Origin of the sequence: Caballeronia sp. DA-9, from assembly GCF_051615025.1 — a bacterium.
Classification (GTDB): domain Bacteria; phylum Pseudomonadota; class Gammaproteobacteria; order Burkholderiales; family Burkholderiaceae; genus Caballeronia; species Caballeronia sordidicola.
Genome location: NZ_CP195132.1, coordinates 971065 through 1192271 on the forward strand (window position 1 = coordinate 971065; position 221207 = coordinate 1192271).

General features: G+C 59.6%; 251 protein-coding genes and 1 tRNA gene (2 of these 252 only partly in view). 96 read left to right on the top strand and 156 right to left on the bottom strand.

Annotated features, from left to right (window positions below; translation table 11 throughout):
- The 5 genes from ACRWA7_RS10550 to ACRWA7_RS10570 form a co-directional block, all read right to left on the bottom strand.
- Positions 1-120: the 5' end (the start) of a DUF4148 domain-containing protein gene (locus tag ACRWA7_RS10550; RefSeq protein WP_438392593.1), read on the bottom strand. It extends 207 nt beyond the left edge of the window; the window shows 120 of its 327 coding nt (coding positions 1-120); the start codon lies at positions 118-120; its stop codon lies beyond the left edge, outside the window.
- A 321-nt stretch (positions 121-441) separates the two neighbouring features.
- On the bottom strand, positions 442-1137 hold the full coding sequence (gene hutC, locus ACRWA7_RS10555; RefSeq protein WP_438392594.1) for a histidine utilization repressor: 696 nt from the start codon (positions 1135-1137) through the stop codon (positions 442-444).
- A 131-nt stretch (positions 1138-1268) separates the two neighbouring features.
- The gene (locus ACRWA7_RS10560) at positions 1269-1739 is read right to left on the bottom strand and encodes a GNAT family N-acetyltransferase (protein WP_438392595.1); all 471 of its coding nucleotides are present in this window, start codon (positions 1737-1739) and stop codon (positions 1269-1271) included.
- Positions 1740-1747: 8 nt separating this feature from the next.
- Positions 1748-2125, bottom strand: coding sequence for a fluoride efflux transporter CrcB (gene crcB / locus ACRWA7_RS10565; protein WP_060856717.1), 378 nt, complete (start codon positions 2123-2125; stop codon positions 1748-1750).
- Positions 2126-2137: 12 nt separating this feature from the next.
- Complete coding sequence (locus ACRWA7_RS10570) at positions 2138-2440, bottom strand: hypothetical protein (protein ID WP_438392596.1); 303 nt, start codon at positions 2438-2440, stop codon at positions 2138-2140.
- A gap of 85 nt (positions 2441-2525) precedes the next feature.
- Between ACRWA7_RS10570 and ACRWA7_RS10575 the strand changes: the two genes are divergently transcribed.
- Together ACRWA7_RS10575 and ACRWA7_RS10580 are read left to right on the top strand one after the other, a co-directional pair.
- A complete protein-coding gene (locus ACRWA7_RS10575) occupies positions 2526-3860 on the top strand; it encodes a mechanosensitive ion channel family protein (RefSeq protein ID WP_060856757.1) in 1335 nt (444 codons plus the stop codon).
- A gap of 167 nt (positions 3861-4027) precedes the next feature.
- Positions 4028-5098: a LysR family transcriptional regulator gene (locus ACRWA7_RS10580; protein ID WP_438392597.1), complete on the top strand. Its 1071-nt coding sequence runs from the start codon at positions 4028-4030 to the stop codon at positions 5096-5098.
- Positions 5099-5114: 16 nt separating this feature from the next.
- Here ACRWA7_RS10580 and ACRWA7_RS10585 read toward each other — a convergent pair whose 3' ends face one another.
- Positions 5115-5417, bottom strand: a complete 303-nt coding sequence (locus ACRWA7_RS10585) for a YciI-like protein (RefSeq protein ID WP_438392598.1) — start codon at positions 5415-5417, stop codon at positions 5115-5117.
- Between the two features lie 394 nt (positions 5418-5811).
- Here ACRWA7_RS10585 and ACRWA7_RS10590 point away from each other — a divergent pair, with 394 nt between their 5' ends.
- The gene (locus tag ACRWA7_RS10590) at positions 5812-6687 is read left to right on the top strand and encodes a lipid A biosynthesis lauroyl acyltransferase (RefSeq protein WP_438392599.1); all 876 of its coding nucleotides are present in this window, start codon (positions 5812-5814) and stop codon (positions 6685-6687) included.
- A 34-nt stretch (positions 6688-6721) separates the two neighbouring features.
- Here ACRWA7_RS10590 and ACRWA7_RS10595 read toward each other — a convergent pair whose 3' ends face one another.
- Complete coding sequence (locus ACRWA7_RS10595; protein WP_438392600.1) at positions 6722-7225, bottom strand: hypothetical protein; 504 nt, start codon at positions 7223-7225, stop codon at positions 6722-6724.
- A 227-nt stretch (positions 7226-7452) separates the two neighbouring features.
- Here ACRWA7_RS10595 and ACRWA7_RS10600 point away from each other — a divergent pair, with 227 nt between their 5' ends.
- Positions 7453-7707, top strand: a complete 255-nt coding sequence (locus tag ACRWA7_RS10600) for a GlsB/YeaQ/YmgE family stress response membrane protein (protein WP_060856723.1) — start codon at positions 7453-7455, stop codon at positions 7705-7707.
- A gap of 117 nt (positions 7708-7824) precedes the next feature.
- Here ACRWA7_RS10600 and ACRWA7_RS10605 read toward each other — a convergent pair whose 3' ends face one another.
- From ACRWA7_RS10605 to ACRWA7_RS10620, 4 genes are all read right to left on the bottom strand, one after another.
- On the bottom strand, positions 7825-9051 hold the full coding sequence (locus ACRWA7_RS10605; protein ID WP_438392601.1) for an ROK family transcriptional regulator: 1227 nt from the start codon (positions 9049-9051) through the stop codon (positions 7825-7827).
- Positions 9052-9056: 5 nt separating this feature from the next.
- On the bottom strand, positions 9057-9839 hold the full coding sequence (locus tag ACRWA7_RS10610) for an ATP-binding cassette domain-containing protein (RefSeq protein WP_060856724.1): 783 nt from the start codon (positions 9837-9839) through the stop codon (positions 9057-9059).
- 13 nt (positions 9840-9852) lie between these two features.
- Positions 9853-10839, bottom strand: a complete 987-nt coding sequence (locus tag ACRWA7_RS10615) for an ABC transporter permease (RefSeq protein ID WP_438392602.1) — start codon at positions 10837-10839, stop codon at positions 9853-9855.
- Positions 10840-10927: 88 nt separating this feature from the next.
- On the bottom strand, positions 10928-11923 hold the full coding sequence (locus tag ACRWA7_RS10620; protein WP_438392603.1) for a sugar ABC transporter substrate-binding protein: 996 nt from the start codon (positions 11921-11923) through the stop codon (positions 10928-10930).
- 338 nt (positions 11924-12261) lie between these two features.
- On the opposite strand from ACRWA7_RS10620, the gene ACRWA7_RS10625 reads away from it, so the two are divergent.
- Entirely contained in the window at positions 12262-12471 is a 210-nt protein-coding gene (locus ACRWA7_RS10625) for a hypothetical protein (protein ID WP_060856727.1), read from the top strand.
- Positions 12472-12483: 12 nt separating this feature from the next.
- Here the strand turns inward: ACRWA7_RS10625 and ACRWA7_RS10630 are convergent, their stop codons facing one another.
- The 5 genes from ACRWA7_RS10630 to ACRWA7_RS10650 form a co-directional block, all read right to left on the bottom strand.
- On the bottom strand, positions 12484-14202 hold the full coding sequence (locus ACRWA7_RS10630) for a putative bifunctional diguanylate cyclase/phosphodiesterase (RefSeq protein WP_438392604.1): 1719 nt from the start codon (positions 14200-14202) through the stop codon (positions 12484-12486).
- Between the two features lie 24 nt (positions 14203-14226).
- Entirely contained in the window at positions 14227-15447 is a 1221-nt protein-coding gene (locus tag ACRWA7_RS10635) for a 7TM diverse intracellular signaling domain-containing protein (RefSeq protein ID WP_438392605.1), read from the bottom strand.
- A 140-nt stretch (positions 15448-15587) separates the two neighbouring features.
- The gene (locus ACRWA7_RS10640; RefSeq protein WP_438392606.1) at positions 15588-16379 is read right to left on the bottom strand and encodes a hypothetical protein; all 792 of its coding nucleotides are present in this window, start codon (positions 16377-16379) and stop codon (positions 15588-15590) included.
- A 558-nt stretch (positions 16380-16937) separates the two neighbouring features.
- Positions 16938-17360, bottom strand: a complete 423-nt coding sequence (locus ACRWA7_RS10645) for a hypothetical protein (protein ID WP_060856729.1) — start codon at positions 17358-17360, stop codon at positions 16938-16940.
- Positions 17361-17503: 143 nt separating this feature from the next.
- Entirely contained in the window at positions 17504-18580 is a 1077-nt protein-coding gene (locus ACRWA7_RS10650) for an alpha/beta fold hydrolase (protein WP_438392607.1), read from the bottom strand.
- A 243-nt stretch (positions 18581-18823) separates the two neighbouring features.
- Between ACRWA7_RS10650 and ACRWA7_RS10655 the strand changes: the two genes are divergently transcribed.
- Positions 18824-19537 carry a lysophospholipid acyltransferase family protein gene (locus tag ACRWA7_RS10655; protein WP_060856731.1) on the top strand — a complete coding sequence of 238 codons (714 nt, stop codon included), beginning with the start codon at positions 18824-18826 and terminating at the stop codon, positions 19535-19537.
- 22 nt (positions 19538-19559) lie between these two features.
- Here the strand turns inward: ACRWA7_RS10655 and ACRWA7_RS10660 are convergent, their stop codons facing one another.
- Positions 19560-19928, bottom strand: coding sequence for a response regulator (locus ACRWA7_RS10660; RefSeq protein WP_063493232.1), 369 nt, complete (start codon positions 19926-19928; stop codon positions 19560-19562).
- A gap of 272 nt (positions 19929-20200) precedes the next feature.
- On the bottom strand, positions 20201-21190 hold the full coding sequence (pcaQ, locus tag ACRWA7_RS10665) for a pca operon transcription factor PcaQ (protein ID WP_438392608.1): 990 nt from the start codon (positions 21188-21190) through the stop codon (positions 20201-20203).
- A gap of 245 nt (positions 21191-21435) precedes the next feature.
- Between pcaQ and ACRWA7_RS10670 the strand changes: the two genes are divergently transcribed.
- The gene (locus ACRWA7_RS10670) at positions 21436-21741 is read left to right on the top strand and encodes a DUF2288 domain-containing protein (RefSeq protein ID WP_060856734.1); all 306 of its coding nucleotides are present in this window, start codon (positions 21436-21438) and stop codon (positions 21739-21741) included.
- A 4-nt stretch (positions 21742-21745) separates the two neighbouring features.
- On the opposite strand, the gene prpR is transcribed toward ACRWA7_RS10670, so the two are convergent.
- A complete protein-coding gene (prpR, locus tag ACRWA7_RS10675) occupies positions 21746-23644 on the bottom strand; it encodes a propionate catabolism operon regulatory protein PrpR (protein ID WP_438392609.1) in 1899 nt (632 codons plus the stop codon).
- 167 nt (positions 23645-23811) lie between these two features.
- Between prpR and prpB the strand changes: the two genes are divergently transcribed.
- From prpB to ACRWA7_RS10690, 3 genes are read left to right on the top strand one after another with little or no spacing between them, the layout of a single operon-like run.
- Entirely contained in the window at positions 23812-24705 is an 894-nt protein-coding gene (gene prpB / locus ACRWA7_RS10680) for a methylisocitrate lyase (RefSeq protein ID WP_438392610.1), read from the top strand.
- A gap of 27 nt (positions 24706-24732) precedes the next feature.
- Positions 24733-25905 (top strand): bifunctional 2-methylcitrate synthase/citrate synthase, encoded by a 1173-nt coding sequence (prpC, locus tag ACRWA7_RS10685; RefSeq protein ID WP_438392611.1) that lies wholly within the window; start codon positions 24733-24735, stop codon positions 25903-25905.
- Positions 25906-25925: 20 nt separating this feature from the next.
- Complete coding sequence (locus ACRWA7_RS10690; RefSeq protein ID WP_438392612.1) at positions 25926-27374, top strand: bifunctional 2-methylcitrate dehydratase/aconitate hydratase; 1449 nt, start codon at positions 25926-25928, stop codon at positions 27372-27374.
- A gap of 77 nt (positions 27375-27451) precedes the next feature.
- Here the strand turns inward: ACRWA7_RS10690 and ACRWA7_RS10695 are convergent, their stop codons facing one another.
- Positions 27452-28525 carry an AI-2E family transporter gene (locus ACRWA7_RS10695; protein WP_438392613.1) on the bottom strand — a complete coding sequence of 358 codons (1074 nt, stop codon included), beginning with the start codon at positions 28523-28525 and terminating at the stop codon, positions 27452-27454.
- Between the two features lie 249 nt (positions 28526-28774).
- On the opposite strand from ACRWA7_RS10695, the gene ACRWA7_RS10700 reads away from it, so the two are divergent.
- On the top strand, positions 28775-29290 hold the full coding sequence (locus tag ACRWA7_RS10700) for an OmpA family protein (protein WP_438392614.1): 516 nt from the start codon (positions 28775-28777) through the stop codon (positions 29288-29290).
- A 9-nt stretch (positions 29291-29299) separates the two neighbouring features.
- On the opposite strand, the gene ACRWA7_RS10705 is transcribed toward ACRWA7_RS10700, so the two are convergent.
- The 3 genes from ACRWA7_RS10705 to ACRWA7_RS10715 all read right to left on the bottom strand — a co-directional run bounded on the left by ACRWA7_RS10705 (position 29300) and on the right by ACRWA7_RS10715 (position 34193).
- On the bottom strand, positions 29300-31321 hold the full coding sequence (locus tag ACRWA7_RS10705; RefSeq protein ID WP_438392615.1) for an acetyl/propionyl/methylcrotonyl-CoA carboxylase subunit alpha: 2022 nt from the start codon (positions 31319-31321) through the stop codon (positions 29300-29302).
- Between the two features lie 66 nt (positions 31322-31387).
- A complete protein-coding gene (locus ACRWA7_RS10710; protein ID WP_438392616.1) occupies positions 31388-32995 on the bottom strand; it encodes a carboxyl transferase domain-containing protein in 1608 nt (535 codons plus the stop codon).
- Between the two features lie 16 nt (positions 32996-33011).
- On the bottom strand, positions 33012-34193 hold the full coding sequence (locus ACRWA7_RS10715) for an isovaleryl-CoA dehydrogenase (protein ID WP_438392617.1): 1182 nt from the start codon (positions 34191-34193) through the stop codon (positions 33012-33014).
- Positions 34194-34375: 182 nt separating this feature from the next.
- On the opposite strand from ACRWA7_RS10715, the gene ACRWA7_RS10720 reads away from it, so the two are divergent.
- A complete protein-coding gene (locus ACRWA7_RS10720) occupies positions 34376-35098 on the top strand; it encodes a TetR/AcrR family transcriptional regulator (RefSeq protein ID WP_060818699.1) in 723 nt (240 codons plus the stop codon).
- Between the two features lie 62 nt (positions 35099-35160).
- Here ACRWA7_RS10720 and ACRWA7_RS10725 read toward each other — a convergent pair whose 3' ends face one another.
- Together ACRWA7_RS10725 and ACRWA7_RS10730 are read right to left on the bottom strand one after the other, a co-directional pair.
- A complete protein-coding gene (locus tag ACRWA7_RS10725; protein WP_060818697.1) occupies positions 35161-36054 on the bottom strand; it encodes a ferritin-like domain-containing protein in 894 nt (297 codons plus the stop codon).
- A gap of 130 nt (positions 36055-36184) precedes the next feature.
- Positions 36185-37639, bottom strand: coding sequence for an MFS transporter (locus tag ACRWA7_RS10730; RefSeq protein WP_438392619.1), 1455 nt, complete (start codon positions 37637-37639; stop codon positions 36185-36187).
- Between the two features lie 215 nt (positions 37640-37854).
- On the opposite strand from ACRWA7_RS10730, the gene ACRWA7_RS10735 reads away from it, so the two are divergent.
- The 3 genes from ACRWA7_RS10735 (at position 37855) to ACRWA7_RS10745 (ending at position 40513) form a co-directional block, all read left to right on the top strand.
- Positions 37855-39384 carry a flavin-containing monooxygenase gene (locus tag ACRWA7_RS10735; protein ID WP_438392620.1) on the top strand — a complete coding sequence of 510 codons (1530 nt, stop codon included), beginning with the start codon at positions 37855-37857 and terminating at the stop codon, positions 39382-39384.
- Positions 39385-39533: 149 nt separating this feature from the next.
- Positions 39534-39965 carry a BspC domain-containing protein gene (locus ACRWA7_RS10740; RefSeq protein ID WP_438392621.1) on the top strand — a complete coding sequence of 144 codons (432 nt, stop codon included), beginning with the start codon at positions 39534-39536 and terminating at the stop codon, positions 39963-39965.
- A gap of 311 nt (positions 39966-40276) precedes the next feature.
- On the top strand, positions 40277-40513 hold the full coding sequence (locus ACRWA7_RS10745; protein ID WP_438392622.1) for a hypothetical protein: 237 nt from the start codon (positions 40277-40279) through the stop codon (positions 40511-40513).
- A 73-nt stretch (positions 40514-40586) separates the two neighbouring features.
- Here the strand turns inward: ACRWA7_RS10745 and ACRWA7_RS10750 are convergent, their stop codons facing one another.
- Together ACRWA7_RS10750 and ACRWA7_RS10755 are read right to left on the bottom strand one after the other, a co-directional pair.
- The gene (locus ACRWA7_RS10750; RefSeq protein WP_438392623.1) at positions 40587-41603 is read right to left on the bottom strand and encodes an AraC family transcriptional regulator N-terminal domain-containing protein; all 1017 of its coding nucleotides are present in this window, start codon (positions 41601-41603) and stop codon (positions 40587-40589) included.
- Between the two features lie 154 nt (positions 41604-41757).
- Positions 41758-42003 carry a hypothetical protein gene (locus tag ACRWA7_RS10755; protein WP_157766614.1) on the bottom strand — a complete coding sequence of 82 codons (246 nt, stop codon included), beginning with the start codon at positions 42001-42003 and terminating at the stop codon, positions 41758-41760.
- 23 nt (positions 42004-42026) lie between these two features.
- On the opposite strand from ACRWA7_RS10755, the gene ACRWA7_RS10760 reads away from it, so the two are divergent.
- The gene (locus ACRWA7_RS10760) at positions 42027-43070 is read left to right on the top strand and encodes an aldo/keto reductase (protein ID WP_438392624.1); all 1044 of its coding nucleotides are present in this window, start codon (positions 42027-42029) and stop codon (positions 43068-43070) included.
- Here ACRWA7_RS10760 and ACRWA7_RS10765 read toward each other — a convergent pair.
- From ACRWA7_RS10765 to ACRWA7_RS10775, 3 genes are all read right to left on the bottom strand, one after another.
- Entirely contained in the window at positions 43067-43594 is a 528-nt protein-coding gene (locus ACRWA7_RS10765; protein WP_438392625.1) for a GNAT family N-acetyltransferase, read from the bottom strand. The genes ACRWA7_RS10760 and ACRWA7_RS10765 overlap by 4 nt on opposite strands.
- 92 nt (positions 43595-43686) lie before the next feature.
- Positions 43687-44553: a glucose 1-dehydrogenase gene (locus ACRWA7_RS10770; RefSeq protein WP_060818692.1), complete on the bottom strand. Its 867-nt coding sequence runs from the start codon at positions 44551-44553 to the stop codon at positions 43687-43689.
- A 94-nt stretch (positions 44554-44647) separates the two neighbouring features.
- Positions 44648-46942 (bottom strand): amylo-alpha-1,6-glucosidase, encoded by a 2295-nt coding sequence (locus tag ACRWA7_RS10775; RefSeq protein ID WP_438392754.1) that lies wholly within the window; start codon positions 46940-46942, stop codon positions 44648-44650.
- Positions 46943-47177: 235 nt separating this feature from the next.
- Between ACRWA7_RS10775 and ACRWA7_RS10780 the strand changes: the two genes are divergently transcribed.
- Positions 47178-47996: a sulfite exporter TauE/SafE family protein gene (locus tag ACRWA7_RS10780; protein ID WP_438392626.1), complete on the top strand. Its 819-nt coding sequence runs from the start codon at positions 47178-47180 to the stop codon at positions 47994-47996.
- Between the two features lie 284 nt (positions 47997-48280).
- Here the strand turns inward: ACRWA7_RS10780 and ACRWA7_RS10785 are convergent, their stop codons facing one another.
- From ACRWA7_RS10785 to ACRWA7_RS10795, 3 genes are all read right to left on the bottom strand, one after another.
- Complete coding sequence (locus ACRWA7_RS10785) at positions 48281-49735, bottom strand: HdeD family acid-resistance protein (RefSeq protein ID WP_438392627.1); 1455 nt, start codon at positions 49733-49735, stop codon at positions 48281-48283.
- Between the two features lie 80 nt (positions 49736-49815).
- Positions 49816-50202, bottom strand: a complete 387-nt coding sequence (locus ACRWA7_RS10790) for a RidA family protein (protein ID WP_438392628.1) — start codon at positions 50200-50202, stop codon at positions 49816-49818.
- A 50-nt stretch (positions 50203-50252) separates the two neighbouring features.
- The gene (locus ACRWA7_RS10795) at positions 50253-51152 is read right to left on the bottom strand and encodes a LysR family transcriptional regulator (RefSeq protein ID WP_438392629.1); all 900 of its coding nucleotides are present in this window, start codon (positions 51150-51152) and stop codon (positions 50253-50255) included.
- A 115-nt stretch (positions 51153-51267) separates the two neighbouring features.
- Between ACRWA7_RS10795 and ACRWA7_RS10800 the strand changes: the two genes are divergently transcribed.
- Positions 51268-52164 carry an NAD-dependent epimerase/dehydratase family protein gene (locus ACRWA7_RS10800; protein ID WP_438392630.1) on the top strand — a complete coding sequence of 299 codons (897 nt, stop codon included), beginning with the start codon at positions 51268-51270 and terminating at the stop codon, positions 52162-52164.
- 72 nt (positions 52165-52236) lie between these two features.
- Here ACRWA7_RS10800 and ACRWA7_RS10805 read toward each other — a convergent pair whose 3' ends face one another.
- Positions 52237-53331, bottom strand: a complete 1095-nt coding sequence (locus tag ACRWA7_RS10805; protein ID WP_438392631.1) for a malate/lactate/ureidoglycolate dehydrogenase — start codon at positions 53329-53331, stop codon at positions 52237-52239.
- A 118-nt stretch (positions 53332-53449) separates the two neighbouring features.
- Positions 53450-54913, bottom strand: coding sequence for a M20 family metallopeptidase (locus tag ACRWA7_RS10810; RefSeq protein ID WP_438392632.1), 1464 nt, complete (start codon positions 54911-54913; stop codon positions 53450-53452).
- Positions 54914-55171: 258 nt separating this feature from the next.
- Here ACRWA7_RS10810 and ACRWA7_RS10815 point away from each other — a divergent pair, with 258 nt between their 5' ends.
- Positions 55172-55687, top strand: coding sequence for a DUF1993 domain-containing protein (locus ACRWA7_RS10815; RefSeq protein ID WP_438392633.1), 516 nt, complete (start codon positions 55172-55174; stop codon positions 55685-55687).
- A gap of 7 nt (positions 55688-55694) precedes the next feature.
- Here ACRWA7_RS10815 and ACRWA7_RS10820 read toward each other — a convergent pair whose 3' ends face one another.
- Positions 55695-56948 (bottom strand): virulence factor family protein, encoded by a 1254-nt coding sequence (locus tag ACRWA7_RS10820; RefSeq protein ID WP_438392634.1) that lies wholly within the window; start codon positions 56946-56948, stop codon positions 55695-55697.
- On the bottom strand, positions 56945-59485 hold the full coding sequence (gene mprF, locus ACRWA7_RS10825) for a bifunctional lysylphosphatidylglycerol flippase/synthetase MprF (RefSeq protein WP_438392756.1): 2541 nt from the start codon (positions 59483-59485) through the stop codon (positions 56945-56947). Before mprF ends, ACRWA7_RS10820 begins: the two co-directional genes overlap by 4 nt.
- A gap of 433 nt (positions 59486-59918) precedes the next feature.
- Here mprF and ACRWA7_RS10830 point away from each other — a divergent pair, with 433 nt between their 5' ends.
- Positions 59919-60287 (top strand): hypothetical protein, encoded by a 369-nt coding sequence (locus ACRWA7_RS10830; protein ID WP_060818681.1) that lies wholly within the window; start codon positions 59919-59921, stop codon positions 60285-60287.
- Positions 60288-60299: 12 nt separating this feature from the next.
- Here ACRWA7_RS10830 and ACRWA7_RS10835 read toward each other — a convergent pair whose 3' ends face one another.
- The 7 genes from ACRWA7_RS10835 to ACRWA7_RS10865 form a co-directional block, all read right to left on the bottom strand.
- Positions 60300-60887, bottom strand: a complete 588-nt coding sequence (locus ACRWA7_RS10835; RefSeq protein ID WP_438392635.1) for a hypothetical protein — start codon at positions 60885-60887, stop codon at positions 60300-60302.
- A gap of 193 nt (positions 60888-61080) precedes the next feature.
- Positions 61081-61386 carry a BrnA antitoxin family protein gene (locus ACRWA7_RS10840; protein WP_438392636.1) on the bottom strand — a complete coding sequence of 102 codons (306 nt, stop codon included), beginning with the start codon at positions 61384-61386 and terminating at the stop codon, positions 61081-61083.
- Positions 61373-61630, bottom strand: a complete 258-nt coding sequence (locus ACRWA7_RS10845; RefSeq protein ID WP_438392637.1) for a BrnT family toxin — start codon at positions 61628-61630, stop codon at positions 61373-61375. Before ACRWA7_RS10845 ends, ACRWA7_RS10840 begins: the two co-directional genes overlap by 14 nt.
- Before the next feature lie 153 nt (positions 61631-61783).
- Positions 61784-62851 (bottom strand): ABC transporter ATP-binding protein, encoded by a 1068-nt coding sequence (locus ACRWA7_RS10850; protein ID WP_438392638.1) that lies wholly within the window; start codon positions 62849-62851, stop codon positions 61784-61786.
- A 14-nt stretch (positions 62852-62865) separates the two neighbouring features.
- The gene (locus ACRWA7_RS10855) at positions 62866-63693 is read right to left on the bottom strand and encodes an ABC transporter permease (protein WP_438392639.1); all 828 of its coding nucleotides are present in this window, start codon (positions 63691-63693) and stop codon (positions 62866-62868) included.
- A complete protein-coding gene (locus ACRWA7_RS10860; protein WP_438392758.1) occupies positions 63690-64553 on the bottom strand; it encodes an ABC transporter permease in 864 nt (287 codons plus the stop codon). Before ACRWA7_RS10860 ends, ACRWA7_RS10855 begins: the two co-directional genes overlap by 4 nt.
- 130 nt (positions 64554-64683) lie before the next feature.
- Complete coding sequence (locus ACRWA7_RS10865; RefSeq protein ID WP_438392640.1) at positions 64684-65838, bottom strand: ABC transporter substrate-binding protein; 1155 nt, start codon at positions 65836-65838, stop codon at positions 64684-64686.
- Positions 65839-66319: 481 nt separating this feature from the next.
- On the opposite strand from ACRWA7_RS10865, the gene ACRWA7_RS10870 reads away from it, so the two are divergent.
- The 5 genes from ACRWA7_RS10870 to ACRWA7_RS10890 all read left to right on the top strand — a co-directional run bounded on the left by ACRWA7_RS10870 (position 66320) and on the right by ACRWA7_RS10890 (position 70814).
- Positions 66320-67090, top strand: a complete 771-nt coding sequence (locus tag ACRWA7_RS10870; RefSeq protein ID WP_438392641.1) for a DeoR/GlpR family DNA-binding transcription regulator — start codon at positions 66320-66322, stop codon at positions 67088-67090.
- Between the two features lie 333 nt (positions 67091-67423).
- Positions 67424-68107, top strand: a complete 684-nt coding sequence (locus ACRWA7_RS10875; RefSeq protein ID WP_438392642.1) for an HAD family hydrolase — start codon at positions 67424-67426, stop codon at positions 68105-68107.
- A 68-nt stretch (positions 68108-68175) separates the two neighbouring features.
- A complete protein-coding gene (locus ACRWA7_RS10880) occupies positions 68176-69453 on the top strand; it encodes a NupC/NupG family nucleoside CNT transporter (protein WP_060818674.1) in 1278 nt (425 codons plus the stop codon).
- Between the two features lie 9 nt (positions 69454-69462).
- Complete coding sequence (locus tag ACRWA7_RS10885; protein WP_438392643.1) at positions 69463-69852, top strand: cytidine deaminase; 390 nt, start codon at positions 69463-69465, stop codon at positions 69850-69852.
- Complete coding sequence (locus ACRWA7_RS10890; protein WP_438392644.1) at positions 69849-70814, top strand: nucleoside hydrolase; 966 nt, start codon at positions 69849-69851, stop codon at positions 70812-70814. Before ACRWA7_RS10885 ends, ACRWA7_RS10890 begins: the two co-directional genes overlap by 4 nt.
- On the opposite strand, the gene ACRWA7_RS10895 is transcribed toward ACRWA7_RS10890, so the two are convergent.
- Entirely contained in the window at positions 70811-71485 is a 675-nt protein-coding gene (locus ACRWA7_RS10895) for an alpha/beta hydrolase (RefSeq protein WP_438392645.1), read from the bottom strand. The two genes, ACRWA7_RS10890 and ACRWA7_RS10895, sit on opposite strands and share 4 nt — an antisense overlap.
- A 22-nt stretch (positions 71486-71507) precedes the next feature.
- Positions 71508-71897, bottom strand: a complete 390-nt coding sequence (locus tag ACRWA7_RS10900; RefSeq protein ID WP_438392646.1) for an MAPEG family protein — start codon at positions 71895-71897, stop codon at positions 71508-71510.
- Between the two features lie 82 nt (positions 71898-71979).
- On the opposite strand from ACRWA7_RS10900, the gene ACRWA7_RS10905 reads away from it, so the two are divergent.
- A complete protein-coding gene (locus ACRWA7_RS10905) occupies positions 71980-72378 on the top strand; it encodes a PPC domain-containing DNA-binding protein (protein WP_438392647.1) in 399 nt (132 codons plus the stop codon).
- Here the strand turns inward: ACRWA7_RS10905 and ACRWA7_RS10910 are convergent.
- From ACRWA7_RS10910 to ACRWA7_RS10925, 4 genes are all read right to left on the bottom strand, one after another.
- A complete protein-coding gene (locus ACRWA7_RS10910) occupies positions 72355-73197 on the bottom strand; it encodes a phosphatase PAP2 family protein (protein WP_438392649.1) in 843 nt (280 codons plus the stop codon). The two genes, ACRWA7_RS10905 and ACRWA7_RS10910, sit on opposite strands and share 24 nt — an antisense overlap.
- Positions 73194-74039, bottom strand: coding sequence for a metallophosphoesterase family protein (locus tag ACRWA7_RS10915; protein WP_438392651.1), 846 nt, complete (start codon positions 74037-74039; stop codon positions 73194-73196). The genes ACRWA7_RS10910 and ACRWA7_RS10915 overlap by 4 nt, the downstream gene beginning before the upstream one ends.
- Positions 74036-75046: a diacylglycerol/lipid kinase family protein gene (locus tag ACRWA7_RS10920; RefSeq protein WP_438392653.1), complete on the bottom strand. Its 1011-nt coding sequence runs from the start codon at positions 75044-75046 to the stop codon at positions 74036-74038. Before ACRWA7_RS10920 ends, ACRWA7_RS10915 begins: the two co-directional genes overlap by 4 nt.
- Positions 75047-75231: 185 nt before the next feature.
- On the bottom strand, positions 75232-75672 hold the full coding sequence (locus ACRWA7_RS10925; RefSeq protein WP_060818667.1) for a CBS domain-containing protein: 441 nt from the start codon (positions 75670-75672) through the stop codon (positions 75232-75234).
- A gap of 327 nt (positions 75673-75999) precedes the next feature.
- On the opposite strand from ACRWA7_RS10925, the gene ACRWA7_RS10930 reads away from it, so the two are divergent.
- The gene (locus tag ACRWA7_RS10930) at positions 76000-76959 is read left to right on the top strand and encodes a chemotaxis protein (protein ID WP_438392656.1); all 960 of its coding nucleotides are present in this window, start codon (positions 76000-76002) and stop codon (positions 76957-76959) included.
- Between the two features lie 150 nt (positions 76960-77109).
- On the opposite strand, the gene ACRWA7_RS10935 is transcribed toward ACRWA7_RS10930, so the two are convergent.
- The 3 genes from ACRWA7_RS10935 to ACRWA7_RS10945 form a co-directional block, all read right to left on the bottom strand.
- Positions 77110-77379: a hypothetical protein gene (locus ACRWA7_RS10935; protein WP_060818665.1), complete on the bottom strand. Its 270-nt coding sequence runs from the start codon at positions 77377-77379 to the stop codon at positions 77110-77112.
- A gap of 265 nt (positions 77380-77644) precedes the next feature.
- Entirely contained in the window at positions 77645-78121 is a 477-nt protein-coding gene (locus tag ACRWA7_RS10940; RefSeq protein ID WP_341845209.1) for a response regulator, read from the bottom strand.
- A 142-nt stretch (positions 78122-78263) separates the two neighbouring features.
- Complete coding sequence (locus tag ACRWA7_RS10945; protein WP_438392658.1) at positions 78264-78596, bottom strand: hypothetical protein; 333 nt, start codon at positions 78594-78596, stop codon at positions 78264-78266.
- A gap of 222 nt (positions 78597-78818) precedes the next feature.
- Between ACRWA7_RS10945 and ACRWA7_RS10950 the strand changes: the two genes are divergently transcribed.
- The 3 genes from ACRWA7_RS10950 to ACRWA7_RS10960 all read left to right on the top strand — a co-directional run bounded on the left by ACRWA7_RS10950 (position 78819) and on the right by ACRWA7_RS10960 (position 82613).
- Positions 78819-79838, top strand: coding sequence for a transporter (locus ACRWA7_RS10950; protein WP_075643271.1), 1020 nt, complete (start codon positions 78819-78821; stop codon positions 79836-79838).
- 97 nt (positions 79839-79935) lie between these two features.
- Entirely contained in the window at positions 79936-81147 is a 1212-nt protein-coding gene (locus tag ACRWA7_RS10955; protein WP_438392660.1) for a putative DNA modification/repair radical SAM protein, read from the top strand.
- Positions 81148-81164: 17 nt separating this feature from the next.
- On the top strand, positions 81165-82613 hold the full coding sequence (locus tag ACRWA7_RS10960) for a UdgX family uracil-DNA binding protein (RefSeq protein ID WP_438392760.1): 1449 nt from the start codon (positions 81165-81167) through the stop codon (positions 82611-82613).
- A 23-nt stretch (positions 82614-82636) separates the two neighbouring features.
- Here ACRWA7_RS10960 and ACRWA7_RS10965 read toward each other — a convergent pair whose 3' ends face one another.
- Positions 82637-83104 carry a DUF1348 family protein gene (locus ACRWA7_RS10965; RefSeq protein ID WP_438392662.1) on the bottom strand — a complete coding sequence of 156 codons (468 nt, stop codon included), beginning with the start codon at positions 83102-83104 and terminating at the stop codon, positions 82637-82639.
- A 105-nt stretch (positions 83105-83209) separates the two neighbouring features.
- Here ACRWA7_RS10965 and ACRWA7_RS10970 point away from each other — a divergent pair, with 105 nt between their 5' ends.
- Complete coding sequence (locus ACRWA7_RS10970) at positions 83210-83794, top strand: TetR/AcrR family transcriptional regulator (RefSeq protein WP_438392664.1); 585 nt, start codon at positions 83210-83212, stop codon at positions 83792-83794.
- Positions 83795-83883: 89 nt separating this feature from the next.
- Here ACRWA7_RS10970 and ACRWA7_RS10975 read toward each other — a convergent pair whose 3' ends face one another.
- Positions 83884-84366: an RcnB family protein gene (locus tag ACRWA7_RS10975; protein ID WP_438392666.1), complete on the bottom strand. Its 483-nt coding sequence runs from the start codon at positions 84364-84366 to the stop codon at positions 83884-83886.
- Positions 84367-84712: 346 nt separating this feature from the next.
- On the opposite strand from ACRWA7_RS10975, the gene ACRWA7_RS10980 reads away from it, so the two are divergent.
- The gene (locus ACRWA7_RS10980; RefSeq protein ID WP_060818659.1) at positions 84713-85189 is read left to right on the top strand and encodes a DUF3331 domain-containing protein; all 477 of its coding nucleotides are present in this window, start codon (positions 84713-84715) and stop codon (positions 85187-85189) included.
- A 460-nt stretch (positions 85190-85649) separates the two neighbouring features.
- On the top strand, positions 85650-85853 hold the full coding sequence (locus tag ACRWA7_RS10985) for a hypothetical protein (protein WP_060818658.1): 204 nt from the start codon (positions 85650-85652) through the stop codon (positions 85851-85853).
- An 81-nt stretch (positions 85854-85934) separates the two neighbouring features.
- Here the strand turns inward: ACRWA7_RS10985 and ACRWA7_RS10990 are convergent, their stop codons facing one another.
- The 3 genes from ACRWA7_RS10990 to ACRWA7_RS11000 are packed head-to-tail and all read right to left on the bottom strand — an operon-like array spanning position 85935 to position 88145.
- Entirely contained in the window at positions 85935-86447 is a 513-nt protein-coding gene (locus tag ACRWA7_RS10990; RefSeq protein ID WP_438392667.1) for a cupin domain-containing protein, read from the bottom strand.
- Positions 86448-86460: 13 nt separating this feature from the next.
- Positions 86461-87222 carry an ABC transporter permease gene (locus ACRWA7_RS10995; RefSeq protein ID WP_060818656.1) on the bottom strand — a complete coding sequence of 254 codons (762 nt, stop codon included), beginning with the start codon at positions 87220-87222 and terminating at the stop codon, positions 86461-86463.
- Positions 87219-88145 (bottom strand): ABC transporter ATP-binding protein, encoded by a 927-nt coding sequence (locus tag ACRWA7_RS11000; RefSeq protein ID WP_438392669.1) that lies wholly within the window; start codon positions 88143-88145, stop codon positions 87219-87221. The genes ACRWA7_RS10995 and ACRWA7_RS11000 overlap by 4 nt, the downstream gene beginning before the upstream one ends.
- Positions 88146-88270: 125 nt before the next feature.
- On the opposite strand from ACRWA7_RS11000, the gene ACRWA7_RS11005 reads away from it, so the two are divergent.
- Together ACRWA7_RS11005 and panS are read left to right on the top strand one after the other, a co-directional pair.
- Positions 88271-88693, top strand: a complete 423-nt coding sequence (locus ACRWA7_RS11005) for a DUF1810 domain-containing protein (protein WP_060818655.1) — start codon at positions 88271-88273, stop codon at positions 88691-88693.
- 211 nt (positions 88694-88904) lie between these two features.
- Positions 88905-89867 (top strand): ketopantoate/pantoate/pantothenate transporter PanS, encoded by a 963-nt coding sequence (gene panS, locus ACRWA7_RS11010; protein WP_060818654.1) that lies wholly within the window; start codon positions 88905-88907, stop codon positions 89865-89867.
- A 59-nt stretch (positions 89868-89926) separates the two neighbouring features.
- On the opposite strand, the gene ACRWA7_RS11015 is transcribed toward panS, so the two are convergent.
- A complete protein-coding gene (locus tag ACRWA7_RS11015) occupies positions 89927-90508 on the bottom strand; it encodes an isochorismatase family protein (protein WP_438392671.1) in 582 nt (193 codons plus the stop codon).
- Positions 90509-90657: 149 nt separating this feature from the next.
- On the opposite strand from ACRWA7_RS11015, the gene ACRWA7_RS11020 reads away from it, so the two are divergent.
- On the top strand, positions 90658-90924 hold the full coding sequence (locus ACRWA7_RS11020; RefSeq protein WP_438392673.1) for a cupin domain-containing protein: 267 nt from the start codon (positions 90658-90660) through the stop codon (positions 90922-90924).
- An 88-nt stretch (positions 90925-91012) separates the two neighbouring features.
- Here the strand turns inward: ACRWA7_RS11020 and oxlT are convergent, their stop codons facing one another.
- Positions 91013-92317 (bottom strand): oxalate/formate MFS antiporter, encoded by a 1305-nt coding sequence (gene oxlT / locus ACRWA7_RS11025; RefSeq protein WP_438392674.1) that lies wholly within the window; start codon positions 92315-92317, stop codon positions 91013-91015.
- Positions 92318-92698: 381 nt separating this feature from the next.
- Entirely contained in the window at positions 92699-93592 is an 894-nt protein-coding gene (gene nhaR / locus ACRWA7_RS11030; RefSeq protein ID WP_438392675.1) for a transcriptional activator NhaR, read from the bottom strand.
- A 131-nt stretch (positions 93593-93723) separates the two neighbouring features.
- Between nhaR and ACRWA7_RS11035 the strand changes: the two genes are divergently transcribed.
- From ACRWA7_RS11035 to ACRWA7_RS11045, 3 genes are all read left to right on the top strand, one after another.
- Positions 93724-94047: a zf-TFIIB domain-containing protein gene (locus tag ACRWA7_RS11035; RefSeq protein ID WP_438392676.1), complete on the top strand. Its 324-nt coding sequence runs from the start codon at positions 93724-93726 to the stop codon at positions 94045-94047.
- A gap of 84 nt (positions 94048-94131) precedes the next feature.
- The gene (locus tag ACRWA7_RS11040) at positions 94132-94599 is read left to right on the top strand and encodes a CBS domain-containing protein (RefSeq protein WP_060818648.1); all 468 of its coding nucleotides are present in this window, start codon (positions 94132-94134) and stop codon (positions 94597-94599) included.
- Between the two features lie 41 nt (positions 94600-94640).
- Positions 94641-94919: an XRE family transcriptional regulator gene (locus ACRWA7_RS11045; protein WP_438392677.1), complete on the top strand. Its 279-nt coding sequence runs from the start codon at positions 94641-94643 to the stop codon at positions 94917-94919.
- 65 nt (positions 94920-94984) lie between these two features.
- Here ACRWA7_RS11045 and ACRWA7_RS11050 read toward each other — a convergent pair whose 3' ends face one another.
- From ACRWA7_RS11050 to ACRWA7_RS11095, 10 genes are all read right to left on the bottom strand, one after another.
- Entirely contained in the window at positions 94985-96715 is a 1731-nt protein-coding gene (locus ACRWA7_RS11050) for an ABC transporter substrate-binding protein (RefSeq protein ID WP_438392679.1), read from the bottom strand.
- Positions 96716-96807: 92 nt separating this feature from the next.
- A complete protein-coding gene (locus tag ACRWA7_RS11055) occupies positions 96808-97089 on the bottom strand; it encodes a DUF2160 domain-containing protein (protein WP_438392680.1) in 282 nt (93 codons plus the stop codon).
- On the bottom strand, positions 97089-97901 hold the full coding sequence (locus tag ACRWA7_RS11060; protein WP_438392682.1) for a carbohydrate ABC transporter permease: 813 nt from the start codon (positions 97899-97901) through the stop codon (positions 97089-97091). The genes ACRWA7_RS11055 and ACRWA7_RS11060 overlap by 1 nt, the downstream gene beginning before the upstream one ends.
- On the bottom strand, positions 97891-98787 hold the full coding sequence (locus ACRWA7_RS11065; RefSeq protein ID WP_060818644.1) for a carbohydrate ABC transporter permease: 897 nt from the start codon (positions 98785-98787) through the stop codon (positions 97891-97893). Before ACRWA7_RS11065 ends, ACRWA7_RS11060 begins: the two co-directional genes overlap by 11 nt.
- Positions 98784-99872, bottom strand: coding sequence for an ABC transporter ATP-binding protein (locus ACRWA7_RS11070; protein WP_438392684.1), 1089 nt, complete (start codon positions 99870-99872; stop codon positions 98784-98786). Before ACRWA7_RS11070 ends, ACRWA7_RS11065 begins: the two co-directional genes overlap by 4 nt.
- Positions 99859-100953 (bottom strand): ABC transporter ATP-binding protein, encoded by a 1095-nt coding sequence (locus tag ACRWA7_RS11075; RefSeq protein ID WP_438392685.1) that lies wholly within the window; start codon positions 100951-100953, stop codon positions 99859-99861. Before ACRWA7_RS11075 ends, ACRWA7_RS11070 begins: the two co-directional genes overlap by 14 nt.
- Positions 100954-101340: 387 nt before the next feature.
- Positions 101341-102072: an ABC transporter ATP-binding protein gene (locus tag ACRWA7_RS11080; protein ID WP_060818642.1), complete on the bottom strand. Its 732-nt coding sequence runs from the start codon at positions 102070-102072 to the stop codon at positions 101341-101343.
- 10 nt (positions 102073-102082) lie between these two features.
- On the bottom strand, positions 102083-104029 hold the full coding sequence (locus ACRWA7_RS11085; protein ID WP_438392687.1) for a branched-chain amino acid ABC transporter ATP-binding protein/permease: 1947 nt from the start codon (positions 104027-104029) through the stop codon (positions 102083-102085).
- A gap of 8 nt (positions 104030-104037) precedes the next feature.
- Entirely contained in the window at positions 104038-104913 is an 876-nt protein-coding gene (locus ACRWA7_RS11090; RefSeq protein ID WP_060818640.1) for a branched-chain amino acid ABC transporter permease, read from the bottom strand.
- 124 nt (positions 104914-105037) lie between these two features.
- The gene (locus ACRWA7_RS11095; protein WP_438392690.1) at positions 105038-106252 is read right to left on the bottom strand and encodes an ABC transporter substrate-binding protein; all 1215 of its coding nucleotides are present in this window, start codon (positions 106250-106252) and stop codon (positions 105038-105040) included.
- A 261-nt stretch (positions 106253-106513) separates the two neighbouring features.
- On the opposite strand from ACRWA7_RS11095, the gene ACRWA7_RS11100 reads away from it, so the two are divergent.
- On the top strand, positions 106514-107350 hold the full coding sequence (locus ACRWA7_RS11100; protein ID WP_438392693.1) for an EamA family transporter: 837 nt from the start codon (positions 106514-106516) through the stop codon (positions 107348-107350).
- Between the two features lies 1 nt (position 107351).
- Here the strand turns inward: ACRWA7_RS11100 and ACRWA7_RS11105 are convergent, their stop codons facing one another.
- The 5 genes from ACRWA7_RS11105 to ACRWA7_RS11125 form a co-directional block, all read right to left on the bottom strand.
- The gene (locus ACRWA7_RS11105) at positions 107352-107939 is read right to left on the bottom strand and encodes a hypothetical protein (protein WP_438392695.1); all 588 of its coding nucleotides are present in this window, start codon (positions 107937-107939) and stop codon (positions 107352-107354) included.
- Between the two features lie 272 nt (positions 107940-108211).
- Positions 108212-109378: a metallophosphoesterase gene (locus ACRWA7_RS11110; protein WP_438392696.1), complete on the bottom strand. Its 1167-nt coding sequence runs from the start codon at positions 109376-109378 to the stop codon at positions 108212-108214.
- A gap of 313 nt (positions 109379-109691) precedes the next feature.
- On the bottom strand, positions 109692-110075 hold the full coding sequence (locus ACRWA7_RS11115; RefSeq protein WP_438392698.1) for a DUF4148 domain-containing protein: 384 nt from the start codon (positions 110073-110075) through the stop codon (positions 109692-109694).
- Positions 110076-110639: 564 nt separating this feature from the next.
- Entirely contained in the window at positions 110640-111155 is a 516-nt protein-coding gene (locus ACRWA7_RS11120; protein WP_438392700.1) for a hypothetical protein, read from the bottom strand.
- A gap of 1070 nt (positions 111156-112225) precedes the next feature.
- The gene (locus tag ACRWA7_RS11125; RefSeq protein WP_438392702.1) at positions 112226-112900 is read right to left on the bottom strand and encodes an SOS response-associated peptidase; all 675 of its coding nucleotides are present in this window, start codon (positions 112898-112900) and stop codon (positions 112226-112228) included.
- Between the two features lie 127 nt (positions 112901-113027).
- Between ACRWA7_RS11125 and ACRWA7_RS11130 the strand changes: the two genes are divergently transcribed.
- Positions 113028-113306 (top strand): hypothetical protein, encoded by a 279-nt coding sequence (locus ACRWA7_RS11130; RefSeq protein WP_438392703.1) that lies wholly within the window; start codon positions 113028-113030, stop codon positions 113304-113306.
- A 260-nt stretch (positions 113307-113566) separates the two neighbouring features.
- A complete protein-coding gene (locus ACRWA7_RS11135) occupies positions 113567-113851 on the top strand; it encodes a hypothetical protein (RefSeq protein ID WP_438392704.1) in 285 nt (94 codons plus the stop codon).
- 268 nt (positions 113852-114119) lie between these two features.
- Here ACRWA7_RS11135 and ACRWA7_RS11140 read toward each other — a convergent pair whose 3' ends face one another.
- Positions 114120-114536 (bottom strand): hypothetical protein, encoded by a 417-nt coding sequence (locus ACRWA7_RS11140; protein ID WP_438392706.1) that lies wholly within the window; start codon positions 114534-114536, stop codon positions 114120-114122.
- A gap of 86 nt (positions 114537-114622) precedes the next feature.
- Between ACRWA7_RS11140 and ACRWA7_RS11145 the strand changes: the two genes are divergently transcribed.
- Complete coding sequence (locus ACRWA7_RS11145) at positions 114623-115432, top strand: curculin (mannose-binding) lectin (RefSeq protein ID WP_438392708.1); 810 nt, start codon at positions 114623-114625, stop codon at positions 115430-115432.
- Positions 115433-115644: 212 nt separating this feature from the next.
- Here ACRWA7_RS11145 and ACRWA7_RS11150 read toward each other — a convergent pair whose 3' ends face one another.
- The 5 genes from ACRWA7_RS11150 to ACRWA7_RS11170 all read right to left on the bottom strand — a co-directional run bounded on the left by ACRWA7_RS11150 (position 115645) and on the right by ACRWA7_RS11170 (position 117951).
- A complete protein-coding gene (locus ACRWA7_RS11150; protein ID WP_438392709.1) occupies positions 115645-116052 on the bottom strand; it encodes a hypothetical protein in 408 nt (135 codons plus the stop codon).
- Positions 116049-116648 carry a lysozyme gene (locus ACRWA7_RS11155; RefSeq protein ID WP_438392710.1) on the bottom strand — a complete coding sequence of 200 codons (600 nt, stop codon included), beginning with the start codon at positions 116646-116648 and terminating at the stop codon, positions 116049-116051. The genes ACRWA7_RS11150 and ACRWA7_RS11155 overlap by 4 nt, the downstream gene beginning before the upstream one ends.
- Positions 116645-116929 carry a hypothetical protein gene (locus tag ACRWA7_RS11160; RefSeq protein ID WP_438392712.1) on the bottom strand — a complete coding sequence of 95 codons (285 nt, stop codon included), beginning with the start codon at positions 116927-116929 and terminating at the stop codon, positions 116645-116647. The genes ACRWA7_RS11155 and ACRWA7_RS11160 overlap by 4 nt, the downstream gene beginning before the upstream one ends.
- Positions 116930-116999: 70 nt before the next feature.
- Positions 117000-117572 carry a hypothetical protein gene (locus ACRWA7_RS11165; protein ID WP_438391064.1) on the bottom strand — a complete coding sequence of 191 codons (573 nt, stop codon included), beginning with the start codon at positions 117570-117572 and terminating at the stop codon, positions 117000-117002.
- A complete protein-coding gene (locus tag ACRWA7_RS11170) occupies positions 117556-117951 on the bottom strand; it encodes a hypothetical protein (RefSeq protein ID WP_438391065.1) in 396 nt (131 codons plus the stop codon). Before ACRWA7_RS11170 ends, ACRWA7_RS11165 begins: the two co-directional genes overlap by 17 nt.
- A gap of 79 nt (positions 117952-118030) precedes the next feature.
- Between ACRWA7_RS11170 and ACRWA7_RS11175 the strand changes: the two genes are divergently transcribed.
- Entirely contained in the window at positions 118031-119128 is a 1098-nt protein-coding gene (locus tag ACRWA7_RS11175; RefSeq protein WP_438391066.1) for an acyltransferase family protein, read from the top strand.
- A gap of 329 nt (positions 119129-119457) precedes the next feature.
- On the opposite strand, the gene ACRWA7_RS11180 is transcribed toward ACRWA7_RS11175, so the two are convergent.
- The 28 genes from ACRWA7_RS11180 to ACRWA7_RS11315 form a co-directional block, all read right to left on the bottom strand.
- Positions 119458-119772 (bottom strand): hypothetical protein, encoded by a 315-nt coding sequence (locus tag ACRWA7_RS11180; protein ID WP_438391067.1) that lies wholly within the window; start codon positions 119770-119772, stop codon positions 119458-119460.
- 8 nt (positions 119773-119780) lie between these two features.
- Positions 119781-120539, bottom strand: a complete 759-nt coding sequence (locus tag ACRWA7_RS11185) for a hypothetical protein (protein ID WP_438391068.1) — start codon at positions 120537-120539, stop codon at positions 119781-119783.
- Entirely contained in the window at positions 120539-120844 is a 306-nt protein-coding gene (locus ACRWA7_RS11190) for a hypothetical protein (RefSeq protein WP_438391069.1), read from the bottom strand. The genes ACRWA7_RS11185 and ACRWA7_RS11190 overlap by 1 nt, the downstream gene beginning before the upstream one ends.
- Positions 120844-124377: a host specificity protein J gene (locus ACRWA7_RS11195; RefSeq protein ID WP_438391070.1), complete on the bottom strand. Its 3534-nt coding sequence runs from the start codon at positions 124375-124377 to the stop codon at positions 120844-120846. The genes ACRWA7_RS11190 and ACRWA7_RS11195 overlap by 1 nt, the downstream gene beginning before the upstream one ends.
- Positions 124377-124970, bottom strand: coding sequence for a tail assembly protein (locus ACRWA7_RS11200; protein WP_438391071.1), 594 nt, complete (start codon positions 124968-124970; stop codon positions 124377-124379). Before ACRWA7_RS11200 ends, ACRWA7_RS11195 begins: the two co-directional genes overlap by 1 nt.
- Positions 124967-125719 (bottom strand): C40 family peptidase, encoded by a 753-nt coding sequence (locus ACRWA7_RS11205; RefSeq protein ID WP_438391072.1) that lies wholly within the window; start codon positions 125717-125719, stop codon positions 124967-124969. Before ACRWA7_RS11205 ends, ACRWA7_RS11200 begins: the two co-directional genes overlap by 4 nt.
- Positions 125720-125724: 5 nt before the next feature.
- Positions 125725-126402, bottom strand: a complete 678-nt coding sequence (locus ACRWA7_RS11210) for a phage minor tail protein L (RefSeq protein WP_438391073.1) — start codon at positions 126400-126402, stop codon at positions 125725-125727.
- Entirely contained in the window at positions 126399-127442 is a 1044-nt protein-coding gene (locus ACRWA7_RS11215) for a hypothetical protein (protein WP_438391074.1), read from the bottom strand. The genes ACRWA7_RS11210 and ACRWA7_RS11215 overlap by 4 nt, the downstream gene beginning before the upstream one ends.
- Before the next feature lie 3 nt (positions 127443-127445).
- Positions 127446-127784 (bottom strand): phage tail protein, encoded by a 339-nt coding sequence (locus ACRWA7_RS11220; protein ID WP_438391075.1) that lies wholly within the window; start codon positions 127782-127784, stop codon positions 127446-127448.
- The gene (locus ACRWA7_RS11225; protein ID WP_438391076.1) at positions 127784-130489 is read right to left on the bottom strand and encodes a phage tail tape measure protein; all 2706 of its coding nucleotides are present in this window, start codon (positions 130487-130489) and stop codon (positions 127784-127786) included. The genes ACRWA7_RS11220 and ACRWA7_RS11225 overlap by 1 nt, the downstream gene beginning before the upstream one ends.
- Complete coding sequence (locus tag ACRWA7_RS11230) at positions 130479-130913, bottom strand: HK97-gp10 family putative phage morphogenesis protein (protein ID WP_438391077.1); 435 nt, start codon at positions 130911-130913, stop codon at positions 130479-130481. The genes ACRWA7_RS11225 and ACRWA7_RS11230 overlap by 11 nt, the downstream gene beginning before the upstream one ends.
- A complete protein-coding gene (locus tag ACRWA7_RS11235; protein ID WP_438391078.1) occupies positions 130906-131220 on the bottom strand; it encodes a phage tail assembly protein T in 315 nt (104 codons plus the stop codon). Before ACRWA7_RS11235 ends, ACRWA7_RS11230 begins: the two co-directional genes overlap by 8 nt.
- A gap of 35 nt (positions 131221-131255) precedes the next feature.
- Entirely contained in the window at positions 131256-131627 is a 372-nt protein-coding gene (locus ACRWA7_RS11240) for a hypothetical protein (protein ID WP_438391079.1), read from the bottom strand.
- Positions 131628-131642: 15 nt separating this feature from the next.
- Positions 131643-132071: a phage tail tube protein gene (locus tag ACRWA7_RS11245; protein WP_438391080.1), complete on the bottom strand. Its 429-nt coding sequence runs from the start codon at positions 132069-132071 to the stop codon at positions 131643-131645.
- A 4-nt stretch (positions 132072-132075) separates the two neighbouring features.
- Positions 132076-132429: a DUF3168 domain-containing protein gene (locus tag ACRWA7_RS11250; RefSeq protein ID WP_438391081.1), complete on the bottom strand. Its 354-nt coding sequence runs from the start codon at positions 132427-132429 to the stop codon at positions 132076-132078.
- Entirely contained in the window at positions 132416-132907 is a 492-nt protein-coding gene (locus tag ACRWA7_RS11255; RefSeq protein ID WP_438391082.1) for an HNH endonuclease, read from the bottom strand. The genes ACRWA7_RS11250 and ACRWA7_RS11255 overlap by 14 nt, the downstream gene beginning before the upstream one ends.
- Before the next feature lies 1 nt (position 132908).
- Positions 132909-133262 carry a phage head closure protein gene (locus tag ACRWA7_RS11260; RefSeq protein WP_438391083.1) on the bottom strand — a complete coding sequence of 118 codons (354 nt, stop codon included), beginning with the start codon at positions 133260-133262 and terminating at the stop codon, positions 132909-132911.
- Entirely contained in the window at positions 133262-133624 is a 363-nt protein-coding gene (locus ACRWA7_RS11265) for a head-tail connector protein (protein WP_438391084.1), read from the bottom strand. The genes ACRWA7_RS11260 and ACRWA7_RS11265 overlap by 1 nt, the downstream gene beginning before the upstream one ends.
- Positions 133624-133869, bottom strand: a complete 246-nt coding sequence (locus tag ACRWA7_RS11270) for a hypothetical protein (RefSeq protein ID WP_438391085.1) — start codon at positions 133867-133869, stop codon at positions 133624-133626. The genes ACRWA7_RS11265 and ACRWA7_RS11270 overlap by 1 nt, the downstream gene beginning before the upstream one ends.
- Positions 133870-133932: 63 nt before the next feature.
- Positions 133933-135351 carry a phage major capsid protein gene (locus ACRWA7_RS11275; RefSeq protein WP_438391086.1) on the bottom strand — a complete coding sequence of 473 codons (1419 nt, stop codon included), beginning with the start codon at positions 135349-135351 and terminating at the stop codon, positions 133933-133935.
- 10 nt (positions 135352-135361) lie between these two features.
- On the bottom strand, positions 135362-136045 hold the full coding sequence (locus ACRWA7_RS11280; protein ID WP_438391087.1) for an HK97 family phage prohead protease: 684 nt from the start codon (positions 136043-136045) through the stop codon (positions 135362-135364).
- Positions 136035-137339: a phage portal protein gene (locus ACRWA7_RS11285; protein WP_438391088.1), complete on the bottom strand. Its 1305-nt coding sequence runs from the start codon at positions 137337-137339 to the stop codon at positions 136035-136037. Before ACRWA7_RS11285 ends, ACRWA7_RS11280 begins: the two co-directional genes overlap by 11 nt.
- Positions 137336-139054, bottom strand: a complete 1719-nt coding sequence (locus tag ACRWA7_RS11290) for a terminase large subunit (RefSeq protein ID WP_438391089.1) — start codon at positions 139052-139054, stop codon at positions 137336-137338. The genes ACRWA7_RS11285 and ACRWA7_RS11290 overlap by 4 nt, the downstream gene beginning before the upstream one ends.
- A gap of 3 nt (positions 139055-139057) precedes the next feature.
- A complete protein-coding gene (locus ACRWA7_RS11295; RefSeq protein ID WP_438391090.1) occupies positions 139058-139540 on the bottom strand; it encodes a phage terminase small subunit P27 family in 483 nt (160 codons plus the stop codon).
- Positions 139541-139734: 194 nt separating this feature from the next.
- Positions 139735-140091: an HNH endonuclease gene (locus tag ACRWA7_RS11300; RefSeq protein WP_438391091.1), complete on the bottom strand. Its 357-nt coding sequence runs from the start codon at positions 140089-140091 to the stop codon at positions 139735-139737.
- Between the two features lie 2 nt (positions 140092-140093).
- Positions 140094-140558, bottom strand: a complete 465-nt coding sequence (locus tag ACRWA7_RS11305; protein WP_438391092.1) for a hypothetical protein — start codon at positions 140556-140558, stop codon at positions 140094-140096.
- 53 nt (positions 140559-140611) lie between these two features.
- Positions 140612-140965, bottom strand: a complete 354-nt coding sequence (locus ACRWA7_RS11310; RefSeq protein WP_438391093.1) for a hypothetical protein — start codon at positions 140963-140965, stop codon at positions 140612-140614.
- Between the two features lie 19 nt (positions 140966-140984).
- Positions 140985-141057, bottom strand: a tRNA-Met gene (locus tag ACRWA7_RS11315).
- Between the two features lie 48 nt (positions 141058-141105).
- Between ACRWA7_RS11315 and ACRWA7_RS11320 the strand changes: the two genes are divergently transcribed.
- Complete coding sequence (locus ACRWA7_RS11320; RefSeq protein ID WP_438391094.1) at positions 141106-141345, top strand: hypothetical protein; 240 nt, start codon at positions 141106-141108, stop codon at positions 141343-141345.
- A 384-nt stretch (positions 141346-141729) separates the two neighbouring features.
- Entirely contained in the window at positions 141730-142203 is a 474-nt protein-coding gene (locus ACRWA7_RS11325; RefSeq protein WP_438391095.1) for a hypothetical protein, read from the top strand.
- A 43-nt stretch (positions 142204-142246) separates the two neighbouring features.
- On the opposite strand, the gene ACRWA7_RS11330 is transcribed toward ACRWA7_RS11325, so the two are convergent.
- The 18 genes from ACRWA7_RS11330 to ACRWA7_RS11415 form a co-directional block, all read right to left on the bottom strand.
- Positions 142247-142825, bottom strand: coding sequence for a hypothetical protein (locus tag ACRWA7_RS11330; RefSeq protein WP_438391096.1), 579 nt, complete (start codon positions 142823-142825; stop codon positions 142247-142249).
- A gap of 14 nt (positions 142826-142839) precedes the next feature.
- Positions 142840-143085 carry a hypothetical protein gene (locus ACRWA7_RS11335; RefSeq protein WP_438391097.1) on the bottom strand — a complete coding sequence of 82 codons (246 nt, stop codon included), beginning with the start codon at positions 143083-143085 and terminating at the stop codon, positions 142840-142842.
- Between the two features lie 207 nt (positions 143086-143292).
- Positions 143293-143616, bottom strand: a complete 324-nt coding sequence (locus ACRWA7_RS11340; RefSeq protein ID WP_438391098.1) for a hypothetical protein — start codon at positions 143614-143616, stop codon at positions 143293-143295.
- Positions 143613-143924, bottom strand: a complete 312-nt coding sequence (locus tag ACRWA7_RS11345) for a hypothetical protein (protein WP_438391099.1) — start codon at positions 143922-143924, stop codon at positions 143613-143615. Before ACRWA7_RS11345 ends, ACRWA7_RS11340 begins: the two co-directional genes overlap by 4 nt.
- Complete coding sequence (locus ACRWA7_RS11350; protein ID WP_438391100.1) at positions 143915-144157, bottom strand: hypothetical protein; 243 nt, start codon at positions 144155-144157, stop codon at positions 143915-143917. Before ACRWA7_RS11350 ends, ACRWA7_RS11345 begins: the two co-directional genes overlap by 10 nt.
- Positions 144145-144612 (bottom strand): hypothetical protein, encoded by a 468-nt coding sequence (locus ACRWA7_RS11355; protein ID WP_438391101.1) that lies wholly within the window; start codon positions 144610-144612, stop codon positions 144145-144147. The genes ACRWA7_RS11350 and ACRWA7_RS11355 overlap by 13 nt, the downstream gene beginning before the upstream one ends.
- Positions 144609-144740, bottom strand: coding sequence for a hypothetical protein (locus ACRWA7_RS11360; protein WP_438391102.1), 132 nt, complete (start codon positions 144738-144740; stop codon positions 144609-144611). Before ACRWA7_RS11360 ends, ACRWA7_RS11355 begins: the two co-directional genes overlap by 4 nt.
- On the bottom strand, positions 144737-144955 hold the full coding sequence (locus ACRWA7_RS11365; protein WP_438391103.1) for a DUF3310 domain-containing protein: 219 nt from the start codon (positions 144953-144955) through the stop codon (positions 144737-144739). Before ACRWA7_RS11365 ends, ACRWA7_RS11360 begins: the two co-directional genes overlap by 4 nt.
- 122 nt (positions 144956-145077) lie before the next feature.
- Positions 145078-145593 carry a hypothetical protein gene (locus ACRWA7_RS11370; protein WP_438391104.1) on the bottom strand — a complete coding sequence of 172 codons (516 nt, stop codon included), beginning with the start codon at positions 145591-145593 and terminating at the stop codon, positions 145078-145080.
- 35 nt (positions 145594-145628) lie between these two features.
- A complete protein-coding gene (locus ACRWA7_RS11375) occupies positions 145629-146138 on the bottom strand; it encodes a hypothetical protein (RefSeq protein ID WP_438391105.1) in 510 nt (169 codons plus the stop codon).
- A complete protein-coding gene (locus ACRWA7_RS11380) occupies positions 146138-146695 on the bottom strand; it encodes a DUF1064 domain-containing protein (RefSeq protein WP_438391106.1) in 558 nt (185 codons plus the stop codon). Before ACRWA7_RS11380 ends, ACRWA7_RS11375 begins: the two co-directional genes overlap by 1 nt.
- Positions 146692-147105: a helix-turn-helix domain-containing protein gene (locus ACRWA7_RS11385; RefSeq protein WP_438391107.1), complete on the bottom strand. Its 414-nt coding sequence runs from the start codon at positions 147103-147105 to the stop codon at positions 146692-146694. Before ACRWA7_RS11385 ends, ACRWA7_RS11380 begins: the two co-directional genes overlap by 4 nt.
- A gap of 4 nt (positions 147106-147109) precedes the next feature.
- Positions 147110-148003: a hypothetical protein gene (locus tag ACRWA7_RS11390; protein ID WP_438391108.1), complete on the bottom strand. Its 894-nt coding sequence runs from the start codon at positions 148001-148003 to the stop codon at positions 147110-147112.
- Positions 148000-149178: a replication protein gene (locus tag ACRWA7_RS11395; protein ID WP_438391109.1), complete on the bottom strand. Its 1179-nt coding sequence runs from the start codon at positions 149176-149178 to the stop codon at positions 148000-148002. Before ACRWA7_RS11395 ends, ACRWA7_RS11390 begins: the two co-directional genes overlap by 4 nt.
- A gap of 7 nt (positions 149179-149185) precedes the next feature.
- Positions 149186-149941 carry a phage antirepressor KilAC domain-containing protein gene (locus tag ACRWA7_RS11400; RefSeq protein WP_438391110.1) on the bottom strand — a complete coding sequence of 252 codons (756 nt, stop codon included), beginning with the start codon at positions 149939-149941 and terminating at the stop codon, positions 149186-149188.
- 211 nt (positions 149942-150152) lie between these two features.
- Entirely contained in the window at positions 150153-150632 is a 480-nt protein-coding gene (locus tag ACRWA7_RS11405) for a phage regulatory CII family protein (RefSeq protein ID WP_438391111.1), read from the bottom strand.
- Between the two features lie 358 nt (positions 150633-150990).
- Complete coding sequence (locus ACRWA7_RS11410) at positions 150991-151203, bottom strand: hypothetical protein (protein ID WP_438391112.1); 213 nt, start codon at positions 151201-151203, stop codon at positions 150991-150993.
- The gene (locus ACRWA7_RS11415; protein ID WP_438391113.1) at positions 151203-151445 is read right to left on the bottom strand and encodes a transcriptional regulator; all 243 of its coding nucleotides are present in this window, start codon (positions 151443-151445) and stop codon (positions 151203-151205) included. The genes ACRWA7_RS11410 and ACRWA7_RS11415 overlap by 1 nt, the downstream gene beginning before the upstream one ends.
- Positions 151446-151548: 103 nt before the next feature.
- On the opposite strand from ACRWA7_RS11415, the gene ACRWA7_RS11420 reads away from it, so the two are divergent.
- From ACRWA7_RS11420 to ACRWA7_RS11515, 20 genes are all read left to right on the top strand, one after another.
- Entirely contained in the window at positions 151549-152427 is an 879-nt protein-coding gene (locus tag ACRWA7_RS11420) for an XRE family transcriptional regulator (protein ID WP_167353914.1), read from the top strand.
- Between the two features lie 79 nt (positions 152428-152506).
- A complete protein-coding gene (locus ACRWA7_RS11425; RefSeq protein ID WP_438391114.1) occupies positions 152507-152884 on the top strand; it encodes a DUF6232 family protein in 378 nt (125 codons plus the stop codon).
- Positions 152885-152910: 26 nt separating this feature from the next.
- The gene (locus ACRWA7_RS11430) at positions 152911-153072 is read left to right on the top strand and encodes a hypothetical protein (protein ID WP_438391115.1); all 162 of its coding nucleotides are present in this window, start codon (positions 152911-152913) and stop codon (positions 153070-153072) included.
- Between the two features lie 103 nt (positions 153073-153175).
- Positions 153176-153352, top strand: coding sequence for a hypothetical protein (locus ACRWA7_RS11435; RefSeq protein ID WP_438391116.1), 177 nt, complete (start codon positions 153176-153178; stop codon positions 153350-153352).
- 569 nt (positions 153353-153921) lie between these two features.
- The gene (locus ACRWA7_RS11440; protein WP_438391117.1) at positions 153922-154488 is read left to right on the top strand and encodes a helix-turn-helix domain-containing protein; all 567 of its coding nucleotides are present in this window, start codon (positions 153922-153924) and stop codon (positions 154486-154488) included.
- Entirely contained in the window at positions 154472-154840 is a 369-nt protein-coding gene (locus ACRWA7_RS11445) for a hypothetical protein (protein ID WP_438391118.1), read from the top strand. Before ACRWA7_RS11440 ends, ACRWA7_RS11445 begins: the two co-directional genes overlap by 17 nt.
- 668 nt (positions 154841-155508) lie before the next feature.
- Entirely contained in the window at positions 155509-155751 is a 243-nt protein-coding gene (locus tag ACRWA7_RS11450; protein ID WP_438391119.1) for a hypothetical protein, read from the top strand.
- A 94-nt stretch (positions 155752-155845) separates the two neighbouring features.
- Positions 155846-156130 carry a hypothetical protein gene (locus ACRWA7_RS11455; protein ID WP_438391120.1) on the top strand — a complete coding sequence of 95 codons (285 nt, stop codon included), beginning with the start codon at positions 155846-155848 and terminating at the stop codon, positions 156128-156130.
- Between the two features lie 202 nt (positions 156131-156332).
- Positions 156333-157016 carry a hypothetical protein gene (locus ACRWA7_RS11460; protein ID WP_438391121.1) on the top strand — a complete coding sequence of 228 codons (684 nt, stop codon included), beginning with the start codon at positions 156333-156335 and terminating at the stop codon, positions 157014-157016.
- 205 nt (positions 157017-157221) lie between these two features.
- A complete protein-coding gene (locus ACRWA7_RS11465; protein WP_438391122.1) occupies positions 157222-157392 on the top strand; it encodes a hypothetical protein in 171 nt (56 codons plus the stop codon).
- Between the two features lie 1050 nt (positions 157393-158442).
- Positions 158443-158601, top strand: a complete 159-nt coding sequence (locus ACRWA7_RS11470) for a hypothetical protein (RefSeq protein ID WP_438391123.1) — start codon at positions 158443-158445, stop codon at positions 158599-158601.
- A gap of 237 nt (positions 158602-158838) precedes the next feature.
- Positions 158839-159168, top strand: coding sequence for a hypothetical protein (locus ACRWA7_RS11475; protein WP_438391124.1), 330 nt, complete (start codon positions 158839-158841; stop codon positions 159166-159168).
- 33 nt (positions 159169-159201) lie between these two features.
- Entirely contained in the window at positions 159202-160044 is an 843-nt protein-coding gene (locus tag ACRWA7_RS11480) for a DUF2303 family protein (protein WP_438391125.1), read from the top strand.
- A gap of 57 nt (positions 160045-160101) precedes the next feature.
- A complete protein-coding gene (locus ACRWA7_RS11485; protein ID WP_438391126.1) occupies positions 160102-160482 on the top strand; it encodes a hypothetical protein in 381 nt (126 codons plus the stop codon).
- 14 nt (positions 160483-160496) lie between these two features.
- Positions 160497-160871, top strand: coding sequence for a hypothetical protein (locus ACRWA7_RS11490; RefSeq protein WP_438391127.1), 375 nt, complete (start codon positions 160497-160499; stop codon positions 160869-160871).
- Positions 160872-160885: 14 nt separating this feature from the next.
- The gene (locus ACRWA7_RS11495; RefSeq protein ID WP_438391128.1) at positions 160886-161257 is read left to right on the top strand and encodes a hypothetical protein; all 372 of its coding nucleotides are present in this window, start codon (positions 160886-160888) and stop codon (positions 161255-161257) included.
- A 25-nt stretch (positions 161258-161282) separates the two neighbouring features.
- A complete protein-coding gene (locus ACRWA7_RS11500) occupies positions 161283-162293 on the top strand; it encodes a phage Gp37/Gp68 family protein (protein ID WP_438391129.1) in 1011 nt (336 codons plus the stop codon).
- Between the two features lie 54 nt (positions 162294-162347).
- Entirely contained in the window at positions 162348-162677 is a 330-nt protein-coding gene (locus tag ACRWA7_RS11505) for a hypothetical protein (protein ID WP_438391130.1), read from the top strand.
- An 11-nt stretch (positions 162678-162688) separates the two neighbouring features.
- Positions 162689-163189: a hypothetical protein gene (locus ACRWA7_RS11510; RefSeq protein WP_438391131.1), complete on the top strand. Its 501-nt coding sequence runs from the start codon at positions 162689-162691 to the stop codon at positions 163187-163189.
- Positions 163186-164361: a DNA-methyltransferase gene (locus tag ACRWA7_RS11515; protein ID WP_438391132.1), complete on the top strand. Its 1176-nt coding sequence runs from the start codon at positions 163186-163188 to the stop codon at positions 164359-164361. The genes ACRWA7_RS11510 and ACRWA7_RS11515 overlap by 4 nt, the downstream gene beginning before the upstream one ends.
- A gap of 216 nt (positions 164362-164577) precedes the next feature.
- On the opposite strand, the gene ACRWA7_RS11520 is transcribed toward ACRWA7_RS11515, so the two are convergent.
- From ACRWA7_RS11520 to ACRWA7_RS11530, 3 genes are all read right to left on the bottom strand, one after another.
- Positions 164578-164817, bottom strand: coding sequence for a hypothetical protein (locus ACRWA7_RS11520; protein ID WP_438391133.1), 240 nt, complete (start codon positions 164815-164817; stop codon positions 164578-164580).
- Between the two features lie 28 nt (positions 164818-164845).
- Positions 164846-165088, bottom strand: a complete 243-nt coding sequence (locus tag ACRWA7_RS11525) for a hypothetical protein (protein ID WP_438391134.1) — start codon at positions 165086-165088, stop codon at positions 164846-164848.
- Between the two features lie 264 nt (positions 165089-165352).
- The gene (locus ACRWA7_RS11530; RefSeq protein ID WP_438391135.1) at positions 165353-165622 is read right to left on the bottom strand and encodes a hypothetical protein; all 270 of its coding nucleotides are present in this window, start codon (positions 165620-165622) and stop codon (positions 165353-165355) included.
- Between the two features lie 207 nt (positions 165623-165829).
- Between ACRWA7_RS11530 and ACRWA7_RS11535 the strand changes: the two genes are divergently transcribed.
- The 8 genes from ACRWA7_RS11535 to ACRWA7_RS11570 all read left to right on the top strand — a co-directional run bounded on the left by ACRWA7_RS11535 (position 165830) and on the right by ACRWA7_RS11570 (position 172343).
- Positions 165830-167605 (top strand): DNA cytosine methyltransferase, encoded by a 1776-nt coding sequence (locus ACRWA7_RS11535; RefSeq protein ID WP_438391136.1) that lies wholly within the window; start codon positions 165830-165832, stop codon positions 167603-167605.
- Between the two features lie 8 nt (positions 167606-167613).
- The gene (locus tag ACRWA7_RS11540; protein ID WP_438391137.1) at positions 167614-168648 is read left to right on the top strand and encodes a hypothetical protein; all 1035 of its coding nucleotides are present in this window, start codon (positions 167614-167616) and stop codon (positions 168646-168648) included.
- A gap of 217 nt (positions 168649-168865) precedes the next feature.
- Positions 168866-169375: a DUF1643 domain-containing protein gene (locus ACRWA7_RS11545; protein WP_438391138.1), complete on the top strand. Its 510-nt coding sequence runs from the start codon at positions 168866-168868 to the stop codon at positions 169373-169375.
- 30 nt (positions 169376-169405) lie between these two features.
- A complete protein-coding gene (locus ACRWA7_RS11550; protein ID WP_438391139.1) occupies positions 169406-169993 on the top strand; it encodes a hypothetical protein in 588 nt (195 codons plus the stop codon).
- 195 nt (positions 169994-170188) lie between these two features.
- Positions 170189-170398 (top strand): hypothetical protein, encoded by a 210-nt coding sequence (locus ACRWA7_RS11555; protein ID WP_438391140.1) that lies wholly within the window; start codon positions 170189-170191, stop codon positions 170396-170398.
- A 55-nt stretch (positions 170399-170453) separates the two neighbouring features.
- Entirely contained in the window at positions 170454-170666 is a 213-nt protein-coding gene (locus tag ACRWA7_RS11560; RefSeq protein WP_438391141.1) for an excisionase, read from the top strand.
- 31 nt (positions 170667-170697) lie between these two features.
- Positions 170698-171780 carry a tyrosine-type recombinase/integrase gene (locus tag ACRWA7_RS11565; protein ID WP_438391143.1) on the top strand — a complete coding sequence of 361 codons (1083 nt, stop codon included), beginning with the start codon at positions 170698-170700 and terminating at the stop codon, positions 171778-171780.
- 83 nt (positions 171781-171863) lie between these two features.
- Positions 171864-172343, top strand: coding sequence for a DUF6572 domain-containing protein (locus ACRWA7_RS11570; RefSeq protein WP_438391144.1), 480 nt, complete (start codon positions 171864-171866; stop codon positions 172341-172343).
- Positions 172344-172534: 191 nt separating this feature from the next.
- On the opposite strand, the gene hfq is transcribed toward ACRWA7_RS11570, so the two are convergent.
- Positions 172535-172864 carry an RNA chaperone Hfq gene (gene hfq, locus ACRWA7_RS11575; RefSeq protein WP_438391145.1) on the bottom strand — a complete coding sequence of 110 codons (330 nt, stop codon included), beginning with the start codon at positions 172862-172864 and terminating at the stop codon, positions 172535-172537.
- A gap of 60 nt (positions 172865-172924) precedes the next feature.
- Here hfq and ACRWA7_RS11580 point away from each other — a divergent pair, with 60 nt between their 5' ends.
- A complete protein-coding gene (locus ACRWA7_RS11580) occupies positions 172925-173110 on the top strand; it encodes a hypothetical protein (protein ID WP_438391146.1) in 186 nt (61 codons plus the stop codon).
- A gap of 340 nt (positions 173111-173450) precedes the next feature.
- Here ACRWA7_RS11580 and ACRWA7_RS11585 read toward each other — a convergent pair whose 3' ends face one another.
- The 4 genes from ACRWA7_RS11585 to ACRWA7_RS11600 all read right to left on the bottom strand — a co-directional run bounded on the left by ACRWA7_RS11585 (position 173451) and on the right by ACRWA7_RS11600 (position 177062).
- The gene (locus tag ACRWA7_RS11585; RefSeq protein ID WP_060818603.1) at positions 173451-173690 is read right to left on the bottom strand and encodes a hypothetical protein; all 240 of its coding nucleotides are present in this window, start codon (positions 173688-173690) and stop codon (positions 173451-173453) included.
- Positions 173691-173962: 272 nt separating this feature from the next.
- The gene (locus ACRWA7_RS11590) at positions 173963-175297 is read right to left on the bottom strand and encodes an LLM class flavin-dependent oxidoreductase (RefSeq protein ID WP_438391147.1); all 1335 of its coding nucleotides are present in this window, start codon (positions 175295-175297) and stop codon (positions 173963-173965) included.
- A gap of 186 nt (positions 175298-175483) precedes the next feature.
- Complete coding sequence (locus ACRWA7_RS11595; protein WP_438391149.1) at positions 175484-175861, bottom strand: DUF427 domain-containing protein; 378 nt, start codon at positions 175859-175861, stop codon at positions 175484-175486.
- Positions 175862-175955: 94 nt separating this feature from the next.
- The gene (locus ACRWA7_RS11600) at positions 175956-177062 is read right to left on the bottom strand and encodes an alkene reductase (RefSeq protein ID WP_438391150.1); all 1107 of its coding nucleotides are present in this window, start codon (positions 177060-177062) and stop codon (positions 175956-175958) included.
- A gap of 454 nt (positions 177063-177516) precedes the next feature.
- On the opposite strand from ACRWA7_RS11600, the gene ACRWA7_RS11605 reads away from it, so the two are divergent.
- Positions 177517-178455, top strand: coding sequence for a LysR family transcriptional regulator (locus ACRWA7_RS11605; RefSeq protein ID WP_060818600.1), 939 nt, complete (start codon positions 177517-177519; stop codon positions 178453-178455).
- Between the two features lie 8 nt (positions 178456-178463).
- Here the strand turns inward: ACRWA7_RS11605 and ACRWA7_RS11610 are convergent, their stop codons facing one another.
- Positions 178464-179570 (bottom strand): alkene reductase, encoded by a 1107-nt coding sequence (locus ACRWA7_RS11610; RefSeq protein WP_438391151.1) that lies wholly within the window; start codon positions 179568-179570, stop codon positions 178464-178466.
- 317 nt (positions 179571-179887) lie between these two features.
- On the opposite strand from ACRWA7_RS11610, the gene ACRWA7_RS11615 reads away from it, so the two are divergent.
- A complete protein-coding gene (locus ACRWA7_RS11615) occupies positions 179888-180199 on the top strand; it encodes a DUF4148 domain-containing protein (protein WP_438391152.1) in 312 nt (103 codons plus the stop codon).
- A gap of 216 nt (positions 180200-180415) precedes the next feature.
- On the opposite strand, the gene ACRWA7_RS11620 is transcribed toward ACRWA7_RS11615, so the two are convergent.
- On the bottom strand, positions 180416-181549 hold the full coding sequence (locus ACRWA7_RS11620; RefSeq protein WP_438392762.1) for an acyl-CoA dehydrogenase family protein: 1134 nt from the start codon (positions 181547-181549) through the stop codon (positions 180416-180418).
- Positions 181550-181743: 194 nt separating this feature from the next.
- Here ACRWA7_RS11620 and ACRWA7_RS11625 point away from each other — a divergent pair, with 194 nt between their 5' ends.
- Positions 181744-182802, top strand: a complete 1059-nt coding sequence (locus ACRWA7_RS11625; protein WP_438391153.1) for an AraC family transcriptional regulator — start codon at positions 181744-181746, stop codon at positions 182800-182802.
- A 32-nt stretch (positions 182803-182834) separates the two neighbouring features.
- The gene (locus tag ACRWA7_RS11630) at positions 182835-183005 is read left to right on the top strand and encodes a hypothetical protein (protein WP_438391154.1); all 171 of its coding nucleotides are present in this window, start codon (positions 182835-182837) and stop codon (positions 183003-183005) included.
- A gap of 7 nt (positions 183006-183012) precedes the next feature.
- Here ACRWA7_RS11630 and ACRWA7_RS11635 read toward each other — a convergent pair whose 3' ends face one another.
- Complete coding sequence (locus ACRWA7_RS11635) at positions 183013-183669, bottom strand: hypothetical protein (RefSeq protein ID WP_438391155.1); 657 nt, start codon at positions 183667-183669, stop codon at positions 183013-183015.
- Positions 183670-184095: 426 nt separating this feature from the next.
- Between ACRWA7_RS11635 and ACRWA7_RS11640 the strand changes: the two genes are divergently transcribed.
- Positions 184096-184353: a helix-turn-helix domain-containing protein gene (locus ACRWA7_RS11640; RefSeq protein ID WP_438391156.1), complete on the top strand. Its 258-nt coding sequence runs from the start codon at positions 184096-184098 to the stop codon at positions 184351-184353.
- The gene (locus tag ACRWA7_RS11645; protein WP_438391157.1) at positions 184347-185696 is read left to right on the top strand and encodes a type II toxin-antitoxin system HipA family toxin; all 1350 of its coding nucleotides are present in this window, start codon (positions 184347-184349) and stop codon (positions 185694-185696) included. The genes ACRWA7_RS11640 and ACRWA7_RS11645 overlap by 7 nt, the downstream gene beginning before the upstream one ends.
- 73 nt (positions 185697-185769) lie before the next feature.
- Here ACRWA7_RS11645 and ACRWA7_RS11650 read toward each other — a convergent pair whose 3' ends face one another.
- Positions 185770-187065 (bottom strand): MFS family transporter, encoded by a 1296-nt coding sequence (locus tag ACRWA7_RS11650; protein WP_438391158.1) that lies wholly within the window; start codon positions 187063-187065, stop codon positions 185770-185772.
- A 449-nt stretch (positions 187066-187514) separates the two neighbouring features.
- On the opposite strand from ACRWA7_RS11650, the gene ACRWA7_RS11655 reads away from it, so the two are divergent.
- A complete protein-coding gene (locus ACRWA7_RS11655) occupies positions 187515-188540 on the top strand; it encodes a DUF2891 domain-containing protein (RefSeq protein ID WP_438391159.1) in 1026 nt (341 codons plus the stop codon).
- Positions 188541-188550: 10 nt separating this feature from the next.
- Here ACRWA7_RS11655 and ACRWA7_RS11660 read toward each other — a convergent pair whose 3' ends face one another.
- The 6 genes from ACRWA7_RS11660 to ACRWA7_RS11685 all read right to left on the bottom strand — a co-directional run bounded on the left by ACRWA7_RS11660 (position 188551) and on the right by ACRWA7_RS11685 (position 196412).
- The gene (locus tag ACRWA7_RS11660; protein ID WP_438391160.1) at positions 188551-188871 is read right to left on the bottom strand and encodes a YnfA family protein; all 321 of its coding nucleotides are present in this window, start codon (positions 188869-188871) and stop codon (positions 188551-188553) included.
- Positions 188872-188954: 83 nt separating this feature from the next.
- Positions 188955-190490, bottom strand: coding sequence for an efflux transporter outer membrane subunit (locus ACRWA7_RS11665; protein WP_438391161.1), 1536 nt, complete (start codon positions 190488-190490; stop codon positions 188955-188957).
- 1 nt (position 190491) lies between these two features.
- Positions 190492-192060, bottom strand: a complete 1569-nt coding sequence (locus tag ACRWA7_RS11670) for a DHA2 family efflux MFS transporter permease subunit (RefSeq protein WP_060818590.1) — start codon at positions 192058-192060, stop codon at positions 190492-190494.
- Complete coding sequence (locus ACRWA7_RS11675) at positions 192057-193259, bottom strand: HlyD family secretion protein (RefSeq protein WP_438391162.1); 1203 nt, start codon at positions 193257-193259, stop codon at positions 192057-192059. The genes ACRWA7_RS11670 and ACRWA7_RS11675 overlap by 4 nt, the downstream gene beginning before the upstream one ends.
- Positions 193260-193422: 163 nt before the next feature.
- A complete protein-coding gene (locus ACRWA7_RS11680) occupies positions 193423-194160 on the bottom strand; it encodes an endonuclease/exonuclease/phosphatase family protein (protein WP_438391163.1) in 738 nt (245 codons plus the stop codon).
- On the bottom strand, positions 194157-196412 hold the full coding sequence (locus ACRWA7_RS11685) for a VTT domain-containing protein (RefSeq protein WP_438391164.1): 2256 nt from the start codon (positions 196410-196412) through the stop codon (positions 194157-194159). The genes ACRWA7_RS11680 and ACRWA7_RS11685 overlap by 4 nt, the downstream gene beginning before the upstream one ends.
- Positions 196413-196624: 212 nt before the next feature.
- On the opposite strand from ACRWA7_RS11685, the gene ACRWA7_RS11690 reads away from it, so the two are divergent.
- From ACRWA7_RS11690 to ACRWA7_RS11700, 3 genes are all read left to right on the top strand, one after another.
- Positions 196625-197245, top strand: a complete 621-nt coding sequence (locus ACRWA7_RS11690; RefSeq protein ID WP_438391165.1) for a LysE family translocator — start codon at positions 196625-196627, stop codon at positions 197243-197245.
- A 261-nt stretch (positions 197246-197506) separates the two neighbouring features.
- Complete coding sequence (locus ACRWA7_RS11695; RefSeq protein ID WP_157766605.1) at positions 197507-197671, top strand: hypothetical protein; 165 nt, start codon at positions 197507-197509, stop codon at positions 197669-197671.
- A 247-nt stretch (positions 197672-197918) separates the two neighbouring features.
- A complete protein-coding gene (locus tag ACRWA7_RS11700; protein WP_031363615.1) occupies positions 197919-198080 on the top strand; it encodes a DUF1328 family protein in 162 nt (53 codons plus the stop codon).
- Between the two features lie 129 nt (positions 198081-198209).
- Here ACRWA7_RS11700 and ACRWA7_RS11705 read toward each other — a convergent pair whose 3' ends face one another.
- Together ACRWA7_RS11705 and ACRWA7_RS11710 are read right to left on the bottom strand one after the other, a co-directional pair.
- Positions 198210-199547, bottom strand: a complete 1338-nt coding sequence (locus ACRWA7_RS11705; RefSeq protein WP_438391166.1) for an Ig-like domain-containing protein — start codon at positions 199545-199547, stop codon at positions 198210-198212.
- Positions 199548-199747: 200 nt separating this feature from the next.
- Complete coding sequence (locus ACRWA7_RS11710; RefSeq protein ID WP_438391167.1) at positions 199748-201157, bottom strand: PLP-dependent aminotransferase family protein; 1410 nt, start codon at positions 201155-201157, stop codon at positions 199748-199750.
- 182 nt (positions 201158-201339) lie between these two features.
- Between ACRWA7_RS11710 and ACRWA7_RS11715 the strand changes: the two genes are divergently transcribed.
- Positions 201340-202668 carry an aspartate aminotransferase family protein gene (locus tag ACRWA7_RS11715; RefSeq protein ID WP_438391168.1) on the top strand — a complete coding sequence of 443 codons (1329 nt, stop codon included), beginning with the start codon at positions 201340-201342 and terminating at the stop codon, positions 202666-202668.
- Between the two features lie 82 nt (positions 202669-202750).
- Here ACRWA7_RS11715 and ACRWA7_RS11720 read toward each other — a convergent pair whose 3' ends face one another.
- On the bottom strand, positions 202751-203248 hold the full coding sequence (locus ACRWA7_RS11720) for a DUF6496 domain-containing protein (protein ID WP_438391169.1): 498 nt from the start codon (positions 203246-203248) through the stop codon (positions 202751-202753).
- Positions 203249-203409: 161 nt separating this feature from the next.
- On the opposite strand from ACRWA7_RS11720, the gene ACRWA7_RS11725 reads away from it, so the two are divergent.
- Together ACRWA7_RS11725 and ACRWA7_RS11730 are read left to right on the top strand one after the other, a co-directional pair.
- The gene (locus ACRWA7_RS11725) at positions 203410-203673 is read left to right on the top strand and encodes a PepSY domain-containing protein (protein ID WP_438391170.1); all 264 of its coding nucleotides are present in this window, start codon (positions 203410-203412) and stop codon (positions 203671-203673) included.
- Between the two features lie 141 nt (positions 203674-203814).
- Complete coding sequence (locus ACRWA7_RS11730; protein ID WP_438391172.1) at positions 203815-204423, top strand: DNA-3-methyladenine glycosylase; 609 nt, start codon at positions 203815-203817, stop codon at positions 204421-204423.
- 117 nt (positions 204424-204540) lie between these two features.
- Here the strand turns inward: ACRWA7_RS11730 and flhC are convergent, their stop codons facing one another.
- The 3 genes from flhC to ACRWA7_RS11745 all read right to left on the bottom strand — a co-directional run bounded on the left by flhC (position 204541) and on the right by ACRWA7_RS11745 (position 207286).
- Positions 204541-205200 carry a flagellar transcriptional regulator FlhC gene (gene flhC, locus ACRWA7_RS11735; RefSeq protein ID WP_060818581.1) on the bottom strand — a complete coding sequence of 220 codons (660 nt, stop codon included), beginning with the start codon at positions 205198-205200 and terminating at the stop codon, positions 204541-204543.
- 13 nt (positions 205201-205213) lie between these two features.
- Entirely contained in the window at positions 205214-205531 is a 318-nt protein-coding gene (gene flhD, locus ACRWA7_RS11740) for a flagellar transcriptional regulator FlhD (protein ID WP_060818580.1), read from the bottom strand.
- Between the two features lie 693 nt (positions 205532-206224).
- Positions 206225-207286, bottom strand: a complete 1062-nt coding sequence (locus ACRWA7_RS11745; RefSeq protein WP_438391173.1) for a purine-nucleoside phosphorylase — start codon at positions 207284-207286, stop codon at positions 206225-206227.
- Positions 207287-207577: 291 nt separating this feature from the next.
- On the opposite strand from ACRWA7_RS11745, the gene ACRWA7_RS11750 reads away from it, so the two are divergent.
- Positions 207578-207958 carry a hypothetical protein gene (locus tag ACRWA7_RS11750; RefSeq protein ID WP_438391174.1) on the top strand — a complete coding sequence of 127 codons (381 nt, stop codon included), beginning with the start codon at positions 207578-207580 and terminating at the stop codon, positions 207956-207958.
- On the opposite strand, the gene ACRWA7_RS11755 is transcribed toward ACRWA7_RS11750, so the two are convergent.
- Complete coding sequence (locus tag ACRWA7_RS11755; RefSeq protein WP_438391175.1) at positions 207883-210543, bottom strand: mechanosensitive ion channel domain-containing protein; 2661 nt, start codon at positions 210541-210543, stop codon at positions 207883-207885. The two genes, ACRWA7_RS11750 and ACRWA7_RS11755, sit on opposite strands and share 76 nt — an antisense overlap.
- Positions 210544-210682: 139 nt before the next feature.
- Here ACRWA7_RS11755 and ACRWA7_RS11760 point away from each other — a divergent pair, with 139 nt between their 5' ends.
- Positions 210683-210976, top strand: coding sequence for a hypothetical protein (locus tag ACRWA7_RS11760; protein ID WP_060818576.1), 294 nt, complete (start codon positions 210683-210685; stop codon positions 210974-210976).
- Positions 210977-211018: 42 nt separating this feature from the next.
- Here ACRWA7_RS11760 and ACRWA7_RS11765 read toward each other — a convergent pair whose 3' ends face one another.
- Entirely contained in the window at positions 211019-211963 is a 945-nt protein-coding gene (locus ACRWA7_RS11765; RefSeq protein WP_438391176.1) for a cation diffusion facilitator family transporter, read from the bottom strand.
- 41 nt (positions 211964-212004) lie between these two features.
- Entirely contained in the window at positions 212005-213069 is a 1065-nt protein-coding gene (gene selD, locus ACRWA7_RS11770; protein WP_438391177.1) for a selenide, water dikinase SelD, read from the bottom strand.
- A 198-nt stretch (positions 213070-213267) separates the two neighbouring features.
- Here selD and ACRWA7_RS11775 point away from each other — a divergent pair, with 198 nt between their 5' ends.
- From ACRWA7_RS11775 to ACRWA7_RS11790, 4 genes are all read left to right on the top strand, one after another.
- The gene (locus tag ACRWA7_RS11775) at positions 213268-214038 is read left to right on the top strand and encodes an SDR family oxidoreductase (protein WP_438391178.1); all 771 of its coding nucleotides are present in this window, start codon (positions 213268-213270) and stop codon (positions 214036-214038) included.
- A gap of 67 nt (positions 214039-214105) precedes the next feature.
- Entirely contained in the window at positions 214106-215428 is a 1323-nt protein-coding gene (locus ACRWA7_RS11780) for an MFS transporter (protein WP_438391179.1), read from the top strand.
- Between the two features lie 22 nt (positions 215429-215450).
- On the top strand, positions 215451-216281 hold the full coding sequence (locus ACRWA7_RS11785) for an IclR family transcriptional regulator (RefSeq protein WP_438391180.1): 831 nt from the start codon (positions 215451-215453) through the stop codon (positions 216279-216281).
- Positions 216282-216421: 140 nt separating this feature from the next.
- Positions 216422-217387, top strand: coding sequence for a glycosyltransferase family 2 protein (locus ACRWA7_RS11790; protein WP_438391181.1), 966 nt, complete (start codon positions 216422-216424; stop codon positions 217385-217387).
- 42 nt (positions 217388-217429) lie between these two features.
- On the opposite strand, the gene ACRWA7_RS11795 is transcribed toward ACRWA7_RS11790, so the two are convergent.
- Complete coding sequence (locus ACRWA7_RS11795) at positions 217430-218629, bottom strand: acyl-CoA dehydrogenase family protein (protein WP_438392764.1); 1200 nt, start codon at positions 218627-218629, stop codon at positions 217430-217432.
- Between the two features lie 367 nt (positions 218630-218996).
- On the opposite strand from ACRWA7_RS11795, the gene ACRWA7_RS11800 reads away from it, so the two are divergent.
- Both ACRWA7_RS11800 and ACRWA7_RS11805 read left to right on the top strand, forming a co-directional pair.
- Positions 218997-220259 carry an amidohydrolase family protein gene (locus tag ACRWA7_RS11800; RefSeq protein ID WP_438391182.1) on the top strand — a complete coding sequence of 421 codons (1263 nt, stop codon included), beginning with the start codon at positions 218997-218999 and terminating at the stop codon, positions 220257-220259.
- Positions 220260-220321: 62 nt separating this feature from the next.
- Positions 220322-221207, top strand: partial view of an MFS transporter gene (locus ACRWA7_RS11805; RefSeq protein WP_060818568.1) — the 5' portion only. 494 nt of this gene lie beyond the right edge of the window; the window shows 886 of its 1380 coding nt (coding positions 1-886); the start codon lies at positions 220322-220324; the stop codon falls past the right edge of the window.

A 221207-nucleotide genomic window follows, 5' to 3' on the forward strand; every position in this document is an offset into this window, starting at 1 on the left:
TTGCGCCTTCACTTCAGCGCGCGTGACCGAGCCGTTGTTATCGCTGGTTTGAGCGAATGCGAACGTCGGTGCGGCGAGTGCCGACACGATAACAACTGCGGGAATAAGTGACTTGAACATGGTGAAACCTCCAGTATTTTGTTTGTCGTCTCGGAACGGTTTCAGAACTCAATCAGCAATTTCTGAATTCGTTTCGGATGTATGAAGTCTATGCTTCCTGCACTAGAGGGAAAACCCTTATTTACGCGAAACATCATTGTTCGTTTCGCAATAATGATGAAGAAGTTTCGAATGAAATCAGGAAGATCACTTTAATTCGAGTAATTATTGCCGAAAATAACCGATTTTTCGTTGAGGCTCACATGCGTGAGCATCTGAATATGGCAGTAATGTCATATTCAACAAGAATCCCCGCCCTTCTTGGGCAAACCTCGCCAAAAATCAGAAATGCCCGGTGAACTGATAACGGTCGCCCGGATGCCAGAGATTCGCCACCGACGCCACCGCATCCCGCGACCACGTCCGACGATGCAACATCAGGCACGGCGCGCCGATTTTCATCGATAACACCATACCCGTCGCCTCGTCCGGCAGCGCCGCTTCAATCCGGTATTCGACGCGCTGCAATGGCGCGGCGACCATCAGATACTGGTTCGGGGTAATCAGCGTGAAATCCTGGCGCGCATATTCCGGCGCAAGCGCAGGATTGACCCAGCGCTCTTCCAGCTGAATGGGCAGATCGTTTTCGAAATGCAGCACGCGCGAATGAAATACCGGACTGCCTTCGGTGAGATGCATCTCCAGCGCCAGGCGCTCGTCGAGTATTGATGCGCCGAGATGCATGACTTCCGCCCGGTGCGCATGGCCGCGCCCGATGATTTCGTCGGAAATGCTGCGGATTTCGACAAGCGTGGATGCGTATTTAGGTTGCGCGACAAACGTACCCGCGCCCTGCACGCGCGTGAGGATCTGCTCGGCGGTCAGTTCGCGCAATGCCCGATTGACCGTCATCCGCGCCACTTTGAATTCGCGTGCGAGTTCGTTTTCGGACGGCACCTGATCGCCCTCCTTCCATTCGCCCGCATGAATGCGCGTAAGAATGTGATCCTTGATTTCCTGATACGCGGGCGTACTCATGCTGTAGTTGCAGCGTCCATTTAAGCGATCCTGTCTATACAAGTTTCAACTAAGTCTAAACAAACAAAGGCACTGCAACAAGGCGGGAATCACCTTAATCTTTAAATCCGCTTATTCTTTACGGCACTTGTCTATACCGGATTCAGACGCTTTTGCATCCGGAAATTGGTGAAGCGCGCGCCCCGTACTTCCACGACCTGCGTCCTGACGACTTCAAAACCATTCGCTTCGAAGAACGGGCGCGCTGTAGTGCTGGCGTCGGTAGTGACGAAGGCGAGATGACCCGCCCGCGCTTCACGCTCGACCTGATCGAGCAGCGCGCTCGCCACGCCGGTCCGCTGACAGTCCGGATGGACGAACAGCATGTCTAAATGCCCGCTGCCTTCAAGATCGCTGAATCCCGCAATCCGGCCGTTGACGACCGCAACCCATGTCGGCCGATCCAGACGCCGCCGGGACCACACAGTACGGTCGGCCTGCGCCCACGCATCGACCTGGGCCGCATCGTAATCGCGCGACGCAATCTCGCGGATCGCACGCAGAAACACGTCGATCACCGCGTCGAGGTCAGAGGCTTCGTAGCGGCGGATGGCAATGCCCATGGTGAACTTCAGCGCGCGAGAGACACCGTGGCGATGCCCAAAATGGTCATCACGACCGACGCCGTCACGTGTATCGCGATCTCTCCCGCGGCCCAGCCGTAGCGCCCTTGCTGCAAATGCGCGACGACTTCCGCCGAGAACGTGGAGAAAGTGGAAAGGCCGCCCATCAAACCGGTGATGATGAAAAGCCGCCATTCCAGCGATATGTCGGGGAAACGCGCGAACCACGCCACCGCAACGCCAATCACATATCCGGCTATGACATTCGCCGCGAACGTGCCGAGCGGGAGATTGGGATAGACGGCGTTCAGACGCAGGCCAAGGAACCATCGAAACAGGGAACCGAGCGCGCCGCCAATGCCTACAGCCAGAATCGACAGATACATGAAGGAACCGGTTTAAAGAGGAATGAGCGCCAGCCGCTCGATCAACTGCTTACGGCCCGCTTCCACGATGGTCTCACCCGATGCCGATAACCGCGCGCTCCACATGCCGTCGCGGCGTTGCTCCCAGGTGCCGCATTCGTGGCCGTCGAGCAGCAGCGAGCCACGCGCGACCAGTTGGGAATCCGCGGGATCGAGGACGGTGTCGTCGTTGTGTTCTAGCTTGACGGTTCGCATGAGCTGGCGCGCGTGAGGTGGCACAAGGCAGTAATAATAGATGAAGCCGTTGATGACGCGTGCTTTAACCGTTTCGTGCAAGCGCCGCGCCGCCTTTCATGCACAATACGAGGTCGCCGCCCCCACGGCCCGTGTCCGTTCCATCCTTTCGCTTCCTTGTTTGCGCATGACTCTCGACACCATCCTCGACACATTGCAACAGCACTATCCTACGCATCACTGGGCGCAATTCGCGCTCGGCATGCTGTTGCTCGTGCTGGCTGCGCTGTTTGCGCAGTGGGTGGTCGCGCGGATCGTCCTGTACTTCGCGCATCGGCTGCTGGTGCTGACCGAGCACGACGCATGGGACAAAGCGCTCGCCCGGCATCGCGCCTATCACCAGCTTTGGTACGCGGTGCCATTCGCCGTGGTCGCGATCGGCATTGGCGAGGTGCCTTTCATAGGCCACGTTGCCGACCTGATCGAGCGGCTCGCGCACGCGGGCGCGTGGATCTGCGTGTTCTTCGCCATGGGCGGCGCCCTGAGCGCCTGGCAGGACGTGTATGCGGCGAGCACGCAGGCGCAGACGCGTTCCATCAAGGGCTATATACAGATCGGCAAGCTCGCGCTCGCGCTGATCTGCGGCGTGCTGGTGCTCTCGATCGTGATCGACCGGTCGCCCTTGTGGATGCTCTCCGGCCTCGGCGCGCTTTCCGCTGTCCTGCTGCTCGTCTTCAAGGACACGTTGTTGTCGCTGGTAGCGAGCACGCAGCTCACATCGAATGACATGCTGCGCATTGGCGACTGGATCGAGATGCCGCAATCCAACGCCGATGGCTTCGTGAAGGACATCGCGCTGCATACCGTGAAGGTGCAGAACTGGGACAACACGGTGACGACCGTGCCTACGTACAAGCTCTTTTCGGAGAGCTACCGCAACTATCGGCAAATGTTCGAATCGGGCGGACGGCGCATCAAGCGGACGCTGCGCATCGACGCCACGTGCGTGCGTTTTCTCACCGATACCGAGACCGCGCATCTCAAGCAATTTCGCCTGCTGCACGATTATCTGGAAGAAAAGCAGCTCGAGGTCGACCAGGCCAACAAGAACCTGGGCGAACTCGCGAGCGAACCGGCCAACCGGCGGCGGCTGACGAATATCGGCACGTTTCGCGCGTATGGGCTTGCGTATCTGCAGCGGCATCCGGAGATCCGGCAGGACATGTCGATGATGGTTCGCATGATGGAGCCTCAGTCGGAGGGCATTCCCATCGAGGTGTATTGTTTTACGGCGGTCACCGCATGGACACAGTACGAGCGCATCCAGGGCGACGTGTTCGATCACCTGCTGGCCATCCTTCCGGAAATGGGCTTGCGCCTGTATCAGGCACCTTCGGGCGCGGACATGAGCGGGCTGGTGGGCGCGCGCATCGGCGTGCAAACGAGCAATTCGGCTTCCACTCAAAGCTTGATGGGCAATGCGGACAACGGGCGTCTGCGCGGTGAATTGCCCACGGTGTAAATGAAAAGACGGCTGGAGAAGCAGGCAAGAATCCGCGATTTTTATGTATTCACGCGAACCGTCCTGATCCTTAAAGTGTGAACCTTGCCGGTATTCCTTTTTGATGTTCGAAGTATCGAAGGGATCACGACGGTCAACGCATTCATCGCTTCTACAGGAAAACTCCCGTGACCGATCGCGTTCATGCCATGCGTGTTTTCATACGCGTCGTAGATACCAACAGTTTCTCCCGCGCCGCCGAGTCCCTCGGCATGCCGCGCGCAACTGTTTCCACGACCATTCAACAACTCGAGGCGCTGCTCGGCGTGCAATTGCTCGCACGCACGACTCGGCGCCTCAATCTCACGGCCGAAGGCGCCGCGTGCTATGAGCGCTGCGTGCGCATCGTGGCGGATATCGATGACCTGGAATCGGGCTTTCATGGCCGCGAGGAGCGCTTGCGCGGCCGCTTGCGCATCGAGATGCCCGATACCGTCGCGACCTCGCTGGTCGTGCCCGCGCTGCCGGATTTTCATGCGCGCTACCCGCATATAGAGCTATCGATTGGCGTGAGCAACCGCGCCGTCGATCTGGTCGGTGAAGGTGTCGATTGCAGCATTCAGCTTGGCGAACTGCCGGACTCCGGGCTGATCGCGCGGCGGCTCGGCAGCTTCGAGCACGTGACGTGCGCAACGCCCGCTTACCTGGAAGCGCATGGTACGCCGAAGACACTCGATGACCTCGCGCATCATGTGGCGGTGAACTGCGTCTCGGTGCGTACAGGACGCCCGTGCGATTTCGACTTTGAAGTCGACGGCGAAGCTGTGGCCGTGAAAATGGCCGGGTTCGTGCAAGTCACCGACGAGCACGCGTATCTCGCGTGCGGCCTGCAAGGACTCGGGCTGATCCAGCCGCCGCGCATTGCCGCGCTGCCGTACCTGCGTTCGGGCGAATTGCGCGAAGTGCTGCCGCAGTGGAAGTCGATGCCCATGAATGTATCGGTGGCGTTCGTCAAGACCCGGCAAGCGGCGCCGCGGGTGAGCGCGTTCGTGGACTGGCTCGCGGAACTGTTCGAGCGCACGCAGGAAATGGACGATACGCTCACGCGGCTGTTTCGCACGGCGCGGCGTCCGGTGGCGACGTCGCCCAGGCAGGTTCAGCCGGTGCGCGCGACGACCGACTCACTCGATACCCGCGATGCCCACGATACCCGCGACGAAGACACGCACGAGGACGAGGAAACGGCCAGCGAATCTTGACGGCACGTGCAGGCGCTCATGCTGGCCGTATCGGCTGAGCCGCCTGCTCGCCCACCACCGTGTTCCACTTGCGCACTTCCCAGCGCGTGACCAATCCCTCGGTCACATACGGATCGGCCCGTGCGAATGCTTCAGGCACGGCGGCCGAATCCGCATCGAAGAGCAGCATCGCGCGATCCACGGGCGCCTCCAGCGCGCCACCCAGCAGCAATTCCCCACGCCCGACCGCCGCCCAGGCATACGTCAGATGACGCTCGCGGAACGCCGCCCGCCGCGCCATATAGTCATCGCTCAATTCATAAATCAAAAGCAGATGCATACGCTTGTCTCCGTTTAGAGGCCGACTGTGGGCTGTCTGTGGGCAGCCTGTGGGCCGTTGAAACTCGCAACGGGATCTTCCCGAAGCAACTTTGGAAAATGAAGAAACTGCGTCCGCCACGCCGGGTGTGCGATCATGGCGACGTTTCAGACGCGTCATGTCCGCACGCTCGTGCACATCAAGCTGCGGCGCACGGGCTCGCCATGCCACGAGCGGATGATCCAGTTGCCCCTGCTTGCGCGTTTTAAGCGTTCTTTCCATTTTCCTCGCGGACCCTCGCCGCGCCTGCTTTTGCCATAACTCCTCTTCGGCATCCGGCTACAGGCCGATCGCCGGAGTTCAACCTCACCCGGCGCTCATCACATTGGTTTGCCGCCCGTCTCAAAGGGCCAACTTGAACAATCTCGGTTTTGCGCTCGTCGTAGCGCTGCTGCGCGCACTCGCGCGGCTACCTTATGGCTTGGTCGCGCGCGTGGGCAGCGTACTCGGAGCGCTGCTTTATTACATTCCTAGCCGTCGAAAACATATTGTGCAAGTCAATCTGCAATTGTGTTTTCCAGGCAAGACCGCAGCCGAATACAAACTCCTTGGGCGTTCACATTTTCGTCACGTTGTGCGCAGTTATGTAGAGCGCGGCGTGCAATGGTTCGGAACGGCCAATGCCATCGAAAAGCTGGTCAAACTCGAAAGCCACATCGATCTGGACGACGAAAACGCCCCGCCCACCATTTTCATGGGTTTTCATTTCGTCGCCATTGAAGTGGGCTGCATGCTGTATTCCATGAAACTGCCCATCACCGCGCTCTATACGCCCATGTCCAGCAAGAAGCTGAACACGCTCGCAATCGAACAGCGCGGCCGCTTCGGCGCCGACATGGTGATGCGTGCCGACAGCGCGCGACGCATTCTCAAGCTGCTGCGCGGCGGCGGATCGGTCATGCTGGCAGCGGACATGGACCACGGCATCGAAAACTCGGTGTTCGTGCCGTTTTTCGGCGTGCCGGCGTGCACGCTCACGTCGGTGTCGAGGCTTGCACGGCTTGGCCGCGCGCGCGTGGTGCCGTTCGTCACGGAAGTGCTGCCCGGCTACAAAGGCTACAAGATGACGATCTTCGAGCCGCTCGCCGACTATCCGTCAGATAGCGATGAAATCGACGCACGCCGCATGAACGAGTTCCTTGAATCACAAGTAGAGCGTTTTCCGGAACAGTACTACTGGGTGCATCGGCGATTCAAGCATCGGCCCGAGGGCGCGCCGGCTGTGTACTGAGCGACCCGTACGTCTTGCCGCTTATCACGGGCGCTTATTCCGGCTTTCGGAAATCGTTGTCCACCCACGCCTGAGCGCTCGTCTTGCTGAACTTGAATCCTGCCGGGACGCGCACGTGCGCCAGCATCGTGCCGAACATGTCGAGCGCCTTCAGATCCGCGTAGGGATCGTCCTCGTCAGGGACGATATCCAGCGTCACGGTAACGTCTTCTCCGTTCGCGCGAACCGTCACATCCTTATGAAGCATCGCGTGGCGCTGCTGCTCGTGGCGGCGCAATACTTCGGACGCAGTCTTGATCAGCGTGCGAAATGCGTTCGGGTCAAGCGGCTTGGGGTTCTTCTTGTCGCGGCCCATGGTCCACGGACCTGTGAGCGCAGGTTCAGCTTCGCCATCCTTGATCATCTCGACGGCCCAGCCGTCGTCGTCCTCGTTCTTGATCACGCGGGCCGTCCAGCCGTCGTCGCGCCATAGACGCGCCTCGTGAATCGTATTGTCTTCTTCGGCGTGGAGGTCGTGATCTGAATCGGAAACAGTCATGGAGCAGTGTTCTATTTGAGTGGCCGGTTTAATGGCATTAAGACGGTGCGAGGAGAAACAAGAACGCAAGGCGTCGCCGCGCAGTGTCGAATTGACGAATTTTAACTGCAAGAAGCGGCGGCATCGTCGAAAATGCCTGGACGCTGGCCGATCGGTCTACGCAACGGCATCACGTGCCCAGCGCCCGGACAACCCGGGACACTCGCCAACACTTCGGAGGAATCTCTATGCTTTCACTAATCGGCACCATTATCGTCGGGGGCATCATTGGTTTGATCGCCCGTGCGATCAAACCCGGCGACGACAGCATGGGCTGGATCATGACGATCGTGCTCGGCATTGCCGGCTCGCTGATAGCGGGCTATGCAGGCCGCGCGATGGGCTGGTACCAGGAAGGACAACCGGCTGGCTGGATCGCGTCGGTGATCGGCGCAATCATTCTGCTGGTGATTTGGGGATTGGTGACGAAACGCCGGGCCTGACTGACATTTATACGCACTCGCATGCGGCGGAACCTCGCCTGATGCACTCGGCTGAAAAGGCTGTTCCGGCGAAAGCTGGAACAGCCTTTTTTATGCGCAAAATCAGTAACAAAAGCATTAGACACTCAGTCCCGACTTCAGGAACAGCACATGGCGCGGTGCGAAGTGCGCGTAGAGCGGCAAAATCGCGCCGCCCATGGCCCGCGCATCGGCGCCAATCTCGCCTTCCACCAAACGCGGACGCAGCATGCCTTGCCAGTCGAACGCATCGAGCGCGGCGTTCGTACGGCTCAACACCTCGCGCAACAATGCCCGATCAAGCTCGCCGTCGATCACGATGGCGTCAAGGTCGACCAGCGCCGCCGCCGAAGCAATCGCCGATGCCAGCGCGGGACACGCATCCCGAAGCCACGCATCGCACAGCGGCCACAATTGCGCCGAGAGCGCGCGCTGATCATGCGCGGCCGCAGCGGGAAATCCGGCTTCCGTGAAGCGCTTCTCGAGCACGTAGACAGACGCGACGTTCAGCAACTGCGGCGCGCCTTCGGACCTGAGCGGAAACGATCCGACCGCACCCGCATTGCCCTTTGGCCCGGCATGCAGGCGGCCATCGATCACGAGACCACCGCCAATAAAGGTACCAATAAACACATACAGGAAATCGCGCAATCCGCGTCCTTGTCCCATTAACAGTTCGGCGGCGCATGCAGCGGTCGTGTCCTTCGCGAACTCCACGGGCAACGCCGTGAGCGCCTGGACGCGTGCGCGAATATCGATCTCATTCCACGCGGCGAAGACCTCGGGCGGGGTGTCGAAGAAGGTGCGCCATCCGCCCAGCCACAAGGGCGCCGCCACGCCGATACCGACCACCTTGCCGGCGTTATCGGCGAGCGCGTTTATCATCTGATCGAGTTTGCCGGCAAGCAGCTTGAACACCGTGCGCGGATCGGGATATGCATAACCAGTCGTCTCGCGCGCATGCACCTGACCCGCGAAATCCATGGTCAGCACATCAAGACTGCGCCGCCCCACTTTCACGCCGATGGAAAACGCGCCGTCCGCGCGCAGCGAGATCGGCACGGACGGCTGTCCCATGCGCCCCTGTACGCGCGTTCTTGGTTCGCGCGCGAGCAGGCCGTCATCGATCAGACGATCCACGATCAGCGACGCAGTCTGCGAACTCAGGCGCGTCAGCCTCGCGATATCCGATTTGGGCAGCGGCCCATGTACGCGCACCGCCTGCAGCACGATGCGCTCGTTCATTTGCCGCATGCCGGCCGGTCTGGAGGTCGCGCTGGACGCTGTGGTGGACGTCGCGCCGGACGTGGCCGAGGGCGGGCTCATTGCGCTCAGGCAATCGCCTGGACGTCGGCCTGCTTGGCGCCGGTCATGATCGCCACCGCCTCGGACATATGGATGTCGCGCGTATTGACAAGCGCCGCGCGCCGCCCAAGGCGCTGGATATGGATGCGGTCAGCGATCTCGAACACATGCGGCATGTTGTGGCTGATCAGGATCACCGGCAAGCCGCGATCGCGCACGCGCCGGATCAACTCCAGCACCATGTTGGATTCCTTCACGCCGAGCGCGGCCGTGGGTTCGTCGAGGATAACGACATGCCGTGCGAACGCCGCGCTGCGCGCCACCGCAACGCCCTGGCGCTGACCGCCGGAAAGCGTTTCGACCGCCTGTTTCATGGAGCGGATGCCGATCTGCAAGCCTTCCATATGGGCGATGGCTTCCTGCAGCATGCGTCGCTTGTCGATCATCTTGAATACCGAGCCGAGCACGCCCGGACGCTTGAGCTCGCGCCCGAGAAACAGGTTTTCCGCGATGCTCATGGCCGGCGCGACCGCGAGATCCTGGTACACGGTTTCTATGCCTTGCGCGCGGGCATCGAGCGGACTGCGGAAATGGACGGGCTTGCCATCGAGCAGGATCTCACCTTCGTCCGGCACGAGTGCGCCCGAAAGTGCCTTGATCAGCGACGATTTTCCCGCGCCGTTATCGCCGATGACCGCCATGATCTCGCCGGGCAGCAGTTCGAAATCGACGCCGTCGAGCGCGGTGACGGAGCCGTAGCGCTTGATGACGCCGCGCGCTTCCAGGACAAGCTTGCGTGTGTCGTTCATGGCCGTGACTCCTTTAAGCGCGAGGCCGCGCGAGCTTGTCCGCGGCAACCGCGAGAATCACCAGAATGCCGGTGATCAGGATTTGATAAACCGACGACACGCCGATGAGCGTCAGGCCGTTGCGAAACACGCCGACAATCAGCGCACCCAGCAACGTGCCGACAATCGTGCCGCGCCCGCCGAAGAGGCTCGTGCCGCCGAGCACGACCGCCGTGATGGAATCGAGGTTCTCCGTCTGCCCGGCTTGCGGATCGCCCACGCCCGTTCGCGCCACGGACAGCAACGCCGCAATGCCGTAGAAAAATCCCGCGAGCGTGTACACGGTGATCAGGATCTTCTGCGACGAAAGCCCCATCAGCCGCGCTGCTTCGGCGTTGTTTCCAAGCGCGTAGAGATGGCGCCCAGGCACGGTATCGCGCAGTACGAACCACACGACCAGATACATCAGCAGGGTCAGCACCGTGCCATACGTGACTTCCGCGCCGCCGAGATGAAACGCGGTGCCGAAGAACATCATGGCGTCGGGCAGGTTCGTGACGCTCTCGGCATTCGAATAGACCTGCGTCAATGCGAACGCAATGTTGAGCGTGCCAAGCGTCACGATAAACGCCGGCAACTTGATCTTCGTGATCAAGGAACCGTTCAGTAATCCAAATAATGCGCTTGCACCGACGCCGCACAGGATTGCAAGCACGGGCGGTATGCCGAGCGTCACGGCGAACTTGGTCATGATGATGGAGCCGAACGCCATCACCATGCCGCACGACAGGTCAATACCGCCAGTCAGCACGATCAGCGTCTGGCCAATGGCGATCACGGCCACGACCATGGTTTGCTGAAGGATCAGCGAGAGGTTCTGGATCGACAGGAAGCGGTTGCTTTGCCAGATGAAAAACGCGCAGGCGATCACGAGCGCGGCGAGCGGGCCAATGTCCGTGAGTGACGGCAAGCGGTCGGCGAACGCTGTGCGGCTGGCCGTGGGAGAGGTGGATTGCGTCATGATTCGGGACCTCGACAGCGACAAACAAAAGGCGCCGCATGCTGCGCTCAGGCGTTCAGGCACTCAGCACGGCATGCGGCGTGGCAGCTTACTTGTTGCCCCAGCAGTTATCCAGGCCGAACTTCGTGTCCTTGGCCGTGACGCCGTTGGCGGGTTTATCGGTGATGAGCGTCACGCCCGTGTCGTGATAGCCGGTCGCCTTCTTGCCTGTCTTCGCGTAGTCGATACCCGCCTGCACACCTTGCGCCGCCATCACGAGCGGATATTGCTGCGAGGTCGCGGCGAAGTTGCCCGACTTCACATTGCGCACGCCCTCGCAGCCGCCGTCGATAGACACGATCATCACGCCCTTGTCCTTGCCCGCTGCCTTGAGCGCGCGATAAGCACCTGCCGCAGCCGGCTCGTTGATCGTATAGACGAGGTTGATATCCGGCACTTTCTGCAGGCAGTTTTCCATCGCCGTCTGGCCCTTCGATTGATCGCCACGCGTGTCCTGACTGCAGACAATCGACGGATCGCCTTCCTTTACGCCGAAGCCCTGCAGGAAGCCGTTATGACGCAGCACGCCGACCGACACGCCCGGAGCCAGATCGAGCGTCGCGATCTTCGCGGGCTTGCCGCCGAGCGACGCCTTTGCATACTCGCCAATCAGCACGCCCGCCTTGAAGTTATCGGTGGCGAAAAGCGCGTCGGTGGCGTCCTGCGGTTCGGTCGGGGTGTCGAGGGCAATCACGAGAATGCCTGCCGTCCGCGCTTTCTTGAGCGTCGGGACAATGGCCTTGGTGTCGCTTGGCGTAATCAGGATGGCCTTGACGCCGGCCGTGATCATGTTTTCCACAGCGGTGACCTGGCTGGCATTGTCGCCGTCGAACTTGCCGCTGGCGGTGATCAGTTTCACGCCGCCTTTGGTGGCGGCCTCTTCGGCGCCCTGCTTCATCTTGACGAAGAACGGATTCGTTTCGGTCTTGGTAATCAGCCCGATGGCGATCTGGTCCGCGGCCAAAGCGACGCCTGAACCGAGAATCGATGCAACGGCCAAGCCAAGGAAAGACGCACGGACGGCGGCACGCCGAAGATTTTTCATGTCTCGCTCCACTGTTTTTATGGACCGGCGCTTTCCGGGAGAGAAGCGCTTGAGGTCCGTTTGTCGACTAAATCAATTGACTTTATTTAGTACAGCAGCGGTGGATGGACAAGTCAAGAAAAGCCGCTTGATGACTGAAGTGCGCCGCAACATGAACCACGGAAAATAAATCCAGGTATTCGCACGCGCGTTGTAAAGGCCGATTGTTGCGGCGCGTCTACGGATAAACACCAAGCAGGAGGAAGAAACAGGAAACATGGCAAATTGAATTGTTTTCCGGAATTTTCTCCGGTTATGGTTTACCAGCATTTTTATCAACCATATGGGTGTCACGCATCATGAGCGCACTTGAAGCCCTTCACGCCGTTGTTACGAGCGAAGATTCGCCGCAGATCATTCGCGACCACGTTGTCGACGCGTTGCAATTTGCCTTGCGCAACAAGCCGGGCTTTTTCACGACGAAGGAAGTGCAATGGCTCGCGCAGTGGGATGACACGCGTATCCCGATTGCGGCGACGAAGATATTGAAAGAGATGAAGACGGACTAAGCAAAGTACGCCTTAGTGCAGCCCGGCCTTGTCGACAAGATCAAACGAAAACGCCAGCGCCTTGTCGCCGGCAATCCGGTCGATAAACTCGATCACGTCCGGGTCTTTCACGAAACTGGCGGCGGAAACCGCGCCAAGAATTGCGCCGCTTTCCTGCGGTTTGGCGATCAGGAAACCCTGCACATAATCAACGCCGATGTCCTTTAGCGCGCGCAGCGTATCGATATCCTCGACCCATTCCGCCACGCTGCGCATCCCAAGATTGCGGGCCAGCGCAACAATCGCCTCGACAATGGCGATATCGGCCGGATGCGCGCACATCGTGCGGATAAACTCGCCGTCTATCTTGAGGGCATCGGCGGAAAGATCCTTGAGATACTTGAACGACGTGTATCCCGCCCCGAAGTCGTCGAGCGCGATCTTGCCACCCAGATCATGCACCCGCGCGATAAACCGCTGCGTATTGCCAAGATCGTGCAACGCGACACTCTCGGTAATCTCAAGACACAGGTAAGGCACCACATGCCGGTAACGTGCGAACAGCGCGAAGGCATCGTCCATGAACTGCTCGTCGTTCAGCGACCCGCCACTCAGATTCACGCAGATAAACCGCGTATTCCGAAGCGAAGCCTGATGCTTCTCGATCCATTCGAGCAGCGTGGTGATCACCCATTTGTCGATGGCTGCAATATTCCCCGACTCTTCGGCCGCCACGATCACCTTACCCGCGGGCAGCGTCGCGCCGTCGGGCGCGCGCATGCGCAACAGCACTTCGAAATTCAGCGACTCGGTCGGCGCGGTAAGCGACATGATCGGCTGCATCACGAGGAATAATCCGGGCGGCAGTCGATTGCGTCCCAGCGTTTCCACAAGCTTCAGTTCCTCTGCGCGTTCCTCGAACGCCGCCGCACCTTTGCGATACGTCACCATTCTTACGTTGGAGCTTTTCTTGGCCTCGCGGCAGGCACGATCCGCGTGCGAAAGCGCATCCTGCACGCGCACGCCCGTCGAGCATTCGACCAGTCCAACGGACGCCTTGACCTGGAACGCGCGATTGCCAACCTGATACGGCGTGTCGCTCAACGCGCTCATCAATTGCTGGCAACAGTCGACGGCTTCGTCTATCGACATGCCGCTCATCACGCATACGAATTCGTCGCCGCCGATGCGTCCGAACGGAAAAGCCGTTCCAAACAGCGCACGGGTACGCGCCGCGACCTGCTTGAGGACTTCGTCGCCGGCGCGATGCCCGAAGAGATCGTTCACGAGCTTGAAACGATCGAGATCCACATAAGCAAGCGCCCACGACGACGCCTCTTCGCTTTGCGCTGCAATCGCCTTCTCCACACCACGCCGGTTGAGCGAGCCCGTGAGCGGATCGTGCGCAACCAGAAAGCGCAAGCGCTCGATAGCCTTCGAGCGCTCCGTCACGTCCTGCAGCGAGCCCTCGATCCAGCCGTTCGAGCGCGTGGCCTTCAACAGGAAGCGCCGTTCGCCGTTGCCGCGCGAGTGCGCACCGCCCATTTCAAGTTCGCCCTCGCTGCCCTTCGACGCCAGCGCCTGCAGCGCCCCCCACGCGCCCGATTCGAAGTAATCGTTCCAGTGCCGCACCTTGTACTCGGATTTCTGCAACGCGAGCATGGAACGCAGCGCGGGGTTGGCGCGCACGAAGTGACCGGCGGTATCGAGGGTAAACAAGCCGATGGGCGTCACGTCGTACGTGTTGCGCAATTCCGTCTGCGCTTGCCGGCGACGCTAGCGCTCCGCCCGCATTTGTTCGGCGATGGCGAACGCCGCCATCATGCTCGACGACAACGCCGCCATCACGGTATTCACGCCTCCGACCAGCAGCTTGATGCCGAACGCCGCGCCCATTACTTCGGAGAATGTGGCGAACAGCACGATCGCAAGCGACCCGACATACCACAACACAGTGCGCGAACGCGTAATCCACACCAGCCGCGCAAGCAGGAAAATCAATACGAATACGCCAAAGCCCGTGATTACCCAAAGCGTTGGAATAAATCGCGAATAAGGAAGCGCGATGGCCGCGCCTAACAGCACAAGTCCGACGTACTGGATGATCCTCAGCAGCCATCTATAGCCGATCGCCTTCAGTTCGCGGCGAAACAGCGAGGCGAACAACGCGGCTGTCAGCAGGTAATACGCGGCGAATGTCAGTTGCCGCAGGCTTTGCATGTACTCGGGCGGAATGACGCGCCCGAGCCATTGCATGTCCCATCCCATTGCGTTGGCGCAAAGCCGCAAATTACCGACCAGCCAGACAGCGAAGATCACGTAGGTCCATTCGCGGTTGATCATCGCCGTGACGAAAACAAACACGGCTAGCGTCAGCAAGCCGCCCGCAATCAACCCCGAGCTTTCCTCGAAGTCGAGCGCCGCATTGCGCAACGCCGGACCGTTCCAGGCGAGCGCCGTGATCTGCGCCGGGCCGGAGAACGTGCCACGGCACAGCACGCTCACGGATTGAACCAGGTGGCCGAGATGCAATGAGAATCCGGCCTTGACCGGCGCGAGCTCATTGGTCGTGCTCAGCCGGTTGGCGGTCCCCAGCGATTGCAGGCTCGACGCCACCCAGCACGACAGCGTTTGCGCGTGCCGGGAAGGAAGTTCCGCATAAGTGGACTGTTCCGAACTCATGCTGGGAACGGTGAATTCAAACCAGAAGGGTTCTTCCGACAGTCGGGTATTGAAGCGATTAGTGGTCACGGCGCCAGGCATACGCTGCAACGCCGAAGCCGGATCGAGCGTGCCGCCCGGATCCTTCACCACGTGCAGGGGCAACGTGAGCCCGCCCTTCGAATCGAATTGCTGCGTGCCCCAGATCAGGGTTGCGACGGTGCCGAGAGCGATAAGAGTGGGAACAATATAAACGGCGAACGCGTACAGGAACCGATCGATATTCGACCCGGTAAATCCGGACTTGGCCCGCGAAAATAAGGCACCCAACGCCATACCTGGATTTCCCCCGTAATGCATGACGTGCATGACGCAAGCCGCGAAAGTAGTGGCGAAACAACGTTATTAACTACCCGGTTGAATCGCCACCACCTTCTCCTGTGACCTCGGCAGTCAGGCCGACAAGCTATCTTTTATTACCTGCCAAAGCTAAGTTGCGATGCTTCCGGGCATCGTACCGGTTCCGGACGGAAAGATAAATCCGGCATCTCCAGATTGAGATCCGGATGATCGGTGTGAACCATGAACCTGAATAACGGATGTTTCGCTTCCTGCCAACGGCGGCGCGCCGCCATGACGTCCTTGGCAAGCACCCGGTGCGGTAATCCGCCAACATGCGCCATTGGCAGGAATTCCCTTTCACCGAATACGTCCTCAAACAGCATCGCTTCATATTCACGGTCGAGCGGCGCACGCGCCGTGATAACCATATAATCGACAAGCTGCTGCTCGCAATAAAGCCACAGTGCCTTGCAGAGCATTACTTTAACGACCCGCCCAATACCACCGCCCGCCACACCCAGCCGTGTCGCTTCGGCGAGCCGGCTGGCAGCCAGCCATTCAGGCAGACGCACGGATTGTTCCACAGCCAGGGGCGTATATTCATTCGTTTGAATACGCATTGTGCCAACCGGCGCGCCATCGAGTTTCGACTCCGCGAGAAGCACTGCCACGCCTGCATCGCGATCGCACTCTTCAATGCCAAGCTTGGCGGCGAAGGACGGCAAATGCCGCGCATAGGCAAGGCGCCGGATATCGACGACTTTCTCGAGATCGGCGCTTTCTCGAACTATCCGAATAGTAAATGGCATGGATTCGCGCTTTCTGAGCGTTTCTACCGCACACTCCAGCGTTTCTAACCCGGCGCGTTGGTCCATAAGGCGACCGCATAAAATGCTGCTTTGGTCCGCATGATCGAGCTTTTCCATTTTTGTTACCCCAATTTGTGGCGAGAAGGAGGATGCCGCGATGCGCTTGACTTTATGCAAGCCACATGCACGACGATTTAAGTCTCGCCTAAAGGCAATTGACGGGGTACGGGATGGTTGTTAAAACTTTGAAGAAATCTAAAAAAACGACATTCCTAATGCTTTTCAGGTTTTATCCGTAGTTTTAACTCGATTAATTTCGTATTATGAAAATCTATTCGGAGATACGGCGGAATTCAGGGATTATTGGGAATTCGGGTTAAGTGTTCTTGGCCGGGACATGCACCCGCAACGTGCGTGTTTATATAAAGCAGCTGTGCTTTGTGTTCAGAAAAAGCATATTCGAGTTTTGCAGCGGGCAAATGAAAACAGGAAAAAATGACTGAAATCGGCGGCGACAGTATTTTATTCCAGTCTATTTCGCTACGGCGTGTTATTGCAGGTTAGAGGCATATTGGAAATCGTTTCCAACTCTTGAATAAAGCGCGGGCGCCATTGGGCATTGTGGTCACGTCCAGCGGATGTCCTGACATCCGCTGGCGAAATTCCGGGTGCGCTTCAGTCTTCGTCGTCCAGCCAGGGAATGTCCACGTCGGTGATGAATGCGACCATTGCGAGCGGACGTCCTTCCTGACGGCCGATCTTGCCGTCCGCCCGCTGCCATTCGCAGCGCAGGACGGTTGCTGGCGTGTCGGCCATCAGCGTGACCGTGCGCAACTCGTCAGGGTCCGCGTCTTCCACTGGACCGTCCAGCGACACCAGGAGCTGTTGCGGCCACATGCCATCGACCGGGTCGTAGATCTTGTCGCCGTCGTGGATCACCACAAACGCTTCCACGCCAATCGTTGCCGATGCCTCCACAATCATCTTGCCAAGCGCGCGCAGCACAGCGGTCGCGCGGCCAGAGTTGGCCTGACGGATGGCAAGGTCGCCGCGAGTCAGCGCCTGCTCCAGTTTCGGGTTGGTTTTCTGTTGGGCCATCGGGTTGCCTCCGTAACTTGATTACCGTTCGACGGGTACGGCCCGCCGAGAGTTGCAAGGCCGGATCGTACCATTGCCGTCCCAAATTTACCGCTTGGCGCCCCTCGTGCGGGACTTGTCGAAGCGCCGCAAACTCTTGTCCATCAACCTGCGGCCAGTGCGCGCGCAAGAAATTCGCCGCCTGCCTTGAGGGCGGTCACATTGCCGGGTTCAAAGGTCCAGTGGCCGGCTGCATCGACTATTGAAAGCTGGGCGCGAGGCCAAGCGTCGGCGAGCGCGAGCGCCTGATCCGCGGGACACACCATGTCGAAGCGGCCATGCACGAGCACGCACGGCAGATGCGCGATCCTGCCGATGCGAGGCAACAACGGCTCGGGCGGCAGCTCATGCGCCATGTAGTGATGTTCGAGCAGCGACATGGAGATGGCAGCAGCGTTGGATTCGCGCGTCTCCTCGGGCGATGCCTGGGGCCGGGCCGGCTCAGTGCCGGCGGCTTCGGCAGCGTCGGCTTTCGCTTCGCCGGCTTTGGTCGCCACAGGCTTGTTCACCACCGACAGCGTGGCTTCATATCCGGACCATGCTCGTGCGAGCTTGATGCCGGCTTCGTCGAAACGGGCGAGCGGCGCGCCGGTCAGCGACAGGATTTCAGCCGCGTTGAGCGGGTACTCGCCGCTCGCGGCTTCGATTGCATCGAGAAACTTGCGATGTGCGTCGGGAAACACACGCTGCACGTCCCACAGGAACCAGTCGATATCCTGCCGGCGAGCGAGGAAAATCCCGCGCAGCAAGAAGGCCCGGCAGCGCTCCGGATGCGTCACGCCGTAGCTCAGCGCGAGCGTCGTGCCCCACGAGCCGCCGAACAATGCCCACTTTTCGATGCCGAGCAACACCCGCAGCTTTTCCATGTCGCTGACGAGTTCCTTCGTGCCGTTATGTTCCAGCTTGCCAAAGGGTGTGGACTTTCCGCAACCGCGCTGGTCGAAGAAGACCATCCGCCACTTCGATGCATCCAGCACGTCTCCCCACTTCAGGTTCATGGCGCCACCCGGGCCGCCATGCACGATCAGCATCACGGGCGCGTCCTTCGGGCCTTGCGCGCGCCAATAGATCGAATGTCCATCGCCCACATCGAGCATGCCTTCGTCGAAAGCCGGCGTCTGTGCAGCCGATAAATCTTCCGGAACCGGGGTCTTTACTTCGTTGCCTGCATCGTCCGTCATTGGAACTCCGTTGAAGAGAGATCAAGCGCCTCCCTGTATCTGACTGTGTGTCTGCACGAGTGACCGCGCCGCCCTGCCGGATTTTGGAATCAGGACACGGATCGCCGCACACGCTATCCTTCGGGTTTCGCGCGCCGTGGTTGCTCACGTTTGCCGAACTCAGGCCGCCGGACCCGATGGCGGCCTGTGTCCTCCCGCCTTTCGCGGCGCTTCAGCCAAGTTTTTACCATCGCCTGATACTTAATGCATCGAACCTTCGTCAAGTGGCTATTCGCGACCTACCTGCTTGGCAGCGGCACAGTGTGGTCCATCCTGATTCTGCCTTTGTTTCCATTTGTCGGCCGCAGCGGCCGCTACTGGCTCGCGAAGCAATGGTGCCGCGCAATGGTCAAGATGATGCGCGTGATTACCGGCGTGTCGTGTTCGGTGGAAGGACTCGAAAACCTGCCGGACGAGCCGTTCATCATGCTGTGCCGGCACGAATCGACGTGGGAAACGCTTGCCTTCATGGCGCTGTTTCCACGCCGGATCAGTTTTGTATTCAAAAGCGATCTCAAGCGTATCCCGTTCTTCGGCTGGGTGCTGAAAGGCCTCGACATGGTGAGCCTGGATCGCGGTTCGCCGCGTCAGGCGCATCAGGCCGTCACGCGCGAATGTGCAGGGAAGCTTGCGCTGGGCGACGTCGTGGTGATCTTTCCCGAAGGCACGCGGGTGGCGCATGACGCGCCGTTGAAGCTGGCGTCGGGCGGAGTGCGCCTCGCGTGTTCCACGCAGGTGCCCGCCGTGCCGGTCGTGCACAACGCGGGGAAGTACTGGCCGGCCAAAGGCTGGCCGGATCAGCCCGGCCATATTCGCGTGATCGTGTTGCCGCCGTTGCCCGCTGATTGTGTGGTGCCTCAGGAGTTGAACCGGCTCGCTCAGGAACGCATGGAGAAGGAGATGGCGCGGCTTGCATGAGCAACCGCGCCCGCGCGCCGGCTCAAAAAGGCCGGCGGCGCTTGGCGGCGCACAGCCTGTCCACCGCTGACAACAACGCTTCCACCTCGACGGGCTTTTGCAGATAACCATCGTAATGAACGAAAGCCGGTGGATGCGGATGCCCCGAAATCATCAGGAAGGGAATGTGCGCCATCGCCGAATTGGTCTTCATGGTCTGGCAAAGCAACGCGCCGCCAAGCCCCGGCATCTTCCAGTCGGACACCACAATGTCCACGCTGTTTTCGCCCAGTAACGCGAGCGCGCCGTTGCCGTCGAACGCGGACAACACCCTGCATTCCTGTGACTGCATGCACAGGGTCCACGCTTCGATAGTCTCGGGATCGTCGTCGACGAGCAATACGGTTTTCATCTTGCGGGCGGCTTTGATGGCGTCTTGGTCAATGAGGTCTGGGCAGTGAGACATCACAAAGCGGGAATTGGTTGCACGCAGATATCTTGCCCATGCTTACAGTACGTTTTGCCTGTAGGCGAAATACATCGCTGCTTCACGCAATACGCGCCGCTTGTTTTTGGAGCACTTGCTTCGAGCCACTTATATAGCTTTTATCGCACGTATGCTAATGGGGTTTTGCCGATGCCGCTCGCGCGGTAACAAGTGCCTGCAGCAAGACTTAAGGCCAGCTATTTCATACCGATGCGCACCGTTTCGCGCTCGCGTCCTGCGTCGCGGATTGCATCAATAAGATCCTCAAGTACCGCCCGCCTCGCGCGATCATGACGGAGGATCAGACCGATGGATTCATCTGCGCTGGCGAAAGGCATGGGCAAGCGCGCCAAGAGTTTCAACGCGATGTCATGTTCGACCACGCTCCACGGCACGAACCACACCGCGTCGTTGTGCAATGCAAGAGCGCGCCCGAGCGACACCGACAATGTCTCGATCAGCGAACTCAAGGCCTGCGCCCCAAACGCCGTCAGTACGCTCTCGGCCGACTGGCGGATCAACGTCCCGAATGGCGGCACCACTACTGGAAATCGCGCAAGCAACGCAGCCGTGACACTGTTTTCGTGTACGAGCGGATGATCGTGACGAACCACGACCGTCAGCGGTTCGCGATACAACTGCTCGAAGGTCATCCCGAGCATGCCTTCGGGTTCGGACAGCCGGCCGATGACCAGATCGGCATCGGCGGATTTGAGGCGTTCGAGCAACTGCGAGTTCGACCCCGTCCATACTTTCACCGACACCCCCGGCCACCGCGCTCGAAACGCTGCAAGCGCTGGCGGCAGCAAGACAGACCCGACCGTGGGCAGAACGCCGAGCGAAACCGTGCCGGGATGCTCGATCCCATGCCGGGACAATTCGTCCACGCCTTCGCGCAACGCGCCCACGCACGCGGCGGCATGCGGCGCAAACAGACGTCCTTCGCGCGTGGGCTCGGCGCCGCGCCGGCCGCGTTCGAACAAACGCACGCTCAGGATGGATTCGAGTTCCGCAATCGTCTTCGATACCGCCGGCTGCGTGATCGAAAGACTATCCGCGGCACGCTGCACGCTGCCGAACTGCATCACAGCCAGGAAACATTGCAGATGCCGGAACTTGATCCGCCCGCTGATCAGACTGCCGAGCGGGGAGGCGGACGCAGCGCTAAACGAGGATTCGTTATCCATGACGATAGGTTATGTCTGAATGCACGAAACGACATTTTCCATAACTTCATCGCTTAGATAAAGTCTCGATCAAAATGTGGAGGCGAATGCCCTGCTTTCTTGTTTCCGCTCTTTCATACCCATCTGCAAGACCCGAAGGAAACGATGTTCCTCGACCTTCGAGAAACTACCGCCATGGGGCAAGACCGGGCGTACGGTATTGATGGTTTATGATGTCGAACGCTCGAACCCGCCTGCATTGCGCCATGAAAGACGATCAATCTCCCAGCCCGCTTTACCTCAAGCTCTTCTCGGAAACCGCCCAGATAGAATGGTCCGAACTGCAGCGTTTTTTTGCGCGCGGCGTGCTGCTGAAAGTGGCGCGCGACATTGATCTGGTCAGCGTGGCCGAAGCCGTTGCAAGTGACGATACCCGGCAAGTGACCGAGTGGCTCTCCTCAGGGTTGCTGGAACGCACGACCGCCGAGACCGCCGCCGACCTTGCTGAACGCAACCCGGAATTGTGGGCCGTGGTGGTGTCGCCGTGGGTTTGCGTGCAGGAACGCGGCTGATCTCTTACGCCTGACGCGGCGTCAGTTTGCGCCAGAGCGTGGTCTTGCTGATACCCAGCGCCTTCGCCGTTCTATCACGGTCGCCGCCGAACGAATCCAGCATCGAGCGTATTTCGTCCGCCTCCACCTTTCGGCTGCGCGCCTTGAGCGATTCCACGTTTGAATTCGACGTTGTTTCCTCGAGTTCCGGCGCAATCGATCTCATTAGCCTGGGTGTCAACTTCAACGGCTTCGCAGCCGTGTCTTCCAGTTCGACCGAAATCCGTTCAATCACGTTCTGCAACTCGCGCACGTTTCCGGGCCATGCATAAGCCACGAGCATTGGCATTACCGGTTCGAGCGTCTTGAGCGCGGCATCCGGCGAAGCAAGCCGCCCGGTGCGCCACAACAACTGCGCAGCCAGCGCCGGTATGTCAGCCGACCGCTCGCGCAACGGCGGCAGCGTCAGATTCAAGATATTCAGCCGATAGTAAAGGTCCGCGCGAAACTCGCCCGTCTTAACGCGCTCGCTCAACGCGCGGTGCGTTGCCGCGACGATCCGCACATCGACCTGTAGCGGCTCCGTGGAACCCAGCCGTACAACCTCGCGCTCTTGCAGCACGCGCAGCAAACGGCTTTGCAGCGGTAACGGCATTTCGCCGATTTCATCGAGGAAAAGCGTGCCGCGATGCGCCGATTCAATCAGCCCCGCCTTGCCGCCACGCCGCGCGCCAGTAAATGCGCCCTCTTCGTAACCAAACAATTCGCTTTCCAGAAGCGTCTCCGGAAACGCGCCGCAATTGAACGCGACAAAAGCGAAGTCACGCCGCGCGCTTTCGCTGTGAATACCCTGCGCGACGAGTTCTTTTCCTGTGCCGCTTTCACCGCGAATCAGCACGGTGGCGTCCGAGCGGGCATAACGGCGCGCGCGCTGTCGAATCTGCTCGATTGCGTGGCTGCCGCCGTTCAGGTCGCCGATTTTGTATCGCGTCGTGAGGGCCGGTGCGCGTTGCCGCGTGCGCACCGACCGGTCCATGCGCTGCAACGCCATCGACTCCTGAAACGTGACGATGGAACCCGATGCCGCCGATGCATCCCCCCAGGCGCTTCGATGCACCACATAATTCGTCCCGCGTACCGTTTCCAGCGACTCGCCGGGCTCGCTCGGCACCGCGCTCGCCACCTCGGGCGCCAGGTCACGCAAGCGCTTGCCGACCACTTGCGACGGCGCAAGCTGTAGCATCTCGGCCATCTTGCCGCTCAGCGCTTCTATACGGCCATCGGCGGCAAGCGCAATCACGCCATCGCGCAGATGTTGCAGGACCTGATCCAGCCTGCGGCGGCGCTGCGTCTCGCCAAGCGTTGCACGGGCCACTTCGAGCGCGGTTTCGAACGCGCCCTGAACCGAGGCGCGCGAGTACAGGAACACCGACTTCATGCCGGCCTTTTCAGCGAGTTCCGTGACAAGTCCCGGCCCGACGACCGTCTGCACCCCGCGATCGCGCAAGTCCAGCACGCACGATTCCGCATCCTCCGCAGACACATACGACGCACATTCGATCGCCGCGCCGAACGCCCGGAAAAAGCGCGCCACTTCGGCGGGCGTCTCGCCATGCATCACGAGACCGACTGGATCACCCTCGCGCCGCGCGCGCGCCAGTGCGTGCATGACGTCGAATCCGGTCGGGTTCACCAGCACGACCGGCACGCCAATCCGCACCTTGAGATAAGCCCCGTTCGATCCGGCAGCCACCACCACGTCCGGGCGCGCATCGCCGGCGTTTTCGATCTCATGCACGGCGTCCTCGTACCCGAGCGGCACGATCCTCAGATCGGCAATGCCGTCATATTCGGCCGCCATGTCGCGATACAGATCGCGCAATTTGCTGATACCGACGGCCCAGATGCGTGGAGGAGGATTCATGACAGAACTCGATTGAAGATGACAGAGTTTAATTCAATTTTGCAATACCTCATTGCATTTATGAAATTTTCAGCCGCCGACAAAAAAGGCTAATCTGTTCTCAATCAATGACTTGACGTACTGGCAGACAACTTGCGCTATGAGGCGTGAATCAACGGAGACCTGATATGAGTACAGCTGCAACACTAAGCGCCGGCGCGAAGTTTCGCGCGGCGGTCGCGGCCGAGAAGCCCCTGCAACTCGTCGGCGCTATCAATGCGAATCACGCGCTGCTCGCCCAGCATGCCGGCTTCAAGGCAATTTACCTGTCGGGCGGCGGCGTATCGGCCGGATCGCTGGGGCTGCCCGACCTCGGCATTTCCACGCTCGACGACGTCCTCACCGACGTGCGCCGCATCACCGACGTATGCGACCTGCCGCTGATGGTCGACGTCGATACCGGCTTCGGCCCGAGCGCCTTCAACATTGCGCGCACGGTCAAGTCGCTGATCAAGGCAGGCGCCGGCGCGATGCATATTGAAGACCAGGTGGGCGCGAAACGCTGCGGTCATCGGCCGGGCAAGGCGATCGTCTCGCAGCAGGAAATGGCGGATCGCGTGAGGGCCGCTGTCGACGCCCGCACCGACGCGAACTTCGTCGTCATGGCGCGTACCGACGCCCTCGCGGTGGAAGGCCTGGACGCGGCAATCGATCGCGCGCGCGCCTGCGTAGAGGCCGGCGCGGACATGATCTTCCCGGAAGCGATGACCGATCTCAAGATGTACAAACAATTCGTCGATGCCGTGAAGGTCCCGGTGCTTGCAAACATCACAGAGTTCGGATCGACGCCGCTTTTCACTGTCGAGGAATTGCGCAGCGTGGATGTTTCCATCGTGCTGTATCCGCTCTCCGCTTTCCGCGCAATGAACAAGGCCGCGGAAAACGTGTATCGCGCAATTCGCACCGATGGCACGCAAGCGAATGTGCTCGACGCCATGCAAACGCGCGAGGAACTGTACAAGAGCATTGGCTATCACGACTTCGAGCAGAAGCTCGACGCGCTGTTCAATCAGGCAAAGTAACGGTGTTCATTCAGGAGACTGAAACAAATGAGCGATACCCTGACAAAAGAAGCACCCGCTGCCGGCGGCTTCAAACCGAAAAAATCCGTCGCGCTTTCAGGCGTGACTGCGGGTAACACCGCGCTGTGCACTGTCGGCAAGACGGGCAATGACCTGCATTATCGTGGCTATGACATTCTCGATATCGCCGGCACGTCCGAGTTCGAGGAGATCGCCTATCTGCTCGTGCATGGCAAGTTGCCCAACGCCGCCGAACTCAAGTCGTACAAGACCAAGCTCAAGGCTTTGCGCGGCCTGCCCGCGAACCTGAAAGCAGCGCTCGAATGGATTCCGGCGTCCGCTCACCCCATGGACGTCATGCGCACCGGCGTCTCCGTACTCGGCACCGTGCTGCCCGAAAAAGAGGATCACAACGTCGCGGGCGCGAAGGATATCGCGGACCGGCTGATGGCGTCGCTGGGATCGATCCTGCTCTACTGGTATCACTATTCGCATAACGGCCGGCGCATCGAAACCGAAACGGACGACGATTCCATCGGCGGGCATTTCCTGCATTTGCTGCATGGCGCGCCGCCTTCGAAGTCATGGGTCGACGCCATGCATGCATCGCTGATCCTTTACGCCGAGCACGAATTCAACGCATCCACGTTCACTTGCCGTGTCATTGCCGGCACGGGATCGGACATGTATTCGGCGATCACCGGCGGTATCGGCGCGTTGCGCGGCCCGAAGCATGGCGGCGCGAACGAAGTCGCGTTCGATATCCAGTCCCGCTATCAAACGCCCGACGAAGCGGAAGCCGATATCCGCCGCCGCGTGGACGCGAAGGAAGTCGTGATCGGCTTCGGCCATCCGGTGTACACGATCTCCGATCCGCGCAACAAGGTAATCAAGGACATCGCGAAGAAGCTCTCGAAGGAAGCAGGCGACACGAAAATGTACGACGTGGCCGAGCGTCTCGAAACAACCATGTGGGACGCGAAGAAGATGTTCCCGAACCTGGACTGGTTCAGCGCGGTTTCGTATCACGCGATGGGCGTGCCCACGGCCATGTTCACGCCGCTCTTCGTGATCTCGCGGACCTCGGGCTGGAGCGCGCACATCATCGAACAACGGATCGACAACAAGATCATTCGCCCCAGCGCAAATTACACCGGGCCCGAAAATCTGAAGTTCGAGCCGCTGAGCAAGCGCAAATAATCACGGAGACACTGAAGTCTATGAGCCACATTTCAAACGTCCGGCCCGAGCCGGATCGCGTACTGGTCGACATAGTCGACTACGTTCTCAACTATCCGATCGACAGCACGCTTGCGCTCGATACCGCGCGCAACTGCCTGATCGATACGCTCGGTTGCGGACTCGAAGCCCTTACCTACCCCGCCTGCACCAAGCTGATGGGACCCATCGTGCCCGGCACGATTGTCCCCAACGGCGCCAAGGTGCCGGGCACCTCATTTCAGCTCGACCCGGTTCAGGCCGCCTTCAACATCGGCGCAATGATCCGCTGGCTCGACTTCAACGACACCTGGCTTGCCGCCGAATGGGGCCATCCGTCGGATAATCTCGGCGGCATTCTGGCGACCGCCGACTGGTTGTCGCGCAACGCCGTCGCCACCGGCAAAACGCCGCTGACAATGAAAGACGTCCTGATCGCGATGGTCAAGGCGCACGAAATTCAGGGCTGTATCGCGCTGGAAAACTCGTTCAACAAGGTCGGGCTCGATCACGTCCTGCTGGTCAAGCTCGCATCGACGGCGGTGGTCGGGCACATGCTCGGCCTCACGCGCGACGAACTCATTAACGCGGTGTCGCTGGCTTTTGTCGATGGTCACTCGCTGCGCACCTATCGTCATGCGCCGAATACGGGCTCGCGCAAATCGTGGGCCGCGGGCGATGCGACCTCGCGCGCCGTGCGTCTTGCGTTGATCGCGAAGACCGGCGAGATGGGGTATCCGTCGGTTCTGAGCGCTAAAACGTGGGGCTTTTACGATGTCCTCTTCAAAGGCAACGAGTTCAAGTTCCAGCGTCCATACGGCTCGTACGTGATGGAGAACGTGCTCTTCAAGATCTCGTTCCCGGCTGAATTCCACTCGCAAACGGCGGTGGAAGCGGCGATGACGCTGCATGCGAAACTTGCCGAAACCGGCAAGAAGATCGAAGACATCAGGAAGATCACGATCCGCACGCATGAGGCGGCGATTCGCATCATCGATAAAAAAGGTCCGCTCGATAACCCCGCCGACCGCGATCACTGCATCCAGTACATGGTGGCCGTGCCGCTGATTTATGGCCGACTGACGGCATCGGATTATGAAGACGCGGTGGCGAAAGATCCGCGTATCGATACCTTGCGCGCCAGGATCGAATGCGTGGAAGACCCGCAATTCACGCGCGATTATTTCGATCCCGAGAAGCGTTCGATCGCCAATGCGCTGACGGTCGAATTCAACGATGGCAGCACGTTCGACGAGCTGGTCGTCGAATACCCGATCGGGCACAAGCGCCGCCGCGAAGACGGCATCCCGCTGCTGGTCGAAAAGTTCCGGACCAACCTCGCGCGGCGTTTCCCGGCGAAACAGCAAGAGGCGATCATTGCGGCATCGCTGGATCAGGCAACGCTCGAAGCAATGCCGGTCAATGAATATGTTGATTTGTACGTGATCTGATTCTTGCGTGGCATTAACGGAAACAGCCGTTCTCGCCGTTAGGCAGAACGGCTGTTTTGCTTCTGCAATGAATTGCTTCAATGCACCCAGTCATTCCAGAGCACGACCAGAATCGTCATCAACGACGGACCGATAAACAATCCCACCAGACCAAACGTTTCGGCGCCGCCAAGGATTCCGAATAACACCAGCAAGAACGGCAGTCGCGCGGCGCCGCCGATCAGCACCGGCCGTATTGCATGTTCGGCCACGAACACGACCACGAATCCGAACACCGCAACGCAGATCGCCGCGACCGTCGCACCCTGCGTCAGCAGCCACAATGCCGCGCCCAGGAACACGATTGGCGCGCAGAACGGCAGCATGGCCGCAACAGCGGTCAGCATGCCCAGCAGCGTCGCATGCGGCACACCGGTCACGGCATACGCCACGCCCAGCAACGCCCCTTCGCCAAGCCCCACGACCACCAGCCCCGTCACCGTGCTGCGAACGGAATCCGCCATGCGCCGTGCCAATGATGCGCCCTCCGAACCAAACGCGCGCCTTGATGCCTCCAGCAATTGCTCGCCCAATCGCGACCCTGCCTTGAAGACGAAGAACAGCGTCACCAGCATGAAGCCGAACACGATCAGGCCATGCGCGACACGGCCGCCGAAATGGCGCGTCATCGCGACAACAGTGGCGCTATGAAAGTGCTTGACCGCTGGCGATGACCCCAGCGGTGTCGCGAGATTTTCCTGCCACCACGTGGCGACCTGCTTCGATCCCATCGGCAGATGATTGACGAGATCAGGCATGGCAATGCCGCTTCGCAGCGATTCCTGGAACCACCGGAAAAGGTCGCTGGCTTCCCTGCCCGCCTGCGCCGCGACGAGGATGAACGGCAGGACGAACACCAATGCAATCACCACGGTCATGCCCAGGGCCAGCCACGTGCTTCGGTGCTTGAACAGTGGCCGCTCTTCAAGCCACGTCAGCAAGGGCCACAACGCAATGGCAATAACCGCCGCCCATACCACGGCCGGAATAAAGTCGCGGATCATCCAGATGGCGACGGCCACCAGTACCGCATATAGCAATCCTGCGGCGCTGCGTTGCAGCCGCCGGGTGCGATCCTTGTCGTCGGCAGAGGTCTGATCGCGTGAAATCATGAAACGTCCTTGTAATTGCTCTCTGGGTGAAAGCACAGAAATTGCTGCGCAGACCTGCTTGTAATCTGCGTTGAAGCAGCATGGTACTCACGCATTGTAAATCGAGCGGGATGCGTCCAGAATCAAGAGCCTTTGCGAGAGACCGCGCCCTCCGAAGGCCATCAGATCTTTTGTTCTAATTTCACACTCCCAAATTTCCATTTCCCTATAATCGGTTTCCTTCCCCGGCATCTGTTCAAGAGACTTGCAGTGAAAGCTATTCGAACCATTGTCAACGCATGCGCAACCACGGCACTGCTCGCCGGCTGCGCATCGGGCCTGAACCGGTCGAAGGAACAAGCAATCAACGAAAAGGTCGGCATTGTCGTCCACTCCGCCCACGAGGGCGTAGAGTTGCGCCTTCAGGAATCGGCGCTCTTCGACTTCGACGAAGCGACCATGCGCCCCGAAAGCATCGTCGTGCTCGACCGCGCGGCCGTGCTGCTCAAGCGCAGCACACGGCCAATCATGGTCGAAGGGCATACGGATAATGTCGGGACGCTCGATTACAACCGGACGTTGTCGACGGCACGTGCAAACGCCGTGGCCGACGCACTGGTCGCACGCGGCGTTCCCGCTGCGCGCATCAAGACCCGCGGCATTGCATTTTCCGAGCCGATTGCGTCCAACGCCACGCCCGAAGGGCGTGCGTTGAACCGGCGCGTTGAGATTCTGGTGAAGACGGAGACAGAAGAAACGCTGCTGGGACGCGTCAAGAAGAAATGACGCAGAGCGTTATTTCGCGGCTTGCACTTCCATCATCAGAAGCTGCGCACCGTCGGTAACCTGATCGCCCACGGCGAACAGGATTTCGCCGACCGTACCGCTTGCGGGCGCGACAATCGTGTGCTCCATCTTCATGGCTTCCATCACCAGCAACGGCGCGCCTTTTTCGACCATGGCGCCCGCTTCCACCAGCACGGCAATCACCTTGCCCGGCATGGGCGCGGTCAGGCGGCCTTCGCCATGCTCGGCATCGGCGGCATGGGCAAGCAGATTCCGCCATTCGAATGCCAGCGATACTCCCGCGTAGAACACATGAAACGTGTCGCCGTCCACGAATACGCGTCCCTTGATGCGCGTATTGCCGATCAGCACCACGAACGAATTCGGCTCATCGCCGTGCGACCAGTCGAACGCAAGCGTCTCGCCGCATAGTTCGAGTTGCTTGTTGTCTGCCCGGCCCGATGTGGAATCGCGCGTGAAGACGGCGACGATTTCGTGGTCGGAATCTGCGAGACGCCAGTTCAGCGCCTGCGTATACCCTCCGCTCATGCGCCAGTGGGCGAGCGCATCCCACGGCGACGTGCCATGTGCGTCCCCGCCTTCACGCGTGAGCAACGCGGCGCAAGCGAGCGCAAGTACGTGCGCGTTCGACACCGCCGATGGTGCGAACAAGGTGTCGTGATGACGTTCTATCAGCCCCGTGTCCAGGTCGCCGGAAGCAAACGGCTCGCTGACCACGATCCGATGCAGGAACGCTATATTCGTCGACGGCCCGACGACCTCGCATTGTTTCAACGCGAGCGCCATGCGCAGCAATGCTTCGTCGCGATCGTGGCCGTGCACGATCAGCTTGGCGATCATCGGGTCATAAAACGGGGTGATGGTGTCGCCTTCGCGCACGCCGCTATCGATACGCACGGTGCCGTTCAACTGGAATTCCACAGCTTCGGGCAGCCGCAAATGCTTCAATGTTCCGGTCGATGGCAAGAAACCCCGCGACGGATTCTCGGCATAGATGCGCGCTTCGATCGCGTGCCCGTTCACCTTCGATTGATCCTGCATCAGCGGCAGCGTTTCACCGCTCGCCACGCGCAATTGCCATTCGACAAGATCAAGACCCGTCACCATTTCGGTCACCGGATGTTCGACCTGAAGCCGCGTGTTCATTTCCATGAAGTAGAACTGGCCGTCCCCGGTCATGATGAACTCGACCGTGCCCGCGCCGACATAATTCACCGCGCGCGCCGCCGCGACAGCGGCTTCGCCCATCGCTTTGCGCACTTCGGTTGAAAGGCCCGGAGCAGGCGCTTCTTCCAGCACCTTTTGATGACGGCGCTGCACGGAGCAGTCGCGATCGAAGAGATATACCGCATTGCCGTGCTGATCCGCGAAGACCTGGACTTCCACATGGCGCGGGCGTTGCAGATACTTTTCGATCAACACGCGATCGTTGCCGAAACTGCTCGACGCTTCTCGCTTGCACGACAAAAGCGCCGAAGCAAAATCCGCGCTTTTCGCGACCACGCGCATGCCCTTGCCGCCGCCGCCCGCGCTTGCTTTGAGCAACACCGGATAACCAATTCCATCGGCTTCCTTTTGCAGCAGCGCGGCGTCCTGGTTGTCGCCGTGATAACCGGGCACGAGTGGCACGGCCGCGGACTGCATCAACGCCTTGGCCGCGGCCTTCGATCCCATCGCGGAGATAGCTTCGACCGGCGGCCCGATAAACACGAGGCCGGCCTTCTCACACGCCTTTGCAAACTCTTCGTTCTCCGATAGAAATCCGTAGCCCGGATGCACCGCTTCCGCACCGGTTTTCAGCGCGGCATCGATGATCCTGTCTATGCGCAAATAGCTCTCGGCCGCCGCCGCGCCACCCACATGCACGGCTTCGTCGCAGACTGCGACGTGCTTGGCGTGTGCATCGGCATCCGAATACACGGCCACGCTGCCTATGCCCAGGCGTTTGCAGGTCGCGGCCACGCGGCATGCAATCTCGCCGCGATTCGCAATCAATATTTTGTTGAACATGACGAAGCCTGGAAGGAAGAAGTCAGCTTTGCAAAGGTCCCGGCACTGAGGCGCCAAGTCCCGCGATCACATCCGGAACACGCCGAAACGCGTTTCTTCGACAGGCGCATTAGTCGACGCCGCCAGCCCAAGCCCGAGCACATCGCGGGTCTGCGCGGGATCGATCACACCGTCGTCCCACAGGCGCGCGCTGGCGTAATACGGATGGCCCTGTACCTCGTACTGCTCGCGGATAGGCGACTTGAACGCCTCTTCTTCCTCCTTCGACCACGATCCGCCCTTACCCTCTATTCCATCGCGGCGCACCGTGGCAAGCACCGAGGCGGCTTGCTCGCCGCCCATCACGGAGATACGCGCGTTCGGCCACATCCAGAGAAAACGCGGCGAGTACGCGCGGCCGCACATGCCGTAATTACCCGCGCCAAACGACCCGCCTATGATCACCGTGAATTTCGGCACCTTGGCCGTCGCGACCGCCGTCACCATCTTCGCACCATTGCGCGCGATGCCTTCGTTTTCATACTTGCGCCCGACCATGAAGCCCGTGATGTTCTGAAGGAACACTAACGGAATCTTGCGCTGGCAGCACAGCTCTATGAAATGCGTGCCCTTGACCGCCGACTCCGAAAACAGGATGCCGTTGTTCGCGATGATTCCAACCGGGTGACCCCAAACATGCGCGAATCCGCATACGAGCGTCGTACCATAGCGCGCCTTGAATTCATCGAAGGCGGAGTCGTCGACAATGCGCGCGATCACTTCGCGGATATCGAACGGCTTGCGCGTGTCCGCCGGAATCACGCCATAGATGCTGTGCGGATCATGACGCGGCGGCAATGGTTCTTTCATCGCCAAAGAAGCGGGCTTGACGCGATTCAGATTGCCCACGATGCTTCGCGCGATTCCCAACGCATGCGCATCGTTTTGAGCAAGATGATCGACCACGCCCGAGAGCCGCGTATGCACGTCACCGCCGCCGAGATCTTCGGCGCTGACTTCCTCGCCGGTTGCGGCCTTCACGAGCGGCGGACCGCCCAGAAAAATCGTGCCCTGATTTTTCACGATAATCGATTCATCGCTCATTGCCGGAACATACGCACCGCCTGCCGTGCACGAACCCATCACCACGGCGATCTGCGCAATGCCTTTAGCCGACATGTTCGCCTGGTTGTAGAAGATGCGGCCGAAGTGATCGCGGTCAGGGAAAACATCGTCCTGATTCGGCAGGTTCGCGCCGCCCGAATCGACAAGATAGACGCACGGCAAATGGTTCTCTTCGGCGATCTCCTGCGCACGGAGATGCTTCTTCACCGTCACCGGATAGTACGTGCCGCCCTTCACGGTGGCGTCGTTGCAGACGATCACGCACTCCTGCCCCGCAATCCTGCCAATGCCCGTAATCACGCCCGCGCCGGGTGCGTCGTCGTTATACATGCCATATGCGGCGAGTTGCGAAAGCTCGAGAAACGGCGTGCCCGGATCGAGCAATTGCGCAATCCGGTCGCGTGGCAGAAGCTTGCCGCGTGACAGATGTTTATCGCGCGCGGCCTGCCCTCCGCCCAACGCTATCTTCGCGACCTTCTCTTTCAAGTCGGCCACCAGCACTTCGAGCGCTGCCGCGTTCGCGCGAAACTCGTCGCTGCGCGGATTCAGTTTCGATTCGATAATCGGCATAAGTGTCCGTGCTATCTCAGGCGGTTTCGGCGAACAGTTCGCGCCCGATCAGCATGCGGCGGATTTCGCTTGTCCCCGCGCCGATTTCATAGAGCTTGGCGTCGCGCCATAGACGGCCCACCGGATACTCGTTGATATAACCATTGCCGCCGAGAATCTGGATTGCTTCGCCGGCCATCCACGTGGCTTTTTCGGCGGTATAGAGAATCACGCCCGCGCAATCCTTGCGCACTTGACGGCCATGGCCTGCGCCGAGTGTATCGAGTTGGCGGCCCACTGCGTAGAGATACGCGCGGCACGCCTGAAGCGTTGTATAGAGGTCCGCGACCTTGCCCTGAATCAACTGGAATTCGCCAATCGCCTGGCCAAACTGCTTGCGGTCGTGAATGTACGGCACGACCGCGTCCATGCACGCGACCATGATGCCGGTAGGACCACCCGCCAGCACCGCGCGCTCGTAGTCGAGACCGCTCATCAGCACCTTCACGCCGCCGTTCAGTTGCCCGAGCACGTTTTCCTTCGGCACTTCGACGTTCTCGAACACCAGTTCGCCGGTATGCGAGCCGCGCATTCCCAACTTGTCGAGTTTCTGCGCGACTGAAAACCCTTTCATGCCCTTCTCGACGATAAACGCTGTAATTCCCTTCGCGCCCGCCTCAATATCTGTCTTGGCATACACCACGAGCGTGTCGCAATCGGGACCGTTGGTGATCCACATCTTCGTGCCGTTGAGCACGAAGTGATCGCCTTTTTCGTCGGCGCGAAGCTTCATGCTGACCACGTCAGAACCGGCGTTCGGCTCGCTCATTGCCAACGCGCCGATATGTTCGCCCGATATCAGCCCCGGCAAATACCTGCGCTTCTGCGCTTCCGTGCCATTGCGATGGATCTGGTTCACGCACAAATTGGAATGCGCGCCATACGACAAACCGACCGATGCCGACGCCCGTGAAATTTCTTCCATGGCGACCATATGCGCGGTATAGCCCATGTTCGCGCCGCCGTACTCCTCAGATACCGTCATGCCAAGCACGCCCAGATCGCCGAATTTCTTCCACAGGTCCATGGGGAACTGATCGGTTTTATCGATTTCAGCAGCGCGCGGCGCGATCTCTTTTGCAGCAAAATTGGCGAGCGAGTCGCGCAACATATCGATGTCTTCGCCCAGGGCGAAATTCAGACCGGGTACGTCGTTCATGCGGGTCTCCTCCTTCGGAGTGTATTGGCTTGGGGCGTGCCGGCGTGGGTCAGTGACCTGATTTATGAGTCGAACTCACACGCGCCGATTTCCAATATAAGCCGCAGTTTCACGCTTGATTCCGCTTTCAGTCAATAGGGATTTGAGCTAAGCTCACATTCAATGAACCCGATCTCACCGACATGTCCTCAGCGCCCATAACCGGAAACCGCCGCACTCCTGCAGGCGTCAAGTCGCAGCAGCGCGTGAAGGACATTCTCCAGGCCGGGCGGGATGTCTTCGCGGAAAAAGGCTACGACGCCACCACCAGCGCCGAGATCGCCCAGCGCGCGGGGATTTCGGAAGCCACGGTCTTCAGTTATTTCAGCGGCAAGCGGGAGTTGTGCGCGCGCGTGATTGCGGATTGGTATGACGAGATCATCGACGCGTTCGAATCCGGCCTTCCCCGGGACGGCAGCGTGCGGCAGCAGTTTGCGTTTATCGTGAGGACGCATTTGCGGCTGATGCTGGTGAACGGAACGGGATTGTGCGCGCTGGTCTTATCGGAAGGACGCACGAAGCATCATGACCTGAGCGACACGCTCACCGACCTGCAACGCCGGTACACCGCGCCGCTAATGAACGTGCTGGCGTATGGGCAGAGCGTCGGCCAGGTACGCGCGGACCTGCCGCTGCGATTGATGCGGTCGCTGGTTTTCGGGCCGATGGAGCACGTGCTATGGGACGCAACGCTTGCAAAGCGGCACCTGAGTCAGGCTCAGATCGACACGACGGCGGACGAACTCATCGATGTACTCTGGACCGCGCTGCAGCCTCCCGCTGCAAGCCTGACTGCGCTTGCGCAGTTCAAACAGGACGTGGAGGAAGCCACGCGGCGTTTCGAGGCGGCGCGGGTGGAAAAGTAAGAGGCGCCACGCCGAATTGGCGGACGCGAAAGCGGCAGACCGTTAGTTGCTAATCTGAGTTTTTATTTGATGAACCGCCGGGCGATTCCGGCAAGCCACGGCACGGTCGTTGGCCTGAGAAGACGCGCATCATAGCCGCCCATCCGCCGTTCGTTTTCCGTCAGGCATAGCTCGATCAACGCCTTCGCCGATATCCCGCCGCCCACCGAATCCCCTACGTTGGCCGGAAAATTCATGTCCTGGGCTGCGCCGCTGGTATCGAACCCTCGTGCAAGCGATATCCGGTCGCGTATCAACGAAAACCACACGCTCGCGGTCTTCATGAAAAACCAGGGCCGCTTGTACCACGGCAAACTCCGCCTGTACCACGCGACCCAGTTCGCGAAGAACAGGATATGGCGGGCTTCTTCCTGAATCACCGGCTCGAATGTTTCGACCAGTTCCCCGGGGAAATAGCCGGTTTGTTTCGCAGCTTCGAACAGGCCGAAGGCGAAGAAACTGTCGATACATTCGCTGTAGCCCGTGAGCATCCAGGCGCGCAACGCGTCGTCGGGCGCGGGATAAGGCGGCTCGGGCGCGAGTTCGATGCCGTAGGCCTGCACGAGCTTCGACAACACAATCTTGTGGCGCGCTTCCTCTGCACCGTTCATGGTGATGGCTTCGCGCAGCAACGGGTCGTGGACGCTCGCTGCATAGGTCGATACTCGAATCGAAGCGCGGCCTTCTGTCTGGACCGCGATGTCCCAGATCGGCAGGGACGTGATGCGCCTGAGCGCTGCGGGCGCGAGCGCCGGCCAGTCGATGACCGCCGGCTTATAGGGATTGTGAGTCGTGAGCAGCATTTCGCAGAACATGCGCTTGTGCTGTAAAGAACCAATCTGAATCTTGCCGGTGGACCCATACGACCAATGGCGCATTGCATGGTCGGCTTCGGCAGGCGTGAGCGTGTCGGACATGGAATAACGGAGAATTAATCGCGTTATGCGGATTTTGGCATAACGCGCGTCATCTTGCCGTCACACGAGGCCGCCGATGTCCTTCGCATGCCAACCCGCATGCCAACCATATACCGCCCCATAGCGACAGCTATCGAGAGATCTGTTCCAGCGCGAGATCGCGCGTCTTCGGGCCCATCAATCCGATAGCCAGCATGACCACGACCATAGCCCCGGCGATAAACACGAACACGCCCGTTGTCCCGAAAGCCTTCAGCACGCCCGCGATGAAAAACGACGTGAAGATCGCCGAAAAGCGGCTCCATGAGTAGACGAAGCCGACCGCGCGCACCCGGATGCTGGTCGGAAAAAGCTCGCTTTGATAAGCGTGAAAACTATAGGACATGATGTTGCTGGCAAGCGTGAGACCCACGCCCATGCTGACAAGAAGCGCTGCGCCCGAGACCTGGCTGAACACCAGCCCGCAGACCACGATCATGCCGGCCATCGCCACGATCACGCTCTTGCGCTCGAATTTATCGGCGATAAACAAGCCGATGATCGGCCCGACCGGTGCGGCGATCGCGATGATCGTCGAATACATGAGGCTGGTCGTGATGGTGATGCCCTGACGGATCAGAAGCGTGGGCACCCAGTTGGCGAAACCGTAGAATCCCACGGTCTGGAACACGTTGAAGATGATCATCATGGCCGCGCGCTTGCCGTAGGGCGCCACCCACATATCGCTGAACGCGCCGCGCGTGCTGACGGGTTCGGGCGCGGCGGGCGCCGGCAGCGGGCCGCCATGTTCCCGTTCGACTTTGGCTTCGAGCGCGGTCATGATGGCGTCGGCTTCCGCCAGCCGGCCTTTTTGCGCCAGCCAGCGCGGGCTTTCGGGCAATGCGCGCCGGATAAACCACACGAACAATGCGCCATGCGCGCCTATCAGCACCACCCAGCGCCAGCCATCGAAGCCCAGCGGTTTGTTCGGAACCAGCGCGTAGGAAAGGAACGCGGCCACGGGCACCGCCATGAAACCGATTGCCTGCTCGCAGGCGAAAGCGCGTCCGCGAATGTGCTTGGGCACGAGTTCCGAGATGTACGTGCCGATCGTCACCAGTTCGACACCAATCCCGAGCCCCGCCATGAAGCGCCAGAAGTTGAGACCGCCCGCGGTATCCTGGAACGCCATGATCACGTTCGCGGCCGTGTACCACAGCAGCGAATAGGTGAAGATCGCGCGCCGCCCGAAGCGATCGGCGAGAAAGCCGCATGCAATCGTGCCAATGAAGAGTCCAAGAAACAGCGATGCGATAAAACTCGCCACGCCCGTGAAGCCGAACAGCCCCACGGTCGTCGATGTCAGGATGCCGCTTTTCACCAGCCCCGGCGCGACGTAGCCCGAATACAGCAGGTCGTAGAGTTCGAAGAAGAAGCCGAGGCTCAACAGCACGACGAGCGTCCACATGGACCGTGTGGCAGGCAAGCGATCGAGCCGCGCGGAAATCGTCCCCGCCGATAACGCGCCGTTTTCGGCTGCGATCGTGGCGGTCACCGTGGCCGTGGCTGAGGTCCCGGCGCGTTCCTGTTCGTGGCGAGTGGTCATCGATTCATGTCTCCTGGGCGTGGCCGCTTCGTCCTGGGCGTGGCCGCTTCGTTCTAGCGCCGGCGCGCATTTTACGGTCAATGCGCCTGTTTGTTGCAGATTTTGACAAGAATCGGCACTTTGGCGTCGTGAGCCTTTCGTGCCAGAATTTGAAATAACTTGCCGCCGGCGTGCAAATACGCGCCGGCGAGACCCGTCGACCTTCCGCCGAAACCGTGCCACAAGACCCATCAGAAACCGTCCCCCCGACCTCCGCGAGCGAACCCGAACGTATCGATATAGCGGTCATCGGCTCGGGCTTTGCCGGCATCTGCATGGCGATACAGCTGAAACAGTCGGGCATGAACGATTTTTTCGTGGCCGAGCAGGCGGCGTCGCTCGGCGGCACATGGCGCGACAACGATTACCCCGGCTGCGCCTGCGACGTGCAGGCCCACGTCTATTCGTTTTCGTTCGCGCCTCACCCGGACTGGACGCGGCTTTACGCACCGCAAGCCGAAATCCGCGCGTACCTTGAAGACTGCGCCACGCAATTCGGCCTCCGCGCGCATTTGCGCTTCAACGAAACGCTGCAACGCGCGACCTTCGATGAACCCACGCAACGCTGGCTGCTGCGTTTTTCAACGGGCAGGAAAGTCTCGGCGCGCGTGTTGATTGCGGGAATGGGCGGCTTGTCGCGGGCATCGGTTCCGGCGCTTCCCGGTATCGATACATTCAAGGGCGCGTGTTTTCATTCGCAGCAATGGGATCACGCGTTTGCGCTCGATGGCAAGCGTGTCGCGGTAATAGGCACGGGCGCGAGCGCCATCCAGTTCGTACCTGAAATCGCGGGACGCGTGGCGCATCTCGATGTGTTTCAGCGCACGCCGCCGTGGATCATGCCGAAGAGCGACCGCGCGTCAGGCAGGCTCGAACGGTGGCTGCTCCGGCACGTCCCGCTCGCGCAACGGCTCATGCGGGCGGCGCTTTACTGCATGCTCGAGGCACGGGTATTCGCGTTTGTCGTTCATCCGCCGCTCATGAAAGTCATTCAGAAACTGGCGCTCAGGCATCTGCATGTGCAGGTCGCCGATCCCGAACTCAGACTCGCGCTCACGCCGGATTACACCATTGGGTGCAAGCGCATTCTGATATCGAACGACTATTACCCGGCTGTATCGCGCAGCAATGTGTCGGTGGTGACGCGGCCCATCGTGCGCGTGGAAGCCGACGCCGTCATCACCGCGGACAACGTCCGCCACCCGGCCGACTGCATCATCTTCGGCACGGGCTTCGAGGTCGCCAGGCCATACACGCGCGGCGTGGTGATCGGACGCGGCGGCGTGCGGATCACCGACACCTGGCGCGACGGCGCGCACGCCTATCTCGGCACGACGCTGCCGGGTTATCCGAACTTTTTCATGCTGGCCGGTCCAAACTCCGGGCTCGCGCATAACTCGATGGTCTACATGATCGAATCGCAAGTTGCCTATGTCATTAAAGCGCTGACCTACATGCGCGATCATGACGTAGCGGCCATCGACGTGAAACGCGATGTGGAAGCCACCTACAACGTCCGTATCCAGCTGCGGCTGAGCCGTGCGATCTGGGCGCAGGGCGGCTGCAAAAGCTGGTATATCGATACCGCTTCGGGCAGGAATACCGCATTGTGGCCGGGCTTCAGTTGGCGTTTCCGTCAGGCCTCGAGCGTATTCAGACCGGACGATTACATCATGCAGCCAGCGGTTTCACCTGCGAACGCATAAGCTCGGCGTCTGTAGCGTGCCCGAGCCGAGCGGTATACTTTGGCACCGACTTTTATTGGCCCTTCGCGCTCTCCACGAGCGCGTGGATCGGATCAACACTGCCGCGTTCATCATGAACGCGCGTATAAAAGGTACTGAGAATCGCCAGCATGAGAAAGCTCCATTCGCCTCCCGCCGCTGCCATCGCACTGTTTGTCAGCGTCGCCCTGTTCCCGCTGGCGCACGCGCAGGAAACGCCGGATCCATCGACGGAAAACTACGCCTATCTCACGCGCATGCACGTTCCGGAACCGGTGATTCGCTGCGTCGCCGCCTTCGACAAATGGGTTGCGCTCACGCCGAAATACGACACTTTCATTGTTCCGGACAGGCGTGTGCTGGGCGCGAAGATCGACGACGACACCACCATCTTCAGCGCGGGCAATCCGGTCCCGGTAGATGAAGTAATCGTCATGCGGGCCTTCGCGAAAACCCGCGGCCATTCGCAATGGACCCGCCTGGACAGCCGGTGCGGTGTGAAGGACGGCCGTGTAGTGGGTGTATCGCTGACGCCAAATGTAAAGCCGCAGATCGTTCGGTAACAGCGCGTCCGCGCGCGCCCTTTCACACGCTTTCCTGAATATTTCCGCTCATACGTTTCCTTACAAAGGCACACGGCTTGTCATTTATCTAATTGCTAAATTGATTTCACGGGATTCACTTGGAGAAACCGATGAAACGATTAGCGCTTATTACCGCACTTGCAGTCCTTATCGGCAGTTCCCTGGGCGGCTGCATCGTGGTGCCGGATGGTGGCGGTTATCACCATCACGACTACTACGGCCGCTATTAGAGCCAATATTCACTGCACGAACGGCGTTTGACAACCAACAAAACCGCAGAGGAAACCATCATGCTGAAACTCAAGAAAGCTCTGTTGCTTGCATCGCTTGCGGCCGCTGCCGCGACGACGCTTGGCGTGACAAACGTGGCATCCGCCGACGAACATTTCCGTCCCGGCTACGTCCATGTCGACACCCGCGGCTGGCACGGCGACCGCTACTACGACGGCCACAGGTATTGGGAACGCCGTGAGTGGGAACGCCATCATGCACCGCATCACTACGCGCCGCCGCATCGGTACTACTGATTGAGCAAGTAGCGTTGCAGCAAGCAAAAAAGCCAAGGATGTCCCTGGCTTTTTTGCGTCTTGCGTCCTGCGTTCAGGCGCCCGCCGAATCGCGCCATCTGCGGGTATCGCGTAAAGGCGGTGCCCCGAACAGCCGGCTGTACTCGCGGCTGAATTGCGATGCACTTTCATAGCCCACGCGATGCGCCGCCGTCGCCGCGTCGGTCATGTCGATCAGCATCAGACGACGCGCTTCCTGAAGCCGCAACTGCTTCTGGTACTGCAACGGACTCATGGCCGTCACCGCCTTGAAATGATGATGCAGCGACGACACGCTCATATGCACGTCGCGCGCGATCGATTCCACGCGCAGCGGCTGGTCGAAGTTCTGGCGCAGCATCATGATCGCCTTCGCAATACGCTGCGTCTGGCTGTCCTGCAGCGCGATCTGGCGCAAGCGCGCGCCCGAACCGTTCATCAGCAGCCGGTACAGGATTTCTCGCTTGATCATTGGCGCGAGAATGGGAATGTCCTCGGGCGTGTCCATCAGGCGCAGCAGCCGCAAGACAGCGTCGAGCATGGGCGTGGCGAGCCGGTTCACATAGAGGCCACGCGATGCGTCCGTGTGCGTGGGCGGCGGCAGGTTTTCATCGCGGATCAGCGCGCTGATTTCTTCCACGTCCATGTCGAGCCGCAGTCCGAGATAGGGCTTGTCCTCGGTCGCGCCCGTCACCTGCCCCATCACCGGCAAATCCACCGATGTAACCAGGTAATGCATGGGGTCATAAACGTACAGTTCGTCACCGACCATGATGCGCTTGGATCCTTGCGCAATCAGGCCGAGCGCCGGCGTCTGGATGCCATGGCTCGGACCGCCGCATTGCACGATCCGATGCACGTACAAACCTTTGACAGCGGTCTCGTGAGTGCCTTCGTGGTCTGAGGTGAGCCGCTCGAGCAAGGCGACCAGATCAAGGCGTGCGTGGTCGAGACCGGGATCGAGGGGCGCGGTATCGTGACCGTTGACCGGTTCGAGCAGCGCAGCCGGACTCAGATGGTCGGCATGATGGGTTGGATCGATGGCGGAATCCGCCGTCTCATTCAGGGCCATGATTCGCATTCAGTGAGTTGGCGCGCACCGGAAAAACGGGCAAAAAACGCGCAGGGGATGAGGAAGGATAACCGTCGGCCGAACTTCAATGATGTATCAGCCACGCCTCTTTGCCAGTATGTGAGACGTCGGAAATGCAGACGGCGAATTGCACTTAGCTTACTCGCGCGCGGGCATTTTCGCCCAGCGCCGCGTGCAGCGTTTGCAGAATCGGGCAATGATCCGACAGGATCAGGCTAGCCTTTGATTGCTCGCCGGGCAGATACTGAATGGTCGCGGCCAATTGCAACCGCGCCGGACGGACGTTCGGTGCCGTCGCCGCGAACCGGACCGCGCCGCACACGTGAACGCCGTGACACTCGCGAGATTCACGACGGTGCGCGCCGGCCGCCCGATCCAAGGACGAATTCTAAGGAACCCAGCATGCGCAACAGAAAATTCGGTAATACCGGCTTGTTCGTCTCCGAACTCTGCCTGGGCACGATGACTTTCGGCGAAGGCGGCATCTGGACCAACATTGGCGGCCTTCAGCAGGCGGACGCAGACAAGCTCATTGGCCGGGCGCTCGATGCAGGCATCAACTTCCTCGATACCGCCGATGTCTACGCCGACGGCACCTCCGAAATCATGACCGGCCAGGCGCTGAAAAACCTGAAAGTACCGCGCGAGAACGTCGTGGTCGCGACCAAGATTCATGGCGAGACGGGTACGAAAGGCATCAATTCGCGCGGCGCATCGCGCTTTCATATTATCGATGGGGTGAAGGCGAGCCTGAAGCGCCTGCAACTGGATCACATCGACCTGTACCAGTTGCATGGATTCGACCCCGCCACACCTATTGAAGAAGCACTGCGCGCGCTCGACACGCTCGTTCAGCACGGTCATGTGCGCTACATCGGCGTCTCGAACTGGGCTGCCTGGCAGATCGCCAAGGCGCTGGGCATTTCGGAGCGCCTTGGCCTCGCGCGTTTTGAGTCGCTGCAGGCTTATTACACCATTGCCGGACGCGACCTCGAGCGCGAAATCGTGCCCATGCTGAAGAGCGAAAACGTGGGCCTGATGGTCTGGAGCCCGCTTGCAGGCGGCCTGCTGAGCGGCAAATATAAACGCGATGGCAGTTCCACCGAGCAGGGGCGGCGCACGAATTTCCAGTTCCCGCCCGTGAACATGGACCGCGCGCACGACTGTATCGACGCCATGGCGAAGATGGCCGAAACCAAGGGCGTGACAATCGCGCAGATCGCGCTCGCGTGGCTCTTGCACCAGAAAGTGGTGACAACGGTGATTGTGGGCGCGAAGCGAATCGAGCAACTCGATGACAACATCGCCGCCACGCAAGTCAAGCTGAACGACGACGAACTCGCCGCGCTCGACGAAGTGAGCCAGCTCGCAAGCGAATATCCGGGCTGGATGCTGGCGCGCACGGGCGAATACAGGTTAAACCAGTTGAAGGAATCGAACGGTTAAAGCGTGTGATCGAGGTCGAACGGCAAGGTCATGAGGATTGAATCGTGATACTTGCCGTCGACCTTCAATGCCCGCGGTTCGCGCGCGTATTCCGCAAATCCCGCTTTCCGATAAAGCCGCAGCGCCGCTTCATTATCGGGCGCGACCGTCAACTGAATCTCGTCCACCACGCCGCGCGCATGATCCAGCACGGCCTGCACGACCGCTGCGGCGAGGCCCGTGCCGCGCGCCACAGGGCGGACATACATGCCAAACAGCGCGCCCTTGTGCCTGACCTTCGCGCCCAGCGGCACGACAAGGCCCGCGGTGCCGTCGAGGCTTTCCGCGTTCGCTTCCGTCCTGAACAGAAAGCCGCCGAAAACCGCTGCGCCCGAGAGCCGTTGCTCGAACCACGCGACCGGTTTATCCGCTTCGTCTTCGTACGCCGAACCGAAACCGGCGGGATGCTGCTGAAGGCCTTCCAGTCTCAAGTCGCGATACGCGGACGCATCGGCGGGAGTGAGACGACGGATCGTGAATGACATGGCGCGTTCGACTCAATGACGGTTCAAACGCACAGTGTCGCATGCACGCCGCGCTCGTCTCAAGCCTCAGGCAAGCGCTTCAGGCACGCACTTCAGATAATCGGTTTGCCGCCAGTCACGGCGATTGTCGCGCCGGAGATATAACTCGCTTCATCCGATGCCAGCATCACATACGCCGCCGCTAGCTCGACCGGTTGACCGGGCCGTTTCATGGGCACTTGCGAACCGAAATTCTTGACGCTCTCCGGATCCATTGTCGATGGAATCAGCGGCGTCCAGATCGGCCCCGGCGCAACGCCATTCGCACGAATGCCTTTTTCCGCAAGCAATTGCGCAAGACCGCCGGTGAAGTTCTGGATTGCGCCCTTGGTCGTGGCGTACGCAATCAGGCCGGGATTCGGACTGTCCGCATTCACCGATGTGGTGTTGACTATCGCGCTGCCCGGCTGCATGTGCGGCACGGCAGCCTTGGTGATACGGAACATCGCGCCGATGTTCGTCGAAAACGTCTTGTCCCACTCTTCGTCGCTGATGTCTTCCAGACTGTCGTAGGTCATCTGGTACGCGGCGTTGTTCACCAGCACATCGATGCGTCCGAATGTTTCGACGGTTTTTGCAACGAGCGCGCGGCAATGCGCCGGATCGGTTATATCGCCGGGCAGCAAAAGCGACTTGCGCCCTGCCTGCTCAACCCATTGCGCGGTCTCTTTCGCGTCTTCGTCCTCGTTCAGATAAGCAATCGCGACGTCCGCGCCTTCGCGTGCGTAGGCAATCGCGACTGCCCGGCCAATGCCGCTGTCCGCGCCGGTGATCAACGCGATCTTGCCTGTCAGTTTGCCCGCGCCCTTGTAGCTTTTTTCGCCGTGATCGGGCTGCGGGTCCATCGGACGGGTGTGGCCCGGCTGCTGATTTTGCGGCTGCTCGGGAAACGGAGGTTTCGGATAAGAAATCTGGGCCATGTGCACGGCTCCCTGCTGAGGTTGATGGAAACTCAACCTCAGCAAGCACCGGTCCCACCGTTAAAGCACCGCCTGCAACCGCCAGCAGCGGAAGCTAAAGTATCGCCACCACGCGTATTTCGCCTTCCACCGACGGCACGATCTGCCCGCCCACGCGCCGGAACGTGATCGAGACCGTCTTCTCGCCTACCCGCAATTCGCCGATCTCAAGCCAGTCGATGCCCTCCGGCAGTTGCGGCCGGTCGATGCGCACTTCCTCGCGCTCCGCATCGATCGCAATTCCCAGGCACGCCTCCAGGATCATGAATGGCGACCCGGCCGCCCATGCCTGCGGCAGGCACGCGACCGGATAGCCGATAGGACGCTCTCCGCGCTGCCGGGTGAAGCCGCAGAACAACTCGGGCAGACGCATATCGAAGGTGACAGCGGACTCGAACAACGCCTGCAGCAGGCGAACCGCGCCGCCACGATCGCCGTACCGCGCGAGGCCACGCGCGCACATGGCGGTGTCGTGCGGCCAGACAGAACCGTTGTGATACGACATGGGATTGAAGCGCGGCTGGCCCGCCGCCAATGTCCGCACGCCCCAGCCCGTGTGAAACAAGGTGGACTCGAGCTGACGCGCTACGGCCTCGCCGCGGCTGCGTTCAACAAGATCGAAAGCGAGCAGATGCCCCGCGTTCGACGACAACACCTTGCACAGCTCGCCCTTGCCATCCAGCGCGATCCCGTAGAACTCCGACTCGGGCATCCAGAACATGGTCTCCACGCGCTCGCGGATGTGCTGCGCGCGTTTCTCGAACGACGCTGCATCGTCCTTCATGCCGCGTTGCCGCGCGAAACGCGCCATGGTCGCGAACGCCGTGGATGCATAGCCCTGCACTTCTATCAGCGATATTGGCCCGATGGGGAAGCTGCCGTCTGCGTGAAAAACCGAGTCGTGGCTATCTTTCCACCCTTGGTTCGCGAGCCCATGCTCGGTCGCGCGCTGATAGCTCAGCAAGCCATATTCGTTCTTGTCGCAATGACCCGCGATCCACTTCGCCGCCAACTGCAGCGACGGCCACAATTCGTCGATGAGCGCGGTATCGCCCGTGCGCTCGGCGTAGGCGCCGGCAAGCGCCACAAACAGCGGCGTGCTGTCCACGCCGCCGTAGTACATCGCGAACGGCACTTCGCCGGTCGCGGCCATTTCGCTGTTGCGGGTCTCGTGCATGATCTTGCCGACTTCCGCATCGCGAAATGCCGAATCCTCGCGCGCCTGGTTCGCCGCGAGAAAACGCAGCACGCCACGCGCAAGCGATGGATCGAGCCACAACATTTGCAACGAAGTAATGATTGCATCGCGGCCAAACGCCGTGGAAAACCACGGGATTCCGGCGTAGGGATAAGGTCCCGTTTCAAGGTCGGTGGTGAGCAAACCCAGGTCGGCCAGCGAACGGTCGATCCATTCGCTGAAAAGCGGATTGCTGGAACGCACCCGCGCGACCGAGCGCCGCCTGTCGCGCATGCGCCGATGCGCGTCCACCAACGCCTCGCGAATCGCCGGGCGGCCCGATTCCGGCGCGCATTCCGCACCTTCCTCCGCGATCTTCTTGCTCTCCGCGCTGGCGTCGCTGAGAGCGTGCGTGAGCGCCGTGACCGACAAATATATCGACATCGCGGTTTCCGGCTGGATCCGCAACGCATAGTCGGCACGGCTGACCGAAAGCGAATGCGGCGCGGGCGAAAACTGAATGCGCGCGGTCCGCTCGACTTCATCGAGGCCCGTATAGCGCAGCACAACCTCCCCGTTTTCGATACACGGTTCGCGCATCGCCCCGCGTTTCGATCGCGTGGAACCGCGGACCTCGAACATGTCGTGGAAGTCGGCTGCGAAGTCGATGGACAGCGGCACCGTGGCCGGCTCGGTACCGTAATTGGTCAGCACGATGGCTTCATGGAGCACATGCCGCGACAACACGCGCCGGCGCTCGACGTGAAGCACGCCTTCGGGCGTCGTCGCGCCGCCGATGGGCGGCAGCGGCCGGTTGGTCATATGCGCGGTAAAAACGGCGTTGTCGCTGGAAACGCTGCCTGACAGCAGCGACGGCGCGCGGCCGCCGAACGTCAGGCGAAGTTGCGACAGCACGCGCGTGTCATTGACGAAAAGGCCGTCGTCGTTGCCGCGGATATCGCCGTTTGCATCGTTGACAACGAATGTGTTGCCTGCCTTGAGTACGAACTGACGCTCGTTCGCATAATTCGTGTGTTCGGTTGCAATAAACGCGCCGTCAGTCACTGCGACGGGCGTGGCGGGCGCCACTTCGCGCACGCCGACCGTGCTGCGCACCGGGTCGGGAAGATCGTCATGCGCGGGGCTGCGGGCGGCATCGCTCGCGGCCTCCATGTCCTTTCGATCCTCGAGCGCCTGATTGGCCTGCTGTTGTTCCTTCGTTTCCATTACACCTTCCTGAAAAAGAGTTGCCTGGATACTCGGGCCGTCGGCCAAATCGCCACCGTTGGCGGATTGTACGGCCGGAGCCCGCGAATCAATTTGCCGGATCTGGAGGCAAGCGCACCGTGGACCCGCTATCATCGACCGTTTTTCGACCGACGCTCACCTAACCGGTTCTCCAAGCTGCATGCCTTTCCCACATATCGATCCACTTTATTCGGCCTCGGGCCTGGCCGTCGGCTTTCTGGTCGGACTTACCGGCGTGGGCGGCGGCTCACTGATGACTCCATTGCTCGTGCTGCTGTTCGGCATCCACCCGGCCACCGCGGTCGGCACCGACCTGCTCTACGCGGCGGCAACCAAGGCGGCGGGCACGCTTGTCCACGGACTGAAAGGTTCCGTGGACTGGCGCATCACAGGACGTCTTGCGGCAGGAAGCATTCCCGCCGCCGCGCTCACCCTGTTCCTGCTGCACCGATATGGCCTCAACACGCCTGCGGCCGCTCGCGCGATCCAGCTCGTGCTGGGCTCGGCGCTGCTCGTGACCGCTTTGTCGCTCGTATTCCGGCCCCAGCTTGCAAGGTTCGCCTACAAGGCCGGCATGGCCCGCGAGGCACGTGGCGACGCGGAAGCGGCAAGCCGCGAAACCCGTACGGTGGCCTGGACGGTCCTGACCGGCGCCATCCTTGGCGTGCTGGTATCCATCACCTCAGTGGGCGCGGGCGCGATCGGCGTGACGGTGCTTCTGCTGCTGTATCCGAGGCTCGCAACGGCGCGCATCGTCGGCTCGGACATTGCACACGCCGTGCCGCTCACATTGATTGCCGGGACGGGTCACTGGCTGCTGGGTTCAGTCGACTGGTCCCTCCTGCTGTCGCTGCTGGCCGGGTCGCTCCCGGGCATCGTGCTGGGCAGCCTGTTGTCCGCGAAAGCGCCTGAAGTCCTGCTGCGCAACGTCTTGGCCGCCACGCTCGTGCTGGTCGGATCAAAGCTCGTGTTCAGTTGATCACCGGACAATTCGATCGATAGTAGTCGCCAGACGTGACGCTTTCCAGTCGACCGAATGGCCTATGACGTGTGAACGCCGCCATTATCGGGACCCTGATTCCGTTTCACGTAATGGGCCATTCGGTCAGCTTTCGGAAACCGGTCGAAACGTGCACGATTCGGAGAACAGCAAGGGCCATTGTCCGATTTCGCGGCAACGCCCGGGTCCCGCTGAACCATCCGCTTTGAACAGCGTTGGATGCCCGCCGCGTGCGCCACGAAGCCGTGGCGAACCATGTGTTTCTAGGAAGTGCGAGGGCCATCCATACGTCCCGCCCGGGCGTCGGCGGCATCGGACGCTTCCTGTCTCCATTCGCGCCGCGAACGCAGCATCTTGCGCACCGCGAGGCGCGTCATCTTGAGATAGCTGAACGGGCGGGGATCGGCGAGCATGCTCAGCGCACGTGCGTAATCGAGCGTGAGACCCGGCGTCCATGCCATTGTCGCGGCGCGTTTGCGGACCTGCGCCGCGACCCAGAGTTCGGGCGTCACGAGCAAGCGCAGGAACGCGCGCCAGCCGGTATCGCGCCCATGGAACGTTCCAACGGTGCCTTCGAGCGCGGCTTCGAGCGCATTGGAGACCGTACTGGAACAATTGCGGTAAGTGAGGTTATAGGTCGAGTCCTGCCGGTACTTCGCCCAAAACGCATCGAGCTTCTCCGGGCGATAGTTCCGGATACGCACGCGCGTCGTGGATTCGCACCATGCCTTTGATTCGGTCGGGTAGTCCGGCTGGAACAGCCCCGGCACGTTGTTCTCGCGCGTGGCGCGCAGGATGCGGCCGAACTCGTCGGGCGACCGGTCGATTTCCACGCCCGGATACAGGCTGATGTAGATGCCTTCGGGAGATTCCAGCGCGGCGTGGCCTGTCGAGATGACGCCATTGGCGTCGACAGCCGCAATATAGCGGTCCACGATCAACCGCCGGTTCGCCTGCGTTCGCGCCGAACCAACCGGCGTCCAAACGTGCACGGTGAGCGCTTTTTCATCGGCGGCCGGTGGGCCGTCCCACTCGAACGGCGCATCGGCTTGCGTCGCGCTGGCGCGCGCCGCGGCCTTCGCAGTTGCGGTTTTCTCGGCAATGGCGGGATCGGTGATGACGTCATCCGAAAGCGCCAGCGTCCGTTTGCTTTCGGGCGGCAGGTTCTGCATGCGGCGCACGCGAAACGCGATCAGCAGCATGTTCCAGCCACCGAAGGCCAGTCCCAGCCCGATTGCGTACGGCGCCGTGCCGACGTAATGCGTCGGATAAGGCTGGAAAAAGAAGATCGCGAGCAGTATCTCGATCACGGCCAGCGTCGCGACCACCCGCCACCGGCTGTAACGGACCACGACAGCCGACAGGAGTTGCAGCAGGCCATCGGCGAGAAAAAGCGTGCCGAAGATCATGGACAACACGAAGTTGCCATGATGGTGACCCGCCATGATCAGCAGCGCCGCCAGCGCGAAAGCTGCGCCCTTCACGTACCGCAGCGTGCGCTGGCCACCCACGCCCGTGCCTGCCGCGGCAAGTGTCGCGAGGCCTTCGAGCAGAAGCAGCCACGCAAAAAAGCGTATGGGAAAGTAGAGAACGCCATCGAGGGCATCGATAAAAACGAGCACCCCGATCACGAGCCAGATACTGCCGGCGACTGCCAGCGTGATCCATCGGCGGCGCAAGTAGTCCACACCCAGCAGTAGCAGCACAAGTTGAATCATGAGCTCACCTGTGATGGAAACGATGCCGCCATGATAAAAGCGCTGCTGCCCTACGCCAACTCTGGGACCTCACTGAGCGCCTACTTTTCAACCCAGGCCCGCGCCGCGATCTCGATCAGATAGCCATAATGCAGCGCGCCGACCGGCACCACCGCCCGCGCCGGTTTCCATTCGCCGAAGTGGCGCGCGTAGATTTCGTTGAACGCCTTCCAGTGATCCACGCCGACCAGGTAGACGGTCACTTCGATCACATCCTGCAAGCCCGCCCCGACCGCGGCCAGCACCGCGCTGACGTTCTCGAGCGTCTGCCGGGCCTGTTCCTCGAATGGCAGGTCGCCGGTGGGCGTGCCATCGGGGCGCATTGGCAATTGACCCGAAACACAGATGAGATTGCCAGCGCGTGTGGCATGACTGTAATGACCGGCGGGGACCGGAAGGCCGGGGGCATTGATTCGTTCAATAGGCATGGGAAGACTCAACTATCAAAAAGGTCAGCCGGCAGGATACGTCCGCGCGCTCAAAGCACCAACCTTCCGGCGAGAAAATCGAGAAAAGCTTTGGCGCGTCCGGCCATCGATGCGCTTTGGTAGAACACCGCGCTGATTGGTTGCCTGACGTCGAGCCACGCGCTGTCCATGACAGTTCGAAGACGGCCGCTCGCCACGTCCGCATGCGTCATGTAGGCCGCGAGGCACACAATGCCGCCATCGGCGAGCGCAAGCTGACGCATGGTTTCTCCGCTCGACGCCGCAATGTCCGGGACAATCTTGAAGCGCGCGTTGGCCTGATCGCTCTGGTCGTCGGACAAAGGCCAGTCGTTCAGGCTTTCGGGCGCGGTAAATCCAATCAGCCGATGTGCCCGTAATTCGGCAACCGTTCGCGGCTCGCCATGCTCGGCCAGATAGCCAGGACTGGCCAGAATCCGCAGCCGGCTGCTGCCCAGCGAGCGGGCGTGGAGCGTGGAATCCTGCAACGCGCCGATCCGGATGGCAATATCCACGCGCTGCTCCATCAAGTCGACAAAGCGCTCGTTGCTGCTCAACTCCAGCACGATTTCCGGATACGCCGCCGCGAACGCCTGCACATGCGGAACGATGCAATGAAGCATGAACGGCGACGCCGCGTCCACCCGCAACCTTCCCGCCGGCCGCGCCCGTTGCCGCGCGATGGACTCTTCCGCATCTTCCATGGCGGCGAGGATGGCGCGGGCGCGCACGAGAAACAGTTCGCCTTCGTCGGTCAGTTGCAGCCGGCGCGTGGTGCGGCGAATCAGCGTGGAATCGAGCTTGGTTTCGAGCCGCGTCAACGCGCGGCTGACGCCGGAAACGGTTTGTTGTAAAGCCTCGGCGGCGGCGGTAATCGAACCGCTGTCGATCACGCTCACGAACGCGAGGAGTTCCTCCGTGGTGGTTTTCATCTCAAAGATTATTGATTCAAAGTCAAGATTGATTTGAGACTAACACCATTTTTGCGAAAGTAGAACCGGGCGATACTGCGTGCATCGACTCATCACCAATCAACGGAGAGCGGACATGAAGATATTTGTGACGGGTGCAAGCGGGTTTATCGGCGGTTCGATTGCGGCGCACCTCGCGCGCAACGGCCACCAGGTGCGTGGACTGATCCGACGCGCCGATCAGGCCGCCGAACTGAGGCAACTGGGCGTGGAACCCGTGATCGGGATCCTGGACGACCGCGACCTGCTGATCGCCGAAGCAAAAGCCGCCGATGGCGTGATCAACGCCGCGAACAGCGACCATCGCGGCGCGGTGGAAGCGTTGATCGACGGGCTGGCGGGATCGGACAAGCCGCTGTTGCATACGAGCGGATCGAGCATAGTCGGCGATGCGTCGGGCGGAGAAGGAACGGACGCGATCTATTACGAAGACAAGTTGCCCGAACCGACCGCCGATAAAGCCGCGCGCGTCGCCATCGACAATCTCGTGCTCGACGCGGCCACGCGCGGCGTACGCGCCTCGGTGTTGTGCAACACGCTGATCTACGGCCATGGCGCAATGAAGACAGCGAAAAGCGTGCAGTTGCCGCGGTTACTCTCGCAGGCGCAGAAAAGCGGCGTTGTTCGCCATGTTGGACCTGGACGCAACATCTGGTCGAATGTGCATATAGACGATGTCGCCGACCTTTACGCGCGCGCGCTCGAAAAAAGCCCGGCCGGCACGTTCTATTTTGTCGAAAGCGGTGAAGCGGCGTTCCGCGACATGACGGCGGCGATAGCCAAGGCACTGGGCCTCGGCGAACCGCAGGACTGGCCGCTTGAAGAGGCCAAGAAGGAATGGGGCTACGAGATGGCTTCGTACGGACTCGGATCGAATAGCCGGGTTCGCGGCAAGCACGCGCGTGAATTGCTCGGATGGACGCCGAAGCGCACGTCGGTGACCGACTGGATTCGCGACGAGATGATCAAATAAACGTTTATTGCCCAAGACAAGCGACAAGCGCGGCCGGTTGAAAAACCCGCCGCGCTTTTACGTCTGAAGCGTTTATCGCAGCGCTTTCATATATCCATCGATTTCCGCAGCGGGCATGCCCGCCGTCACGGCGGCGTCGTGAATCTGCTGCCAGGTAGTCGGATCAATGGGAACGCCCTTCACTTCCAGTTCCGCGCGACGCACACGTTCCGGCTCGCCCGGCACCATGATTCGGTCCGTGTTCGCGGCAAGCGGCGAGGCCTTGACCCATTCCACGAACGCGTCCGCTTCGGCTTCGGCGTCGGGTGCATCGAACGCTTTCGGATCGACGATCACCGAGGTCATGCAATTGATGATCGCGTTCGTGGTGTCGAGCGTGCTTTCGTGCGTTGTGTAGCCGCCCGACAGCGCACCGCCGAAAATCTCGCACATCGCGGCAAGGCCGTAGCCTTTATGCGCGCCCATTGCCGTCAACGAACCAAACGGCGCTTCGTGCATGACCTTGGGCTCGACAGTCGGCACGCCCGCGTGATCGATCAGGTATCCAGGTTCGACCTTCACGCCCTTGTTATACGCCACGCGCGTCTTGCCGTAGGCAATGCCGGAGGTCGCGAAATCCAGCACGAGAGGCTCGCGCCCTTCGCGCGGAAACGCGGCGCAAAACGGATTCGTGCCGAAGCGGCGATCGATCCCGCCAAACGGCGCAACCAGCGGATCGCCCGCCACGTTGACGAAGTGGAACGACACAAGGCCCGCGGCCGCGCACTGCTCGGCCCAATGCCCGATCCGCCCGATATGATGCGCATTGCGCAAGCCGACAGCGCACACGCCGAGCTTTTTGGCGCGCTCGATACCGCGCTCCATCGCTTCATAGGCCACGACCTGGCCGAACCCCTTCTTTCCATCGATAGTCAGCACCGCGCCGGCGTCGCGGACAATGCCGGCATGCGTGTTGAGCTTCAGTTCGCCGTCGCCAAGAGAGGCCATATAGCGCGGAATCATGCCAACGCCATGCGAATCGTGGCCGGACATATTCGCCATCACCAGATGGTCGGCAACCAGTTGCGCCTCGCGCGGCGTGCTGCCGGCATGCGTCCAGATCGCGCTGACATAGGCGTGCAATGTATGGCGGGGAATGCGGGCTTCGGACATGTTCTCAGTGTTCATGCGACTGCGTCTCCTGATGTTGAAGTGCGGCACTGCAAATGCTTGTGGCATGGATCGCCGTACCAAATGAAAAGGCGCGCTGGAAGCGGCGCGCCTTTTCATTATCGATGACAGGACTTCAAGGCGTTGCGGCAATCACCTCGGCGACCGTTGCCGTCAGTTTCTTCGCGAACGGCACGTGCAGGAATTCATTCGGCCCATGCGCATTCGACCGCGGCCCCAGCACGCCGCACACCATGAACTGCGAGCGCGGAAAGCCTTCCTGCAAGGTGCTCATCAATGGAATGGTACCGCCTTGTCCGAGGAACGCGACGTCCGCGCCAAAATGCCGGCGCGACGCGTCGTTCAACGCTTCGTCGAGCCAGGGCGCCAGTTCCGGCGCGCTCCAGCCTGTCGCCTCGCCGCGCTCGGGCTTGAACGTGACCTTCGCGTTGTAAGGCGGATCGGCTTCGAGCAGCGACTTGAGTTCGGCGAGCGCCGTGGTCGCTTCGACCAGCGGCGGCAAGCGCAGCGAGAGCTTGAACGCGGTACGCGGGCGCAGCACATTGCCGGCATCGATCAACGAGGGCAAGCCGGATGCGCCGGTCACGGCAAGCGACGGCCGCCACGTGGAATCGATCAGCGCCTGGCGCGGATCGGTCGTGACGGGCAACACCGTGCCGCCATTCTGGCCGCACGTCCAGGGCAGCTTTTTCCAGACATCCTCGCCAAGAATGCGCGCCGTTGCTTCCGCTTCGCTCAGACGCCGCGCGGGAATATCGCAATGAAAACCCTTCGGCAGCAGATTGCCCGTGCTCGAATCCTCGAGCCGTTCCAGCAGGCGGCGCATGATCCGGAAAGTCGATGGCGCAATGCCGCCGTTCGTGCCGGAGTGAATGCCTTCGTCCAGCACTTGCACTTCCAGATCGCCCGCAACGAGACCGCGCAACGACGTGGTAAGCCAGAGCTGATCGTAATTGCCCGCGCCTGAATCAAGGCAGATCACGAGGCTGACTTCGCCCAGGCGGTCCCGCAGCGCATCCACATAAGGCAGCAGATCGTAGCTGCCCGATTCCTCACACGTTTCGATAATGCCAACGCAACGCGGCCGCTCGATGCCCTGCGCGTCGAGCGCGGCGATGGCGCTGATGGAAGAATACGTGGCATAGCCATCGTCCGCGCCGCCACGGCCATACAGCTTGCCGTCTTCGAACTTCGGCGACCACGGACCCAGATCGCGACGCCAGCCGTCGAACTCGGGTTGTTTGTCGAGGTGCCCGTAGAGCACGATGGTGTCGCGGCTGTTGGAACGCGTGGCGGGCGCTTCGAAGAAGATCACGGGCGTGCGTCCTGCCAGCCGGATGATCTCGACCTTCAGGCCACGCACCGGCTGCCGCTCGGCCCATTGCGCCGCATCCGTAATGACGCGCTCGATAAAACCGTTCTTCACCCAGTCGAGATCGAACATCGGGCTCTTTGCAGGCACCGCGATGTAATCGGTGAGCGCGGGGAGGATCTCGTCATCCCACTTCCGGTCGATAAATTCACGCAACGCGTCACGATCAATGCGCTGTGCTTCTTGAGTAAGGTCGTCTGAAATCATGACGGGCGTCCCAGCCGTTTAAAAGTCAATGATAGCCGGGATTGGCGGTGCTTCGGGCGCGGAGTTCTCCCTGCGTAGGAAAAGGGATCGACTGTTGTCAGGCTTGACTGACAACGTGCGCGGCATTTCGCCACCTTGAATTCCGGGTGGGACCGCTTCCAGTAAAACATCGAGTCCGGGCAGCGAAAAAAGCGTCATTTCGCGCGTCCCGGTATGCTGACGATCCGTCCAGTCAGGACTTAGAAAAGGAACTTCCCCATGTCGGTTTCAATGTATCGCGCGAGCATTCCGGTTTTCATTCGCGGCCTCGAGGTGCTCGTTTCCCTGATCGACAAAGCCGAGGCGCACGCGCAAGAAAAAGGCCTCGCCGACACGGACATCACGGCCGCCCGGCTGATCGACGACATGCTGCCGTTCACGGGTCAGATCCAGCGCGCCAGCGACACGTCGAAGCTCTCGGCGGTTCGCCTTTCGGGCGTCGAGGCGCCCAGTTTCGACGATACCGAAACCACCTTCGCGCAATTGCGGGAACGATTGACGAATACGTTGTCGTATCTGAAAAGCATCGATAAATCGACGCTCGAAGGCAGCGAGGCGCGCGAGATAACGCTGAAGCAGCGCGCCGGGGAACTGAAATTCAATGGCAGCGATTATTTGTTTTTGTTCGCGCTGCCAAATTTCTATTTCCACGTTGTTACCGCCTACGACATCCTGCGGCATCTTGGCGTGCAGGTCGGAAAGCTCGATTATCTCGGAGCGTTGAACGCCGCCTGAAGCGGCTTCAGCTTCGCGTGGCGATCTGCTTTTGCCAACTGCTCAGGATGCGTCGCGCGAGCACGCCGTAATCGCCACCGAAATGGTGATCGCCGCTCGTCTTGATCACTTCAATGCCCGTGTTCGTGAGCGCCGGGCACAGCGTATCTTCCTCGGCCGCGCCGTAGATGCACTGCACGATCGCGGGCGGCAGCTTTGCGAGTTCGGGCCGCACCTTGAACGCGTCCTTGCTCGCGGGCATGCCGAGCCATCCGGTCACGCGAATCTGGAAATCGGCGTCGGGCGCGAAGCCCATCAGCGACACCATCGATACCTTCGTGCGCACGGCGTCGGGCAGACGGTTGTAGGCGAACGGCATCACGTCCGCGCCGAACGAATAGCCGATCAGCGCAACGTGCCCGGCATGCCATCGCGCACTGTATGCCTGGATCACACGAGCCAGATCGTGCGCGGTCTGCTCGGGTGTTTTTGCGCTCCAGAAATACCGCAAGCTGTCGATGCCAACCACCGATACCCCGTCTTTCTGCAACGATTCCGCGACCGTTTTATCGAGGTCGCGCCAGCCGCCGTCGCCGGAAATCACGATAGCAAGCAGATTGGTCGGATGCGCGGCGGGCAATTCGACGAGAGGGAGATCGGAGACATCCTCGTCGCGCATCGGCTCGACCTTCAGATGCGGCGCGGCGAGCGCGAGCAGCGCATCGGCCCTGGACGCGGCGGCGGGCTGCGTGGTTTTATCGAAGAAACCGGGCAAGCCTTTCGCGTGCGTGATGGTCGGATCGGGCGGGCACGGGTTGAAACGCGCGTCCAGTTGCGCGTCCGGATTCAATGCCAGCGCGCCCGCGACCGTGTTGTCCGGCGCCTGCGACAGGATCTTCGTAGCGAGCACGCCGCCCTGCCCCGTGCCCATCAGGATCGGCGCGAAATAGCGGTTCGACTGCACCTCGCGTTCGAGTTGATGACTGAGCGCTTCGGCGTCGCCAACGAGGTTGTGACACGTTTCCTTTTCCAGCGGCAGCTTCGCCGCGTAGCGCGCCGTGTCTACGCCTACGACCATCGCGCCGTTCCTGGCGAGTGCATCGGCGGCCTGGGTGTCCGCCGGGGACCAGGTTTTATCGGAGAACAGCACGACGAAACCGCGCATCGGACCGGCCGGTTTGCTGAACTGGACCTCGCCGTAGCGGCCGCCGGAAATCGTGGCGGCATGCACCGCCGACACTGCAAACAATGAAACGAACGCCAACTTGCCGAGAAAATTCATGAACGCCAGCCTCCCGCCAGCAACGAGAGATCTGCGAGCGTGAAAAACACGCCCACCGAGCCGGATGCCGCGAGATAACGCGGTTCCCAGCGCGGCTGGAACTTGCTCTTGAAACCGCGCAAGCCCCGGAAATTGTAGAAGCGGCCGCCGAAGCGCCAGACCAGACCCGCCAGCCGATGCCACGGCGATGCAAGCGGCGTTGGCTGCATGCCCGAAAGCGGCGCGATGCCGAGACTCAACGTCTGGTAGCCAGCCTGCTTCAGATGCAGCGCGAGTTTGGTGAACAGATATTCCATTGCATAAGGCGACGCGTCGGGCACGTGGCGCATCACGCCAACCGTGGCTTCCGTGTTCATGTCCGTGGTCATGAACGTGACAAACGCCACCGGCTTGCCTTGCTGGCGAACCAGCAAAACGGATTGCGCCGCAAGGTATTCGTCGTTGAACGCCGCCACCGAGAAACTTTTCTCGCGCGCCTCGCGGCCGTTCAGCCAGGCATCGGACACTTCGCGCAGCATGGGCATGGCGTAGGGAACCTGCGCGGCATCGATGACTTCCACGTCGAAACCATCACGTTCGCCACGCTTTAACGCATAACGCAAATGCGCGCGATGCGATCCCTTCAGGTCGAAATCTTCCAGCACGACATGCGCTTCTTCGCCGAGTTTCATCAGCGTGAGGCCGGCGTCGAGGTAAAGCGGCAAGGCGTCGGCGCGAACCTGGTAAAACGCCGCGCGGCCGCCGTGCGCGTGCGCCATTTCCACGAATCGGCGGATCAATTCCGCCCATTCGCGGCGCGGCCCGACGGGGTCATGAAGCGCCGCCCATGTACGGCCATGCTTGGCGTACATCAGGAAAGCTTCGCGCGAAGTCGAAAACAGGAAACTCTTGTCGCCCATCATGGCCAGGCCGGCGTCGCTGCGCTCCTGAGCGCGGAAAATCCGGGCGGCATCGAGCAGGTCCTGCGGCGCGGGCTTTTCAAAACGGCCGGCCGCCGGACGCAGCAACTGCCATACAGCGAATAGCGCTGCAAAAAGACCCGCCGCCAGCGTGGCGCGCAACGCGCGGGGCGCGCGTTCATCGAAGGCGAACTGCCACCAGAGATCGCGGCTGTAGTTAATATCGCGGAAGGCGAACAACATGATCCAGACTGCCAGACCGATCACGATACCCACCGATACCAGCCAGCTTGCCGTGAACCGTTCGGCCAAAAGCGACGAACGCCGGTTGAAGCGGTCGCGCGTTGCAAGCAGCAGCACGATCAGCAATGCAAGCACGCCAGCTTCCACGAACGCCAGGCCCTTCGCCAGAGACAACGCCAGGTTGGCCACCGCGAGCGTGACCGCGAGCCACCATGCGGCGTCGAGCCGGCGCAGCAAACCTCGTGCTACGAACAGCAAAACCACGCCCAGCACGCTTCCGAGCAGTTGCGAGCTTTCCAGCACCCACAGCGGCAATACGGACTGCAGGACGGCGATGCGCTTGCCGAATGCGGGCGTCGCGCCCGAAATTACGAGCATGCCGCCGACCACGAAGGTCACCACGCTCAGGAACAAGGGCGCAAGCTGCGACACATTCGATGGATTCAGGAACGTGAACCGTCCCTTGAGCGCGCGGCCTTCGAAACCGGCCAGCACGGCCGTCGCCACAATCAGCGGCAAGCCAAAGTAGATCGCCCGATACGCAAGCAGCGCGGCCAGCATGGCCGGTGTATTGACGCTGCCGCCGAGCGCGAAGACCATCGCCGCCTCGAACACGCCCACGCCGCCAGGCGTGTGGCCGATCATGCCAAGCAGCATCGCGGCCGAAAACACCGTCAGGAATTCGCCGAAACCGACCTGCGCGTGCGGCAGCACGGCCCAGAGCGCGAGCGCGGCGGCGCAGACATCGAGCGCGGCAAGGACGAGTTGCGCGACCAGATCGCGGCGCGACGGCACGGTGAGCGCAAGCCACTTCCAGCGCGATTGCAGCGTCCTGGACGATTTGCCGCACAGCCCGATCATCAATGCAAACGCGGCGAGAATCGCGGCGCCGCCGAACCGGAGCATTTCTGGCGATGCATGCAGCATGGCCGCAAGCGTGTTCGCGGCGCACACCATGCCGACGGCCGTCATCAACGCGAGCGCGAGCGCCAGCGTGACGCTGGTGAACACCGTGAGGCGGCCGACTTGCGCGGGGGTAATGCCCGATGCACCGTACACGCGGCAACGCACGGCGCCGCCGGTCAGCGCGCCGAAACCTGTCGCGTTGCCAAGCGCGGACGCGACCGTCGCACCGACCCACAGCACGGAATGCGGCACCTTGGCGTCGAGGTATCGAAGGCCGACAGCGTCGCGGCCGACCAGCGCCACATAGCTCATCGCGGTGGCGAGAAGCGCACCCGCCCACGCCTCGAACGAAAGCGCGAGCAACTCGTGAACGACGGTTTTGTAGTTGACCGCGTGCGAAAGATGCTGGAAAACCACGAGCAGCAATGCGCACACGACCAACGCAAGGACAGGTGCGGTGAAACGCTGCAAACGCCAGGACCGGGCCATTCGGCCAAGCGATTCCGGCTTGAAGACTGAACGAACGACATTTCTGCGAGACATGCGAATTACCGGACTTGCTTCAACGCTTTCCAGCCTTGCGGCCAAGTGGCGTTGTTATTGGTTCTTGGTTCTGATCGGCTGTGAGCCGGACCGTTGTCGCTCGTACCCCGCGTTCCCAGATTTCATAAACCTGAATAGAACGTTACGGTTAGCAACGCCTGTATATCGGCGACGGTTGACGGGACTTAAGAAAAGTCGGCGATTCTATGCTTTTTATGAGCGCGAGTTCGGGTTATTACGTGGTTGCTCGCGCCTTGGCGTACTTTTCTGGCGGTCTCCGCGTGCTTTCTTTACGCCGGATTGGCCAAGCGGTTAGCATCTTGGCTCCAGTGCACGCCCCGGGCGACGCATCTATCATCGATAAAAAAGGTTCTACCGAATGAAAACGCCACGCCTTGCTGCCGCCCTCGCCCTGATCGCCACCGCCGCTGTGACGGCGCTCGCCTTGGGCGGCTGCGTGACGCAATATGATTCGCTCGTGAAAACCGTGCCCGTGGGTTCGGGAACGTCGCATCTCACCGTGTTGCCGTTCACCGCTTGCGTGAAGGCGAAATGGGCGGCCCGGCCGCTGAAAACCGGCGAATATTCGCCAAACGCCGATGGCGACGTGATCACCGTGCACGGCCCGAGAGGCGAAACCCTGCTGCTGATCGACGCGGAGCCCTCCGCAAACGGCACGGGATATACCATTTACGGGGACATAGTGAGCGCGGCGGTGTATGTCGCAGACGCGCACACTTGCGACTAAGGCGCTGCGTATTCAGCTCGCGCCGCCCTTCATGTCGACCAGAGCCTGGTGCGTGCCTACAATCCGGCCGATCAGATAGCCATCGGACGCGCACGCGTTCACCCGCTGCTCGCCATTCCAGACAATCTTGTATTGCTCGTCCTGCAGGTGGATGCCGGCGGGATCGAACTGGGCTTTGGGCGGCGTGGACGGTTTGCCGGCGTCGCGGATTTGCTCCATGACCAGCCGGTTCCAGGTGTACGCGTAGCCGTACTGGACGCCATCGGCGAACGCGTCGAGGTCGCAAACCTGCTTGGGCGGCGTGATCGAAACCTCCGTTCTATAACCGCTCGGACCACCAATATCGATGCGCTGCACGCCGGGCGGACCGGAAACGCCGGCCGCGATCGCTTCAGCGGAGCGGCTGCGCGCTTGCGGCTTGGGCACGGAAGTAACGACCGGCGCCGAAGCCGCGCTCGGGACTGCGACCGCCGCGTTGTCCGCGGGCGGGACGGGAGCGCAGGCGCTTAAAAGGAGTATCGATGCAGCGAGGATCGCGCCGGAGGCTCGGACGTGGGATGCCGGAAAACCCGAAAACTTGAAATGAGTGTCGAAAATCACGCTTTTGCCGTCCGTCTCAAAATAAACCGAACCCTACCTTAACATTTTGAGACAGCGGGGGAGATTGTGCAGGATTTCGCCGCGCGGGAGTATCGGGCTCCGGCGACGGGCAGCGCAAAATGACAAGGCCGCTCCGGTACGTAACCCGAAACGGCCCTGATGGCTAGACCCGCTTGCTGCAGCGGCGCTCGGATCAAGCCGTCTTCAACGGATGCTCGCTCAAATAAACCCGCAGCGCGTTGTTCATCCGCGTTTGCCAGCCGTCGCCGGTCGCGCGAAACGCAGCAATCACGTCCGCGTCGTAGCGCACGCTCACCTGCTCCTTCGGATGCTCTTTCGGCGGCCGTCCCATACGACGCTCAGCCATGACCCCAGGAAACGGGCGAAGCGCCTTGAATTCCTCCGGCGACAGTTCGGCCGAGTCGGAGTCTGCGGCAATGCCGCGGTTGATCGCCGCTTCTTCTTCCGGCGTATTTCTGATCAGTTTAGCTTTGCTCATATTCGTTGATCTCCCTGTTGTTCGCGCGGCGAAAACTAATGACGCGGATGGCTCCGTCACGGGGTGTAAACACCACACAGTGCAGCCGGCTTTCGAGCGCGCCATACCCCAAAAACCGCTCCTCGCGATAATCCCGCCGAGTATCCGCCTTGATTCGCAGCGTATCCCAGTCAAGCCGTCCGGCGTCGGCCAGCGATACACCATGTTTGCGCCGGTTCGACGCGTCTTTGTCCAGATCGAACATCACGTACTGTTTCATTTATTGTAGATGCAATAAGTCTAGAAGACAAGGTTGTTGCCTTGCGTGCGCCGCGCGATGGCAAAAAAAAACCGTCCCGCGATCTGCGGAACGGTTTCTTCACGTAAGACGATGGTACCCGGACGATGCTTTGGCCCGTCAAGCCCCTTCTTCCAGAACCAGCAGATTCTCATGCGAGAAGCCGAGCGCTACCGGTTGCCCTCGCTCGGGCAGCCGGCGATTCGGGTCGTTGAAGACATCGAGCGAAATCACCGACTGGTCCACTCGCGTCCGGATGCGCACCACCGCGCCGAGAAAATTGACCTCTTCGACGGTTGCCGCAAGCGTGTTGCGCCCATTCGCCGGCGCTTCGAGCACGATTGCCTCCGGACGCACGGCAAGCGTGCGCTGCTTGCCGGTATCGCTTGAATTCAATGCGTGCGAAGTCCGTAGCTCCTGACCGCCCACCACAATGCGGCCGCCCGCCGGATCCACCACCTGTCCCGACATCAGGTTCAGCGTGCCGACAAACGACGCCACGAACCGCGTGCGCGGAAAGTTGTAGATCTCCGACGGCGTTCCGATCTGCTCCACGCGCCCTTCGTTCATGACGACGATCCGGTCGGATATCGACAGCGCCTCTTCCTGATCGTGCGTGACGAATATCGATGTAATGCCGAGTTCGCGCTGCAGGCTGCGGATGTCTTCGCGCAAGGAGACGCGAATCTTGGCGTCGAGGGCGGAAAGCGGCTCATCGAGCAGCAGCACTTGCGGCTTGCTCGCGAGCGCCCGCGCAAGCGCCACGCGCTGCTGCTGGCCGCCCGACAGCTGCCACGGATACCGGTCCGCCAGCTTGGGAAGCTTGATGAGCGCAAGCATCTCCTCCACACGCGCCTTGATCTCGCCTTGCGGCCGGCGCAGCACCTTCAGACCAAAGCCGATGTTGTCCGCGACCGTCATGTTCGGAAACAGCGCGTACGACTGGAACACCATGCCGACCTTGCGCTGGCGCGTACGAACATGAGTCACGTCGCGGCCGCCGAGCTTGATCGTGCCGCGCGTGGGCGTCTCGAAGCCGGCGATCATGCGCAGCACGGTTGTCTTGCCGCAGCCCGAGGGGCCGAGAAACGTGATGAACTCGCCGCGTTCGATCTGCATGTCGAACTGATGCAGGACCGTGTTGGTGCCGAACGTCTTGCTGAGGTTTTCGATCTCGAGAAGCGCCATGACAAGCCAACCTTTTAAGTTTTTTGTCCGGCGATGGACCGCGCCGAGCCGAAGACCTGAATGAGCCCCATCGAGGCCCACGTAATGGCAAACGCAATGATCGCAAGCGCCGACGGTTCATACGCCCGGTTCGCGCCGATCAACTGAAGATAAGGCCCGAACGCCGGGCGGTTGAGCAGGCTCGCGAGCGTGAACTCGCCAATCACCACCGCGAACGTCAGGAACGCGCCCGACAGGATGCCCGAACGCACATTCGGAAAGATGATCTTGAAGAGGATGGTAGGCCACGTCGCGCCCAGGCATTCCGCAGCTTCCGTCAGCGAGCGGACGTCGACGGCGCGCAGGCCTGCATCGACGGACCGGTACATGTAGGGCAAACACAGCGTCACGTAGCCGCAAATCAGCAGGAAGTCCGTCGCGCGCTCGTTGCCGGTCAGCGGCAAAAACGAACTGCTGTTATAGATATGCAGATAACCGAACACGATCACAATAGCTGGGATCACCAGCGGCAATAGCGTGATGAATTCGATCAGCGGGCGCAGTTTCGGCAGGCGAAGCTGAACCCAATACGCAGTAGGAACCACCAGCAGCACGCCGAGCACGATCGCGAACACGCCCATCAGGATGGAATAGCCAAACGACGCCTGGAAATGCGGATCGGCGAGTACGACACGATACGCGTCGAAGCTGTATTCGCTGCGCCGCATCTTCAGGCTGAACTCGATCGTCGCAAGAAGCGGCAGCAGAAAATAAACCGCGCCGACCAGCATCGCGATCCACGCGCCCGCGCGGGTCTGCGTGCGTATCTTGTTCTCAGGTGCAATAGCGGCTGCGGCGCTCATCGACGTCCCCTTTCAGCGCGCGAACGCAGCCAGATGTAACCGCCATTGGACAGACCCGTGACCAGCACCATGCCGAGCGCCAACGCGTAGCCAAGGTTCTCGTTATGCAGAACGTCGCCACGAATCTGCGCGTACAGCACGATCGGCACAATGTTGAGCGAGCTCCCCGTCAGTGCATAAGCCGTCGCAACCGCGCCGAATGCATTGGCGAACAACAGCAGCGTGGCCCCGAGCACGCTTGGCCAAAGCACCGGCAGCGCGACATACATCCAGTAATGGTAAGCACTGCCACCGAGGCAATCGCATGCTTCGCGCCATTCGCGTTTCAATCCGTCGAGTGCGGGCGTGATGATAAGAACCATCAGGGGAATCTGGAAATACAGGTAGGTCAGCGTCAGTCCCGTAAAGCTAAGAATGCTGAAGCCCGTGGAATACAGGTTGATGCCCACGTACTTCTTGAGCAGCACCGTGACCAGCCCGACGCGCCCCAATGTGCAGATGAACGCGAACGCGAGCGGCACGCCCGCGAAGTTCGACGCCACGCCCGAGAACGTCATCAAGGTCGGACGAATCCAGATCGGCAACTTGCCCTGCACGGCGGCCCAAGCAAGCAAGAGCCCGAGCAATCCGCCGCCCAACGCCGACGCCGCGCTGACCTTGAAGCTGATCCAGTAGGCATCGAGTACGCTCGGTTGCAGCAGTTCGCGAAAATTGGCGAGCGTGAAATGGCCCTGTGCGTCCTGGAACGCGCCGACCATCAACCAGGCGGTGGGCAGCAGCAGAAACAATATGGCGAAAGCAAAAAACGGCAGGATGCCAAGGTAATTCCACGCGGGCGACACACGTCTCGCCGCCTTCATGCCAGGACCCAGCGACGGGTCCTCATGCACGGACCGGGGGGCGGCGATCTTCGATGAAGTGCTCATGATGTCGCTCTGGACTGACAAGCCGCGCCGGCGATGCAACCAGCGCGAGCCAAAAGGACGCTCGTTACTTCACGTTGGCGCCGACCACCTGATCCCATTGCTTCGTGATGAGCGCTTTCGAAGCATTCTGCTCGTCGAGCGTCGGGAATACCACGTTCTTGTATGCGGAGGGCGGCGGCAGCTTGGCAAGCAATGCAGCCGGGATCTTCTTGTTCGCTTCCAGATCCTTGAAGCGGATCGGATGACAATATCCCGCGAGCCAGCCAAGCTGGCCTTCGTCGGAGTAGAGGTATTCCATCCACAATTTCGCCGCGTTCGGATGCGGTGCGTAGGCGCTGATGCCCTGCACATACACGCCCGCGACCACGCCTGTCTTCGGCACGACCACGGCGACCTTCGGATTGCCCTTCAAGGTATCGCGATCCGCCAGCGCGTTGTAGTCCCAGCGCACGATAACCGGCGTGGTGCCTTGCGCCAGCGACGCCGCCTTGCCGATCACCGGCACGAAGTTGCCATTCTTGTTCATGCTGCCAAAGTAGCTAAGACCCGCGGGCCCCGCCTTCGATGCATCGCCCTTCGCTTGAGACAGACCGGCTGCATAGACGGCCTGGATAGCCTGGTTCGCCGATCGCGGATCGCCCGCGAGCGCAACAGCATTCTTGTAGTCTGGCTTGAGCAGGTCCGGCCAGTCGGCGGGAACCTTGTCGATCATGTCGGTGTTCACTTCAAACGAGAGCACGCCGTAATAGTCGCCATACCAATAGCCGTCTTTCTCTTTCGCCGAATCAGGAATCGAGCCCCATGTAGACACCTTGTAAGGCTGCAGCAAGCCGGCGGACTGTGCAGTCGGTCCAAACGACAAACCCACGTCGATCACGTCGGGCGCTTGCGGTCCGGTGTTGCCCTTGTTCGCCTTGATGGCCTCGACTTCGTCGCCTGAACCGGCATCCGGATTCAGCTCGTTGACCTGGATGCCGTACTTCGCCTTGAAGCCCGCAATCAGCGCGCCATAACCGCACCAGTCATGCGGCAATGCAATGGTCGTCAACTGCCCTTCCTTCTTCGCCGCCTCGATGAGCGCCGCAGGCGGTGCCGCTATTGCCTGGCCCGCGAGCGCGCTCAACGTGGCGATGGCCGCCGTGATGGATACCTTTGCGGCCGCGCCGCGGCCGGCGTTCCGGTGTAAAGGCGAAGTCACTCGCAACCCGTGTTGAATCATGGTGTTTCCATCCTCTGCCTGACGTGCTTACGTTTTTGGAATGTTGCGTGCAGCGTGCATGCTGCCCGATCCGAAACTTGGTTTTAATGCGCACATATCCGGCGCGCACGCGACTCTGGCGGCCAAATATTTAAGAACTATGACGACGGCCAAAAAGACAGCGATCCAGGACTGATTTCAGGCACCGCAGGCAATCGAATGGAGCGATTGGCGAGTGTGACGGAGAGACTAAGTTCAAATACCCAAATTCGCAAGTATCCAAAAAAATGCAACCTGAAGGGTGCCGGTTCTTGTTAATCTTTGAGCTGCAGCGATCAGGGTGAATCAGATGTGAAACAGGACATGAAGCGCAGATGCAAAGCGGTGAAGCTTCAAAGAACTGCTCCATTAATATTGGCGACACACGAACGACACATAGTGCGCTGTCGCATGGCAGGACCCTGGAAAAATCCGCTGGACATCAAAGCTCAAGGAACGCCGCATGTGGCAGGAAGATCGTCATCAGAGAATTCGGGCGCTGCTTGCGACGCTCGAACGCGTATCGACCGAGCGCATCATGGCCGAGGTCGGCGTGTCGCGTGAGACGGTCCGGCGAGACCTGGTGGATCTGGAGGCGCTCGGCGAGCTAAAGCGCGTGCATGGCGGCGTGACGCGTCCCGTTGACGAGGCGCCCATCGCCGAACGCAGCCACACGCGCGTGAAGTCCAAGAATGCGCTTGCCCGTGCAGCGACAGCGCTGGTCAGCAGCGGCCAGACATTGTTCATAGATGCCGGCACGACCACCTCGATCCTCGCGGAAGAACTTGCAAAACTCGCCAATCTGACGATCATCACGAATTCCATTGACGTCGCGCAGAAGATGCGTTCGACCAGCGAAAAGACCGATACGAGCAATGAAATCATCCTGCTCGGCGGCTCGATCAGCGACCGCGCATTCGCGACCGTGGGCGGCACGACGGTTGCCGAGATCCTTCGATACCGCGCAGATATCGCCCTGCTTTCTCCAGTCGCCATTGATCACCGGCATGGCGCGACCAACTTCGATCACGCCGAAACCGAAGTTGCGCGCGCAATGGTCGCGCACGCCGATCGCGTGGTGATATTGGCCGATTACAGCAAGATCGGGCAGTGCAGCCGGATTGCGTTCTGTCCCATCAACCGGGTGGATACCCTGATCACCAACAAGAAAGGCGCTGAGGGACCGGCGCTGCTTTCGCTACGCAAGAAGTTGCCGCAGGTAATCCTGGCCTAGACGCTGTCGTTGCCATACGTTGCGTCGAGCGCACGGCGGCGCAGCCGCGCCGAGTACCCGCGGAATGCCGGTGCGGACAATATGCATGCCCCACATCAGCAACGCCAGGCCAGACGGAATATTCAAAAGAGTCAACATGGGCCGCTTCCGTTTTTCGTTCCAGCGCTGACGCCGTCAGCGCCATGATGCCATGCGAACGGGTTGTACAATTTTGCTTTATTGTACTTTTGGGTATTCACCGATACGATCGATCCGGCCCGGGTGACCCGCGTGGGCTACTTTTCTATCGCGTTTTCACCTGCAATCTGAAGGACCGTTCGCATGAGCCGAAGCATGAGCCGGACTCTGGCGCTGTTCGATCTGGACCATACGCTGCTGCCGCTGGACAGCGACCAGTCGTGGGCGCGCTTTTACGCTACGCTCGGCTTCGAGGGCACCGCCGATCACGTCCGCGATATCGATGCGTACTATCAGCAGTACGGGGCAGGCACGCTCGACATGGACGAGTATCTGAAACTGACGCTCGCGCCGCTCGCCCGCCATTCGCGCGCGGATCTCGATGCGTGGCATGCCTCGTTCATGAGGACGGTCATTGAACCGGCTATTCGCCCGGAAGCGCTCGCGCTGGTGCGCCGTCACCTGGATGCAGGCGATCTGTGCTGTATCGTGACAGCCACCAACGCCTTCGTCACCGCGCCGATCGCTAAGGCGCTGGGTGTCGAGCATCTGCTCGCCATCGACCTGGATACCGAAGGCGGTGATCCGCTTGGACGCTATACCGGCCGTTCAACAGGCGTCGTGACGTTTCGTGAAGGCAAGATCGTGCGGACCGAACAATGGCTTGCATCGCAGGGATTGAGGCTGACCGACTTCGAAGAAAGCTACTTCTACAGCGATTCCGTCAACGACGTCCCGCTCATGGAGCGCGTCACCCATCCCGTCGCAACCAATCCCGATCCTCGGCTTCGCATGATTGCGCTCGAGCGCAACTGGCCGGTCATCGACCTGTTCGGCTAGGCGGCGGTTTTATTCATGCGCCATATGGCGTAGCATCTCGGCCATTCTTACAACAGACGTAGAGAGACATGGCCCTGATCGCCCGCAACCTGCTCGGCATTGCCGTACTGCTGTTCATCGCGTTTATTTTTTCCAACAACCGCCGCGGCATCCGCTTGCGTACCGTCATACCCGCGCTGCTTGCGCAAATTGGCATTGGCGCGTTCATCCTGTTCGTGCCCATAGGCAAGAGTGTTCTTGCAGCAGCCGCGGCGGGCGTGAACCACGTGCTCGGCTATGGCAACGCGGGCATCGAATTTTTGTTCGGCGGCCTCGTGCAGTCGAAGATGTTCCAGGTCTTCGGTGACGGCGGTTTTGTGTTCGCGGTGCGCGTCCTGCCCGCCATCATCTTCGTGACCGCGCTGATCGCCGTGCTCTATTACCTCGGCATCATGCGCTGGATCGTGATCATTCTCGGCACGATTTTCCAGAAGCTGCTTGGAGTATCGAAGCTCGAATCGTTCTCGGCCGTCACCACCATCTTCCTCGGCCAAAGCGAAATGCCCGCGGTCGTCAAACCGTTCGTTCGCGACATGACGGGCGCCGAATTGTTCGCGGTGATGTCGAGCGGAATGGCGGCGGTGGCAGGCTCCGTGCTCGCGGGATATGCGGGGCTCGGCGTAAAAGTCGAATACCTGCTTGCCGCGTCTTTCATGGCCGTGCCAGGCGGATTGCTGTTCGCGAAGATCATCCATCCTTCCACGGAAGCGAGCCGCGTCACACTGCAACATCTCAGCTTCGACGAAAAACGCCCCGCCAACGTTATCGAAGCGGCCAGTTCGGGCGCGACCGTCGGCCTCAGGATTGCCGTGATGGTCGGCGCCATGCTGATTGCGTTCGTCGGCCTGATCGCGTTGCTGAACGGCATCGTGGGCGGCATTGGCGGATGGTTCGGCGCGCCGCATCTTTCGATGCAATCCGTGCTCGGCGCCATCTTCGCGCCACTCGCCTATCTGATTGGCGTGCCGTGGGATCAGGCGGCGCTCGCCGGCAACTTCCTTGGCCAAAAAATCATCCTGAACGAATTCGTGGCATATGCGTCGCTTTCGCCGTATTTGAAGGACTCCGCAAGCGTCGCGGCGGCTGGCCTGCAAGTGCTCGATCCGCGTACCATAGCAATCTTGTCGTTCGCGCTGTGCGGGTTCGCGAACTTTGCGTCCATTGCCGTGCTGACCGGCGGCTTCAGTGCGGTAGCACCGGAACGGCGCGCGGAAGTGGCGCGCTACGGCCTGCGCGTCGTGCTTGCAGCCACGCTCTCGAACCTGATGAGCGCGACAATCGCGGGCATGTTCCTGACGCTCAACTAAGGAAAAATCATGACGATGGACCAGTTGCTCGAACGCGCGAAAGTTGCGCGCGAACGGGCCTATGCACCTTATTCGAAGTTCAAGGTCGGCGCGGCGCTGCTGACAAAAGACGGTCGCGTTTTCGATGGCTGCAACGTGGAAAACGCATCGTACGGATTGTGCAACTGCGCGGAACGCACGGCGTTTTTCAGCGCCATTGCGGCGGGCTGCCAGCGCGACGAATTCGCGGCGCTGGCCGTGATTGGCGACACGACCAGCCCCATCGCGCCCTGCGGCGCGTGCCGTCAGGTAATCATCGAACTAGGCGGTCCCGGCTTGTCTATCCGCCTTGGCAACCTGCATGGCGCGACGCGTGACACAACGGCACGCGAACAGCTTCCGGACGCGTTCTATCTATGACACGGCACAAGGTTATCTACGACACGGACCCGGGTGTCGACGACGCCATGGCGCTCGTCTTCCAGGCGCTGCATCCCGACATCGAACGGCTCGGGATCACAAGCGTGTACGGCAACGCGACCATCGACACCACCACATCCAACGCCTTATATCTGCGCTCGCGTTTTTGTCCCGGCGTGCCGGTCGCGCGCGGTGCCGCCGCACCGCTGCATCGCGCGCCGCCCGCGCCGCTCGGCTGGATTCATGGCGACAACGGGCTGGGCAATATAGAACTGGGCGAGCCCGGCGATACGACGCTGGACACGCGTTCGGCGCATGAATTCATTATCGATACCGTTCGTGCCCAACCCAACGCAGTGACGCTGATCGCGGTCGGCCCGCTGACGAACCTTGCGCTCGCGCTCGGAGCCGATCCGGAGATCGCCACGCTCGTGAAGCAGGTCGTCATCATGGGCGGCGCATTTGGAACGGCGGGCGTGCTCGGCAATGTGTCGCCGGCGGCTGAAGCGAATATCCTGTGCGATCCCGACGCAGCGGACATCGTGCTCGGCGCGGCGTGGCCGGTGACGCTCGTGGGTCTCGACGTGACGCAGGAGACGATCATGCCGAACGAATGGCTCGCGAGCTTTCGTGACCAGGGAGGCGATGCAGGCCGTTTCGTGTGGGACGTGTCACGTCATTACGCGGCGTTCCATAAAGATAGCGCGGGACTCGACGGCATCTATGTCCACGATTCCTCGGCGGTGGCTTATGTGCTTGCGCCACATCTCTACACCGTGCGCCGAGGTCCTGTTCGAGTCGTGACGAGCGGCATAGCGACAGGCCAGACGATACAAAAACCATTGACCATGAAGGTGCCCGCGCCGGACTGGGACGACCGTCCGGCGCAATCGGTCTGCATCGGCGTGAACGCGGCCGGCATGCTCGAATTGTATAAAAACACCTTCTTTAAAGCACCCTAGCGGCTCAATTGCGCGCCGAGCCAGGCGCGCAACGCTTCGACTTCCTCAGCGCAGACCGAGTGCTGCATCGGGTAGTCATGCCACTCGATCTTGCAGCCGTGCGCCAGCGCAAAGTCGCGTCCCTGCACCGCAAGATCGAACGGCAGCACCGGGTCCTGCGTGCCGTGCGCGGCGAAGATCGGCGTGTCGCGGTTATCCTCGCTAAACGCCGCATCGATCAAACCGGGCGACGGCACGTAGCCCGACAACACGATCAAGCCGGCCAGTTTCTCCGGATGAGTAAGCCCCGCTGTATAGGTCATCGCGCCGCCTTGCGAGAAACCGGCAAGGAAGATTTTGGAGGTCGGAATACCCCGCTCGTTCTCGCGGGCAATCAAATTGCGGATGTGATCGCACGAGGCCTTCAGGCCGGCTTCATCGACACGCCGGTTCACGCCATCGAACGACAGAATGTCGTACCACGCGCGCATCACGTACCCATTGTTGCCTGTCACCGGCATTTCGTTCGCGTTGGGAAACACGAAACGCACGGCGGGCAGATCGCCCAGGCGCAATTCCGGCACGAGCGGAATGAAGTCGTTGGCATCGGCGCCCAGGCCGTGCATCAGGATCACAGCAAACTCGGGGTTCGGCGCGGTTTCCACGTCGATGGTGGACAACAAGACGGTCATGGGCTGGACTCCGTTAATGGCTTCAAATGATGGGAACGAGAACAAGGATGATGCCGAACAGCGACACGAGCCACACGAGCGAGCGCAAGAATGGAATGCCGGCCGCGTACAAGGGCACGTAAATCACGCGCGCGACAACGTAAAGCCACGCGCCCCACAATGTCAGCGTGCCTTCGCGGCCGGCCAGGTGCGCAATCAGGATAGCGATGGCAAAGACCGGCAACGTCTCGAACAGGTTGGCTTGCGCGCGCATGAGCCTGCCCGTCAGTTTGCCGGGTGGCGCCGCCGGCGTGTCGCGCGGGCCGCCGTTGTATCCGATGCCGGTCTCGCGGCTGCGCAACACCGACGGCAGCAGCACCTGGACAAGCGCGAGGACGAGCGTCCATGCAAGGATATGAAGTTCTGTCGTCATGGTTGGGTTTGGGTTGAAGTGCGGGCAAAAACGGCATCATCATGCCATCATTGATGCGTTACAAGATCGCGGACATTCACTCATGCAAGCTCTTCCCGTGCGTCTGGTTCCCGGAGACGATGTACGCCACACGCTGGAGGCGCTGGCGCGAAACCGCGCTCTGAGCGCGGCGTTCGTGATTCAGGGTATCGGCAGCCTGAGCGTGGCGCACCTGCGTTATGCCGGCATCGATGAACCCACCGTGCTTACCCGCGACCTCGAAATCCTGACGCTTGGCGGTTCGCTTGGTCCCGGCGGCGCGCACCTTCACATGACCGTCTCCGATTCCAGCGGCCACGTGTTTGGCGGCCACGTATCGGCGGGATGCATTGTGAGGACCACGGCGGAAATTCTGATTGTGCATCTCGACGCTTTCCGCTTTTCGCGCGAACCCGATTCCGCCACGGGCTTCCCAGAGTTATCGATACACCCTCAAGCCTGAGCGCGCACGCCAGCAACGGCAAGTCAACTCAATGCTCACAATGCATGCCGCAAGCCACGCCGTGCCCGACGCGAAACCCGCCAGCACGTCGCTAGCAAAATGCACGCGCAGGAACACGCGGCTGCTTGCAATCGTGACGGCAATGACAGTCGCCGCGAGAGTCACCGGCAAACGCCAGCGCGAAGGCATGACGCTTACAAGCGCATACGCGATCATGCCGTAGGTCACGAGAGACCCCGACGCATGGCCGCTCGGAAAACTCCAGCCGTCGGCCGTTGCGATATTGCGATCATGCAGGGGCCGTACCCGTTCGAAGATATGCTTGAGCGTAGTGTTGAGGACACCATTGCCGGCAATTGCAAGCACGAAGCCGAGCGCGATCGCACGCTGGCCCCGAAGGACCAGCAACACCGCGCCAAGCACGCACCAGAGCGCGAGCAACCACGGATCGCCCAGGTGCGTGACCCGCGCGAACCAACGGATCACGCCGATCGGAACACCCTGCGCTATGCCATCGGCGAACGCCTGATCCGCACGGCCCAGCGTCTCGCCATCGCCAATTTCATCGGCGATGGCGGCGAACAGCGCAGCCGCCCCTACGATAATCGCAAAGCTCACCGCGAGATGAATCATCAGCAAGACACGCGGCGACACTCCGCCCTCTTCGCGCGGCAATCCGTACCGTTGCACAAGCCGCCATGCGCCAAGCACCGTAACGACCGCGATCAAGAGTGTCGCGCCATACACCAGAAGCGCATGCTCTCCGGCAGCGTGTGCCGCGTGAATCAGGCTGATGTTCCTCAGATCTGGCTGACTCATGAAAGCGCGGCAAGCGCCGCGTCGTGCGCTTCGGTATCGAATTCGAGCTCGTGCCGCGTCACCGCTTCAAATGCCGCAAGCTCACGATTGAAGTCCCAGCGAGCAATGACGGCGCGCCGTTGATCCGTAACCGTACCCGCATATTCGATCAGGTTCACCGAATTGGGAATCGCCCCGCGCACGCGTGAAGACAACGATGTCCCCGCCTGCACCGCCCACATGCGCCGCGGCAGATCCCTGAACGCCGCCTTCAGGGGCAGCACGTAAGGCAAATGGATATGACCGCCCATGATCAGGTCGGCGCCGGCCTGCGCCCAGCGCCGGACCGCATGTTCGCGGCCATGCAACAGGTTCTTCACGTCGTTTGCGCGCGCGGCCAGAACCGGCTGGTGCGTGACAACCACGCGCAGTTGTCCCGGCGTGGCGCGCTCAAGCCGCTGTGCCACACGCTCGGCTTGTTGCGGCGATACTTCGCCATCCTTATGACGATACGGACGTGTCGTATTGACGCCAATCACGAGCAGCGCGTCCGATTCGAACACAGGTTCGAGATCATCTCCGAACACCCGCCGGTGATTCGCGTATGGATGCATTGCGCGGGCGAAAACGTCGTAGAGCGGAATGTCGTGATTGCCGGGCACGATCAGGAACGGCGTCTTGCCGAACTGGTCGACGAAAGCACGGGCCGCGCTGAATTGCGCACGCCGGGCGCGCTGCGTGATGTCGCCGGACAGGACCACGAGGTCAGGACGATGCGTGCCGGCGAGTTGCAACAGGGCGTCCACCACCGGCTGTTGTTCGGTGCCGAAGTGCGGGTCGGAAATGTGCAGCAGCAGGGTCATGAGCGATTGGCGCTGGCCACGTCGGCCTCGGGTTTGAGAAGAAACAGCGGCTCCGAAGCGACGCGGAACTCGAGCGGCATGTTGATCCAGGTCACTTCGCCATCGGTTGCAACTTTCACGGCGCGATCGCGCTTCGACGGATGCGTCACCGTGATCTGCTTGAAAGCGAAGCTGATGACGTTATCGGCGTCGCTCATCATGCCCGTTGCGCCGCGCAGCGTCAGGCCGATTTGCGCAATCCGCCCGATGGCGCGCGGTGCAATGGCGGCGAGCAACCCGCGTTCCAGCAGCGGCGCTTCCTCCATGCCGATCTGCTCGAGTTGCAAACGATTGTTGCCGACAAAAAGCGTGGACGTCCGAATCTCCTGCATTGTGCCATCGTGCTCTATATGCAAACGTAAATGCCGATGCCGCCGCAGTAGCGTAATGGCGGCCGACCATAGCGCGATCAGGCGGCTGCGGCCGAATTGCTGCTTGTACAGCTCCCGATCCTCCAGCAATTTCGGATAAAGCCCGAGACTCGCGTTGACCAGGAACATGCGGTCATTCACGAAACCAACCTGCACCGGATGCGCCCGCGCGCTCAGCAGCAAAGGGATGGACAAGGCCGGGTCGGACGGAATGCCGTGGTCGCGGCTGAAGTAGTTGAACGTGCCACGCGGCAACACGGCGAACGGACAGCCGCTGCCGAACACGGCGCTCGCCACGGCGCAAAGCGTGCCGTCGCCGCCCGCGCCTACCACCACGCCATTTTGCGCCGTGGCGTCGCGCACCGCCTGGGTTGCGGCATCGGCGAGTCTTGACGGGTCGTCGACAATCCTGAGTTCGAATGTGCGCCCCGCCTCGCCCAGAACCTGATTGAGCGCCGCGCGCGTTTCGTCGCTCTGCTTTCGCCCCGAGCCCGCGTTCATCACGATGAAAAACGGCGCATCGGCGGCAATCTCCCGAGGCTCGCGCGTCCGGCGAAGGGCTTCAGATGGAGACGGGGAAAGATCGGCGGGCGTCATGAATGGCGCTCCTGTCGGGTCGGATCGAGCATTGCTCGATGATTGAACGGGCGCGCCTGCAGGTAATATCAAGCAATATCAGGCACCGCGGCGCCCGATGATTATAACAATCAGCTTACAGTCTATTAACCTAAAAGAAGCCGCGCTGCATGATGCAGCGCGGCTTCGTAGCAAGAAAAACGGGCCTACATATGCTCGCCGCGTATGTACCCTTCGAGTTGGTGAATGGTGAGTTGCTGCTCGGAAATGATGTTTTTAACCAGATCGCCGATGGAAATCATGCCCACGAGCTTTTCGCCATCGATCACCGGCAAATGCCGCATGCGTTTTTCTGTCATGAGCGCCATGCAGTCGTCCGTGGTCTGGTCCGGGCGCACGAAACGCACTTGCGAAGTCATGATTTCATGTACCGGCGTTTGCCGCGATACCCGGTCCATCAGCACGACTTTGCGCGCGTAGTCACGCTCCGTCATGATCCCGACAATCGCTTCACCGTGCGTCACGACCAGCGCGCCAATATGCTTTTCCGCCATCAGGACGATAGCGTCGTAGACCGACGCCGTGTCAGCGATCGTGAAGATGGTGTGATCGGGTTTCGAATTGAGAACTTGTGCGACTGTTGCCATCGAACGCCTCCGTTGAACCGCGCGGCGCCTGCCGGCTGGCGGGCGCTTCACTGGGGATCTTGCCTGGGCTTGCCTGCGTCGTGTCTCGCATGTCTGTCTTACATGCCTATTACCCAGCCCATTCAAAAAGTATAGGCCACCTGCCCGGCGCCCGGACGCCTGGAAACTTGGGTTTTACCCCGTCCAAGGGTCAACCCCGATAGGACGTGCAACACGCTGAAACGCCGCTGTCATAAATCGTGAAAAGGAGCTTCAGTTTCCCTGCAGCGCGCCGCTAATCAAGAACCGGCTGGACAAAGCCCGGCATAAATCGATCAGGAGAACACCTTGAGCAGTTCACAACACGATATCGAACAGCGCGTTCGGCTCGCCGGCAACAACATGTTCGAGCTGCTCCTGTTCCGCCTGGGCGAAGCGCCCGGTTCGGAGCAGCGCGAGCTCTACGGCATCAATGTGTTCAAGGTGCGTGAGATTCTCGCGATGCCCGAAATCACCGTGGTCGCCGGCGCAAACCCCGAGATTCTCGGTGTCGCCGATATACGCGGCCAGATCATTCCCGTCATCGATCTGGCGCAAGTTACCGGTTGCCGTCCGAAGAACGGTCCGAAAATCCTGCTGGTCACGGAATTCGCCCGCACCACGCAAGGCTTCGCCGTCGAGGAAGTCGACGATATTGTCCGGCTGGAATGGAATCAGGTTTTGTCGGCGGAATCGCATTCGAGCGGGCGCACCGTCACGAGTTTCGCCCGGCTGGACGGCAACGTGGACGGCTCGCGGCTCGCGCAGGTGCTCGACGTTGAGCAGATCTTGCGCGACGTGCTGCCTTCAACGGAAGACGAAATCAACGAATCCAGCACAGGCCGTCTCGTCTTGAAACTCGGCACCAAAGTGCTCGCCGCCGATGACTCCGGCGTAGCACGCAGCCTGATCGAGCAAAGCCTGAACGCCATGGGCGTGTCGTTCATCATGACAAAGAGTGGCCAGGAAGCGTGGAATGTACTGGAGGACATGCAGCGCAAGGCCCAGTCGGAAGGCCGTCTCGCGTCGGACGAAATCGCGCTGGTGCTGACGGACCTGGAAATGCCGGAAATGGACGGCTTCACGCTCACGCGCCGCATCAAGGCGAATGCCGGCATGCAGGCAATTCCGGTGGTGATTCATTCGTCGCTGTCCGGATCCGCAAACGAAGAGCACGTTCGAAAAGTGGGTGCGAACGCGTATGTATCTAAATTCGCGCCGGCCGAGCTTGCGACCGTGATGCGCAACGCGCTGAAGACCGGCACCTGAAACGTCCGGAAGATCGGCCAGAAAACGCAAACGCCCGCTGGATCCAAGTCCAGCGGGCGTTTGCGCATTGCACGGTCATCAGGGCTTTACGCAATCAGGACGGCAACAGGTTGCCGGTTGTGCGCGTAACGGCCCACAAAAGCCCGCGGATTACTGACCGAAGAAAACTGCTTGCGACTTGGCGCTGCTGTCGCGGGTCGTCGAACCCGATTGCGTCAGCGACTTCGCGCCGCCATAACCATTTACGTCGGCGTTACGGCTTTCAGCAGCGAGCGTTTGCGTGTTCTGGCCTTGCTGCGAAGCGGGAGCACCAACCGACGGACGATATGACGGCGCCGGACCATAGCCGCTCGCAAACGCGGGCACAGCGATAGAAGCGGTTGCAGCGATAAGCAACGATGCAAGAAGATTCTTTTTCATGATGAGCTCCGATATTGGGTAGACGTACAACTGGTTCACAAGGCGTTGCAGCTGTCCCGCTATGTGTTGCCGGCTGCTTCGTCGATGAAATGCAGTGTATACCCCTACTATCGGTTTTTTATCCCCATAAACTTCAATACACTATTCAGGATGGAAGCATAATCGCACGCATCCAACCCGGCCCGGAAATAGCAAAAGCGAGCCTGTACAAGGCTCGCGCATCGCTTTATTTGGGGACAAAAGAGCATGAATAATCAGGTGCGGATCAGTGAACCTGCACCATTTTGCTGATCAACTGGACCAAGACACCAGGCGCATTGCCTTTCTGGCAATAACCGTCGAATCCCGCATGCATCCCCTTTGAGCGCACGTAGTCTTCACCATGAGCCGTAAAAGCGATGATCCCGGCATTGCGAGTAGGTGAAATTCTGCGCAGGACGCGCGCCGTGGCGAAACCGTCGTGTTCGGGCATGCTGATATCGAGCACCACAACATGCGGGATCCAGTCCTCAACGGCCTGGAGTGCATCCACGCCACTGAGCGCATAGCGCGCGTCGCAGCCGTCAGCGTTGAGCGCAGCAGCCAGGCCTTCGGCGGCCGCGGCGTTGTCGTCGACAACGAGGATGCGCCATCGGTCATGATCGGCGTCGACGTTTCGGTTGGTCCACAACACGCAGTTTGGGGAGGAGGAAACTGAAAGCATTGACCGCTCTAAATTATGCAAGTGCAGCAAATACAGCATTTTCCGCGCCTACTTGCATAAGTGTCACGAGCGATTCATGCGGTTGTGAAACAAGAAACGCCGAAACGTCTTGGTTGATGATCGGTTGGCCTGTGAGTGCACGGCCCGCAGCGAAAGCGCGGGCGTACCGGAACCCTAAAATTCAGGACTTCGCTTTTACCTTTTTGCCAGAAGATTCGTCCGTTGAGCGTAGCTTGGCATTTGCCAGAACCAGCAAATTTGCATCGAAATGACGCAGCGCCTCGTCAAGCTTGTCAAGCGCCTCGCGTAACGTACGCTTCTGTGCCTTGCCAAGCGGTTGCGGGCCATATTCCGCGACCAGCTTCGCTTCTTTCTCGAGCCGCTTCAGCAGTTTTGCGCCTAGACGGCTATCGATTGCCTGCTCGCCCAGCAATTCGACGATGCTTGCCGCCAGCCGCGTCAGTCCATCGGCCGTGGTCTGCGTGGGTTCGTCCTGCTCGACGCGATCTTCCATATGTGTTCCCCGTGAAGCTCAATGAAACGAGAAGGGTCGGGCTGCGCGCGACGGCCTTCTTGCACCGCGCGAGTCTAACCATGTGGCGTGACAGCCATAAGTCCATTGCGTGTCACGCGGCATTCTCCCAACAGTAACGCAAATCCGTTACAAACGATGCTCGCCATGCCGCGTTTGACACGGACAATGCGTGGCTGAACCGCTTTTTACTTCCAGCTCCCGATGACCACCGCCTTGCCCTACGCTTCCGATTTTTCCGGCCTCGTGTGCGGCTTTCGCTTTGCAGAGGACACAGCGGGCGTCCCCATTGATTCAGCCGGCGCGCTCGACTGGCTTGCGCAGTGCAACGCCGGCCAGGACGCGGGCGACTTCGTCTGGCTGCATTTCGATCTCGCCAATGGCGCGAGCGAACGCTGGATGCGCACCCAGCTCGAACTGCCCGACGCCTTCTTCGAAACACTGCGCGAAGGTTCGCACTCCACGCGCATCGAGCATCAGGAAGGCGCGCTGCTCGCCGTCATCAACGACGTGATGTTCAACTTCGACGTCACGCCTTCTGAAATTGCCACGCTCTGGGTTTATACGCGCGAAAAGCTGATGGTCACGGCGCGCCTGAAACCACTGCGCTCCATCGATACCTTGCGCGAAGCCGTGCGCAGCGGCGAGCCGTTCCGCTCGACAGTCGAACTGCTGATCCATCTGCTGCGCGACCAGGCCGATCTGCTGGTCCAGATCGTACGGCGCACGAGTATCGAAATCGATAAGGTGGAGGACCGTTTTCTCTCGATGCGCACGCCCGCCACGCGCTCTGAACTGGGTGCGTCGCGGCGGGTGCTGGTGCGCCTGCAGCGTCTGCTTGCGCCCGAGCCGGGCTCGATTTTCCGGCTGCTCGCGCGGCCGCCGCGCTGGCTGCAAACCCTCGACTTGCAGGATCTGCGCGACGCCACAGAAGAATTTTCGCTCGTCCTGGGCGATCTGGCCGGGCTGGTCGAGCGCATCAAACTCTTGCAGGAAGAAATCGCCGCGCGGCTGGACGAACAAAGCAACCGGACGCTTTTCACGCTGACGCTGGTCACGGTGCTGGCGCTGCCCATCAACATAGTGGCCGGCATCATGGGCATGAACGTGGGCGGCATTCCTCTTGCCGAGAACAAACACGGCTTCTGGCTGATGGTCGCAATCGTGGCGACTTTTACCGTGCTTGCGGGCTGGTGGACGTTTTATCGGCGGCGTGGACGCTGAAACCCGCTGTTCCGTCACCTGATTTCGCTGCGAAAGCACTTGCGTTTTTCCATGCTGATCGCCAATACTGTACGCATATACAGTATTGGCGATCAGCATGGAGTTGTCCGAAAAGCTGGAAATCCTCGCCGATGCCGCGAAATACGATGCGTCCTGCGCAAGCAGCGGCGCACCGAAGCGGACATCGCGAGGCCTTGAAGGGCTCGGCGCCAGCACGGGCGCGGGAATCTGCCACAGTTTCACGCCCGACGGGCGCTGCGTCTCGCTGCTCAAGATTTTGCTGACCAACTTTTGTCAGTACGACTGTCAATACTGTGTGAACCGGCGCTCGAGCAATGTGCCGCGTGCGCGCTTCACGCCGCGGGAAGTGGTCGATCTGACGGTGGACTTTTACCGGCGAAACTACATCGACGGATTGTTTCTGAGTTCCGGGATCATTCGCTCGTCGAACTACACCATGGAACAACTGGTTCGCGTTGCGCAGTCCTTGCGGGAAGACCACCAGTTTCGTGGCTATATCCATCTGAAGACCATTCCCGACGCCGATCCCGAACTGATCGCGCAAGCGGGGCTGTTTGCGGACCGGCTGAGCGTCAACATCGAATTGCCCACCGATGGTGGTCTGCAAAAGCTCGCGCCCGAAAAGAGCGGACGCACCATCAAGATCGCGATGAGTTCCATTCGCGTGGCGCAGGAAGAATCGGAAGCGGAGCCTAAAGGGCCGCGATTCGCGCCGGCAGGACAAAGCACGCAGATGATCGTGGGTGCGGATAGCACGGACGACCAGACCATCCTCGCGACCGCCGAAACGCTGTACGGGTCGTACAGGCTCAAGCGCGTCTACTACTCGGCCTTCAGCCCGATTCCCGACAGCCCGTCCGCCGTGCCGTTGCAGGCACCGCCGCTATTGCGCGAGCATCGGCTGTATCAGGCCGACTTCCTGATGCGCGGGTATGGGTTCAACGCGTCCGAACTACTCGACGGCCCCGGCAATCTCTCGCTCGATATCGACCCGAAACTTGCCTGGGCGCTCGCGCACCGCGAACAGTTTCCTGTCGACCTCAACCGGGCGGCGCTGCGGATGATCGCGCGGGTGCCGGGCATCGGCATGAGAAACGCCAAGCGCATTGTCGATCTGCGCCGCTCGCGCCGCGTTCGCTATGACGACCTCGTGCGCCTCAGATGCAGCATGGACAAAGTGCGGCCGTTCGTCACGACGGAAGACTATAAGCCGCCGATTCGCGATGTATCGTCCGCCCATCTGCGCCGCGCGCTAAGCGCCGCACCCGTGCAGCTTTCGCTTTTGTGAGCGGTGCGTCCATGCGTATGCGGAGCATTGTCATAGACGGCGAATACGCAACGTGGCGCACGGCTGCACTGTCGGCGCTCACGGAAAATCTGCCGCCGGATGTCATCGAATGGCGTGAAGTCAATGACAACGCGTCGAGAGATCCATCGCTTTTCGATGAGGAACAACCAGCAAACCTGAGCGGAGACGCGCCCGCGCTGTCCATTTCGAAAACTTTCGCAGCGCTGCTCAAAGAAGCGGCCTTGTTTCGCGACCCGGACCGCTGGGGGTTCCTCTACAAACTGATCTGGCGATGGGCGCAAGGCGATCGCGCCGTGGAATCCGCCGCCGACGAAGACGGCGTGCGTCTGCACAAGATGGCAAAGGCGGTACGGCGCGCGAAACACGACATGATTGCCTACGTGCGCTTTCGCAAGCGCGATCCGGCTCTCGGCGCGTCGGAATACGTGGCATGGTACGAACCCGATCACGATGTTCTCGCGTGGGGCGCCGACCACTTTGCAGCGCGGATGGGACGTTCATCGTGGATGATCACCACACCGCGTGGCGCTGCCATGTGGAACGGAACGGCGCTGCACATGGAGCGGCGTCCCGCGCTCGCCGCCGATCATCTTCCGGAAAACGAAGACGACGCCGAGAATCTCTGGCTCACGTATTACAAGAACACGTTCAATCCGGCGCGCCTGAACGAAACCGCGTTGCAACAGCACATGCCCGTGCGCTTCTGGAAAGGCTTGCCGGAGGGACCGCTGATACCGCACATGATCAGTGAAGCCCGCAGCGGCGCAAGAAAAGTGGCGCAGGCGAGCGCCGTGGGCGCAATGAGCCTGACAAGCGGCAAGGCCATTGTCATGGAAGCAGACAAGGCGCAGCCCGCGCGAAATGCAACAACCTCACTCGATGCCTGCCGCCGCTGCGAACTGTGGCGTCAGGCAACGCAAGCTGTACAAGGCGAGGGGCCGGCTCAAGCGGCAATCATGCTGGTCGGCGAGCAACCGGGCGATCAGGAAGATTTGAAGGGCCGGCCTTTTGTTGGTCCCGCCGGAGCACTGCTCGATTCGGCGATGCAACGCGCAGGCCTGGATCGCGCTGGCGTGTACATGACCAACGCGGTCAAACATTTCAAGTGGGAGCCGCGAGGCAAGCGCCGGTTGCATAAAACGCCCGCACAACGGGAAGTCGATGCGTGTTCTGTCTGGCTCGAACAGGAACTCGCGGCAATCAAGCCGCGCGTGATCGTCGCACTGGGCGCTACGGCGCTGCACAGCCTGCTGGGGCGGCAGGCCTCGCTCGGCAATCATCTGGATAAAACGCTGGCCTTCAACGGCGGATGGCTGGTCACGACGTATCACCCTTCGTTTGCGCTTCGCCAGCAAGATGAAGCTGCGCGCGATCGCGCCATCGATATGATCGTCTCGGCGCTGGAACGCGCGCAAAAGCTGGCGGCAAGCGAGCAGCCAAGCTAATACCTGCTTGAACAGCCGCGCGGTTAAAAACCCAGGTCGCTCAGGCCCGGATGATCGTCGGGCCGGCGGCCTAGCGGCCAGTGGTATTTGCGCTCCGATTCCTTGATCGGCAAGTCGTTGATGCTCGCGTGCCGATGCGTCATCAGCCCCGCCTCGTTGAATTCCCAGTTCTCGTTGCCGAAGCTGCGGAACCAGTTCTTCGAATCATCGTGCCATTCGTACGCAAAGCGCACCGCAATCCGCGAACCCGTAAAGGCCCACAATTCCTTGATCAGCCGATAGTCGAGTTCGCGCGCCCATTTGCGCGCAAGGAACGCTTCCACTTCGGTGCGTCCGGAAACAAACTCCGCGCGGTTGCGCCAGCGGGTGTCCTCGCTGTACGCCAGCGCAACCCGCTTCGGGTCGCGGGAATTCCAGCCGTCCTCAGCGAGGCGGACCTTTTGCCGGGCGGTTTCGATATCGAACGGAGGGAACGGCGGCTTGCTTTCCATGACGGCACCTTTGAAGGTTATCGAGTAGATTTCGGTTAAGTAGACAGGTCTGTCTACTCGCGTACTCTAGCGCAGGGAGACAGACCTGTCTACAATGATCGAACCATGACATTACTTTCTTCCACTGTGGAATTCACACCGGATCCTTCGCCAGCCGAACGAATCCTCGCAACCGCGCACGGTCTCTTTTACCGCGACGGAATTCGCGCGACGGGAATTGATCGCGTGATCGCGGAATCGGGCGTCGCGAAGAAGACGTTTTATCGATACTATCCGGCGAAAAATGACCTGATCGTGGCGTTCCTCGACTACCGGCATCGCAACTGGATGGCGTGGTTCGAAGATGCCGTCAAGCGTCATGGCGGTAACGCCAATGCGCTCGTGCCCGCGCTCGCGGAATGGTTCGGGAGCGACGCATATAGGGGATGCGCGTTCATCAACGCGGTGGTGGAAGTCGGCGGTACGTTGCCCGAAGCCGTCGATATTTCGCGGCGTCACAAGCTGGATATGTCCGCGGTCATCAGGACGCTGTTGCCTGCAGGGTCGAGGACTGCCAAGGCGGATGCACGCGCGTTGGCAATGGCAGTGGACGGCGCGATTATCGGGGCCCAGTTCGAGGACTCGCCCGAGGTAGCGCTCAAATCGCTGGCTCGCGTGGTGAAGGCGATCACGGACACTGCCCGCATGTAAGCGCCATTCCCGTCGTTACACAACATAGGCCGTTCGGCATCACCGGAACGGCCTATGTTCAATGCATTGCGGCCCGAGAGCCGCCTTTTTTAGTTCCCGCTGCTCAGCACAATCTGAGCGATCACGCCCGTTGCGATCGCGGCGAGCACGTAGTCGCCGCCTACGCCGACCCAATGGTAGCCACGCGGCGGCTGACGCAGTCCATATCCACGGTAATCGTCGACCACATACTGGCGATCCCGGTAATCATTGGGCAAGCGATCTCCGCGATGCCATTCGCGGGGACTGTCGCCGTGCATGCCTCCGGGGCCACCGCGTCCGGGGCCGTTGTCGGCGCGTGGAGGCGGGCGGCCGTTATCGTGGTGCTGGCCGCCGGGGATACCTTGCGGACCGCGATTCTGCGCCTGGTTCTGATTCTGATAGCCGCCGTGACCTTGCATCTGTTGTCCGCCGGGATGTTGTTGGGGGCCGCCGTGGTCATCGTGACCGCCAGGACCGCCCTGCGCAAAAGCCGTCGACGCCAAACCCAGGCCTGAAAATAAAACCGCTGCTGCGATATGACTTCTCTTCACGAATACCTCGTTCAGTGTTTTAAGTAAGGCAAGCAGTATGGGCTGCGCAAGACCTATTCCACGGTTTCCCGCAAAGTTTGACACCTTACGAAAACCAAACACATCGCCCGCACCCTAACTTGATTGAAAGGAGACCGATTTGCGAATACTCGCCTATCGGAATTATTAAAAGTATCAATCGGCTTCAAACGGCGGCCGCGCGGCAGTGCAACATCGGGGAAAGCCTTATTGCATAACGCACTGTTGCGATTATTCGCGCTAACAAGACAGTGTATTCACCTGAATGGTATTTATCGGAGCGCGCTGAATGCGTAAGTTCGAGCGTGAACCATGCCAGGAACGAACCATGACAGCGTTAGCCAGAAGCGCGGACCCGTGGCAACAGACGGTGCGCTCGTTGACAGCGACCCACGCAAGCGCGGCAGAAACTGCTCCGCGGCAAAGGGCCGTCCACCCGTTTTTAGAGCGGCTCACCCGCGCGTGGGAACGCGATCATCCGCGCGTTGCTGCGCCGGCAACTGAATCGCGCCGCCCATTTCCCGAGGCTGTTGTGCGCGTGATCGAACGGCCGAGCAGCGCCACCGCCATTGTCTACTGGTCGGATGCCGGGACATGCCACTACGGTTACCAGGGTTGGCGCGTCACGACCGCAGCTTCCGATGGCGTCTGCGCCCTCAGTGGTGAACTGATCCACCGGGGCGACGCGGTGTATCGGCCGTCGCAACGCGATCCGAAACCGCAAAACGCGTCGGCGATGATCCTCGCCGCAGCCATGCCCGAGAACGAGAACTGCGATGCGGAGCTACAGGATCAGCATGCATAAGCGAACCGTTTAACCACGGGAAATGACACGAAAGCGCTGCCTGCACGATGCGGACGCGCTTTCCGTGATATGAAAATCGGCGTCCACGTACGCCGAACTTGAGACGCCGCTTTAACTTCTCTCTGTACGACAAGTGCGCGTATGGACGCCGGCTGGTCACACGGCGCGCCTTCGCGAACGCGCTTTCCGCGAACGTTCTTGACCGTCCGCTCTGCGCGCAAAACGCCTTTTTCTAAACGGCAATTTTCAAGCCAAATTTCGCGCTCGCCGCTGATATTCCCTTCATCGTTTCATAAGCCAAAAGTACGATTACGGCTGTGTGACAGCTATTACACTGTAGTCCCGCGCTTTGATTGCTGAACGCGCAACGCGCTCCGGCAAGGACATGCGTCGTAAATTTGTCATCGCAATTGCGTAGGATTGCAGTCTCCCGCCGCTCCATCACTGCAAGGAGTTCATCGTGAAGAGTTTTCAAGCGCAGCGCGCCGTAGCTCGTGACACCATCCGGTCCGCGGATACAGCGTATGAGTCGCAAGTGCTCCGCGAACCAAAAGAGGCGCGCGCACAGACGGATCAGGAGGTCTTCGCCGATTCACTCGATATCCCGCTCAACCACGGCGGCATGATGGATGCCGTTCGCGATGCGGTGCGAGCAAATCTGTAAGATCACAGCCAGAAAAATAGCGGCGCCTCGATCACGAGAGCGCCGTTTTTTTTTGGCCTGTGCATACCCCTCACACCGCTTTCATGAAGGTTTTGATCGCGGGGCTAACTGGCCGATTATTTCCGCGTGCTGCGGATACGCCTGCGTCAATGCCGCGCTATCGGCGAGTTCGAATTCGCTGAATTCAAAACCCGGCGCCACGGTGCAGCCGGCAAGCGCGAACGTTGATGGATCACACAACTGCGCCGCAAACCAGAGCCCCGCCGGAACCGTCACCTGGAATACCGCGTCGGCATGTATCAGCGCGTTGCCGAGCCGGTGCGTATGCAACTGGCCGTCTGCATCGATTACGTGGATCTCGATCGGCTCGCCTGCATGGAAGTGCCAAAGCTCGTCCGATCGAATCCGGTGCCACGCCGAATGCGCGCCGTCGCAGAGCAAGTAATAGATCGCAGTCGACGCGGAACGGCTTTCTTCCGGCCGATCCTCCCTCAATACACGCTGCGCGCCCCGATACGTCTCGCGGAAAAAACCGCCTTCAGGGTGCGGCTGAAGCCCTAAGCGTTCAATCAGTTCAAGCGGTATATCACGCATTTGTCCGCACCTTTCATGATTTCAGCTTGTAGCCGGTCTTGAATATCCACGCGACCACGCCGATAAACACCGCCAGGAACACCAGCGTCATGATGAGGCTGATCTCGACGCTGACATCGGCGATACCGTAGAAGCTCCAGCGAAAGCCGCTGATCAGGTACACCACCGGATTGAACAGCGCGACGGCTTTCCAGAACGGCGGCAGGATATCGATGGAATAAAAACTTCCGCCAAGGAACGTCAGCGGCGTGATGATCAGGAGCGGAATCACCTGCAATTTCTCGAACCCGTCCGCCCAGATGCCGATGATAAAACCTAGCAGGCTGAACGTGATGGCCGTCAGCAGCAGGAACACGATCATCATGAACGGATGATCCACATGCAGCGGCACGAACAGGCGCGCGGTCGCGAGAATGATCAGGCCGAGGATGATCGACTTGGTCGCTGCCGCCCCCACATAACTCAGCACGATCTCGAGATACGAAACGGGCGCCGAGAGCAGTTCGTAGATTGTCCCGGTGAACTTTGGAAAATAGATGCCGAACGACGCATTGGACACGCTTTGCGTGAGCAGCGACAGCATTACGAGGCCCGGCACAATGAACGCGCCGTAACTCACGCCGTTCACTTCGGGAATGCGCGACCCGATAGCCGCGCCGAACACCACGAAATACAGCGACGTGGAAATCACGGGCGAGATGATGCTGCCCATGATGGTGCGCCACGTTCGCGCCATTTCGAATCTGTAGATTGCCCGGACTGCATGAATATTCATTTCTTCTCTCCGACCAGGCTCACGAAAATATCTTCCAGCGAGCTCTGCGTCGTTTGCAGGTCTTTGAACTGGACGCCGTTATCGGCGAGGTCTTTCAGCAGCGTGATGATGCGGCCAGGTTCGTCCTGCGCGTCATAGGTGTAAGTCAGCTCGCAGCCATCCGCCGACAGGCTCAGCCGGTATCCGCTCAAGCCCGCGGGAATCTGCGCGATCGCATCTTCCAGTTGCAGCGCGAGTTTTTTCTGACCAAGCTTGCGCATCAGCTCGGATTTTTCTTCAACAAGAATGATCTCGCCGCGATTGATCACGCCGATTCGATCTGCCATTTCCTCGGCTTCATCGATGTAATGCGTCGTCAGGATGATCGTCACGCCGTTTGCTTTCAGGCCTCGCACGAGATTCCACATGTCGCGGCGCAGTTCCACGTCCACGCCGGCGGTCGGCTCGTCGAGGAACAGGATTTCCGGCTCGTGCGAAAGCGCCTTAGCGATCAGCACGCGGCGTTTCATGCCGCCCGAGAGAGTGACAAGCTTGTTGTCCTTCTTTTCCCAGAGCGACAATGACCGCAACACCTTTTCTATGTGCGCCGGATTGGGCGGCTTGCCAAACAGGCCGCGGCTGAATGAGACGGTCGCCCAGACGGACTCGAACGCGTCGGTCGTCAGTTCCTGCGGCACCAGGCCGATCATGGCGCGGGCGGCGCGGTAGTCGGAGATAATGCCGTGACCGTTCACGCGCACCGCGCCTTCCGTGGGATTCACGATCCCGCACACAATGCTGATCAGCGTTGTTTTGCCCGCGCCGTTCGGCCCGAGGAGCGCGAAGATCTCGCCGCGGCGGATATCGAGTGAGACATTTTTCAGCGCCGTGAAGCCGGACGCGTAGCTCTTCGACAGGTTCGAAATTTCGATGATGTTTTGCATGGCCGCCAAGATAGCAGAAAGCGGCATATTCTTCGCAAGCGGGCGGGATTACAGGTCCGCGCCAAACCGGCAGATGCGGCGGGAACGTCGCTTGCAACTTTTACAGCAACGATCTGGAGGCGGTCATGTCCGACACATTCAATCTGCAACGTTTTGTCGATGCCCAGAATCCGCTGTTCGAAACCGTGACCGCCGAACTGGAAAGCGGCAAGAAACGCACGCACTGGATGTGGTTCATATTTCCGCAGATTCAGGGGCTCGGGCATAGCGAAATCGCGCGCCGCTACGCGATTTCATCGGTCGATGAAGCCCGTGCCTATCTTGATCACGCCGTGCTCGGCGAACGCTTGCGAGTGCTGACGCAGATCGTGAATGCGCTCGAGGGACGCTCGGTTGAGCAGATCTTCGGCTATCCGGACGACCTGAAATTCCATTCGTCGATGACCCTTTTTGCCCACGCCGCACGCGACAAGACACCGTTTGAACTGGCGCTGAATACCTACTTCGGTGGCGAACCGGATGCGGCGACCATCGCACGATTGAAATAGGGCGACGCCGGTCCGACGCGGCTTCGGCGAGGGTCGCTCGGCAAAACGATACAATTCGCGCCGGCGTCTTCAGCGGCCGGCGAATCTCAAAAGGATCGGCGGCGCGGCGCGCCCCTGGCCGCATTTATCGATGGCACGGTCAGCAAGTTCCGTTTTTGTTGCCCCTTCGGCACTTTCACCCCGCCCCTAAATCAGCCAGGATCGAAACAGCATGCTTTCGCGCGTCACCCGCTTGTTCCCCTTTTGGGCCGTCCTCATCTCGGTCGCCGCCTACTTCTCGCCCGCCTCGTTCACCGGCATTGCGCCGCATGTCACCCTGCTGCTCACCATCATCATGTTCGCGATGGGCGTCACGCTTTCCTTCGCTGACTTCCGGCGCGTCTTCACGCGGCCGGCGCCCGTGATCGCGGGGATCGGCCTGCATTATCTCGTGATGCCGCTTGCCGCCTGGGTGATCGCAAAACTGCTGCGCATGCCGCCCGACCTGACCGCCGGCATGGTGCTGGTCGGCAGCGTCGCGAGCGGCACGGCGTCCAACGTGATGATCTACCTGGCCCGCGGCGACGTTGCGTTGTCCGTCACCATCAGCGCATTGTCGACGCTCGTGGGCGTGTTCGCGACGCCCCTCCTCACGCGCCTTTACGTGGACGCCTCGATTGCCGTCGACGTCCACGGCATGTTGATGAGCATTGTCCAGATCGTGGCGCTGCCGATCGTCGCCGGGCTCTTCATCAACCAGTTTTTCAACAGGCTGGTGCGCGCGGTCGAACCGGCGTTGCCCATCATCTCGATGGTCGCGATCCTGCTGATCATCTCGGCCGTGGTCGCGGGGACGCAGAAGAGCATTGCATCGGTGGGCTTGCTGGTGATGTTCGGCGTGGTGCTGCATAATGGCATTGGCCTGCTCGGCGGATATTGGGGCGGCCGTCTGCTTGGTTTCGATGAAGCGGTTTGCCGGACGCTGGCGATTGAAGTCGGCATGCAGAACTCGGGATTGGCCGCGACGCTCGGCAAGCTTTATTTCACCCCGATTGCAGCGTTGCCGGGCGCACTGTTTTCGGTTTGGCACAACTTGTCGGGGTCGCTGCTCGCCGGGTACTGGGCTGGCAGGCCGGCAAAGGGATCGACGCAGGAGATGGAAGCGGTGGCGAAGGGATCGCGCGCGGAGGCTTGAATATCGTGCGAGCCGATGCCGCGCTTTGCAGCGCGTGCATCGGCCAGTCCAGTCTCGCCTTATGCCTCTTGCAGCGCCTTCACCACTTCCGCCGTCGAGCGCACGCGGCCCATGCGCGGAAAAATATTTGCGATCACGAACGCGTGCGCTTCAGCGCTCAGCGACGTCATTGCATCTTCCGCAAACACGAGTTCGTAGGCGCGATCAAACGCGCCGCGCGCCGTCGATTCCACGCCGAAATTCGTAGCGATGCCGCTCATGATGATGCTCCGGATGCCGTTGCGGCGCAGATGCTGCTCCAGGTCGGTGCCATAAAACGCGCCCCACTGGCGCTTGGTCACGACCACGTCCGCGCCCTGCCTGCCGAGCTCCGGTGACAACTCCGACGCGCTCGCCGGCGGTGGCGGCGAACCCTTCGGCGGCGCGGTGGATGCATCGGCGGGAAGACTCAGAATGCCGGCCAGGTCGACGCGAACCCAAACCACCAGGCCGCCTTTTGCGCGCACCGTATTGGCAAGCCGCACGCTGTTTGCGAGGACATCGGCGGCTGAATGGGGTCCGAGTTGCCTCGCGAGAATGCCCTGCTGCAAGTCGATGGCCACCAGCGCGGTGTGTTCAGGATGCAGATCGAGACTAGACATGACGGCTCCATTTGAAATGTGCGCAAAACAATACGCGTAAAAACATGAGGACAGTCTCACATTTTACGCGTTTTCGGAATTGGCCGCAGGACGCACGGTTTCAACCTATATTAGCGATTGAACGAGGTGCGCAAACAAGGGGAACAATCATGGAACGCGACGATTTCATCGAAATGCTCGCACGCGAGGGTTTCCAGACCACCGTGCTGGTCGAGCGCGAAGCCGGTGCGTCCCTGGACGATCGTGTGCATCCGTTCGAAGCGAAGGCGCTGATCCTGGAGGGCGAGCTGACGCTTGAAGTCGCGGGTAAGGAAACGCGCTATCAAGCCGGCGATGTGTTTCACCTGAAGCCGAACGAAGCCCATAGCGAACGATACGGGCCCGAAGGCGTGTGTTATCTCGTGGGGCGAAAATAAGCTCTCTTCAATACGGCCGATGGCCGGCTGAGTTTACCGGCCATCGGACATGGCGAGACTTGCACCCGGCGCTACATCGATCCCCGCATCAATCCTTGGCGATCGAAGCGAACGGCATATCCACCGGAGCAGATGCATGCTTCTGCTTGTGGGCCTGCCGCATTGGCTTCAACACAAACAGCGCGAGCAGCGCGGACGCGGCCGCCATGCCGGACGCCAGCAGGAACACGGCATGCCAGCTTCCGGTGGCCGCGGTGATCACGCTGCTGAAGGGCACCAGCAACGCCGCCGTTCCCTTCGCGGTGTAGAGCAGGCCCGCGTTGGTTGCTGCGAACTTCGGACCGAAGGTATCGCCGCACGTGGCCGGAAAGAGGCTGTAGATTTCGCCCCAGGCAAAGAACACGATCCCGGTCAGCACCACGAACGCAACCGGACTTTGCCCGTATTTTGACAATGCCAGAATCCCGATCGCCTCGATTGCGAACGCCATGAACATGGTGTTCTCCCGCCCGATCCGGTCCGACACCCAGCCGAAGAAAGGCCGCGTCAACCCATTGAGCACCCGGTCGATGGTCAGCGCGAACGTAAGCGCTGGCAATGTCAGCCCCAGGATCGAAACCGGCGAATCATGCAGGCCAAAATCTTTCGCAATCGGGCCCAGTTGCGCCGTCGCCATCAAGCCACCGGCTGCCATCATCACGAACATGAGATACATGACCCAGAAAATCGGCGAGCTCATCACCTGCTTGGGCGTGGCGTTGTAGACCGCGGACTTCAATGCGCTCTTGGCAGTTGCCAGCAGGCTTGCCGGGGGCGCAAACAGCGCCATTCCGAGGAAGAAGACAATCAGTCCCTGTCCAAGGCCGAACCAGAGGAAGGTCGCTTCGTAGCCGCTGCTCTTGATCATGTGCGCGATCGGCACGACCGTGGCAGCGGAACCCGCGCCGAAACCCGCCGCGGTAATCCCGGCGGCCAGCCCCCGCCGGTTCGGGAACCATTTGAGCGCATTGCCCACGCACGTGCCGTACACGGCGCCGGCGCCAATGCCTCCAACCGCAGCCGCGAAGTAGAGCATCGGCAGGGAACCCGCCACCGAGTTCAGCACCCATGCAACCGCGCAAAGCAAACCGCCCACCACGACGACAGGACGCGGACCGTATTTATCGACCAGATACCCTTCGATTGGAACAAGCCACGTTTCAGTCACAACGAAAATCGTGAACGCTACCTGGATGGCCGCGCGGCCCCAGTGGTGCTTTTCATCGATCGGATTCACAAACAGCGTCCAGCCGTACTGCATGTTCGCGATCATGGCCATGCAGATCACGCCGAACACGAGTTGCACCCACGGCGATGCCAGGCGCGACTCTCCTACCGGGCGATTCGTTTCCATCATTGTCTCCTTGGCATTTGCTGCCTTGTATTCGGGACGCCGAACGACGTCTGCCTCATTGCCGTCTCAATTTCGAGGTGACAATGGGATACACAATATGTGATATATCAAGTAAGTCAAGTGAAAGAAACAACAGGGTTTTCACCAGATCGGGTTACTACCGAAAGAAATATGAAAGAACCGATCACATATCCTCGGCTCTTTTCGATCGGCAAAAAAAAGCCCGCAGGCAAGCCTGACGGGCTGAGACGTGGTACGTGACATGGCGGTCCGCAACACGTAAGACCGTTATAGTCGAAAGCAAAAAGTAATGTAAGTTATTTTTGTTATTTAATTGAAAGAAATTCTGCGCAAAAAATATGACGCGTGCAACAACGGCATTCAAGCGTTGAACAGGGTGCTTCGCGCCGCATTCATGATCGAGGAAATAGCTGGATGGCTGATGCGGCGCTCGATCGAGATCGCGAAGAACTCCTCAACAATAGTCTCGATGTGACCCATCACCACCAGCCCGTGTTCGCGTTTGAGTTGCGCCGCCAGAACCGTGGGCGCGAAAAGGACGCCGCGCCCTTCCCGTCCAAATGCAAGCGTAAGTGCGCTGTCATCGAATTCCCCGACAATTCGCGGCGATATTGCGTGAGACTTCAACCAATGATCGAGTTTCCTTCGCACGGCCGAGTCAGTTCCGGGCAGGAGCATTGGCATGTCGCCAAGCGAGGCCGGGTACGACCTGGCGCCGCGCGCCGCCAGCGCCTTGAGCGCAAAACAGCTCAACGTGGAACGGCCCAGCGAATGGTTGAACGCTTTCACGTTCACATCGGAAGGAATCGGCGCGTCGGCAATGATCAGGTCCAACTTGTGGACCGCGAGTTGCGATAAAAGCCCGTGCAGCTTGCCTTCGTGGCAAATCAGCTTCAGCGAATCCGACAGGTTCAATGCGGGTTCCAATAACCTGTAGGCAACCGTCTTCGGCACCGAATCCGCCACGCCCACCCGTAGCTGCGTGCGCGCCGCTTCCCTTTCCTGCCTGACCGCGCCTTCCAGTTCCGCGCCAAGGGAAAAAATCTCGTCGGCGTAGTCGAGAGCGAGTTTGCCTGCGTCAGTCAGTTCTAGGTTGCGGCCGCTCTTCTTGAAGAGCTTTTTATCGAGCGTTTCTTCAAGCAGCTTGATCTGACCGCTGAGCGTTTGCGGCGTGATATGCAACTGCGCGCCTGCACGTGCAATGCCGCCGGCGTGAGCCGCCACCCAAAAATAATATAAATGCTTGAAGTTCATCTGGCCCTCGGCGGCATTGGCTGATACATCGGTTTTCTCGAAGTATCGATGTTGAAAATACGAATTTTACAACAACCTTACTTGCAGTACATTGAGGCTTCGTTAGCGTCTCAGACGAAGGAGCCACGAGAATGAAATGTCCCACGTGCAAGAGCCCCGACCTGTTGATGACAGACCGTCAGGGCGTTGAAATTGACTACTGCCCGACGTGTCGCGGGGTGTGGCTGGATCGGGGCGAACTCGACAAGCTGATCGAGCGCGCCGCGGGAGATAACAACGTGCAGGGCGCTGCGCTGCAAACGGCTACGGCATCGACGAATGCGGGATTCGAACGCAGGCGGGACGAACGCAGCCGCTTCGAGGACGACGACAGGCGCGAGCGCGATTACCACGACCGTCGTCAGCCGTATAAAAAGAAGAAGTCGATGCTTGGAGAGTTGTTCGACTTCGGCTAGGCATCCAGGTATTGAAGCTTCGGATTTATCGATCAATCAATCGCGGCCGTTCGCTGAACGCCCGACTATTCAACGAGGTCCTGCATGACAACCGTTGCACAATTACTCAGTTCGAAACCGAACCAGTCGTTTCACACCATAGAAGCCACGGCTAGTGTTTTCGAGGCCATCAAGCTGATGGCCCACAAGCAGATCGGCGCGCTGGTGGTGACCTCGGGTGACAGGATCACCGGCATCTTCACCGAGCGCGATTATGCGCGCAAGATCGTGCTGCTCGATCGCTCGTCGAGGGACACGCCGGTCGGCGATGTCATGTCGAAAGCGGTGCGATATGTTCGCCTCAACCAGACGACCGATCATTGCATGACGCTGATGACGGACAACCGCATACGCCATCTTCCGGTTATCGACGGTGGATTGCTGATCGGCATGGTGTCGATAGGCGACTTGGTCAAGAACCTGATTGCCGAACAGCAATTCACGATTCATCAACTGGAGCACTATATTCGCGGGAACAGCCATGCAGATGTGGCGGAAGTCGAGGCGCGGTAGTTCACGTGGAACCAGTCCAACTTGTGAGCGAGGCAAACAGCATGAGGCGTGCGAACCAACTGGAAACTCACCTTGAACGGAACACGCATTCGGACCGCTTCCGAAAACTGTTCTCAGCCAAACTGGACATGACGATCAAGCGGGCACGGATCACGACCCGGCTGGTTGCGTCGTATGTGGGCGTGAAGGAGCACAAAGTCAACTTCTGGCGGGCTGGAATCACGCTGCCGGGCAGTGGGCAATGCCGGCGTCTTTCGAGGCTTCTGCGGGTCGATCTGGCGTGGCTCTGCGCGGCCCCTGAAAACAGGGCCGTTGCCTGAATGCGATCCGGAAAACAAAACGGGCGATACGTATCGCCCGTTCTTCCACAGCTACGCAATGAAGCCTAGCGAACCTTGCCCTCCTTCCACGCCGAAAGCAGCTGGTCGTACTTGACCGTCTCGCCCTTCGGACGCTCATTCGCGAGCTTCTTCCACGGTGCGTGCTGATCGGACAGCCACTTCGCGGGATCGCTTTCCGGATTCAACTGCGGCGCGCATACCTTCATCCCTGCACGCTGCAACCGTCCGAGCACCTGATCCATTTCTTTCGCGAGGTTGTCCATGGCGGCTTGCGGCGCCTTTTCTCCGGCCACGGCCGTCGCCACGTTCTTCCACCACAGTTGCGCCATCTTCGGATAATCCGGCACGTTATTGCCGGTCGGCGTCCACGCCACCCGCGCCGGACTGCGATAGAACTCGATCAAACCACCATACTTGTCCGCGTTCTTCGTGAAGTAGTCGCTGTGAATGTCCGAGTCGCGAATGAACGTAAGTCCGGTGATCGACTTCTTGAGCGACACCGTCTTCGAGGTCACGAACTGCGCATACAACCATGCCGCCGCGCGCTGGCTGGGCGGTGTCGACTTGAAGAACGTCCACGAGCCCACGTCCTGATAGCCGTTCTGCATGCCATCTTTCCAGTACGGGCCGTGCGGTGACGGCGCCATGCGCCACTTTGGCGTGCCGTCGGCGTTCGTCACATTGCCGGGCTTGAGCATGGATGCCGTGAATGCGCTGTACCAGAAGATCTGCTGTGCGATCCTGCCTTGCGCCGGGACCGGTCCCGCCTCGTTGAACGTCATGCCCGACGCTTCCGGCGGTGCATATTTCTTCAGCCACTCAATGTACTTCGTCGTCGCATATACGGCAGCCGGACTGTTCGTGCCGCCGCCCCGCGACACAGACGCGCCCACCGCATGGCAACCGTCGGGCGTCACGCGAATACCCCACTCGTCGACGGGCAAGCCGTTCGGAATGCCCTTGTCCGCTTCGCCTGCCATGGAAAGCCACGCGTCGGTGAATCGCCAGCCAAGCGACGGGTCCTTCTTGCCGTAATCCATGTGCCCGTACACCTTCGCGCCATCGATAGTCTTCACGTCGTTGGTAAAGAATTCGGCGATATCCTCATAGGCGGTCCAGTTCACCGGCACGCCCAGGTCGTAGCCATACTTCGCCTTGAACTTGTCCTGCAAGTCCTTGCGCGCAAACCAGTCCGCGCGGAACCAGTAAAGATTGGCGAACTGCTGGTCCGGCAACTGATACAGCTTTTTGTCGGGCGCGGTCGTGAAACTCGTTCCTATGAAATCCTTGATGTCGAGCCCCGGATTTGTATATGCCTTGCCTTCGCCTTGCATGTAGTCCGACAGCGGCACGATCACACCATAGCGATAATGCGTGCCGATCAGGTCGGAGTCCGAGATCCAGCCGTCGTAGATGCTCTGGCCGGATTGCATCGACGTCTGCAGTTTCTCGACAACGTCGCCTTCCTGAATGATGTCGTGCTTGACCGAGATACCCGTGATCTCGGTGAAGGCTTTTGCGAGCGTCTTCGATTCATACATGTGCGTGTCGAGCGTTTCCGACACAACGTGCACTTCCTTTACCCCTTGCGACTTCAGCGTGGCGGCTGTGTCGATGAACCATTTCATCTCGTCGGCCTGCTGCTGCTTCGAAAGCGTGCTTGGCTGGAATTCGCTGTCGATCCATTTCTGCGCTTCGGGCGCGCCAGCCAGCGCCAACGGGCTAGCGAAGAGTGCGCCAACTGCGAGCGCAACGATACTTCTCCTATGTTGCATGATGTTCTCCTCCGTCTCCGCCCCTGGATCATCTGCCGGTCCTCGCTCGGGGTAACCGCTGAACCGGTGCTTCCGTATTTGCTATGGATTCCTTATCCTTTCCACATGATCAGAACAAGCACGAGCATGGATACCGCAAAACCCGGCCATGCATTCGCGTTCTCCGCGCTGATGCCAATCCACGCCAGATTGATATATGCGGCGCTCAGCAAGCCGATGAACAGCCGGTCGCCCCGCGTGGTCGCGATGGGGAGAAAACCTTTGTGTTCCGAAGTCGGCGCGCGGATTTCCCACACGGTCATGCCGGCGAGCATGAGCACGATGCAGCCAAAGAAGATCGCCACTTCGGGCGTCCAGTACATCCACGTGATCATCAGACTCTCCCCATCGCAAAGCCCTTCGCGATGTAGTTGCGCACGAAGTAGATGACGAGCGCGCCGGGCACGATAGTCAGTACGCCGGCCGCCGAGAGCACGCCCCAATCCATGCCCGCGGCGGACACCGTGCGCGTCATCACGGCGGCGATCGGCTTGGCGTTGACCGATGTCAGCGTGCGTGCAAGCAGCAACTCGACCCAACTGAACATGAAGCAGAAAAATGCCGTGACGCCCACGCCCGACTTGATCAGCGGCAGGAAGATCTTCACGAAGAACGAAGGAAACGTATAGCCGTCGATATACGCGGTTTCATCGATTTCACGCGATACCCCCGACATGAAACCTTCCAGGATCCATACCGCAAGCGGCACGTTGAAGAGCATGTGCGCGAGCGCCACCGCAATGTACGTGTCCATCAATCCCACGCTCGAGTAAAGCTGGAAGAACGGCAGCAGAAACACGGCGGGCGGCGTCATACGGTTGGTAAGCAACCAGAAGAACATGTGCTTGTCGCCGAGGAAGCGGTATCGCGAGAACGCGTAGGCCGCCGGCAACGCAACGAGCACGGACATGACCGTGTTCATCAGCACGTAGATGATCGAGTTGATGTAACCCCAGTACCAGGACGGATCCGTGAAGATCACCTTGTAGTTGTCGAGCGTCAGGTGCTGCGGAAATGTGGAGAACGACGCAAGCGTTTCCTCGTTCGTGCGCAGCGAGATGGACAGCATCCAGTAGAGTGGAACCAGCGCGAACATGATGTAGATGACAAGCGTGACGGTGCGCATCCAGCGGCGGTCACGACGCATGATCGTCTCCGGTTGTGACGGGGCCGCCCTTGCCCACGCGCTCCATCCAGTTGTAGAGGATGAAACACAGCAGCAGGATGATCAGGAAGTAGATCAGCGAAAACGCCGCGGCGGGCCCAAGATCGAACTGGCCCACGGCCTTCTGCGTCAGGTACTGGCTCAGGAACGTTGTCGAGTCTCCGGGACCACCGCCCGTCAGGACGAACGGTTCGGTATAGATCATGAAGCTGTCCATGAAACGAAGCAGCACCGCGATCATCAGCACGCCGCGCATCTTCGGTAGCTCGATGTACCGGAACACCGCAAAGCGGCTTGCGCCATCTATTTCAGCGGCTTGGTAGAACGCGTCGGGAATCGCGCGCAAGCCCGCATAGCAAAGCAGCGCGACAAGCGGCGTCCAGTGCCAGATGTCCATGACGAGCACCGTCACCCACGCCGCCGCCGGACTTGCGGTGTAGTTGTAGTCGATACCGAAATCATTGAGCCAGTAGCCGAGCAAGCCGATATCCGGCCGCGCGAAAATCTGCCAGATCGTACCTACGACGTTCCATGGAATGAGCAGCGGCATGGCAAGCACGACAAGCGCCGCGGACGCTCGCCAGCCTGACGCAGGCATGGCAAGCGCAAGCCCCACGCCCAGCGGAATTTCAAACAGCAGCACGCAAAGCGAAAAGATCATCTGACGGCCAAGCGCGCCGCGCAGGTCTTCGTCGTTCATGATGCTGCGGAACCATTCTGTTCCAACGAACACATGCTGCGTCGGGCTGATGATGTCCTGTACCGAATAGTTCACCACGGTCATCAGCGGCAATATCGCGGAAAATGCAACGCAGATGAAGACGGGCACGACCAGCAGCCAGGCCTTCTGGTTGACGGGTTTGTTCATCGTCCGATCCTCTCGTCATTGCTGAAGAACACGGTTTCCGGCGCCGCCAGTTTCAGCCAGACCGGTCCTTCGGCGAGCATGGTGTGCGGGTCGGCTTTCGCCTTGATGACCTGGCCCTCGCACTGCGCCGTGACAAGCTGATAATTGCCAAGACTCTGCGCGTGCAACAGGTGCGCCCTGACCGCGCCGGACTCCTGATGATCCGAAAGACGCACGAATTCCGGACGGAGACCGAGCGTGAGTGTGCCGCTGGCTGCCTTCAAGGTGGCGAGCGTTTCCGGGTCGACCTGAAGATGCTGCTTGCCGATTTTCACGCCTTCGGAATCGAGCGCGACCGGGCACAGATTCATCCCCGGACTGCCGATGAAGTACCCAACAAACGCATGATCCGGATGCAGGAAAAGCGCTTCGGGTCCGCCTTTCTGCACCACGCGGCCGTTGGTCATCACGACCACTTCGTCGGCGAAGGTAAGTGCTTCCACCTGGTCGTGCGTGACGTAGATCAGCGTGAGCTTCAGTTGTTGATGGATCTTCTTGAGTTGCCGCCTCAGCATCCATTTCATGTGGGGGTCGATGACGGTCAACGGTTCATCGAAGAGAATCGCCGCGACGTCCTTGCGCACGAGACCGCGTCCCAGCGATATCTTCTGTTTCGCGTCCGCCGACAGGTTGCTCGCGTTGCGCCCGAGTTCGCGCGTCATGTCGAGAATCTCGGCGACTTCATGCACGCGCGCCTTCACTTCCGGCGCCGCGATCCCACGATTGCGCAGCGGGAACGCGAGGTTATCGAAGACGCTCATGGTGTCGTAGATCACCGGGAACTGGAACACCTGCGCGATATTGCGCTCGCGTGCGCCGAGCGCGGTGACGTCGCGGCCATCGAACAACACCCGGCCCTCCGATGGATTCACGAGGCCCGAGACAATGTTGAGGAGCGTGGACTTGCCGCATCCCGAAGGTCCAAGCAACGCGTACGCGCCGCCGTCTTCCCAGACCATCGACATGGGTTGCAGCGCATAGTCATCCAGACTCGCGGGATCCGGCCGATACGCGTGCGCGAGGTCCTGGAACTCAATACGAGCCATGACTCGCCTCCGGACCGGACACGCGTCTGGCGTCCGCGCCAAATACAAACAACTCGTTCGGATCGACAAACACATCCAGCGACGTACCCAGCCCGATCTGATGCACACCCTGCAGTTGCGCCACGAGATCGACCCCGCCTTGCTGCGTGCGCACATGCAGGTAAGTCTCAGAACCGCTCAGTTCGGCAAGTTCGAGACGGCACGGCACTGCGATGGATTCGGGCGTGCGCGGCGCGAGCCGCAAGTGCCCCGGACGAATGCCGATGCGGCACTGGCCCGTCTGGTTATCCGCGCGTCGCAGTCTTACGTCGATACCCATCGGCAAATGCGCCACGCCGTCCGCGCTCACGTCGCTTGCGAGCATGTTCATTGGCGGATCGTTGAAGACCGCGGCGACGTCGACCGTGGCGGGGGCGTTGTACACGTCGAGCGTGCGGCCCGTCTGAAGCACGCGGCCTTTGTCGATCACTGTGGTGTAGCCGCCGAGCAGCAACGCTTCCAGCGGATCGGTGGTCGCATACACCACGGTGGTCTTGCCGTCGGCGAAGAGCGTGGTGAGTTCGGCACGCAACTCTTCGCGCAACTTGTAGTCGAGGTTCACGAGCGGTTCGTCGAGCAATACGAGCGATGAGCGCTTGACGAGCGCACGCGCCAGTGCGCAACGCTGCTGCTGGCCACCCGAGAGTTCGCCGGGCCGACGCTGCAGCAAGTGATCGATATGAAGCTTGGCTGCGACCTCGCCCACGCGCTGCTCGATCTGCGCGGCATCGATTTTCTGCAACTTGAGCGGCGACGCAATGTTGTCGTGCACGCTCATCGCGGGATAGTTGATGAACTGCTGGTAGACCATCGCGAGGTTGCGCTCGCGCACGCCGACGCCCGTCACATCGCGGCCATCGACCAGAACTCGCCCTGCGGCCGGACGATCCAGGCCGGCCATGACGCGCATCAGCGTAGTCTTGCCCGCCTGCGTGGGACCCAGCAGCACGTTGATCGCGCCGGGCGTGAGACGCAGGTCCACGTTGTACAGATGTGTCTGGCCACCCGATAACACGGTGACCTGCTCCAGTTCCAAAACCAAGTTGCTCTCCTCTTCGTCAATGCTTTTTCTTGTCGGATGCAGGTCAGAAGCGCCGATGACCGGGCCTTTCTGGTTTTCAAAAAGGAAACCAAAGCAACAACTCGCATGTTCCTTTTTGTTCGTTTACGTTGAAATCGGGGTTAACCATACAAACTATTGCCAATCACCCGACTAACGTATAACCAGAATGTCGATTCAGAAAGGATAGCGAGGATTATTGAAGGCTGATGCTCAGTTCCAACGAAATATTCGTCGGGGAGGAGACTTGTGGAATGCGCGTGCAGAGGGTTGCGGCGGATTGTTTGATTGGGGGAATAAATGGACGCCGACGCGCTGGGGTTCGCTGCCCTGAAACACGCCTTGTCATATGACAAGGCGCGGCTCGTCTCAGCTCGCGCCCAGGTACGCAGCCCTGACCGAGGGATCGTTCTTCAGTTGTTCCGCGGGCCCGTGCGCCGCGACGCGCCCATTCTCAAGCACATACCCATAGTCGGCCACGTTCAGCGCGGCGGCGGCAAACTGCTCGACAAGCAGCATGGTCACGCCTTCATCCTTGAGTCTCGCGATGATCCGGAACACCTCTTCCACAAGGATTGGCGCCAGACCCATCGACGGCTCATCGAGCAGCACGAGATCCGGGTTGAGCATGACGGCGCGCGCCATGGCGAGCATTTGCTGCTCGCCGCCGGACAGCGTCCCGGCAAGCTGGTGACGCCGCTCTTTCAAGCGCGGAAACAGTTCGATGGCGCGCTCGAGGTCCGCGCTGACATCGCCACGCGGGCGCGCCCACGTGAGCCGTGGAAATGCACCGAGGATCAGGTTGTCCGTCACCGACATGGTCGCGAACACCCGGCGTCCTTCGGGTGAGTGCGCCAGGCCCAGGCGCGCGATCCGGTGCGAATCCATTGCGTCGATGCGCTTTGACTGCGCGCCCTCGCCCATTGTGATCTCGCCCGACGTGGGACGGATCATGCCGGAGATCGCGCGCATGGTCGTTGTCTTGCCGGCGCCGTTCGAACCAATCAGCGTGACGACCGACGCCTTCGGCACATCCATGGAAATGCCATGCAGCACCTTGACCTTGCCGTAGCCCGCATGCAGGTTTCTTATCGATAACATCGCGTCTGCCTTATACGTGCGTGGCGGCCTGGCCGCCGAGATACGCTTCGATCACGCGCTCATCGGCCTGGATTTCGGCCGGTCGCCCCTCCGCGATCTTCTGCCCGAAATCCAGCACCGAAACCGTGTCGCACACGCTCATCACCACGTCCATGTGATGCTCGATCAGGATCAGCGTAATGCCGTGCGCGCGCACCTTGCGGATGATCGCAACGAGTTCCTTGATGTCGGGTGCGGTGAGGCCGGCGGCCGGTTCGTCGAGCAGCAGGAGTTGCGGATCGAGCGCCAGTGCGCGGGCAATCTCGAGCAGCCGCTGCTTGCCGTAGGGCAGGTTGCGCGCTTCCTCGGATGCCACCGCCGCAAGTCCGACAAAACGCAGCATGCTGAATGCGCGCTCGCGCGCCGCATGTTCTTCGCGCCGATAACGCGGCGTCATCAGGCCGACATCGGCGAGGTTCGCCCTGAACGTGTGGTGCAATCCGACCAGCACGTTTTCCAGCGCCGTCATCTCGCCGAACAACTGCACGTTCTGGAACGTACGCGCAATGCCCGATAACGCGATCTTCGACGACGTCCTTCCCGCAATCGATTCACCGTCGTATTCAATGGAACCCGCCGTTGGCACATAGATGCCCGTGAGCACGTTCATCATCGTGCTCTTGCCTGAACCATTGGGGCCGATCAAGCCATGGATGGAACCGCGACGCACGCTCAGGTTCACGTTGTTGAGCGCTTTCAGGCCGCTGAACTGCATCAGGATGCCGCGCAGGTCGATGATGTTCCCCGTGCCCTCGCCGCGAACGGCGATCACCGCGTCATGGCCTTCGCCGGAAAGCTCATCTGCCTTGATCGCGACTGGCCGACGCCTGCCGTGCAGCACGATCTTGCGCACGAAACCCACCACGCCGTCCTGCAGGTAGTAGACCACCAGCAAGATCATCAGCCCGAAGATCGTCAGCCGCCAGTCGGTGAGCGCATCGATCCAGAACGAAAAAATCGCGAGACCGGCCGTTCCCGCGACGGGAATCAACACCTTCCGCAGCGTGGTGACCTTGCGCGCCAATGCGACCACCGCGCCCACGGCAACGACCACGGCCAGCGCGGTCGCGACACTGCGAAACATGGCAATATCGTCAAGCAGCTTGGGCAGCAACACAATGATCGTGGACCCGAGCATGGCACCCGTGCGCGTCTTGCGGCCACCCATGATGATGGCGAGCAGGAACAGGATGGTGAGCTCGAAGTTATACGTGTTGGGCGAGATATATTGTTCGGAATACGAATAAAGACAACCTGCAAGTCCCGCGAAGCCGGCGCTTATCACGAACGCATAAACCTTGTACCTGTACACAGACACACCCATGCAGTCTGACGCGATAGGCGAGTCGCGCAGCGCCTCGAACGCACGGCCCAGATGCGACTTCAGGATGCGATGCACCACGATCATCGATATGACCAGCAGCACGGCAACAAGCCAGTAGAAACCGTCCTCGCTCATGCTTTGGCCGGCGAAAACAGGCTTGGGAATCTTGAGTCCCATTGGACCATTGGTCAGGAAATCCATCTCGTTGATCAGGATCTGGATGATCGTGCCAAACGCGAGCGTGACCATTGCAAGGTATGGCCCGGACACGCGCAAGGCAGGCAGTGCGAGGATCGCGCCGAAGCCGGCGGTGACCAGGATTGCGAGCGGCGTGGTCACGTAGAACGGCATTCCGAGCTTGATGAACAACACGCCCGCCGTATATGCGCCCACGCCGAACAACCCGGCGTGACCCAAGGAAACCTGCCCCGTGTAACCCACTACGATATCGAGCCCGAACAACAGGATCGCGTAGATCATGATGGTTTCGACAAGGTGAATATAGTAAGGATTGCCTGACGCTATGGGGAAGATCGCGAGCGCGGCAAGACCGAGCACGGCTGCCGCGAGTTTGACTGGCTTGACGGATTTCATTACGGTCCTCACACCTTCTTGATCGCGGTCTTGCCGAACAGCCCGGCCGGCTTGAGCGCCAGCACGATCAGCAGCAGCACGAGGCCCGGCACGTCCTTATAGCCGGTCGAAAGATAAAAACCGGTCGTGGTTTCGGCAATGCCGAGGATCATCCCGCCCACGATGATCCCCATGCCGCTCGACAATCCGCCGATGATCGCGACCGCGAACGCCTTCAATCCGAGCACGGCGCCCATGGTCGCGCCCGTCAGCGTGAGCGGCGCGACCAGCACGCCCGCGAACGCAGCGGTCAGCGACGACAGCGCGTACGAAAACGTGATCACGAGCCCTGTGTTGATGCCCATCAGCGCGGCGGCGTCGCGATCGTTCGCAGTGGCGACCACGGCCTTGCCGAAGATCGTCTTGCGGTTGAAGAACTCGACCGCGAGCATCATCAGCAGCGCGCCGCCTACGACCAGCAGTTCCATCGGCAGGATGTTCGCGCCGAGGACCTTGATCGGCGCCTCCGGCAATGGCGACGGAAAACGCAGGTCGTCGCGTCCCCAGACATTCTCCGCGACGTTCTTGAAGATGATGCCAAGCGCGATGGTCGACATGATCCAGCCGAACTCCGACTTGATCCTGATCGCCGGCCGCACGCCAATGCGCTCGACCAGCGCACCTTGCGCGAGGCCGAAAACGCAGACCATCGGAATCATCAGCCAGTAGTTCACCCCGGCCGAAACGAGCGTCAGGCCGACCAGCGCGCCGAGCATCAGCGCATCGCCCTGGCCGAAATTAAGCGTGCCCGATGTGGCGAACGTCAGTTGGTAACCGAACGCGATCACGGCGTAGATCATGCCGAGCGCGACGCCGCTGTAGACAAGCTGAAGAAGGATGGCCATGTGTTGCGCCTTGATGTCGAAGGTGGCTGGAGGCCAGACAAGGGCCGGACGCGTCCGGAGCTTTGCGCACAAGCAAAGCCGCGCCCGCCGTCAGGCGGGCGCGGGAGCATTTCCGATGGCAAACTCAGTTCGCGGCGGTCGTCGTCTGCTTCGTGCGCAGCTCGCCACCGCCTTTCTTGTCGGCGTCGTAGGCAAACACCACGCGTCCGCCCTTCACTTCGCCCACGACAGGCACGTTGGCGCTGATCGCCTCGTGATCGTCCTTCGTGAAAGGCTTGTCGTAGACCATTACAACGCCCTCGACCTTCTTGTTCAGCCCTTCCAGCGCGGCCTTGACTTTCGGGCCATCGGTCGATCCGGCCTGCGTGATCGCGGCGGCGAGCAGGTAGACGGAGTCATAACCCTGGGCTGCGGAAACCGGCGAATCGATCCGGTTGTTCTTGGGCTTGAACTCGGCCAGATAGGCATCGATAAACGCCTTGCGCTTCGGCGTGTTCGCTTCCTGAATGAAGGTCTGCGGCATGCGCGCGCCTTCGCCGTTGGCCCCGGCATTGTCGATGTAATTGGCCATCGAAAGCGTCCAGCTTCCAATCAGCGGCACCTTCCAGCCGAGCTTGGCCATGCCGTTGGCGATCTGCGCGAGCTCGGGTCCAATGCCATAAGTCAGCACCGCCTCGGCGCCGGCTTCCTTCGCCTTCAGCAACTGGGCCGTCATGTCTACGTCCTTGATGTTGAACTTCTCGGTCGCGACCGGCTTGACGCCCTTCGCCGCAAGCGCCTTCTCCAGATCCTCGCGGCCGAGCTGGCCATAGTTGGTCGAATCAGCAAGAATCGCGACCTTATTGAAGCCACGCTTGGTGATGGCTTCCTCCACGATCATCGGCGCCTGGATCCTGTCCGCGGCAGCGTTTCGAAAGACGTAGTTCTCGGGCTGATCCGCGAACTGCCGGGTGATGATAGAACCCGTTGCAACGTTATTGAAGACCGGGATCTTGCTTTCCTGGAAGAAGCGTTGCGACGCGAGCGCAACACCCGTGTTGATGTATCCCACCACCGCCACGACCTTTTCCTTGTTGATCAACTCCTGCGCGATCTGGACGCCGCGCTCGTTCTTCGCTTCGTCGTCGCGTTCAACGAGGACTAGCGGGCGGCCCAGCACGCCACCCGACTTGTTGATCTCGGCGGTGGCGAGGCGCACGCCGTCACGCATGCTGACGCCCATCGACGAAGAACCGCCTGTGAAAGGTCCGTCGACACCGATCTTGATCGGATCGGCGCCATACGAAGTCGATGCAAACGCGAACGTTGCAAGAGCAATGCAGGTCAGTCGGGCAAACATGGCGGTCTCCGTTATGGTTGTGCTTTGAATAGAAGCTTTCTGAGTGTAGGAAATGTAAGATTTATTCAATATGCGGAGTTTCCCGGGGCGGGTTTTGGCGCATGAGACGCATACGCCATGCGTTTCCCAGCGCATTGTCGGAGTGTCGCTGTGCCGTGTTCTCTGACATAATGAGCCGCTTTCCGATTGCCACTTTTCGCCATTCAACGCCACTCCTTGCCACACAATCAGCGTGGCGTTTTCCAACTCTCCTTTCTTCCGATGCAGCCTTTCATCGTTTTGCTCGTGCTGTTTTCCGCGTTATTGCATGCAACGTGGAACGCCTTCCTCCATACCAGCGAGGACCGCGTCTGGCAGTTCGGCATGATGTCGTTTCCGTACATAGTGTGCTCGGCGATCGCGCTGCTCTTCGTACCGGCGCCGGCGCGCGGAAGCTGGCCCTACATCGGGGCATCGGCGGTATTGCAGTTCGGCTACTGCGTGGCACTCGCGAAAGCCTATAAAGCGGGCGACTTCGGGCAGATCTATCCCATTGCGCGTGGTCTTTCGCCGCTGCTCGTTTTCGCGGGCGCATTCATTTTCGCGGGCGAACATCTCCGGTCGCTGGCGCTGGCAGGCGTGGCACTGGTTTCCGCAGGCATCGTTTCACTCGCGTTCCGCAAGCGCCGCTTCGCCACCGCAAGCGTGCCCGCCGCGCTCGTGACAGGCGCGTTCATCTCGGCTTACACAATCGTGGATGGCATGGGCGTGCGGGTCGCCGGCAGCGGCTTCGCCTACATTGCGTGGGTATATCTTCTATTCAACGTGCCGTTTGCAGCGTTCGCGCTGTATCGATACGGCGGCCCGCGCCGATTGTTCTCAAGCGATGCACGCCGTTCGCTGCAAGGCATGGCGGGTGGCGCGATTGCAATGGTCGCGTACGGAATCGTGGTCATCGCGTTTCGCTACCTGCCCATTGCCATGGTCTCGGCGTTGCGCGAACTCAGCTCTATCTTTGCAGTGCTGATCGGATGGATATTCATGAGCGAAAAGCTGACCGCGCGGCGGATTGCGGCGTGTGCGCTTGTTACAGCGGGCGCGGTCCTGATCAGGATTTGATTTATTTGGCGACTGGGGTCACCTGAACCGCCGTCGCCGAAATATAGACCGCGTGAACGCTGTCCCCGACCTTGAATTTCTTGGCGGCTAGGTCTGGTGTCAGACCAAAGGTCTCGGTTCGCCACGGACCTCGCAGGGTAATCGTTTTCTTCTTAGGATCAATACGCTGTACCGTTGCGATAATATCGACTTCCTTCGCCGCGCCGAAACCCGATGCGTCAGAAGCAGGCGCAAAAGCAGTCGTATCGACGCGTTTTCTTAATCCGTCATCTTTATTTTGGGGTTTTACCGCATCCAGCAATAACGCCTCTTTTATCAGCACATCCACACGATCTCCTATTTTAAGCGTATCGAAATTCGTCACCTGCTGGCCGATCGACACCGGTATTACACGCCCTTTGGCGCCTTTGAGCGACAAGGTTCGCGTGCTGGCGTCGATACCGACGATTTGCGCCTGCAAATGACGCGGTTCGGAAGCCAGTGCGGTTTTAATTGCATCACTGGAAAGCGGGTCACTGTTTTGTGCATTGGCTTGCGCCGTCATGGTCAAACACGTCAGCAATACTGCCAAAGTCCATTTTGCGTTCATGCAATTCTCCGGGCGAATGGAATTAAAATCACGTATTGAATCAATACAGTAAATTGAATCAGACACGCAAACGCATTAATGCGCTGACGATATTTATACCGTGCGCAACACAGCGTTGTCCATGAAACAGGGAGAAAATTACTGATTATCGTGAGATCGACTTTTTAATTAAAAAATCCGGTTTAATCCGATATCGGGAATTATGGGAAAGGATATCGACGCGAAGTCATCAATCCTTTCCTTTGCAAGTCGTTTGTGCGCCGCCAAATACGTCAGGCGGAACGGGCGCTGCTCAGAAGGCGAAGGAGCGTGATTTCGGACGGTGCGGCAATCCGGATCGGCGGGCCCCAGTAACCTGTCCCGCGGCTCGTGTAGATCCACAAATCATTGAGTTTCTCAAGACCGGCAACGAATGGCTGCTGAAGCCGCACGAAGAAATTCCACGGCAGAAACTGGCCGCCATGTGTGTGGCCGGACAATTGCAGCGTAAAACCTGCCTTCGACGCCGCCGGCGCGCTGCGCGGCTGATGCGCGAGGAGCAGACGGAACATGATGTCGGCTGGCGCGCCGAGCATCGCCTTGGCCGGATCGCTTTTATGCGCAGGATCGAAACCGCCCGCGCCGTAATCCGTCACGCCAGCCACGACGGCGCGTTCGCCGTCGTGGTCCACCACCACGTGCTCGTTCAATAAAACGGTCAGTCCAAGGCGGCGAAATTCCGCGATCCACCGGTCGGCACCGGCGTAGTACTCGTGATTTCCGGTCACGAGGAACGCCCCATGGCGTGCCTTCAGGTCGGATAGCGGCTGCGTGTGCGCGGCAAGTTGCGGCACAGAACCGTCGACCACATCGCCCGTGACGGCAATCAAATCGGGCTTCAATGCGTTGACCGCGGCCACGATCTTTTCCACATAGTGACGCTTGATTGTCGGGCCAACATGGATATCGCTGATTTGCACGATGGTGAAGCCATGCAAGGCGGCAGGCAGGTTATCGATAGATACATCCACATTCTTGACCGCCGCGCGGCGGCGCGCGCTGTAAATGCCGAACAGCGTCACCAGCACGGCAAGCAATGGCACGCCGAGCGCACTCCACGCCTTGAAGCCGGGCCACGGATCGACAACATTTTCGCCGCTGCTCGCCAGATGCAGCACCAGCAGCACGACGTCGCGAAGAAACGTGAGCACGAGCAACGACGAGAAAAATCCCATCACCAGCAGTCCGGTCCACGCAAGCCGGTCGGACAGCGGCTGCTGCTCGATGTTGCGCGCCATCATGCCAAGCGGGATCAACACGATGGATGCCGCCAACGCCAGCACCGCCAATATCTTGAGTGCAGGGCCCACGGGCGCCACGGGAATGAGGCGCATGCCGATATACACGTGAAACAGGATTCCGATGCCGATTACGCGGATAAAAAATGCGGAACGTCGCATATACCGCCTGGTAGAAAGTGAAGCCGGCCATAAGCCGGCGCAGGGCGCGCAACAACCACGCGGAGCCGCCGTGAAGATGCCTGAACGAGCACGCCACCCCAAAATGAGCCTACGCAAAATGGCATCCGATTCTACCGGTTCACCAAAAAGCCTGCCGATGCACCGGCCCGCTCGAATCCGGCACACCACAAGGGTTTCATCAACGCACGCACCAAGGCCCGGCACGTGGCAAGTTCCGGCCATATGGTGTATTCGCGCAAAAAATAACCCGCCATGAGCGGGTTATTCCATTTGAACCGATTTCGTACGCCGCTTAAGGAGCCGACGCAGCCTTGGCCTTCGCTTCAGCCGACTTCTTTTCTGCGTTCTGGATGTTCTGCGGATAATTGGTCTGGTCGCCGCCCGGCTGATAACCGTTCTTTTCCAGGTCCTTCAGTTCCGCATTCTTCTTGGCGCGGGCCGCCTTGCGGTCAGCCTTGCGTTGCGCCTTTTGCACCTGCTTCGGCGTGGAAGCGGCGGTGTCGGCCGTTTGTGCCATTGCGACCGGAGCAGTCAGTCCAGCAGTTGCCACTGATACGACGAGAGCCAATGCAGCCATGCGGATTTGGTACATAACGAGATTCTCCACGAAAAGCGGTTTATTTTTGGTGCGGCAACGCCAACGGCGTCCACCGCCTTTGTCCTGCTGGAACTGCATGCTTCGCTGCGTGTCAGCGGACCCCGCGAGAGAATTGTAAGGCTCGTAAGCCTTATGCGTGGGCCGACAGATACGCGAACGTATATTAACCAACTCTTTTAAAAAGCGTGTAGCACAAACGTAAGATGTAAATCAGCACGCGTTTTTCAAACGAACTCTTTGCGCTTGCATGCCCCTGGCAACGTATGAGTCGGCGCTTATCCTGCACATCACCTTCCGACCAAGCATGCAAACCGTCGGGAATTCTTTGCAAGGCCAAGCCAGTATTCGATCAATGCTAAAGCAAAGGATTTGTTTATTTGGTTTGTCATCCTTATCAAAATATGAGCTTGGACTTTTGAGTAAAAAAAATCCACCCGGCTTGCACCGGGTGGATTTTTTTGCGACGACGCTTGGTCGCAGAGGTACTTTGACTGCTGCTCCGCCGCGCTTCCTAAGAAGCTGAATCGACCGGAAGCGAACCGGACGATTCACCGTTGGTCATCCAGCGGGGATCTGGATGACCAACGAAGCTTGCATCATGGAGCCTTACTGCATGCCCTGCTATCGGAGGAATCCGACTGCTTACTGGAGGGCTTGGCCGTTAGCCAGCGAAGCGGGATTGACTGCATTGACAAGTACGCGCGTACCAGGCGCAACGGCGGCGACCGATCCGGGCGAGTTCGCTTGCACCGTCAATTCGGCTCCCAACGTGTCCTTGAGCGTCAAGGAACCACGCTGACTGTCCACGCTCGTCACCTGGGCGATAGTTTCATTGCCGTTTTGCGAGGGCACCGCGGCGAGCCTTGACGATTCAAGCACAGTGAGCCGAACGGGACGAGCGGTCGTGCCCACTACATTGGTGCCCGTCCTAAGCTTGTTAAGATCAGAGACACTTGCACCTACCTGGAACGATTCCGTGGCGCCCTGGGCGTTGATGACGGTCACACGATGCATATTCGCGTCCACCGATTGCACTTTGCCACCGACGCGTACCATTACGGTGCCGTCGATGGACGCCGCAAATGCGCTTGTCGCCAGGACTAGGGACGCTGCCGCGATCATGGTTGCCTTGAGGGACTTTTTGTACTTCGATTTCATGTTGCTGCTCCTGCCGGACTATGATGGCTTGCTCGTGCGCCGTCCGGTATTCAATCGCACAAACTGTTCAATAACGTGATCCCAGTTTGTTTTTCGAGATGAGCGCTGTCAATTGATTCGGGGTATTTTTAGGTATCCTCCTATTCACGATCATCGTTTTTTAACTCCTTTAAAATAGTCAATTTCAAAGCGCGATGAACGGCATCACATTCGAGCGTCGTACACTGTTGCAATCACGCCCCGCGTACTTATTTGGGATGACGCAGTCCATTACAATACGCGCCTGCAATCTTTGCCCGGCATCGGGCGCTGGGGAACTACCATGTCTCTTCTCGACGTGGACACTATCGATTACGTCGGCGTGAACATCCTGTTCAAGGAAATGCCGAATAACCATTCTTAAGCCTTCACCTTCAACAACTTAAGCCCTCTTTTCACATTATTTAGCACTACGAAACCACCACACTGAGCAACACGTAAAAACAAGCATTTACAGCGGCGTTTTGGATTCACATACGTCGATTTTTTCGCAGTTTGCGGATGCGCTATACTGTATATCCATACAGTATTTTTGAGGGACAGGGTTCCATGTCCTATAAGCCACTTCCTCCCTTTGAAGCGCCCACATATGCAGAGCTGCGTCGGTTGTGGGCTGCGTATCCTGATAAACAGGTGCGGCGCTTGATCCTTGAGATTGAGCATCTGAGGCGCGTGATCGATCGAGCCGAGGGATACCGGGAAGTGATCAACAGGGCTTGGAAAGACGAAACCGGCAGTCAGCTGGTAGGGCTGCACTCACTGCACTTACTGTTGGCTGAGGCGCGTGGAAGGTCCGGACTTCAGGGGGCAAAACCACCTCCTGCGCCGCCTGCCTCGAATAAGCGATTTCCGTGACTCGGCAACGAGCGTTTCAGGTTTTGCAGATTCTGTTGCGCAAGACGTTGTCACGAAATTTCGGCAAACGCGTTATCGTTCTACCGTCCTTATTCGGCGATGGTCCGCTCAGGGATTGCCGAGCTCCCCGTCCGTAAAACGACGGGGCTTTTTGCTCTAACAAAGCACTGGCTGCTCTACAACAGAGTGTCTGTGTCGCCAGAGTCGACCTTTTTCCTTCGTGGCGGAATCGGTGCCGGCGCCGATGTCATCTCATGGGATGGGTACAGGTTCAGGAACGAGCGCGCCTCGTCGGTCGACCGGCACGATAGCCAATCGTCGTATTGTTCGGGCCGAAGGATCACCACAGACCGCTTTTCAGCGCCAGGTTTATGGAATCGGCACATTAACGCGTGGTCGTCGGAATTCACGGTCAACATGGTGAACGACAACGCCACGCCTTCCGGCTCAGCCCATTCTCGCCATAGTCCAGCAATAGCGAGCGGCTCACCCGATGCCAAACCAATGCGCCAGCGCACCGCAGAACCAGTTTCGTAGCTCGGCTCGTAAAAACTGCGGCATGGAATTAGGCAGAGCTGCAGGTTCTTCCATGCGCCACTAAAACTGCGCTTTTCTCCTACCGACTCTGCGCGGGCGTTCATGGTGTCGAACAACTTGACACCTGCCGGGATGTGCGCACGCGGGACCATGCCAAAGGTCGCGGGATCCGTCAGGCGTTCGCCGGTATTCGCACGCAGAATCGGCGCGAGATAGTCCTTCCACGTCTCGATCGGGTAATCAAAATTCGGCTTTGGGAATTGGCTGAACGCCTCAAAATCAATCTCGGCTGCCGGGTCGTAGTTAGCGCACATGGCCACCTCCTCACACCATCTTAGCTGAGAGGCCGTGTCATGGTCGATCTTGGTCCATCCCACCGACGATTAAAGGCACGCCGCTTGCTTTGGTGCCGAAACTTTCGACATTCACCGGAGTTCGACCATGGATATGGGATGTGTGGCGTTTCAGGCTCATTTGGCAACGCTGCTTCGAGGCATGCCGCGCTGTACGACTGCAGAGCTTAATGAGCACACCATTGTATTTTGGGATGGTCAGTGGGCAAAAGGTGCCGAGTTACGAAACGATGGCGGCGGCGAATGGTACGAGAAATTCGACCTCGACGAGCGTACGTGCAACCGCCTGCACGCCGATCTAGTAGCTTGGATGGAATCTCCGCGGTACGGATTACGGTCTGATCTGGAAAAGTGGATTTACGAGTGAAGGCAAAAGCGGCGAAGACAGCCTCACGGCAGCTTTCAAAGAAGAGTGCGTCGTCTCGAATTCTGCGGGTGATCGGCTAGCTACATCGAGACCGCAGTCGCCGCTAAAGCCGTAGCTTGCGCACGCGACCCATGCTGCGCACGTGACAGCCCGAACAGTTTCCGAACCGAGAGATCGCACGGCTCCAGACGCCAATTGCGCGCGGTCGCGCAAGCCGCGGCCCAGTTCCTGCTCCCTCCATATCGCTCAAGGAGACTGCCATGCAACTGCACCATGTTGAAATTGACGCAACGCTTACCTCGCTACTGCGCGCCCAGCCTCCCGGCACAATGGCATTGCTTGCCGACTTCCTAGGTGCATACTGGGACGGCACGCGTGTCGTCTATGTTTTTCTGCACGAAGATGGAAGCGGCGCGCCCGATGACGAGTTTGAGCTTAACGATTATCTGGTCGATAAGTGGGAAGAAGAGCTTCGTCACTGGTTTGCCGCACCACGTTTTTCCATGCGATCAGAGTTAAATAAGTGGATCAAGTCGGACGCGTGAGGAAAATGTTCGGCAACAACCGGTTTTCGGAAATCGATTGCAAACGGCTTCCATGACTCCATTTGAAATGGGCTGCCATACATAGACGACTGCCTATTGAACGCATTGACTGAATCGTGCCGCGCATTGCGCCAGCTCTCAAGTAAAAGCTAGGGACGTAGACCATCGCTTGCAGAGGTGAAAAAAGCTCCGTCGCACAATGCTCACTATCGATGCAGTGTTTGGTTCGCATGTCCTAATTCGGCCATCCCGAAACAGGCTTGCCGGCTCAGGCCGGCGCCCCACCAACAGCCGCCCGATGTAAGTCGGCACCATTGAACGCCATAATTAAGAACAGCGGCATCCCACTATCGCTCGCATGCGCTATTAGCGCGCATGCGCAAGCCTTCACGCTGTCTGGAGCTAGCACGGTGATTGAGCCCGGGAGCCTGCGCACGGTGTCCTTCGACGCGATGCCCGATTTTTCTTCTGAATCTTTCGTTGCTTGTTTTTGTCGACCAGCCGCCTTGATTATCGACCCGCATCCCAATCCACTGTGCAAACATAATATACCGCCCAGATAAACTTCAAACTGCATGCCTTCGGAAAGGCAAAGATAGGTTAGGCATTCCGATGCGTCTAAAACCACAAAGAATTCAGCATGTAATTTTTTGAAATTCGCGGTAACAATCGTGTTACGATCCAATCGCTTTTCAAGACCCGTGAGAGCCGTCCGATTAGTAATCGATGACTGCACTGACTTACGGGATACTCATAAGCTCTGAGGATCAAATGAAAAAACTGTTGCTAATCGCTATAAGTATTTGGGCTTTAACTTCTGGGTTCGCGTCCGCACGAAATCTCAACCCCGGTGAATCGCTTGCGCAAGGCGCGCAACTTTGGTCGGATAATAATCAATATTTTCTCACTCTTCAAACCGATGGGAATTTGGTCGTATATGGCCCATCCGGGGCGGTGTGGGCCACCAAGACAGGAGGAAGCGGTGCAGCTTACGCCGTGATGCAAACCGATGGAAATTTCGTGCTTTACAACGCCGCTAATAAGGCGGTATGGGACACCGAAACTTTTCGCCCAAACTCCACTTTAGCCATGCAAGACGATGGCGACGTCGGTATCTATTGGCAACGATCAATCTGGGCGAGCAATACCGCGGATGTAGCAAGCATTCAACCGGGCGAGCCAAATCGCGTACTATTACCGGGCTCGACTTTCGCTGCCGGTCAAAGCGTGTCGACCGGGCAATATTTTCTCATTCTGCAGTCGGACGGCAATCTTGTCCTTTACAAGAACGGCGGCAATGTAATTTGGGCAACATATACGCAAAATCGCGGAGTGACGCATGCGTCTATGCAGGGTGACGGCAACTTCGTATTATATGCCGGAACGACCCCGATCTATTCGACGCAAACGGACGGCAATCCCAACTCAATATTCGCCCTTCAAGTCGACGGCAATCTTGTGATTTATGCCCCGACTCCAATCTGGGACTGGAAAAACGGCCTTCACCACCCTGACTATAAAGACCATAGCGGCCCAGGCGGACAAGGGTGTCTTTGCAGGTCAATTACCATCCCGTTCTAAGCGCTATAGCATTTGGATAAAACGGCGTCCGAGGAATTGGGGTCGCCGTCATTAGAGATCAATGACGGCGACGTTACCAGGGTGCTGCGATCTTCCAGCCGCAGTGCTCAATCCCGATTTTCAAATTGCTCGTGATCTGATCGACCAAGCCGCGCGACATGACGGCGACGTCGTTATCCGTCGGCGTTTCAGGCTTAAACCAGATGCACGAGTTATCCACGACCCGGGTCGGTCCCGGCACTTCCTTGACCGGAACCTGGGTTGTCGCCGGCGGGACCGTGAAGCAACCCGATAAGCTGCTCGCGAGCAGCGTCATCACTGAGAGCAGCTTGATCGTTTTCAACATTAGTTCTCTCCCGCGCGGCCGTGGCCGCAGTCTTTGCCGCATCGGCATCCGCCTGTACGTCTGCCGTCTTGCGAGCGTTGAGGTTATCGATCGCGACCTGCGCATTTGCATTCGCCACATCAACCTTCGATTGCGCTTGTTCTTTGGTTTGCGCGATAGTGGTTTGCGCTCCCTTGGTCTTGATCCAAGCAAACAAAACGCTGCCTGCGGCGACCAAAGCAGCACCGATCGCACCGATGTGAGCGATGATGAATCCAAAGATGATCGTGATCATTTCCATGCTCCTGTCAGGAAGAGATTGCGCTCCCGCGCGCGACGCGTGACGAGGCCCGCCATGACCTTGCCTGACGCGAGATTCCACTTCGCAAACTCGTCCGCCGCGCCGGCATAATCACCTGCGTTTAGTAGGCGCAGCAGTGTCGAGGATTGGAGATTTCCGGAGCCGAGATTGAAGGTGAAGTCCACGATCGCGGCTTTCTGTTGCGGCGAAAGCGGCACTTTGACCAGGCTATCGACGGCCGCGCCGAAGCGAAGCAGATCAGCGGTAAGGCGAGCATCGGCACGTACTTGCGTCCAGACCGTGCCTTTCGTAATGCCCTCGCCTGTCGCGCCCCAGCCTATCGTCCACGGATCACCGCCGCTTGCAGGGTCCGGATACGCGACAAGAACACAATCCTCGGAAGCCTTCGTCAGCTTTTCGCACAGCGGATACCATGCGGGCGAAGCGACAGCAGGCGTCGCAACGGTTTCCTCGATCGGCGGCGCTGCAGCGGTTGCAGGCTTACTTGGTGGGATTGTCTGCGGCGGTGCGGCTGGCACTCGGGGTGCTGGGCGCGTGAAGAGGCTAAGCAGCGTATCGAGCCAGTTCATTGCGGCGCTCCTGGCTCGTGCGGCGCAACGCGCTGGATCGACGTGTACCGAACGCCGATGATCGTTGCAAACAGGATGGCGTATGCAATCGCCTGCTGAGCGTGTGCAGGTATGACCGCCTTGAGATCATCCGGCATGCTGTGCCACGCCTCGCGCAGGATCGGCCCCACGGCGGAGATGCCACCGAGCGTCGCCGACCAGATGACAGTGCCGCGGGTATGAAGGCGGCGCCAATCGTCGGCCAGCTTCAGCTTCACGTTTGTGAATGGAATGAGCGTCATGATTCCCTTTCGATAGGCAAAACAAATCCGCTGCGCACGTGTATGCGCATCCGAATCGCGGGTGGAGTGTTTATCGACGGTTGCCGATCCAGGGTGTTGGTGGGACCACCGCCGTGGGATGAACTGCGGTCTCGAGCTTCTTGTCGACCTGCTTTACTGCGCTGGCGGCTTCGTCAGCCTTCGCAACCGCCACCTCGACTTTCGCACCGACCTGTTCGGTCCTTTGCTTCGCGTCGACAGCGGCCGCGGCGGCGACCTTTGTCTCTTTCAACTGTGCCGCCGCATTCCGATCGGCGACCTTCGCGCGATCGCCGAGGAAGCGAAGGGTATATGTGTTGACGTCGTGCGAGTCCTCAACCAGCTTTTTGATATCTCCAAAATCGCCGAGACGCGCATTGGCAGCGTCCAATTGCTTTTGCAGGCTGTCGATCTTTGCATTGGATGAAGCGACGCCCGCGGCATATTCCTCTTTCCGTATCACTGGGATTCGGGCTGTCAGCCCCTGCCTCTCAGCGTTGGCTTGAGCGACACTGTCGCGTGCGGACCATTGCCCAAGAAAAAATCCTGCGGCTAGAACCCCGGCGAAACCGCCGACCACGCAAACACCCACCACCCACCACCGCCAATCAGTTGCCTTTTGCATCTGCTGCTCTCCGGTTACCGACTGTTGCTTCGAGTCGATCAATTCGAGTTTTCAGTTCAAGGACTTCGGCTTCTGCACGCTGGGCACGCCGGTTTGCTTCGTCTGATCGCAGCTCCGCAGCGCGCATCAATTCCTCAGCGCGGTCTGCGCGCTGAACTGCGAGAAGCTCACGAGCCTCGGCGCGGCCGGCGCGCTCCTCAGCGAGAGTCGCCAGGCGCTCAAACCGTGCGATCGCTTCAACTTGCCCTGCGGAGTCAGCCTTGGTGATCTGCGCATCGCCTTCGCTTTCGGCTTGGCGCTTCCTATCGATCTGCCTCCACATGCGGCCGCCGACCCAGAACGTGCCGACGCTTCCGAGAGCAGTCACGATCGACTTCACGCCCTCGTTCCAAAAATCCGACATCTCAGGCCCTCGTTTGCCGATCATCCGGGCATAAAAAAGCCGCCCGGAGGCGGCGTTGCAATTTTCTTTGCTAAAATGCGCCCGGCACCATGCGGCGGGTCCATTCCGTCGCATGGTGCCGGGCCCCGTAAGTCTCACGATTTGCCGGGCCTTTTTTTCATTCAGCAATGCCATCTTCGGGCAAAAAATGGGCATCTATAGATTGCTGCTCGCAGTAGCCGTTCTACTATCGCATCTGCACGTTCGTGTCCTCGGCGGCAACATAGGGGTGTTCGCCGTAATTTCGTTCTTCTTGCTGAGCGGGTATGTCATGACGGCATTGATCGACCGGCACTATTCGAGCGTCTCACGCGTCGGAACGTTCTATCTCGATCGGGCGATGCGCCTTTTCCCTCAGTTTCTGTTCTACATCGTGCTGACGCTGATGCTTGTTGCCATAGCGCATCCGGTGTCGCCGTTCCTGTCGGACCTAACCGCTGGTAAGGCATTGCTAAACGCCGTGATGTTGCCGCTCAACTTCTACGATCATTTTCCCGGCGCTCTTGTAATCCCGCAGTCGTGGTCTCTCGGTCTAGAAGCTCAGTTCTATATCGTGATCCCGTTGATCGTCGTGGGACGCGTGCGCGCCGCGGCTTTCGTTGCGTCCGCGCTTTTCTTTTTGCTCCCTTATCTCGCGGTCGTTGACCCCGATCTTTGGGGATACCGCATGCTGCCGGGAACGCTGTTCATGTTCCTTTTCGGAAGCTTCTTATATCGTCGGTCTAGCACTCATGCTGTGATCGCAGCATACGTCTTGGTCTGGATTCTGTTTGCCGGAACGCTATTGATATCATCGATCAATCGTCCCTATAACAGAGAGGTTCTTGCCGGCCTTTCGTTTGGTGTTCCAGCAGTTTGGCTATTGTCAAAAGCCAAGTTTGGATGGATCGAGGAGCTCGCTGGCGATCTAAGCTACGGCGTTTTTCTCAACCACTTCCTACTGATCTGGATGCTCCAGGCTATCGGCGTCGACAGCATGGCGCCGTGGTATGCACCAACGCTTATCGCGTGTTCGCTTGGTCTTTCAACGATCTCGTACATTATCATCGAACGTCCCGTCATTGCACTTCGACGCGCCATTCGGAACCGGTCGAACACCCTCAGTCGGGCATAGGCAAGTAATCAAGGTCCGCTTCTAGCAGCCCACTGTAATAGTCTTTCCACAAGGCATCGCTGGTTTTTGCTGTGCCGTAATAATAGTTATCGGGGTTCTGAAGAGAGCGAAGCCACGTCTGAACTACAGTTTTGGCTGCGTCATCGAACTGCGCGTAACGGGTTGTCATGGAATTAAAACGTGTAGTTATTGATGAATATTGACGCCGTCCCGCCCCACCGAATCTCTTGATCGTTTCGACCCGCCCTCTACTTCCTCAGCTGTGACCGACGCAGCGCGCAGGCATAAAAAAGCCGCCTGTCGGCCGGCTTGCATTGCGTGTGTTGCAGTTACTCGACGATCTCGCCGCCGGCGAATGCATAGCGATTTGCATACGGCGCAACCACTGTGCCGTCAGGCATCGGCTCGACGATCCGGCCTTCGGCGTACGTCAGCGGATCCTGACCAGCGGCCGGCAACCCATCAACCGGGATCTGCTGCGTGTACATCGGGAACTTGCCCGCGTCCTTGGCATTCTTCGAGAGGAACGACGCGACGGTCGAATTCGTGATCGACGAAACGAAATCGAGCGTGATTTGCTGCACGATGTGATACGTCGCCGACGCGCCGGTGCTAGGCGTTTCGTAGTTGGCTGCAATGGGCATGGTGCTTCCTAAAGGAATGAAATATCGACTGCGAGATAAGACCAGCTCAATGCTTCCTTGAAGCCGGTGTAATTGTTGAAGTTGCTGGTATCGCCGAACATCGTCATTTGCTGGCTTACGGTGCCGCCGGACGTGTTGAAGGTCGACATCACCACACCCGCATTACTCGCGCCGCCAGACGTACCGCCGGTACCGAATGCAGGCTGCACGCATGCGACGCCAACTCGCTGCGCGACTGAGTAAGCCTTTGAGCCCTGATCTGAAGGCCAGATGCCGCCGTCCGTCGTGTAGCCGGTCGAGCCATATGCGTATTTCGGGTTTCCTTGACTTGAACCAACGACCCTAGCAAACGGCTTGACGATGTCCGCGACCAGCGTTCCGGCAGCATTAAAAACCTGAAGCCCGAAATTTCCAGACAAAGGCAACGCATTTGCCGCGTCGAATACATAACAGGTAACCGGGACTGAGGCGCTGCCTACAACCAAGACGGACCAATTGCTACCCGATTGCGTCCACGACATCGGTACACAGTAACCACCCGGGCATTCGAACACCACCATTGGATTTGTGGCGGTGAAAGTGAATGTGGTTTGGTTACCCTGCGAGCTGTATCGACTGCCGTTCGAAATTTTATAAACCAAGAACCCCGCGAAACTCATGGTCTGCGTGATTTTTTGACGCAACTGCATATTGCTTAAGCCGACCTCGCTATCAATCTGTGCGACGTTCGAGCCGTCTTGCGCGAAGCATTGAAATCCGGCTGACATCAATAAATCCCATAAAACATGATGCCTTGAATCTGAATGTTCTGAGTTGTGGCACCGCCAGAGTATGTCCAGCTTATCGTCGTGCCAGCGACCGAAAATATTGGCCGGCTGACGTCCATGTTCTGGAATCCCCATATCTGTGATGGCTGGAAAGCAAACCAGATCGTTCCGCCTGCAAGCCGCGCATCCGTGACGCTACCGTTTCCGCCGGCAAGAGAAGCGGAGCCGATGATCCGCTGCAACCGCCCCGTGATGTCGATAACGAGGTTTCCGGATGCGTCCCAACATTGAATGCCGGCCGCCATTACCAGAGCCCCAAGCGAACGCGCAATGTGCCCGCACCGTCGTAGACCTGCACGGTGCTGTCGCTGATGGTCAAATATCCGGATCCAGCATTGGCACCGTTCATCGTCAGTGTGCCGTTCTTGTCCAGCTTCCAGCGTGGCTGACCATTCGCGCCGACGGCGGTCGCCTGAATGATGTCCGCGATGTTCGCATTTCCGATCCAAGCCGTGCCAATCAGCGATTGGCTGATAAAGACCTGTCCACCCTGAATCACAAACGGCGCAGCAAGGGCTCCCGATGTGTCGCTTAGAACAGCAAACCGCTGGGCCGTGACCAACACTTGGCTTTCGATGATGCCACTGGAATTGTCAACACCGACACCGATACCGGCGATGTAGGTCCGGCCTCCGGAAGTGACCGCCGTCTTGATCGTGTACGAAGCACTAACCTTTCCACTCAGGTCGGCGTACGCGTTTGCGTTCGTCTGAACGGCGGCGCTGATTGGCGGCAGCTTGTTGTTATTGATGTCCGAAACGCTGGCCTGGACGTTCGTGATAGCCGTCGCATTCGCAGAGTCGGCAGTTGCTCGGGCCGTTTGCTCTGCTTGCACAAGCGCAAGCGTGTTAGCGTTTGCCGCATCAACACTGGCCTGAACTGTCGTCACCTGCGATGCTAAAGCCGCGTCCGCTGCAGCGCGCGCCGTTGTTTCCGTTTGCACTGCGGCCGTTATGTTACTCGTGGCCGACTGAAAAAGGGCTGCCGTCGTGTCGGTTTTGACGGCAAGAGCGAGGTCTGCCTCTGCGCGCGCCGAACTCTCCGACCATACACCCGCGTACACGGTGGTCGAGCCAGCATAGTCGCCCGTGGCCCCGGCCATGTTCGGAATGGTGATTTGCGCAGAGATACCGTCGATTCGCGTCGTCAGCGCTGAGTCACCATCGTTTCGTGCTTGTGCCTCGTCGGTGATCGCCTGTTGGTTCGCCGAGACATCAATTGCAAGACCCGGGATCAGGTCAATGTCGGACAGCAAAGCTTGTCCAAGTGCGGACTTCTCGATTACGCCCGCGAAGTACACGTTGTATTCACCATCCGCATTCGTGAGGGATGCGCCCTCCACGCCTGGATCGCCCGCCGGATACCACGGGCCGACGTTACCGGAGGTATCAACAAGCCGAACCCAGAAATACAGGACTTGCCCTGCGGCGAGCCCCATCAGACTGGCTTTTGCCTGTGGATATGCATAATCGGACTGCTTCACCGCGTCGGCCCGCGCGGGCGTGCGGCTATACCAAAGCTCCGTGCGTTGCGTGTCTCCGGCCGAGCCATCCGCAGGATAAGTCCAGATGACATCGATCCCGAAAATCTGCGATACCGTCGTCAGCGACGCAACCGACGGTGGCGGGCTAGTCTTGCCAGTCAACTGCGTGAGAACGCTGTACGCCGGAATCGACGTAACTCCCATCGCATTCACGGCGCGCACGCGTGCGATGTATCCACCCTGATAGATGCCATGCACCTCCGCCTGTAGGCCACCGACGGCGTTCATGGGGATCCACTCGCCGTTGTCCTTCTGCCACTCCGGGATATACGAAACAGCCTTGTCTGCCGAATCCCACGCAATGACCATCGTGGTTTTCGAAATACCTTGGTCGATCGCCGAATATGTCGAAAGTCGCACGTTCGTCGGCGGCGGCTGCACGGACGGCGGGATCACGGTCACCGGGCGCACTTGAATGGCCGCGCCATCGTCGATCGCGGCGTACTTGCCCGGCTCATACTGCGAAGCATTCACCGTATAGGTGATTTGCCCGTCGTCCGAGTTTTCCTGGACGCTCACCACGCGGAATAGCTGAGATGCCAAGTCAGCACTTTCCAACATCCACACTGCGCCTGGCACGGGTGCCGTATCGAACGCGGCGGTTACCGCAACCACGTCACCGTTCACGGACTGCACGGTGCGCGCCTGCGCAACGCCGCTCGGCAGGATCACCGTCAGCGTATCGCCTGCTGCAGCCGTCGGTGCTTTGTCGAGCGTGACAGTGTTGCCCGCGGTCGTCTTCACTCGGCCGCCAGTGCGCCGCCCCGCTTTCGCCGGATCAGCCACCGCGATGATTTGCCCCGGTGCACAGAGCGTCCCATCGAGGCCCACCGAGAATGAAACGGTATTTGTCTCATACCGACTTGTGAGCAGCGTCCATAACCCAAGACGATGCGCCTGACCCTGCGATGTCGTGCCGAACGCAGTGATCTGCGCTTTCGTGACGCCGTAGCGCGCGATCCCGTCGTCATCAGGCACATACTCGACCGCCTGCGCATAACCGTTCGCGGGGTCGTTCCAGCTTATCAACGCCGTGGTGTAGCGCGTCTTAAGCGCAGAACCGACATACGTGAATGCGCCGCCGACCACGTTTGCAGCGGTGTACACGTAGACCGGATCGGCTGGCATGTCGGCGCGCGCGACAACCGCGCCCGGACCCCAGTAAGCGATACCGCGAAACACGGTCGCAAGGTCTTGCAGCACCTTATACGCATCCGCCTGAGACTGAATGCATGCGTTGCAGGTAAAGCGCGGCTCTTGGCCGCCCTTGCCATCGTCGACCATGACATCGCAGTAGCGGCCGATGTCGTACAGTCCCCACTTGTCGATCATCGACGCGTCGACGCGCTTGCCGAGGCCATACAAGTCATTCGTGACGATGTCGTAGAAGATCCACGGCGGGCAATCCGTCCACGCCTGCTTGAACGTTCCATCCCACGTGCCCGAGTACGCTCGAGTGTTTGGATCGTAGTTCGACGGGACGGAAACAATCCGCCCCTTGATGTCATATGCGCAGGTCGGCACGGAGCTGAACGACTGAGCATCGAACGTCAAGCCGATGAGTGCGCTCATCGGATAACGCAGCTTGCGGTCGATAATTTCTGTGATCGCTTCAATATTGATCGTGTCGGCAATCAACGCGCTGTGCGCATTTGCCGTAAGTCGGCGCACGCGAACGAGCCATCCGGTGGATGCGGCAGGCAATTCAATGCGGATCGACCGTTCATAAAGCGACGTCGTTTTACCGTCGAATGCGCCGGTCAAGACCTGCGAATACGATCCGCCATCGGTCGCTAGGTCGATCGCATAGTCGACGTGGTAGCCAGTGACGTCACCCGTGCTCGAATTCGACTGCTGGAATTCGGGCAATCCGAATCTAATGCGCACCGCCGTAAGCTGCGTATTTTCGACTTGGTGCACCCAAGGCGCGTCCGAGGTTAGCGGCGTGCCGACCGCTACTTCGTTCTCTACCGCCGGGAATCCAGACATAAACGTCTGATCCTGCGTGCCAAGCCTGTAGTCGAGGCTGTAATTCGTGAAGTTGGTCGAGCCGTCTGAATTCTGGATCGGCGTATCGTCAAGAAAAACCGACTGCAACCCATTCACCAACCCTACAATCGGGCCTTCCGAGATGACGTCGAGCACGCGCGCCGTCGCGACGGAATGAAGGCTGTCGGGCGATTCCGTCGGCGTGCTCGCTGAGCCGCCGCCCTTCGCCCCGGAAATGCTGCGCATCAGCTTTGATCCTCGGCAAAGATAGCGGAACTGACGCGCTTCGAACCAACGCGCATGCGGCCATAAACGATCGGCACGGGATCACCCTCCGCGGTGCTATTGACCGCGCCGTTGAAGTAGTAGGACGTACCGTTTTCCGGACCGCTGTTCGATGCAAGGCCGCTCTGTTGAGGGCTAAGCATCTGAACGACGCCACCAAGCGCCATGGACGCGCCGAGGCCGAGCAGTGTGGACGCTGCGGAAGCGCCAAGAAATCCGGCGGGATTGACAAGCGACGTCGCTACTAAGGCAACCCCCAGCAGGGTCGTGAACAACCCGCCACTCTTGCTGCCAATCAGAATCGGCGCAATGCGAATTTCATCTTCGCCCACTGGGATACGAAGATCGTCGGCGCCAAGATTGCGCCGCCCGTTGAACACGGCGAACGTCAAGCCCTGATCCTTTGCGCCCATCAGAAATTTTTCGAATCCCTTGATTTGCGAACACAGCGCGCGAGTCGCTTCCGCTGTAGATGCCACGGCAAACCGATGCACCCGGCCAAAGCGAGTGCCGAGCACGCCGTAAAGACGTACCGTCCGGACCTTGTTGCTCACGCCTTTTCCCCTATATATCGAAGCACCGCGCGAAGGCAGCGCGCCCACAATCCGCCCCAGACCGTGCGGCCGGACAATTGCCCATACATGTGGTGGATGAAAATGCCATCGCCGAGATAGACGCCGGCATGATTCGGGACGCCGTTTTTGCTGCGGATCTGCATCAGCAAGACATCGCCGGGTTCCGGCTCGACATCCGGGCCGAGATTCGTAAAACCAGCAGCTTCGTAGTTGTCGACGTACAGATTTGACTCGCCGTCCTCCCACCATGCGTCCGCTCGCGCAAAATTAGGAAGTACGATGCCGCGCTCGAGGCGGTACCAGTCTCGGACCAGCGAATAGCAATCGAGCACGCCATGCGAGAACTCGCGACCAAGCAGCGGCGCTATATACCCGGTCGGCCCGAACTCGCACCAGTCGTCAATCCCGATCGTGTGGTCTGCCTGCATACCGAGCGAAACGATGATCCATATCGGTATCCCGCTCGTCTCGCACATCGCCTTGTCGGCCATGCTCGGTCGCGCCGCCGCACCAGGATGCGAATGCACCACGGCCACGATCTGTCCGCGATCCTCAGCCGCTGCATAATCCTGCGGCGCCATCACGAAATGCTCGGTCGGCGTCGCTGCGGTGTTTCGGCACGGCACGTAGATCTCTTCGCCACCCTCAATCACGAGCAAGCCACAAATTTCACGCGGGTATCCCGCGAGCGCGTGTGCCGCGATCGCGTTTTTCGTCGTTTCTTTCATGGGTTCTACGAGAGGGTGTCGCTCAGGAAGCCGCCGAACGGCAACGGCTCATTGACACCGAACCGACATTCGCAGCCAGTGGTTTTCTTGCTGCAGCGGTCCTGCGCCGGGTCGTCGGTCGAGATGTCTTTGATCGTGAAATAGGCCGACCCGGTGTATCCGCAATACGGTCCCCGATATTCAAACTGACACATGTTCACGATCTGCCGCGCCGGCAACTGCTGGCCGCCGAAATCGAGCGCCGACGACAGCGTGAATTCGACCTGCACATCCGTCTCGCTGGTCTTCTGCTCGATGTACCAGAGTTCCGGCGCCATCTCTTCGCCCGGGTCCGCTGTCGGATTGCCGTTAGGGAAGTTGACAGCATCCAGGTACTTCGAAAGCGTGCGATGTCGCGTGACGCGCGCGCCGACCATATCGGCGAGGAACACGCACAGCGCGGAGATCGTGCCGTTCACGTTTCCGACGGTCAGCGTAGGCTCAGGCTGCTGCGCATCGGACGTGTGCTCAAATCCGGCGGCCTGGATGGGCCACGGCTTGTATTCGTTGCCCTGCCAGAAGATCGATGTCGATTGCAGATGTCCATGAAAGCGCAGCATGTCGCCGCCGATACCCGTGCAATCCACTTCGAACAGCTCGATAAGCGCGCCCGGCTCGAGCGACTGGATGTCTGCGGTGATCACCGGTTCACCCCGAAAAGCGAAACCGTGCCCGATGCAAAGTTACCAGTCGATGGAATGAGAAGCACCCCACCCAAAATAGCACCGGACAGGACAAGGCCCGATCCATCGACCCGATAATATGTTCCGCTCGACGTCATGCTAACCATGGACCACTGGACATGCTTAAAGCGCGTTCCATCGGTCGCGTTTCGAATCTTTACCGTGCCGTGAGTTGAATATGGTGCCGTACTAGACAACCCTGAAAACAGTTGTATTTGACTCGTATTACTCGTTCCCACAGCGCTAAGAACAGTCGCTGTTGCAATGGCTTGATATTGATACATGTAACTGTTGTTCGTGCCAACGATCCAATTTGATGTATCCGCCGCCAGTCGCAGCCATAGATTGGCTGCATCGGTCGTTACGTTGATTCCGTCGAATTCAATTTCGTAGTCGTAGTACCCGCCCGGCAGAGCCACAACGCAAAATGCCGCGTTAGCGGCGATTACGGTTGTGCTAATCAGCGTCTTTCCCACTCCGAGGTTGGCGCGTGCCGACGCTGGGTTGGTTACTGCAAGCGTCCCGACCGTAAAGGTTCCGCCTACTTGCATATCTCCGGGTACGACTTCTTTCGCAGTGCTCGACCGGCCTCGTATTGTCGAGTACCACGTATGCACACCATCCGTGTCTAGCAGCATGGTGTCGCCTGGATACAGCGTACCCACGGCATTGAGCCCATCGCCCGATCCGGCCGTCACGGCGAGCGAAACAACTGTCGTGCCGAGATTACGCAGCAGGATTTGGCCGTCCGCGACGCACGTCGAAGCCGCGGGCAAATTGATCGTTCCGGCCGACGCGAGATTGATGTTCACGCGCTTGCCGAGGTGATTCGCGGCGGTCAGCGCCTGGGCAACAGTCAGCGTTGTCGCGAAGCTGGTAATCGTCGCTTGCGTGTTCAGCACATCGACGTTCGCATTCATCTTCGTGCTGGCCGTGCGCACGGGATCGCCGTCGACCGCGGCAGGTGGAGTGCCGAGGACGATCTTTTGAAGTGCAGTCATTTTTTAGGGTGCGAAGGTTTGATCAAACGTCGCTGACAAGGTGTAGACCGCGCCGTCTTTCGTGGGCTCGGAGTACTTCTCGCAGGTGAATAAGGCTTGCGGGCGCAGCAGCGGCGTCCAGAGAAAAGCAGTTGCGCCGGCGTGCGCATCGAGGAACGCCATGATCGCCGCGATTGTTGCCGTGTCGCGAACGAAGGTGAGGTTGTACGAACTCGAACGATTGTTGATGCCGTCGGCCACGCTCTGGCGGTATCCATCTCCGAATTGCGCTTTCCGGACTAGCAGCGTCGCATCGCCCGACAGCCCTGCGACAGTCGGAACCCAGATGAATGTGTCGGCCATTATTTGATTCCCTGGGCCATCTTCCAGAGCGCACCGCCCTGCTTCCGCTCATTCACCACCACGGCGCGAACGGCCGCTGTGATCTTTTTATTCAGGTCGTCGCCGTTGCTTTGGTTCGCGGCCGCATTTGATCCGCCTTCGACCGTGATTTGCGGCGCCACCGTGATACCACCAGCGCCTGACGGCGATACGCTACGGCCAACCATTCCACCGGTTGCAAACCGCGCCATACTATGGACGCTCGCGCCGTTGTTCATTGCATCCAGATTCGACGCGCCGATGCGCTTCACCGCGGCGGCCGTCATGACGAACTCGCCATTACTCAAGCGCGCCATGATGCTATCGCTCGTGCCGGATCCCGGACCAGAGATAAAGCCGCCGGTCGCATGCCCGGGCACTGAAGAAACAGCGCCGCCGCTCGAAAAACCGAGCGCGCCGAGAAAGCCTGAGTCCATGAAGCTGAGCGCCGCTTTCGCAATAAGCGCTTCAGATTCAAGCTTGATGAAATTGCCGATCAGCGACTTCGTGAAATCGCCGAAGTTCAGCTTCCCGGTAAGCGCAAAATTCGCGATCGAATCGCCGAGACTCTCGATCGCGTTTTTGGCGGTATTGTTCGCAGCCGATGCGAGGTCGTTGGTCTTGTCGATGATGTCCTGAATGCCGCCCTTGGCGCCAGACATCCAGTCGCTTTTTCCCGCGTCCTGCGCGCCGGTGAATGCCAACTGCTCGTTCTTTCGCGCGTCAAATCGTTTGTTGATAGCCGCTCGCTCGTCCGTGTCAGCAGCGGTACCGTCCAAATTCAGCGAGACCGCTTTCTTCTGCCACTCGGCAAGTTCCTTTTGCCGATCGGTTTCGATCTTCAGCAAATCGACTTGACGCTGGCGTTCCTGCGTACCGAGCGAAAGCGTTGCGAGTTCGATCTTGTGCTGGTCGGCGATCGCATCGTTCTGATCGGCGATCTTGATGTTCGTCTCGTAGGCGTCGGTATTCAGCTTGTCCTGGCGCGTGCGCAAGTCGAGTTGTTTTTCCAGCGACGCATTCAATGCGTACTGCGAGAGCAACTCGGTTTGATGCGCGACAACGCTTTGCTGCGCTTTGGTCAAGGTCTTTCCGGCGTAACCGTCGATCTCTGCGCGCAGCTCGGCTTCCTTCGCTGCCCAGCCAGTAAGTTTTTCTTGACCGGAAAGCGACTGCTCGAGCACAGCCTGCGCTTGCTTCGCCTGATCCATCAGTGAATCGCCGTGGCTCTCTTGAAACGGCTTTTCAGCGTTGCTTCCTTTTGAAAAGCTGAGGGTTCCAGTCGGCGTCGACGTATGGGCTGAGCCAGGCGTGGTGTCTCCCCACAGCCGACTCATAAACTGCGAATATCCTTGACCCTGTTTCTTCAGGTTGTCATAGCCGACCTGAGCTGCTGCTGAAGCCATCTTGAACTGGCCGGTCAAGCCGTAGGCAACCACAGTCGCGAGCGTTGCGATGACCTCTGACGTCTGCTCAAATCCAATGACGAGCGTCGCGACGGCCGATGACGCCGCTTTCATGATAATTGCGATGCCGCTGTAAAAATCCTTCAGCAGCGGGCCAATCGCAACATTGTCGGCGAGCGCGTTGGTCAGGTTGATAATGGTCGGAAGCAGCGCAAGCTTCGCGGACATCGTCAGCGCGTCCATCTTGGCGTTCGACAATTCAAGCTGCTGCTGCAAAGCCGACAGCTGCGCGATGGTGTTGCCAGAAAGCACGGCGCCGACGGCAGTCGCGGTAACGCCGAGATCTGTTAAGCGTGCGGAACCCTGATCTAAGAGCGGGATGAGCTCTTTTCCTGATGTGCCGAACAACTCGTTGGCCACACCCGCTTTGCTCGCCCCATCCTTGGTTTTTGCGAAAGCGTCAGCAATCTCGCCGAGTAGCTGATCGGGACTCGCATTCTTCAACGACTTAAGGGAAATACCAACAGCAGTAAAGGCCGCCGCGGCGTCTTTGTTTCCGTGTTGCGCTTCGTTCTGCGCCTTGCCCAGTTCAGACAGTGCATCCGCGGCATCTTTCGTATCGACGCCAACTGTTTTCGCTGCAAAGCCGAATTTTTGTACGTCATCCGTCGACAATCCGGTCTGTCGTGAGATTTTCTCGACGGTCTCGCCATACGTGGCGAGTTCCTCGCGCGCACTGAACGTGGCGTGCGCGGCGAGCGCGAGAACCCCAATGAACGCACCGACCCCAAGAACCGCCGGTTGCAAAAGCGTCGTGAACGCACCCGTGCGCTCCGCAAGCACGAGCAGCGACCCGCCGAACTGTTTGATATTGCCCTGCGAAAGCTCGTGACCAAGCACCAGCAGTTCGCGCTTCGCCGCGGATGTCTCAAGACTGAAGCCGTGCGTGTGTTCGGATGCCTTTGCGATCTGGTCGATGTACGGTTTCACCGAGTCAGTCAGGCCGAGGTTCGCCGCACGCATCGCGAGAATCTCAGCACGGGACTTGCCGGCTGTCGAAGCGTTCTTCAAAAGCGCATCGGTGAAGCCCTTGACGGCGCGCGCGCTGGCGTCCGAGCCGTTGGCTGTTGCTTCCGCGATAGCGTCCTGGGCAAGCGCCGTGCGCTTCGCCAGGTCCGATTGCGTCGAAATAAACGCGTTCGCTGATTTACGAGCCTTGTCGAGTTCGGCGGTATAGCCAGAGGCGTCCGCGCCCACCTTGACGACGGTTTCATTTGCCACGCGCGGCCTCCCCAGCCTTTTCTTCAATCACTTCAATCACTGCGTCGATGGCTTGCCGCTTGCGAGCGTCAAACGAAGGGCGAAGGAATGGTTTAGCGGCAGAGTGCGACGTTCCGAATTCAACGAAGCGCCCATAAAACGCCTCTTTCGACCATGTCACCAAGTAGACAGCAATCTTCCCGGTAACAGACTCTTCCTTGTCGTAGGCGATCAAGATGGAGCGCTTCAGCGTGCCCGGCACGTGCTGCGTTCCCTTACGCTCATAGGGCAAACCCACGGGCGCGCGGAGCCGCACCTCATCGTGGATGACGCGCGCGCCGGCGACAGCTGCTTGGCGCAATACTTCCTCGCTCGCAACGGTTTCGAGGCGATCAAGGAAATCGGTGAGTGCGGTCGGGTTTTCAATCGAAAATTTACTAGCCACCGCCCCTCCGCTTCACCGTAAATTTCTTGCCTTTTGACTTCGCTAAGTCAATCCCGAACAAGGCCAAGGCAACGAATCGCGCCTGGTCTTTCGGGTCTTCAAATACGATCGGCTCGGCACCGCGCTTCTTACCTGCCCACGGCGTGAAATCGGACGGTTCAAATGCCTGCTGCTTCGGGTCACGATGAATATTCGCCATCGTAGAAGCAATCATGCCCATCCGAACATCTGCTATCCGCTCGCCAAACGGCTCGATGTTGTAGTACGCCATCCAGTGGGTGAACTCGACACTGCTGATGTCGCGCATCGCGTGCGCGACCGACCTATGCCCAAGGCCTAAAGTCAGACGGTGCCAGAAGATTCGCTCTGGATGGCTTCGGAGTTTTTTTCCGCTTCCTTAGTTTGCGAATCACCAAGCGCATTTACCTTGGTGCATGCGAGACCGATCTTGCGAACGACTTCAGCACTCCCGCGACGCAACGTGTCGAGATCGGCGGGCGTGAACATCGGCGCGCCTGACTCATCGACGACAGTGGCAACGATTAGCGCGGAAAAATACACGCTGTCGCTCGTGCCCTGCTCTTGGAGCGTCTTTTGCAGATCATCTCGCGCGAAACCATCCATCACCTTCACGCGGATCTCGCCCACCCCATCAACCGCGACAACCTCGCTGGCCGGCACGGCAGCCGCCAGCAGTTCTTCTTTGGTCAGCATGCTTTTCTGTTTCCTTTAGGCCACGCCCGGCGTAACTTCGATGTCGCCGGTCACCTTGATTACGACAGTGCCCTTGACCACGTTATCGACGCCGGCCGTGATGGGAACGCTTTTAACGTACGCATCGAAGACGATCGTCGTTCCGTCGCTCAGCGTCAGCTGATACGGTGCGACCACGCCGGTCTTCTTGTCGGCGAGCAACGCTGCGTGGCTCGCTTCCTTCATGTTGAGATTGATGTCGAAGGAAACCGTGTCCCAATCCTGCAGACCAGGGCGCGATTCCTTTGCCTCGCTGTCGAAGTCCGTGACGTCGATGTCGCTCGCCGAACCTGCAAAGCCGTTAAAATTCGAAAGGTTCTTGATCGCCGCCCACACAGGCGCCACCGTGGTTCCCGTGTTTTTCGCGAGCTTCGTACCTTGTGAGCCTATTGCGGTGCTGGTCATGGTTTCACTCCTGATACCAAATGGAAAAGTCTTGCTGACTGCCGTATAACTTAGTGACGTCTTCGTAGATGCTCACCGGCGCACCAATCGGAACGCCGTTGACAGGCGCGGCAGTCAGCGCACCGCGAACCTGTTGAATAATTGTTGCTGCCTCGCTCCGAGAAATGGACCAGACGAACACTTGCATCCGGCTGTTCTGGAGCGTGTCGGGACCATCGAACGTCGTTTCATCGACCCCGCCGACCGACTGGTACACGACGTAAGGCTTCAATGGCGACGCTGGCGCGACATCGGGATAGATGCGCCCACCGGCGAGCGTCTTTAGCGCGGTGTAGGTGATCGATTCAGCGGTCGACATGAGTTATCACTCGCGGGCAATGCCTTTCGACCAGCAACTTCCATTCGGCCCGCGCATCTTCGACGGTGTCGCGAACATGTGAGAACAGCTTGACACCGCCGACCATCAACTGCGCCCTATACCCTCGCCCATGCGCGTGTACACCTCTGACGCCGAGACGATTGTTGGAATTTGCACCGGCGCGATTCAGAGCATTTTCGCTAACCGTGATGTCCCGAAGATTTCCGGCCTCGTTATTTGAGCCCTCGACATCGATATGATCGACGATGTTCTTTGGCCAGCTTCCGTGAACGTAGAACCAGATAAGGAGGTGTTCATAAATGAACTCGCCGTCAATGTAAATTCGACGGTGGTCTCCATGTTTGGTGCCGGCGATGGTGTTGCGCTTGTTGCGCCACCTGAGACGACCCAATGCAGAGTCGTACTCCAATCGTTCAAGTAACCGAGCGTGCGTCAGTTTGTAAGTCTTTCGCTTCATATCAACCCTGGTTCGAGCCCGTGCTACACGCCAGATCCGTGTATTCGCGCGAAGCGACATTCGGAAGCGGCGCAAGAATGTTGAAAACGACGTCATCGACCGGTTGCCCGTCGACGTACTTGAGCACCACAGCGCGCATGCCGTTATCGATGTCCGTGCGGTACCGGATGCGAATGCTTGCTGATGCATTTGCGACATCGGCGTCAGACGTAAGCGTTTCCTTGCCCGTGAGCATCTTGACGTTGCACCAGGTCTCTACGACCGTGGTCCAGCCTTCGATCGGTTGCCCGAGATCATCGAACCCGCCGCCATTGCGCTCGATGCGCACGCGCCGGTTCAGATCGCCCGCGCGCATCACACGCCCAAACCGGTTCTATATGGGAAGAGCAATTGCTTCGACCCAGCCGGCAACTCCATGACGCTCGATGAAGTGCCGACAACGACGTCCTCGCGGAATGCGTACAGCTTGCCGAGAATCAACAGAATCGCGGCGCGAACGGCGTCATTGATCACGATTGGATCATCGCCTGCAGTGCCCGTGAGCACGGCTGCGGCCATATCGTCGGCGTTGGCATAAATTTTCCGGTCGAGATAATCCGATGCCGATTGCACCGCTGCGTTGACGTACAAGGCAATGAGATCGTCGGCGACGCCGGCGTCCTCGCGCAGATGCGCCAGTGCCTGTGCGGTCGAAATGATCGGAGTCGGATCGGCCATTACTTCGCGCGCACCTTGTTCTGCGGATCCGGTGCCTTCTTGTTTGCGGCGTCTGGCGCGCGTTTCTGTCCGCTCGTGTCGAGCGCGTCATCGGCGTCCCGCACGAGGCCATTTGCCTTCAATTCTGCGGCGCGACCACGAGACACCACATATGGTTCACTGTTCGGATGCTTGAATCCGTCCTCACCCGCATACGTGCATACGGGCTGCACCAAGACCTTGTTGGGATCGGTGTTGCTGGTCATAAAGCCTCCTCAATACAAAGAGCCGCCCGAAGGCGGCTCCCGTTCTATGCGATGCCCGCTCGATTAACCCGCGTCCGGCGTCACTTCGCCGGTCACGAACGCTTCAGGGCGATACACGGCCAGCGCCAGGCGCTCTTCAGCGCGCAGCGTCACCATGTTCTTGATGAAGTCGTCCTGGTTTTCCGTCGAAAGCAGCACTTCCACTTCCATGCGGTCGAAGATCTGCGCGGCCATCGCGAACGCACCCGTCAGGAAATGGTTCGCCGCCATGGCTTGCGTTTCCACAACCGGCAGATTCCACAGCCGCGGCGTGGTGCCGTTGACCGGGTTGCCGATGAGGTAGCGACCTTGGCTGTCCTTCGTCAGCTCGATCGCTGCCCAGTCGATCGGGTTCAGCACGATGCCGGTCGAGGGAAATTCCGCGAGCAGCGCCTGAAGCAGCGCGAGGCGGATGCGATCGATCGGCGTGGCGCCAGCGATGGTCAGTGCCGGAGCGAAAGCCGAGGCTTGCGGCAAGATGCCCAGGATGTTCGAGCCCGTACCGTCGCCGTTGAGCAACTGCGCTTCTTCGGCATACATCAGGCCGTAGCGTGCGCGGCCGTCGATGTAGCTTTGGAGCATCGGCGCATCGTCGAGAATCTGGCGCGAGGCCTTGAAGATGTGGGCGATCGTACGAACGGGCTGGTTTTTCAGATTGAACGTGAGATCCGATTGCGGCTTCTGCGCGCCTTCAGCGACCGTCGCTGCAGCATTCGTGAAACCGGTCTCGACCGTGTATTCGATCGAATTTGCGCTGGTTTGACCCGGCATCAGAAGATCGCGAATGGTCATCGTGCGCTGCACGGGTGCGACGATACCCGCTTGACGATCAGCCACAGTCAGCGAGTTGGTCGTGCTGGCGCCAGCGCCCACGGTCGCGGTCACATTCATGATGTTCTTGCGATCGATCCGGACGCGCACGGACTTACGAGCGCTGCTGTCCATCTCCTTCATTTCTTCGGATTCAATGACCAGTTGACCCAGGCTCTTCAGTTCCTGGCGATCTTCCGGATCACCGCGACGCGCAAGCTTTTGCTCGGCTTCCTGCAGCCGAGCTTGCAACTCGCCCTGCTTAAGCAGCATTTCATCGACCGATTTCTTGGTCTCTGCGCTCAGTGCGCCCGAGGCGTCCTTCGCTTCCTTCAATGCCTTCTCGCTGGCGGACTTCACTTCGTCGCCAATGCGCTTCAATTCGGCGGTGACCTTCTCCATCACCTGCTCAGGATTGCCGCCGCCGTCGTTCTTGCGGCCGAATTCACGAGCGGCTGCAATCGAGCCCACGCCTGCGATCGCCCATGCATGATCACCGAGCGCGCCGAGAATGTCGCCGTGCTGCAGCACGTGCGAGGCGACGACCGACGCGGCATGCGCATCGATGGTGAACGCGAGCGCGAACATCGCGCCCATCACCGATACAAAGACGCCCATCAAATTGCGTTTCATTTTTGTTTCCTTAAAAAGTGATTGATTTGAGGCTGTCCAGCAGCCGATTTGCATCGCTCGCGTCGCTGCCAGACTCACTCTGGAGCAGGTGTTTCAAGCCGCGACTCGCGATTACCGCGGCTTGAGATTTCGAGAAGCCTGCCTCGCGCAGGAACCGCTCGAATTCCGAAAGGGATGGCACGCCACCATGCGCAATCACGGACTTCACTGCGTCGACGCGCGCTTCCGAGTTGGCTGGGTTGGTGACGATGCTGATTTCGACGAGGTCGAGCTCGTTGAGCGTGCGAATCGCCGTCTTTTCGTTGTAATCGGACGAGATCGTGTAATAGCCGATGGAAAGGCCGGTAATTGCCTTGGCCTGCATGCCGCGGTATGCGATCTTCGCGTTTGGCGCGTCGTCGAGCCACAGATCGCCATCTCCAAGCAAGCCTTTGTCGTCTTCGGCCAGCGTCAACCACGATCCGATCGGCGTAGCAGTGTCGTGCTGCCACAAAACCGGCAGAGCGCGGCCGCTCTTCTTCAGCGCGGTCAAACTATTCGCGAACGCGCCCGGCGCGACGATCTCGCCATAGCTATCCACGACGCCAAACACCGAGCCGTAGCCCGAAAAAGTCCCGGCTTCGTCGACTGATTTCACGTCGAGGTCGAACGCGCGGACCTTATATGCCCCGCCCCTGGCGCTTTTACGATTCATCCTTGTTCTCCGTTTGAAGCCAAGCCTTAAGCGCGTCCTGCGCATTGCTGGCGGCACTTTGTTCGCCGAGTTTGTCTATCGGCAGCAGGGCCGACTGCACGGTCAGGACCGCTGCATTGCCACCCATGGGCGGCAGGTTTTCCTTCACGCGACACTCATCGCGCGTCATCAGCCCGTTCTGGGTCATCTGCGAATAGAAGGCCGAGCGGCCGGCGCTGTCTGCGCGCAAAAGTCCCTCAACGGAAAACTCGGCGTAGTAGGTCAAGCGTTCTGCAGGCGTAAGGCAGGACCGCTTTACGGCCTGTTCGATACGCGTGAGCCATGGACGAAGCGAGAACGTCAAAAAGCCGATAGTCTGCTGTTCAATACCCGTGCCCCAGCTCGTCGATTTCTCGCTGTGGCCGACCATAAACGGCGGCACGCGAAACCAGCGGCAGATTTCCTCGATGTTGAAAGAACGCGTCTGCAGTAGCTGCACGTCCTCGGGATTCATGGTGATGGCCTGGTACTTCATGCCGGCTTCGAGCACCATCGTCTTGCCAGCCTGCATGGCGCCGCCAAATTGTTCGGCGAGATCTTCGCGAATCTCCTTCCGCTTGTCTTTTTGCAGAATCTGATCGGTCGAAAGCGCTCCGGATGGCCGCAAACCGTTCTTGAAAACGCTCGCGCTGGCCTTATTCGCAGCAGTCGAGTTGCCGATAACCTCGCGCGCATAGCGGATTGGCGTGAGCCCCATCAAGCCGTCAAGGCTAAAGCCGCGGATGTGCAGCACGTCGTCTTCCGAAAGCGTGCTGGTGGTCCCGTCGAGTTCGTTGTATTGGTACTGCAGTTGCCCGTTTTTCAGACGTTTTGGTGTCTGCATGCGCTGTGGAAGCAGCAATTCAAGCCCAATAATCGCAGTCGATGTGCGCAACTTGCGGGCGTAGCCATTGCCACGGAGCAGCATGCTCGCAACCATCACCTCCCAGAACTCGACGGCCGTATTTTCAGCATTCGGCTGGGTATGGAGCACGCTGTACAGCGGATGATCCTTCGCGACAGTGCGCGTGCCATCGGCGGCCATCTGGTACAGGTTCAGCGGCAACGTGGCGATCGTTTCAGCGAGCAAACGCACACATGCCCACGCCGCGGATAACTGCAACGCGGACTCGACGCTTACCGATTCACCGCTCGACGATTCCGAACCGGCAAACGACTGCCAAAACGATCCGTCCGTGAGTGAAATGGGCACGCCAAGCCATTTCAGGACGCTCGCCTTGAAGCGGCCTGGCGACTTTTGCTTGCTCTCACTCATACGATGATGGGGCTTGTCCAGAAATCGTTAATAGATCCGGTCTGCCCTTCGAGCATGGCCCGGCCAATTGCCATAATCAGCGCTACCGCGCCGTCAATTTTGTTGTCGTTACCCTGCTTGATCGGGCGCACGACGTCGTCATTGCCCGGCAAGTGCTTGCCGACGACGTTGCTTACGCACCAGGTCATGATCGGGTTACCGTCGTGATGCATCCGCCCCGATGTAATCGCTGCTTCCAGCTCTTTCATCGGGTCGGACATGTTTGTGTAGTTCTGGATGATCGTGACCGGCGTCAAGCCCTCGTCTTCCAAGTGATGCGCCAAGTTGGTCGCGCCGTGCGGGTCCATCGGGACGCACTGCACCGGGCAAATCCGATTCGCCTCGGTCGCTTCGTGCTGAATGTCGCGATAGTCGATTTCGGAGCCCGCCGTCTCTAGCAGATGGCCGGTGTTGACCCACTTCTGGTAACGCTCGGCCATGCGGCGGTTTTCGGTGTTCTTCACCGTGTCTTCCGGCACCCAGAATCGCGGCGCCACGCTGAAATAGTGCCGGCGGCCGTCGATGTCGCGCCAAAATAGCCGCGCCATGCTGTTCAAATCGAGCTTTCGCGCCAAGTCCAGAGAGAGAATGACGTCCTGCCCCTCGAATTGCTCTAGCGCAAGCGTCGAATCCTCGCAATTCCGCCAGTCTTCGAGGTTGAAATAGCCCGCTTTCGCCGACGTCCAGACGTTCAGATGCTTCGTCTTGAACGTGTTTGTGAAGCGCGCCGATTTGATAGCGCGCTGTTGCTGGCTCTCCAGGTACTCCTGATAGACCGAAATCCCGATGTTCGGGTTGGCTTTCGCGAGAGTCTTGGGGTCTGTCCAGTCGTCGCCCTCGTCGATGGTCCAGATCCAGCCGAAAAGCTCGTCGTCGGGCACAGTGCCCTCAAGCATTTCGATAACCTGCCGCCGCTTGTCGTAGCAGGGTCCTTCGATATTCGCGCCGGCAGTCGTGATCACGAACATCAGCGGCTGGCGACGAGCGCCCATGCCCGTGAGCATCGTTTCGTACTGCACGTTCGTGTCGTGCTCGTGGTACTCGTCCTCGATCGCGCACGACGGCGACGCGCCATCGCCTGGATTGCCGATAATCGGCTCGAAGCGACTGCCGTCTTCTGGTCGACTCAGATTCTGAGCGTTCACCTCAATACCAAGGTGCTCGACCAACATCGGCGAGCGCTTGACCATCAACCGCGCCGGCCGGAAAACTTCCCACGCCTGCCGCTCCGTCGTCGCCCCACAGTACACCTCGGCGCCGTATTCGTCGTCAGCAGTGAACATCGCAATACCGACACCAGCGGCAATCACGCTCTTGCCGTTCTTACGCGGCACCTCCCAATATGACTCCCGGAAGCGCCGAAATCCTGTTTTCTTCTTCACCCACCCGAACGTGCACGCGAGCCCAAACATTTGCCACGGCTCAAGTGTCACGAGCTGGCGCTTGTACGCCCACTCGCCCTTGGTGTGCGGCAAAAGCTGGATCAGGCGAAGCTTTTTCTCGGCTTTCGCTGGGTCGAACTTGTACTTGAACGCCGCCGTTTTGCTCGCTGCCAGTTCGTCGAGTTGCCGCTGACAGGCCAGTTGCACGAAGCGACACGCAGGAATCTTTCCGCGCAACACATCGCGCGCAAACTGGTTCGCCTTCGCGACCAGCGGATAAGCTTCGCGCGCCATAAATCAGCCGAGCAGAGCCGCGAACGGATTGCCCTCACCCTTCTTTTTCGGGCCGATAAGCCGCTGCCGACTCGACGGGTCGAGCCCAAGCATCGCGCCGAACGTCGCCATCAAACCGGAAGATTCCTTCACGACCGTCGCAGCGGGATTTTTCACCGGGCCGCCTTGCGCACCGAGCACGACCGGCCCGTTTTTCGCAAGATCCATCTGCGCGCGGCGCCAGTTGCCGTACGCCGAACAGAAAACTTCAAGGTTATGCAGATCGGTGAACTGCAAAATCTTTTGCTTGCACAAAAGCGGCGCGACGCGGGTCCACATATCAACGGCCTCCGCATCCAGCCATTCCGGTGGATCGATATTCGTGACCAGGCCGAAATCCGGCTCTTGCGTGTTCAACTGCCGCTTGCCGCGGTTCCCGGCAGCCTGCTTTTGAGCGACCGACTTCGGCTTTCGACCGCGGCCGGCGACCCTTGCGATCCCTCCCATCGGTCGACCTTTAAATTTTTAATTTCGCGGGCGTGAAAATTTGACGGAACGGTCGGTCCTGAACTCAAATCGGCCATAGTTTCGACCCACCCAGCCCATAGTCATCAACTATCGTTGCTAAATCGCAACATAACGCACCAAAACAGTGAAAATCACACGATTCCAACGCTATTTCGTTGGTTTCACGCAACGTTTCACGATTTTCGCTCGCTGCCCGTCTTCGTTTTGTGGCACGGACCGCATATCGATTGCAGGTTGGCATCGTCATCTGTGCCGCCTTGCGACTTGGGCACTCGATGATCCACTTCGGTCGCAATGGTCACGCGACCTGCCCGCCTGCAGACCTGACACAAGCCGCAGTCACGACGCAAGATGCGATCGCGGCGCTTCGTCCATGCGTTGCCATAGCCACGCTCGTGACGGTTGCCGCGCACAGCATCAGGCTTCCACTTGATCTCTTCACTCGCATGCGCCGGGCAGTACGTCTTGCCACCAGGCACAAGAGCGCTGCACCCTCGATGCTTGCACGGGCGCAGCGGACGACTAGGCATTTTTATTTGACTTGGGCGAGCGATGCATGAATAGCCATCATCGCTGCGCGGGCAAGTCGGTCAAGCATCACGTTCTCGTAACCGTGCTGAGTAATCGGCGTGTCAACATCGATCGATCCGTCAAACGACGCGAAACCATCGTAGCGCACGACTATCGACACAACCGGCTCGCCCAACTTGTTGCCGCTGTCCAATTGATGAAGCCTGACGCGGCCAAAGAGAGCACGGCTCGAATCTCCCAAAACGTGCCATACATGCTCACGCTGAGTAACAAGGCGCCGATGATGCGCGGCTAAGCACAGTTCGCGGTCCATCTCAGGCGGTGCGGCGACGCGCGTAAGCCCGTGCTCCTCAAATGCTCGATCGCCTGCGGCACCGGAAATATGCGCGTACAGCGCATTGATCACGGCATCAATCATGTGCGCGGTCCGGGCGTACTCTCCAGAGCGGTAATACTCATTTCCCATGGTCTTTCCTTTGTTGTAAGGATCGACCAGTCTATTACGAAACTGTCCTTTTCTTACGGAGCCGGGTACAGCGCAGCGAGCGCGGCGTTCGTGGCGCCCTGCACTGCATCTACAGACAGCGATGCGTCGATTGCCTTGAGCGCAAGCGCGATCTGCACTGCAGTGTTGACTTGGTTCGCTGGCGTGGCTTGTGCGGCCGGGGTTGCTGCGGTAGCGGGTGTGCTCATGGTTTCCTCGATGGTGGCGATACGCGCCGACAACGCATTGTCGGAATTAAGCAGCGCGGCAACGTGCGAATGGATCAATCCGTCGATCACGTTTAGGCGCGCCTCGAACTGCTGTTCTGCTGCAGATGCCTCGCCTTTGAACCACGAGACAACCTTCGCGATGATGGTTTTCAGGTTCATGGCGTATCGGCTTGGTTGTTAGCGGGGATCGGAATCGAACCAATTACTTCGAGCGCATGAGACTCGCTGTCTTCCGGTGGCTTACACCCGCTGTAGAATCGTTCGCGCCGGGCGGGCCGGCACATAAAAAGGAGAATCAAATGACAACTGGCGGACCAGCGTTTCCTGTTCCCGAAGTTTCAACCGCAACAGGTCAAGTCAAATCGGCCGATGCGGCAGGTATGACGCTTCGAGACTATTTCGCTGCAGCAGCGCTTCCCGCGATTCTCGCCCGCGTGCCGGCTGGCACAAGGCCTCAACCAGGGAAAACGATTCAAGATGCAGTTGCCGAATCAGCATATGAGCAAGCCGATGCGATGATTCGCGCAAGCAAAAACTAAAACAAAAAGCCCACGCGGCGAACCGTGTGGGCTTTCGTTAGGCGCACTTCGCGCCCGACCTCGTCAATATAGCGAAAGTCTTCAAGGTTTACAACGCTTTTTTTTGGCGAATCTACTGGTCCTCGGTGACCGCCGCACGTAACACCGCGCGTTGGCATAAGCATCAAGACACGCGGCCACGCTCGCCCAAGCATTAGCCACCGCCGACACGAGCCCGGACACTTGTCACTCCCCCGCTCGCAAGCATTGGTAACACGCACTTTCATTTAAGTAAGCTTTCCATCGGGTCGCATTCTTGCTATCAAGACCACGCTTCGCGCGCGGCCGTGGGCATGGGACTTGATCGCCTGAGGCCTTCCACATCTCTTTTCGAAAGGAGTCGTTGTGCGACTTTTCACTGTTCTATTGCTCTCCGTGGTCACGGCTCTCAGCGGATGTGCGGCTTACCGGACCCACGAGGCGCGGAAAGACTCCGGCGCCCTGATAGGTTCAAATGCCCTCGACCTCGTGGCTGCCGTTGGAATCCCCGACAAGACAATGAAGTTGGTCGATACGAATACTCCAGCGGACCGCTTGGTGATGCAATGGAACTTCTCCAATTCCGACGCTGCTTTTGAAATGAATGTGATCCTCTTGGACTTGAAGATCGGCGGTGCGGGCAAATGCAGCATGACTGCAACCGTCGATCGTTGGGGCGGGAAGGTTCAGTCTGTGAATTTTCCCCAAGCGCACACTGACAGCATGAACTCTGACTATGCAGCCTGTGAGCCTCTCGTTGAAGAAGCGTTGACCCATATTGGTCATACGCCGATTGATGCAAGCTTCGACGCGTTTAGCCTGGTAGGCGCTGCCAAGTAATCCGGTCAAGGTTGACAGTTTTATCGACGAACGTCCCCCATGTTCATCCGACGACGACGCTCTTAATCATCCCGCGCCGACGTAGAGCGGGCAACAACGCCTGCTTGGCATCCTGATACAACTCGTGCATCTCTTCGAACGTGATGCGCGGGTTGCTCCAAACTTCGACGCCGGCCAGTTTGTTCTTCATGTGCGTCTGAATGGATGCGCGCTGCTGCCATATGAGCGCATCGACACACAGGTCGACCTGCTCTGCCTGCTTCTTCTTTAACCGCCGCTCCGCAGCGTCCGTGCGATCCTCGATGTCGGAGTGGCGATCGCTCTCGGCGAAGTTGCGGCATGACGGATCTACGCGGCCGCCGCCCAGCGCCGGGAAGTAGCCGGCTTGCCACTGATACCAGTCGGTCAGCAAGATTTCAATTTGCTCGCTCTCGTCGCGTGTCATAGGTGCTCCCAAGTGATATTTCTTGCAGCGGCGCATCTCGATCCACTCGGTGGACGCCTTTTGAATTGCTTTATTGCAAAGGTATTTCGTGACTCCTCCCCAGCGCGATCGGATAAGGTCGCCACATCCAAGGCACGTCGCCTCCTGTTTGCGCTCGAGCACGATGCTCGGATCCATGTATTCGAAGCGCCTCATTGCTCCACCCGAAAGCTGATCCCCCACCGCATCAACCACGAAACGAAGTCATCGCGGATCGTCGAGCGCGGAAATGGGTACTCAATTTCATAGACGCCGTCGCTCTCCTCAATGCGCCCGACCAGTGGGCAATCATTGAAAGCGATCAGCTTGTCGCTCGTCGCTCCGTCTACATGCTGGTGGCTGTGCTCCATCAGCGGTTGAGGAACGTCGCTCAGTTGGATGTAGCAGTGCGCGCTCACGTCAGCCCTCGGCAACAATGCGTCGATACCCGAACGTGGGATATGTGAAATCAAACGTCCCGGGCACATCACAGACATTGCACCGATGCGGATACTTCGGCGGATTAGAAAACAGCATCGCGCCTGTTGGTCTCATGAAGCCGGCACAGCCTGGCACATCGCACGAATAGTCCATTTCGAACGCCTGGACTGGAATCTTTAGCTCGCTCATGGCAGCACCGGCGCTTCGATGCCCCAAGCCAGCTTTACAGCTTCGGGAAGATTGGTTTCGATGGGCGTTTCGTCGAAGACGGGAACGCCGCTGATCGGTCGCAAATGCTTGTCGGCGACACAGATTTCAGTCATATACCTCGTGCCTTTGAGAACCCACCCATCCGAACTGCGTATCTCACAAAAAATCGGCGTCCGCGATTTACAGTGCCATGTAGGATCACCCTCAAATAGCGGTCCAGCGCTGAGGACTTCGACGATTACTCCTTCATTCACGCAATCAGACGACAGATAAGCGAGATCACCCGGTTTGCAGTTCACGATTCCACCTCCGTCACATCCATCTCTTTCAATCCGCTCGCGAGGAACGGCGCCAGTGTTTTCCCGTTGTGGTTCAAGACAACCTCAACTCGATAGGTGCCGTCCGGGTTGCGGCACGAAGGACAAGCGAAGGCGAGGTATTGCGGCGGGCAATTGATGTCGGCCTGGATATAAGATCCGAATCCCAGCCCCGAACGCACCGGGCCGTACAGCTTGAGTACGACTGTCTCGAAGTTGACCCATCCAGGAACCCAGCCCTTCCGGCGGGTGAAGTGCGATGGTTTTTTCAAGCGCACGGTCAGACGCATTCGACCTCCTTCGCCTTGTACCAGCGCCCTTTCGAGCCGCAATAATCAAAGACAATCGCAATCAAAATTGGGGCTGAACGATTTGTCTCAAGCCAAGCGTCTGCGCCGCGAATGAGTGTTCCCGTCACCGGATCAAACAGTCCAGATTCACGCTGGCGGCGCTCCTTTTCGAGGCACTTCCCACGCTTCTTATCGGCATGCGCGCAGTTGTTACAGAATTTCAGATCACGCATTCGACCTCCGCCAATCCCATTTTTCGTTCGCGCACCGGCAGCCACAGTTCAAAGCCAGCGTCCCAAACATCGAACTTGACCTGCTTGGGCGTGCCTACTCGATTCTGATCAAGCCACTGGTGACACGGCGTGCACCCAGGTAGGCTAAACTCGTTGTCGGCTTTCCGACCTGCGGATTTGCCGTGCCGCGCCTGGTTCGAATGACACGGCACGACGGACGGATGTGACCAACCAATGCTGCAACACACTCCAGGCACGCGGAGATAGCACTCTTCGCCGCGGCAGGCCGCGAGATATTTCGAGCCTTCGGCGACTGTTGGCTTGCGCGCGGCGCGCTTTTTCATGGCCGTGCGCGCAATGCGCTGCTTCGGGCTAGCGAAGCTGCTGAAAGGCGAGCCGGGTTTGCGTTGAAAGCCCTTGCCGGGCTTGATCGGTGATTTTCGAGCCAAGGTCATTTGCCACCCCACGCCAATGCCGCCGCGAGAACGACGCCTATTGCGAACTCCGCGTATGCGACGTATCGATGAAGGGACGCAACCAGCACCCATAGCGAAAGAATGAGGACAAACATCGAAAGCGTCATGCCGATTTCTCCCGCCTCTGGATCTCGCGCTCGATATACCAGCGCGCCTTTTTCAGATCCTCGATCGCATCGGCCTTTAGGTCGGCGCGCCACACGTATTTCACGGCGTTGCCGAGGTTGAATCCCATGTGCTCGACGACGGTGATGCACTCGACGCCGCTCGGGTGTTCGTTGTAATGCTTCGGGTGATTCACCGCCTCTGGACGCTCGTCCACACTCCGTGCGATTGGCGCACCCGCTGAATGAAGCTTGCAACGGCCAGCGCCGTTACACCCTTCCGCCGTTTCGCATACGTATCCCGTTAGAGAACAAAGCATGACATCGCCTTTTTTCAATGTCATGATTGCGCCCTTCCAAAGAATGCATTGGTCAGTTCATCGGGTTTGACCTTGCCCTGGTTTATCTTCTGGTTTAGCGTGTATTGCTTGCGCTTAAACGCATACTCGACGGGGTCGGCTTCCCTACGGAACTTGCGTGCGCGCTCGGCAAGCGTCATCTTCGGCGCCATGGCAGCGTTACGGCCTTTGCCCTTTCGATAGACGACCGTCGGCGTTCCGTTAATCGGCCGTGGCCGATAGCTGGCGATATGAAACTCACCTCTCTCGCATGCCTCGCGCAGCAGGCGTTTTGTCTGCGTATAGCTCGCGAAGATGAGCGCAGCGATTTCCTTTGCGGTACGCGCCTCTTTGTCTTTCATCAAGATGCAGATCCGGTCGTATAGCAACGAGGGAGTTCTTGTTTTCCGACCCAGCTTAAGAATTCCCGCCTGCCGCTGTATGCTCCACGCGGTGCGGCCGGGCAGCAAATGCATCTGCTGCTTGAGCAGCTTTGTCGACGCCCAGATGTCGCGCACGATTTGCTTTTCCTCTTCCGAATAACGCTCAACTTTCACGCCGCCTCCAACTGAAATCGTTTCGTTGTTCCGTTTTTCTTGATGCTCACAACGGCGCCTGACTCAACACGCCGCACCGATTCACCCGCAGCGCGCGTGTACTGCAACTTCGATACGGTTTCGATCAACTGCTCGAACAGATCAATCCCGCTGTTCATGGCCGTCAATCCGCTCGCGTCGAACACTAGGCGGCCGACCGCATGAAAGCGCTCCGCGACGTCGATCATTGCGTTCTGCGCGGCGTAGATGACTTCAAGCCCGATCTCGCGATTGCCTGCGTCCTCGCAAAGGATCTGCGCGATGTTCAAGGCGTTGACCACGGTGTGCCAGGCGTCGCGGTTGTTCTCGCCACGCGCGATCGACAGAGCGGCCGCATGAACAGCAGTCAAAACGGCCGTGCGCGTGCTCGAGTCGAGCGGCGAATTGCCCTCGAAAAGGAACGAGGCGACGTCCTTGCGCTTCGAGCGCGGGATATAGGCTTTGCGCGGTTTGCGATTAGCGGCCATCAGATTTCCTTTACCGTGATGTCGTGCTTTTCGAGCATTTGCTTACGCTTTTGGATGTACGTGCGGTTCTTTCGTGTCGCAACCGACTTCACGTCCTCGACGACAAGCTTTCCATCGCGCATGTAGGTGAAGTCGGCGACGTACTTCGATGCACGCTCCCATGTGCCGTCGTCGCGCTGCTTACGCGCGGTCAACACGAATGGCACTTGCAACTTCAGGTCGCTGATCAGTCCGGCGGCCTGCTGCTGAACCAGGTGAAACCAATGCGACCTCTCCTTCTGGCTGTCGAACTTGATGCCTTCGTGCTCGCACTTCGTGTTGCGGTACTTCGCAGGACGCTTTGCCGCCACCGCGGCCGGATGCTGGCGAATCAATGACGGGTCAAACGGATCGGTCGGATCATCGAGTGCTGATGTCTGCGGTGGCACGCCGGTTTTTTGATAAAGCAGGCGCTGTGCGGTCGACATGGAAAGCTGCGTGTCGTCGCGGACGGTCGCGGTACCGACGTTCTTAGTTCCAACCGGAACCACCATCGGCCAAGGCGTGCGTTTGCTCATGCCCACGTCTCCAAGCGCAAGCAATAAGAATTCGCCTCCGCGTGCTCACTGCGATGAACCGTCACCAAGTTCTGCTCTTCGAGCGTCCTAATTGCTGCGTAGACCGTCATGAGCGATGTGCCGAGCTCGGCGGCAAGATCCGGGATCGAGACTGAACAAATTCCGTTCGTCGTTTCGGAGCGGCGCGCAAGAACGAGCAGCAATAGTTTCGGCGAAGGCTTGAGCCGTTTCTTCCATGCGACTTCAGTGAACGTCTTCATTGCTGCCTTTCCCATTTCGACGGATTGAATCGGCATGCCGAGATCCCGCTGATGAACTGCCAATCGGGCAGATGCGCGCAGTTGCGAAAGCCGCGGCTGTACATGCCGGTATTCCTGGGCGTCGTGGTTATGTGTTTGCAGGATCTGCATAGGTTCATGCGGCCACCCGTTGATCGACCAGGGCGAGTGCCGCTTCGAGTTCTCGGAACCGGTCCATACCCCAGCGCATTTGCGAGACGACCCCATGCAGCTCTTTGACAGTCGAGTCCTGCTGCGCGAGCGCGATCATCGCGTCCAGTCTGTCGCTCATCTTCACGATATTCGCTGGGTCGGGATCCATTCCAACAACCTTCGCTAGGTCGCGAAGCATCTCCGAGCAATCCCGTTCTTGGCTCTTGATTTCCGAATCGCGTCTTTCTTTGAGGCGAACCAGGTCTTGCTCAAGCGTCCCGATTTGCATTGCCACGGCATGCTTGAGCCGTTCAAGGCGGTACGTCGTTTGGTCCAAGTGGCCCTGTACGGCGGCCGCGACCACCTCGCCGAATTTCTCGCGAACCTTTGCAGCGGCACGCCATTCGTTGAGATCGCGTTTTGCCTCGCGCTCCATGTGCGCGAGGCGCTCATGGTCGCGCCGCTCACCGTCCATCACCAACTTCAACCAGAACGATCGAGGCAACTCCGGACATTTCGCGAGTGTTGGAGCTTTGAGCGTTCTCCAACCTTCTTCGCCCCGAACCATCAGCCCCGCGCCCTTTGGGATATCCTCTTTTTTCAGCAACCCAGCCGGGCACGCGAAGATGACGCCGCTCGAATACCCGAGGTAGTCGGTGTATTTGCCTTTGGTTACGTCTGCTCGAAAATCGGAAACAGACACTTTGCATTCGTAGGCAAGCGGCGTGAACCGGGTAAAACTGCACGGCATTGTGTACACGTCGGGGCGAGTGCTCCCCGACGCGCCCAACTGCATGTCAACCCACACGCGACGATCAGAAAGCCCTCGCAGGTGTGCCGCAAGGTCATTGGCGAGTTCATCGTGGTTCCACTTCATTCCCGGTGCTCCAATTTCTCGATTGCGGCGCGCACGCGCAACGCGATCGCCGGAACCGGCTCGTCGTCGCGGAATGCAATGCCCATGGATTTGGCTTTCGCCTTGATGCCGCTGGCAGTCGTGTGCCACTCGCCAGCCGCCTTCGTCCCGTCTGGATTGCGCTTGACCGCCATCCGTCCGAGCACGTCGCTGAATCCCTTGGGGCTGATCAGCCAGTCCAGGCCAGCGTGCGGCGGCATGTCGACCTTCTCGCGGACTGCCGGGAAATACCGCTTCCAGAAGTCCGGGTCAGAAGGCCGCGCGCCGAGGAAAGCGCGGATCGCCCCAGCACGGGACTCGACAAAAACCGATGCATCGATGACGCCGATCTGCTCCCCAAGCGCCTCGTTGAAGGCCTGGATCACGGCACGTTCGGCGTCCGTGTATTGGCTTTGAATCTCGTCCGTCCAGCCGCCCGCGTTAAGCCAGGAGGCTGCGTGGGGGATGAACTTGGGGTTACTCCACTGCTCCGAAGTCACGGCCCGCTCCAGTCCCATCATCAGGTCGCTTAGGAGTTGCTCGTTCGGGTTCAGTTTTGCAAACGCCTTCTCGGCTGTTGCGCGTGATTTTTTCTTCGGATACTTCGCCCAAAAAATCTCAAAGGTTTCGCGAAGCGAGACCGAAAGGTTTTGTTTTGGAGTTGTCTTTTGGTTATGTCTTTTGGAGTTGTCTTTTGTGGTTATCGTTTCGATAACTCCATCGTTATTGTTTTGATAACCCTCAGACATCGTTTCAATAACCCTTGGGTTATTGTTTTGATAACTCCACAGCTTCGAAGGATCGACCTTCGCCTTGCCGGTCCACTGCTGAAATGCCTTGTTGATCGCCAGACAGGCAGCATGTTTGCCGGGCGTACGGATGATCACGTTCATCGACACCAGTTCGTCGATGGCCAGCGACATGTTCGCCTTAAACACCCCGGTCTTCTCTTCAAGCTGCGACAGGCTGATCTCGTCGGATTTTTTGTTGAATCCATACGTGAGGCGGATCAGGACCAGCATGGCCTTGTACTGGCGCTTGCTCAGGTCAGCCAGCGCAAGGGCTTCGACGATGCCGTGAGCCACGCGCGTGAAGCCGTTCTCAAGCTGCACGGTGCGCGGCTGTTCTGGCATGTGGATGACGTCTGCAAGTGCCATGACCGTCTCAGTGCAAGCCGGTGGCACGCAGTTTCTGCGCAAGCTCGGTCAGGCCCTTGGCGGTTACCAGCACTTGCGTGGTGACCTTCTCAGAGCCATCGGTACGATGAACGGTGGTGATCTTTTGTTCGAGCACGCCGCGCCGAAGCTTGTCTTGATAGGCGGTCCATGTAGCCGTGCCCGGGCGGCGATAGATCCACTGGTTGTTTTGCATCCAACCGAAAACGACTTTGGGTTGTGTCTGGAGGTTCTTCGCGGCGTCAGTGATGCACATTGCGCCGTCTGCTAGCGTCAAACGCTCAAGCGCGTGAACTTTTGGCTCGGCGATCGCCAACTCAGCTTCTGCGCGGTCCGCGCGTTCCGATTCGTCGGCTGCCAAACGAAGCGCTTCTGGCAGTGACTTTGGAACCTTTGCGTAAAACTCCGATACCGCGAGGGATGCCTGCATATTCGAGATCTGCGTGTCGTAGGCGCGAATGACTTTCAAGTGAAAGTCGGGGCTAATCCACATCGCATACGCGTAGACCAACTCTTTGCAGACGTATGTGCCGCCGTTCCGACCTTCAACAGACGACACAGGTGAACTCTGCGTATTTGCAGAGTTTCCAATGGCGGCGATAAGGCCTTGGGTCTGCGCGTTGCGAAGCCAGAAAGCAGGCTGACCGTTCACGTCACCTCCCGACGCCCGGTGGAGATCATTGACGCAATATCGGCCGTCAGCGTCGCGGCGGATAGCGATGTCCGAAATGACTAGTGTGTTCATGGAATACCTTAGTGACCGCACGGCAGTGAGCCGTCAAGAGATTCACGGGCACCGCACGAAAGGCAGGTCCGCGGATAGTTCGGGTGCCGCTTCAGCGCGTCCGCCGCGATGTCGCGGATCACCTCGCGGGCCAACGGGCCGAGAAAGAAGCGTCCAGTGCACAGCAGGTCTAGCGCAGCACGGTCGATGACGGGAGTTGCGTTCGGCATGATCAGGCTGCCTTCACCGCTGGCCGAGCTGCCGGCACGCGCTTGTAGATGCGCTTCGTCAGCGCGTTGATTTCTTCAACCGAGCGATGGATCGCGGCGCCGATCCGCTCGAGGTCGGCCATTTCCTGATCGTCGACCTCGCCGTCTTCAGTCGCTTCCTGGTGACGCTTGGCGAGCTCGCCGTACTGCATCGTGAGGTTCAGAAACTTTTGCAGGATCTCTTCGTTGTCGGGTTCGTCGCTCGCGGCAGGCAGCTTGACCAGCACCAGATCGCGCGCAGTCGCCCACGCTTCGATGATTCGCTCGTCGTTCGTAGTGTCGGTAATGCGCACCGCGTCCTGAAGCGTGAGCTTGTGCGTGTCGGTGTTCGGGTTGACCTTGCTGCGAAGGACTGCCGGTGACATCCCGATACGAGGCGCAAGCGATTCGCAGCCGCCGGGGTAGTCATGTGCAACTGCGTGTGCTGTATCGAGGATGTTCAATTCAATCTCCAGACAAACGTGTTTTTGCTGCGGTGCGGTAGGTATATTTCGGTCAACAACAAAAACAAGACGGGTAAAACAAAAATGAAAATCACAAACCTGCGTGAAAGAGACCGGCGGTTTAGTAGTCCTCAACGAGACCGGGTGAACCCGGCAGGAGGACCATCGTCGTCAGTTACCTTGCTACTGCTCCTGGCTTCGCTGTCGCCGCTTTCAGCGCCTGATACTGAGCAACCAAATCCTTCCACGCGCGCTCAAGCTGAACCTCAATGCACCCTCGTGCAGCCATCTCGCACAGCACCGCGCGTATCTCTTTCAACTCAGCGGCAGTAAGCACGCGCGCTCCTGTTAGGTGCTTTCATGGGTAGAAGCACGCCGTGATGCTGTCCATAAACAGACTCTGCGTTACCCAGCGGCGAGTGCTCGAGCTTTTCTTGCGCAACCGGCCGAGCCCGGTCTTCTCGAAGCGGCTTCTGGATCTGGCTTTGCGAAGCTTCTTCGGCAGGCGCTGCGCGACGTACTCTCGCTGCTTGCGACGGATGCTGTCGATTTGCTCTTGCGTGATTGGCATTACGCAGCCTTTGCTATACGGGGTGTTTCGAGTTCAGGCCAATATTTATTCCAATCGTCCGGACGTAGATCCTTTCGTGACACCCCGGTAAAGGTTTCGATCTTTGGGCAATGGACGGCGGGAACATGCCGCTTCTCGTCTAACCACTGGTGGACCGCGCCCTTTGTTACGCCCAGCAGATCGCCGAGGGCTTTGTAGCCCCCTGCAATTCGTGCTGCTCGTTCAACCGGATGCTCTTTCATGGAGTTGCCTGTGAATGACGTTTCGACCAAGTATAGAATAACTAGACATTCAAGTAAAGAATTTCGAGACCATATTAGTTTAGATTTCCTATACCCTCCGCGCATGGAAATCAAGAACTGGATCCGCACCGCGCGGAAGAAGGCCGGCCTAACACAAGAACAGCTCGCCGAAAAGCTCGGTCTGACGAAGGGAAACGTGTCTGCTTGGGAGACCGGCCGCCACCACGCCAGCTATGCTCAGCTTCAGCAGATTTCCGCAATGGCGAGCTTGCCCATGCCGGACGCCGAATCAGGCGCTACCGGCCCGCTTAACGCTACCGGGAGAGATGGACAGGCGCGCGTGCAGGAGATGCTCGCGGAGCTTGGGCTGGACGCCGCCGCGGTCGCCGAGCGAGCGATGATCCCAGTTGATAGCGTCAAATTGTGGCTGGCTGAGGGCGGCCCTATCAGTATTGACGACGCCATAGCCATCCAAACTGCTTTCGGTTACAGCAGCATATGGTTGCTTTCTGGGAAAGGCGACAAGAAGGCAGCTTTCCATTACAACGATGAGTATCGTCCGAAGGCGATCGGCAGGCGGAGGGCTCTTGCGGTGGTAGGAATGGCACAGTTAGGCGACAACGGATTCTGGGCCGACATCGAACACGCGGTCGGACACGGCAATGGATACATCGACTGGCCGACTTCGGATCCGGACGCGTATGCGCTCGAGTGCGCAGGCAACTCGATGATTCCCAGGATCAAACCTGGTGAGTTTGTGATTGTCGAGCCGAATACCCCCGTCACACCGGGCGAGGAAGTTTTGGTGAAGTCCAAAGACGGCCGTGTGATGGTAAAGGTCTTCGCATACAAGGCAGCGGGCCGTTACCACCTACTCTCGACCAATGAAGCACACGGAACCGTGTCCTTCACCGATGCAGAAATTGAAAAGATGCACTTCGTTGCGGGTATTGCTAAGCGTGCAATGTGGCGTCCAGACTGAGAATAATAAAATGGGGATCGGAATGCGCGCTGAGCCATCAAGCGTAACTTCTGAAAATTTGCCGACCGAGCGGATTTTCATGAGCGACGGCGAAATAGTGGTTACAAACACACGATTTGTCGTACCCGGGGAAACTTTCGCAATGAGCGGCGTTACGTCGGTTAAGCATTGGCGTACGCCGAGGAAATGGTTATTTGGCGCGCTGTCGCTATTGATCGGAATTCCGAATCTGATTACTGGTGTCGGGCTCGCCAGCGACGGCACCTCGACTGGCCCATTAGTTTTAGGTGTTTTGTTTTCCGTGCTTGGCGTCTATCTAATTTGGCGCGGCCGACCTCAATCGCAAGTGCGGCTCCTGTCTGCATCGGGCGAGGCCAAAGCGTTCTCTTCGCACGACGACGCGCAGGTGCGGCGCATCATCAACGCTTTGACCGAAGCCATCGTATTCCGAGGCTAAATTCCAAAAACATAGGAGACCACCGAATGAAAACCGTCATCGCGCTAATTCTTGCAGTCGCAGTTGCAACGCCTGCTCTCGTCTTTGCTCGCGGCGGCCACTATTCCGGCGGACATGGTTCGTCGCATAAAGGTGGGCACTACATGAATTTGCGCACAAATAACCATTACGAGAGCCGCGCCCACTGATCTCAGATTTGATTGCGGGACGTCGACGGCCGGACGTGCAATATTAGCCGGGCCCACGGATTGCCCGACGAACGGCTTCATTTTAGCCAGCAGTCGGACCAACATGAAGCGCGCGCGGACGGTCAAGCACAAGCTTGAGAGGATCTGGGATCAAGGCATGGAAAAGCGGCTTGAGATCCTACGGAAGACCTACCGGCGCGGCGACACGCTGATCGTCTTTGGGTTTGCAGTGCTGATGTTGGCTGTGCTTGCGGTGCTGGGAATTTTTGTTTGGGGATGAGTCTTGTCGTGGCACAGCAGATCGCTTCCCTCTAACGTTCAGTATCGCGATTTACCGCGCCGATCCCTTCGTTTGCCGACCAGCAGTGGGTTCTGTATTTGTTCGGTTGCCATCGTTGCGGGTCAATAGAAACGGTCGTAATCACAAAAAAGTGATAACCTTCGAAATGTGGCTCCTGAAAGCGTTCCAAAATCAAGCGGGGAAGTGCGACACAAAAGAAGCATATCAACGAGGATCCGATGACCTGCAAGCTGCGTTTGATGTCCAAATGGAGTTTTTGTGTACAAGACCGCGACAGGAATGGTCCCGGCCACAGGCAGCGAAGCTGAGGATAAAAAAAGGTTTTCGCGACTATTTCGAGGTTAGGATCTTTGCGGACCGCGCTCAACAAAGACCGATTGGATACTTCGGGCCTGAGAACAACGATTTCACATTCCTACTGTGGGCCGTTGAGAAAGGTGACAAGCTTTACCCCGAGGCGTGGCACTCAAAGTGCGACACGCGGCGAGAGAGTCTACATGCAGGCTCCGCCACTGCGGTGCCATGGTCCAGCGAACAGGAGTTATTAAATGGATAAGGACAAGCTGAGAAAGCTTCGTAAGAAGCCGTACCGGACCGCCTATGCCAAACATAAGACGTTGCAAGGGTTGGCGTTCCAGATCAAGGAGCTGCGCGTGGCGCGCGGCCTAACGCAGTCCCAACTGGCCGCAAAGCTGGGGCTGCGAGGCCAATCGGCAATTGCCCGTTATGAAGATCCGTCTTACGGGAAGATGTCACTTCAGACGCTTTTGCGTATTGCAGAGGTATTAGATGTTGCGCTGCTGACAAAATTTGTTGGCTATTCAAAGTTTATTTTTGAAACACACGACGTAAGTCCGACAGCCTTGTACGCACCATCTTTTGAAGATGAAGATGCGGTCGGCGAACTTGATCGTGTGCAAGCAGCCACCGCGAACATAGAATTTAAGAACGCCGCAATGATGGTTCTAACCGATCTAAGTTCGAGCCAAACGTACTACCCGGCCATCTCGGCAACCACTGTTGAATGGTCAATCCCATCAATCAATTTTGAGAAGCTTGGCGACACCTCCGCGAATCAATACACCACCGACGATCGCTATGCCGAAAACTGTTGAAGTTCGCCAAGACCAGATGAGGTACGACTTAACTCTTCCGGACCAAGTCAACGAGGTTTTCATCGACGGCATCACACAGATGAATATAGGCATTCCGATCACGAAATTGGTATGTCACACCGTGACGTCTCCAGCGATAAAACCCGGTGATGTGGAACAACGGCAAGCGAATCTCACGCTAACCATCCCCACGTTGGCGTTGTATCAATTTCTTCACGGCCTTCTCGGAAACCTGGTCACTGACGAAGGAAAGAAGCAGCTTCTGACGGGCGCCGATGTAATAAACAAGTCTCTCATCACCGCGATCGAGAACTTCTCTGCCAACCCATCCAGCATTAAAAAATCGAACTAAGAAGTTTGCTTCGACACGACACAACCAGACTCCCAGTTCTGGGGGTTTTTGCTGTGTGTGCAATTCTAAATCGCACCATCGGCCTGAAAATTGCATTCCTCAGAGCGTTGGGCGCATGCCCGGCGATTCCGAGGATAGAAATGCGTCAGACATTTACAAAACCACGGTATTTTCGACGTAGCACGAGGCGGTTAGCGAACGAGTCCACGACCAGCGTGCGGTTGATGGAGCGGTCTTTGAGTCCACTGCTCCATGAAATGAAATTGAGGGAAGAACGAACGACCTGGCACGATTTCGTTATCGCTGCGGGCGCAGCATTGGTCGCAGCGGCGCTCGTGGTTATGTTTGCGCTCATCTGGACCCTGCAGCCGGCTATCTGATCTCTTTTGGATGATCTGCGCGCCAAGGTTCGTGAATCTCACGCCTGAGGCCGCTTGTTTGGCGCGTATCATGAGGGTGTCGTGTTCTCAGCGCGATCTCAGCAGTGTCTCTTGCGCCCGCCCATCCGCGGGCGTTTTTTTGTCCGCGGAATGGTCGTTCGACGGGCTTACGCAATTGCGGTCCCAATGGACGCGCGTCATCCCCGTTTCTTTCAAATTTTTCAATTTCTGACAGTTTTTGTTGTTGCTTTGCGCAATCATCTTTGATTCCGTTGCGCAGGAGTTCGTATGCACGCTGTTCCAGTCCTTTATAAGGATCACACCTTGAAACCGTTGGCAGTCGGTTCGCCCGGCAGCTATGCAGCAATGGTTATCGTGACGAATCCGTCCGGTGCGCAGTGGGCATCCGGCATCCTCGGCTACTTCGAGACCGAACAGAAAGCCTGCCAATTTGCGATTCGGTACGGCGAGTGGGAAGCCGACGGCAGAAAGCGCGCTCCTCCTAAGACTGACGGCCGGTTCACGTCTTAAAAACGGGGTCCGCGCTACTGATGTAAATCCCTACTTTGTTTCGTGTTCTTGACTAAACATAATTAACAGACAAAAACACGATCCGGGGCGCGTCATGTACGACTTGATCGACGAGGAACTCACCCATATCGAGACGATCGTCCGGCGGTGGCGGTCTGAGATCGAAGCAAGCTCGATACTCCCGCCTGCCTACTGGCGTGAGAAGCTGTACACATTGATCGCCGCTAACCACTTATCTCGATCACAGTTTCGACGGGCGGATGCGGCGCTCGCCCTGCTCAACTCGTGCTCCCCTGCCGCACCGGCAGCCAACGAGACACGGCCCGAGCAAACGGCCGAGACGACGGAGTACAGAACCATCACGCCCGCCGCTAGTTAGTTCGTGCAGTCAGATCCGATGTGACGTTTCGACATCATTCGAACGTTGCGGATCGAATGTTCTGATGTTAACTTGAAAGCTCAATTACAAAACCTTTCCGGGGACCATCAGAATGAAAAGAACAATTCTTCCGCTTTTCGCGGCATTGTCATTGGCTGCGTGCGGTGGTGGCGGAGACGGCCCCGCGAAAGCGGCGCCCGTAATGTCGATCCAATACTATGGCGCGCCCATGCCGCAAGCCAGCGGCGGTGTGACGGCCAAAGCCGCCGTAGCTGGCGCAGCATCCGACGCCGGCGCTTCAGAAACCATTGCCACACTGACGCAGGCCCTCGCCGCTCAAGGCGTCACGGCCGCGGTAACACCGATAACGATGTCAGCGACCGCCCTGCACGACTTGGTCATGAGCGTGAACGGTGGCGTCCGACCGACAAATGATCAGCTAACTGTTCAGCCCACTGGCTACGCTGTGGTGAATTTTCAGCTCGACGACATGGTCACGAGTCGCGACGATCCGAAGCAGGTAGCTGCACTCGACCAGTTTCAGTCCGACCTTACGACGTTTATCTTCCAGCAGGATCTTGCGGCCAAGCAGACGTTCATCCTGAGCGCTATCCCGACGTGCGACTTTCCGCCTGGACACACAGCCGCTGACGGGCTGAATCAAGCCATATCGAACGCGGTCGCGGTAGCGTTTGCGTTCCCGGTCGGCACAGTCGATCGCGGCATCGTGACGGACGCCAACGGCGTTACGACCGACCCTTACGTAATTGCTCATACGGCCTCGGACTGCCGCACTCCCGACGCCACAATGGTGGGCGTCTGGACAAATACTGCAGCCGCACGCATGGCTGTTAACTTCAAGGCAGGCCTAGACGGTTTGAAATAACATCCTTACAACAGACTTTTAAAGAATGCCCGCCCTGCGCGGGCTTTTTTTCGCCCATCGGTACTATCCGTCGCTGTCCCACAACGTGCGTGGACATTACGAGAAAAAAGATAAAGTCCAATGTATAGTTTTTCTTGACTTCAAGAGACTAGATTTTCTATACTTCACCTCAAGCGCTGACGAACCCCGGCGAAACGGACAGAGGATGAACGATGGACGCATAGCAACGCAAACCAGCCTGGCGCAAATCGACCGGCTTAAACAAGTCGATCAGCTTTACACGAAGATGCAGCAGTTCTTCGGCGCTTGCGCGATCGGCGCTGTGCTTGGCGCTTCGCTGTATGCAGTGCTGGCCTACGCAGCGGGTGCGCTGTGATCGGGTTCATTAAATTCGTTCTGATGTCGACGGCGGTTCTGGCGGCGACGGTTGCTCTCCTCGCTTTCATGCAATACGACGCTGATCAAGACGCGATGCGCACAGCTGTCTCAGCGCGCTCCCTGTAAAAGCTCACCTTTAGCGCAGATCATGAACATCTTATTGTTAGTACTGCTTGCTTGGGTGATCGGATCAATCCCGGTTGCAGCGGGCTTCTGCTACCTGATTTCGCAAGGCAAAAAGAAGGACGCATATAACCGCGAAGTCTTCCGACTGCTGTCAGCGCAACACTGAAATCCAATGCCCCGCACGACGGGGCTTAGTCAGTAGTAGTAACGCGGTACACGCCCCGGCAGAGCCGGAATAGCGAAGTTCTTTAAAAATTCAGCAAGCGCGGGCCGTAAGGCCAGAACACCGGAGATATTCCCCGCGCCGTTGTCGTCATGGTCGACACGAGATAGGCGAGAGCCAACCATTTCCTTCGGGACGCGGAACAAAGCAGTTTGCTCGCGTAGTAAGCAAACGCGCCTGCCTTAGCCATTTGAACAGGATTCGAATGGATGCGACAGAAGAGCGCGCTGGAGTCGGAGCCGATTCAATCGGGTGTAGTCGACCAAGCGCGCGGATTTACCAGTTTTCAGGTGTGCGGGTTGAGCCGTCGCACAGCGGTCCCTTACTTATGTGCATGGGATAGATGAACACAGCCTGCACGCCTGAAATCTGCAACGAAAGTGCACCCGGGTAGATGGGCAGCAAACCCCATCGGTGAGTGCGACTCGCTGGCCGACGAGTGATAAAGACTTCGCTACCGCGCCTTTATTCATGAGCTTGGCAAGCTGCGGTGATCACTATAGGCCATGAGACGGGCGCGCCCCCCGCCAGTGCGTCGCCGGACACGTAACCGGCACTGAACACGACGCGACGCGTCAAAAGTGGCTTGCTGCGCTCGGAACGAAGTGGCTGGGTCACCCGCAGTACGACGGTCATTACTCCCCCGAGTTGCACGCTCGGGCCGCTCGCTAACCGCTGCTCCCGAAAAAGCTCACCACCATGAACATCATTCATTTAGTACTACTTTTTTGGGCGTTTGCAGAAACTGCGGTGATTCTGTTCATCTACGGCGCTGCGATAGATGACGGTGGCCACAAAGCGCGGCGCGAAGCGGAACAGCGCGATGCCTGGGCTGACCGGATTGCATCAGGTCGGTAACCGAAAACTCGGAGCGGGACGCCGCGCTCGACATCCTGGCAGAGATCGATCCGAAAGTTCGCGCGATCTTCGTGAAGCGCCACCTGATTGAAGGCGCTCCGACGGTCGCGGCGACCACTACAAATCCCACCGGCCAGCAGGTCTATTCGACCGCTCAAACCGGCAACTGACAACCCGCACCGCGGCGGTATCGCGCGCAAGACTTCGTAGCACAACCCGTAACACGTGGAGGTTTCGATGAAGAAAGCATTTACGCAGACGCTCATGGAGTTGCGCGGCGGCGCAGTCGTTGAAGAAGCGACGAACGAGCTGAACACCCTGGTCGCGATGGTCCGTGATACCGGCAAGGCAGGAAAGATCACGATCACGCTCGAAGTGAAGCCGTTCGCGAAAGTTGCTGACGCACTCGAGGTCACCGGCAAGGTCGTGGCAACTCTACCGCGCGAGAAGGAAACCGCTGAGGTGTTCTTCCCGACCGTCGAGAACAACCTGTCGCGCCACAGCGAGCGCCAGACCGAACTTCCCGGCATCTCGCTTGCCGACACCCGCTCTGCCGCGCACGGCTAAGCACCCTTCCCCTTCCACTAACGGACATTTGCAATGAACAAGCTCGACTCTGTTTCAGGCGAACGCGATACCGCGGCCACTCTCGCAGCTGGCGCGGCGCTCGCGGAAACCCGCAAGAGCCCGCTCGCCGATGGCAAGCCCTTCGTGATCGTGCCGGATGGCTACGCGGTTCGTGAAATCACGGAAGTGTTCGATAACCCAGCGCGCGCCGTAGGCGTCATCAAGCTGCGTGACGCGAATAGCTTCGTTGCGTATTTTAATCGCCAAAAGCGCCCAGAAAGTTTGATCTATGCCTCGCTCGACCCAGCGAAGATTCTCGGTGTGATCGACGATCACCGCTCATACGAGGAAGGTTTTGCCGTCGGTCACGACGGGTCGAACTGGCGCAGCTACCGGGTGGAGTTCCCGGTGCCCGCCTCGCGCGAGTGGAAGACGTGGACCGGCAAGGATCGCCAAGCGCTTACGCAGCTCGAACTCGCGGAACTGATCGAAGACAACCTGCCGGACATCAAGTCGCCGGACGGCTCAACGATGTTGAGCGTCGCGCTGAACTTCGAGGCGAGCAAGGAAGGCAACTTCGTCTCTGCATCGCGCCTTCAAGACGGCAGCACGACCTTCGTATGGAAAGAAGACGTGAACGCCACCGGCAACAAGATTGCCATGCCCTCGCAGATCACTCTGTCGATTCCGGTTTTCGAGAACGGGCAGGCGTACGAGATCGACGCGCGGATCAAGTACCGGGTGAACAACGGCGTGCTGAAGATTTGGTACGAGCTCGTGCGGCCGCACAAAATTCTCGAAGCAGCGTTCCGCGCTGTCTGGGCACAGATTGAAGAACAGACCGGCACGAAGATCCTGCTCGGCTCGCCTGAATAACCCTCGTTCAACCACCGAGGAAAGCGTACCGGCGCTATATCCGGTTCCGACAACCGTGTGCCAACCACTGAGGCAATGATGGACGAACAACGCTACAAAGAGGCGCACAAGATGGTCGTGGAGTCCCTGGAGATGACTCTCGTCGCAATGCAAGCGGCGTGGATCGAATGGCGTCACGGAAAAGGTGCTGAAGAGGCAATGCAGTGGATCGAAAACACGCTTTCCGGTCCCGGCCTGATTCCTGACGAAGACGCGCCATACGGCAAAGAACCACAAGCATGGTTCGACGCGAACCAGCCGAACCCGAATCCTGTTTGCGCGTGCGGCCGGCCGTCGAACATCGTGTGGATGGGCAAAGGGTTTTGTTCGGAGGCTCACTACGACGTAGCAAAGGCCGAACACGATGCGCAAAAGCAGACTAACGCTGATGCGGTCTAACCGCTGAGGACGATATGAAGAAACTGATTCTCGCATGCGCCGTCTTGGCTGCTCTGGCTGGTTGCAGCGACGCGGATGTGGCCTCGAACAATCTGTCGAAAGCTGCTGACAACTTCCAGATTGAACGCCGTGTCGTGTTCTACAACGGCATCAATGGCGAGTACATGCTGACCATCGAAGGGCTCTGTTCGCTGGGCAACGCCGACAAGCCAAAGGAAGTCACGATCACGTGCAAGACCGGCCCGAGCAGCTACAAAAAGCACTTCCTCGGTCTGTCGGACAACGTCACGTACTTTGTCGAGCAGATGGATGCGGCTGACGTGAGCGTCTACCACTACAAGGTTGTGTTCAAGCCGTCGATGATCATCCCCGACATCTCCATCAAGTAACGGACTGAGGCCATATGACGAGAAAACATACCCTCGGTCCCTGGATGACGCTACCAGATGAGGCCAATAAGCCGTACGTCCGGATTCGTGGGAGCGTTGCGGGCAGTCGCTTCAAGATTGCCAATGTTTTGAAGCCGATCTATGACGACGCACCCGAGTGGGAAGAGGAAGAAACGCGGGCTAATGTTCGCTTGATTGAAGCCGCACCTGACTTGCTCGAAGCGTTGATGTTGACTGTCCGGTATCTCGACGAGCCGGCCGGCTGCACGGCGGAAATCATCCGCGACCGTGAAAAGTTCGAAGCCTTGCTGAATCGCGCGAAGAATTCTCAGAACGAGGCCATCACCAAAGCCCGGGCCGCAATCACCAAAGCGACCGGCGCCTGATTAAATCATAACGACTGAGGATGATATGAGCGAGAACAGCAAGATCGAATGGACAGATCACACGTTCAATCCGTGGGAAGGCTGTCAGAAAGTCGGCCCCGGATGCGATCACTGCTATGCGGAAACGCGCAACGCTCGCTTCTCAGGCGGCACGGCGGTGAACTGGGGACCTGGTGCCCCGCGACGGCGCACGTCGCTCGCGAATTGGCGCAAGCCGGTTGCATGGAACGCTGCGCACGCAGAGTTCTTCGCTACACACGGACGGCGCCAGCGCGTGTTTTGCGCATCACTCGCCGACGTATTTGATAACGCTATCGATCCGACGTGGCGCCGCGATCTGTTTGACTTGATTGCTCAGACGCCCGCCCTCGATTGGCTATTGCTGACGAAACGCATCGGCAACGTCATGTCGATGGTCAGCGAGACGGCTCAGTACCAGTTCGACCTGGAATGCCTGCAAAACCCGCGCATGCCTGAAAACGTCTGGATAGGCGCGACGATCGTCAACCAGGAAGAAGCTGATCGTGACATTCCGAAGTTGTTGAAAGTGCCGGCGAAGGTGCATTTTCTTTCAATGGAACCGTTGCTCGGGCCCGTCGATCTGGAGCGTCCAATGCCGGGGCCTGACCTTGACCAAGGCGGCGGCGGAAGAATCTGCCAACCATGGATGATTCAAAGCGGTATCGACTGGGTAATTGTTGGCGGCGAAAGCGGAAGAGACGCTCGCCCCATACATCCGGAATGGGCACGGGGAATTCGTGACCAATGTGAAGCCGCCGGCGTCCCCTTCTTGTTCAAGCAATGGGGCGAATGGGCACCCGGCGAGAACTGCGGTGGCCCGATGAAGCGTAGCGAGCGCGTCGCCGACTGGTGGAACGATGAATGGGAGTTCAGCACGATGACACCGGGCTCTGCGGCCGAGATGCATGTCGACGATGAGCCCGTCGTCTATCGCTGCGGCAAGAAGGTCGCGGGCCGGATGCTCGACGGACGCACTCATGACGAATTCCCGCGCGCCGCACATCGCGCGTCCTGATCTCCACCCCATGCCGCGCACTACTGGCGGCACACCCTATCTTTGAGGCATGTGATGACCGTCAAATTTCCACCGAAGCCGCGCTTCTTTTGGATCGGCGAAGAAAGCGAAATGTTCGTGGCCGAGTCCTTCGAGCAGCTCATCGAGGAAAGCTCGTGCTGCGGAACAGGTATCGAAAAGATCGTCGACGGCATCCCTGTTAATTACGAAGGTGAGCCGGTCGAATGGGGCGAGTTCACGGGCAGTGAGCGCATGACAATTCGCAATTGCGACGAAAACGAACGGCCGCTTGAGCGCATGACTGGATCGCTGCATGACATCTATGCATGGACCGATGGCGGACGCTACGCGATGCCGGTCATGTTCATGACGGCATACAACTGAGCGAGGAAATCATGAGCAGAAGCGGATACAGCGATGACTACGACGAGGACGGCGCTGGTGGATTGTGGCGCGGCGCCGTAGAGCGCGCAATCCGTGGCAAGCGCGGCCAGGCAGCACTCAAGGAATTGGCGGCAGCGATGGATGCGATGCCGAATAAGGTCCTCGCCGCCGAATCGCTTGTGACGGCAGATGGTCAGTTTTGCACGCTCGGTGTCCTCGGGCAGGTTCGCGGAATCGACATGAACCCGATTGACCCAGAAGACTGGGACGCCGTCGCGCGGGTTTTCAATCTCGCGCCCGCCATGGTGCGCGAGATTGTCTACGAGAACGACGAAACGATCTGCGATTACGAATGGGTCGACGTAGAGATCTGCGGACCGATGGAAACGCGGTTCCAGCAGCAACACAACCGCTCAGTGCGCGTCGCGATCCCGGAACAAATGATTGGGCCGAAGCGCTGGAAGCTGATGCGCGCTTGGGTCGAGTCCAACATCGTCAAGGAAACAGCATGAAAGATTGGACCAACGCCTGCCACTTTGGCGACTGCCGCGACACGATGCGCGCAATGATCGCTGATGGCGTGAAGGTGCAGACGATCGTCACGTCGCCGCCCTATTGGGGTCTGCGCGACTACGGCGTCGATGGCCAGATCGGTCATGAGCCGACGTTGCGCGAGTTCATCGAGACGCTCACCGACGTGTTCGAACTGTGCCGCGAGCTGCTTGCTGATGATGGAACGGCTTGGGTGAACATGGGCGACAGCTACGCCGGATCATGGGGAAGCCAAGGGCGCGATTACAGCGGCGTTGGCGTCGCATCGCTGAGCGCTCGGCAGGTTGCCGCTTCCCAGCGCAAAGCAAGCGGAACAGGCACTATCCGCGATGATGGGATCAAGGCGAAGGATTTGATGGGCCAACCGTGGCGGCTTGCTTTCGCGCTGCAGGACGCTGGCTGGTACTTGCGTCAGGACATCATCTGGCACAAGCCGAATCCAATGCCAGAGTCCACACGCGACCGCTGCACCAAGGCTCACGAATATCTTTTTCTTTTGTCGAAGAAATCAAAGTACTTCTACGACAACGAGGCTATTCGCACGCCGTCTGCGTCGATAGCAAATTACAAGATGCCGGATGGATGGGACACGGCGCCGGGCGCGCATGGCTCATATCACCCTCAAGGTCGGGAAAAGGGGCGCACCGCAGGCAATGTTAATCCGCCGAAAGGTGCGGTCGCATACGCCGAAGGCGACGAGCGGCATCGCACGAAAGCGGGTTTGTTGGCCTTTGCCGAAAAGACACGTGCATCGCGTGACAACTTCAAGCGCGAGGATTCGAAGCGCGCAGTTGCGCATCCCGGCCAGACCATGGGTACACATCGCCCAGACCGCGCCGACAGTGAATACGACCTGACGACTGCAAACCGCCGGAGCGTTTGGACGATCGCGACCGAAGCATACCCAGGCGCGCATTTCGCCACGTTCCCAGAAGCGTTAGTCGAGCCGTGCGTTCTTGCTGGGTCGCGGCCTGGCGACATCGTTTTTGATCCGTTCTTCGGCAGCGGGACGACCGGGGCTGTAGCGTCGCGTCTCGGCCGGCGGTGGATCGGTTGTGAACTGAATCCGGCTTACGAACCGCTGCAGCGCGATCGCCTTCGCCAGCCGGGCCTAATGTTGGAGAACGCGTGACCACCGATCCACTAGGCCGCGCCGACGCCCACTCGCTTGACCACTATTGTTCTGCGACGAATCCGACATTGCAACTCACGCAACGCCTTGCGCATGACCTGCTGGTTCTAGTGGCAAACCGGGAGCGATGCGAGATCCGGTTGCAAGTCGGCAATGCGCCGGCATTCACACGAATTGCGGAGCGGTCATAAGATCCGGAACCGAGCTTGGCGCCGATTATTTACGTGCTCGCTCTTTGCGAGCGACGTAGGGCTTATCTGTGGTGCGGCGCAATGCTGCCTTCCGTTCGGTTCGCAGCATATCGATAATTCGAAGCGTGTCTTGCATTACGCCGAGCTGGGCGCTTTGCCACTCTGGCGTACCCGTTGCAAAATCTTCCGGGTTTCCTTTTCCCTGTGCCGTTCGTATCGCAGCGATGCTGAGATCAAAGGCTTTTGTCTCACTGATTTTGCGCATATATCCTCCTTTTAAGGATTCAGCACAACTACTCCGCGCTGCCGTTCCGTGTTTTAGGGATAACGCTCTGCAAAATATCGGGAGGGACGCGCATGAGATCCGCAGCAAAATCTGCAATGACATGCGTCCATTCAACGCTTCCTATAGGGAAGTCATTGGGATTCGGCTTCCCTTGTGCACGTCGTATGGCGACCATCGCCAACGCCAACGCGCGCGCTTTTAGGAATGCCGGATCATCGTCATCGGCTCTTTGCGCCTTTGCTTGGTCCATTGTTTCTCTCAGAGTCTTATCTCGCCGCTCGGTATCGTCCGTGCGGTCGCATCAGCGTTAGTACAACCCACTACGTTGTTATCGGCGATTGATCCAAAAACTGTAGCCCAGGAACCGGGAGCTCTTCGATCTCATGAGGTCGCAACCCGGCTGCCTTGTCCGCCAACCTTCTCTCGCCAAGCTTTGCCCTGACACCGAACCTCGGCGGCATGGGCTTGGCATCGGCAGTCCAATAGGGTGCAACCGCTACCCCTTAAGCCGGTGCTACTCCGCATCGTCCGAAAGAGCTTCGATCTCTTGCTGTATCAGGGCATGCACGATTTTTTTTACTTCCATCCGACAGCTCGGCCCTGCCAGCCGCGCAGCGTCGGCATGCAGTATCGAAATGGCTTCGTCCCTCACGACATCGAAGTCGTAATAAAAACTGCCATCCCATCTCGCGTCGCTGACGCTGAAACCAACGCTATAGGCCAGCTTTTTCCCGGTTTTCCTTCGGTAGGTGAAACGGAATTCGTGATCACGGTGAAGGCTCATGATTTCCATCCAAAGAGTGCTGGCTTGCAAAGCGCCGAGTGACGAAGGAGCGCTGTAGACCGCCGCTCCGCCATCTGCCTCTTTCGCTATTCCGTGAATCGGAAACCGCTGCCTACCCGCACGAAGGCGGCGTATTCAGCAATCGTTTAACACTATTGAAGCAAGTTTAGGACCAGCCAAACGCGGCCGGATACAAAGGACTAGAAAATGAGACGTGACTTGATGACGCTCGCGCTGGACTTGGGCAGCGAATTGATCATTGACAACTTTGCCGGTGGCGGAGGCACCAGCGAAGGACTTGAACAAGCGTTCGGCCGTCCGGTCGATATTGCGATCAACCACGATCCTCAGGCGCTCGCGATGCACGCTGCGAACCATCCGCGCACGAAGCACCTGTGCGAAAGCGTGTGGGACGTAGATCCGATCAAGGTCACCAACAATCAGCCGGTCGGCCTTGTCTGGCTGTCGCCAGATTGCAAGCACTTCAGCAAGGCCAAAGGTGGAAAACCAGTCGAGAAAAAGATTCGCGGCTTGGCCTGGGTCACGTTGCGCTGGGCGGCAAAGTGCAAACCGCGCGTGATCATGCTCGAGAACGTCGAAGAATTTAAGACGTGGGGGCCGCTCGTCATCGATGCGGACGGCAACGCCAAACCGGACTCTGCAAAGAAAGGGAAAACGTTCGATAGCTTCGTGCGTCAATTGCGCGAGCACGGCTATAACGTCGAGCACCGCGAGCTGCGTGCGAGCGACTTCGGTACGCCGACGATCCGCAAGCGCTTCTTCCTCGTCGCGCGGCGCGACGGCATTCCTATCGTGTGGCCGGCGCCGACGCACGGTGCGCCGGACAAGATCGGTGTCAAATCCGGAAAGCTGCAACCATGGCGCACCGCCGCTGAATGCATCGACTGGTCTGCGCCCTGCCCGTCGATCTTCGAACGCAACCGGCCGCTGGCCGAAGCGACGTTGCGCCGGATCGCTAAAGGAATTATGCGGTACGTGGTCAACAGTCCATCGCCGTTTTTAGTTGGGCAAGGTGGTCCGATCTATGCCGGGAAGCCTGTAACGGTAGCGCAGCCCTTCGGCACGCTGACGACTGAGAATCATCGATCTCTCGTCGTACCGAGCATCGTTCCGGTCACGCACCAAGGCGGAGATCGCAACGAGGCGATCGACGAGCCGATGCGCACGATAACCGGGGCGCACCGCGGCGAGAAAGCGCTGATGGCGGCCACGCTTGTTCAAACCGGCTACGGCGAACGCGAGGGGCAAGCGCCGCGCGCGCTGGACATCGAGAAGCCGCTTGGCACCGTTGTCAGCGGTACATCGAAGCACGCGTTGGTCAGCGCCTTTCTGGCGAAGCATTACACGGGCGTCGTTGGGTCAGACCTCGAAGAACCGACCGGCACCGTGACGTCGACCGATCATCACAGCCTTGTGTCAGCGTGCCTGGTAGGCGTCGGCGCGCGCGCCGGCCAGAGCCGGCCGCGCGGCATCGAAGAACCAACGGCGACCGTGACGGCAAAGTACGACACGGCGCTTGTCACTAGCAATCTCATCAAACTGCGCGGCACGAGCACAGCGGCCGCCACCGACGAACCGCTTGCCACGGTAAGCGCCGGCGGCCAGCATCACGCCGAAGTACGAGCCTTCTTGCTCAGCTACTACGGAACGGACCAAGCGCCGCAGCTCGACGGGCCGCTTGCCACCGTCACTAGCCGCGATCGCTTCGGGCTGGTCACGATCCACGGGCAGGACTATCAGATTGTCGACATCGGTCTGCGCATGCTCATGCCGCGCGAACTGTTCCGGGCGCAAGGATTCCCTGAGCACTACATCATCGGAGACGACGCCGCACAGGGCCTACAACTCACGAAGAGCGCCCAGGTGCGCATGTGTGGTAACTCGGTCTGCCCGCCGATGGCTAAGGCACTGATCGTCGCCAACTTCGCCCATGAGAAAGAACTGGCTTACGCGGCCGCATAAGGACAATCATGACCGACGAACTCGAACAGATGAGCCCAAATCAACGGCGTGCGCGCGGCAAAGCGCTTTCCGCGCTCGAAGCAATGTCCTCGATATGGGCGGCTGAGATTCGTCTCAGCGAGATTTCAGCAGGGATCGCTGCGTTGCCCGATGAGGCAGACCGGGCCAAACGAATCGCGGCGATGATCGAGCAGGGGTTTATCGAAGGCGCGTATCGGCACTACCTTGACCATAGAGATAAGTGCGACGAACTCGCCATCCTGCAATCCGCCCGCGCCACGCCAGCGGAACAAGAGCCGGTGGCGCTCCCGGCATGGCGCAGGGCGCCCAAAGACGAGCATCCGTATGCAAAGAAAATGCGCGAAGCCCATGAGCAAAAATACGGGAACCTTGCGGGTATCGTAGACGCATTCAACATCTACAGAAACATCGTAGAACGATTTCGCAGGCCATATAACGGTGAAATGTCTGATCGTGTAACGAACGCCGATCTTGAAGCGGCTGAACAAGAAATGCTCTCGCAAATCCGCGAAGAAATTCGGTGGATTCTCACATCCCAACCCCCGCAAAAGGATGCAGACCATATTGAGGCGCAGAGCGTGCCAGTGGCGTGGCTACATGACGCGCTTGAATACATCAAGGAGGGCATCGAATCCGAAGGGCCTCTAGAAGCCGAGCACAGCATTGAAGCGAGGCGATTAATCTCGACCGCGCCCCAATCCCTGCAATCCGATGCGCAGAGCGTGCGGGATGAGGAACTCGCCGAAGCAAAAAAACACATCGCAGATCTGCAAAAGGCCCTGTTTTACTGGATGCCGTCGATTGCTGGACAACCAAATCCAGATGGCGAGCGAGCGGCAAATGATGCGTATCTGCTGTTTGGGTGGGCGGCAGGTGACGAAGAAAACTGCTATGGCGACCGTGCGCGGGATGCGGCGCTAGATGAAGCTGCTGCAATGTTTGAGCGGGTATATCCGGGAGTTGCTGACCGCATCAGAGGTCTGAAGTCAGCACCGCCCCAGAAACCAGAGGATGCATCGTGAAAAGAACGCTTTGGTATCCGGCATCGATCGACCCGGTAAGAGCCGGTTATTACGAGGTCTCGTACTGGGGGACCATGCCGCCAGAGGAAAGATATTGGAATGGCAACACATGGCTTTATCACAAAGCATCGGTGTACTGCTTGTTCGGCCAAAAAGAAAGCGACAAATGGCGTGGTCTTACGGCGCCTCAGAAACCATTAAGCGATGAGGTGAAGCCATGAGCGCGATCTTCAGCGCCTGCGGGTTATACCGCTACCGGCTCGAACGCGAGGGCTTGCCAACAGGAATCGTCATTGCCTATTTCGGCGTGAACGGTTCAACGGCCAACGCGGTTAAGCCGGATCATACAGTCACGAAATGGCGCGGCTTCATGTTGCTCAACAAGGGTCGCCGGATGATCGTCGGCAATCCCTTCGCCTTCTGTGCGACCGACGTGCGCGAGCTGGCGGCGGCAGTCGATCCGGTTGGTCCTGACAACGATATGCATCTCGCTCAGATCATCGCCGATGCAGACGTGCTGGTGCCTGGGTGGGGACCGCGAACGAAGGTTCCGAAGCGCTTGCGCTACCGATACGACGAGGTCGAAGCGATGCTCGTGGCAAGTGGAAAGCCGATGAAATGTTTCGGGCTGTCGAAGTCAGGCGATCCATTGCACCCGCTCATGCTCGCATACGACACGCCGCTTATTAACTGGCAACCTGCAAGCACCCTTGCTTTGGCTGAGTAACTCCCGCTCTACGCGGGGAGAGGAAGACTTATGACCGTAACTGCATATCCGCTTCAATGGCCGACGGGTCGAAAGCGAACAGAGAGCCACCGCCGCTCACGCGCGCGATTTGAGTCCACGTTCGCCGTGGCGCGCGATGAACTGATAGCCGAAGTGCGGCGTCTCGGTGGCCGTAACCTTGTGATCTCAACCAACATTCCGCTTCGTCAGGATGGCTTGCCCTACGCCAGCTATCGCAAGATCGAGGATGAAGGCGTTGCTGTCTACTTCACCTATGAAGGACAGCCCATGAGCTTCGCCTGCGATCGTTGGGACCGCGTCGAGCACAACATGCAAGCGATCGTGAAGACCATCGACGCGTTGCGCGGTATCGCGCGATGGGGCACTGGCGACATGATGAAGGCAGCGTTCACTGGATTCACGGCGTTGCCAGCGCCGAACGCGCACCCAACATGGCGTGACGTGCTTGCAGTAAGTGCCAGCGAATCTAACCTGGATGTCGTGCGTCGGCATTACCGGCTTGCGGCGAGCGTGAATCATCCAGACAAAGGCGGCTCGCACGAAGTCATGGCGAGGTTGAATGCCGCGCTGGCGCAAGCTGAGAAGGAATTGAGATGAAAATGTTCCGAGACAAATTCAAATGTCCGAAGTGCAAGGCAAGTCGAGTCGTTATGCGCCGCGGCGAAACGTCCGGCAAGAAAGTGGCGACCTACTGCCAAGCGTGCAGGAAAGACAGCATCGTCGTTGCCGGAACACCGACGATTTCGAAGTAACGCACGTACAAGCAGTCTTGGCGATTAGGAGCAGCATGCCGTGAAACGAAAGCCATCCAACATCCGACCGGCCGCTGATCGCTATTGCGAGAAAGTAGAGGCGGCCCTGGTCAAGAAATTTAATCGATCAGCCGAAGTGGCCGCCAAATGGGTCGATGACGATTACGACAGCCTCATGGACGCACTGGATGCTGGGCAATCGGTCGATCAGGCGGCTCACGAGTTGTTCATGAAGAAGGTGAAGATTTGATGCAGCACATAGACGCGCTATTGCGCATCGCAGCAACCTATTAGGAGTTGCCGGCATGGCACAAGCACAACTGATCCTTGTTTCATCGTGGGCGGCCACGATCTTTCCCGACTGGAAGCCGCATCCGAACACGCTGCGCAACTGGGTGCACAACGGCAAGATTCGGCCGGCACCGAAGAAGATCGGAAACAAGTATTTTTGCGATCCGAAAGCGGAATACGTTGACCCGGTCGCCGACAAAATTGAGAGGATGACACGTGGCCGCTAGGCGTCGAATTGCATCGCGCCGCAATTGGCCGATGAATCTATACAAGAACGGACAAGGCTATTACTGGTTCAAAAACCCTGCCACCGGCGAACCCTTCGGGCTCGGTCGCGACTTCAAGGTTGCCGCCGCCCAGGCGCGCACGGCCAACGCCGAACTCGAGAGACGCAAAGGTGCTGTCAGCCTGCTTCAACGGATGGACGGTGCAGACGTCTCGCTCAAGGACTACTGCACCACCTATGAGAACATGCGCTTGACAGGCAACGCCAGCACAATCAGCGGTATGAAGGCGGCGCTGAATGCCATACGTGCTGCGGACTTCGCGAAGAACACAATCGGTCTTATTACGCCAAAGGAGATCGCGGCATTCATTCGTGAAAGCGAGGCGACGCGTGGCCCTAACGCCGCGGCAAAAATCCGTAACCGCTTGGTCGACGTTTATCGCGACGCAATCGAGAATGGTCTGGTGGAAGTTGGGAAAAGTCCGGTTGAGTCGGTGCTGAAGCCGAAGTCGGATGTGAAGCGTACGCGACTTACGCTCGACGACTTCAAGGCAATCCTCGCTGAGGCGCGCAAGGAACGCGTTGATTGTTGGATTGCAAACGCAATGGAACTCGCGCTCATGTGCGGGCAGCGCCGCGAGGACATCGCAAAGATGCGGTTTGAAGACATCAAAGACGGGTATCTGCTGGTCGAGCAATCGAAGGGCAAGGAAGGCAAGCGCGCGAAGCTGCGCATCCCACTCGGCCTGCGACTCGATGCCATGGGGATGACTTTGGAAGATGTACTTAAAAAGTGCCGCGACCAGGTTCTATCGAAAAACGTGATCCACCTCGTGCGCAAGACCGGCAACGTAGAACCCGGCACGGCGCCAAAGAGTGGCACGCTCAGTATCAAGTTCGCGCACTTCCGCGATAAGGCAAAGCTCGCCGTACCGGCCGGCCGCACGCCGGCGAGTTTTCATGAAATCCGATCTCTTGCCGCGCGCCTCTATACCGAGGAGTACGGACAAGATTTCGCCCAGGCTCTCCTCGGCCACAAGTCCGGGAAAATGACCAGCCTTTACCGCGACGTCCGGGGTCGAGAATGGACGGAAATCAAGCTTAAGGCTGGCTAGAATTTTGGACGAATATTGGATGAATTTTGGACGCGCTATATGGATAAAGGGTTTCCGGGCGCATAAACATCCTGTTCAAGCGTGTGTATGTCGGCATTTTCGACGACCTCGACTGGGACGACGAAGCGACGCATTTTTCGCTGCTGACAAAGAAGATAGATCGTTATACGCAGTACGTCCGGTCGGGCCAGCTGCTGGCGGCTTATCCGCGCGTGCGAGGTTATCCGGTCATCATCGAGTATGTGGCCATGCGGCCCATGACCCGCTCCGCCGAGGCTTTCTGGAAGACACGCGAGACGATCATTCGCTCGGTGGGATTCGACGTGCGCTGCCGCACCGTGGACGTGCGGCATACGACCGCACAGGATTCCGTCATGGTGGATAGCGCAGAAGCCGCGGACGTCGCCGTTACCGTTCCAGCAGGTCCACGGCTGGAACCCGTCGCCGATGTACTCGATCTCTCACTGCCGGAGATTGCCGAGACTAAGCAATCAAACGAGATTGTGCGGGTCGATCATCACCCAGTATTGGTGATGCGCAAAAAGACGTCATCGGGACGATAAGTTTTTGATACACGCTTTCGGAGTATGACGAAATCGTGAATTGATGCGAAATAAAAAGGCGAAGCCCAAAACAGGCCTCGCCTTTTTATTTGTCGTCCATACCGCGTGTCAGCGGATCGCTCAAACGGGTCCGCGCTGGACGTTGCTGCATGGCGCGCACCCGGATAGTGCAGATGCGCCGCCGTTCGTCGTTATTCGCCGCCGATATTGGTCGGCAAGCGGCGCTTGTGCGAGATCGCGACTGGACGCTTGGCGTCGGTATCGCGTGAGCTGCCCGAGCCGGTGCGCGCCGCGCCCGCGGTGAACGCCTTGCCGGTGTCTTCCTGTATGGTCGAGATGGAATGCTTGTAGACCGCCTGGATGCCAGCGGCCGAACTCAGCATGACCAGGTACTGATCGAAAGATTCGATGTGACCAACCAGCCGCACCCCGTTCACGAGGAAAATTGCGACTCGCTTGCGCTCTTTGCGTGCAGCGTTCAACACATCGCTCTGACTTTGCTGCTGGGATTCTGTAGCCATTCTTATTCGACCTGACGTTAGTATTTCGGGCTATTCCGGGAGATATCCGCCGGAATATTGATGCGCAACCAAGATGCGCAGCCGGTGGATAGTGATAAAAGTCCGGCGCAGCGGTTTCGCGTGAATCATATGCTGCCGATCCTTGCCGCAACATGGAAGCAGTTGCGCACCATCCGCGACAAGCGCCGTAGATTTCATGATGCCAGATCATCGACTGTTGCACCGATTGCTCACATTCGAGCATGAGCGCCGCCCAGAGTTCAAATTACACTGAAATCACTGATTTCAGAATTCCTGGATTTGACAGATTTAATGGCGGCCAGCGGTTTCAGTGCACCTGAGTTGCATCCATATTAACCCGCTGGAAATCCCGGCGCGCGTGGCCGTTCAACAATGACAGTATAAAAACGGACAAAGTCTCTCTGTTCAGCGCCTTGGTGACACGCGAAGCTTTCGAAGCGTCCGCTGAAAAGCACTCGACGAAAAAAATAAAGCTGTTACGACCGTTTGCCTCGGCCGTAACAGCTTTTTCGTTCATCGCTTACAGGGGCGGCGCGACGGACTGATCGCGCTGCCCGGCCCGCAATTACTGGGCTGCAGCCGGAGCCGTCTTCTTTTGCTTGTGCTTGAACAAGTGCGGTTTGCCGCGTGAGCTGCCCGGCGTGGACGAGTTGTCGCCACCCGTGGTCGGTCCTGCGGTCGCCGCGCCGTGCGCGTTACCACCGCCGCCACCGCCGTTGCCATTGCCGCCGCCGCTCTGAGCCATGGCCAGACCGGATACCGCCAACAAGAGAGCGGATAAGGAAACCAGTTTGATCGCTTTCATCGTGAATCTCCAAATGACATCATTTTGTAGTGGTTTGCGGATCACCCGGGTTTGCGCCGGATGATCGACATCTGGACAACGCGTCGAATGTAATGGATTGCCCGCAACGCTTCAACACGAGTTTTTCCTGACTCTCCTTCTGGTGCCCTCGACTCAGGCTCACGGAAGCGGCCCGGCAACGGCGCAATCCGTTGCGGTGAACTGCAGGATTGCGCGGGCGCGGCGCTCGGCGGGACCGGTGATATTGACCAGACTCTCCGGGAAGCCGGTATTTACTCTCTGGCGCCCGGCTCGAAGTAGCGGTTCGCCGGCCGCGGCAAGCCAAGATTTTCCCGCAACGTGCGGCCTTCGTACTCGCGCCGGAAAATGCCGCGCGCCTGCAATTCGGGCACGACTTTATCGACGAAATCGTCGAGACCGCCGGGCAAGTACGGGAACATCACATTAAAGCCGTCCGAACCCGCTTCAACGAGCCATTGCTCCATCTGGTCGGCAATCATCTGCGGCGTGCCGATCATCTCAAGCCCCGAATAGCCGCCGACCCGCTGCGCAAGCTGACGGATCGTCAGATTTTCGCGCGCCGCCCACTCGATCACGCGCTCACGGCTGCTCTTGCTTGCGTTGGTCTCGGGGATTTCCGGAAGCGGTCCATCGGGATCGAAGCCGGAGACATCGTGGCCGAGCATGATGGAAAGCGACGCAATGCCGCTGTCGTAATGTACGAAGGTGTCGAGCAGCGCGCGCTTGTGCTTCGCTTCATCGAGCGAATCGCCGACCACGACGAACGCCGCCGGCAGGATTTTCAGATGCTCGGGATTACGGCCGAGTTTCGCCATGCGGCCTTTGACGTCGGCATAAAATCGCTGGCCTTCCGCCAGCGATTTCGGCGCGGCGAAGACGGCCTCGGCGGTCTCTGCTGCGATCTGCCGCCCCGCTTCCGAGGATCCCGCCTGCACGATGACAGGCCACCCCTGCACCGGCCGCGCGATGTTGAGCGGGCCGCGCACCGAGAGGCTTTCGCCCTTGTGGTCGAGCACGTGCATTTTCGCGGGATCGAAGAAAATGCCGCTTTGCACGTCGCGAATGAAAGCGTCATCCGCCCAACTGTCCCAAAGGCCGGTCACGACGTCGAAGAACTCGCGGCCCCGCTTGTAGCGCTCTCCGTGTTCGACGTGTTCGGTAAGGCCGAAGTTGAGCGCCGCGTCGGGATTGGCCGTGGTGACCAGATTCCAGCCCGCACGACCGCCGCTCAAATGGTCGAGCGACGCGAACCGGCGCGCAACGTGATAAGGCTCGTCGAACGTGGTGGAAGCCGTCGCAATCAGGCCGATGTGCTCGGTCACCGCTGCGAGCGCCGAAAGCAGCGTAAGTGGTTCGAACGAGGTCGCGGTGTGGCTTCGCTTCAGGGCTTGAGCCGGCATGTTGAGCACGGCCAGATGATCGGCCATGAAAAACGCGTCGAAGCGCCCACGCTCGAGCGTCTGCGCAAAACGCTTGAGGTGGGCGAAGTTGAAGTTGGCATCGGGGAACGCGCCCGGGTAACGCCACGCCCCGGTGTGAATGGTGGCCGGCCGCATGAAAGCGCCCAGCCGCAAGCGACGTTGCATGGTCATAAGGCTCCGCTGGAGCGTTGATAGGAATGCCTCCGCATCGGTCGGTGCAAAAGGCGAACACGTCGTTGTTGAACGAACGCCCTCCGTAAAATACGTCGGCTGGCGAAAACGTGCACAAACGACGTTCAACGCGAAAACAGCCTGCTTCGAAGCCCGTTATTACAATCCAGGCACCACGATTCAGGCGGCATGCACTTCGAATGCGTCGACGCGATCCGTATAGAACGCAAGATGGTCCTTGATTTCGGCAACGGCCGGATAAGTGTCTTCGTAAGTCCACACCGCATTCGCCGAACGCTCGCCGCCCAAGGGAATGCTGTAGTACGAGCACTCGCCTTTGTATGGGCAATACGTCGTGTGTTCGGTACGCTGCAATAGCGACATATCCACATCTTTGCGCGGAATATAGTGGACCGGCGGATACGACGCTTCGCGCAAGGTGAGCGCTTCACGTGTGTCGGCAAGTACGCGGCCACCGATAGTCACCGTGATGCGCGACGCATTGGGTTCGATGCTGATCGGATGATCGGGTCCTGGAGTCTTCACTGTCTTCGTCATGACTTCTGCTCCTAAAAACGGCGTTGGGCAAGGTACGTGATGCCGTATCTTGCAGCGTATTGGAAAGCGGCTTTCTCTGCCGCGTATGCGCGCGTCATGCCGCAACGGCTGCTTCATCTGCCGATGCATAGTCCGTGTAGCCGCGCGCGTCACCGCCATAAAAAGTGTCGCGATCGTAGGCGTTGAGCGGCAATCCTTTGCGCACGCGCTCCGGCAAATCCGGGTTCGAGATGAAGTGCCGTCCGAAAGCAACCAGGTCCGCGCTGCCCTCTCCCAGAATGTGCTCGGCCGACTCCGGCGTAAAACCGCCCGCGGCAATGATCGGTCCTTTGAAAATTTTCCTTAAGTGCCGTGACGCTACGGGCGCAAGACCCTCGGAAACAAGTTCGCTGCCTTTGATACGTGGTTCAATCAGGTGCAGATAAGCAAGACCGAAACGATTCAGTTGGTCTGCGGCGTAACCGAATGTGGCGTTAGGATCGCTGTCCGACATGCCGCCCCACGTGCCGCTCGGTCCCAGCCGGACTGCCACGCGCTCGCCGCCCCAGACGGATACCGCCGCTTGCGTAATTTCCAGAAGAAAGCGCGCGCGATTTTCGATCGAACCACCGTATTCGTCGGTACGTTTGTTCGAGCCATCCTGAAGGAACTGGTCTGGAAGATAACCGTTCGCGCCATGAATCTCGACGCCGTCGAAACCTGCGTTCAATGCGCGTTCGGCCGCACGGCGAAATTCTTCCACAATACCGGCTATCTCGTGCGTTTCGAGCGCACGCGGCATGGAGGTCGCCTTCCAGCCTTCAGCGGTGTAGGCGAATCCGTCGGACGGCAATGCGGACGGCGCGATGGGCGCTTCACCATTGGGCGTCAAGTCAATGTGCGACTGGCGACCGGCGTGGAACAGTTGCAGGAAGATCCGGCTGCCCTTTGCATGAACCGCATCAACGACCTTTGTCCAGCCCGCAACCTGTTCGTCGGTGTAGATGCCGGGAGCGCCCAGATATCCGATTGCGCCGGGAGAAATCGGCGTGGCTTCAGCGACGATCAAACCGCCTTGCGTTGCGCGCTGAGCGTAGTACTCGCGCATCAGGTCGCCGGGAACATCGCCGGGACCAGAACGCATGCGAGTAAGCGGCGCCATCACAATACGATGGGACAACGTGTACGGGCCAATGTTGGTTGAAGTGAAAAGTTGCGACATGTGAGGCTCCGATACATGAATGAAATTGCAGGGAAACCGGCGATCGGCGATCACAAGGACGCTTCGCCCGCACGGTCTATTAATTCGAAATGCTTAGGAAATTATTAGCAGCGATCCTCGGCTTTCTGCGACGTAGTCTAGGCCAAACAGGAACAGTATTTATTGGGTGGAAACGTAGTTAACTCTTCATCCACGGCGAACAATCGTTGAACCGGTTCATGCTCGCGGGTGTCCTGCCTTGCAGCAAGAGGTTGATGCTTGGCGCGCGGATTAAAGGGGAATCGCCTTCCCCTTTCACGGGACCAAAACTCCGCGTTAAGACGAAGCAACCGTCAAGCACGAAGCAACCGTCGGGCGCCGGATGCGCTTTTCGTGTGACCACGGGAATCGAAATACAATGGCGCGTCCTTGAAGCCGTCCAGCTTTGCCGCCAACTTTCTCCCGGAGCGCCGCCTTGGCACTTGGAAATATCAACGATATAGCCATGTTCGTCGCTGTCGTAAAAGCGGGAAGCTTTACGATCGCAGCGAAGCAACTCGGGCTCACGCGTTCCGCGGTGGGTAAAAGCATTGTGCGTCTCGAGCAGCGCCTGGGCGTACGCCTTCTGAACCGCACGCCGCGCAGCCTGAGCCTCACTGACGACGGCGATGTGTTCTTCTCCCGCTGCACGCAGATTCTCGACGACCTCGAGGAAACCGAACTGGCCATGGCCGTGCGCAGCGCAAAGCCGACCGGCGTGCTGCGGCTGAGCGTGCCCACGGGACTGGGGCATCGGCACGTCATGCCGGTCATCGAATTGTTCCTGAAGACATGGCCCGACGTGCGCGCCGAAGTGAGCTTCACGGACCGGTTCGTGGACCTGATAGACGAAGGTATCGACATTGCGTTGCGCATTGGCGACCCGCGTCCCGACTCGCGTCTGATTGCCCGCACTGTCGCGCAGCAGCACCTGCTGACATGCGCGTCGCCGGCCTATCTGAAAGCGCACGGTACGCCGCAAGCGCCCGGCGATCTGCTCAATCATGAATGCCTGTTTTTCATGAGCGCGGGACGGCCTCAGCCCTGGATTTTCACCGACCCTCTCGCGAACGAGGTGAGCCACGTGACCCGGTTGCAAATGGATAGCGCAGAAGCACTGGTCGCCGCTGCCGTGCATGGATTTGGCATCATCAACATGCCGACATACCTGCTCGAGGACAACGTACGCACGGGCAAGCTCGTGCCAATGCTGAGCGAATTCCAGCCCGCTGCCAAACCCATCCGCGCGATGTATCCGACCCGCCGGCATTTGTCGCCGAAGGTGCGTATCTTTATCGACTTGCTGACGCAAACGTGGGGCGAAGTCGCACCATGGGATCGCGATCTTGCCCCGGACGCGTCCGGCGCGGCCTGAACCGCCGATCACGCACAAGCCATGGCTTCGTCCTCATAAAACGGATAGTCGGTATAGCCCTTTTCCGTGCCGCCCCAGAAGGCCGAGCGGTCATAGCCGTTCAACGGCAAGCCGTACTTCAGCCGTTTCGGCAGATCGGGGTTCGAAGCAAACCAGCGCCCGAATGCGACCAGGTCGGCATCGCCCTTTTGCAGGAGCGCTTCCGCGCCATCGCCGTCAAATCCTCCCGCCGCGATAATCGGACCCTTGAACAGTTTGCGCAAGAACACCGAGGCAACCGGCGCCTGGCCCTCGTGCAGCGTTTCGACGCCCTTCACACGCGGTTCGATGATATGCAGATAGGCCAAACCGAACCGGTTCAACTGTGTGGCTACGTAGCCGAAAGTGGCCTCGGGGTTGCTATCGGAGATTTCGCCCCACTGACCGCTCGGCGACACGCGTACGCCCACGCGATCGGCGCCCCACACCGAGCTCACCGCTTCAGTGACTTCGAGCAGGAAGCGCGCACGGTTTTCGACCAGGCCACCGTAGGCATCGGTCCGCTTGTTGGTGCCGTCTTGCAGGAAGGTATCAATGAGATAACCGTTGGCGCTATGAATCTCGACGCCGTCGAACCCCGCCGCGAGCGCACGTTCTGCGCCTTTGCGAAAGGCCTCGACGAGCGCCGGAATTTCTTCGATACCCACGGCCCGATGCATCGATACCGGCACCCATCCGTCCCGCGTCAGCGCGAGTCCTTCGAATGGCACTTCGGATGGCGCGATGGGCGGTGTACCGCCGGTCAGGTCGACATGCGACTGGCGGCCGTCGTGCACGAGCTGCATGAAGATGCGTGCGCCTTTTGCGTGGACCGCATCGGCGATCTTTTTCCAGCCTTGAACATGGTGGTCTTCGTAGATTCCCGGACCGCCCGCATAACCGCGCCCGCTCTTCAGCACGTGCGACGACTCCGTGATCAGCAGCGCGCGCGCCGATGCACGCTGGCTGTAGTACTCGACCATCATCTCGCTCGGACTGTCGTCCGGATCTGAACGCAAACGTGTCATGGGCGCGAGCACCACGCGATGCGCGAGTTCATGACGGCCAAGTCTGAATGGGGAAAATAGCTTCGACATGACGACCTCCTGATCTTGAACGATGGATGCAGGACATAACCCATCCCGCGACGCAATGAAGCGTATAGCCGCTTGAGGGGAATAGGGTTCCCCATAAACGCGACGCGCTCGCACACCGCTCGTCCGGCGCGGCGGACAGATCCGATCCGTTATTCGTCAGGGCACAACAGTGTATTTACGATTTAAGGGTTTTTACCTAGAGCATCGGGGAATAAGATCGATTCACGGATCGAAACAGGCGATGCCGATCGAGCCTCAGTTCATCGGAGCACCGGCGCCGCACGCTTCGTAGTCGATAACCAGACTGGAGATTCATCATGTTCAAGGCACTTATCCCTGCAGTTGTCATCGCTTCTGCATTGGCTGCACCGAGCTTCGCGTTTGCTCAGAGCAACGACGCGGTCACGCGCGCCCAGGTTCGCGGCGAGCTGGTTCAACTGGAACAAGCGGGCTACAACCCGGCATCGGATCGCACGCAATATCCGGCGAATATTCAGGCAGCCGAAAGACGGGTTGCTGCGCAAGACGGTGTTGCGCAAGGCAGCTACGGTCCGTCGGTGAGCGGCACGTCGGCGTCGGGAGCACCTGTGGCGGCAGCGGCAAATCCCGCCGATTACAACCGTCCGTAACTGTTAATCGCGGAGCGCCAAAACCCCGCGTCCGTCCACGGCGCGGGGTTTTTTGGCTAACATGGCTTACATATCAAGCACAAAGGTGAGGGTCTGCGGGAAGTGATCGGTGAGGTTGTACGGGAGTGAGTTGGGTGTCGACAGTGAGCTTTCACGGGAGTCCACGGTGAGCATTTCCGGGAGACCAAAGAACGAAGGCCCGAATTTCCCGGTCGTTCAAAGTTGCCGCGCTATTACCATGCGCTGCACTTCGCTCGTGCCTTCGTAGATCTGCGTGATACGCGCATCGCGGTAATGGCGTTCTACCGGATAGTCCTCCAGATAGCCATACCCCCCATGAATCTGGATGGCTTGCGAGCAAACACGCTCCGCCATCTCCGATGCAAACAGCTTCGCTTGCGAAGCCTCGCTCAAACACGGCAAGCCTTCGGTACGCATGCGCGCTGCATGCAGCACCAGGAGGCGAGCGGCGTTGAGGCTGGTCTGCATATCGGCGAGAAGATTGGCGACCGACTGATGGTCCTTGATCGGCTTGCCGAATTGCACCCGCTCATGCGAATAAGCCCGCGCGGCGTCGAACGCGGCACGCGCAATACCCACCGCCTGCGCGGCAATACCAATGCGGCCTCCTTCGAGGTTCGCCAGCGCGATCTTCAGGCCCTCGCCACGCGCCCCCAGCAGGTTGGCCGCGGGAATCGTGCAGTTGTCGAGGGTTATCGGGCAGGTATCGGAGGCACGGATGCCCATCTTGTGTTCCGGCCGGCCGACGTTGAAACCGGGCGTGTCCGCCGGCACGATAAACGCCGACAAGCCCTTCTTTCCAAGTTCCGGATCCGTAACCGCGAAGACAATCGCCATGCCGGCGCGCGCGCCGTTGGTGGTGAACTGCTTCGCGCCCGACAACACCCACTGGCCATCCCGTTCGACCGCGCGCGTCTTCAGGTTGTTCGCTTCCGATCCAGCCTGCGGCTCAGTCAGGCAAAACGCGCCGATCATCTCCCCGGTTGCCAGTTTCGGCAGATACTCGGCCTTCTGCGCGTCGGTGCCGAATGCGAGTATGGGACCGCAACCCACCGAGTTGTGCACGGCCATCAACGTTGAGCATGACGCACATCCGGCCGCGATCTCTTCAATGGCGAGCGCGTACGCCACGTAGTCGCTGAACGTACCGCCCCACTCCGCCGGAACGATCATGCCCAGCAGTCCGAGTTCGCCAAGTTGCCGCACGACCTCGTCGGGCAGACGCGCGGCGCGGTCCCATTCACCCGCGTGCGGCGCAAGCACCTCGGTGGCGAAGTCGCGCGCGGCGTCGCGGATCATGCGTTGGTCATCGGTGAGGAAACTGTCGATCATGGCGGTCTGGCTCGTGTGGAATACTTGGAAAAGCGCGCGCTTGAAATGCCGCGCCATCGCCCCGAAGTGTAGGCGCTGCAAGCTGCCCCGGCGATGCCTGAAACGATCAAGCTTCCTGAGCGATTTTGCCACCAGTGACTACCCGAACCACGGAAAAACCACGGCTAAAAGATTCGCCCGCTCAGCGTGCCATGACGCCGTCCGCGTCCAGGACACCGCGCCGCGAAAGCGGTGAACGCGGGACCATCGCGGTTGATTTCGTCGAAGAAGCCCTGCGTTGCGCCGGGCGTCGCGGACTCGCGCGCAGTGCATTGCTCGAACAAGCGGGCATTCAGAGCGCAGCGCTCGCAGCGCCGCTCGCGCGTGTGTCGGCGGCGCAATACGGGCGCCTGTGGAGCGCCATTGCCGATGCGCTCGACGACGAATTCTTCGGCCAGGACAGTCATCCAATGCGCCGCGGCAGCTTCGCGCTCCTCTGTCACGCCGCGCTCGATTCGCGCGATGGCGCTCAAGCGCTCGCACGCATTGCCGGGTTCTTGCGGCTGGTGCTGGACGACTTGCGCTGCGAGTTCGAAGTCGGCGCGACGCACGTAAGGATCCGCCTCGTCGATTCCAACAGCAACACTCCGCGTCCGATGTTCGCCTACGCGACCGCGTTCATCATGATCTACGGCCTGTTGTGCTGGCTCCTGGGGCGGCGTATTCCCATCCTCGCCGCAAGTTTGCGCTGCCCCGAACCGCGCGCCGCCGACGAGTACCGGCTGATGTTCTGCGACGACATGCGCTTTGGGCAAGCTGTGTCGTACGTTGATCTCGCGCCGGATTGCGCGCGCTTGAGGCCGGTCCAGACAAGCGCCACGCTCAAGGTCTTCCTGCGTGAAGCGCCCGCGAATTTCATCGTGAAGTATCGCAATACGGATTCGCTCGCGGCGCGGATTCGTCGTGAATTGCGGGAAACACCGCCCGGCGACTGGCCGGATAGCGAGCGGCTCGCGGCAACGCTGAACATGGCTGAAGCCACGCTGCGCCGGCGTCTCAGGCAGGAGGGCACGACTTATCAAACCATTCGCGATGCATTGCGGCGGGATCTCGCCATTGCACGTCTCGCCGATACGGCCGAGACCATCGCGGAAATCTCGCATGCGCTCGGGTTCGCCGAACCGAGCGCGTTTCGCCGTGCGTTCAAGAAGTGGACGGGCGTGCGGCCGACGGCTTATCGCGCAGTGCATGGCGTGACAGAACCGCTATAGTGAAACCCTGCTGGTTCACACTAGGAGCCGTCATGTCGCAACCGAAAGCAAAACCGGATCGAGAGCCGGAACAAACGCCCCCGGACGCCGACAATAGGGAGGCGGCGCTTGACGAAGCGCTCGATGAGAGCTTCCCCGCAAGCGACCCCGTCGCCATTTCGGTGGATCACGACTCCGGGCCGCACAAAAATCCGTCGCAATAGCAGGGCGCTAATCTTCGAGACCGGTCAACAGCGTCGCCAGTTTTTCGACGTGCTGCATAAGCATTGCCCGGTGTTTGTCGATCTGCTCGATACGCCCCGCAAGATCGGCGCGTACGGGATCATCCAGCTTGCCCGACGCACGCAGGTCCTCCGCTCGCGCATTGATGTTCTCGAGTTGCACCGTGGACAATTGCCGCTCCACGCGACGCAAGTCGGTGAGAAGCAGATCGCGGTTGCGCCTGAAAATCTGGTCGCGGCGTAACGTCTCGCCTTGTTGCAATGCCTGGTCGGCAATGCGCCGGGTCGCTTCTGTCTGCGACAGCAGCGGTTCAGGCCCACGCAGTACGGGCCGTTTGGGTGCCGGATGCGCATTGCCGCGAAAAATCGCGGCAGGCGCTTCTTCATCCATCGCGCGTTGCGTTTCGGGCGGAATGTCGCGCCGGTCGTGGCGGTCGTCCATCCAGCGCGGCGGCAGGCCGGTCACCGTTTCCACGCCGCGGATAAACTCTTCGCTGAAATCGCGTCTGCCGGCCAGGATCAGCTTCATGTGCGACGGCGAAAAACTCATCATGCGCGCAATCCGCGCACCGCCAGCGGGAGAACCCGCCAGCACGTTCAAGTTGGCTCGCCACACAACGTACAACGTTTCATCGAAATCTTCCATGGGCTAGTCTCCAAGCAGACGGACTCGCAAGCGTCGCGCAGCGGGGCACATGCGCTCGACGCTCGGGTCCTGGCGAGCCCGTCCTTGCAACGGCGCGCCGCATCGTGGTCGATGGCGTCGCCGGGTGGGCATCTGACCGCATCTTACCGTCATCTCAATAACCTGCGTTTTGTCTGAAGAAGCGTGAAAACCCGCGGAATCATCGAAAACCCGGTCAATTTGACGGATTTTCCGCGGCTGGTGCTTCCTGAGTCCCGCCATTCGCCATGCACACGACGCATCCATGACATCTTGCTGATATCTGCAATACAAATAAATTGCAATTATTCGCATCAGAGATATTTTGCTTTTATTCGTTAAACGAATATTTGACGTTTATCTGTGACACGAATAAAATTTCTTTATTCGTGTCACAGATAAATAGCCATGCGGCAGACTATCGCTACACCTCACCAACTGGGCGAAATCCTGGCAGCGGGAAGACGGCGCGCAGGCCTTACTCAGGCTGAAGCCGCCATGCGTATTGGCGTAAGCCAAAGCCGCATCTCAACGCTTGAAGGAGATTCAGGCGCACTGACGCTTGACCAGCTGCTTGCGCTTTTCGGCGCGTACGGCCTGCAACTGCAAGTGCAGGACAGGGACGCCACCCCTGAACCATCTTTCGATTCCACACCGGAATGGTAACGACCGGGCGCAAGGCGCATTCCCGGGCGTTGTCCGTATGGGCCAACGGCGTGCGCGTGGGCGCCTGGCGGATTCCCACTCGCGGGCCCATGGAGTTCGAGTACGACCCGGCCTGGACCACGTCCAACATCGGCCGGCCGTTGTCGCTTTCGCTTCCCATCCCAATCGACAACGCCCCGCTCAAGGGCGAGCGCGTGCTGAACTACTTCGATAACCTGCTGCCCGACAGTGAAGCCATCCGGCAACGCATCGGCCGGCGTTTCCGGACCGGGACGCTCGATACCTTCGATCTGCTGCAGGCAATCGGGCGTGATTGTGTGGGCGCGGTCCAGCTTCTGGGTATCGATGAAGAACCGGCCGGCGTTGAACAAATCGATGGAACGCCGCTGACCGAACCTGAAATCGAAGCCTTGCTGACCCAGACAGCGGGCAGCTTCACTTTCGGTGCTCAGGACGACGAAGACGATTTCCGGATCTCGCTTGCCGGCGCGCAGGAAAAGACCGCGCTGCTCTGGCACGAAGGCCAGTGGATGAAACCCCATGGCGCGACGCCAACCACGCATATCCTGAAGCTTCCGCTCGGCCTGGTTGGAAACCGGCGCGCGGATCTGACAACATCCGTCGAGAACGAATGGCTGTGCATGCATCTATTGCGCGCGTACGGTTTGCCGGTCGCTGAAACGAGTATCGAGACATTCGGCAAGCAGCGCGTGCTGAGCGTGAAGCGCTTTGATCGCCAGATGCATTCGAGCGGCAAATGGCTGCTGCGGCTTCCGCAAGAAGATTTCTGTCAGGTGATGGGGCTGCCTTCGCACAAGAAATACGAGAACGAAGGCGGTCCGGGCGTGATCGATCTGGCCCGCGTGCTCCAGCAATCCAACGAGGCCAGTGACGACATCGAAACCTTGCTGACCGCGCAGATTCTTTTCTGGTTGCTCGCCGCACCCGACGGCCACGCGAAAAATTTCAGCATTCGGCTCCTGCCGCGCGGACAGTTCAGATTGACGCCGCTCTACGACGTCATGTCGATCTGGCCGGTGGAAGGCAAGGGCGCGAGCCAATGGTCGTGGTTCAAGGCGAAACTGGCGATGGCCGTGGCAGGCAAGCATCGTCACTATGCTATTCGCGATATCCAGCGCCGGCACTTCAACGCAATGGCGCCGAGGTGTTCGTACGGCAGCAATGCAGAGCCGATCATCCGCCGCCTGATCGAAGAAACGCCGCGCGTGATCGAGCAAGTGGCGGCGCAGTTGCCGGAAGGTTTCCCCGCCAAAGTCTCCGATCGCATCTTCGAAGGGCTTCGCCGCGCGGTAGCCGCACTCGAAGCCATGCCGGAGAAATAAAAAAGCGCCGTGGCAACGATGCCCGGCGCTTTCCTTCGGAATCCTTCAATACCCGCTCGTTAAGGCACGTCGATCAAGGCACGTCGCGCAAATAGCCTTCCTTCGACGAATCGCGCATCCGGAACGAGACGATTCCCGCAATCGCGCACAGCGCCGTCACGTACCAATAGAACGTGGACTCGCTGCCAACGGATTTCAGAAACAGCGCCACGTATTCTGCCGAGCCGCCGAACACGGCGTTCGCCACTGCATACGACAATCCCGCGCCCAGCGCCCGCACTTCCGCGGGGAACATCTCGGCCTTGATCAGGCCGCTGATCGAGGTGTAGAGGCTGACGATCGCGAGCGCGATCACGACCAGCACGAACGCCACGATCGGGCTCGTGACATCTTTCAGCGCATGCAGGATTGGCACGGTGCAGAGCGTGGCAAGCGCGCCGAACCAGATCATCGACGTCCGCCGGCCGATCCGGTCCGACAACGCGCCGAAAGCCGGCTGCATGATCATGTAGACGAACAGCGCGGCGGTCATGATGTTGCTCGCCGTCTTGGCGTGCATGCCCGCCGTGTTCACCAGATACTTCTGCATGTAGGTGGTGAACGTGTAGAAGATCAGCGATCCGCCGGCCGTAAAACCGAGCACGGTCAAAAACGCGGTCTTGTGCTGCATGAGGCCGCGCAGCGTGCCGGCTTCCTTCAGCTTGCGGGTTTCGGCGGTCGTGGTTTCATCGAGTGATTTACGCAGATACAGCGAGACCAGCGCCGCGAGCGCACCGATGCCAAACGGAATGCGCCATCCCCAGGCTTTCAGCTCTTCCGCGCTCAGCACTTGTTGCAGTATGACCAGCACCAGCAACGCGGCAAGCTGGCCGCCAATCAGCGTCACATACTGGAACGATGCGAAAAACCCCCGCCGCCCTTGCAGCGCCACTTCACTCATGTAAGTCGCGCTCGTGCCGTACTCGCCACCTACCGACAAACCCTGGAACAGCCGCGCGATCAGCAGGAAAAACGGCGCCCATGCGCCAATGCTCGAATACGTCGGCAGGAAGCAGATCACGAGCGAGCCCGCGCACATCATCAGCACGGAGATCATCATGGACGTGCGGCGGCCGTGTTTATCGGCGATCCGACCGAACATCCAGCCGCCGATAGGCCGCATCAGGAAACCCGCAGCGAACACGCCGGCGGTGTTGAGCAACTGCGTGGTCGAATTGCCGCTCGGGAAAAAAGCAGGCGCAAAGTACAGTGCGAGGAACGAGTAAATATAGAAGTCGAACCATTCGACGAGATTGCCCGACGACGCGCCGACAATCGCAAGAACGCGACGCCGGGTATCGGCTGATGTGGAAAGGGCTAGTTCGGCCATGCTGATTGGACTCCTGTCGCGTAATGAAAACGGCGAAAACGGCGGCTTGCGGCCGCTCTTGAACCGGACGAATGCCGGTCGATAAGATGACGCCCCGAATGACGCTGAAGGCGTTCGGGCGCAAGTTTATACGACGCAGGACGGCTTGGCGCGGGATGACAGTCAGCCGTATTTATGCTTACAGCACGATTGGGCACGAAAGATTGACGTCAGGATGGTCCCAGCGCTGGTCCGCGTCATTCCTTTTGACAGCAAGGATCTCAGGCGCATCAACGGTTTGCGGCGCATTGAGCAGGTGTTGCGGCACAAACGCCCAAAGCTTACAAACGGTCGCCGCGGCACCCCGCGCCAGCGCTTGGGAATTACCCTGATGAGGCGAAAAACACGAGGCCAACGCCTGCGCCAACTATTGCCATAATTGCGGACGCCCGACTTTTCTGGAGAACCGCATGAACCCGCAGTCATCGAATCTGACGCTCGACACCGCCCTTGCATCGAAATTTGCCGCGCTGGCCTTGGGCCATCTCACGCGCGAATATCCGAACAAGCTCGAACACGTGATGGGCAGCGCCGCCGATGTCCAGAGTCCGCGCGCGCTGCATCCCATCTTCTATGGCAGCTTCGACTGGCATTCCTGCGTTCACGGGTATTGGCTGATCGCACGGCTCATCGACCGGTTTCCCGATTTGCCGGAAGCACCTCGAATCCGCGCGTTGATCGATGCGCATTTCACGGCGGCGAACGTTGCCGCCGAAGTGGCGTACCTCGAGCGCCCGGAAGCGCGCGGGTTCGAGCGTCCCTATGGCTGGGCGTGGCTGCTCGCCCTTGCTGGCCAGCTCGAATCGATGAAAACGCCCGACGGCCAACGCTGGGCTCAAGCGCTCAAGCCGCTCGCACAAGCCTTTGTGGACCGCTTCACGGCGTTCTTGCCGAAGTCCACGTATCCGCTGCGCGTGGGTACGCACTTCAACACGGCGTTCGCGCTGACGCTCGCGGTGGGTTATGCGCGGCAGGTCTGCGACACGGCGTTCGAGACGTTGATCATCGATACCGCCCGCCGCTGGTATCTCCACGATGCCGCGTGCCAGGCGTGGGAACCGGCCGGCGATGAGTTTTTATCGTCGTCGCTGATGGAAGCCGAGTTGATGCGGCGCGTGTTGAGCGCGACCGAGTTCGAAGGCTGGTTCGACCGGTTCCTGCCGCGGCTTGGCGCGCGTGAACCAGCTACGCTGTTCACGCCTGCCACGGTCACGGACAGAAGCGACGGCAAGCTCGCGCACCTCGACGGATTGAATCTCAGCCGCGCGTGGTGCCAGCGGTCGCTTGCGCGCTCGCTGAAAGCCGGCGACGCGCGAATCGGCGTGCTCGAAGCCACGGCCAACGAACACCTGAGCGCAGGACTCGCGCATGTGGCGGGCGACTACATGGGCGAACACTGGCTTGCCACGTTCGCGCTGCTGGCGCTGGAAGCCTGAACCTGAAACCCTAGCCGCGCGGCTGGAACGCGATCACGCCCATGCCGACCAGCGCGATCGCCATCCCGGCCCAGTCCCAGCTCGACGGACGAATCCGCTCGACGGCCCAAAGCCACATGATCGCAACCGCGATATACACGCCGCCGTACGCCGCATAAACGCGGCCGGCCGCGCTCGCATGCAGCGTGAGAAGCCACGCGAACAGCGCCAGCGATAACGCACCCGGCACGAGGAGCCACGGCGAGCCGTCCTCCTTGAGCCATCGATACGGAAGATAACAGCCCACGATCTCGGCAATGGCGGTGACAACGTAAAGCAGGAAGGTCTTCATGAAGGTACGGTCAGAACGGGCATGCAGCGCACAAGGACCCACAGAAGAACCCAGCGCGCCGCCCAACGCAAGTAATTTTCGCGTCAGCCCGTGCCGCCTTGCTCCCACCCGCCGCCCAGCGCCTTGTACACCGCTATCAGGTCGGTCGTGACGCTGACAGTCGATTGCGCGAGTTGCTGGCGCGTCGAAGCGAGTTGCCGCTCGGCATCGAGCACCGTGATGAAGGTGACCAGTCCCTTTCTGTAGCTGTCAGTTGCCAGTTGCAGGTTGATGCGGTTGGCCTCCACGGTTCGCGTGAGCGCCTCGCGCCGGTCCTGGTCCGTCCTGTACGACACCAGCGCGTTATCCACGTCCTGCAGCGCCTTCAGCACGGTCGACCGGTATTGCAGCGCCGCTTCCGCCGCTTGCGATTTCGCGATCCGCACGTTCGCCCGCAACGCGCCGCCTTCGAAGATCGGCAGCGAAATGCTCGGACCCACGGAATAGAACAGGCTCGACCAGTGCGCGAGATAACGCGCCCGCGTGGCGCGCGTCCCCACGCTGCCCGTCAACGATATATCCGGATACATCTGCGCGACCGCCACGCCGACTTCAGCCGTAGCCGAATGCAGGTCGCTTTCCGCACGACGGATATCCGGCCGCCGCCGCGCCAGCGTCGACGGCAAACCAACCGGCACGCTCGGCGGCGCGGGCGGCACGGCGCCGGGCGTTTCCAGTTCGGCATCGAGTGCGCCGGGCGCGCTGCCGGTCAGCACCGCGAGGCCGTTCATGGCCTGCGCGATCTGTGCAGCGAACTGGGGAAGCTGTGCCTGGAGCGAGCCGACTTGCGCCGTCGCGCTCTGGACATCGCTTTGACTCGTCAGGCCGACACGCGCCTGCTCCCGCGTCAAATCGAGGATCTGCTGTTCGGAATCGATTTCGGCGAGCGTGATCTGCTTGAGCAACTGCGCGCCCCGCAATTGCGAATAGGTCTGCGCGACTTCGGCCTCGAGCGAGACAAGCGCGTCGTTACGATTTTCGATAGCCGATTGCGTCTGCGCATTCGCCGATTCCACCGAGCGCCGCACGCGGCCGAACAGATCGAGTTCCCACGATGCATCGAAGCCATCCTGGAAGAGATTGACCGGACCGGTCGCCGAATCGATTGCGCTGCGCACGCGCGGTGCGTTCGCGCCGAGCGCGTTGATCTGGTCGAACGCGCCCTGCGATTCGAGTATGCCTTTCAGGCCAAGCTGCTCGCGCATGTAGCTCGCGTTTGCGCTCACTTGCGGCAAGCCCTGCGCACCGGCTGCGACCGCTTGTTCCCGCGCCCCCGTGATCCGCAGCACGGCGCTCTGCAGATCGAGATTTCCCGCAATAGCGCGATCGATCAGCGAGTCGAGCGTGGCGTCGTGAAAGTCGCGCCACCATCGCGGGTCGGGGTCGGCATTTGTATCGATGATCGTCGGCACGCCGACGTGGGGAATGCGCATGTCGTCCGGCGGGTTTTGCACGCGCTGCAAGTCGCGCCAGTTCTCAGGCGCTTTTGCATCAGGCTGTGTGAAATTCGGACCGACGGAGCACGCGCTCGTGAATAGTGTGGCGAGCGCAAGCGTCAACGAAGTCAGGCGTTTGCTCATCTCAATGCCCTCCCCCGCCGCCCGACGCTTTCACCGGCGAAAAGAACAACGTCACCGGCACAAAGCACAGCGCGAAAATCGCCACCGCGCCGAACACGTCGGTGTACGCCAGAATGGTGGACTGCGAGATGAACTGCTTGTACATGAGGCCGGTCGCTGTCGTCATGGCTTGCTGCATTGTCTGGCCCATGTCCATCAATGTATGTGTGAGGCGTTGTATGGAATCGTTATAGTTCTGGCTGAGCGGCGTCATATGCACTGACATATGCGCCATGTTCGCCTGTGTGCGCTCTATGATCATCGCGGTGGAAAGCGAGATGCCGATCGATCCCGCGACGTTGCGGAACATGGTGAAGAGCGCGGACGCATCCGCATTCTCCGATGGCTTGAGCGTCAAGTAAGCAAGCGTTGTGATAGGCACGAACAGGAATGCAATTGCGATGGATTGCGAACTTCGCATGATGGTCAGCGTCTTGAAGTCGATGTTCGGCACAAGGTGATGCGAGAAGAACAACGCACAGGCCATCAGGAAGAAACCGAACGCCACGAGAAAGCGCGTTTGTATGATCGGCATGAGTTTGCTGACAACAGGAATGATCGCGACGATCATCATTGCGCCGGGCGACAGCACGAGGCCCGCGAGCGTTGCTGTGTATCCGAGTTGCTGCTGCGCGAGTTGCGGCACGAGTACAGCGCTGCCGTACAGGATGCTGGCGAAGCCGACCATGCAAATGGAACTCAGCGCGAAGTTCTTGTCTTTCAGCACGCGCAGGTCGACGACCGGCTTTTTCGCATATAGCAGCCAGAAGACAGCACCCACAATGCCAATCAACGAAAGGATCGCGAACGTGGTGATGAAGCCGGACTTGAACCAGTCGTCGTCCTCGCCACGATCGAGGAACACCTGCAGACACCCCAGACCCAGCGCAATCAAGCCGATACCGACATAATCCAGCCCGAGTTTCTTCCGGTCCTGCTTGCGCTCCCACGGCGGGTCTTCCACAAACTGCATCACTGCAATGGTGGTGATCACGCCAATGGGCACGTTGATCAGGAACACCCAGCGCCACGTGAGGTTGTCTGTAATCCAGCCGCCGAGCGTAGGTCCGACCACGGGCGCGACGACGATGGCTACGGCGGAAATCGAAAACGCACGGCCCCGTTGTTCCGGTGGAAACGTGTCCAATATGATGGACTGCTGGTTGGGCTGCAAACCACCGCCGAAGAACCCTTGCAGCACCCGGAAAATGATCAGTTGCCACAGGTCCGTGGCAAGGCCGCACAGCAGCGAACAGAGTGTGAATGCAGCAATGCAGATCAGGAAATAGCGCTTGCGTCCCAGCAGTTTCGAGAAAAACGCGGAGATCGGCAGCACGATTCCGTTTGCTACCAGATACGCGGTCAGCGTCCACGTTGCTTCGTCGTAGCTTGCCGACATCGCACCCGAAATGTGCGGCAGCGCGACGTTGACAATGGTTGTGTCGAGCACTTCCATGAACGCCGCAAGCGTGACGACAACCGCGATCAGCCATGGATTGGACTTCGGTTTCCAGTCGGCACGCTCGCTCATTTCAGCATCACCTTCGGCACGACCGAAAGACCGAGCGGCAGCGGCAAGTCGGGTTGCGTGCCGTTATCGATCAGAATCTTTACCGGCACACGCTGCACGATCTTCACGAAATTGCCCGTCGCGTTTTCAGCAGGGAATGCCGAGAATTTCGAACCGCTGCCAAGCTGGATGCTGTCGACATGACCGTGCAATTTCAGGTCGGGATAGGCGTCGACGGACACATCCACCGCGTCGCCCGGACGCATGCGCTCGAGTTGCGATTCCTTGAAGTTCGCGGTGATCCAGACAGTCGTCGTCACCAGCGAAAAGATGGACGTGCCCGCCTGAAGGAAGGTCCCGTATTGCACGTTGCGTCTGGTGACCCAGCCGTCGGCGGGTGCGCGCAATTCGGTGTAAGAGAGATTGAGCTGGGCCGCTTCGACTTGCGCTTCTGCCTGATGAACCTGTTCGCGGCGTTCATCGACGGTAGCCTGGGCCTGACTGATCTGCTGCGGCACGAGGCTTGCCGTCTTGACCTGCGCACGGGCTTGCGCGACGTTGGCAAGCGCGCTTTGTTGCTGCGCGTTCGCTGTATCGATGTTTTGCTGCGATGTTGCGCGAATGTCCACCGAATGCTGGCGCTCATAGGCCGCGCGGCTTTGCGTCAGGCTGGCTTGCGCGCTTTGCTCCTGCGCCTTGGCCTGGGTGAGTTGCGCCGGATACTGAACCTTCGCGATGGCCAGTTGTACTTCGGCCGCGTTGAGCTGGGCCTTTGCAAGTCCAAGCTGCGCATTCGCCTGATCGAGTTGCGCCTGGTAGTCGCGAGGATCGATCTTGATCAGGAGATCGTTCTTGTGGACGAACTTGTTGTCGCCCAGATTCATGACCACCACATAACCCGATACTTTCGGCGCGATGGTGACGGTATCGCCGTCCGTGTAAGCGTCGTCGGTGCTGACCTGGTTGCGGGTCGCGAACCACCAGATCACGCCCGCGACAATGATCAGGATCACGACTATCGCAAGAATGATCAGCGGCTTTTTTCCAAGGCCGTTTTTCTTGCTGCCCCCTTTCTCGTCCTTGCCGTCTTGATCCTTCTTGTCGTCTTTGTCGTCGCTTTTGCCTTCGTTCTTGTCCTTGCCGGAATCGCTTTTTGGGTCTTCCTTTTTATCGTCGGAACGGTCGGAGTCGTGGTCGGGTTTTTCGTCTTGATCGGGCATCAGGCTTCTCTCACTCGTTCAAGCCTGAAACGCGCGGGATCAGATCCTCAACGTCAGGCAAGAGGTCGACAGAAATGGAGTTGGGGCGCTGGCAATTTCTTTACCGTAAACGGTTCAGCGCAAGCGGTGTGCTGTAGCAAACCTCGTGCCTTGACCTCGCACTTCAGGCTCGCGCGGATAAATGTGCAATCAACGGATAATGATCCGACGCCACCCGCGCCAATGCGCTTTTGTGTACCTCGACCTTCATGAGGCGCTCGCCCGGATGCACCCAGATCCGGTCCAGTGCGAACAACGGGTATCGCGTGGGGAAAGTCTTCGGAGAACGCGCGCGATAAAAATGCGACATCAGCCGGCGCAGCGTGCGCCCGTACACAAACCATTCGTTGAGGTCGCCAAGAAGAATGACGGGTAGTTCCGGCGTATCGAAACGTTGCAGCACCTGCTCGACTTGCGCGCGCCTTTCACTCGATGCCAGCCCGAGATGCGTCGCCACCACGCGCCACGTCTCTCCGGCGCAATCGATATCCGCATCCAGCGCGCCACGCGGTTCGCGGCTCCTGAACGACAGATCGAGCGTGCGCACCGCGCGCACGGGGAAGCGGGTCAGCACCGCATTGCCGTAGCGGCGCGCGGGAGTATCGAGTGTCGGGCCCGCGACCGCGTGAAGGCCGGTCATGCGCTGAAGGGCCGCGAGCACATCGGGCGCGGCGCTGCCGCCCAACGGCACTTCCTGGAGCGCGAAAATATCGGCATCGATTTCGGCGAGCACCGCCGCGATGCGTTCCGGCGCGAGCTTGCCATCCACGCCGACCGCGCCATGCACGTTGTAAGTAGCGATCCGGAGGCCGCGCGAAGAAAGCGAAGGCGGTTCGATGCGAACCTCGTGCATCGACGTCATGAGTCCACCTCGCCGGCTTGCCGTGCCTCGTGTACTGCTTCTTTCGACGCCTGCACTTCCACGTCGACAACACGCTCATGCGGCGGCCGCGCTGCACGCTCACGCTGCCGCTCGTCGTGCTCCGCGCGCTCCTTGCGGCCGAGAAACCGCTGCAGCAGCACCGATACGGCCACCAGCGCCACGCCAATTCCGATCAGCACGGCAAAGGACATGGCCGTCGGATGCCGCAGCGAAGCCACGAGTTGATGCGCGAACGCGACCGTCAGCAAAATGCCCGGCCCCATGCCAATCAGCGTGCCAAGCATGAAATCGCGCAGGCCGATCATGGATGCGCCCGCAACCAGATTCACGATAGTGAAAGGCGCGACCGGCAAGATGCGCAGGATGACAACCGCGACCAGCCCTCGTTTCGCGACGCGCTCGCTGAGCTTGTTCACGCGTGCGCCCGCCAGGCGGCGCACGACATCGCGGCCGAGCCATTCGCCCAGCAAATACGTGACGGCCGCTGCGGCGAGCGTGCCCGCGAGCGCATAAAAGCTGCCCCAGGCCGCGCCGAAAACCAGACCGGTGGTTGCAATCAGGAGCGTGACCGGTATCGATACAACCGCGGCAAGCACATAAGCCAGCAGAATCCAGAGCGGCGCGAGCGGCAGGGTATCGATGCGCCGCGTCTGGCGCGAGAGCGCTGCGAGATTCAGGTAATCGGCAAGCGGCGTCCAGTGCCATGCGGCGGCAAATCCCACAATCAGCAACGCCAGCACGCCTAGCAATGCAAACCGTCCGATCAGCCGATGCGGCTTGTCGACCGGCACGAACTGCTCAACAAGCTGATCGGCTTCGACCGGTTTTTCCGGATCGATCAACGCTTCGGGTGGCACCAGCCGATCGACATCCGGCGCGACGGTCGGGTTCAGGCGCTCGAGCGTGCGGTGTTCGGCGGCGTCTTTCATCAACACCGCGACGGCGTCGTTCAGGCGGCGCCCTTCAAGTGCACGGGCAAATTCCTCGGTCTCGCAGCCGAGATGCTCGGCAAGCAGCGAGTTGCGCATGCCGGCGAGCGCGGCCTGGATGCGCGGGTCGCCATTGGCGTCGATAGCGATGTTGCATTCGGTGTCGAGCACCATCGACCGGTTGTTGAGATTTGCCGATCCCACGAGCAACAGTTCGTCGTCGACGATCATCAGCTTGCTGTGCACGTTCACGCAGCCCGTCTCCAGCCCCGGCACTGCAGGCGACATCAGCCGATACCGGTCGTGCGTGTCCGCGCCCTCCAGCATGCGGTGCAGCCGCGCGCGCAGGACGCCCATTGTCATTTCCTGCAGCCAGCCGCTTTGCATGCGCGGCGCGACGATGGCGATGTCGGGACCATCGGGCTTTTCGAGCATGCTCTTGAGCGCCGCGCCAATGGAACCCGCCGTGAAATACTGGTTCTCTATATAGATGCTGCGCTGCGCACGTTCGATGGCGTCGAGGTACTGCTGGCGAATCTGCCGCACGCCGGGACGGCCGTCGAACGCGGGTTCGGTCAGCGAGATGGCAAGATCCACGTCTTCGAGATCCACCGCGCGCGACGGCGGCCAGGGATCGCTCCCGCTCATCGCGCGATGCGAGCGGATTGCAAAACGCCGCCCGCATGCACGCCGCCAGCGTTCGCGCGCAAGCAGGCCCATCGCGCGCGCAGCGTCGCCGTCGAACATCGTGTGGACGTCGTGGAATGGCTGATACGGCTCGCCGTTCGCATCGCGGCGCAACGGGTCTTGGGCGTCGTGCCGGCGCGTGTCCCAGCGCGAACGCGTGAGATCCAGACCGCCTACGAACGCCAGTTTGTCGTCGATCACCACCACCTTCTGATGGTGCGATCCGCCCATTGGATGCTTGCCGTCCATCTGGAACGCCACGCGCCGGTGCGAGCGCCAGCCCATCTTGTAGACCGGCAGCCATTCGCGCTCGAACGCGTACAGCATCGCGAAATCCCACGCGAGGATGTAGATGCGCAGCCGTTTCCTGGTCGCCGCGACGTCGTGCAGGAATTCACCGAGAGCGTCGGCGTAACCGTCGTCGGCGCCTTCGGGCGTGAGCTTCATGCGGCTGTCGATATCCCAGCCCAGAATGAACACCGTGCGTTGCGCGCGCGTGATGGCTTCGCGCAGCACACGAAAATAGTCCGCCCCGTCGATCAGCAGGCTAAAGCGATCGGCGTGGCGCACGCTGTCGCAATTGCGGCCGGGTTGAAAAAACGCTTCATTGCTCATGCGTCGGGCGGCGAGGAAAAGACAGGCGATTGATCGGGGTCATCGAAAAATTTTGCAAGCAATGTGCCTGGCACTGCAGTGCGGCAAAAATCAACTCGTCTAGCCAGCGATACACCGTACAGGAAACGATCCGCCAATCTGTACCGGTACTGTACCGATCCATTCTCATAAACTGGCGCGACCGATCTTAGAAAGGCTCGACCAGGAACACCATGCAACTCGATACCGCCTTGATGACCGCGCTGCCCGCCGCCCTGCTCTTCGCGCTCGTCACTTCCATCACGCCCGGCCCGAACAACACCATGCTGCTTGCATCTGGTGTCAACTTTGGATTGCGGCGAACCATGCCTCATGTATTCGGCATCAGCGTGGGCGTCGCGATCCTGATGATTCTTGCGGGGCTCGGCGTTGCGCAGGCGTTCGAGCACTTCGCATGGGCGTACACCGTGCTCGAAACGCTCAGCGTGGCGTACCTGTTGTACCTGGCGTGGAAGATCGCGACCTCCTCCGCCGTCCAGGTCCGCGACGGCGAGCGCCGGCCCATGCGGTTCATCGAAGCCGCCGCGTTCCAATGGATCAATCCGAAGGCCTGGATGATGGTCCTCACCGCCGCGACCACCATCCATCTGCATTCAAGCATCTCGATGAACGCCGTGCTCATGGCGATCGTGTTCATCGTGGTCGGAATGCCCTGCATCATCTTGTGGGCGGCGTTCGGCACATCGATGCGCCGGCTGCTCACGAAACCGCGCTGGCTGCGCGCGTTCAACTGGACCATGGCTGCGCTGCTCGTGCTGTCCCTGTATCCGATTGTGGAACGCGCGTTTGTGTAGCCACTGATTCATTCGTTGCAATCCTCGCGCGGATTTAACCATCCGGTTTGTCGGATTCAGCCTATTTTTTCCTAAGCGGTGCATACTGGACTCGCCTGCCGCCGCGCAAAATGTGCAGCCCCATTGCAACTTTAGCCGTTCAAAGCGGCAAGAACTGCGCGCGTTCCACCGTACCCGGGGATCGACAGGCATGTACGAAGCTTGCTTCCTGATCAACTCGCGCCTTGTTGGCGCGGCTTTGAAATCTCCCAAGGAGTCGCCATGTCTGGAGCTAACCGTCCGTCCGGTCCCGCAACACGCAAGTCCCTCGACCTCGCCGATCAGATTGAACGCGATGAACTCGAGAACAACCTGCCGGACGCGCTAAATCACGCCGACGAAGACGATCTCGACGACGAACCCGACACCGGCACACCCCGCCGATAACATCTCTGGGTCACTTTTACGCGCATCTCGGGCGCGTTCCATCAGCCGCACATGCGCAACGCAGTGCGGCTTTTTTACGGACGTCCTGCGTGCCGCACATCGCGTTGACGATTTGTGACCCATTGGGCATGAGAGTTGCTCTACCATCGGCGCTGCAGGACACAATGGCAGTTCAAGCAATCAAAGCGGCCGGGCGTCAAAGCCAGCGCGCAAATCAATCCGATAAATCGACCCTTTGGAGGGCTTCATGCTTCGATACGCTGTCATCTTTTTCATCATCGCGATCATCGCGGCATTCTTCGGCTTCGGCGGTATCGCGAGCGGCGCAACCGAAATCGCGAAGATCCTGTTCTTCATCTTCATCGTGATCTTTCTGGCTACGTTGCTGCTCGGCGTGTTCAGGCGATGAAGCCTCGGCGCCCGTGAATCGAGGGCGCCGTTGTTAGGATGCAAAAAAGCGCGAGCATGCTCGCGCTTTTTTGTCACTGGATTGACGCCGCCATGTCACACCGTGACATGGCGGCGTGCGTCCGACACTTTAGTGAAACACAATGTCAACGCCCGATTGCGGCAGCAGGTCAACTTGCACAACCAAATGCCCGTTGTCGTCGCGCATGGGCCCGCAGTCCTTCGGCATGCCGCCGAGCCGCCATTGTGCTTCGTCCAGCCCTTCAGTGTGCAAGCCGGACTTGTCCAGCGCTCTCACCTGGTCAGGCTCTGCGCGCTGAAATAGGCCGCTTTCGGCTGGCGGCAAGACATCGGCGAGCGACAGCTTGAGCGCGCCATGCTGTCCAATTTCAGGGTCAACTATCGAACTCTTCGTGGTCGCGAGTTTCAATCCGAGCGCAGTATCGAAAACGTGATGGCTGCTCACCGTGCCTGATGTGTGCGCGCTGTCAAGCGGACCATCAGGCGCAACGTCATGCAAGACCGACGCTTGAGCCGATAAAACATGCGCCGTGTCCACGAAAAAGATAAAGATGGCGGAGGGTGAGCCCTGCGTGCCAGCCTTGGTGGATTCAATCGCTGTCAACGCATGAACGCTCGGCGCCAAGGAATCGGCGGGTTGTATCGACCAGATTCCGTTCGCGTCAATATGAGCGGTTCCCAGCAACGTGGTCTGGTCATACAAGGTGATGATATTGCCGGCCTTGCCAGTTCCGCTAATGATGGGAAGCGCGTCGTCCGTCAAGCCTCCCCTGTCAACCGGCCCTTGGATGGGACCCACATTGTCGGTGACCGCGTTGATGATTGCCCGCCCGGGCGTGCTGGTGTCAATGCTGATCCCCGCGTGGTTCGATTGAGCGCTTTGTGACCCCGCTGCATTCGACGCCACCGCGTGAAAGTCATGCGTGCCGTCGGTCAAGGCCACGGCAGGAGTGAGCGACCACGCACCCGCACTATCCGTGACGGCGGAGCCGATCAGATGCGCGCCATCGAAGACGGTGATCACGTCCGCGGGCCTGCCGGTTCCAGTCACTTGCAGATGCGACTCTGTCGTCGCGCTGTCAAATACAATCGACAGTCCGGCGTGATCGAGAAAGCCCGTTATTGACGGCGCCGGAACCACTGGCAGGCTGAGCACGACGCTCAGCACTTCTGACGATGCGCCGCGGTTGTTCTCGCTGTCCACGCCAATGGAGGCGAACTTGTGAAGACCGGCCTTAAGCGGGATCACGAGCGTGAACGACCAGACACCGTCGGCTGCCGCAACGGTAGTGCCGAGAAATCGCACGCCATCATAAATCTCGACGACGTTTCCAGCGTCAGCCGTGCCCCTGATGACCGGCAATGTATCGAACAAGACGTCACCGTTGAGCGCCGATCCGACCGACGTAATGATCGCTTGCGAAGGATCGCGAGTTTGAAATGCCATCTTTTTTGCCCTCTTTTTTATTGAAATGTCATGCATCAAAACCGACGCGGGGTCGAGCTCTGTCGCACGTGCGCAATCAACTGCTCCTCTGCGGTTATCAATTGATTTGCGGGGCAATGGTGTGCTTCATAAACGAAACGAACTACGCGATTGCTCCTATTATGCAAATTATTAGAAGCATTCATCAAAAACGGTTTGGTTCACCGTCCTAGCCATTTTTCGATGAAACTCCACAACGCATCCTCGGTGGAATATGGAACGTTGAAACGAAACCAGTCGCTTGCGGCATCGCCGGGACGGAAATACGATCCCGGCGCAAGCCAGATTCCATCTTCCAGCGCATGTGTCGCCAGATCAATTGCGTGCTCGGGCTCGACCGGCAACCTTGCCCACAGGAACAAGCCCGCGCGCGGCTTGCAAAACACCTCGAGCCCGAGCCCATCCATGCGCTCCTCGACGCGCATATGCGCGTCTTTCAACTTCTCCGTCACAGCATCCACGTGCCGCGCGTAGCGTCCTTCGGTCAGCACCTTTTCAACGATCCGCTCTGTCGCCGCCGATGAAGTCAGCCCCACCGCCATCTTCGTGCGTGCCAGTTCGCGCAACACATCGCGTTCGGCGACCACGTAACCGCAGCGCAATGCCGGCGTGATCGTCTTTGAAAATCCGCCGACGTAAAGCACGCGCTTCAACCCTTCCATTGCGGCCAGAAGCGGTGCGCCGGGCGGCACGAGTTCGCGGCTGACATCGTCTTCGACCACCCACAGGTCATGCCGCTCGGCGATCTGCAGCAGGCGAAACGCCGCCGCCATGCCAAAGGTCGCGCCAGTGGGATTTTGCAGCGTCGTGTTGAGAAAAATGGCCTTGGGATCGTGTTCAAGAACGAGCCGCTCGAGCACGTCGGTATCGATACCCGCCGGCGTGCGCGGCACGCCCAATACAACCAGCCCGGCGAGCCGCAGGATCTGCAGCAGATTGCAATAACCCGGATCTTCGACCACGACCTTGTCGCCGGAACGCAGCAGCGTGCGCACGATCAGGTCGAGCGCCTGCGTGGCGCCCGCCGTCAACAACACGTTTGCGGCGGGGTCCGCCGGCAGACCATGGCGATCGAGTTGCTCGGCAATGCGCTCGCGCAGCGGCGCAAAGCCGTACGGATGCCCGTAGTCCGCCATGCGCGCGGCGGGCACCCGGCTCACCGAGCGCAACGCATGGTGCAGCCCGCTTTCGTTGACCCACTCGTTCGGAAGCCAGCCGCAACCGGCCTTGATCGGCACGGAATGGTCCGCGAATACGTCCGATAACAACCACGTCGCGGTCAGGCTCGGCGGTTGCCACGCCACGCTGCGCCTGGGGGCGGCCGCCGCACGCGCGGCCACGCGATACCCCGAGCCGCGCCGCGCGACCACGAGTCCCATCGACACAAGCCGTCCATATGCTTCGGTTACCGTGAACGTGCTCAGCCGCTCGGTCTGCGCAAGCTGACGCACCGACGGGAGCAACGCGCCGGCGCGCAGCGCCTGCTGTTCGATAGCGCTGGAAAACGCCGTTACAAGCTGCTCGACCAGCGTCGCCTGCGCGCGATCGCGGTCCAGTTGAAGTTCGATCATGAATCGCCGAAAAGAGGATGATCAGGGAGGTGACCGGTCGGATCAGTGTGCAGCACGCGCGGCCCGATCACCAATACAGTTTTCAGCATTCTGCCAGCACAGTTCTTCGCGCGACAGGACAACTGTCTATGCCGCAGGTTTTTATCGAGGACTACATTGCGTGTTCTAACAGGAGATTTCACATGACTTCGCGCCCCGTCATCGACGACCTTTCGTCGTTCTGGATGCCCTTTACCGCCAACCGGCAATTCAAAGCTGCGCCGCGCCTGATCGAAGGCGCCAAGGGCATGTATTACAAAGCGACCGATGGCCGCGAGGTCCTGGACGGGTGCGCCGGTCTCTGGTGCGTGAACGCCGGCCATTGCCGCGATGAAATCGTCGCCGCCATCCAGCAGCAGGCCGCTACGCTCGATTTCGCGCCGACGTTCCAGATGGGCCATCCGCTCGCGTTCGAGGCGGCCACGAAGGTCGCGGCGATCATGCCTGAAGGCCTCGACCGTATCTTCTTCACGAACTCGGGTTCCGAATCCGTCGATACCGCGCTGAAGATCGCGCTCGCCTATCACCGCGCGCGCGGCGAAGGTCAGCGCACGAAGCTGATCGGCCGCGAACGCGGTTACCACGGCGTGGGTTTCGGCGGCATTTCAGTTGGCGGGATCGGACCGAATCGCAAGACGTTCTCGGGCGCATTGCTGCCGGGCGTCGACCATCTGCCGCATACGCATGCGCCCGATCACAACGCGTTTTCGAAAGGACAGCCCGCGTGGGGCGCGCATCTCGCCGAGGAGCTCGAACGCATCGTCGCGCTGCACGATGCATCGACGATCGCGGCGGTGATCGTGGAACCGCTGGCGGGATCGACCGGTGTGCTGGTCCCACCGCAAGGTTATCTGCAGAAGCTGCGGGAAATTTGCACGAAGCACGGCATCCTGCTGATATTCGATGAAGTCATCACCGGCTTCGGCCGTCTTGGTAAGGCGACCGCCGCTGAATTCTTCGGCGTGACGCCGGACCTGATGACGCTCGCGAAGGCCATCAACAACGCCAGCATTCCAATGGGCGCGGTTGCCGCGCATCGCAACGTGCATGACACCGTAATCAATGCGGGCGCCGTGAATGGCATCGAGTTGTTCCACGGCTATACGTATTCGGCGCACCCGATGGCCGCCGCCGCTGCCATCGCCACGCTCGACCTGTATGCGCGCGATCAGTTGTTCGAGCGCGCGGCGTCGAAGGCGGCGAAGTTCGAATCGGCGGCTCACGCACTGCGCGACGCACCGCACGTGAAGGACATCCGCAACCTTGGGCTGGTCGCGGGTATAGAACTGGAACCACGCGATGACGCTCCGGGTGCGCGTGCGTACGAAGCGTTCGTGAAGTGTTTCGAAGCGGGCGTTCTGGTGCGTTACACCGGCGATATCCTCGCGTTCTCGCCGCCGCTGATCATTGAAGACAACCAGATCGATCAGATTTTCAGCACGGTTCGCAAGGTGCTCGAAACGGTCAAGTAACGCCGTCGGCAGCAAAAAAGGCCGTTCCAGCGTCAGTTGGAACGGCCTTCTTGCATCTGGCAACGCATGCGTTCACCACGCTCTAACGTGCATGCCTCGCCGCGCTTGCCTTGGAAGAAGCGGCTTTGCGCCGCGTGGCCCAGCCTTTTTTCGCCGATGCCGACCGGTCAGCCGCCGAGCGCCGGCTCGCGCTTGCGTGCGTTTGCCTTGACAACGCTGTATGCGACGCGGCCTTCGTGCTTTCACGCTTGAGCACGCGCGTGGACGTGGCCGAACGTTTCGCCTTCGACTCCGTACTCGCACTACGTTTGGTTTTATGCTGACCCGCTTCGGAATCCTTCGCAGCTTTCTTGCGCGTGGGTTCGGACGTCGCACCCTTCTTCGGCGCTTTCACCCCAACTCCCGATCTGCGTGCCTCCGACAAGCCGATGGCGATTGCCTGCTTCGCCGACTTGGCTCCGTGCTTGCCTTCGCGCACGTGATCGATCTGCTCTTTTACAAACGCACCAGCCTGCGTGCTCGACGACTTACCCGCGCGTTTGGCAGCGTGCGCGCGTTCGATGGTTTTCTTCTCCGGCATGATGCATCTCCTTTGAAAGAGGGTCGTTGGTCTGACAGGAAAAGCGTTGCAATGCCTATGCCAACGCCTTGGCTGAACCACCGCGAGGATTGGCCGCACTTCGCAATGTAAGCATTATGTTAGATTGACCATTCCTCAATCTGATTCGATAAGGACAGCCAATGTTGAAGAAAACAGGTATTGCCGCAGTTGCGGTCCTCGCGCTCGCAGCAAGTAGCGCGGGGTTTGCGCGTGACCAGCCGGGCGCGGACTGGATATCGAAGGATGCGGCCATCTCGAAGGTCAAGGCTCTGGGTCATGACGCGGTACGCCTGGAAGCCGACGACGGACGCTGGGAAGGCGAAGCCACGAAACAAGGCCAGTTCTACGACATCCACGTAGATCCCCATTCCGGCGCGCTGACAAGAAACGAACTGAAGCGTTAAGTTCGTGTAGGAATTACAGGGCAGCACGCGCTGCCCTCACCCTTGCAAGGACTCTCGGTACAGGGCAACGATCGAAAGCAATGAAGCAGCGCAATTCTTGTTAATGTGACGGTCGAATCCGCTCAAGCCCATTCATTGCTCATGACATCACTCCCCCTGCGCGCCGCAACCCCCGACGATTTCAACGCGCCGTCCGAAGAAGTCGCGCGCCGCCTGATCGGGGCGATCCTGAGCGTCGATGGCGTGGGCGGCAGGATCGTGGAAACGGAAGCCTATGATCGCGAGGATCCGGCATCGCATAGTTTTTCCGGCCCCACGCCGCGCAATGCGGTGATGTTCGGGCCGCCCGCGCATGCCTACGTGTACCGGTCGTATGGGATTCACTGGTGCCTGAACTTTGTCTGCCGCGAAGCGGGACACGGCGCGGGAGTGCTGATCCGCGCAATCGAACCGCTGACCGGACTCGACGCCATGCGGCAACGGCGCGGCCTCGAACCGCTGAAACTGCTTTGCTCCGGACCGGGCCGTGTGGCGCAGGCGCTCGGCATCACGCACAAGAACAACGGAATGTCGCTGCTCGAGGCGCCGTTTGACATCGATATGCCCGATGAAGATTATCGGGTCGCAACCGGACCGCGGATTGGCATTTCCAAGGCGATGGACGTGCCCTGGCGCTTTGGCCTCGCCGGGTCGAAGTTCTTCAGCAAGCCCTTTCCAAATGATGCCGGCGATTCCTTCGCCAAAAAGTAAAAGGGCTGCCAAACCTCGGCAGCCCAAATCGTTCTTATTGATTTTTTTAAAGTAACAGCAGCGCTTCGGCAATCACCCCGTCAGAAACGGTCCTCGGGACTGCCGGCAACGCTCCCGTCAAGCAGCCTGTGCAATCAGGCTTTCTGTGCGCGGCTGTAGCATCGCCGCGTTTTCGAGCGCCGTCGGTTCCGGCACTTCATTGGTCGAAACAACACTCAACTCCACCAGCGCGGTCTGCTCGCTCGCCTGTTTGGCGGCCGCCGCTTTTTTGGTCTTCCCCGCGCGTGACGGCGGCTGGCAGGCCCCGCACACCACGTTTTCTTGCAAATCATGTTTGTGCGCAATGAACTTTCCAGTGCAGCGGCAGCATTTGGTGAGCTGCAGCATGCCTGCATCGAAAAAGCGCACAAGGGTCCAGGCCCGCGTTAAATCGAGTACCGCCTCGACATCGCTATTCCTGCAATGTTCGAGATACAGCCGATACCCCTTGGTCAGGGCATCGAGGTGCGAGCAACCCGCTTCCTTTTTCAGGAACACATAGGTGTTGTAGAAGAGCGAAGCATGGATGTTCGCAAGCCACGTCATATACCAGTCCGCCGAGAAAGGCAGCATGCCCTTAGGTGGCGAAACACCCTTCACCTCGCGATACAACCGGATCATCCGGTCGCGCGACAGTGTCAGTTCACTTTCGAGCACTTGCATCCGCGCCCCGAGTTCGATCAAGGCGATCGCGCGGAAAACTTCTTGTGCGTCTTCGGTGAGGCTTTTCTTAAGCATGGCGCTCTCGTGCTTAGACGAACTGTTCTGCTGGCTGACCGGCCAGCAGGATGGCTGCATGCGTCGGCGCAATATCCGCATGCTTCGCGGGCGCCGTCAGTGCTGCCAGCATGGTGTGATCGTTGAAGCGGAAGAAACACAGCAACTGGTCTGAAGACGCCAGCTTTACGACCTGTGCGAGCGTGAGCCCAGACAGAAGGTCGGCAAGTTCCTTAGACAACCCGAGTCGAAACATCCCGATTGCGCGGTCGTCACGCAGCATGCGCTGCGCAAGCATGATGTACGACAAGTTGATTTCTCGAATCGAGTCCAGCGTTTCGCGACCGTTCATGATGTTCCTGCGTTCGATATAAACCCCGAGCACCGTGCCGGATTTTTTACCGGCTTTCTTTTTTGCCTAGCCAAACGTTTGTTCTGTCGGGCTACATTCAACTTGTTTCAGTCCGTTACATCTTGTAACAACACTGTGAAACGGATTGTAAGTAGCGCGGATCGGGAAATCAAGCTCATCTCAATAATAAATTTCCATAAAACAACAGTTGGTATCGGTAAGTTTTTCTGAAGTTTGTAACAGGGAAAAATGACCACGTTGCGCCGTTGTTTTTGTACGCCGTCTTTTGCCAGATAATTTGCTTGTCGCTTGATTTTACAAAGGAAAAAACGGACGCCACATTGATTCGGTTGACACGCTTTCACAATTAACAGGTTTAAGTTTAGCGAACAGTTGTTACAACTTTCCTTTGGATTGGCGAATACGCCACAAGGAAAACCCGCATTGGCGCTCTGTCATTTTCCTTTCATTCTTTTGTGTCAAATCATCAGAAAAAAATTCCCATAGGCGGCCAAGACGAACTTGTTACGACAGGTTTGTAACAGCCCGAACGGCATCTTTCGGAACGGTTATTGGATGACGCGAACCGCTGGCGGGTGCGATTTAGCTGAATAGCGCTCAAGTTAACGCGTTAATTTCACACGTTGGCGCGAACGCCCGATGCGTCCGCGTTGTTGAAACAATTGCCACTATTCAACGTCGAGGCACGCCGTCGCGCCATTCGCCCCAATGCGTGACAATGTCCTGCACCAACGGATTCCCAGCCCGATAAAGATTTTCGATAGCCGGCGCGAAACCACCCTGCGCGGCGTAGTTCAGTAGATTGTCGGAGGCGGATTGCCCTTCATACGGCCTGTCGAAGTCCGATCCCGTCCGCACAGCGGCCACGCGGTTCAAATCCACTTTGTGGGCGCTCGCCGCGCGCTTCAACGCTTCGTACGTCGCGTTGTCCTCTTGCTGCGTGGTGCAATACACGCCTTTGCCATCGGGCAGTTGTTTTGTCCAGTCCCGCGCCCGCTCGCCAATATATTTTCCCGACCACCACGTGTCTCCGGCAAGGGTGTCGCACTGGATCACCTTCGGCGGCTGGTTGGCTGGCGCGTAGCCGAACTTCGCACGGGCGGCCTGTGCTTCGGCGCCGTCGGAGAGCGCAACGTTCCTCGATAACGCATACGCCACATCGGCCAGCGCCGGGTTCAACTGAAATACCTCGGTCTTGTAGTCGAGCGGCAGTTTCTCGCCGGGGCTCTTTGTATTGATGCCGAGATAACCGCTCGGCCAGCTATCAGGTTTTTCGCGGGCATCGACTTCCCACTGGATACCGAAGTCGACGAGATATTTCGCCCACGCAGCCGACCCGACCGTTCCACGAATCGGATCGATGCCAGCAATGCCCGCGATCATGAAATACGTGCGGCGCAGATCGAATTTATCGGAGAAGGTGAGCGCCATCAGCGACGCCGCCGCGTTCGCGTGCCCCATGCCTGTCGTCATCACGCAGATTTCCTGCCTGTTGCAATGCACGACCGGATAGTCCGGCGAGAGACCAGGCACGCTGACCGTCTTCCAGGGACCCAGTTTGTCGAGCCATACCTGGCCTTCGGGACCGAACATGGAGATGATCATGACCTTTACGTTCTGGCCCGAGTGGCTACTGCCGCGAAAGTCATCGGCGTCCTGTGCAAAGGTTGACGCGCACGCACTGAAGGCGAGCGTCGCGGCCACCGCGGTCAGGCTCGGAAAGTGTTTGAACATGCGGGCGCGAAAAGACACTGAATCAGGCGAGGAGCGGACAATTGATTTCATCTGGGCGGCACCGTAAGTGGAAGTGGAAACACAAGGTGAAACGCGAGGTGAATCATGCACTGAAGCACGAACCGGCAGAACAATGTAAGGATCGTGCTGAGCGCATTATAGAAGCGGCTCATGCGCGAAAATCAACAGAAACAATGCCGGCGATGTTCCGCGAATACCTTCCATCGGCGCCCCGCTGATGTCTGGTACGCACTACCCTGCCGGATATCCTCCACCCGTTTGAGGGTCTTTATGCACGACACCGCGGCTTCAAGAATGATCGATGCGTTCCATGCAAGCCATGTGGAAGAACGGCAAGACATCGAGATGTGGCTCGAGCCGAATGGCGACTGCGCCGTTGCGCTCGAAGCGCTGTGGTCGGAAGGGGAGCATCATCGCGGGCATGCGCGCGCGGCCATGGAGCGGCTGGTCGCGCTCGCTGACAGGCATGGCGTGATGCTGTCGCTGGTGCCGAGGCCATTGACGGCGAAAGGGCAAGGGTTAAAGGCCCTTTCGGCGGATCATGCAGCGCCGGATGGCGCGGCGCTCGAGGCGTTTTATGAGCGGCTTGGCTTCGAGCGATCGGGCGGCGAGTTCGAAGGCTCGCCCGTGCTGGTGCGTGCGCCCCGCTGACTGGTTTCGCCGGTTTCTTCGCTATCGACTGCGGCGTCGTTATACGGATCGGACCGCGGGGCATCGCGCCCCGTATGCTCTGAAGCCGGCGCAGGCGAGTTCAACACCTCAACGCCGTCGCCCGACTTCGCCTGCTCGGCCTGATCGCCTCGCGCGTTGTTGAAAATCACGAAGTTACGCTGCGGATTGGCAATCTCGATACCCTGCTGCGCAAAGCGATCCACAATGCGCCGGTTGAATTCGCGCTGCACGCCCCATCGCGCGGTATCGCGGCATTGGATCTGGCCCGCGAGCGTGACCGTCGAACCATCGACGGCGTCCACGCCCCAGAGGCTGAAGTCCGAGAGAATGCCGTCCTTGAATGCATCGTCGTCGCGCAAGGACGCGCCGATTTCCTTGAGCGTATCCGATGCCAGACCAATATCCTGGCCCATCGCAATGCTCACGCGCACGGCCGCATTGCCGATGCCGCGATTCGTGTTGTTCACGGTCGACACCGAGCTGAACGGCACGGTAAAGAGGGATCCGTCGCCGCCGCGCAGACGCACGGTTCGAATCGACAAATACTCCACCGTTCCCGAGACGCCCGCGAGCGTGACGGAGTCGCCGACCTGCATGGCGTTCTCCATCAGGAGGAAGATGCCGGTAATCAGGTCCTGCACGAGTTTTTGCGAACCGAAGCCGAGCGCCACGCCGAAGATACTCGCGCTCGCGAGCAAGGGGGCGGTGTTCACGCCGATCTCGCTCAGGCCGGTCATGACCACCACCATCGCGATCACGATGAAAAGCGCGGTGCGCATCATGGGCAGCAACGTTTGCAGGCGCGCCGCGCGCAAGCGGTCGCCGCTCGCGGTCCACCGTTCGAGCCGCTGTTCCACGAGCACATTCGCGCCTTCCCACACCACCACGGCGAATACTGCCGCAACGGCAATGGTGATCAGCGCCGATGCCAGCCGGTGACCGACGCCGCCCGACGAAAAGAGTGCGAATACATGCAGGCCCCAGACCTCCAGCAACGTGAGGACAAGGCCCACGATGATCAATGCCCGCAAGATGCTACGCAGCAGCGGATAGTAGCGATACGCATGCTGATGAGCGATCGACCTCGTTGCCTGATCCTGCGCCTCGGCCACCGCATGAAAGATCCTGCCGAGCGCGCCGAACACCACGATCGCGATCACGCGCGCGGCGACGATCACGAGCAGGGACACGCCCAGAAGATGGAACAGCGTCCGATAACCATTGCGCACATCGAGCGCCCAGACGAACCACAGCGCCATCACCAGGAACACGGCAATGACGGCCCACATGTCGGCGGCCCAGTTGCCGAGCAACACAAACGAACGGTGTCCGCGCATGCTATCGCGAATCCAGGCTGCAACCGGCGCACGGCACTTCAGGATCACAATGGCAACCAGCACGTGAGCGACCAGCGCGACCGCCTTGACGATCGAATCGTGAGCCACGTTGGTCAATCCCAGCGGCTCGGCGCCTTCGGCAAACGCAATGCCCGCGCCCGTGACCGAAACAATGGCGACCAGCCAGCGATGCGCGAAAGCCGCCGATTCATCGCTCATTTGAATCAGGCGCAGGCCCGGAGCACGCGGCGCAAAGAAGAACCCGCTTGCGATCACAATGCCGCGGCAAATCAGATAAACGTCGACCAGCGCGCCGACCGAACGGCCCTGAGGCGTGCCTTCATCGATAAAAATGGACATCAGCACAGCCGCCGCGATGGTGAAGACGACCAGCGGCAGCACGGCAAGCAAGCTGTGCAAAATGGCGCTCGGCAGGCGCTGCAACAAGGTCCAGTGACGCGCGGCGTGGCGCACGCCACGGGCGGTATCGGCCTTGCGTCCGGCAATTTCGATGGCAACCTCGTTACCCGAACGTTCCGCCACGGCTTCGGCCTGTGCAGCGGAGCGTTCGTCCTTCTTGAGCTCGGGCTGCGTGTCATCGACATCGACAATACCCCGCGCCGCGATGCGCGCACGCGGCCGGCGCACGAGCCGCGTGCTCAGGAATTCGAGCAGCAGCGCAGGCAACAGCGAAATGGCAATGGCCCAGAACACCTCGCCGACGAGTGCGCGCCCGCTTTCGGTTGCGGTGCGCTGGCGCCACCACTGGGTCACGGAACCGTAGTCGAGCAGCGCTGTCACCGACCGGCGCAAGCCACCGCTCATTTCCACCAGCCAGTTGCTGGCCTGATGGGTTATCTGCGACGCAAGCCCGTTGCTTGTCAGCGAATTCGCCAGCACGCCCGCAGCGCCCGATGCACCGCTCGCCGCCGAGGCCGCGGACGCTGCGGCAGCGCTCGCCGGCACTGCCTGCGCGGGCGTGGCGAGCGCGCCCGCGGCCGCGACGGCGCGTAGTGTGTCTTCGACCTGGCCGCGTCGCGCGGGATCGTTGAGCACGGCGAGCGCGTTGCGCGCCTGTTCCGGCGTCAAGGCAACCGATGACGCCGACGACGCGCTGGCAGGCGATTTGGCTGCAGCGGAACCGGACGCCGCAATTGCAGGGGAAACAAACGCGCTGTTCAGGACAAACGCGAAAAGAAAGGAAGCGGAGAGAACAATTTTGCGCATAGGCGGGGACGAGGAACTCTGTTAGGGATTCCGCAACGGATGCGCTCGGCCACGAGCACGATTGGGACTGCGGTCATCACTGTACAAGCTGGAATGCTTCGTGCATGAAAGGTCTGATCAAAACCACCGGACCTCACGCATGCGCGTCCAGACCCAGCAAATTTTCAGGATTTCTACGGCCGCCGTGCTTGCCGCGGCCGGACTGCTGATAGCACTTCTCGCGCCCGGGCGGGCTTTCGCCGCAAGGACTTCCACCACGGAACGGGTTTCCAGGTCCAACACGCCCCTGGCGGCATCGGTCACACAGCCTGTCGATATCATGACAACGGACGAAGGCACCACACAACTTCCGGCGAGCGGCAATACCGAATTGCCCGCCACGCCCGATACTCCCCGACCACATCACGACCGGCCACCGGCACATTTGCCCTGACGCCCGACGTCACGCGTTCGGCAATCCTGGCTTGCAGTCAGTTTAGTGGAACGCGTCAGGACCGGCTGTGGCTTTGCCGTCCGGCACGCGCGCAACATCCGGCTCGAAAAATACCCAGCGCGCTTCCGGAAATGTACGCTGCAGATCCTCTTCAATCACGTTGATTGCGTCGACCATTGCGCGTCCGCTTTCGTATTCCACCATCTCCGCCTGCACCGCGACCACGATCTGCTTGCCCCACTGCAGCGTAATCAGGTTGAGCACGCGAACGATTTCCGGACGCGCCCGCAAATGCGCATCGATAGCCCGGCGCACTTCCGGACTTGCCGATTCGCCAACGATCATCGACTTCACTTCGCGCGCCACCAGGTACGCGATCACCATCAGCAATACACCCACGCCGATGGAACCGGCGGCATCGTAAGCAGAGTTGCCGGTGATCATGGTCATCAGCACGGCGCAGAACGCGATGGCAAGACCCGCGAGCGCCGCAACGTCCTCGCCGGTCACCACGATCAATTCCGATTCGCGCGTTTCCCGGAACCATCGCCAGAGCGATTTGTTGCCGGATGTCTTGCGGATTTCTTTCAACGCGCCGGACAACGAAAACGCTTCGAGCACCACGGAAATGCCGAGCACGACCAGCGCGACGATTGGATTCGTGACCGGTTCGTGCACCGCGATCCGGTGCACGCCTTCATAAACCGAGAACGCACCGCCGACAAAAAACAGCAGCAACGCAACCAGCATGGAATAGAAGTAAATCTCGCGGCCGGAACCGAGCGGATGCAATACGTCGGCGGGCGCCTGCGAGCGCTTCAGGCCAAACAGCAGCAGGAGTTGATTGCCGCAGTCGGCGGTCGAATGAATCGCCTCCGCGAACATGGAACCTGAACCTGTAAACGCCGCCGCGCCGAACTTGCACACGGCAATGCCGAAGTTGGCGGCGAGCGCATAAAAGATGGCCTTCGGCGATTCTTCTTTCATCGGGCTCCCGGTGAATGTTCAAGCATGGTGGAATCGTTGATTCAGACCACTTCGACGCGGCTCTCGCCATCGACCATTTCACCGATTACCGCCGCTTCGTCAAAGCCGTCCGCGCGGAAAATGGCGAGGACTTCGTCGACCGCTTCGGGCGCGCACGAAACCAACAGGCCGCCCGAAGTCTGCGGATCGGTAAGCAGGGCCTGTGCCACATCGTGTAATGACGACGCAAGCACGATGTCCTTGCCATAAGCCGCCCAGTTGCGTCCCGATGCACCCGTGATGACGCCCGCTTTGGCAAATGCCTCGACGCCGGGCAGCCACGGCAGATCGTTGAAACGGATCCGCGCGGTCAGTCTCGCGCCTCGGCTGAGTTCGAGCGCGTGGCCGAGCAGGCCGAAGCCGGTCACGTCCGTCAACGCATGCACGCCGTCGAGCGCGGCGAGCTCCGCGCCCGGACGGTTCAGCTTGGTCGTGGCGGCGATCATGGCGGCGTAACCAGCGGTATCGAGTTGATCCTTTTTCAGGGCTGCCGACAAAACCCCCACGCCCAGCGGCTTGCCGAGAATCAGTACGTCGCCCGCACGCGCGGCCGCGTTGCGTTTCACGCGCTTCGGATGCACCAGCCCGATTGCAGCCAGACCATAGATAGGCTCGACCGAATCGATGGAATGGCCGCCCGCCACCGGAATGCCCGCTTCGGCGCAAATGGATTCGCCGCCCTTGAGCACCGCCGCGATTACATCGTGCGGCAAGACGTTGATCGGCATGCCAACGAGCGCAAGCGCGAGGATAGGTTTGCCGCCCATGGCGTAGACGTCGGAAAGCGCATTGGTCGCGGCGATGCGGCCGAAATCGTACGGGTCGTCGACGATCGGCATGAAAAAGTCGGTGGTCGCGACGATCGCCTGTTCGTCATTCAACCGGTACACCGCCGCGTCGTCGGCGGTGTCGTTGCCTACCAGCAAATCGGGGAACAGCGCCATTGGCGTGCTGCGCTTGAGCAGGTCGGCGAGCAGGCCCGGCGCGATCTTGCAGCCGCAACCGCCGCCGTGGGAAAGGCTAGTCAGGCGGGGCGACGGATTGGAATTCAGCTTGATTTCGGTCATTCGGAGAGTCCGGCTAAGTGGCGTGCGAACGACATTATGGTGCGTGTTGACGATTGGCGGGAACGCGGATTCGACCTGAAATCATCCTACTTCGCGTTTACCTTCACTTATAAAAAACATTTTCATATGTGAAAATTGCCGTGCAAATTGAATGGCATATCTCGTTCGATGCAACCTGACAACGTGAAAGGAGCAGCAATGGTCAAGCGGGTCGAAGGCAAGAATGTGGTGGTGACGGCGGCTGGAAACGGTATTGGACGGGCCTCGGCGCTCATGCTGGCGGCTGAAGGCGCGACGGTCTGGGCCACGGATATCAATGAAGAAGCGCTCGCCGATCTCGCGCGTGACGCGGGCGAAGGTTCGACCTTGCGCACTGCGCGCCTGAACGTTCTGGACGCCGCCGATATCACCGGGTTCGCCGCGAAGACGGGGCCCATCGACGTGCTGTTCAACTGCGCCGGCTACGTGGCCGACGGCAACATTTTGAAATGCGACGACAAGGACTGGGATTTCAGCTTCGATCTGAACGTCAAGGCCATGTACCGGACTATCCGCGCGTATTTGCCGGGCATGCTGGACGCGGGCAAGGGCGCGTCGATCATCAACATGGCGTCGGCGGCGTCGAGCGTGAAAGGCGTGCCGAACCGCTTTGCGTACGGCGCGTCGAAGGCGGCGGTGATTGGCCTCACGAAATCCGTCGCCGCCGATTTCGTCGGCCAGGCGATCCGGTGCAACGCAATCTGTCCGGGGACCATCGAGTCGCCGTCGCTGCGTGGCCGTATCGCGACGCAGGCCGCGGCTTCCAATGTGGACGAAGAAAAAGTGCGCGCGGCGTTTGTCGCGCGCCAGCCCATCGGGCGCGTTGGGCGTGCCGAGGAAGTCGCGGCGCTGGTCACCTACCTCGCCTCCGACGAATCCGCCTTCACCACTGGCACGATCCACATGATCGACGGCGGCTGGTCGAACTGAGCCGCGAGCCTGTCTGCGCGCGTGTCTGAATAACAACACAACAATCACACCTGTCAGGAGAGCGCCCATGCCGGGATCTATTCCACTCGCCGGAAGCGCGGACCACGCGAGCGCGCTCGAAGAAAACGCGTACCGGAAAGCCGTGTGGCGGATCGTGCCGCTGCTGATCGTCTGCTTCATCTTCGCGTACTTCGACCGCGTCAACATCAGCTTCGCCAAGCTCCAGATGCAGGGCGATCTCGGCCTGTCCAACGCCGCCTACGGATTCGGCGCGAGCATCTTCTTCGTGGGCTATTTCATCTTCGAGATCCCGAGCAACCTGATACTCAGCCGCGTCGGCGCGCGCGTCTGGATTGCGCGGATCATGATCTCGTGGGGCATTGCATCGGCCGCGATGATGTTCGTTAAATCGGAGACGTGGTTCTATGTGCTGCGCTTCGTGATCGGCGCGACGGAAGCCGGGTTCCTGCCAGGCATCATCCTGTACTTCACGTACTGGTTTCCGGCCAAGCGGCGCGCGCGGATCAACGCGCTTTTCATGACATCGATATCGATTTCCGGCGTGATCGGCGGCCCGTTGTCGGGCTTCATCATGACGCGCTTCGCGGGCGCACTCGGACTCGCCGGATGGCAATGGCTGTTCCTGCTCGAAGGCCTGCCGACGGCGCTGCTCGGCCTCCTCGTGCTCGCGATTCTCGATGACCGCATCGGCCACGCGAAGTGGCTGAGCGCCGAGGAAAAGGCCGTGCTGCAGGCGAATATCGATCGTGAAGACAAAGGCACTTCGCACAAATTCGCCGATGCAATGCGCCAGCCCGGCACCCTGCTGCTTTCGCTCATTTATCTCTTCATGCTGATGGGCCTGTACGGCCTCACGTTCTGGATGCCGCAACTCATCAAGAACACAGGCATTACAAGTCCGATGAGCATCGGCCTCCTGACCGCGATTCCCTACGCGGCCGCGGGTATCGGCATGGTTGCGCTGGGGAAAAGCTCGGACCGCAGCGGCGAGCGCCGCTGGCATCTCGGGCTGGCGGTGGCCGTGGGCGGTATCGGCTACGCGTTGAGCGCGTACTTTGCGCACGACACCACGCTTGCCATGATCTCGCTCGTGATCGCCTCCGTGGGTGCGATCGGCTGCCTGCCCGTGTTCTGGACCTTGCCGCCCGCGTTTCTCAGCGGCACGGCGGCGGCGGGCGGCATTGCGCTGATCAACTCCATTGGCAACCTGGGCGGCATCATCAGCCCGTATCTGGTCGGCAAGGTGGTGGATATCACCGGCGCCACGTCGGGCGGTCTCTACGCCATTGCCGCCGTGCTGATCCTCGCCGCGCTGCTGATCCTGTTTGGCTTGCCCGCGCGTATTGCCAACCGGGATCGGGCGCTTTGAGTTCATTCAATTTTTGATCGCCATGAATACCGTCCTGAAGCCATCCAAGAACACATCCGCCGATACCGCCGAAAGCCCGCGTTACGCGGCCCCCGCGCTCGAAAAAGGACTCGATATCCTCGATGTCCTGGTCGATACCGCCGAAGGCTATACGCTCAACGAACTCTCGGTGAAACTCGGCCGCACCGTCAGCGAGATTTTTCGCATGGTCGTGACGCTGGAGCGGCGTGGTTATGTACAAGGCGACCACAACGACCGCTATACGCTCACGCTCAAGCTCTTTGAAATGGCGCACAGGCAGCAGCCCATCCGCTCGCTGACCGCCATGGCGCTGCCGTTGCTGCGCGACCTTGCGAACGTCACGCGGCAGTCGTGCCATTTATCGATTTATCACAGCGGACGCGTGGCGGTGATCGCGCAGGTGGACAGCCCCGAGCGATGGTCGTTCGGCCTGAAGGTCGGCGCGGTCATGGGGCTCACCGATACCTCGTCGGGCCACGTGCTGATGGCGTTCCGCGACCCGGAAGAGCGCGAGCGCATGCTCGCCGCGCATACGCGCGTGGAGGGCGAGAACGACGTGGAGCCGGCGGCGCTGCTTGCCCTGCTCGATGAAATCCGTGCCGCCGGTCACGAGATCGTGCCCAGCCGGCAAATGCGCGGCGTGACGAATGTCGCGTTCCCGGTAATAGGCAGCAACGGCGATGCGATCGCCGCGGTGAACGTGCCTTATCTTGAACGCATCGATCAAAAACTCAACCCGGAATTCGACGACGTATGCCGGATGGTCGGAGACATGGCGTCGCGGCTGTCGGGTTTGATGGGCTTTAGCGGATACAACCTCGACGGGCAATGAGCGCATCCGCTTTTAAGCGATTGCAGGGTAAAAAATAAAATAAATCGTTCGCGCCTTGTCTGGATTTAATCGCGTTGACGAAAAAAATCGCCCTCCGTATAAAAGTCGTACCCAGCAACCCTTGCCCCGGTGGCGACATCATGAGAACGACGAAAATATCCATATGCCTGCCGACGTGCAACCGGCCCGAGTTGCTGATGGAGTCGCTCGCGTCGTGCCTTGCACAGACGCACGAGAACATCGAGATATTGATTGGCGACGATTCGTCGGATCACCGCACGCAGGCGCTGATCGATTCGACCTATCTGCATGAATCGCGCGTGATCTACGTGAGAAACGAGCCCGCGCTCGGGCAGGCCGATAACATTGCCAGCCTCTTCGAACGCGCGACCGGCGACAAGATCCTGCTGATACACGACGACGACGCACTCAAGACCGACTGCATAGAACGCTTGCTGTCGGCGTGGAATATCTACCCGGATCTTGAGATCGCGTTCGGCGATCAATATCAGATGGACGACAAGGGCGTGGTCGACATTGAAGCCAGCCGCAAGCTCAACACGGACTACCATCGCACGGACGCGGTGGCTGGACTGCAGCCCGATCCGGGCCGAACCGGCCTGATTCAAATGATGCCCAATAACGGCTGGCTCGCGAACGCGGACCTGGTCAAGAAAATCAGCTATAGAAAGCAATACGGCATTGGCTGCGAGTATGTGTTCGGCGCGCAGATCTGCATTGCAGCCAGGCAGGTTTATTACCTCAAGGAATACGTTTCGTTCTACCGCAAGACGGATGTATCGATGTCAAGAACCACCGCGCGGTCAACCACCGCGGCAGCCGTGCTTGCCTATGACTTCCTCAAGTCATTGACATTGGACCGGAGCCTCGAGCCGGCGCGCAGACTCGCGCTCAAGCGCATCGTGCCGATTGTCGTGTCTGTTTATGCGCGCAATCATCAACCGGCACCGGCGCTTGGCATCGCGCTTTCGCATTTGTACGCCTATAACTACGGACTTAACAAACGTCTTTATTTCCATTTGATGCTGGTTCTGAAAGGACTGACGGCTACGGGAAATCTCAAGAGCAGCACGCAAAACGGTTGAGACGTTCTCAACGCGTTTCGTCTTTGGATCGCGCGTCCCGAGCTAATCCGTTTGCAAACCCGCAAGTGCGTCACGCTTGAGCTTTTTCGCAAGCGACCACTTGTGTACTTCCGTGGGACCGTCGTAAATGCGGAACGCGCGGATCTCGCGAAACACTTGCTCCACGATCGTATCCCGCGACACGCCCGTGCCACCCATGACCTGCACGCAGCGATCGGCGACGCGAAACAGCGCGTCGGCCACCGCGACTTTCGCCATCGAACTCTCCGATGTTCCGAGCGACCCGCCATCGAGCACGGCTGCACACCAGTCGATCATCAATTCCGCCTGCTGCAGGTCGATCGCGTTCTCGGCCAGCATGAAACCAACGCCTTCGTGATCGATCAGCAATTTGCCGAATGCCTGGCGCGTACACGCGTATTGCGTCGCGATCTCGTGCGCGCGCGTGGCCGCCCCATGCCAGCGCATGCAATGCGACAGACGTGCCGGAGACAGGCGTACCTGTGCATACTTGAACCCCTCATGGACTTCGCCCAATACCTGATCGTCCGGGACGCGCAGCCCCTCGATACGCACGACCGCGTGGCCGCCCGGCATGGAACTGTCGATGGTGTCGAGAATGCGTTCAAGACGTATGGCCGGATTCGGAAGGTCGACCAGGAACATGGTGGCCTTCACCTTGTCGCCGTAATCGCCCGCGTTGCTGCGCGCCATCACAATGCCGACCGATGCGCCTTCTGCACCCGTGATGAACGCCTTTGTTCCATCGATGATCCAGTGGTTTCCATCGCGACGGGCGGAAGTCTTGAGCATTGATGGATCGGAGCCTGCGCCGCCATCGGCCGCTGGCTCGGTCATGAAGAACGCCGAGCGCGCATCGCCCGCAACCAGCGGCGCCAGGAAGCGCGCCTTCTGCGCGTCGGTGCCTATCTTCCCGATCAGGAGCATGTTGCCTTCGTCAGGGGCGGCTGTGTTCACCGCTACGGGCCCAAGCGGCGACAAGCCTGAACATTTGAGGACCGTTGCTGTTTCCAGTTGCGTGAGATGGCCGCCGCCGGCCAGGATGTGCGGCGTGAGAACGCCCGCGGCACGCGCCTTGCCGCGCAGTTCGCGCACGAGTTCCTCGCTCGGTCCATGGCTGCCGCAGCGTGCGTCCCGTTCGTACGGAACGACGACTGTGCGTACAAAAGCTTCAACACGCGATGCAATTTCGCGGGCGCGTTCCGTCCGTACAACTTCCATGCTGCTCATGAGTATTCCTCTTTTCAAGCTCGATGATCCGGGACCGCATGACGTGGGCTGTTTCAATGATGCCCTAATGCCACGCACTTGAACCATAGTGACAAGCACGGTGTCGAAGCGCTTTTTTGCATTGGGATTGCACGTCCGGCGTCCTCGATGAGCGTCCGCTTTGCCGCGTCAAACCCGCCGCGTTCAATGCAACGCCGGTGAATCGTAATCCCCTCTTTCTGCCCCTCCGGAAATTTTCATCGCATCTGTACATGGCACGAATATCCACGTGCGGCGTATAGTTTGTTCACCGTGCAACGCGGCGCGTCGGCCTTGAGCAGCTCACGCGGCCAGGTTCAATGTCCATGGAGAATCGAGAATGACGTCAGTCAATACGTCCGTGTTATTTCGCAACGGCTCGCTGCTGGACCCAACGCAGGCCGAGCTTCTCACCGGCCACGAGGTGCTCGTGGAAAACGGATTGATCAAGGAAGTCTCCGATCAACCCATCAAATCGAATAGCGCGCGCGTGATCGATCTGAAAGGCCGCACGCTGATGCCGGGGTTGATCGACTTGCATGTTCACGTCATTGCCGTGGAGTTCAACCTGCCGCGGGTCGCGACGCTGCCCAACGTCCTCGTTACGCTGCGCGCCGTGCCGCTGATGCGCGCCATGCTGCGGCGAGGCTTCACCACGATCCGCGATGCAGGCGGCGCAGGCTACCCGTTCAAACAGGCGGTCGAGGCAGGACTTGCGGAAGGTCCGCGCATGTTCGTGTCCGGCCGCGCGCTGAGCCAGACAGGCGGTCACGGCGACATGCGCACGCGCACGGACTACATGCCGCCCGACGCGCCGTGCGGCTGTTGCGTGCGTGTTGGCGCACTCGGGCGCGTGGCGGATGGCGTCGACGAAGTGCGCCGCGCGGTGCGCGAAGAATTGCAGATGGGCGCGGACCAGATCAAGATCATGGCCTCGGGCGGCGTGGCGTCGCCAACCGATCCCGTCGGCGCATGGGGTTACTCCGAAGACGAGATCCGCGCAATCGTCGCCGAGGCACGCGGCCGCCAGACCTACGTGCTCGCGCATGCTTACACGCCCGAGGCTATTTCCCGCGCCGTGCGGTGCGGTGTGCGAACCATCGAGCATGGCAATCTTATCGATGAGAAAACCGCGCAGATCATTGTGGAACACGATGCGTTCGTGGTGCCCACGCTCGTCACCTATGAAGCGCTCGCAAGCGTGGGCGGCCAGTACGGCTTGCCCGAGGCGAGCCTCGCGAAAGTGGCCGATGTCCATCAGGCTGGCTTGCGGTCGCTTGAAATCATGAAGCGTGCGGGCGTGCGCATGGGATTCGGCACGGATCTGCTTGGCGAAGCGCAGCACATGCAAAGCGATGAATTCCGGCTGCGCGCCGAGGTTCTTTCGCCAGCGGAAGCAATAGCAAGCGCCACGCTGGTCGGCGCGGAAGTGCTCGGCATGAACGGCAAGCTTGGCCGCATCACGCCGGGTGCATTCGCCGACGTGCTTGTGGTCAACGGCGATCCGCTGAAGTCCGTCGATTGCCTGCTGGGCCAGGGCGAGCACATTCCATTCGTGATGAAAGGCGGTCATATCCATTTCGACGAACTCGAACGCGCCTGATTCAAAACCCTTGGCACGAACCCAAAACCCAACCGCACTTCTGCCAGTGAGGGCATGCAAGCATGTCGACGATTTCCGCCCGTATCGAGCGTATGCCGTTCTCATCGTTTCATCGCAGGCTGCTCCTGATGGGCGGTCTCGGCTACACGTTCGACGCCATGGACGCGGCTGTTCTCGCGTTCCTGCTGCCGGTCTTGCGCAAGGAGTGGGCGCTCTCCAGCGTGCAAACCGGCGTGCTCGGCAGCGGCACGTTCATCGGCTATTTTCTGGGTGCGATGCTGGCCGGAATTCTCGGCGACCTGATCGGCCGCAAGCGCGTGATGATGTATGCGCTCGTGATCTATTGCATTGCGTCGCTCGCGAGCGCCGTTGCGCACGACTGGCCGTTTTTCCTCGCGACGCGGATTGTCGCCGGACTGGGCACGGGCGCGGAAAGCGCGATCGTGGCGCCGTTCTTGTCGGAGTTCGTGGCGCGGCGGTATCGCGGTGCGTTTACCGGCAGCCTCGCGGGCTTCTTCTCGTTCGGTTTCGTGGCGGCTGCGTTGCTCGGTTATCTCGTGATTCCCCTTTCGCCCAATGCATGGCGCTGGGTAATGGTGATCACGGCAATGCCTATTGTGATGTTGCTCTGGTGGCGGCGCGCGTTGCCCGAGTCGCCGCGCTGGCTCGTCGCGCGCGGACGACATGACGAAGCCGAGGCGATCGTGGCACGAGCGGAAGCCGAGTTGACGGCCGCGGGTGTCGAACTCGAGCCGCTGCCCGAAACCGATCCGGCCGCCGATCCCGCCGTACCCATCGCCGCGCAACGCGCATCCGCGCTCGCGAACGTAAAGGCGCTATGGTCGCGCAAGCTCGCGCGCATCACGGCCATGACGTGGCTCATGTGGCTCTCGATCACCTTCAGCTACTACGCATTCTTCACATGGATTCCAAGTTTGCTCGTGCAGA

Coding starts and splice junctions, on each gene's coding strand:
- hutC (WP_438392594.1), bottom strand. CDS start 1,137: ATGAGTACGCCCGCGTATCAGGAAATCAAGGATCACATTCTTACGCGC.
- ACRWA7_RS10560 (WP_438392595.1), bottom strand. CDS start 1,739: ATGGGCATTGCCATCCGCCGCTACGAAGCCTCTGACCTCGACGCGGTG.
- crcB (WP_060856717.1), bottom strand. CDS start 2,125: ATGTATCTGTCGATTCTGGCTGTAGGCATTGGCGGCGCGCTCGGTTCC.
- ACRWA7_RS10575 (WP_060856757.1), top strand. CDS start 2,526: ATGACTCTCGACACCATCCTCGACACATTGCAACAGCACTATCCTACG.
- ACRWA7_RS10585 (WP_438392598.1), bottom strand. CDS start 5,417: ATGCATCTGCTTTTGATTTATGAATTGAGCGATGACTATATGGCGCGG.
- ACRWA7_RS10595 (WP_438392600.1), bottom strand. CDS start 7,225: ATGACTGTTTCCGATTCAGATCACGACCTCCACGCCGAAGAAGACAAT.
- ACRWA7_RS10600 (WP_060856723.1), top strand. CDS start 7,453: ATGCTTTCACTAATCGGCACCATTATCGTCGGGGGCATCATTGGTTTG.
- ACRWA7_RS10605 (WP_438392601.1), bottom strand. CDS start 9,051: ATGAGCCCGCCCTCGGCCACGTCCGGCGCGACGTCCACCACAGCGTCC.
- ACRWA7_RS10610 (WP_060856724.1), bottom strand. CDS start 9,839: ATGAACGACACACGCAAGCTTGTCCTGGAAGCGCGCGGCGTCATCAAG.
- ACRWA7_RS10615 (WP_438392602.1), bottom strand. CDS start 10,839: ATGACGCAATCCACCTCTCCCACGGCCAGCCGCACAGCGTTCGCCGAC.
- ACRWA7_RS10620 (WP_438392603.1), bottom strand. CDS start 11,923: ATGAAAAATCTTCGGCGTGCCGCCGTCCGTGCGTCTTTCCTTGGCTTG.
- ACRWA7_RS10625 (WP_060856727.1), top strand. CDS start 12,262: ATGAGCGCACTTGAAGCCCTTCACGCCGTTGTTACGAGCGAAGATTCG.
- ACRWA7_RS10635 (WP_438392605.1), bottom strand. CDS start 15,447: ATGGCGTTGGGTGCCTTATTTTCGCGGGCCAAGTCCGGATTTACCGGG.
- ACRWA7_RS10640 (WP_438392606.1), bottom strand. CDS start 16,379: ATGGAAAAGCTCGATCATGCGGACCAAAGCAGCATTTTATGCGGTCGC.
- ACRWA7_RS10645 (WP_060856729.1), bottom strand. CDS start 17,360: ATGGCCCAACAGAAAACCAACCCGAAACTGGAGCAGGCGCTGACTCGC.
- ACRWA7_RS10650 (WP_438392607.1), bottom strand. CDS start 18,580: ATGACGGACGATGCAGGCAACGAAGTAAAGACCCCGGTTCCGGAAGAT.
- ACRWA7_RS10655 (WP_060856731.1), top strand. CDS start 18,824: ATGCATCGAACCTTCGTCAAGTGGCTATTCGCGACCTACCTGCTTGGC.
- ACRWA7_RS10660 (WP_063493232.1), bottom strand. CDS start 19,928: ATGAAAACCGTATTGCTCGTCGACGACGATCCCGAGACTATCGAAGCG.
- pcaQ (WP_438392608.1), bottom strand. CDS start 21,190: ATGGATAACGAATCCTCGTTTAGCGCTGCGTCCGCCTCCCCGCTCGGC.
- ACRWA7_RS10670 (WP_060856734.1), top strand. CDS start 21,436: ATGAAAGACGATCAATCTCCCAGCCCGCTTTACCTCAAGCTCTTCTCG.
- prpR (WP_438392609.1), bottom strand. CDS start 23,644: ATGAATCCTCCTCCACGCATCTGGGCCGTCGGTATCAGCAAATTGCGC.
- prpB (WP_438392610.1), top strand. CDS start 23,812: ATGAGTACAGCTGCAACACTAAGCGCCGGCGCGAAGTTTCGCGCGGCG.
- prpC (WP_438392611.1), top strand. CDS start 24,733: ATGAGCGATACCCTGACAAAAGAAGCACCCGCTGCCGGCGGCTTCAAA.
- ACRWA7_RS10690 (WP_438392612.1), top strand. CDS start 25,926: ATGAGCCACATTTCAAACGTCCGGCCCGAGCCGGATCGCGTACTGGTC.
- ACRWA7_RS10695 (WP_438392613.1), bottom strand. CDS start 28,525: ATGATTTCACGCGATCAGACCTCTGCCGACGACAAGGATCGCACCCGG.
- ACRWA7_RS10705 (WP_438392615.1), bottom strand. CDS start 31,321: ATGTTCAACAAAATATTGATTGCGAATCGCGGCGAGATTGCATGCCGC.
- ACRWA7_RS10710 (WP_438392616.1), bottom strand. CDS start 32,995: ATGCCGATTATCGAATCGAAACTGAATCCGCGCAGCGACGAGTTTCGC.
- ACRWA7_RS10715 (WP_438392617.1), bottom strand. CDS start 34,193: ATGAACGACGTACCCGGTCTGAATTTCGCCCTGGGCGAAGACATCGAT.
- ACRWA7_RS10720 (WP_060818699.1), top strand. CDS start 34,376: ATGTCCTCAGCGCCCATAACCGGAAACCGCCGCACTCCTGCAGGCGTC.
- ACRWA7_RS10725 (WP_060818697.1), bottom strand. CDS start 36,054: ATGTCCGACACGCTCACGCCTGCCGAAGCCGACCATGCAATGCGCCAT.
- ACRWA7_RS10730 (WP_438392619.1), bottom strand. CDS start 37,639: ATGACCACTCGCCACGAACAGGAACGCGCCGGGACCTCAGCCACGGCC.
- ACRWA7_RS10740 (WP_438392621.1), top strand. CDS start 39,534: ATGAGAAAGCTCCATTCGCCTCCCGCCGCTGCCATCGCACTGTTTGTC.
- ACRWA7_RS10745 (WP_438392622.1), top strand. CDS start 40,277: ATGCTGAAACTCAAGAAAGCTCTGTTGCTTGCATCGCTTGCGGCCGCT.
- ACRWA7_RS10750 (WP_438392623.1), bottom strand. CDS start 41,603: ATGGCCCTGAATGAGACGGCGGATTCCGCCATCGATCCAACCCATCAT.
- ACRWA7_RS10760 (WP_438392624.1), top strand. CDS start 42,027: ATGCGCAACAGAAAATTCGGTAATACCGGCTTGTTCGTCTCCGAACTC.
- ACRWA7_RS10765 (WP_438392625.1), bottom strand. CDS start 43,594: ATGTCATTCACGATCCGTCGTCTCACTCCCGCCGATGCGTCCGCGTAT.
- ACRWA7_RS10770 (WP_060818692.1), bottom strand. CDS start 44,553: ATGGCCCAGATTTCTTATCCGAAACCTCCGTTTCCCGAGCAGCCGCAA.
- ACRWA7_RS10775 (WP_438392754.1), bottom strand. CDS start 46,942: ATGGAGGCCGCGAGCGATGCCGCCCGCAGCCCCGCGCATGACGATCTT.
- ACRWA7_RS10780 (WP_438392626.1), top strand. CDS start 47,178: ATGCCTTTCCCACATATCGATCCACTTTATTCGGCCTCGGGCCTGGCC.
- ACRWA7_RS10785 (WP_438392627.1), bottom strand. CDS start 49,735: ATGATTCAACTTGTGCTGCTACTGCTGGGTGTGGACTACTTGCGCCGC.
- ACRWA7_RS10790 (WP_438392628.1), bottom strand. CDS start 50,202: ATGCCTATTGAACGAATCAATGCCCCCGGCCTTCCGGTCCCCGCCGGT.
- ACRWA7_RS10795 (WP_438392629.1), bottom strand. CDS start 51,152: ATGAAAACCACCACGGAGGAACTCCTCGCGTTCGTGAGCGTGATCGAC.
- ACRWA7_RS10800 (WP_438392630.1), top strand. CDS start 51,268: ATGAAGATATTTGTGACGGGTGCAAGCGGGTTTATCGGCGGTTCGATT.
- ACRWA7_RS10805 (WP_438392631.1), bottom strand. CDS start 53,331: ATGAACACTGAGAACATGTCCGAAGCCCGCATTCCCCGCCATACATTG.
- ACRWA7_RS10810 (WP_438392632.1), bottom strand. CDS start 54,913: ATGATTTCAGACGACCTTACTCAAGAAGCACAGCGCATTGATCGTGAC.
- ACRWA7_RS10815 (WP_438392633.1), top strand. CDS start 55,172: ATGTCGGTTTCAATGTATCGCGCGAGCATTCCGGTTTTCATTCGCGGC.
- ACRWA7_RS10820 (WP_438392634.1), bottom strand. CDS start 56,948: ATGAATTTTCTCGGCAAGTTGGCGTTCGTTTCATTGTTTGCAGTGTCG.
- mprF (WP_438392756.1), bottom strand. CDS start 59,485: ATGGCCCGGTCCTGGCGTTTGCAGCGTTTCACCGCACCTGTCCTTGCG.
- ACRWA7_RS10830 (WP_060818681.1), top strand. CDS start 59,919: ATGAAAACGCCACGCCTTGCTGCCGCCCTCGCCCTGATCGCCACCGCC.
- ACRWA7_RS10840 (WP_438392636.1), bottom strand. CDS start 61,386: ATGAGCAAAGCTAAACTGATCAGAAATACGCCGGAAGAAGAAGCGGCG.
- ACRWA7_RS10845 (WP_438392637.1), bottom strand. CDS start 61,630: ATGTTCGATCTGGACAAAGACGCGTCGAACCGGCGCAAACATGGTGTA.
- ACRWA7_RS10850 (WP_438392638.1), bottom strand. CDS start 62,851: ATGGCGCTTCTCGAGATCGAAAACCTCAGCAAGACGTTCGGCACCAAC.
- ACRWA7_RS10855 (WP_438392639.1), bottom strand. CDS start 63,693: ATGAGCGCCGCAGCCGCTATTGCACCTGAGAACAAGATACGCACGCAG.
- ACRWA7_RS10860 (WP_438392758.1), bottom strand. CDS start 64,553: ATGAAGGCGGCGAGACGTGTGTCGCCCGCGTGGAATTACCTTGGCATC.
- ACRWA7_RS10865 (WP_438392640.1), bottom strand. CDS start 65,838: ATGATTCAACACGGGTTGCGAGTGACTTCGCCTTTACACCGGAACGCC.
- ACRWA7_RS10870 (WP_438392641.1), top strand. CDS start 66,320: ATGTGGCAGGAAGATCGTCATCAGAGAATTCGGGCGCTGCTTGCGACG.
- ACRWA7_RS10875 (WP_438392642.1), top strand. CDS start 67,424: ATGAGCCGGACTCTGGCGCTGTTCGATCTGGACCATACGCTGCTGCCG.
- ACRWA7_RS10880 (WP_060818674.1), top strand. CDS start 68,176: ATGGCCCTGATCGCCCGCAACCTGCTCGGCATTGCCGTACTGCTGTTC.
- ACRWA7_RS10885 (WP_438392643.1), top strand. CDS start 69,463: ATGACGATGGACCAGTTGCTCGAACGCGCGAAAGTTGCGCGCGAACGG.
- ACRWA7_RS10890 (WP_438392644.1), top strand. CDS start 69,849: ATGACACGGCACAAGGTTATCTACGACACGGACCCGGGTGTCGACGAC.
- ACRWA7_RS10895 (WP_438392645.1), bottom strand. CDS start 71,485: ATGACCGTCTTGTTGTCCACCATCGACGTGGAAACCGCGCCGAACCCC.
- ACRWA7_RS10900 (WP_438392646.1), bottom strand. CDS start 71,897: ATGACGACAGAACTTCATATCCTTGCATGGACGCTCGTCCTCGCGCTT.
- ACRWA7_RS10905 (WP_438392647.1), top strand. CDS start 71,980: ATGCAAGCTCTTCCCGTGCGTCTGGTTCCCGGAGACGATGTACGCCAC.
- ACRWA7_RS10910 (WP_438392649.1), bottom strand. CDS start 73,197: ATGAGTCAGCCAGATCTGAGGAACATCAGCCTGATTCACGCGGCACAC.
- ACRWA7_RS10915 (WP_438392651.1), bottom strand. CDS start 74,039: ATGACCCTGCTGCTGCACATTTCCGACCCGCACTTCGGCACCGAACAA.
- ACRWA7_RS10920 (WP_438392653.1), bottom strand. CDS start 75,046: ATGACGCCCGCCGATCTTTCCCCGTCTCCATCTGAAGCCCTTCGCCGG.
- ACRWA7_RS10925 (WP_060818667.1), bottom strand. CDS start 75,672: ATGGCAACAGTCGCACAAGTTCTCAATTCGAAACCCGATCACACCATC.
- ACRWA7_RS10935 (WP_060818665.1), bottom strand. CDS start 77,379: ATGAAAAAGAATCTTCTTGCATCGTTGCTTATCGCTGCAACCGCTTCT.
- ACRWA7_RS10940 (WP_341845209.1), bottom strand. CDS start 78,121: ATGCTGTATTTGCTGCACTTGCATAATTTAGAGCGGTCAATGCTTTCA.
- ACRWA7_RS10945 (WP_438392658.1), bottom strand. CDS start 78,596: ATGGAAGATCGCGTCGAGCAGGACGAACCCACGCAGACCACGGCCGAT.
- ACRWA7_RS10950 (WP_075643271.1), top strand. CDS start 78,819: ATGACCACCGCCTTGCCCTACGCTTCCGATTTTTCCGGCCTCGTGTGC.
- ACRWA7_RS10955 (WP_438392660.1), top strand. CDS start 79,936: ATGGAGTTGTCCGAAAAGCTGGAAATCCTCGCCGATGCCGCGAAATAC.
- ACRWA7_RS10960 (WP_438392760.1), top strand. CDS start 81,165: ATGCGGAGCATTGTCATAGACGGCGAATACGCAACGTGGCGCACGGCT.
- ACRWA7_RS10965 (WP_438392662.1), bottom strand. CDS start 83,104: ATGGAAAGCAAGCCGCCGTTCCCTCCGTTCGATATCGAAACCGCCCGG.
- ACRWA7_RS10970 (WP_438392664.1), top strand. CDS start 83,210: ATGACATTACTTTCTTCCACTGTGGAATTCACACCGGATCCTTCGCCA.
- ACRWA7_RS10980 (WP_060818659.1), top strand. CDS start 84,713: ATGACAGCGTTAGCCAGAAGCGCGGACCCGTGGCAACAGACGGTGCGC.
- ACRWA7_RS10990 (WP_438392667.1), bottom strand. CDS start 86,447: ATGCGTGATATACCGCTTGAACTGATTGAACGCTTAGGGCTTCAGCCG.
- ACRWA7_RS10995 (WP_060818656.1), bottom strand. CDS start 87,222: ATGAATATTCATGCAGTCCGGGCAATCTACAGATTCGAAATGGCGCGA.
- ACRWA7_RS11000 (WP_438392669.1), bottom strand. CDS start 88,145: ATGCAAAACATCATCGAAATTTCGAACCTGTCGAAGAGCTACGCGTCC.
- ACRWA7_RS11005 (WP_060818655.1), top strand. CDS start 88,271: ATGTCCGACACATTCAATCTGCAACGTTTTGTCGATGCCCAGAATCCG.
- panS (WP_060818654.1), top strand. CDS start 88,905: ATGCTTTCGCGCGTCACCCGCTTGTTCCCCTTTTGGGCCGTCCTCATC.
- ACRWA7_RS11015 (WP_438392671.1), bottom strand. CDS start 90,508: ATGTCTAGTCTCGATCTGCATCCTGAACACACCGCGCTGGTGGCCATC.
- ACRWA7_RS11020 (WP_438392673.1), top strand. CDS start 90,658: ATGGAACGCGACGATTTCATCGAAATGCTCGCACGCGAGGGTTTCCAG.
- oxlT (WP_438392674.1), bottom strand. CDS start 92,317: ATGGAAACGAATCGCCCGGTAGGAGAGTCGCGCCTGGCATCGCCGTGG.
- nhaR (WP_438392675.1), bottom strand. CDS start 93,592: ATGAACTTCAAGCATTTATATTATTTTTGGGTGGCGGCTCACGCCGGC.
- ACRWA7_RS11035 (WP_438392676.1), top strand. CDS start 93,724: ATGAAATGTCCCACGTGCAAGAGCCCCGACCTGTTGATGACAGACCGT.
- ACRWA7_RS11040 (WP_060818648.1), top strand. CDS start 94,132: ATGACAACCGTTGCACAATTACTCAGTTCGAAACCGAACCAGTCGTTT.
- ACRWA7_RS11045 (WP_438392677.1), top strand. CDS start 94,641: ATGAGGCGTGCGAACCAACTGGAAACTCACCTTGAACGGAACACGCAT.
- ACRWA7_RS11050 (WP_438392679.1), bottom strand. CDS start 96,715: ATGCAACATAGGAGAAGTATCGTTGCGCTCGCAGTTGGCGCACTCTTC.
- ACRWA7_RS11055 (WP_438392680.1), bottom strand. CDS start 97,089: ATGATCACGTGGATGTACTGGACGCCCGAAGTGGCGATCTTCTTTGGC.
- ACRWA7_RS11060 (WP_438392682.1), bottom strand. CDS start 97,901: ATGCGTCGTGACCGCCGCTGGATGCGCACCGTCACGCTTGTCATCTAC.
- ACRWA7_RS11065 (WP_060818644.1), bottom strand. CDS start 98,787: ATGAACAAACCCGTCAACCAGAAGGCCTGGCTGCTGGTCGTGCCCGTC.
- ACRWA7_RS11070 (WP_438392684.1), bottom strand. CDS start 99,872: ATGGCTCGTATTGAGTTCCAGGACCTCGCGCACGCGTATCGGCCGGAT.
- ACRWA7_RS11080 (WP_060818642.1), bottom strand. CDS start 102,072: ATGTTATCGATAAGAAACCTGCATGCGGGCTACGGCAAGGTCAAGGTG.
- ACRWA7_RS11085 (WP_438392687.1), bottom strand. CDS start 104,029: ATGAAATCCGTCAAGCCAGTCAAACTCGCGGCAGCCGTGCTCGGTCTT.
- ACRWA7_RS11090 (WP_060818640.1), bottom strand. CDS start 104,913: ATGGCCATCCTTCTTCAGCTTGTCTACAGCGGCGTCGCGCTCGGCATG.
- ACRWA7_RS11095 (WP_438392690.1), bottom strand. CDS start 106,252: ATGTTTGCCCGACTGACCTGCATTGCTCTTGCAACGTTCGCGTTTGCA.
- ACRWA7_RS11100 (WP_438392693.1), top strand. CDS start 106,514: ATGCAGCCTTTCATCGTTTTGCTCGTGCTGTTTTCCGCGTTATTGCAT.
- ACRWA7_RS11105 (WP_438392695.1), bottom strand. CDS start 107,939: ATGAACGCAAAATGGACTTTGGCAGTATTGCTGACGTGTTTGACCATG.
- ACRWA7_RS11110 (WP_438392696.1), bottom strand. CDS start 109,378: ATGCGACGTTCCGCATTTTTTATCCGCGTAATCGGCATCGGAATCCTG.
- ACRWA7_RS11115 (WP_438392698.1), bottom strand. CDS start 110,075: ATGCAGTTCCAGCAGGACAAAGGCGGTGGACGCCGTTGGCGTTGCCGC.
- ACRWA7_RS11120 (WP_438392700.1), bottom strand. CDS start 111,155: ATGAAATCGAAGTACAAAAAGTCCCTCAAGGCAACCATGATCGCGGCA.
- ACRWA7_RS11125 (WP_438392702.1), bottom strand. CDS start 112,900: ATGTGCGCTAACTACGACCCGGCAGCCGAGATTGATTTTGAGGCGTTC.
- ACRWA7_RS11130 (WP_438392703.1), top strand. CDS start 113,028: ATGGATATGGGATGTGTGGCGTTTCAGGCTCATTTGGCAACGCTGCTT.
- ACRWA7_RS11135 (WP_438392704.1), top strand. CDS start 113,567: ATGCAACTGCACCATGTTGAAATTGACGCAACGCTTACCTCGCTACTG.
- ACRWA7_RS11145 (WP_438392708.1), top strand. CDS start 114,623: ATGAAAAAACTGTTGCTAATCGCTATAAGTATTTGGGCTTTAACTTCT.
- ACRWA7_RS11150 (WP_438392709.1), bottom strand. CDS start 116,052: ATGATCACGATCATCTTTGGATTCATCATCGCTCACATCGGTGCGATC.
- ACRWA7_RS11155 (WP_438392710.1), bottom strand. CDS start 116,648: ATGAACTGGCTCGATACGCTGCTTAGCCTCTTCACGCGCCCAGCACCC.
- ACRWA7_RS11160 (WP_438392712.1), bottom strand. CDS start 116,929: ATGACGCTCATTCCATTCACAAACGTGAAGCTGAAGCTGGCCGACGAT.
- ACRWA7_RS11165 (WP_438391064.1), bottom strand. CDS start 117,572: ATGCAAAAGGCAACTGATTGGCGGTGGTGGGTGGTGGGTGTTTGCGTG.
- ACRWA7_RS11180 (WP_438391067.1), bottom strand. CDS start 119,772: ATGCCCATTGCAGCCAACTACGAAACGCCTAGCACCGGCGCGTCGGCG.
- ACRWA7_RS11185 (WP_438391068.1), bottom strand. CDS start 120,539: ATGTCAGCCGGATTTCAATGCTTCGCGCAAGACGGCTCGAACGTCGCA.
- ACRWA7_RS11190 (WP_438391069.1), bottom strand. CDS start 120,844: ATGGCGGCCGGCATTCAATGTTGGGACGCATCCGGAAACCTCGTTATC.
- ACRWA7_RS11195 (WP_438391070.1), bottom strand. CDS start 124,377: ATGCGCAGCATTTCCGGGGCGAAGGGCGGCGGCTCAGCGAGCACGCCG.
- ACRWA7_RS11205 (WP_438391072.1), bottom strand. CDS start 125,719: ATGAAAGAAACGACGAAAAACGCGATCGCGGCACACGCGCTCGCGGGA.
- ACRWA7_RS11215 (WP_438391074.1), bottom strand. CDS start 127,442: ATGACTGCACTTCAAAAGATCGTCCTCGGCACTCCACCTGCCGCGGTC.
- ACRWA7_RS11220 (WP_438391075.1), bottom strand. CDS start 127,784: ATGGCCGACACATTCATCTGGGTTCCGACTGTCGCAGGGCTGTCGGGC.
- ACRWA7_RS11235 (WP_438391078.1), bottom strand. CDS start 131,220: ATGCGCGACATCAGCAGTGTCGAGTTCACCCACTGGATGGCGTACTAC.
- ACRWA7_RS11240 (WP_438391079.1), bottom strand. CDS start 131,627: ATGCTGACCAAAGAAGAACTGCTGGCGGCTGCCGTGCCGGCCAGCGAG.
- ACRWA7_RS11245 (WP_438391080.1), bottom strand. CDS start 132,071: ATGACCAGCACCGCAATAGGCTCACAAGGTACGAAGCTCGCGAAAAAC.
- ACRWA7_RS11250 (WP_438391081.1), bottom strand. CDS start 132,429: ATGTCGACCGCTGAATCGATCACCTACACCGCGCTAAAGACGCTCGCC.
- ACRWA7_RS11255 (WP_438391082.1), bottom strand. CDS start 132,907: ATGAAGCGAAAGACTTACAAACTGACGCACGCTCGGTTACTTGAACGA.
- ACRWA7_RS11260 (WP_438391083.1), bottom strand. CDS start 133,262: ATGCGCGCGGGCGATCTGAACCGGCGCGTGCGCATCGAGCGCAATGGC.
- ACRWA7_RS11265 (WP_438391084.1), bottom strand. CDS start 133,624: ATGGCCGATCCGACTCCGATCATTTCGACCGCACAGGCACTGGCGCAT.
- ACRWA7_RS11270 (WP_438391085.1), bottom strand. CDS start 133,869: ATGACCAGCAACACCGATCCCAACAAGGTCTTGGTGCAGCCCGTATGC.
- ACRWA7_RS11275 (WP_438391086.1), bottom strand. CDS start 135,351: ATGAAACGCAATTTGATGGGCGTCTTTGTATCGGTGATGGGCGCGATG.
- ACRWA7_RS11280 (WP_438391087.1), bottom strand. CDS start 136,045: ATGAATCGTAAAAGCGCCAGGGGCGGGGCATATAAGGTCCGCGCGTTC.
- ACRWA7_RS11285 (WP_438391088.1), bottom strand. CDS start 137,339: ATGAGTGAGAGCAAGCAAAAGTCGCCAGGCCGCTTCAAGGCGAGCGTC.
- ACRWA7_RS11290 (WP_438391089.1), bottom strand. CDS start 139,054: ATGGCGCGCGAAGCTTATCCGCTGGTCGCGAAGGCGAACCAGTTTGCG.
- ACRWA7_RS11295 (WP_438391090.1), bottom strand. CDS start 139,540: ATGGGAGGGATCGCAAGGGTCGCCGGCCGCGGTCGAAAGCCGAAGTCG.
- ACRWA7_RS11300 (WP_438391091.1), bottom strand. CDS start 140,091: ATGCCTAGTCGTCCGCTGCGCCCGTGCAAGCATCGAGGGTGCAGCGCT.
- ACRWA7_RS11305 (WP_438391092.1), bottom strand. CDS start 140,558: ATGGGAAATGAGTATTACCGCTCTGGAGAGTACGCCCGGACCGCGCAC.
- ACRWA7_RS11310 (WP_438391093.1), bottom strand. CDS start 140,965: ATGAACCTGAAAACCATCATCGCGAAGGTTGTCTCGTGGTTCAAAGGC.
- ACRWA7_RS11320 (WP_438391094.1), top strand. CDS start 141,106: ATGACAACTGGCGGACCAGCGTTTCCTGTTCCCGAAGTTTCAACCGCA.
- ACRWA7_RS11330 (WP_438391096.1), bottom strand. CDS start 142,825: ATGGATCCGAGCATCGTGCTCGAGCGCAAACAGGAGGCGACGTGCCTT.
- ACRWA7_RS11345 (WP_438391099.1), bottom strand. CDS start 143,924: ATGCGTCTGACCGTGCGCTTGAAAAAACCATCGCACTTCACCCGCCGG.
- ACRWA7_RS11350 (WP_438391100.1), bottom strand. CDS start 144,157: ATGCGTGATCTGAAATTCTGTAACAACTGCGCGCATGCCGATAAGAAG.
- ACRWA7_RS11355 (WP_438391101.1), bottom strand. CDS start 144,612: ATGACCTTGGCTCGAAAATCACCGATCAAGCCCGGCAAGGGCTTTCAA.
- ACRWA7_RS11360 (WP_438391102.1), bottom strand. CDS start 144,740: ATGACGCTTTCGATGTTTGTCCTCATTCTTTCGCTATGGGTGCTGGTT.
- ACRWA7_RS11375 (WP_438391105.1), bottom strand. CDS start 146,138: ATGGCCGCTAATCGCAAACCGCGCAAAGCCTATATCCCGCGCTCGAAG.
- ACRWA7_RS11380 (WP_438391106.1), bottom strand. CDS start 146,695: ATGAGCAAACGCACGCCTTGGCCGATGGTGGTTCCGGTTGGAACTAAG.
- ACRWA7_RS11385 (WP_438391107.1), bottom strand. CDS start 147,105: ATGCAGATCCTGCAAACACATAACCACGACGCCCAGGAATACCGGCAT.
- ACRWA7_RS11390 (WP_438391108.1), bottom strand. CDS start 148,003: ATGAAGTGGAACCACGATGAACTCGCCAATGACCTTGCGGCACACCTG.
- ACRWA7_RS11395 (WP_438391109.1), bottom strand. CDS start 149,178: ATGGCACTTGCAGACGTCATCCACATGCCAGAACAGCCGCGCACCGTG.
- ACRWA7_RS11400 (WP_438391110.1), bottom strand. CDS start 149,941: ATGAACACACTAGTCATTTCGGACATCGCTATCCGCCGCGACGCTGAC.
- ACRWA7_RS11410 (WP_438391112.1), bottom strand. CDS start 151,203: ATGCCAATCACGCAAGAGCAAATCGACAGCATCCGTCGCAAGCAGCGA.
- ACRWA7_RS11415 (WP_438391113.1), bottom strand. CDS start 151,445: ATGAAAGAGCATCCGGTTGAACGAGCAGCACGAATTGCAGGGGGCTAC.
- ACRWA7_RS11420 (WP_167353914.1), top strand. CDS start 151,549: ATGGAAATCAAGAACTGGATCCGCACCGCGCGGAAGAAGGCCGGCCTA.
- ACRWA7_RS11425 (WP_438391114.1), top strand. CDS start 152,507: ATGAGCGACGGCGAAATAGTGGTTACAAACACACGATTTGTCGTACCC.
- ACRWA7_RS11430 (WP_438391115.1), top strand. CDS start 152,911: ATGAAAACCGTCATCGCGCTAATTCTTGCAGTCGCAGTTGCAACGCCT.
- ACRWA7_RS11435 (WP_438391116.1), top strand. CDS start 153,176: ATGAAGCGCGCGCGGACGGTCAAGCACAAGCTTGAGAGGATCTGGGAT.
- ACRWA7_RS11440 (WP_438391117.1), top strand. CDS start 153,922: ATGGATAAGGACAAGCTGAGAAAGCTTCGTAAGAAGCCGTACCGGACC.
- ACRWA7_RS11445 (WP_438391118.1), top strand. CDS start 154,472: ATGCCGAAAACTGTTGAAGTTCGCCAAGACCAGATGAGGTACGACTTA.
- ACRWA7_RS11450 (WP_438391119.1), top strand. CDS start 155,509: ATGCACGCTGTTCCAGTCCTTTATAAGGATCACACCTTGAAACCGTTG.
- ACRWA7_RS11455 (WP_438391120.1), top strand. CDS start 155,846: ATGTACGACTTGATCGACGAGGAACTCACCCATATCGAGACGATCGTC.
- ACRWA7_RS11460 (WP_438391121.1), top strand. CDS start 156,333: ATGTCGATCCAATACTATGGCGCGCCCATGCCGCAAGCCAGCGGCGGT.
- ACRWA7_RS11465 (WP_438391122.1), top strand. CDS start 157,222: ATGAACGATGGACGCATAGCAACGCAAACCAGCCTGGCGCAAATCGAC.
- ACRWA7_RS11470 (WP_438391123.1), top strand. CDS start 158,443: ATGAACATCATTCATTTAGTACTACTTTTTTGGGCGTTTGCAGAAACT.
- ACRWA7_RS11475 (WP_438391124.1), top strand. CDS start 158,839: ATGAAGAAAGCATTTACGCAGACGCTCATGGAGTTGCGCGGCGGCGCA.
- ACRWA7_RS11480 (WP_438391125.1), top strand. CDS start 159,202: ATGAACAAGCTCGACTCTGTTTCAGGCGAACGCGATACCGCGGCCACT.
- ACRWA7_RS11490 (WP_438391127.1), top strand. CDS start 160,497: ATGAAGAAACTGATTCTCGCATGCGCCGTCTTGGCTGCTCTGGCTGGT.
- ACRWA7_RS11495 (WP_438391128.1), top strand. CDS start 160,886: ATGACGAGAAAACATACCCTCGGTCCCTGGATGACGCTACCAGATGAG.
- ACRWA7_RS11500 (WP_438391129.1), top strand. CDS start 161,283: ATGAGCGAGAACAGCAAGATCGAATGGACAGATCACACGTTCAATCCG.
- ACRWA7_RS11505 (WP_438391130.1), top strand. CDS start 162,348: ATGACCGTCAAATTTCCACCGAAGCCGCGCTTCTTTTGGATCGGCGAA.
- ACRWA7_RS11510 (WP_438391131.1), top strand. CDS start 162,689: ATGAGCAGAAGCGGATACAGCGATGACTACGACGAGGACGGCGCTGGT.
- ACRWA7_RS11515 (WP_438391132.1), top strand. CDS start 163,186: ATGAAAGATTGGACCAACGCCTGCCACTTTGGCGACTGCCGCGACACG.
- ACRWA7_RS11520 (WP_438391133.1), bottom strand. CDS start 164,817: ATGCGCAAAATCAGTGAGACAAAAGCCTTTGATCTCAGCATCGCTGCG.
- ACRWA7_RS11525 (WP_438391134.1), bottom strand. CDS start 165,088: ATGGACCAAGCAAAGGCGCAAAGAGCCGATGACGATGATCCGGCATTC.
- ACRWA7_RS11530 (WP_438391135.1), bottom strand. CDS start 165,622: ATGAGCCTTCACCGTGATCACGAATTCCGTTTCACCTACCGAAGGAAA.
- ACRWA7_RS11535 (WP_438391136.1), top strand. CDS start 165,830: ATGAGACGTGACTTGATGACGCTCGCGCTGGACTTGGGCAGCGAATTG.
- ACRWA7_RS11540 (WP_438391137.1), top strand. CDS start 167,614: ATGACCGACGAACTCGAACAGATGAGCCCAAATCAACGGCGTGCGCGC.
- ACRWA7_RS11545 (WP_438391138.1), top strand. CDS start 168,866: ATGAGCGCGATCTTCAGCGCCTGCGGGTTATACCGCTACCGGCTCGAA.
- ACRWA7_RS11550 (WP_438391139.1), top strand. CDS start 169,406: ATGACCGTAACTGCATATCCGCTTCAATGGCCGACGGGTCGAAAGCGA.
- ACRWA7_RS11560 (WP_438391141.1), top strand. CDS start 170,454: ATGGCACAAGCACAACTGATCCTTGTTTCATCGTGGGCGGCCACGATC.
- ACRWA7_RS11565 (WP_438391143.1), top strand. CDS start 170,698: ATGAATCTATACAAGAACGGACAAGGCTATTACTGGTTCAAAAACCCT.
- hfq (WP_438391145.1), bottom strand. CDS start 172,864: ATGGCTACAGAATCCCAGCAGCAAAGTCAGAGCGATGTGTTGAACGCT.
- ACRWA7_RS11580 (WP_438391146.1), top strand. CDS start 172,925: ATGCGCAACCAAGATGCGCAGCCGGTGGATAGTGATAAAAGTCCGGCG.
- ACRWA7_RS11585 (WP_060818603.1), bottom strand. CDS start 173,690: ATGAAAGCGATCAAACTGGTTTCCTTATCCGCTCTCTTGTTGGCGGTA.
- ACRWA7_RS11590 (WP_438391147.1), bottom strand. CDS start 175,297: ATGCAACGTCGCTTGCGGCTGGGCGCTTTCATGCGGCCGGCCACCATT.
- ACRWA7_RS11595 (WP_438391149.1), bottom strand. CDS start 175,861: ATGACGAAGACAGTGAAGACTCCAGGACCCGATCATCCGATCAGCATC.
- ACRWA7_RS11600 (WP_438391150.1), bottom strand. CDS start 177,062: ATGTCGCAACTTTTCACTTCAACCAACATTGGCCCGTACACGTTGTCC.
- ACRWA7_RS11610 (WP_438391151.1), bottom strand. CDS start 179,570: ATGTCGAAGCTATTTTCCCCATTCAGACTTGGCCGTCATGAACTCGCG.
- ACRWA7_RS11615 (WP_438391152.1), top strand. CDS start 179,888: ATGTTCAAGGCACTTATCCCTGCAGTTGTCATCGCTTCTGCATTGGCT.
- ACRWA7_RS11625 (WP_438391153.1), top strand. CDS start 181,744: ATGACGCCGTCCGCGTCCAGGACACCGCGCCGCGAAAGCGGTGAACGC.
- ACRWA7_RS11630 (WP_438391154.1), top strand. CDS start 182,835: ATGTCGCAACCGAAAGCAAAACCGGATCGAGAGCCGGAACAAACGCCC.
- ACRWA7_RS11635 (WP_438391155.1), bottom strand. CDS start 183,669: ATGGAAGATTTCGATGAAACGTTGTACGTTGTGTGGCGAGCCAACTTG.
- ACRWA7_RS11640 (WP_438391156.1), top strand. CDS start 184,096: ATGCGGCAGACTATCGCTACACCTCACCAACTGGGCGAAATCCTGGCA.
- ACRWA7_RS11645 (WP_438391157.1), top strand. CDS start 184,347: ATGGTAACGACCGGGCGCAAGGCGCATTCCCGGGCGTTGTCCGTATGG.
- ACRWA7_RS11650 (WP_438391158.1), bottom strand. CDS start 187,065: ATGGCCGAACTAGCCCTTTCCACATCAGCCGATACCCGGCGTCGCGTT.
- ACRWA7_RS11655 (WP_438391159.1), top strand. CDS start 187,515: ATGAACCCGCAGTCATCGAATCTGACGCTCGACACCGCCCTTGCATCG.
- ACRWA7_RS11660 (WP_438391160.1), bottom strand. CDS start 188,871: ATGAAGACCTTCCTGCTTTACGTTGTCACCGCCATTGCCGAGATCGTG.
- ACRWA7_RS11665 (WP_438391161.1), bottom strand. CDS start 190,490: ATGAGCAAACGCCTGACTTCGTTGACGCTTGCGCTCGCCACACTATTC.
- ACRWA7_RS11670 (WP_060818590.1), bottom strand. CDS start 192,060: ATGAGCGAGCGTGCCGACTGGAAACCGAAGTCCAATCCATGGCTGATC.
- ACRWA7_RS11675 (WP_438391162.1), bottom strand. CDS start 193,259: ATGCCCGATCAAGACGAAAAACCCGACCACGACTCCGACCGTTCCGAC.
- ACRWA7_RS11680 (WP_438391163.1), bottom strand. CDS start 194,160: ATGACGTCGATGCACGAGGTTCGCATCGAACCGCCTTCGCTTTCTTCG.
- ACRWA7_RS11685 (WP_438391164.1), bottom strand. CDS start 196,412: ATGAGCAATGAAGCGTTTTTTCAACCCGGCCGCAATTGCGACAGCGTG.
- ACRWA7_RS11690 (WP_438391165.1), top strand. CDS start 196,625: ATGCAACTCGATACCGCCTTGATGACCGCGCTGCCCGCCGCCCTGCTC.
- ACRWA7_RS11695 (WP_157766605.1), top strand. CDS start 197,507: ATGTCTGGAGCTAACCGTCCGTCCGGTCCCGCAACACGCAAGTCCCTC.
- ACRWA7_RS11700 (WP_031363615.1), top strand. CDS start 197,919: ATGCTTCGATACGCTGTCATCTTTTTCATCATCGCGATCATCGCGGCA.
- ACRWA7_RS11705 (WP_438391166.1), bottom strand. CDS start 199,547: ATGGCATTTCAAACTCGCGATCCTTCGCAAGCGATCATTACGTCGGTC.
- ACRWA7_RS11710 (WP_438391167.1), bottom strand. CDS start 201,157: ATGATCGAACTTCAACTGGACCGCGATCGCGCGCAGGCGACGCTGGTC.
- ACRWA7_RS11715 (WP_438391168.1), top strand. CDS start 201,340: ATGACTTCGCGCCCCGTCATCGACGACCTTTCGTCGTTCTGGATGCCC.
- ACRWA7_RS11720 (WP_438391169.1), bottom strand. CDS start 203,248: ATGCCGGAGAAGAAAACCATCGAACGCGCGCACGCTGCCAAACGCGCG.
- ACRWA7_RS11725 (WP_438391170.1), top strand. CDS start 203,410: ATGTTGAAGAAAACAGGTATTGCCGCAGTTGCGGTCCTCGCGCTCGCA.
- ACRWA7_RS11730 (WP_438391172.1), top strand. CDS start 203,815: ATGACATCACTCCCCCTGCGCGCCGCAACCCCCGACGATTTCAACGCG.
- flhC (WP_060818581.1), bottom strand. CDS start 205,200: ATGCTTAAGAAAAGCCTCACCGAAGACGCACAAGAAGTTTTCCGCGCG.
- flhD (WP_060818580.1), bottom strand. CDS start 205,531: ATGAACGGTCGCGAAACGCTGGACTCGATTCGAGAAATCAACTTGTCG.
- ACRWA7_RS11745 (WP_438391173.1), bottom strand. CDS start 207,286: ATGTTCAAACACTTTCCGAGCCTGACCGCGGTGGCCGCGACGCTCGCC.
- ACRWA7_RS11750 (WP_438391174.1), top strand. CDS start 207,578: ATGCACGACACCGCGGCTTCAAGAATGATCGATGCGTTCCATGCAAGC.
- ACRWA7_RS11755 (WP_438391175.1), bottom strand. CDS start 210,543: ATGCGCAAAATTGTTCTCTCCGCTTCCTTTCTTTTCGCGTTTGTCCTG.
- ACRWA7_RS11760 (WP_060818576.1), top strand. CDS start 210,683: ATGCGCGTCCAGACCCAGCAAATTTTCAGGATTTCTACGGCCGCCGTG.
- ACRWA7_RS11765 (WP_438391176.1), bottom strand. CDS start 211,963: ATGAAAGAAGAATCGCCGAAGGCCATCTTTTATGCGCTCGCCGCCAAC.
- selD (WP_438391177.1), bottom strand. CDS start 213,069: ATGACCGAAATCAAGCTGAATTCCAATCCGTCGCCCCGCCTGACTAGC.
- ACRWA7_RS11775 (WP_438391178.1), top strand. CDS start 213,268: ATGGTCAAGCGGGTCGAAGGCAAGAATGTGGTGGTGACGGCGGCTGGA.
- ACRWA7_RS11780 (WP_438391179.1), top strand. CDS start 214,106: ATGCCGGGATCTATTCCACTCGCCGGAAGCGCGGACCACGCGAGCGCG.
- ACRWA7_RS11785 (WP_438391180.1), top strand. CDS start 215,451: ATGAATACCGTCCTGAAGCCATCCAAGAACACATCCGCCGATACCGCC.
- ACRWA7_RS11790 (WP_438391181.1), top strand. CDS start 216,422: ATGAGAACGACGAAAATATCCATATGCCTGCCGACGTGCAACCGGCCC.
- ACRWA7_RS11795 (WP_438392764.1), bottom strand. CDS start 218,629: ATGGAAGTTGTACGGACGGAACGCGCCCGCGAAATTGCATCGCGTGTT.
- ACRWA7_RS11800 (WP_438391182.1), top strand. CDS start 218,997: ATGACGTCAGTCAATACGTCCGTGTTATTTCGCAACGGCTCGCTGCTG.